This is a genomic window from Arthrobacter sp. D3-16 (genome assembly GCF_054408515.1).
In genome coordinates this window covers 57672-283845 of the sequence record NZ_CP096437.1, presented here as the reverse complement: position 1 = coordinate 283845, position 226174 = coordinate 57672, and the positions used below count along the sequence as shown (strand labels likewise).

General features: G+C 63.5%; 214 protein-coding genes and 1 pseudogene (2 of these 215 only partly in view). 113 read left to right on the top strand and 102 right to left on the bottom strand.

What is annotated here, in order from left to right; all coding sequences use genetic code 11:
- Both M1D32_RS01390 and M1D32_RS01385 read left to right on the top strand, forming a co-directional pair.
- Nucleotides 1–153, top strand: partial view of a dihydrofolate reductase family protein gene (locus M1D32_RS01390; protein ID WP_458780594.1) — the 3' end only. 429 nt of this gene lie to the left of the window's left edge; 153 of the gene's 582 nt are visible here — the last part of the coding sequence; its start codon lies off the left edge, out of view; it ends in the stop codon at nucleotides 151–153.
- A gap of 134 nt (nucleotides 154–287) precedes the next feature.
- Nucleotides 288–953, top strand: coding sequence for a maleylpyruvate isomerase family mycothiol-dependent enzyme (locus M1D32_RS01385; RefSeq protein ID WP_458780593.1), 666 nt, complete (start codon nucleotides 288–290; stop codon nucleotides 951–953).
- Nucleotides 954–1239: 286 nt separating this feature from the next.
- Here the strand turns inward: M1D32_RS01385 and M1D32_RS01380 are convergent, their stop codons facing one another.
- On the bottom strand, nucleotides 1240–1719 hold the full coding sequence (locus tag M1D32_RS01380) for a HEAT repeat domain-containing protein (RefSeq protein ID WP_458780592.1): 480 nt from the start codon (nucleotides 1717–1719) through the stop codon (nucleotides 1240–1242).
- 1025 nt (nucleotides 1720–2744) lie between these two features.
- On the opposite strand from M1D32_RS01380, the gene M1D32_RS01375 reads away from it, so the two are divergent.
- Nucleotides 2745–3485: a GAF domain-containing protein gene (locus M1D32_RS01375; protein ID WP_458780591.1), complete on the top strand. Its 741-nt coding sequence runs from the start codon at nucleotides 2745–2747 to the stop codon at nucleotides 3483–3485.
- A gap of 134 nt (nucleotides 3486–3619) precedes the next feature.
- Here the strand turns inward: M1D32_RS01375 and M1D32_RS01370 are convergent.
- A pseudogene (locus tag M1D32_RS01370) lies at nucleotides 3620–3823 on the bottom strand (hypothetical protein); the annotation flags it as partial.
- 15 nt (nucleotides 3824–3838) lie between these two features.
- Nucleotides 3839–4519, bottom strand: coding sequence for a TetR/AcrR family transcriptional regulator (locus M1D32_RS01365; protein ID WP_458780590.1), 681 nt, complete (start codon nucleotides 4517–4519; stop codon nucleotides 3839–3841).
- 91 nt (nucleotides 4520–4610) lie between these two features.
- On the opposite strand from M1D32_RS01365, the gene M1D32_RS01360 reads away from it, so the two are divergent.
- Genes M1D32_RS01360 through M1D32_RS01345 form a run of 4 tightly spaced genes read left to right on the top strand, consistent with a single transcriptional unit; the run spans nucleotide 4611 to nucleotide 7134 of the window.
- Nucleotides 4611–5378: a DUF4386 domain-containing protein gene (locus M1D32_RS01360; protein WP_458780589.1), complete on the top strand. Its 768-nt coding sequence runs from the start codon at nucleotides 4611–4613 to the stop codon at nucleotides 5376–5378.
- A gap of 12 nt (nucleotides 5379–5390) precedes the next feature.
- The gene (locus M1D32_RS01355; protein ID WP_458780588.1) at nucleotides 5391–5990 is read left to right on the top strand and encodes a hypothetical protein; all 600 of its coding nucleotides are present in this window, start codon (nucleotides 5391–5393) and stop codon (nucleotides 5988–5990) included.
- Entirely contained in the window at nucleotides 5987–6958 is a 972-nt protein-coding gene (locus M1D32_RS01350; RefSeq protein WP_458780587.1) for an NAD-dependent epimerase/dehydratase family protein, read from the top strand. Before M1D32_RS01355 ends, M1D32_RS01350 begins: the two co-directional genes overlap by 4 nt.
- On the top strand, nucleotides 6955–7134 hold the full coding sequence (locus tag M1D32_RS01345) for an SDR family NAD(P)-dependent oxidoreductase (protein ID WP_458780586.1): 180 nt from the start codon (nucleotides 6955–6957) through the stop codon (nucleotides 7132–7134). Before M1D32_RS01350 ends, M1D32_RS01345 begins: the two co-directional genes overlap by 4 nt.
- 128 nt (nucleotides 7135–7262) lie before the next feature.
- Here M1D32_RS01345 and M1D32_RS01340 read toward each other — a convergent pair whose 3' ends face one another.
- Nucleotides 7263–7751 carry a DUF6326 family protein gene (locus M1D32_RS01340; RefSeq protein WP_458780585.1) on the bottom strand — a complete coding sequence of 163 codons (489 nt, stop codon included), beginning with the start codon at nucleotides 7749–7751 and terminating at the stop codon, nucleotides 7263–7265.
- A 159-nt stretch (nucleotides 7752–7910) separates the two neighbouring features.
- Between M1D32_RS01340 and M1D32_RS01335 the strand changes: the two genes are divergently transcribed.
- The 5 genes from M1D32_RS01335 (at nucleotide 7911) to M1D32_RS01315 (ending at nucleotide 13888) form a co-directional block, all read left to right on the top strand.
- Nucleotides 7911–9059 (top strand): sensor histidine kinase, encoded by a 1149-nt coding sequence (locus M1D32_RS01335; protein WP_458780584.1) that lies wholly within the window; start codon nucleotides 7911–7913, stop codon nucleotides 9057–9059.
- A complete protein-coding gene (locus M1D32_RS01330) occupies nucleotides 9056–9703 on the top strand; it encodes a response regulator (protein ID WP_458780583.1) in 648 nt (215 codons plus the stop codon). The genes M1D32_RS01335 and M1D32_RS01330 overlap by 4 nt, the downstream gene beginning before the upstream one ends.
- A gap of 757 nt (nucleotides 9704–10460) precedes the next feature.
- The gene (locus M1D32_RS01325; RefSeq protein WP_458780582.1) at nucleotides 10461–12116 is read left to right on the top strand and encodes an FAD-dependent oxidoreductase; all 1656 of its coding nucleotides are present in this window, start codon (nucleotides 10461–10463) and stop codon (nucleotides 12114–12116) included.
- Entirely contained in the window at nucleotides 12116–13501 is a 1386-nt protein-coding gene (locus M1D32_RS01320; protein WP_458780581.1) for a sensor histidine kinase, read from the top strand. The genes M1D32_RS01325 and M1D32_RS01320 overlap by 1 nt, the downstream gene beginning before the upstream one ends.
- Nucleotides 13502–13507: 6 nt before the next feature.
- Nucleotides 13508–13888: a response regulator transcription factor gene (locus tag M1D32_RS01315; RefSeq protein ID WP_458780580.1), complete on the top strand. Its 381-nt coding sequence runs from the start codon at nucleotides 13508–13510 to the stop codon at nucleotides 13886–13888.
- A 566-nt stretch (nucleotides 13889–14454) separates the two neighbouring features.
- Here M1D32_RS01315 and M1D32_RS01310 read toward each other — a convergent pair.
- Both M1D32_RS01310 and M1D32_RS01305 read right to left on the bottom strand, forming a co-directional pair.
- Nucleotides 14455–15117 (bottom strand): TetR/AcrR family transcriptional regulator, encoded by a 663-nt coding sequence (locus M1D32_RS01310; RefSeq protein ID WP_458780579.1) that lies wholly within the window; start codon nucleotides 15115–15117, stop codon nucleotides 14455–14457.
- A gap of 144 nt (nucleotides 15118–15261) precedes the next feature.
- Complete coding sequence (locus tag M1D32_RS01305) at nucleotides 15262–15615, bottom strand: hypothetical protein (protein ID WP_458780578.1); 354 nt, start codon at nucleotides 15613–15615, stop codon at nucleotides 15262–15264.
- 187 nt (nucleotides 15616–15802) lie between these two features.
- Between M1D32_RS01305 and M1D32_RS01300 the strand changes: the two genes are divergently transcribed.
- Nucleotides 15803–16285, top strand: a complete 483-nt coding sequence (locus tag M1D32_RS01300) for a DUF7793 family protein (protein ID WP_458780577.1) — start codon at nucleotides 15803–15805, stop codon at nucleotides 16283–16285.
- A 198-nt stretch (nucleotides 16286–16483) separates the two neighbouring features.
- On the opposite strand, the gene M1D32_RS01295 is transcribed toward M1D32_RS01300, so the two are convergent.
- On the bottom strand, nucleotides 16484–16852 hold the full coding sequence (locus M1D32_RS01295) for an ANTAR domain-containing protein (protein ID WP_458780576.1): 369 nt from the start codon (nucleotides 16850–16852) through the stop codon (nucleotides 16484–16486).
- 94 nt (nucleotides 16853–16946) lie between these two features.
- On the opposite strand from M1D32_RS01295, the gene M1D32_RS01290 reads away from it, so the two are divergent.
- The 3 genes from M1D32_RS01290 (at nucleotide 16947) to M1D32_RS01280 (ending at nucleotide 17981) form a co-directional block, all read left to right on the top strand.
- Nucleotides 16947–17168, top strand: a complete 222-nt coding sequence (locus M1D32_RS01290; protein WP_458780575.1) for a hypothetical protein — start codon at nucleotides 16947–16949, stop codon at nucleotides 17166–17168.
- Between the two features lie 257 nt (nucleotides 17169–17425).
- The gene (locus tag M1D32_RS01285; protein ID WP_458780574.1) at nucleotides 17426–17635 is read left to right on the top strand and encodes a hypothetical protein; all 210 of its coding nucleotides are present in this window, start codon (nucleotides 17426–17428) and stop codon (nucleotides 17633–17635) included.
- 130 nt (nucleotides 17636–17765) lie between these two features.
- Nucleotides 17766–17981 carry a helix-turn-helix domain-containing protein gene (locus M1D32_RS01280; protein ID WP_458780573.1) on the top strand — a complete coding sequence of 72 codons (216 nt, stop codon included), beginning with the start codon at nucleotides 17766–17768 and terminating at the stop codon, nucleotides 17979–17981.
- Nucleotides 17982–18123: 142 nt separating this feature from the next.
- Here M1D32_RS01280 and M1D32_RS01275 read toward each other — a convergent pair whose 3' ends face one another.
- The gene (locus tag M1D32_RS01275; RefSeq protein ID WP_458780572.1) at nucleotides 18124–19560 is read right to left on the bottom strand and encodes an MFS transporter; all 1437 of its coding nucleotides are present in this window, start codon (nucleotides 19558–19560) and stop codon (nucleotides 18124–18126) included.
- A 612-nt stretch (nucleotides 19561–20172) separates the two neighbouring features.
- Between M1D32_RS01275 and M1D32_RS01270 the strand changes: the two genes are divergently transcribed.
- The 7 genes from M1D32_RS01270 (at nucleotide 20173) to M1D32_RS01240 (ending at nucleotide 27563) form a co-directional block, all read left to right on the top strand.
- Complete coding sequence (locus M1D32_RS01270; protein WP_458780571.1) at nucleotides 20173–21195, top strand: LacI family DNA-binding transcriptional regulator; 1023 nt, start codon at nucleotides 20173–20175, stop codon at nucleotides 21193–21195.
- 579 nt (nucleotides 21196–21774) lie between these two features.
- Nucleotides 21775–22728 (top strand): ABC transporter substrate-binding protein, encoded by a 954-nt coding sequence (locus M1D32_RS01265; RefSeq protein WP_458780570.1) that lies wholly within the window; start codon nucleotides 21775–21777, stop codon nucleotides 22726–22728.
- On the top strand, nucleotides 22725–23588 hold the full coding sequence (locus M1D32_RS01260) for an ABC transporter permease (protein ID WP_458780569.1): 864 nt from the start codon (nucleotides 22725–22727) through the stop codon (nucleotides 23586–23588). The genes M1D32_RS01265 and M1D32_RS01260 overlap by 4 nt, the downstream gene beginning before the upstream one ends.
- On the top strand, nucleotides 23585–24397 hold the full coding sequence (locus tag M1D32_RS01255; RefSeq protein WP_458780568.1) for an ABC transporter ATP-binding protein: 813 nt from the start codon (nucleotides 23585–23587) through the stop codon (nucleotides 24395–24397). Before M1D32_RS01260 ends, M1D32_RS01255 begins: the two co-directional genes overlap by 4 nt.
- The gene (locus M1D32_RS01250; RefSeq protein WP_458780567.1) at nucleotides 24394–25206 is read left to right on the top strand and encodes an ABC transporter permease; all 813 of its coding nucleotides are present in this window, start codon (nucleotides 24394–24396) and stop codon (nucleotides 25204–25206) included. Before M1D32_RS01255 ends, M1D32_RS01250 begins: the two co-directional genes overlap by 4 nt.
- Nucleotides 25206–26261, top strand: a complete 1056-nt coding sequence (locus tag M1D32_RS01245; protein ID WP_458780566.1) for an amidohydrolase family protein — start codon at nucleotides 25206–25208, stop codon at nucleotides 26259–26261. The genes M1D32_RS01250 and M1D32_RS01245 overlap by 1 nt, the downstream gene beginning before the upstream one ends.
- 282 nt (nucleotides 26262–26543) lie before the next feature.
- Nucleotides 26544–27563, top strand: a complete 1020-nt coding sequence (locus M1D32_RS01240; protein WP_458780565.1) for a VOC family protein — start codon at nucleotides 26544–26546, stop codon at nucleotides 27561–27563.
- A 66-nt stretch (nucleotides 27564–27629) separates the two neighbouring features.
- On the opposite strand, the gene M1D32_RS01235 is transcribed toward M1D32_RS01240, so the two are convergent.
- The 12 genes from M1D32_RS01235 to M1D32_RS01180 all read right to left on the bottom strand — a co-directional run bounded on the left by M1D32_RS01235 (nucleotide 27630) and on the right by M1D32_RS01180 (nucleotide 42836).
- Nucleotides 27630–28586 (bottom strand): LysR family transcriptional regulator, encoded by a 957-nt coding sequence (locus tag M1D32_RS01235; protein ID WP_458780564.1) that lies wholly within the window; start codon nucleotides 28584–28586, stop codon nucleotides 27630–27632.
- A 282-nt stretch (nucleotides 28587–28868) separates the two neighbouring features.
- Nucleotides 28869–30653, bottom strand: coding sequence for a glycoside hydrolase family 3 protein (locus M1D32_RS01230; protein WP_458780563.1), 1785 nt, complete (start codon nucleotides 30651–30653; stop codon nucleotides 28869–28871).
- A gap of 37 nt (nucleotides 30654–30690) precedes the next feature.
- On the bottom strand, nucleotides 30691–32505 hold the full coding sequence (gene uidA / locus M1D32_RS01225; protein ID WP_458780562.1) for a beta-glucuronidase: 1815 nt from the start codon (nucleotides 32503–32505) through the stop codon (nucleotides 30691–30693).
- A gap of 59 nt (nucleotides 32506–32564) precedes the next feature.
- Complete coding sequence (locus M1D32_RS01220; RefSeq protein WP_458780561.1) at nucleotides 32565–33623, bottom strand: LacI family DNA-binding transcriptional regulator; 1059 nt, start codon at nucleotides 33621–33623, stop codon at nucleotides 32565–32567.
- Nucleotides 33620–34522, bottom strand: a complete 903-nt coding sequence (locus tag M1D32_RS01215) for an ATP-binding cassette domain-containing protein (RefSeq protein WP_458780560.1) — start codon at nucleotides 34520–34522, stop codon at nucleotides 33620–33622. The genes M1D32_RS01220 and M1D32_RS01215 overlap by 4 nt, the downstream gene beginning before the upstream one ends.
- A complete protein-coding gene (locus tag M1D32_RS01210) occupies nucleotides 34519–36378 on the bottom strand; it encodes a dipeptide/oligopeptide/nickel ABC transporter permease/ATP-binding protein (protein ID WP_458780559.1) in 1860 nt (619 codons plus the stop codon). Before M1D32_RS01210 ends, M1D32_RS01215 begins: the two co-directional genes overlap by 4 nt.
- Nucleotides 36375–37316, bottom strand: coding sequence for an ABC transporter permease (locus M1D32_RS01205; protein ID WP_458780558.1), 942 nt, complete (start codon nucleotides 37314–37316; stop codon nucleotides 36375–36377). The genes M1D32_RS01210 and M1D32_RS01205 overlap by 4 nt, the downstream gene beginning before the upstream one ends.
- Nucleotides 37317–37405: 89 nt before the next feature.
- A complete protein-coding gene (locus M1D32_RS01200) occupies nucleotides 37406–38890 on the bottom strand; it encodes an ABC transporter substrate-binding protein (RefSeq protein ID WP_458780557.1) in 1485 nt (494 codons plus the stop codon).
- Between the two features lie 1171 nt (nucleotides 38891–40061).
- Nucleotides 40062–40217 carry a hypothetical protein gene (locus M1D32_RS01195; RefSeq protein WP_458780556.1) on the bottom strand — a complete coding sequence of 52 codons (156 nt, stop codon included), beginning with the start codon at nucleotides 40215–40217 and terminating at the stop codon, nucleotides 40062–40064.
- A gap of 147 nt (nucleotides 40218–40364) precedes the next feature.
- Entirely contained in the window at nucleotides 40365–41126 is a 762-nt protein-coding gene (locus M1D32_RS01190) for a hypothetical protein (RefSeq protein WP_458780555.1), read from the bottom strand.
- On the bottom strand, nucleotides 41123–41797 hold the full coding sequence (locus tag M1D32_RS01185) for a DUF4386 domain-containing protein (protein ID WP_458780554.1): 675 nt from the start codon (nucleotides 41795–41797) through the stop codon (nucleotides 41123–41125). Before M1D32_RS01185 ends, M1D32_RS01190 begins: the two co-directional genes overlap by 4 nt.
- 358 nt (nucleotides 41798–42155) lie before the next feature.
- On the bottom strand, nucleotides 42156–42836 hold the full coding sequence (locus tag M1D32_RS01180; protein WP_458780553.1) for a TetR/AcrR family transcriptional regulator: 681 nt from the start codon (nucleotides 42834–42836) through the stop codon (nucleotides 42156–42158).
- An 88-nt stretch (nucleotides 42837–42924) separates the two neighbouring features.
- Here M1D32_RS01180 and M1D32_RS01175 point away from each other — a divergent pair, with 88 nt between their 5' ends.
- The 4 genes from M1D32_RS01175 to M1D32_RS01160 all read left to right on the top strand — a co-directional run bounded on the left by M1D32_RS01175 (nucleotide 42925) and on the right by M1D32_RS01160 (nucleotide 45272).
- Nucleotides 42925–43185 (top strand): hypothetical protein, encoded by a 261-nt coding sequence (locus M1D32_RS01175; RefSeq protein ID WP_458780552.1) that lies wholly within the window; start codon nucleotides 42925–42927, stop codon nucleotides 43183–43185.
- A gap of 78 nt (nucleotides 43186–43263) precedes the next feature.
- Complete coding sequence (locus M1D32_RS01170) at nucleotides 43264–43692, top strand: DUF4386 family protein (RefSeq protein ID WP_458780551.1); 429 nt, start codon at nucleotides 43264–43266, stop codon at nucleotides 43690–43692.
- A 12-nt stretch (nucleotides 43693–43704) separates the two neighbouring features.
- Nucleotides 43705–44304 (top strand): hypothetical protein, encoded by a 600-nt coding sequence (locus M1D32_RS01165; RefSeq protein ID WP_458780550.1) that lies wholly within the window; start codon nucleotides 43705–43707, stop codon nucleotides 44302–44304.
- A complete protein-coding gene (locus M1D32_RS01160) occupies nucleotides 44301–45272 on the top strand; it encodes an NAD-dependent epimerase/dehydratase family protein (protein WP_458780549.1) in 972 nt (323 codons plus the stop codon). Before M1D32_RS01165 ends, M1D32_RS01160 begins: the two co-directional genes overlap by 4 nt.
- A 237-nt stretch (nucleotides 45273–45509) precedes the next feature.
- On the opposite strand, the gene M1D32_RS01155 is transcribed toward M1D32_RS01160, so the two are convergent.
- Complete coding sequence (locus M1D32_RS01155) at nucleotides 45510–46193, bottom strand: TetR/AcrR family transcriptional regulator (protein WP_458780548.1); 684 nt, start codon at nucleotides 46191–46193, stop codon at nucleotides 45510–45512.
- Between the two features lie 85 nt (nucleotides 46194–46278).
- Here M1D32_RS01155 and M1D32_RS01150 point away from each other — a divergent pair, with 85 nt between their 5' ends.
- Nucleotides 46279–46989 carry a DUF4386 domain-containing protein gene (locus M1D32_RS01150; protein ID WP_458780547.1) on the top strand — a complete coding sequence of 237 codons (711 nt, stop codon included), beginning with the start codon at nucleotides 46279–46281 and terminating at the stop codon, nucleotides 46987–46989.
- Nucleotides 46990–47040: 51 nt separating this feature from the next.
- Here the strand turns inward: M1D32_RS01150 and M1D32_RS01145 are convergent, their stop codons facing one another.
- Nucleotides 47041–47655, bottom strand: a complete 615-nt coding sequence (locus tag M1D32_RS01145; RefSeq protein WP_458780546.1) for a helix-turn-helix domain-containing protein — start codon at nucleotides 47653–47655, stop codon at nucleotides 47041–47043.
- A 76-nt stretch (nucleotides 47656–47731) separates the two neighbouring features.
- Here M1D32_RS01145 and M1D32_RS01140 point away from each other — a divergent pair, with 76 nt between their 5' ends.
- Nucleotides 47732–48658 (top strand): NAD(P)/FAD-dependent oxidoreductase, encoded by a 927-nt coding sequence (locus tag M1D32_RS01140; RefSeq protein WP_458780545.1) that lies wholly within the window; start codon nucleotides 47732–47734, stop codon nucleotides 48656–48658.
- Nucleotides 48659–48722: 64 nt separating this feature from the next.
- On the top strand, nucleotides 48723–48971 hold the full coding sequence (locus M1D32_RS01135) for a hypothetical protein (protein ID WP_458780544.1): 249 nt from the start codon (nucleotides 48723–48725) through the stop codon (nucleotides 48969–48971).
- Between the two features lie 108 nt (nucleotides 48972–49079).
- On the opposite strand, the gene M1D32_RS01130 is transcribed toward M1D32_RS01135, so the two are convergent.
- The 10 genes from M1D32_RS01130 to M1D32_RS01085 form a co-directional block, all read right to left on the bottom strand.
- Entirely contained in the window at nucleotides 49080–49559 is a 480-nt protein-coding gene (locus tag M1D32_RS01130) for a TetR/AcrR family transcriptional regulator (RefSeq protein ID WP_458780543.1), read from the bottom strand.
- A 304-nt stretch (nucleotides 49560–49863) separates the two neighbouring features.
- Nucleotides 49864–50364 (bottom strand): hypothetical protein, encoded by a 501-nt coding sequence (locus M1D32_RS01125; protein ID WP_458780542.1) that lies wholly within the window; start codon nucleotides 50362–50364, stop codon nucleotides 49864–49866.
- A 272-nt stretch (nucleotides 50365–50636) separates the two neighbouring features.
- Complete coding sequence (locus M1D32_RS01120) at nucleotides 50637–51884, bottom strand: amidohydrolase (RefSeq protein WP_458780541.1); 1248 nt, start codon at nucleotides 51882–51884, stop codon at nucleotides 50637–50639.
- A 172-nt stretch (nucleotides 51885–52056) separates the two neighbouring features.
- Nucleotides 52057–52911 (bottom strand): carbohydrate kinase family protein, encoded by an 855-nt coding sequence (locus M1D32_RS01115; RefSeq protein WP_458780540.1) that lies wholly within the window; start codon nucleotides 52909–52911, stop codon nucleotides 52057–52059.
- Nucleotides 52912–52915: 4 nt separating this feature from the next.
- A complete protein-coding gene (locus tag M1D32_RS01110) occupies nucleotides 52916–54031 on the bottom strand; it encodes an SDR family oxidoreductase (protein ID WP_458780539.1) in 1116 nt (371 codons plus the stop codon).
- Between the two features lie 102 nt (nucleotides 54032–54133).
- Nucleotides 54134–54889, bottom strand: a complete 756-nt coding sequence (locus M1D32_RS01105) for an alpha/beta fold hydrolase (RefSeq protein ID WP_458780538.1) — start codon at nucleotides 54887–54889, stop codon at nucleotides 54134–54136.
- A gap of 398 nt (nucleotides 54890–55287) precedes the next feature.
- The gene (locus M1D32_RS01100; protein WP_458780537.1) at nucleotides 55288–55689 is read right to left on the bottom strand and encodes a DUF805 domain-containing protein; all 402 of its coding nucleotides are present in this window, start codon (nucleotides 55687–55689) and stop codon (nucleotides 55288–55290) included.
- A gap of 11 nt (nucleotides 55690–55700) precedes the next feature.
- Nucleotides 55701–56780 carry an NAD(P)-dependent alcohol dehydrogenase gene (locus M1D32_RS01095; RefSeq protein WP_458780536.1) on the bottom strand — a complete coding sequence of 360 codons (1080 nt, stop codon included), beginning with the start codon at nucleotides 56778–56780 and terminating at the stop codon, nucleotides 55701–55703.
- Nucleotides 56777–57523, bottom strand: coding sequence for a DUF4386 domain-containing protein (locus tag M1D32_RS01090; RefSeq protein WP_458780535.1), 747 nt, complete (start codon nucleotides 57521–57523; stop codon nucleotides 56777–56779). Before M1D32_RS01090 ends, M1D32_RS01095 begins: the two co-directional genes overlap by 4 nt.
- A gap of 36 nt (nucleotides 57524–57559) precedes the next feature.
- Entirely contained in the window at nucleotides 57560–58030 is a 471-nt protein-coding gene (locus M1D32_RS01085; RefSeq protein ID WP_458780534.1) for a hypothetical protein, read from the bottom strand.
- Between the two features lie 220 nt (nucleotides 58031–58250).
- Here M1D32_RS01085 and M1D32_RS01080 point away from each other — a divergent pair, with 220 nt between their 5' ends.
- Nucleotides 58251–58982, top strand: a complete 732-nt coding sequence (locus M1D32_RS01080) for a TetR/AcrR family transcriptional regulator C-terminal domain-containing protein (protein WP_458780533.1) — start codon at nucleotides 58251–58253, stop codon at nucleotides 58980–58982.
- Between the two features lie 353 nt (nucleotides 58983–59335).
- Here the strand turns inward: M1D32_RS01080 and M1D32_RS01075 are convergent, their stop codons facing one another.
- Together M1D32_RS01075 and M1D32_RS01070 are read right to left on the bottom strand one after the other, a co-directional pair.
- On the bottom strand, nucleotides 59336–59773 hold the full coding sequence (locus tag M1D32_RS01075) for a hypothetical protein (RefSeq protein WP_458780532.1): 438 nt from the start codon (nucleotides 59771–59773) through the stop codon (nucleotides 59336–59338).
- Nucleotides 59774–59829: 56 nt separating this feature from the next.
- The gene (locus tag M1D32_RS01070; protein ID WP_458780531.1) at nucleotides 59830–62013 is read right to left on the bottom strand and encodes a LuxR C-terminal-related transcriptional regulator; all 2184 of its coding nucleotides are present in this window, start codon (nucleotides 62011–62013) and stop codon (nucleotides 59830–59832) included.
- Nucleotides 62014–62094: 81 nt separating this feature from the next.
- Here M1D32_RS01070 and M1D32_RS01065 point away from each other — a divergent pair, with 81 nt between their 5' ends.
- Nucleotides 62095–62400, top strand: a complete 306-nt coding sequence (locus tag M1D32_RS01065; RefSeq protein WP_458780530.1) for a hypothetical protein — start codon at nucleotides 62095–62097, stop codon at nucleotides 62398–62400.
- Nucleotides 62401–62771: 371 nt separating this feature from the next.
- Here the strand turns inward: M1D32_RS01065 and M1D32_RS01060 are convergent, their stop codons facing one another.
- The 7 genes from M1D32_RS01060 to M1D32_RS01030 all read right to left on the bottom strand — a co-directional run bounded on the left by M1D32_RS01060 (nucleotide 62772) and on the right by M1D32_RS01030 (nucleotide 70095).
- The gene (locus tag M1D32_RS01060; RefSeq protein ID WP_458780529.1) at nucleotides 62772–63197 is read right to left on the bottom strand and encodes a DUF7793 family protein; all 426 of its coding nucleotides are present in this window, start codon (nucleotides 63195–63197) and stop codon (nucleotides 62772–62774) included.
- Nucleotides 63198–63384: 187 nt separating this feature from the next.
- Nucleotides 63385–64089 (bottom strand): MgtC/SapB family protein, encoded by a 705-nt coding sequence (locus M1D32_RS01055; protein WP_458780528.1) that lies wholly within the window; start codon nucleotides 64087–64089, stop codon nucleotides 63385–63387.
- A gap of 40 nt (nucleotides 64090–64129) precedes the next feature.
- Nucleotides 64130–65443 carry an ADP-ribosylglycohydrolase family protein gene (locus M1D32_RS01050; protein ID WP_458780527.1) on the bottom strand — a complete coding sequence of 438 codons (1314 nt, stop codon included), beginning with the start codon at nucleotides 65441–65443 and terminating at the stop codon, nucleotides 64130–64132.
- A gap of 39 nt (nucleotides 65444–65482) precedes the next feature.
- Nucleotides 65483–66337, bottom strand: a complete 855-nt coding sequence (locus M1D32_RS01045) for a carbohydrate ABC transporter permease (protein WP_458780526.1) — start codon at nucleotides 66335–66337, stop codon at nucleotides 65483–65485.
- On the bottom strand, nucleotides 66334–67224 hold the full coding sequence (locus M1D32_RS01040) for a carbohydrate ABC transporter permease (protein ID WP_458780525.1): 891 nt from the start codon (nucleotides 67222–67224) through the stop codon (nucleotides 66334–66336). Before M1D32_RS01040 ends, M1D32_RS01045 begins: the two co-directional genes overlap by 4 nt.
- Nucleotides 67225–67375: 151 nt before the next feature.
- Nucleotides 67376–68650, bottom strand: a complete 1275-nt coding sequence (locus tag M1D32_RS01035; protein WP_458780524.1) for an ABC transporter substrate-binding protein — start codon at nucleotides 68648–68650, stop codon at nucleotides 67376–67378.
- Nucleotides 68651–68871: 221 nt separating this feature from the next.
- On the bottom strand, nucleotides 68872–70095 hold the full coding sequence (locus M1D32_RS01030) for an ROK family protein (protein WP_458780523.1): 1224 nt from the start codon (nucleotides 70093–70095) through the stop codon (nucleotides 68872–68874).
- 146 nt (nucleotides 70096–70241) lie between these two features.
- Between M1D32_RS01030 and M1D32_RS01025 the strand changes: the two genes are divergently transcribed.
- The 9 genes from M1D32_RS01025 to M1D32_RS00985 all read left to right on the top strand — a co-directional run bounded on the left by M1D32_RS01025 (nucleotide 70242) and on the right by M1D32_RS00985 (nucleotide 80401).
- Complete coding sequence (locus M1D32_RS01025) at nucleotides 70242–72404, top strand: alpha-galactosidase (protein WP_458782252.1); 2163 nt, start codon at nucleotides 70242–70244, stop codon at nucleotides 72402–72404.
- 392 nt (nucleotides 72405–72796) lie between these two features.
- Nucleotides 72797–73450, top strand: coding sequence for a zinc-dependent alcohol dehydrogenase (locus tag M1D32_RS01020; protein ID WP_458780522.1), 654 nt, complete (start codon nucleotides 72797–72799; stop codon nucleotides 73448–73450).
- A complete protein-coding gene (locus M1D32_RS01015) occupies nucleotides 73447–74463 on the top strand; it encodes a Gfo/Idh/MocA family protein (RefSeq protein WP_458780521.1) in 1017 nt (338 codons plus the stop codon). The genes M1D32_RS01020 and M1D32_RS01015 overlap by 4 nt, the downstream gene beginning before the upstream one ends.
- A complete protein-coding gene (locus M1D32_RS01010; protein ID WP_458780520.1) occupies nucleotides 74456–75469 on the top strand; it encodes a ribokinase in 1014 nt (337 codons plus the stop codon). Before M1D32_RS01015 ends, M1D32_RS01010 begins: the two co-directional genes overlap by 8 nt.
- Nucleotides 75466–76518: a glycerophosphodiester phosphodiesterase family protein gene (locus M1D32_RS01005; protein WP_458780519.1), complete on the top strand. Its 1053-nt coding sequence runs from the start codon at nucleotides 75466–75468 to the stop codon at nucleotides 76516–76518. The genes M1D32_RS01010 and M1D32_RS01005 overlap by 4 nt, the downstream gene beginning before the upstream one ends.
- Nucleotides 76519–77216: 698 nt before the next feature.
- Nucleotides 77217–77570, top strand: coding sequence for a hypothetical protein (locus tag M1D32_RS01000; protein WP_458780518.1), 354 nt, complete (start codon nucleotides 77217–77219; stop codon nucleotides 77568–77570).
- Nucleotides 77567–78289, top strand: a complete 723-nt coding sequence (locus M1D32_RS00995; RefSeq protein WP_458780517.1) for a DUF2306 domain-containing protein — start codon at nucleotides 77567–77569, stop codon at nucleotides 78287–78289. The genes M1D32_RS01000 and M1D32_RS00995 overlap by 4 nt, the downstream gene beginning before the upstream one ends.
- Nucleotides 78290–78356: 67 nt before the next feature.
- A complete protein-coding gene (locus M1D32_RS00990) occupies nucleotides 78357–79124 on the top strand; it encodes an ABC transporter ATP-binding protein (protein WP_458780516.1) in 768 nt (255 codons plus the stop codon).
- Nucleotides 79121–80401, top strand: a complete 1281-nt coding sequence (locus M1D32_RS00985; RefSeq protein ID WP_458780515.1) for an ABC transporter permease — start codon at nucleotides 79121–79123, stop codon at nucleotides 80399–80401. Before M1D32_RS00990 ends, M1D32_RS00985 begins: the two co-directional genes overlap by 4 nt.
- Before the next feature lie 201 nt (nucleotides 80402–80602).
- Here the strand turns inward: M1D32_RS00985 and M1D32_RS00980 are convergent, their stop codons facing one another.
- Nucleotides 80603–80827, bottom strand: a complete 225-nt coding sequence (locus tag M1D32_RS00980; RefSeq protein WP_458780514.1) for a hypothetical protein — start codon at nucleotides 80825–80827, stop codon at nucleotides 80603–80605.
- A 14-nt stretch (nucleotides 80828–80841) separates the two neighbouring features.
- Between M1D32_RS00980 and M1D32_RS00975 the strand changes: the two genes are divergently transcribed.
- Together M1D32_RS00975 and M1D32_RS00970 are read left to right on the top strand one after the other, a co-directional pair.
- The gene (locus tag M1D32_RS00975) at nucleotides 80842–81090 is read left to right on the top strand and encodes a hypothetical protein (RefSeq protein WP_458780513.1); all 249 of its coding nucleotides are present in this window, start codon (nucleotides 80842–80844) and stop codon (nucleotides 81088–81090) included.
- A 105-nt stretch (nucleotides 81091–81195) separates the two neighbouring features.
- Nucleotides 81196–81813, top strand: coding sequence for a class I SAM-dependent methyltransferase (locus M1D32_RS00970; RefSeq protein WP_458780512.1), 618 nt, complete (start codon nucleotides 81196–81198; stop codon nucleotides 81811–81813).
- Between the two features lie 832 nt (nucleotides 81814–82645).
- Here M1D32_RS00970 and M1D32_RS00965 read toward each other — a convergent pair.
- Nucleotides 82646–82903 (bottom strand): hypothetical protein, encoded by a 258-nt coding sequence (locus tag M1D32_RS00965; protein WP_458780511.1) that lies wholly within the window; start codon nucleotides 82901–82903, stop codon nucleotides 82646–82648.
- A 68-nt stretch (nucleotides 82904–82971) separates the two neighbouring features.
- Here M1D32_RS00965 and M1D32_RS00960 point away from each other — a divergent pair, with 68 nt between their 5' ends.
- The 9 genes from M1D32_RS00960 (at nucleotide 82972) to M1D32_RS00920 (ending at nucleotide 93055) form a co-directional block, all read left to right on the top strand.
- On the top strand, nucleotides 82972–83769 hold the full coding sequence (locus M1D32_RS00960) for an IclR family transcriptional regulator (protein ID WP_458780510.1): 798 nt from the start codon (nucleotides 82972–82974) through the stop codon (nucleotides 83767–83769).
- On the top strand, nucleotides 83766–84419 hold the full coding sequence (locus tag M1D32_RS00955) for an ABC transporter permease (protein WP_458780509.1): 654 nt from the start codon (nucleotides 83766–83768) through the stop codon (nucleotides 84417–84419). The genes M1D32_RS00960 and M1D32_RS00955 overlap by 4 nt, the downstream gene beginning before the upstream one ends.
- Nucleotides 84412–85410 (top strand): ABC transporter ATP-binding protein, encoded by a 999-nt coding sequence (locus M1D32_RS00950; RefSeq protein ID WP_458780508.1) that lies wholly within the window; start codon nucleotides 84412–84414, stop codon nucleotides 85408–85410. Before M1D32_RS00955 ends, M1D32_RS00950 begins: the two co-directional genes overlap by 8 nt.
- A 68-nt stretch (nucleotides 85411–85478) precedes the next feature.
- On the top strand, nucleotides 85479–86174 hold the full coding sequence (locus tag M1D32_RS00945) for an ABC transporter permease (RefSeq protein ID WP_458780507.1): 696 nt from the start codon (nucleotides 85479–85481) through the stop codon (nucleotides 86172–86174).
- A 28-nt stretch (nucleotides 86175–86202) separates the two neighbouring features.
- Nucleotides 86203–87168: a glycine betaine ABC transporter substrate-binding protein gene (locus tag M1D32_RS00940; protein WP_458780506.1), complete on the top strand. Its 966-nt coding sequence runs from the start codon at nucleotides 86203–86205 to the stop codon at nucleotides 87166–87168.
- A complete protein-coding gene (locus M1D32_RS00935) occupies nucleotides 87161–88006 on the top strand; it encodes a nitrilase-related carbon-nitrogen hydrolase (protein WP_458780505.1) in 846 nt (281 codons plus the stop codon). Before M1D32_RS00940 ends, M1D32_RS00935 begins: the two co-directional genes overlap by 8 nt.
- Nucleotides 88006–88833 carry a DUF6282 family protein gene (locus tag M1D32_RS00930; RefSeq protein ID WP_458780504.1) on the top strand — a complete coding sequence of 276 codons (828 nt, stop codon included), beginning with the start codon at nucleotides 88006–88008 and terminating at the stop codon, nucleotides 88831–88833. Before M1D32_RS00935 ends, M1D32_RS00930 begins: the two co-directional genes overlap by 1 nt.
- A 255-nt stretch (nucleotides 88834–89088) precedes the next feature.
- On the top strand, nucleotides 89089–90009 hold the full coding sequence (locus M1D32_RS00925; RefSeq protein WP_458780503.1) for an alpha/beta hydrolase: 921 nt from the start codon (nucleotides 89089–89091) through the stop codon (nucleotides 90007–90009).
- 193 nt (nucleotides 90010–90202) lie between these two features.
- Nucleotides 90203–93055, top strand: coding sequence for an FAD-binding and (Fe-S)-binding domain-containing protein (locus M1D32_RS00920; protein WP_458780502.1), 2853 nt, complete (start codon nucleotides 90203–90205; stop codon nucleotides 93053–93055).
- Nucleotides 93056–93658: 603 nt separating this feature from the next.
- On the opposite strand, the gene M1D32_RS00915 is transcribed toward M1D32_RS00920, so the two are convergent.
- Nucleotides 93659–94864 carry an MFS transporter gene (locus M1D32_RS00915; RefSeq protein ID WP_458780501.1) on the bottom strand — a complete coding sequence of 402 codons (1206 nt, stop codon included), beginning with the start codon at nucleotides 94862–94864 and terminating at the stop codon, nucleotides 93659–93661.
- Nucleotides 94865–94868: 4 nt separating this feature from the next.
- Entirely contained in the window at nucleotides 94869–95540 is a 672-nt protein-coding gene (locus tag M1D32_RS00910; RefSeq protein ID WP_458780500.1) for a GntR family transcriptional regulator, read from the bottom strand.
- A 157-nt stretch (nucleotides 95541–95697) separates the two neighbouring features.
- Between M1D32_RS00910 and glyA the strand changes: the two genes are divergently transcribed.
- From glyA to purU, 7 genes are read left to right on the top strand one after another with little or no spacing between them, the layout of a single operon-like run.
- Nucleotides 95698–97062 (top strand): serine hydroxymethyltransferase, encoded by a 1365-nt coding sequence (gene glyA, locus M1D32_RS00905; protein WP_458780499.1) that lies wholly within the window; start codon nucleotides 95698–95700, stop codon nucleotides 97060–97062.
- Nucleotides 97059–98279, top strand: coding sequence for a sarcosine oxidase subunit beta family protein (locus M1D32_RS00900; RefSeq protein ID WP_163167983.1), 1221 nt, complete (start codon nucleotides 97059–97061; stop codon nucleotides 98277–98279). Before glyA ends, M1D32_RS00900 begins: the two co-directional genes overlap by 4 nt.
- A 36-nt stretch (nucleotides 98280–98315) precedes the next feature.
- A complete protein-coding gene (locus M1D32_RS00895; protein WP_458780498.1) occupies nucleotides 98316–98738 on the top strand; it encodes a sarcosine oxidase subunit delta in 423 nt (140 codons plus the stop codon).
- Nucleotides 98735–101677 (top strand): sarcosine oxidase subunit alpha family protein, encoded by a 2943-nt coding sequence (locus M1D32_RS00890; protein ID WP_458780497.1) that lies wholly within the window; start codon nucleotides 98735–98737, stop codon nucleotides 101675–101677. Before M1D32_RS00895 ends, M1D32_RS00890 begins: the two co-directional genes overlap by 4 nt.
- Nucleotides 101670–102308 carry a sarcosine oxidase subunit gamma gene (locus tag M1D32_RS00885; RefSeq protein ID WP_458780496.1) on the top strand — a complete coding sequence of 213 codons (639 nt, stop codon included), beginning with the start codon at nucleotides 101670–101672 and terminating at the stop codon, nucleotides 102306–102308. Before M1D32_RS00890 ends, M1D32_RS00885 begins: the two co-directional genes overlap by 8 nt.
- Nucleotides 102309–103682, top strand: coding sequence for an L-serine ammonia-lyase (locus M1D32_RS00880; RefSeq protein WP_458780495.1), 1374 nt, complete (start codon nucleotides 102309–102311; stop codon nucleotides 103680–103682).
- A 3-nt stretch (nucleotides 103683–103685) separates the two neighbouring features.
- Complete coding sequence (purU, locus tag M1D32_RS00875; RefSeq protein WP_458780494.1) at nucleotides 103686–104582, top strand: formyltetrahydrofolate deformylase; 897 nt, start codon at nucleotides 103686–103688, stop codon at nucleotides 104580–104582.
- A gap of 180 nt (nucleotides 104583–104762) precedes the next feature.
- Here purU and M1D32_RS00870 read toward each other — a convergent pair whose 3' ends face one another.
- Nucleotides 104763–105722 (bottom strand): endonuclease domain-containing protein, encoded by a 960-nt coding sequence (locus tag M1D32_RS00870; protein WP_458780493.1) that lies wholly within the window; start codon nucleotides 105720–105722, stop codon nucleotides 104763–104765.
- A gap of 187 nt (nucleotides 105723–105909) precedes the next feature.
- Nucleotides 105910–107469 carry a PucR family transcriptional regulator gene (locus M1D32_RS00865; protein ID WP_458780492.1) on the bottom strand — a complete coding sequence of 520 codons (1560 nt, stop codon included), beginning with the start codon at nucleotides 107467–107469 and terminating at the stop codon, nucleotides 105910–105912.
- Nucleotides 107470–107578: 109 nt separating this feature from the next.
- Between M1D32_RS00865 and M1D32_RS00860 the strand changes: the two genes are divergently transcribed.
- A complete protein-coding gene (locus M1D32_RS00860) occupies nucleotides 107579–109111 on the top strand; it encodes a purine-cytosine permease family protein (protein WP_458780491.1) in 1533 nt (510 codons plus the stop codon).
- 57 nt (nucleotides 109112–109168) lie between these two features.
- On the top strand, nucleotides 109169–110128 hold the full coding sequence (locus M1D32_RS00855; protein WP_458780490.1) for a polysaccharide deacetylase family protein: 960 nt from the start codon (nucleotides 109169–109171) through the stop codon (nucleotides 110126–110128).
- Between the two features lie 79 nt (nucleotides 110129–110207).
- Here the strand turns inward: M1D32_RS00855 and M1D32_RS00850 are convergent, their stop codons facing one another.
- Nucleotides 110208–110921 (bottom strand): TetR/AcrR family transcriptional regulator, encoded by a 714-nt coding sequence (locus M1D32_RS00850; RefSeq protein WP_458780489.1) that lies wholly within the window; start codon nucleotides 110919–110921, stop codon nucleotides 110208–110210.
- A gap of 156 nt (nucleotides 110922–111077) precedes the next feature.
- Here M1D32_RS00850 and M1D32_RS00845 point away from each other — a divergent pair, with 156 nt between their 5' ends.
- The 8 genes from M1D32_RS00845 to M1D32_RS00810 all read left to right on the top strand — a co-directional run bounded on the left by M1D32_RS00845 (nucleotide 111078) and on the right by M1D32_RS00810 (nucleotide 119695).
- A complete protein-coding gene (locus M1D32_RS00845; RefSeq protein ID WP_458780488.1) occupies nucleotides 111078–111767 on the top strand; it encodes a DUF2306 domain-containing protein in 690 nt (229 codons plus the stop codon).
- Between the two features lie 177 nt (nucleotides 111768–111944).
- Nucleotides 111945–113123 (top strand): ABC transporter substrate-binding protein, encoded by a 1179-nt coding sequence (locus tag M1D32_RS00840; protein ID WP_458780487.1) that lies wholly within the window; start codon nucleotides 111945–111947, stop codon nucleotides 113121–113123.
- A 287-nt stretch (nucleotides 113124–113410) separates the two neighbouring features.
- Nucleotides 113411–114430 (top strand): VOC family protein, encoded by a 1020-nt coding sequence (locus M1D32_RS00835; protein ID WP_458780486.1) that lies wholly within the window; start codon nucleotides 113411–113413, stop codon nucleotides 114428–114430.
- 6 nt (nucleotides 114431–114436) lie between these two features.
- A complete protein-coding gene (locus tag M1D32_RS00830) occupies nucleotides 114437–115381 on the top strand; it encodes a fumarylacetoacetate hydrolase family protein (RefSeq protein ID WP_458780485.1) in 945 nt (314 codons plus the stop codon).
- Nucleotides 115378–116415: a cyclase family protein gene (locus M1D32_RS00825; RefSeq protein WP_458780484.1), complete on the top strand. Its 1038-nt coding sequence runs from the start codon at nucleotides 115378–115380 to the stop codon at nucleotides 116413–116415. Before M1D32_RS00830 ends, M1D32_RS00825 begins: the two co-directional genes overlap by 4 nt.
- A 75-nt stretch (nucleotides 116416–116490) precedes the next feature.
- Entirely contained in the window at nucleotides 116491–117615 is a 1125-nt protein-coding gene (locus tag M1D32_RS00820; protein ID WP_458780483.1) for an FAD-dependent oxidoreductase, read from the top strand.
- Complete coding sequence (locus tag M1D32_RS00815; RefSeq protein ID WP_458780482.1) at nucleotides 117612–118685, top strand: amidohydrolase family protein; 1074 nt, start codon at nucleotides 117612–117614, stop codon at nucleotides 118683–118685. The genes M1D32_RS00820 and M1D32_RS00815 overlap by 4 nt, the downstream gene beginning before the upstream one ends.
- A gap of 11 nt (nucleotides 118686–118696) precedes the next feature.
- The gene (locus M1D32_RS00810; RefSeq protein WP_458780481.1) at nucleotides 118697–119695 is read left to right on the top strand and encodes a fumarylacetoacetate hydrolase family protein; all 999 of its coding nucleotides are present in this window, start codon (nucleotides 118697–118699) and stop codon (nucleotides 119693–119695) included.
- A gap of 7 nt (nucleotides 119696–119702) precedes the next feature.
- Here M1D32_RS00810 and M1D32_RS00805 read toward each other — a convergent pair whose 3' ends face one another.
- The 7 genes from M1D32_RS00805 to M1D32_RS00775 form a co-directional block, all read right to left on the bottom strand.
- Nucleotides 119703–120266, bottom strand: a complete 564-nt coding sequence (locus M1D32_RS00805) for a DoxX family protein (protein WP_458780480.1) — start codon at nucleotides 120264–120266, stop codon at nucleotides 119703–119705.
- A 134-nt stretch (nucleotides 120267–120400) separates the two neighbouring features.
- Complete coding sequence (locus M1D32_RS00800; RefSeq protein ID WP_458780479.1) at nucleotides 120401–121363, bottom strand: LysR family transcriptional regulator; 963 nt, start codon at nucleotides 121361–121363, stop codon at nucleotides 120401–120403.
- 49 nt (nucleotides 121364–121412) lie between these two features.
- On the bottom strand, nucleotides 121413–122633 hold the full coding sequence (locus M1D32_RS00795) for an MFS transporter (protein WP_458780478.1): 1221 nt from the start codon (nucleotides 122631–122633) through the stop codon (nucleotides 121413–121415).
- Between the two features lie 195 nt (nucleotides 122634–122828).
- Entirely contained in the window at nucleotides 122829–124397 is a 1569-nt protein-coding gene (locus M1D32_RS00790; RefSeq protein ID WP_458780477.1) for a GMC oxidoreductase, read from the bottom strand.
- Nucleotides 124398–124413: 16 nt separating this feature from the next.
- On the bottom strand, nucleotides 124414–125895 hold the full coding sequence (locus M1D32_RS00785) for an MFS transporter (RefSeq protein ID WP_458780476.1): 1482 nt from the start codon (nucleotides 125893–125895) through the stop codon (nucleotides 124414–124416).
- A 187-nt stretch (nucleotides 125896–126082) separates the two neighbouring features.
- Entirely contained in the window at nucleotides 126083–126871 is a 789-nt protein-coding gene (locus M1D32_RS00780; RefSeq protein ID WP_458780475.1) for a hypothetical protein, read from the bottom strand.
- A complete protein-coding gene (locus M1D32_RS00775) occupies nucleotides 126868–127908 on the bottom strand; it encodes a Gfo/Idh/MocA family protein (RefSeq protein WP_458780474.1) in 1041 nt (346 codons plus the stop codon). Before M1D32_RS00775 ends, M1D32_RS00780 begins: the two co-directional genes overlap by 4 nt.
- 106 nt (nucleotides 127909–128014) lie before the next feature.
- On the opposite strand from M1D32_RS00775, the gene M1D32_RS00770 reads away from it, so the two are divergent.
- Entirely contained in the window at nucleotides 128015–129277 is a 1263-nt protein-coding gene (locus M1D32_RS00770; RefSeq protein ID WP_458780473.1) for an ROK family protein, read from the top strand.
- A gap of 29 nt (nucleotides 129278–129306) precedes the next feature.
- Here the strand turns inward: M1D32_RS00770 and M1D32_RS00765 are convergent, their stop codons facing one another.
- A complete protein-coding gene (locus tag M1D32_RS00765) occupies nucleotides 129307–129723 on the bottom strand; it encodes a C-glycoside deglycosidase beta subunit domain-containing protein (protein ID WP_458780472.1) in 417 nt (138 codons plus the stop codon).
- Nucleotides 129724–129791: 68 nt separating this feature from the next.
- Between M1D32_RS00765 and M1D32_RS00760 the strand changes: the two genes are divergently transcribed.
- The gene (locus M1D32_RS00760) at nucleotides 129792–130808 is read left to right on the top strand and encodes an apurinic/apyrimidinic endonuclease family protein (protein ID WP_458780471.1); all 1017 of its coding nucleotides are present in this window, start codon (nucleotides 129792–129794) and stop codon (nucleotides 130806–130808) included.
- A 53-nt stretch (nucleotides 130809–130861) separates the two neighbouring features.
- On the opposite strand, the gene M1D32_RS00755 is transcribed toward M1D32_RS00760, so the two are convergent.
- The 11 genes from M1D32_RS00755 to M1D32_RS00705 form a co-directional block, all read right to left on the bottom strand.
- On the bottom strand, nucleotides 130862–131866 hold the full coding sequence (locus tag M1D32_RS00755; protein WP_458780470.1) for a sugar phosphate isomerase/epimerase family protein: 1005 nt from the start codon (nucleotides 131864–131866) through the stop codon (nucleotides 130862–130864).
- Between the two features lie 12 nt (nucleotides 131867–131878).
- Nucleotides 131879–133066 carry a Gfo/Idh/MocA family protein gene (locus M1D32_RS00750; RefSeq protein WP_458780469.1) on the bottom strand — a complete coding sequence of 396 codons (1188 nt, stop codon included), beginning with the start codon at nucleotides 133064–133066 and terminating at the stop codon, nucleotides 131879–131881.
- Nucleotides 133063–133461: a C-glycoside deglycosidase beta subunit domain-containing protein gene (locus M1D32_RS00745; protein ID WP_458780468.1), complete on the bottom strand. Its 399-nt coding sequence runs from the start codon at nucleotides 133459–133461 to the stop codon at nucleotides 133063–133065. The genes M1D32_RS00750 and M1D32_RS00745 overlap by 4 nt, the downstream gene beginning before the upstream one ends.
- An 8-nt stretch (nucleotides 133462–133469) precedes the next feature.
- A complete protein-coding gene (locus M1D32_RS00740) occupies nucleotides 133470–134528 on the bottom strand; it encodes a sugar phosphate isomerase/epimerase family protein (protein ID WP_458780467.1) in 1059 nt (352 codons plus the stop codon).
- 17 nt (nucleotides 134529–134545) lie between these two features.
- Nucleotides 134546–135649 carry a sugar phosphate isomerase/epimerase family protein gene (locus tag M1D32_RS00735; RefSeq protein ID WP_458780466.1) on the bottom strand — a complete coding sequence of 368 codons (1104 nt, stop codon included), beginning with the start codon at nucleotides 135647–135649 and terminating at the stop codon, nucleotides 134546–134548.
- Nucleotides 135646–136041 carry a C-glycoside deglycosidase beta subunit domain-containing protein gene (locus M1D32_RS00730; protein ID WP_458780465.1) on the bottom strand — a complete coding sequence of 132 codons (396 nt, stop codon included), beginning with the start codon at nucleotides 136039–136041 and terminating at the stop codon, nucleotides 135646–135648. Before M1D32_RS00730 ends, M1D32_RS00735 begins: the two co-directional genes overlap by 4 nt.
- Before the next feature lie 85 nt (nucleotides 136042–136126).
- Nucleotides 136127–137686 carry a GMC oxidoreductase gene (locus tag M1D32_RS00725; RefSeq protein ID WP_458780464.1) on the bottom strand — a complete coding sequence of 520 codons (1560 nt, stop codon included), beginning with the start codon at nucleotides 137684–137686 and terminating at the stop codon, nucleotides 136127–136129.
- On the bottom strand, nucleotides 137676–138458 hold the full coding sequence (locus M1D32_RS00720) for a TIM barrel protein (protein ID WP_458780463.1): 783 nt from the start codon (nucleotides 138456–138458) through the stop codon (nucleotides 137676–137678). The genes M1D32_RS00725 and M1D32_RS00720 overlap by 11 nt, the downstream gene beginning before the upstream one ends.
- 129 nt (nucleotides 138459–138587) lie before the next feature.
- The gene (locus M1D32_RS00715; protein WP_458780462.1) at nucleotides 138588–139424 is read right to left on the bottom strand and encodes a carbohydrate ABC transporter permease; all 837 of its coding nucleotides are present in this window, start codon (nucleotides 139422–139424) and stop codon (nucleotides 138588–138590) included.
- Nucleotides 139425–139427: 3 nt separating this feature from the next.
- Nucleotides 139428–140387: a carbohydrate ABC transporter permease gene (locus M1D32_RS00710; RefSeq protein WP_458780461.1), complete on the bottom strand. Its 960-nt coding sequence runs from the start codon at nucleotides 140385–140387 to the stop codon at nucleotides 139428–139430.
- A 50-nt stretch (nucleotides 140388–140437) separates the two neighbouring features.
- The gene (locus M1D32_RS00705; protein ID WP_458780460.1) at nucleotides 140438–141724 is read right to left on the bottom strand and encodes an ABC transporter substrate-binding protein; all 1287 of its coding nucleotides are present in this window, start codon (nucleotides 141722–141724) and stop codon (nucleotides 140438–140440) included.
- Between the two features lie 240 nt (nucleotides 141725–141964).
- Here M1D32_RS00705 and M1D32_RS00700 point away from each other — a divergent pair, with 240 nt between their 5' ends.
- Nucleotides 141965–142909, top strand: coding sequence for a LysR family transcriptional regulator (locus M1D32_RS00700; RefSeq protein WP_458780459.1), 945 nt, complete (start codon nucleotides 141965–141967; stop codon nucleotides 142907–142909).
- A gap of 70 nt (nucleotides 142910–142979) precedes the next feature.
- Here the strand turns inward: M1D32_RS00700 and M1D32_RS00695 are convergent, their stop codons facing one another.
- The 4 genes from M1D32_RS00695 to M1D32_RS00680 all read right to left on the bottom strand — a co-directional run bounded on the left by M1D32_RS00695 (nucleotide 142980) and on the right by M1D32_RS00680 (nucleotide 147648).
- Complete coding sequence (locus M1D32_RS00695; RefSeq protein WP_458780458.1) at nucleotides 142980–144458, bottom strand: C-glycoside deglycosidase beta subunit domain-containing protein; 1479 nt, start codon at nucleotides 144456–144458, stop codon at nucleotides 142980–142982.
- A gap of 33 nt (nucleotides 144459–144491) precedes the next feature.
- Nucleotides 144492–145784 (bottom strand): C-glycoside deglycosidase beta subunit domain-containing protein, encoded by a 1293-nt coding sequence (locus M1D32_RS00690; protein WP_458782251.1) that lies wholly within the window; start codon nucleotides 145782–145784, stop codon nucleotides 144492–144494.
- Between the two features lie 79 nt (nucleotides 145785–145863).
- Nucleotides 145864–146805, bottom strand: a complete 942-nt coding sequence (locus M1D32_RS00685) for a carbohydrate kinase family protein (protein WP_458780457.1) — start codon at nucleotides 146803–146805, stop codon at nucleotides 145864–145866.
- A gap of 42 nt (nucleotides 146806–146847) precedes the next feature.
- Nucleotides 146848–147648, bottom strand: coding sequence for an alpha/beta hydrolase family protein (locus M1D32_RS00680; protein WP_458780456.1), 801 nt, complete (start codon nucleotides 147646–147648; stop codon nucleotides 146848–146850).
- A 272-nt stretch (nucleotides 147649–147920) separates the two neighbouring features.
- Here M1D32_RS00680 and M1D32_RS00675 point away from each other — a divergent pair, with 272 nt between their 5' ends.
- Together M1D32_RS00675 and M1D32_RS00670 are read left to right on the top strand one after the other, a co-directional pair.
- A complete protein-coding gene (locus M1D32_RS00675) occupies nucleotides 147921–149453 on the top strand; it encodes a succinic semialdehyde dehydrogenase (protein ID WP_458780455.1) in 1533 nt (510 codons plus the stop codon).
- Entirely contained in the window at nucleotides 149453–150304 is an 852-nt protein-coding gene (locus tag M1D32_RS00670) for an SDR family oxidoreductase (protein ID WP_458780454.1), read from the top strand. Before M1D32_RS00675 ends, M1D32_RS00670 begins: the two co-directional genes overlap by 1 nt.
- 8 nt (nucleotides 150305–150312) lie before the next feature.
- On the opposite strand, the gene M1D32_RS00665 is transcribed toward M1D32_RS00670, so the two are convergent.
- The 4 genes from M1D32_RS00665 to M1D32_RS00650 all read right to left on the bottom strand — a co-directional run bounded on the left by M1D32_RS00665 (nucleotide 150313) and on the right by M1D32_RS00650 (nucleotide 154166).
- The gene (locus M1D32_RS00665; protein ID WP_458780453.1) at nucleotides 150313–151272 is read right to left on the bottom strand and encodes a ribokinase; all 960 of its coding nucleotides are present in this window, start codon (nucleotides 151270–151272) and stop codon (nucleotides 150313–150315) included.
- The gene (gene uriT / locus M1D32_RS00660) at nucleotides 151269–152693 is read right to left on the bottom strand and encodes a uridine transporter UriT (protein ID WP_458780452.1); all 1425 of its coding nucleotides are present in this window, start codon (nucleotides 152691–152693) and stop codon (nucleotides 151269–151271) included. The genes M1D32_RS00665 and uriT overlap by 4 nt, the downstream gene beginning before the upstream one ends.
- The gene (uriH, locus tag M1D32_RS00655) at nucleotides 152694–153758 is read right to left on the bottom strand and encodes a uridine-preferring nucleoside hydrolase UriH (protein WP_458780451.1); all 1065 of its coding nucleotides are present in this window, start codon (nucleotides 153756–153758) and stop codon (nucleotides 152694–152696) included.
- A 192-nt stretch (nucleotides 153759–153950) separates the two neighbouring features.
- Nucleotides 153951–154166 carry a hypothetical protein gene (locus tag M1D32_RS00650; RefSeq protein ID WP_458780450.1) on the bottom strand — a complete coding sequence of 72 codons (216 nt, stop codon included), beginning with the start codon at nucleotides 154164–154166 and terminating at the stop codon, nucleotides 153951–153953.
- 111 nt (nucleotides 154167–154277) lie between these two features.
- Here M1D32_RS00650 and M1D32_RS00645 point away from each other — a divergent pair, with 111 nt between their 5' ends.
- The 3 genes from M1D32_RS00645 (at nucleotide 154278) to M1D32_RS00635 (ending at nucleotide 157011) form a co-directional block, all read left to right on the top strand.
- The gene (locus M1D32_RS00645) at nucleotides 154278–154907 is read left to right on the top strand and encodes a helix-turn-helix domain-containing protein (RefSeq protein WP_458780449.1); all 630 of its coding nucleotides are present in this window, start codon (nucleotides 154278–154280) and stop codon (nucleotides 154905–154907) included.
- Nucleotide 154908: 1 nt separating this feature from the next.
- Entirely contained in the window at nucleotides 154909–155802 is an 894-nt protein-coding gene (locus M1D32_RS00640; RefSeq protein ID WP_458780448.1) for an EamA family transporter, read from the top strand.
- A gap of 219 nt (nucleotides 155803–156021) precedes the next feature.
- Complete coding sequence (locus M1D32_RS00635) at nucleotides 156022–157011, top strand: LacI family DNA-binding transcriptional regulator (protein WP_458782250.1); 990 nt, start codon at nucleotides 156022–156024, stop codon at nucleotides 157009–157011.
- 21 nt (nucleotides 157012–157032) lie between these two features.
- On the opposite strand, the gene M1D32_RS00630 is transcribed toward M1D32_RS00635, so the two are convergent.
- Complete coding sequence (locus tag M1D32_RS00630) at nucleotides 157033–158526, bottom strand: M1 family metallopeptidase (protein ID WP_458780447.1); 1494 nt, start codon at nucleotides 158524–158526, stop codon at nucleotides 157033–157035.
- Between the two features lie 240 nt (nucleotides 158527–158766).
- On the opposite strand from M1D32_RS00630, the gene M1D32_RS00625 reads away from it, so the two are divergent.
- Nucleotides 158767–159873 (top strand): GTP pyrophosphokinase, encoded by a 1107-nt coding sequence (locus M1D32_RS00625; RefSeq protein WP_458780446.1) that lies wholly within the window; start codon nucleotides 158767–158769, stop codon nucleotides 159871–159873.
- A gap of 51 nt (nucleotides 159874–159924) precedes the next feature.
- Here M1D32_RS00625 and M1D32_RS00620 read toward each other — a convergent pair whose 3' ends face one another.
- From M1D32_RS00620 to M1D32_RS00610, 3 genes are all read right to left on the bottom strand, one after another.
- Nucleotides 159925–160128 (bottom strand): hypothetical protein, encoded by a 204-nt coding sequence (locus tag M1D32_RS00620; RefSeq protein ID WP_458780445.1) that lies wholly within the window; start codon nucleotides 160126–160128, stop codon nucleotides 159925–159927.
- 115 nt (nucleotides 160129–160243) lie between these two features.
- Nucleotides 160244–161260: an SIS domain-containing protein gene (locus tag M1D32_RS00615; RefSeq protein WP_458780444.1), complete on the bottom strand. Its 1017-nt coding sequence runs from the start codon at nucleotides 161258–161260 to the stop codon at nucleotides 160244–160246.
- Between the two features lie 31 nt (nucleotides 161261–161291).
- Nucleotides 161292–162164 (bottom strand): ABC transporter substrate-binding protein, encoded by an 873-nt coding sequence (locus tag M1D32_RS00610; RefSeq protein WP_458780443.1) that lies wholly within the window; start codon nucleotides 162162–162164, stop codon nucleotides 161292–161294.
- 279 nt (nucleotides 162165–162443) lie between these two features.
- Between M1D32_RS00610 and M1D32_RS00605 the strand changes: the two genes are divergently transcribed.
- Nucleotides 162444–163277: a PfkB family carbohydrate kinase gene (locus M1D32_RS00605; protein ID WP_458780442.1), complete on the top strand. Its 834-nt coding sequence runs from the start codon at nucleotides 162444–162446 to the stop codon at nucleotides 163275–163277.
- Nucleotides 163278–163345: 68 nt separating this feature from the next.
- Nucleotides 163346–164458, top strand: coding sequence for a LacI family DNA-binding transcriptional regulator (locus M1D32_RS00600; protein ID WP_458780441.1), 1113 nt, complete (start codon nucleotides 163346–163348; stop codon nucleotides 164456–164458).
- A gap of 45 nt (nucleotides 164459–164503) precedes the next feature.
- Here M1D32_RS00600 and M1D32_RS00595 read toward each other — a convergent pair whose 3' ends face one another.
- The 5 genes from M1D32_RS00595 to M1D32_RS00575 form a co-directional block, all read right to left on the bottom strand.
- Nucleotides 164504–165688: an NAD(P)/FAD-dependent oxidoreductase gene (locus M1D32_RS00595; protein WP_458780440.1), complete on the bottom strand. Its 1185-nt coding sequence runs from the start codon at nucleotides 165686–165688 to the stop codon at nucleotides 164504–164506.
- 84 nt (nucleotides 165689–165772) lie between these two features.
- Complete coding sequence (locus M1D32_RS00590; protein WP_458780439.1) at nucleotides 165773–166813, bottom strand: Gfo/Idh/MocA family protein; 1041 nt, start codon at nucleotides 166811–166813, stop codon at nucleotides 165773–165775.
- Entirely contained in the window at nucleotides 166813–167580 is a 768-nt protein-coding gene (locus M1D32_RS00585; protein ID WP_458782230.1) for an amino acid ABC transporter ATP-binding protein, read from the bottom strand. Before M1D32_RS00585 ends, M1D32_RS00590 begins: the two co-directional genes overlap by 1 nt.
- A 50-nt stretch (nucleotides 167581–167630) precedes the next feature.
- A complete protein-coding gene (locus M1D32_RS00580; RefSeq protein WP_458780048.1) occupies nucleotides 167631–168419 on the bottom strand; it encodes an amino acid ABC transporter permease in 789 nt (262 codons plus the stop codon).
- 39 nt (nucleotides 168420–168458) lie between these two features.
- Complete coding sequence (locus M1D32_RS00575) at nucleotides 168459–169325, bottom strand: ABC transporter substrate-binding protein (protein ID WP_458780438.1); 867 nt, start codon at nucleotides 169323–169325, stop codon at nucleotides 168459–168461.
- Between the two features lie 165 nt (nucleotides 169326–169490).
- Here M1D32_RS00575 and M1D32_RS00570 point away from each other — a divergent pair, with 165 nt between their 5' ends.
- Entirely contained in the window at nucleotides 169491–170576 is a 1086-nt protein-coding gene (locus M1D32_RS00570) for a LacI family DNA-binding transcriptional regulator (RefSeq protein ID WP_458780437.1), read from the top strand.
- Here M1D32_RS00570 and M1D32_RS00565 read toward each other — a convergent pair.
- The 6 genes from M1D32_RS00565 to M1D32_RS00540 form a co-directional block, all read right to left on the bottom strand.
- Nucleotides 170573–171913: an alpha-amylase family glycosyl hydrolase gene (locus M1D32_RS00565; protein WP_458780436.1), complete on the bottom strand. Its 1341-nt coding sequence runs from the start codon at nucleotides 171911–171913 to the stop codon at nucleotides 170573–170575. The two genes, M1D32_RS00570 and M1D32_RS00565, sit on opposite strands and share 4 nt — an antisense overlap.
- A gap of 134 nt (nucleotides 171914–172047) precedes the next feature.
- Complete coding sequence (locus M1D32_RS00560) at nucleotides 172048–173406, bottom strand: Nramp family divalent metal transporter (RefSeq protein WP_458780435.1); 1359 nt, start codon at nucleotides 173404–173406, stop codon at nucleotides 172048–172050.
- A 103-nt stretch (nucleotides 173407–173509) separates the two neighbouring features.
- Entirely contained in the window at nucleotides 173510–174097 is a 588-nt protein-coding gene (locus M1D32_RS00555; protein ID WP_458780434.1) for a hemerythrin domain-containing protein, read from the bottom strand.
- A 271-nt stretch (nucleotides 174098–174368) separates the two neighbouring features.
- The gene (gene xylA / locus M1D32_RS00550) at nucleotides 174369–175556 is read right to left on the bottom strand and encodes a xylose isomerase (RefSeq protein WP_458780433.1); all 1188 of its coding nucleotides are present in this window, start codon (nucleotides 175554–175556) and stop codon (nucleotides 174369–174371) included.
- Nucleotides 175557–175676: 120 nt separating this feature from the next.
- The gene (locus tag M1D32_RS00545) at nucleotides 175677–176408 is read right to left on the bottom strand and encodes a polysaccharide deacetylase family protein (RefSeq protein WP_458780432.1); all 732 of its coding nucleotides are present in this window, start codon (nucleotides 176406–176408) and stop codon (nucleotides 175677–175679) included.
- A gap of 114 nt (nucleotides 176409–176522) precedes the next feature.
- Entirely contained in the window at nucleotides 176523–177551 is a 1029-nt protein-coding gene (locus tag M1D32_RS00540) for a LacI family DNA-binding transcriptional regulator (protein ID WP_458780431.1), read from the bottom strand.
- Between the two features lie 186 nt (nucleotides 177552–177737).
- Between M1D32_RS00540 and M1D32_RS00535 the strand changes: the two genes are divergently transcribed.
- Nucleotides 177738–178904 (top strand): endo-1,4-beta-xylanase, encoded by a 1167-nt coding sequence (locus M1D32_RS00535; protein WP_458780430.1) that lies wholly within the window; start codon nucleotides 177738–177740, stop codon nucleotides 178902–178904.
- Nucleotides 178905–178977: 73 nt separating this feature from the next.
- On the opposite strand, the gene M1D32_RS00530 is transcribed toward M1D32_RS00535, so the two are convergent.
- Nucleotides 178978–179889, bottom strand: coding sequence for an aldose-1-epimerase (locus tag M1D32_RS00530; RefSeq protein WP_458780429.1), 912 nt, complete (start codon nucleotides 179887–179889; stop codon nucleotides 178978–178980).
- A 32-nt stretch (nucleotides 179890–179921) separates the two neighbouring features.
- Nucleotides 179922–180944, bottom strand: coding sequence for a LacI family DNA-binding transcriptional regulator (locus tag M1D32_RS00525; protein WP_458780428.1), 1023 nt, complete (start codon nucleotides 180942–180944; stop codon nucleotides 179922–179924).
- 139 nt (nucleotides 180945–181083) lie between these two features.
- Here M1D32_RS00525 and M1D32_RS00520 point away from each other — a divergent pair, with 139 nt between their 5' ends.
- From M1D32_RS00520 to M1D32_RS00505, 4 genes are read left to right on the top strand one after another with little or no spacing between them, the layout of a single operon-like run.
- Nucleotides 181084–182382, top strand: a complete 1299-nt coding sequence (locus tag M1D32_RS00520; RefSeq protein ID WP_458780427.1) for an extracellular solute-binding protein — start codon at nucleotides 181084–181086, stop codon at nucleotides 182380–182382.
- A gap of 8 nt (nucleotides 182383–182390) precedes the next feature.
- Nucleotides 182391–183344, top strand: a complete 954-nt coding sequence (locus M1D32_RS00515; RefSeq protein ID WP_458780426.1) for a carbohydrate ABC transporter permease — start codon at nucleotides 182391–182393, stop codon at nucleotides 183342–183344.
- Nucleotides 183345–184163: a carbohydrate ABC transporter permease gene (locus M1D32_RS00510; protein ID WP_458780425.1), complete on the top strand. Its 819-nt coding sequence runs from the start codon at nucleotides 183345–183347 to the stop codon at nucleotides 184161–184163.
- A gap of 2 nt (nucleotides 184164–184165) precedes the next feature.
- Nucleotides 184166–186529 (top strand): beta-xylosidase/alpha-l-arabinosidase, encoded by a 2364-nt coding sequence (locus M1D32_RS00505; RefSeq protein WP_458780424.1) that lies wholly within the window; start codon nucleotides 184166–184168, stop codon nucleotides 186527–186529.
- 238 nt (nucleotides 186530–186767) lie between these two features.
- On the opposite strand, the gene M1D32_RS00500 is transcribed toward M1D32_RS00505, so the two are convergent.
- The 3 genes from M1D32_RS00500 to M1D32_RS00490 are packed head-to-tail and all read right to left on the bottom strand — an operon-like array spanning nucleotide 186768 to nucleotide 190245.
- Nucleotides 186768–187982, bottom strand: a complete 1215-nt coding sequence (locus M1D32_RS00500) for a fumarylacetoacetate hydrolase family protein (protein WP_458780423.1) — start codon at nucleotides 187980–187982, stop codon at nucleotides 186768–186770.
- Nucleotides 187979–189178 carry a mandelate racemase/muconate lactonizing enzyme family protein gene (locus M1D32_RS00495; protein ID WP_458780422.1) on the bottom strand — a complete coding sequence of 400 codons (1200 nt, stop codon included), beginning with the start codon at nucleotides 189176–189178 and terminating at the stop codon, nucleotides 187979–187981. The genes M1D32_RS00500 and M1D32_RS00495 overlap by 4 nt, the downstream gene beginning before the upstream one ends.
- Nucleotides 189179–189189: 11 nt before the next feature.
- The gene (locus M1D32_RS00490) at nucleotides 189190–190245 is read right to left on the bottom strand and encodes a LacI family DNA-binding transcriptional regulator (RefSeq protein WP_458780421.1); all 1056 of its coding nucleotides are present in this window, start codon (nucleotides 190243–190245) and stop codon (nucleotides 189190–189192) included.
- 233 nt (nucleotides 190246–190478) lie between these two features.
- On the opposite strand from M1D32_RS00490, the gene M1D32_RS00485 reads away from it, so the two are divergent.
- From M1D32_RS00485 to M1D32_RS00435, 11 genes are all read left to right on the top strand, one after another.
- Entirely contained in the window at nucleotides 190479–191807 is a 1329-nt protein-coding gene (locus M1D32_RS00485) for an extracellular solute-binding protein (protein ID WP_458780420.1), read from the top strand.
- A complete protein-coding gene (locus M1D32_RS00480) occupies nucleotides 191804–192742 on the top strand; it encodes a carbohydrate ABC transporter permease (protein WP_458780419.1) in 939 nt (312 codons plus the stop codon). Before M1D32_RS00485 ends, M1D32_RS00480 begins: the two co-directional genes overlap by 4 nt.
- A 1-nt stretch (nucleotide 192743) precedes the next feature.
- Nucleotides 192744–193649 carry a carbohydrate ABC transporter permease gene (locus M1D32_RS00475; protein ID WP_458780418.1) on the top strand — a complete coding sequence of 302 codons (906 nt, stop codon included), beginning with the start codon at nucleotides 192744–192746 and terminating at the stop codon, nucleotides 193647–193649.
- 29 nt (nucleotides 193650–193678) lie between these two features.
- Nucleotides 193679–194872: a Gfo/Idh/MocA family protein gene (locus tag M1D32_RS00470; protein WP_458780417.1), complete on the top strand. Its 1194-nt coding sequence runs from the start codon at nucleotides 193679–193681 to the stop codon at nucleotides 194870–194872.
- A gap of 28 nt (nucleotides 194873–194900) precedes the next feature.
- Entirely contained in the window at nucleotides 194901–195905 is a 1005-nt protein-coding gene (locus M1D32_RS00465) for a sugar phosphate isomerase/epimerase family protein (protein WP_458780416.1), read from the top strand.
- A 52-nt stretch (nucleotides 195906–195957) separates the two neighbouring features.
- Nucleotides 195958–196656: a ThuA domain-containing protein gene (locus M1D32_RS00460; protein ID WP_458780415.1), complete on the top strand. Its 699-nt coding sequence runs from the start codon at nucleotides 195958–195960 to the stop codon at nucleotides 196654–196656.
- Nucleotides 196641–197765 carry a Gfo/Idh/MocA family protein gene (locus M1D32_RS00455; RefSeq protein WP_458780414.1) on the top strand — a complete coding sequence of 375 codons (1125 nt, stop codon included), beginning with the start codon at nucleotides 196641–196643 and terminating at the stop codon, nucleotides 197763–197765. Before M1D32_RS00460 ends, M1D32_RS00455 begins: the two co-directional genes overlap by 16 nt.
- A 2-nt stretch (nucleotides 197766–197767) precedes the next feature.
- Complete coding sequence (locus M1D32_RS00450; RefSeq protein WP_458780413.1) at nucleotides 197768–198769, top strand: sugar phosphate isomerase/epimerase family protein; 1002 nt, start codon at nucleotides 197768–197770, stop codon at nucleotides 198767–198769.
- Between the two features lie 67 nt (nucleotides 198770–198836).
- The gene (locus M1D32_RS00445; protein ID WP_458780412.1) at nucleotides 198837–200618 is read left to right on the top strand and encodes a dihydroxyacetone kinase family protein; all 1782 of its coding nucleotides are present in this window, start codon (nucleotides 198837–198839) and stop codon (nucleotides 200616–200618) included.
- On the top strand, nucleotides 200615–201109 hold the full coding sequence (locus M1D32_RS00440) for a ribose-5-phosphate isomerase (RefSeq protein WP_458780411.1): 495 nt from the start codon (nucleotides 200615–200617) through the stop codon (nucleotides 201107–201109). Before M1D32_RS00445 ends, M1D32_RS00440 begins: the two co-directional genes overlap by 4 nt.
- A gap of 2 nt (nucleotides 201110–201111) precedes the next feature.
- Entirely contained in the window at nucleotides 201112–202098 is a 987-nt protein-coding gene (locus tag M1D32_RS00435; protein WP_458780410.1) for a 3-hydroxyacyl-CoA dehydrogenase family protein, read from the top strand.
- A gap of 35 nt (nucleotides 202099–202133) precedes the next feature.
- Here the strand turns inward: M1D32_RS00435 and M1D32_RS00430 are convergent, their stop codons facing one another.
- The gene (locus M1D32_RS00430; RefSeq protein ID WP_458780409.1) at nucleotides 202134–202577 is read right to left on the bottom strand and encodes a CBU_0592 family membrane protein; all 444 of its coding nucleotides are present in this window, start codon (nucleotides 202575–202577) and stop codon (nucleotides 202134–202136) included.
- A gap of 258 nt (nucleotides 202578–202835) precedes the next feature.
- Between M1D32_RS00430 and M1D32_RS00425 the strand changes: the two genes are divergently transcribed.
- The 8 genes from M1D32_RS00425 (at nucleotide 202836) to M1D32_RS00390 (ending at nucleotide 209013) form a co-directional block, all read left to right on the top strand.
- A complete protein-coding gene (locus tag M1D32_RS00425; RefSeq protein WP_458780408.1) occupies nucleotides 202836–203285 on the top strand; it encodes a helix-turn-helix transcriptional regulator in 450 nt (149 codons plus the stop codon).
- Nucleotides 203282–203701 (top strand): VOC family protein, encoded by a 420-nt coding sequence (locus M1D32_RS00420; protein ID WP_458780407.1) that lies wholly within the window; start codon nucleotides 203282–203284, stop codon nucleotides 203699–203701. Before M1D32_RS00425 ends, M1D32_RS00420 begins: the two co-directional genes overlap by 4 nt.
- A gap of 91 nt (nucleotides 203702–203792) precedes the next feature.
- On the top strand, nucleotides 203793–206195 hold the full coding sequence (locus tag M1D32_RS00415) for an ATP-binding cassette domain-containing protein (RefSeq protein WP_458780406.1): 2403 nt from the start codon (nucleotides 203793–203795) through the stop codon (nucleotides 206193–206195).
- Between the two features lie 5 nt (nucleotides 206196–206200).
- Nucleotides 206201–206773, top strand: coding sequence for an MOSC domain-containing protein (locus tag M1D32_RS00410; RefSeq protein WP_458780405.1), 573 nt, complete (start codon nucleotides 206201–206203; stop codon nucleotides 206771–206773).
- A gap of 64 nt (nucleotides 206774–206837) precedes the next feature.
- Nucleotides 206838–207242 (top strand): VOC family protein, encoded by a 405-nt coding sequence (locus M1D32_RS00405; RefSeq protein ID WP_458780404.1) that lies wholly within the window; start codon nucleotides 206838–206840, stop codon nucleotides 207240–207242.
- Between the two features lie 14 nt (nucleotides 207243–207256).
- Entirely contained in the window at nucleotides 207257–207982 is a 726-nt protein-coding gene (locus M1D32_RS00400; protein ID WP_458780403.1) for an SDR family NAD(P)-dependent oxidoreductase, read from the top strand.
- A 191-nt stretch (nucleotides 207983–208173) separates the two neighbouring features.
- Nucleotides 208174–208653: a hypothetical protein gene (locus tag M1D32_RS00395; protein WP_458780402.1), complete on the top strand. Its 480-nt coding sequence runs from the start codon at nucleotides 208174–208176 to the stop codon at nucleotides 208651–208653.
- Nucleotides 208654–208761: 108 nt separating this feature from the next.
- Nucleotides 208762–209013 carry a DUF3072 domain-containing protein gene (locus M1D32_RS00390; protein WP_458780401.1) on the top strand — a complete coding sequence of 84 codons (252 nt, stop codon included), beginning with the start codon at nucleotides 208762–208764 and terminating at the stop codon, nucleotides 209011–209013.
- A 36-nt stretch (nucleotides 209014–209049) separates the two neighbouring features.
- On the opposite strand, the gene M1D32_RS00385 is transcribed toward M1D32_RS00390, so the two are convergent.
- Complete coding sequence (locus tag M1D32_RS00385) at nucleotides 209050–209262, bottom strand: hypothetical protein (protein WP_458780400.1); 213 nt, start codon at nucleotides 209260–209262, stop codon at nucleotides 209050–209052.
- A gap of 332 nt (nucleotides 209263–209594) precedes the next feature.
- On the opposite strand from M1D32_RS00385, the gene M1D32_RS00380 reads away from it, so the two are divergent.
- Nucleotides 209595–210902 carry a glycosyltransferase family 87 protein gene (locus M1D32_RS00380; protein ID WP_458782249.1) on the top strand — a complete coding sequence of 436 codons (1308 nt, stop codon included), beginning with the start codon at nucleotides 209595–209597 and terminating at the stop codon, nucleotides 210900–210902.
- A gap of 64 nt (nucleotides 210903–210966) precedes the next feature.
- Nucleotides 210967–212187 carry a glycosyltransferase 87 family protein gene (locus M1D32_RS00375; protein ID WP_458780399.1) on the top strand — a complete coding sequence of 407 codons (1221 nt, stop codon included), beginning with the start codon at nucleotides 210967–210969 and terminating at the stop codon, nucleotides 212185–212187.
- Between the two features lies 1 nt (nucleotide 212188).
- Here M1D32_RS00375 and mptB read toward each other — a convergent pair whose 3' ends face one another.
- Nucleotides 212189–213811: a polyprenol phosphomannose-dependent alpha 1,6 mannosyltransferase MptB gene (gene mptB, locus M1D32_RS00370; RefSeq protein ID WP_458780398.1), complete on the bottom strand. Its 1623-nt coding sequence runs from the start codon at nucleotides 213809–213811 to the stop codon at nucleotides 212189–212191.
- A 321-nt stretch (nucleotides 213812–214132) separates the two neighbouring features.
- Between mptB and M1D32_RS00365 the strand changes: the two genes are divergently transcribed.
- Nucleotides 214133–215665, top strand: a complete 1533-nt coding sequence (locus M1D32_RS00365; RefSeq protein WP_458780397.1) for a SulP family inorganic anion transporter — start codon at nucleotides 214133–214135, stop codon at nucleotides 215663–215665.
- Nucleotides 215666–215685: 20 nt separating this feature from the next.
- Here M1D32_RS00365 and M1D32_RS00360 read toward each other — a convergent pair whose 3' ends face one another.
- A complete protein-coding gene (locus M1D32_RS00360; protein ID WP_458780396.1) occupies nucleotides 215686–216837 on the bottom strand; it encodes a GGDEF domain-containing protein in 1152 nt (383 codons plus the stop codon).
- A gap of 145 nt (nucleotides 216838–216982) precedes the next feature.
- Between M1D32_RS00360 and M1D32_RS00355 the strand changes: the two genes are divergently transcribed.
- The gene (locus M1D32_RS00355) at nucleotides 216983–217219 is read left to right on the top strand and encodes a zinc-ribbon domain-containing protein (protein ID WP_458780395.1); all 237 of its coding nucleotides are present in this window, start codon (nucleotides 216983–216985) and stop codon (nucleotides 217217–217219) included.
- A 907-nt stretch (nucleotides 217220–218126) separates the two neighbouring features.
- Nucleotides 218127–219296: a ribosome small subunit-dependent GTPase A gene (rsgA, locus tag M1D32_RS00350; RefSeq protein WP_458780394.1), complete on the top strand. Its 1170-nt coding sequence runs from the start codon at nucleotides 218127–218129 to the stop codon at nucleotides 219294–219296.
- A gap of 76 nt (nucleotides 219297–219372) precedes the next feature.
- Here rsgA and M1D32_RS00345 read toward each other — a convergent pair whose 3' ends face one another.
- Together M1D32_RS00345 and M1D32_RS00340 are read right to left on the bottom strand one after the other, a co-directional pair.
- Nucleotides 219373–219510 carry a methionine/alanine import family NSS transporter small subunit gene (locus M1D32_RS00345; RefSeq protein ID WP_458780393.1) on the bottom strand — a complete coding sequence of 46 codons (138 nt, stop codon included), beginning with the start codon at nucleotides 219508–219510 and terminating at the stop codon, nucleotides 219373–219375.
- Complete coding sequence (locus M1D32_RS00340; protein ID WP_458780392.1) at nucleotides 219507–221096, bottom strand: sodium-dependent transporter; 1590 nt, start codon at nucleotides 221094–221096, stop codon at nucleotides 219507–219509. The genes M1D32_RS00345 and M1D32_RS00340 overlap by 4 nt, the downstream gene beginning before the upstream one ends.
- Nucleotides 221097–221326: 230 nt before the next feature.
- Between M1D32_RS00340 and M1D32_RS00335 the strand changes: the two genes are divergently transcribed.
- The 3 genes from M1D32_RS00335 (at nucleotide 221327) to M1D32_RS00325 (ending at nucleotide 223843) form a co-directional block, all read left to right on the top strand.
- A complete protein-coding gene (locus M1D32_RS00335) occupies nucleotides 221327–222031 on the top strand; it encodes an alpha/beta fold hydrolase (protein WP_458780391.1) in 705 nt (234 codons plus the stop codon).
- 72 nt (nucleotides 222032–222103) lie between these two features.
- The gene (locus M1D32_RS00330; protein ID WP_458780390.1) at nucleotides 222104–222535 is read left to right on the top strand and encodes a LexA family protein; all 432 of its coding nucleotides are present in this window, start codon (nucleotides 222104–222106) and stop codon (nucleotides 222533–222535) included.
- Between the two features lie 27 nt (nucleotides 222536–222562).
- Entirely contained in the window at nucleotides 222563–223843 is a 1281-nt protein-coding gene (locus tag M1D32_RS00325) for a Y-family DNA polymerase (protein WP_458782248.1), read from the top strand.
- Between the two features lie 48 nt (nucleotides 223844–223891).
- Here the strand turns inward: M1D32_RS00325 and treS are convergent, their stop codons facing one another.
- Nucleotides 223892–226174 carry the 3' portion of a maltose alpha-D-glucosyltransferase gene (gene treS, locus M1D32_RS00320; RefSeq protein WP_458780389.1) on the bottom strand. It continues 27 nt past the right edge of the window, so only the last 2283 of its 2310 coding nucleotides appear in the window; the start codon falls outside the window, past its right edge; it ends in the stop codon at nucleotides 223892–223894.

Sequence of the window (226174 nt, the reverse complement as noted above, 5' to 3'; positions counted from 1 at the left end):
GTCGACGAGGTACGCATGGACCTCGCACCCGTCGCGCTCGGGTCCGGCAAGCGCTACTTCGGCTCCATCGACTCGCAGCACCTGTTGGAAGACCCAGACGTAGTTGTTCAGGGCAACCGAGTGCTTCACCTGCGCTATCAGGTGCGCCGTTAACCGTACCTGAATTTTGCGCTGCGATAGAGGCCGCAAAAGAACAGCTTCAGACACGACTCCGCTCTCGGGCCAAGCCTCCCTCGCGGGACATTCGTAGTTGAATGACACAAAGACTCCACCGGGAAAGGAACCGCATGCGCAAGGCAGCAGCAGCGGTCTGGCAGACCGTCCACTCGGAGAGGCGACGGCTCGCCGCGGATCTCTCCGAACTGTGCGATGAACAATGGCGCGTCCCGTCCCTCTGCCCAGGTTGGGATGTCCACGATGTCTTGGCGCATCTGGTGGACACGGCGCGAACCGGCCGGCTCTCCTTCGTCCGTGACCTGTTGACGGCACGCATGGACTTCGATCGCGCGAACGCGAACGGCATCGCCCGTGAGAAGCGGCAGGACCCGCAGGACACGATCATTGCGTTCAGGGAAACTGCGGGCCTCACGCGGACGCCGCCTGCGAACCTTACGACGCGTCTGGTGGAGGCCATCGTGCATGGCGAGGACATCCGTCGACCCGTGGGCATCGCCGGAAGTTGTCCGGAACCTGCGGTCGTTCAGGCCCTCATCTACCAGTTGCATACCCCCGTCTCCTTCGGCGGAGGACGTGAGCGTGCCGCAGGACTCCGGCTGATCGACCAGAAGACCGGGGCGGCCTGGGGCCAGGGAGACGACGTCCAGGCAGATCCTCTTGATCTGCTGCTCGCGGTGTCCGGGTGTCGCGTGGGCTTGGAGAGCCTCACAGGCAGCGGAGCATCCCGCCTCGCAGCCGTAGCCACGTCGGTTACACATGAATCGCGTGAACGATGAGAAGGGTCCGGAGCGATATGACGAGGTGGCAGGACGAGGACCTATGGGCGTTGGCACACGGGCCATCGCCGCCCGTAAGCCGGACTCCTCAAGCGCACCGGTTTTCCACGCGAAGGTCGACCTCTGTCGCTCCAAAAACCCCAGCAGCCTGGCGGTCTCATTACCAGCCGCAGGCGGCATATGGAGTGAGTGTACAGTAGCCGAAAGGTCAGCTAGTCGAAAGCAAAGATGACAGTGCTGCCCGCAAGCAGCCAAGAGCAGTCTTGCACGCTCGCCGAGGGCAGAGTCAATGCAGCCGCCGATCCAGCCTTTGCTCCATGCGGCGCAGTGCAGCTTCCGCAACAGCCGCTTCGCGGTGATTCGCAAATTGCTTGACTAGCAGGGGGCCTGCCGAATCCGCCTCACAGATGTCGCCGATAGCCCGCAGCGCTGACAATCGCACGCGCTCATTCTCATCTGCGGCCAGTTCGACAAGTGCGGCCGATCCCTGTGTCAGCTCCCGGTGGCGGCAAACTTTGGCGCACATCTCCCGGACTCGCCAATGCTCATCACTGAGACCACCAATGACAGGTGGGGCTGCTGGCTCGCTCCACACATAAAGGAAGGCTCTCGCACCCCAAACCCTGCTCCAGTACGGCGCCCAACCCGCCGAACCGCCAAGCAGACCGACATCAAGATGCTCCTGAACGACCTGTCCGGAAAGCAGCGACACCGCCCAGCCAATGACTTCGGCCTCCCCGTACTCCTGCACCGCGCTCTCAATCAAATACCTGCGGATGAGGCCTCATTCCTTAATTCTAGGAATGAGGCGGAGCTTAGCTGCACGGGCGCCACTTGGGTCAGCCGGAGAAACACCACGTAGGGACCAAGCCGAAATTAGGACTGGTTCCGTGATTTTTTCTGGCGCCATCAGCACCCCCGACAGCGGCTCCGAACACGTCCTGGCCGAGGAGAAGTTGCCAAAGCTGAGGGCATTGTCTGCGGTTATCACGACAGGGGAAGTCGACCCCGACAACCCCTATGCCTGTCTCCATGAATCAGCGATGGCACCGCTTCGCATGGGCGAGGCACCGCTGGCTGAGGTCAGCGGGGCGGGCTGGACCCGGGAGAACTGCTCAAACTGTTGGGCCGTTACAGGCCGCCAAACAGCGAACCCGGCAAGACCAGCCCCGTGGACGCCGGCTGAAATACGGGCCCTGAGGTGGAGGGCTGTCGAAGGCAGCCCAGTGCTTGTTTTTCACCCGCGCGGCTGGACAGGAGGCATGGGATTGCGTACATTCGAAGTGGCAAGCGTCACACAGCGTGTGACGCTCCCCCTTTTGGGCCGAGTGCAGGGCCCTGAGGAGTACCGCTGGAGCCTGCTGGCGGACAGATGCACACCGGGGAAAGAGAGCCGACATGGCCCCCTCGCATTTCACTACATTCCTGGCACAAGCCACCGTCCCTGTATTCGACACGGACTGCCCCTGACCGCCGACTGCCTTTACGGCCTGTACGTCAGCTGGTGTTCCTGCAGGGGATGGACGCAAAACCCGACATCACTTTCCGTGCAGCAATGCACTGCCGCGACGTCGACGTTCACGACAGCCGGCTGCGGAGGGTGGGCCCGGCGGCCGCGTACTATATCCATCCGGCGGATCAGAACGCTGAAACAGCGGGACACCAATAAAACGCAACATCCGGGGCTGAAGCACCCGCGTCGCCCCTGCACCCTGATCCAGCAACGGTGCATTGCTCCATAATTCAGCCAGTCGGCAACCTGCGGTTGCCGCGCACGAAACGGTGACAACCATGAGAATTTCCCTTCCCCAAGCCTATGAACTCACCGCAGTAACCGGGAAAATGATTACCCGCCTCCTCACCGAGGAGGATGCTTCCAAAGCAGTGCAGTCCCTGGCCTACGTCCTGAAGGACTCGATCCCGAACTCGGCAGGAGCCGGGGCGTCAATCATCGACCCCCGCGGCCGCAGCGAAAGCACCGGCGCCACCGATACTGTCGTGCTCCGGGCGGACAAACTGCAGTACGAGCTCGGCGAGGGACCGTGCCTCAGCGCCTGGGCCGAACAGCGCCCCATCATCATCCAGGACACCCAAGAAGACGTTAGGTGGCCGAGATGGACTGCGGCGGTGGCGGATCTTCCCCTCCGTTCCGTTCTCAGCGCACCGCTGACCGCTGGGGGAAGAGAAATTGGTGCGCTGAAGGTCTACTCCCCCCTCCCGCTGGCCTTTGATGACAACTCGGTCTTCCAGATTGAGCGGCTCGCCAGCCCGGCCGCGGTCCTGCTCGGCCACGCCCGGGACCGGGAAGCTGCACAACGGATGAGCGAAGAAATGGCAGAGGCCCTGACCCGCAGAGACCTGGTTTCAAAAGCGCAGGGGATCCTGATCGAGCGCATGAATATGAACTCACAAGAAGCTTTAGCCGTGCTGTTGGCCCGCTCACGTGGAGAGGGCACACCACTGCATGACGTAGCACGGGATATCCTCCAAAAGGCCAGCCGCGAGCAGGAGGCAGGAGCGGGGCCCCGCTGACCTCATTGTGCCCACAAACGTGGTCCGGAAACTCGTCTAGGAGGGAACACCTGTGCTGACATGCGGCGGCGAAACGCGTGCCTGAGTACACAATGCGTGAATACATCAATACATCCTGCGCTGTACTTTGTGGGTTATGGAAACGCTGATGCAGGCGCCCGTGCTGGCCAGGTTCGGGTACGCGGTGTCAGACCCGCGACCCGTCCGGGGCAATCCACGGCGAGGACGACACCAATCAGGTCTTTAATAGCGCGGCCCAGCCGGGCATCTGCCAGCTCATATCGGCTCCGCCGCCCGTCAGGAAGGGCAACAAGCAAGCCGCAACCGCGCAAGCACGTCTGCAGCCCTGGCGTTTATGTTTTGGTGATCCCGTCGAGCACTTTGTGCAGTCCCCACGCGTATTGCTCGGTGGAAACGTACCCGGCCATGATCCTTGCCGCTCCGGCGGACAGCGGGAAAGTGCCGGCTGGTATCGCCGAAAAACCCTCCAGCCGGGAGGCAATCCTTTCGTCTTCCGAACTCCCCCCGGGCCTACCACCAAGTTCTGCCGCCTCCAGGGCTATCGAGCCGAAGACGTAGACGATCAGCAGGTACGAGGCTTTCGCGGCCTCCTCAGCCTCCAGCCCGGAATCCCGAAGCGTTTCCATCAGGTGCTCATTCAGCGCAAGGGCCCGTGGACCGTCCATGGGGCCGCCGATCATCAGGTTCACCGCTCCGGGGTGGGCGGTGAGCCGTTCCCTGAGTTCCAACGCCAGGGATTCAATCCGCTGGCGCCACGGAACGTTGCGGTCCGAAAATATTGCCAGGTCCACCTGGCCCAGCAGGTGCTCAACAATGGCTTTGACCACGGCCGCCTTATCGGGGAAGTACGTATAGACGGCGTTCGGCGCGACCCCGACCCGGGCCGCGATCCCCCGCACGGATGCCGCGCTTACACCCCCTTCATCCAGGAGCTCGAGAGCGGCGCCCATGATCTCGTCCTCCGTCAGGGTGCGGCGGGGACCGGGCCGGGAACTGCGTGCCTGCGTGGTCATGAATTCCTCTCTTGACTTTCTTCTGTACAGCGTACACTATTTGTACAGCGTCCAATTTGTACGCCGTACAGGACTAGGCAGGAAGACGGCCATGAACACTACCCCAGCTCCAAAGATCCGGATCGCCACAGGCGGGCTCTTTGCCCTCAGCGCCCTCGCGTTCGCGGCAGCGGCCACGGCCCTGTCGGTGATGTTCGACTGGCCGGACGTGCTTCGCGAGCCGGCCGAGGTGGTGCTGCCTGCCTTTACCGCCGGTGGACCCGCCCTCATCTGGGCTTGGTTCGCCGCGGCTTGGGCCTACGGGCTCCTCGCCATCCCGGTCCTGCTCCTGCCGGCGGCACTGGGCCTGCAGGGGAACCAGGCATTGAAGGTGGCCACCTATGCCGGAGCTGCCTCCGTTCTCCTGTCCCTCATCGGGTTCCTGCGCTGGGTGTTCGTGGTCCCGGCACTGGCCAGCAGCTACGCGACAGGTGACGGGCAGACCAAAGCAGCGGTAGCCGCTGCATGGACGGCACAGCACCAGTTCGGCGGCGCGCTGCTGGGCGAGCACCTGGGCCAACTGCTGGTGATCGCCTGGTCCGTCGCTGTCAGCATCGTGATCCTGCGCAGCGCAATTCTTCCCCGATGGGTCGGCGCCGCCGGCCTCATCACCAGCAGCATCTACCTGCTCAACCAGGGCGACATCCTTGCCACCGCTGTGCCCGGATTCCCCGTCTGGGACCTCGCCGGCCTGATCGGCAGCACCGGTTGGGGCCTCTGGATCGCCGTGCTCGGCATCGGCATCCTGCTCAAGCGATCAGAGGCTGCGAGTCCCGCTCCTACCCCGCACATCCACACTGCCCTGCACGGCATTGCCTAAGGAACTGACATCATGCGCCACACGAAGACTCCGCGGGCAATCACTATCCGGGCCTGGCTGTTATGGACGACGAGTTCCCTGGCCCTGCCGGTGGGAGGCTACGCCGGCACCATCATCACCGGCCGCATCGATGACCTGCTTTCAGCGGCCATTGGCGGGGCCATCGCCGGACTCGTCATCGGAACCGGGCAGGCACTGGCCAGCAGCCACAGGGTCAGGGCAGCCTCCTGGATCCTGGCGACCATCCTGGGCATGAGCGCCGGACTGGCCCTGGGCGGCGCCGCTGTAGGCTACCGCACCGCCCTTGTTGACCTTGTCCTGATGGGAGCGCTTAACGGGCTGGTCCTGGGCGTCGTTCAGGCGCTTGCCCTGCCCCGGCGATTGGGCCGGCGCCGGTGGGTCTGGGCAGCTGCCATGCCTGCCCTGTGGAGCCTCGGCTGGACAGTCACCACCCTGGCCGGAATCGCCGTTGATCAGCAGTTCATCGTGTTCGGCGCCAGCGGAGCCGTCCTCGTCACCGCCCTCACCGGCCTCCTCCTGAACCGGCTGCTGCCGGTCGCAGCGTCCAAGCAGCCCACTATTACCCCGAGCACGGCCAAAGTTCACTCATGACTACCGGCCTGCACGTCATTTTCGGCTCCGGCGCCATCGGACTGGCCACCTTGGACGGCCTGCGCCGCCGGGGCCGCACCGTCCGCATGGTCAACCGCTCCGGCAAAGTGCAGGTACCCACCGACGTCGAAGTTGTGGCCGGTGACGCCGCCGACCCGGTCTTCGCTGCCCGCGCAGCCCGGGATGCTGCAGTCGTCTATCAGACGATGAACCCGCCCTACCACCAGTGGAACGCGCATTTCCCCGCTCTGCAGGCCGGGGTGCTGGCGGCCGCTGAAGCCACAGGCGCCCGGCTGGTCAGTATGGAAAACGTCTACATGTACGGGCGCCCGGCAGGACGCCCACTGACCGAAGACCGAACCAACAACGCCCACACGGCCAAGGGACGGCTCCGCGCCGCCATGGCAGCCGAACTCCTTAATGCCCACCAGGCAGGCCGCGTTGAAGTTGCCATCGGACACGCTTCGGATTACTTCGGCCCCCGCGGCGGAGCACAATCAAACCTCGGCGACCGCGTCTTCCCTGCAGCTCTGGCCGGGAGAACCAGCACGGTACTGGGCGACCGGCACCAACCGCACACCTACACCTACATCCCTGACATCGGTGAAGGCCTCGCCGTCCTGGGTGAACACCCGGACGCGCCCGGCGAAATCTGGCACCTGCCCAACGACCCCCACACGCGCACCACCCAGGAACTCGTCGACACCCTCTACCGTCAGGCCGGCCAACAGCGCACCAGGATCCGGACGGTCCCGCCAGTGCTCCTGCGCGCCCTGGCCCTCACCAGCCCCGTTGTGCGGGAACTCCTCGAAATGCAGTACCAGTTCGAAGAACCTTTCATCGTTGACAGCAGCAAAATCACCACAAGGCTCGACGTCACAGCCACTCCCCTGGACCAGGCCGTCGCTGAAACACTCCTTAGTTACGCCAATCTCAGTCAGCCCTACGCGGAACGAGCACGATCATGAAACGCAAAAACATGATGCCAATGGCGGGCAGGACAGTAGTCGTCACCGGTGCCACCGGAGGGATCGGTAAGGCCACCGCGCATGGACTGGCTCTGATGGGGGTCCACGTCGCCATCATCGGGCGCGACCCTCAACGCACCGAAGAAGCGCGCCTGTGTGCGCATCCGGTGACCTGACCAGCCGGTAGGGGCCTTGGAAGGCACCTACCGGACGTCCCAGTGGTAGTTGGTGTCCCACTGCCAGGAGGCCCATACCGCGGCACCGGGGCAGATGGCTCTGAACAGGACGGGGACTGCCCTTGGGTTCACGCTTTTTGCTGTGCGCGATCAGCCTCACGGCTGTTAGGCATGGTCACCGACGGTGCGGTGCGGGGCCAGGTCCAGGAGGAGCGCAGGATGAAGGCCAGGAGCAGCACCTCGAGTCCGATGGAGAGTCCGTAAAAGGAGGCCCATTCCCAGTTCGTCGAGGCCGCGTTGAACACCGTGACGGGGATGTAGAGCGTTGCCACGACGAGATTCGTGGCGCGGTTCACACGGGCTGGCAGCGTCGTGGAGAGCATCACCATCAGGGCTGGGATCCCTGTGACCACGACGAAAATGGTCAACAATGGCCCGCTGATGTCGAATACAAAGATTTCGCCACTCCGGATTTGGTCGATGCTGCCGGGCTTGTAGAGGTGGAAGTAGTCGATGTAGATGTAGAAGAACATCAAGCTGGTCCAGGCTGCAGCGAGCTTGGCCTGCACCGGGATCCGCTGGTCTTCCAGTGTGGTGGGTTGACGTGTTCTCATCATGGGCTCCGTTGTTGTGGTGAAGATCGGTACTTCCACGATCGCTGAGCCCGGCGGCGGGCACATCGGCCCGGAGGCTGGAGTTCGCCTGGCCGATAGCATGGTCTCTCCCTCGTGCTTTCGGCTGATCCGCCGCTGCCGCGCTGACCCTATGCTGGACAGATGGTGACGAAGGCGCTGCGCTCTTTGTGGGCTGAGCCTCGACCGGCGAACCCCCCGCGGAGGGTATGGCGGGACTGGGCGCTCGTCGCGGTACTCGCGACGTGGTCGTTGGTGGAGGCGGTGCTCCGCGAGGACATAATGTGGCGCCCGCTGGTGCTCGCCGCCGTGTTTGTGGTCCTTGCTCCCCTGTGGTGGCGCCGCACCCACCCCTTGGCGGCGGTCGCGGTCTCCTTCGGCACGCTGACGGCTGTCGACGTCGCGAGGATCCTCGCGGGCGAGGATGCTGGTCTGCTGACGAGCATCGGGGGCGTGCTCGTCTTGACCTACGCGCTGTTCCGGTGGGGAGCTGGCCGCGAGGCCGCGACCGGTCTGGGGGTCATCCTGGTTTGGCTGGTCATCACGCACATCGCCGACCCGACCAGCCAGGCAGATGTGGTGGGTGCATTCGCCTTCTTCCTGCTCGCCGCAGCCCTGGGCGCTGCAATCCGGTACCACGCGTACGCGCGTACCCGTGACATTGACGAGGCCAAAGCCCGGGAGCGCGAGCAGCTGGCGCGTGACCTTCATGACACGGTCGCCCACCACGTCTCCGGCATCGTTATTCAGGCCCAGGCCGGACGTGCCGTCGCAACGTTGCACCCCGAGCGTGCCGCTGAGGTTCTTGCTGTCATCGAGGACGCGGCCTCGCGAACGCTGACCGAGTTGCGCACCATGGTCGGTGTCCTGCGCGCTTCCGAGGGGGCGGACTTCGCGCCAGGCCCGGGGGTGGCTGACCTCGGGCGGCTTGCCGGTCAGGCCGGGGGAGGGCCACGGGTCGATGTGGAGCTATCCGGTGAGCTTGCCGATCTCAGCCCTGTGGTCGGGGCTGCGCTTTACCGCCTGGCCCAGGAGTCGGTCACGAACGCGCGGCGTCACGCCCGCTACGCGACGCGGGTAGCGGTGCGTGTTGTGGGTGACGCTGAGCGGGTGCAGTTGACGGTCGATGACGATGGTGCCGTTAGCACGGCCGGCGGCAGCCCGTCGGGCTATGGCCTGGTCGGTATGCGGGAACGCGCCAAGCTGCTGGGCGGCACGTTCCACGCTGGCCCGAGCGCGGGTGGTGGCTGGCGGGTCGAGGCGATGCTGCCCCGAGCGGGTGCTCCCCGATGACCATCCGGGTGCTTATCGCCGACGATCAGGACATCGTGCGCACCGGTCTGACGATGCTGCTGAACGCCCAGCCCGACATCGAGGTCGTGGGTGCCGCCACCGATGGGCGACAGGCGGTGGGCCTGGCGCGTCAGCTGCACCCGGACGTGTGCCTGTTCGACGTCCGTATGCCGCTGATGGACGGTATCGAAGCCACCCGCCAGCTCGCCGGACCCGAGGTCACCGACCCCTTGCCGATCGTCGTGATCACCACTTTTGACCTCGACGAGTACGTCTATGGGGCGTTGAAGGCCGGCGCCCGGGGCTTCCTGCTCAAGGACGCCGGACCGGCGCTGCTGACCCAGGCGATCCACGCTGCAGCCGATGGTGATGCTCTGATCGCTCCTAGCGTCACCGTCCGCCTACTTGCGGCGTTTGCCAGATCGCAGAAGGGACCATCGGCGCAGCCGATAGAACCGCTCACCTCCCGTGAGGAGCAAGTGCTCCTCACCGTGGCGCAGGGCCGAACCAACAGTGAGATCGCCGCCGATTTCCACATCAGTCCCAGCACCGTCAAGAGCCATCTGGCCAGCCTGATGCGCAAGCTCGGCGCGCGTAATCGGGTCGAGCTCGCCATGTGGGCTCATGAGACCGGCCGCACCTGAGGTTGGAGCGGGGTGCCGTAGATGCCAGCGTCTCCGGGATCATGTTCACCGGCACCACCAGTGTGATTGAAGCCTCATGGGGCGTCGGAGAACGGATCGTCGCGGGGCAAAGCAGAACATCCACAGATCACCGCCATTTGCGGGCAAAAGTCACACGTGCCCTGGGTGAATTCGGGGACCCTTCGATTCTTGCAACTATGTATCGCACTCGCTCGGCCTCGGCAGTCATCATTAGTTGCGAGATGACGAGCACTATGTGCCACATTCCATGACCGTGTCCTGTTGCAGCACACCAAAGCTGACACGCGGCTCCGGGCTGTTCCTGAGGGCAACCGGAATTCATCTACGTCTAAACGAGAAGCCCGGCCCGCCCGCCCACAGCCGGGGACAATTCTCATAGGTTATCCACCGCTACTGCTGCCAGGGAGCTACCCGGACGGCTCCCTATTCCAGCCGTGGATAACCTGAATTGACCCCAGCCGACGGATCAGAGTCGCTACCAGTTCCGGCCGCGTGATCAGCATGTACGGGTTGCCCTGCGGAGGCAATTGACTGTCCATGTACTCCAGGACGACGTCGCCAAACGGAGCAGATCCTCAGGCGGCACAGGAAGACGGACCTTGGTTTCACCAACTTGAAGGCAGCTTCCGAATAGCATGCGAAGCCATGGACTCGCGACACCGCTCTGGATAGGCTTCACGCTAGGTCTCCTGAGCAGATGGGTCGTCCACGTGGCAGCAATTAGGAACCTCCGGTCATGACAAAACCGAACATCCTGACGGTCGACGACGACCCCCAGGTTTCTGCGGCGGTTGCCCGCGATCTTCGCAGCAGGTACGGGCCGGAGTTCAGGATTCTCAGGGCAACGTCCGGCGCTGAAGCCATGGAAATACTGGCCAAACTGGCGCTTCGGGACCAGGCGGTGGCGCTGATCGCGGCGGACCAGAGGATGCCCCAGATGACGGGGATCGAACTCATGGAGCGCGCACGACCACACGCTCCAGGTGCGAAGCTACTTCTTCTCACTGCCTACGCAGACACCGATGTGGCCATCAAGGCGATCAACGATATCGGGCTCGACCATTACCTGCTCAAGCCATGGGACCCGCCCACGGAGCGGTTGTATCCGGTGGTGGATGACCTGCTCGATGACTGGCGGCGAGCTAATCCCGACCACACTTCCGACGTGCGGGTGGTCGGTGCCCGGTGGTCAGACCGTAGCCATGACATCAAAACCTTCCTGGCCCGTAACTACGTGCCCTACCGCTGGCACGACATCGAAAGGGACGCAGAGGCCATGCGCCTGCTGGAACTTGCTGGCGCGGATCCGGCCGATGTGCCCCTGGTGATCCTGCCGGATGGATCAGTGCTCTCATCGCCGTCGATGCTTGATCTGGCCGCTGCCCTAGGGTTGCGCACCGTTGCTCAGCGTCCGCTCTACGACGTCTGCATTGTGGGAGGTGGTCCCGCCGGTATGGCCGCAGCAGTCTACGCAGCGTCTGAGGGGCTCAGTACCGTAATCGTCGAGCGCGAAGCGCCGGGCGGTCAGGCCAGCCAGAGCGCAGCCATCGAGAACTACCTTGGATTCCCGAAGGGTTTGAGCGGCTCAGACCTCACTCAGCGTGCCATGGCGCAGGTTTCCCGATTCGGCGCGGAAGTGGTTCTCGCGAATGATGTTGTGGGCTTCGAGTCCCGAGGCCCGGTGCGGGCCGTGCTGTTCGGTTCAACGGACATAGAGGCACGAGCCCTCATCATCGCTACCGGAGTGTCCTACCGACGGCTTGAAGCTGAAGGGATCGAACCGCTCACCGGTCGGGGTGTCTACTACGGTGCGAACGCAAGCGAAGCCAGCCAGTGTGAGGGCGACGACGTATATGTTGTCGGTGCCGCGAACTCGGCAGGGCAGGCAGCGCTGAACCTGGCGCAATATGCGAAACGGGTGGTGCTCGTGGTTCGGTCCGGGACACTTGAGGCAACGATGTCCCGTTACCTCATAGAGCGCATCTCTTCCTCTCCTGCCATCGAGGTCCGCTACCGTAGCGAGATCTTGGCGGTTCGCGGAGACGGTCATCTTGAGTCACTTGTGATTGCCGACAGGGATGCCGGACTCACTCAGGAAGTGGCCTCAAGCTGGCTTTTCCTCTTCATCGGGGCCTCTCCGCGTACGAACTGGCTTGGCGACGATATCGTTCGAGACGAGAAAGGATTCGTGGTTACAGGGCACGATCTCCTAAATCCGGCCTACCCTCGGCGCTGGCCCCTCGCGCGCGGGCCATTCGCGCTGGAGACAAGCGTGCCCGGCGTCTTTGCCGCCGGCGATGTCCGGCTGGATTCAATGAAGCGGGTGGCATCAGCCGTAGGAGAAGGTGCAATGGCCGTCTACCTCGTCCACCGCTACCTGGTAACCATCTGATGCACGCACACGAGCTGCGAGGGATCAGTCTCTTCAAGGGTCTCAGCGACCAACAACTTTCCGAACTCGTCGAAGCGGGTACTGAGATCACAATTGAACCCGGCGTCATCCTGTGGAACGAGGGCGAACCTGCAGATTTCTGGTGGGTACTGGTTGACGGCGCCCTTGAGCTGCTTCGTCACCTCGGACGCGAAGACACTGTGGTCGGGAAGATGGATGTGCCAGGACGTTGGGCCGGCGGGTTCCGAGCCTGGGATGAAAGCAGCGTCTACCTTGCCACCGGTCGAGGGAGCGAGGCAGGCCGGGTCCTCCGGGTTCCAGCCACGGCCCTGCGGCGGCTCTTCGGTGAGTGGTTCCCCTTCGGCGTGCACTTCATCGAGGGCCTGTACGGGACGGTACGCCGGGTCGAGTCGACCATCCGGCAGCGGGAAGCGCTGGCGACGCTCGGCACACTTTCGGCCGGACTCGCCCACGAGATCAACAATCCGGCCGCAGCAGCGAGTCGGGCGGCGGAGGCTATGGAGGACGCATCACGCATGATGCTTGCATCGATGGGCAGTCTGACCCGCACGGGCATCACTCCGGCCCAGTTCGCCGGCCTGGAAAGCCTCCACGCGGAAATCACGACGACGGCGCCCGCTCCGGATGCGCTGACACTCGCCGATCAGGAAGACCTCCTGATCGATTGGCTCTCTGAGCGAAGCGTAGAACATGACTGGGTTATCGGTCCCACGCTTGCCGCCGCGGGGGTGGACCTGGAGTGGTGCGAGCGTGCTGAATCTTTGTTCGGTGGGCCTGCCCTGGAACCCGCGCTGGAATGGGTAGCCGCTACTCTGTCCATGGAAAAGCTGCTCTCAGAAGTAAGGGAGTCCACACGCCGGGTCTCGGAGCTCGTCTTGGCGGTCAAGTCCTACTCGCAGATGGACAGGGGCTCCCGCCAGAATATCGACGTGGTCGAAGGTCTCGAAAGTACCCTGGTCATGCTTGGACACAAGCTCCGTGATGGGGTGGAGGTTGTGCGCGAGTACAGCGATAACCTCCCCTCCATCGATGCGTACCCGGGCGAACTGAACCAGGTGTGGACCAACCTCATCGACAACGCAGTGGATGCGATGGAAGGTCGCGGCATCCTGCGCGTAGCCACCCTGTGGAACGGAAGCGGGGTGACGGTCGAAATTGGTGACACTGGTCCCGGCCTTGCTCCGCCAGTAGCTAAGCGTGCTTTCGAGGCGTTCTATACAACCAAGGACGTCGGCAAAGGGACCGGGCTGGGCCTGGACATTGCCCGACGAATTGTCGTCGAACGGCACGGCGGAACAATCGACATCGAATCCGAACCGGGCAGGACGGTGTTCCGTGTGCGGCTGCCGCTCCTCCAGGTTTGATACTTGATGGCAGCCGCGGATACCCGGCTCGGAGGCCGCCTGACAGCACCGGAATCCGAAGTCCTACAGCTCCTAACGGAGGGGCATACCAATAGCCAGATCGCAGCGCGCCTGTTCATCAGCAAACGAACAGTGGAACACCACGTGGGCAGCATTCTGGCAAAACTAGGAAAAATACCCCGTGACCAGGCCATGCCCATGAGACACTCAAAATCAACAGGCCAAACACTCGCTCCTGTTGGCTGTCGTGGCTGCGGGCAATGCTTTCTTTTCGAAAATCAGCTCTGCCCAACAAAAGGTCATCCCTCGGCTTACGAGACCTTCCACACGGAAAACAGGCGTAGTACGGCTGGCCCTAGTATCAAATTGGAGTACAGCCAAAGCTGATACTCGCTCCTTGCCTGGCCCTTGGAACAACTGAAATTGACCTACTTTTGGACGAGAGGTCCGGTCCCCCGCCCACAGCCGGGGACAATTCTCGAAGGTTATCCACCGCTACTGCTGCCAGGGAGCTACCCCGAAGGCTCCCATTCCCAGCCGTGAATAACCTGAATTGACCCCAGCCATGGACGGATCAGAATCGCCACCAGTTCCGGCCGCCTTATCAGCAGGCGCGGGCTTGCCCTAGGAAGGCAGGTTGACGGAATCACGGTTATCGGCGGTTGAAAATGGGTGGGGGAGCGCCTCCAAGAGGGGCTATTTCACGAAGGCATGCCGACGCCGGAGAATGCCGAGAAGTCGGAGCGCATCTCGCGTGAAGTTGCTTCATCGGGAAACCCGTTTACAACAAGTGGTTTAACGGCTTATGGGGAAACGTACGGGATGGGCTGGTGCGACGTCGGGCAAATCTACAGCAACTTAGTCATCGCCGAAAGCACGGTTAGATTCGTTGAGAACGAGCCCTCTACTACAGACCTAATAAACCTTGGCTCCCGGTGACACCTCAGTCATTTCTACTTCTCCTTGGGGAAGCGTGAAATACCCCGCCACGCCAGGCGGTAAACGAGCTCGCTGGCCACGTCCATGCCAAGGGCAGCGCTGCCTTGTTCAGCAGTGTCCTCTACCCAATGACGTGCGCTTGCTTGAGCCAAACCCATCAAAGCCCTACCGAGCAGTTCCGCTTCGACAAGCGGCAAGTGAGCGTCCTCGCTGATGATTCGGGCGATAGCGCCGGCGAATCCCCTTCTGAATGCCTCCCGCCTCGCGCTGACGTCAGGATCATCGCTCAAACCGGATTCGAACGCGAGGCGATATGCACCATCGTCCCGGGCTATGTAGCCAAAATAAGCCCGGATAGCATCATGCACTCGTTCTTTATTGGGCTTCGCGGAATGGACGGACTCCTGCAATACATCGCCGAGTGCCGTGAGGTTAATGTCCAGCAGTTCGAGGTACAGCTCACGCTTGGATGGGAAGTACTGGTACAGAACCGGCTTGCTCACATAGGCCGCTTGGGCGATCTCCTCCATGTTGGCACCCTGGTAACCACTGGCTACAAAAACTGCCTGGGCTGCCTGCAGAAGCTGCCGCCGCCGCTCATCGCGTGCCACCGTATTCGGTGTCCGCTCAGCCGTCTGCGGGACGATCTCACGCTTCACCCGTCTCTGGTCAACCAACAGGTACCCGCCTTCCTCGTGGACGCTCCACTGTACCCGGAGCGACTTAAGGCCCGTCCCGCCTTGCGAGCTTGTCTATCCACTGTCCACGCGCGAGCATCACACAGCCGCCCTTCCGATGCTTCAATGGACGCTCGGCTAGGCTCAACTGCGGCCGGAGACCCTGCCTGGATGCGTGTCCTCCGTGAGCCAGGCGATCGCGTCGGATTCCTTTTCAAAGTACCGGCTGAGTGTGGCGGATCTGTAGTTGAAGGCAGTGATCACCCTGCCAACATCATCAACCCCAACGACGGCGGTGCGAGCGGAGCATGTGTCATTGAGGAGCAACTGCTTGGCTTCCGGGGTAATCCTCTCCAGCGGCCCAATGTGCACCAGTAACGGACGCTTGCCCCGGGGGGATGCAGCAGTGACAGCGGCGATTGTCGAGCGGATGTCCTCGGCTTCTATCGAGACCCCGGGAGTCCATTGCAGGCGCAGGAAGTCTCCGTCATCCTTCAAGGTGTACCGAGGCGAAGAGCCCTGCTTCAAATCCAACACAAATTCCCCCAACTACTTCCAGTACCCGGCTTCAAAGCCGTCCCGCATGTTCAACCAGCCCACGAGGGCCAGGGGTTGCGGCACTGAACTATCAATTCGTTCTTAGATTAGCGTGCAACCCACCGCCCCCAAGGGGTGACATTACAAAATGATGCGTTGCAGTGGTCGTGAAAAGGGGGCCCGGTGGAACGTACGATTAGGCTTTTGGCCCGCTGATTTCACTAATGCGGTTCGCGCACGAGGTGCTGAGGAGATAGGTGTGGAACTGATGGGGCGACAAAGCGAGGTTGTGACTATCGAGCTTTCCAGTCAGGATATTTTGCATGTGCGGTGGAGACCTGGAGCAGTGGTCACTGAAGCCGAAGCGAACGCTCTGAAGAGCCGCGCCGCTGAGCTGAGTTCAGGGCGCACCCTTCCAATGTTGGTCGAAATGGCCAGCATGAAATGGATCGATCGCCTTGCCACGGAGATTTTCTCGGCCCCGTGGCCGCTCGCGCGGATGGCCCTCGTCGGCACCAGCCCCGTGGACGAAGTCATAGCCAGCTTTTACACCTCACGGCACCGCCACGCGTGCCCCACCCGGTTCTTCACCTCAATGGACGAAGCGATGGCCTGGCTAAAAGAGGGCTAGCACTCCAGCGATGTTGCAACTCGCACGACTTTTTTTGGAGGCTGACCGCGCACCGAGCAGAAACGGTCGTTATTGACCTTCTACCGCGGGGGGCTACCCCATCAGGGCGGCGGCTTTTGCCCCGAAAGACGCGCCACTGAGGAGTCGTCCGGGTGGTGGCGCGTCTCCTGATCATCTACAGGGTCCGGCTCAGATGTGTCAGTCCTCGAAACGCAGGGAACCGTCGGGAGTGACGCCCAGCCGGGCGATGATGTCCGCCGCCACATCGTGAAGTTTTTGATTCCGGTGACTGGACGCTTTGGCCAGCAGCTCGAACGCTTGGTCATGGCTGCAATGGTTTTGCGCCATAATCACGCCGCAGGCGGAATCGATCGCAGTCCGGGTGGCCATTGCAGTTTTCAGGTCAGCGTTCAGATGCTCCACGGACTCGATCCGGATTGCAAGACGAAGAGTGCTGCCTGCAACGGGCGCGAACGAGGCTGCTTCGTTGATGACTTCGTCAGTGAATACGCCGGTAGTGGGGGCGAAAAAGTTCAGCACGGCCTGGGAGGTTTCCCCCAGATCCATGGGAACGCCCAGGGCGCTGCGGCACCCCTCGGCAGCCAGAGCCCTGCTGTACTGGGGCCAGTTCGTGTCGGTGGACGTCAGTCAGGAGCACCGGGTGGCCCACGTCCAAAGCTTCAAGGCACGGTCCTTCACCCAGGCTCTGTTCGATGCGGTCAAGCAAAACCGCCTTGTCGCTGCTGCCTGCGACGGTGGCGGTGCGTTTGCGCCGACGCAGGGTCAGCGCACAATCGATCGTTTCACCGGCGGCCTTGCTGATCGCGTCCGCCGCGAAACCGGTCAAGCCGTTCAAAATCGTTTGAATGTCAGCACTGCCTGACACCAGCTCGTGCAGGCTGATGATGTGCTCGGCATGTCCGGTGGAGTCCATGAGCCCAATCGTAGGAACTCCCCCGGCACACGTCACCTCCCAGCAACCCCTAACCGCATCTCGTCGGTAAACCATGGCGCATTTGCTCCCGGACCAAAAATTTTGCAGTCCCTGTTGGCTGGCCCAACACAGTCCGGTACCCTCGAATTAGTAAGTATGCTGACTAACAGGCGGGCGCTGCCCTCCAAGGTGATCAGGTAGCAGTGATGAGTGATCCACGGCAAACCGCCCGAGCTTTAATAGACCGGAACATCATCAGCCTTGAAGGCCTCTGGTTGAGGTACTGGGGCAACGGCGGCAGCGCCGACGAATTCGATTTCGATGCACACCTCTACGGGATCCAAGAGCCTCCCCCGTTTGAACTCAATGTTCTGGCCTGGGCCATGGAAGACCTAGACGCCGATTCCCCACGGTGACGCTCAACCCGGCGCCCGGGACGGCGCTCATGAGGCGGCTGAATTTCGCTGGATTGCCGCAAGCCCTGCATTTTCCCCACAGACCCGCTTCAGTCCCCCATTCAAGCTACAACTCCATCAGGAGGTAGATATGACTCGCCGCTACCACCATTACCTCACCATTGAACAGGCAGCCAAAGCACTGAATATCGACGTCAACCAAATACTGGCGATGATCAACAGCGGTCAGCTGCCGCGCTCCCCGAGCGGACCAGGCAAGGCGGACATGGTGAATTCCACGGATATCGAACTGGCCAAGCAGCGACTTGAAACCCTCCGCCACCTCGACGGCGACGTACAGCAATAGGATCGGCCAGTAGCAGGGAGCAAGGCCCTGTACAGGTTGACGGAATATCCGTTATCGGCTCTTTAAAACAGGCGGGGGAGTGCCTCTAAAAGGGCTGTTTCCTAACAGCCCTTTAGTGAATTTGGTCGGCAGCTGGTGTTGGCTACGGTGAGAGTTCTTCTAGGACGCGGCCTTTGGTTTCGATGGCGAAGAAGACTGTGATGAGTCCTCCGAGGAGGGCGACCGCGGCAAACACTGTGAAGACGTAGCTGATTCCGAAGTTGTCGACGATCCAGCCGACAAGCACGGGGCCGATGGCTGATCCTGCCCGGAGCCAGGCGCTGCCGAACCCTGTGCCGATTGCGCGGAGGCGGGTCGGGTAGAGCTCGGCGGAGTAGAGGTATAAGGAGAACGAGATGGTTTGCAGGATTGCGTAAGCGGCGCTGGCGAAGAGGACGACTTGGGTGGCAGAGACAGCGCCAAGTGCTGTGAGGACAATGAGCGGCACGGTTGAGGCGAGGAATGCCAAGGTGTACCAGCGCTTGCGGCCGACGCGGTCGATGAGCAGGGCGCAGAGGATCGAGGCGATGACGCCTACTGCGGAGGTTACCCAGCCATAGGCGAGGCTGGTTTGTAGGGGCAGGTTGAACGTCTGCTTGTACAGCGTGGGCAGCCACGTGATCAGGCCGTTGTTGACCATGTAGACGCAGATCCACAGCAGCCAGATGGTGAAGGTGCGTTTACGGTAAATGCCCGTGAAGAGTTCGCGCCAGTCGGAGCGGGCGGTGGCCTTGGGGTCTACCGGCCTTGGGACGGGTTTGGCCAGTGTGGCTCCCGCTTTGATGGCTTCCTTTTCGAGCAGGGACACGACGTCGTCTGCCTTTTGGATGTGGCCCTTGGAGGCGAGCCAGCGGGGAGATTCCGGCATGAAGATCCGCATGGGGATGGTGAGGACTGCCGGGATGAGCCCGACGATGAACATGGCTTTCCATCCGAAGGCCGGCACGAGGAAATACGCGGCGATTCCCGCGAACATCAGGCCCACCGGGAAGATGACCTCATAGAGGAGGAAGAAGCGGCCGCGCTTTTTTGCGCCGACAAATTCGTTGATGTAGGCGCTGGCGACCGGCACTTCGCCGCCTGTGCCGATTCCTTGAATGAACCGGAAGATGATCATCGACCAGGCGCCCCAAGCGAAGAGGCAGGCCACGTCCATGGATACAAAGAGAAGGATTGTGATGAGCAGGACGGGCAGCCGTCCTATCCTTTCAGCCAAATTGCCAAAAAACAGTGCCCCGAAAATCTGGCCGACGTAGCCGGCGGAGAGGATCATGCCGATTTCCCCGGCGCTGAGGCTCCATTCGACGGCGAGCTGGGGCATGGCGAACGCGATTGCCAGGACTGTGTAGGCGTCGAAAAAAGTCGCCGAACCGATGACGACACGGATGAGGGTCAGGCGTCTGGTCACCGGCAACCGTTCAAGCCGTGCCACCAGCTCTGCATTCAGCCTGGCGGTACTGGTGCCGGTGGCTGTAGTTGTGATGCTTTTCGGCTCGCGCATATGCGAGTCCTCCTTCTCCAGCACCTGCTGGGTCCTCATTGACCAAGTATGGAATGAAATAATTAGACAGCGGCGCGCTTCAGCAGCCGTGAGGTTCGGCCACTGCATGACCGAGGCATCCGGCAGCGTCTCCGGGGTCGCGTGGGACGGTTGTTGCCGAAGGCCGGGACAGAGCCACCGTCCCAGTCGGCCGGACGGGGGCGTTCCGTCTACCAGTTGTTGCGCTCGAGCGTGGTGCCGAACGGAACCGAACTGTTCACGCTCACCGTGAAATCACCAGGGCCACTCCGCGTGACAAGAATGCCGCACTGCGATGACCTCGCCCTCTGCGACAGGGTTTGGACCGCCTTATCCAAGGCACTCTCCATTGAGATCCGGCTGGCGACCTGCACGGTAAGAGATTCTGGGCTGTGGGCACTCATATCCGATTCCTTCATTCGTGGGAGGGATTTATGTTTGAGCAAGAAACGGTCGACTCATTCCAGCTGGGGGCGGGCAGCCGACGAGGAAATACAACGGTCGGAACGCATTGGAAAGCGCGTTCCAGTCTGAGATTTCCTCAATAATGCACCCCGGGCCGAGGCTTCGCAACTTATGGCGGAATCGATCCCGGTATGCTGGTGGGACAGACATTCACTGCAAGGGAGCGAAATGGCCGTCTCACCCCGTGATGGGCAGCAACTGACGCTGTCCGACATCGCTGCCCTGGCCGGAGTGAGCCGCTCGGCGGCCTCACGGGCACTGGACCGGCAGTCGCCCTCAGGCGGCCCGGGAGCCGAACGGGTTCGGGAGGTAGCTCAGCGCATGGGATACGTTCCCAATAGCTGGGCGGCCAACCTGCGGCGGCAGCGAAGCGGGATCATCGGCGTGGTGGTCCCGCGACTGACTGACACGGTCATGGCGATGCTCTATGAGGCCATTGTCGAGGAGTGCAACTCCCGCTCCTTGCATGCTGAAGTCATCACCACCGGCGACGATCCCCGGGTAGCGCTGGAGCGGGGGCGATCACTGCTGGCCCAGAGGATCGACGGCATGATTCTGACGACTGCGCGCACAGACGGGGCAGATCCCCTTCTGACAGAGCTTCAGGACCTCGGCATGGCCTACTCCCTGGCACTGCGCACCGACGGAAGGTCCTCGGCTGCAGTGATCGATGACCGTGCCGGCGGCCACGCTGCCACAGCACACCTGCTCGAACGCGGCCATACCAGGATTGCCTTCGTCGGTGGCCCCTCCTATGCTTCCAGTTCACAGCAAAGAGAGCTCGGATTCCGGGATGCCATGGCTGAGTTCGGCGTTGAGGTCGCACCCGAGCTGATCTTCGAATCGAATTTCAGCATGGAAGCCGGCGGACACGTGGCCCAGCGGCTCCTGTCCCTGGCCACGCCCCCTACTGCAGTCTTCACAGCCAATGACAGCCTGGCCGTCGGGCTTATTGCAGTCGCACAGCGAACTGGAATCAGAGTCCCCGCCGACCTGTCCGTGGTCGGCTACAACGACACACCTATTGCGGCGCACATGGCCGTCCCGCTGACCAGCGTGAAGGTCTCCTTTTCCGACATGGCCAAAAATGCCCTGGACCTACTCTTGTCACCTCCCCAGAAATCCGAACTCCGAATGACGACCCCTACCCTGGTGGCAAGGGAATCAGTGGCTACAATCGCCGCGTCATAGCTGATCATTGGGATCGATCCCGACTTCCTAGCGACGCGGGGAATTTCCCGCGCAACTTCCTCCAGCACCCGGCGGTAACAGGTCGCATGTGAGAACCCTTTTTTGGGTCCTTTCAAACTGCCAGCCGGCAGTACGTCACACCCTCCGCCATCCGGGACAAATTGCCGGAAGTTCCTCTGCGCCCCGGCTTTCTGCAGGCCTAAATCCTTGGCGATAACCCCGTGAATTCAAGGGAAACAGGGGCCTGCTTTATCCCTACCAGCCCTCCAGTCGACGATCAACGCATGGACATCCGTGGTCCCTCGGGCGGCTCCTTCGAGGGTCTGCGATGTCCCGATATGGGTGCCGGTTGTGAACCCCGCTCGGACGTCGATTAGCGCCGCCAGGAAAAAGTGATTGACCAAGCGGGATCGATCCCGCTACAGTGACGGGAGCCACTTCCGAACAAGGAGAATGACGATGAAGTCACAAACAGCAGGGAAATCAGTGGAATCCCAGGCAAGGCGAGGACCAGCAAAAGCCGCTACATTTCCGCTCGTAGGGAATCGATCCCGCACCCCACGCACAAAAGTACTGGCCTTGGCGGCGGTCCTGGGCCTCGCGACGACTATCGGGGCATGCTCGGCGCCGGGGAATTCGGCGGCGGGAAATGCTTCCAGCAAGGCCTTCACCGTGGCCCTGGTTGAACCGGACCTGACAACAGTGCCGATTATTGCCGCGCTGGATACCGTCAGGGCTGCCGGCTACGACGTCAAGGTCGATGAGCTGGCAGAACCCGAGCTCGCTATCGAGGGTCTGGCCAAGGGTGACTACGCCATCTCGGCCGAGGCCACCAGCCCGGCACTGATCGCCATCCAACAGGGAGCCCCGATCAAAATCATCGCCGATGTCATCGGTAACCAGTGGGCGCTCTACGGCAAGCCCGGTATCAGCACATGCGACAACCTCAGCGGCAAGCCGGTCGGAATCTTCAGTGAGGGCGCCGTCGCGACGGCCATGGTCCGGTCATGGGTGGAAAAAGAGTGCAAGTCCGGTGAACCGGACTACCTCGTCATTGGCAGCTCCGACGTACGCGCACAGGCGCTGCTGAACGGCCAGATCGACGCCACGGCCCTTGAGATCTCCGATGCCGTCACATTGGAGAAGACAGCCGGAGCCGACTTCTCCCCCGTGGTGAACTTCGGTGAAAAGCTCCCCGCAATTCACCCGCAAACGGTCTACGCAAACTCCGATTTCCTCAGCAACAACAAGGAAGCTGCACAAGCTTTCGTGACCGCGCTTATCGACGAGCACAAGAAGATCAACGCTGATCCCGAGTACCTGGTAGGCCTTGCCGAAAAGCACCTGGGCGAAGAAGCCAGCCCCACGCTCTCGGCAATCGCCGCCCGCTACGTCGAAGCCGGTCTTTTCGATGCCGGCGCCCTCACCCAGGAGAACGTGCAGGGTACGATCGACTTCTTCGTCGATGCCGGAGTGATCAAAGGCCTCGACGCTTCCAAAGCCGCCGACCTGAGCTTCCTGGGGTCGCGATGACCCAGCGGACCGCCGTGCTTCCCGCGCAGTCGCAAACGACTCCGCCTCCGATGCGGCAGCAGAAAGCCCAGCGGCCAGCCTGGATCCGGGCACTGGACTCGAACCTCACCTACCAGATCGGAACGTTTGCCCTCTTCGCCCTCGCCTGGCAGCTCTACGGCACCTACTGGGGCGGACTCCTGGTCCCCACGTTCACCGAAACCGTCGTTGCCTTCGTGGAACTGCTGGGATCCGGCGAATTCTGGGAAGCCATGTTCATCAGCAACCAGGCCCTGTTCATCGGCTTCGCGCTCTCGGTCATCATCGGCGTACCTGTCGGCGTGCTGCTGGGACGGTTCCGCACCATGGAACGGTACTCGGACGTTTACCTGAACATCCTGCTGGTGACCCCCATGGCAGCGATCATCCCACTGCTGATCATGTCCGTTGGTTTCGGCCTGCTGTCCCGCGTCATCCTCGTGACAATCTTCGCGATCGTCATGGTGATCGTGAACGTCCGCGCCGGAGTCAGACAAGTGGACCCCACCCTCATTCAAATGGCCCGTTCCTTCGGTGCCAGCGAACGGGAAATCTGGTTCCGCGTGCTGATTCCCGGGGCACTGCCGTCCATCATGACGGGCCTGCGGCTCGGCCTCGGCCGCGCCGTGACCGGCATGGTCATCGTCGAACTGCTGATGGTGTCCCTGGCCCTCGGAGGACTCATCCTCGAGTTCCGCGGCATGTTCAACGGTCCCGGCCTCTACGCCACCATCGTCGCCATCCTCATCGAAGCCCTACTGCTCATCTCCCTCGCTCACTGGCTTGAGCGCAAGGCCGCCCCCTGGGCGCCGAACAACCAGAAAGGAAGGGGATCACGATGATTGAGATCACCGGACTCGGAAAAACCTTCACCGGACAGGACGGCTCCGCCGTCCGCGCCCTGGACAACGTCAACCTCTCGGTACGGGACAACGAATTCCTCACCGTTCTCGGGCCCAGCGGCTGCGGCAAGACCACCATGCTGAAAATGATCGCCGGCCTCATGCCCTGGGACGAAGGCGAAATCTCCATCGCAGGCAACCCCGTCCGCGGCCCCGGCCCTGACCGCAGCATGGTCTTCCAGAACTTCGCGCTCCTCCCCTGGTCCACAGTGCTCGAAAACGTCGCCTTCGGCCTTCGCCTGCGCGGCGTATCCAAAAGCGAACGAGAAGACCGGGCCCGCGAGCTGATCACCATGGTCGGCCTCGCCGGCTTCGAAACCAAACGCCCCGGCGAACTCTCCGGCGGCATGCAGCAACGCGTCGGACTGGCCAGGGCCCTGGCTGTCGAACCCAAGGTCCTCCTCATGGACGAACCCTTCGGCGCAGTGGACGAACAAACCCGGCGGCTGCTCCAGGAAGAACTCCTCAGCATCTGGGAACGCACCAAACTCACCGTCGTATTCATCACCCACTCCATGGAAGAAGCAGTACTCCTCGGTGACCGGGTAGTCCTGATGAGCGCACGACCGGGCCAGATCTCCGAAATCGTCCCCGTACCGCTGGAACGCCCCCGCTCCAGCGACGTCGGCGGACTGGAACGCTCCAAGGAATACGTCGAAATCACCGCCTACCTCTGGGACAGGCTCCGGGAGATGCACGACGAGCACCGCGCCAAAAACCCTGCATCACTCACCGGGGCAGGGCGATGACAGCCATTACCACCGGCGCCCGCCCCCGGGGCGGGCTCTCCAGGCGCATGCTGAACGGCAGGGCCTCCGCGTCCCTGATCTCCCTGGCCGTTGCAGCTGTGCTGTGGGAACTTGTTGGCCAAGCGGCCAAGGTCCCGTTCTTCCCCCCGCTTACCGTTGTCCTGACAGAACTGTGGTCGATGGTCACAAGGGGCGAGATCTTCGGCAACCTCGCCACGAGCCTCGCTAACCTCGTCCTCGGGTTCGGGCTCTCCCTCCTCGTTGGCATTGTGGTCGGAACCGCCATGGGCCGCTACCGTCGCGTGAACGCCGCGCTGGGCATCTACGTCTACGCACTCCTGACCGCACCGTCCCTCGTGTTCGCGCCCATTTTCTTCTCGATCCTGGGGGCAGGGCAGGGATCAATTGTTGCCGTGATCTTCATGTACTCGGCATTCATCATGATCATCAACACCGCCTCCGCCGTCGAGAACGTCAACCAGTCCCTGGTTGAGATGGGCCGATCCTACGGTGCCAGCGAATGGCAGATCGTCACCCGGATCATCCTTCCCGCCGCAGCCCCCATGATCTTCGCCGGCATCCGCCTCGGCATGGGACGAGCTGTCACGGGCATGATCAACGGCGAAATGTTCATCGCCGTCGTCGGGCTCGGCCGCATGGTCACCGTCGCCGGCAAGAGCTTCGACGGCGCAGCAGTCCTGGCAATCCTGATCGTCATCATCACCGTCGCCCTTGCCGCCATCGCTCTCGTCCAGTTCGTCGACCGGCGCATCACCAGCTGGGTCCCCAACACCACAAAGGAATCCTGATGAAAATCGACGCCTTCAGCCACATCCTCCCCCGGCGCTACTTCGACGAAATGTGCCGGCACGTCACCGACCCCGGCGCCCTCAAACGCTGGCTGGACCTCCCGGCACTTCACGACCTCGATGCACGCCTGAAAATGATGGAGGAATTCGGCGGGGACTATCAACAGATCCTCACCCTCTCCTCCCCTCCCATCGAACTCCTCCTCGGCCCCGACGAGTCCTGGCGGCTCGCCCGCCTGGCCAACGAGACCATGAAGGACATCGTGGATGACCACCCCGACAGGTTCCCGGCCTTCGTCGCTTCCCTGCCCATGAACTCAACGGAAGCATCACTCCAGGAAATCGATTACGCCGTCGACCACCTGGGAGCCAAAGGCATCCAGGTCTTCACCAACGTCAACGGCAAACCCCTCGACCACCCGGACTTCGAACCGATCTTCGCGGAGATGGCCCGGAGGGACCTGCCGATCTGGATGCACCCCACCCGGAACGCCAAGAGCACCGACTATCGAACCGAGGACTCCTCGAAGTTTGAAATCTGGTGGGCGCTCGGGTGGCCCTACGAAACCAGCGCTGCCATGGCCAGGATGGTGTTTTCAGGCTTGTTCGACCGCCACCCCGGGCTGAACATCATCACCCACCACATGGGCGCCATGATCCCCTACATGGAAGGACGCATCCGGCTTGGCTGGGCCGACCAATTCGGAAGCCGCACCGACGACCCCGAATACACGCGGCTAGTTCACAGACTCAAACGCGAACCGATCGAATACTTCAGGGACTTCTATGCCGACACAGCACTCTCCGGGTCCGCCATCGGAACCCGCTGCGGACTGGAATTCTTCGGTGCCGAACGCGTGGTCTTCGCCAGCGACTGCCCATTCGACCCTGAAGGCGGGCCTCTATACATCCGCGAAATGATCCGGGTCATCCAGGAACTCGACATCACCACCGAGGACCGGCAAAAGATCTTCGCCAGCAACATTGCACGGCTCATCGGGCTGGAATCGGGGGAAGATCTCGTACTTACCGACCACAGACACGCCCACAGCTGACCCAGGCCTTTGAAGTCGTAGCAACAAATACGGGAGTGCCGGAGACATCCGGCACTCCCGTATTTGTCCGCAAGCTTCGCGGCATCGAGCAGTCGGCGGTGCAGTGCCTATGAAGATAGATTCCGGGTGGAACCTAGATCCCTTGGCGGCAGCTTCAAGTATCCGTAGGCCCGATACTTTCTATCCCGAAGTGTCCCTTCTCCAAATACATGAAGTCCCTGACAGTAGTTACAGGACCTGCAACAACCAGTACCGCAGCCAGTAACCCAGAAGGACTTCAACGTGGAAACTCCGCTCTCCCATCTTGCCCACCTCGAGATCACCACCCCGGACGTCGAAGCCTCGGCACGGTTCTACGAGGAAAAGTTCGGCATGCGCATCATCGACCGCGTGGACGGCAACGTCTACCTGCGCTGCTGGGGCGACTACTACCGCTACAGCCTCGTCATCACCGAAGGACCGGAAGCGTCCCTGGGCCGGATGGCCTGGCGCACCAACTCCCAGGCAGCCCTTGAGGCAGCAGCCCAGCGCATCGAAGCGACCGGTGTCCAGGGCACCTGGACCCCTGGTGGCCACGGCTTCGGCAAGGCCTACGAATTCACCGGCCCTTACGGCCACCACATGCGCCTCTTCTATGAGGTGGAAAAGTTCGTCGCCGAACCGGGTTTCGAATCCACCTACCCGGACCGGCCGGAGCGCCGCAGCAGCCACGCCGCCGCACCGCGTTTCCTTGACCACGTCACCGTGGCGGCTTCCGATGTCCGCGGCTTCGCCAAGTGGTACAACGAGGCTCTCGGTTTCCGCGTCATGGCCTTCGTGGACCTGGACGAAGCACCCATCACGGTCTTCTCCGTCCTGACCACCAACGAAAAGTCTCACGACCTCGGCGTCGTCCTGGACACCTCCAGCCGCGCCGGCCGCGTCAACCACATCGCCTTCTGGGTGGACGCCACCGAAGACCTGCTCCGCACCGCCGACGTCATGATGGAAAACGGCACCCCGATGGAATACGGCCCCTCCATCCACGGCGTGGGCGAACAGAACTTCCTCTACTTCCGTGACCCCTCCGGCCTGCGCGTCGAGCTCAACTCCGGCGGCTACCGCAACTACGTCCCGGACTGGGACGCCAACACCTGGAAGCCCTCGCTCGGTTCGAACAACTTCTACAAGAACGGCGCCATGCCGCACTCCATGACCGAATCCTTCCCGCCGGCCGAGGGCTTCACCGCCACCGAAGAAGGTGCCTCCCCCGAGATGAAGGAAGCCCTCCTGAACCCCTACGCCAAGCAGGGCCGGGGCTAAAGGCGCCATGGCCGAAGCAACCCATGCGCTGATCCGGTTCCGGGAAGCCGGGGACAGCAAGCCAGACTAGATGGCAGGCGGAGCTGTGATGGTGATGGGGTGTGTGGTGACGGGGATGAGTTCGTGCAGCCGCGAACAGGAACGCTGGACCACGGATCGCAGCCACACGCTGGCTGGATCCTCGGTCTGGGACGGGTGCCAATACATGGCCTCCACCAAGGACGCTTCGGTTCCGCCGGAGAACTGCAACACGACGATGTCCGCGCCCCGCTGTGCCCGTGCGGCCAGCATCCGCGGGACCAGGGCAACAAGGTCGGTCCCTTCTACCAGGAGCGGCAGGGACAGGAACCCGGCAACCACGGCGGCAACTCGCCGCCGCACGCCCCACGACTCGAACAGCTTGTCCGCCGGGGTGCTGATCCCTTCACCGAAATAGCCGACGGCGTGGGGCACCGTGCTCAGGTCCTCGACGGTGAGTCGGGGCTGCTGGAGCAGCGGATTTCCGGCGTCGGCTACAGCGACGAAGCTGTCGCGGAAAATCTGTTTGCTGGCACCCTGCATGTTGTATCCAGTGGGCCCGACGAGCAGGTCAACCTTCGAATAGTCGGCCATCTGGCCTTGGAAACCGGTAGTGGGGACGAAATCGACTGAGACGCCCGGGGCCGCCCGGCGCAGGATTCCCCGCAGCGGGCCCACAATCAGCGCCGCAGCGTAGTCCGAGGCGGCGATGATGAACTCCCGTTCGCTCATCAAGGGGTCAAAACCGGACCGCACCCGCGTCGCCCGCTGGATGTGAAGCATGGCCTCATCAACCAGCGGGACCAGGGACTGTGCAAAGGGTGTGAGGTCATAGGTGCGGCCGTTCCGCACCAGGAGTTCGTCGTCGAAATGCCGCCGGAGCCTGGCCATTGCCGCGCTCGTGGCCGGCTGGCTGAGCTGGAGCCGCTCAGCCGCCCGGGAGATGTTCCGCAGCTCCAGCAGGACCTGAAGTTGGGGCAGAAGGTTCAAGTCCAGGTTTTTCACGCCCATAGCGTCTCCGTGATCAGGTTCCGGCAGGGTCGAAGTTCTCCTGAGGCGGCAGCTGCGGACCCAGGCGCACGTCCGGGACGAAAGTCAGCCGCTGCTGGTTCACGAGCGGTCATTCCTAGGATTCCTTCACGCAAGGGTCGAGCTGGCCGGCTAAACCGCAATGAATGAAACGATTATCGTTGCATTCCGATCAATCACCGGATTCTAGGACTCCCGCTCAGAAGTTGAGCGAGACAAGGCTTGGCGTGTGCCGAGCTGCCGGTTTTGATCCTCCAACTATGGTTTGGACGGTTCAGCGGTCCCTGCTTGTCCGAGTTCTCCTAAGCCGAAGTTGTATGGATACAGAGGGTTTTCAGTGCCGCCTGGCACGTCGCTGTCACCCTGCTGTACTGCCGCCATCGATCGCGGCAGTTCGAAGGGGAGACGTCCTTCCGGTGCCGTTGCTCCGGTAATGACCCTGACCAGGGCTTCATCTGATACTCCGAAAGTGGCGAGGATTGTCGAGCAGTGGGGTTCCAGGGGCGACAGAATTGCTGGGCGATCGAGGTTGACTATCAGGACTACGGGTACGAGTGCTGCGAGCTCTTCGATATGGGAAATCACGGCCGTGTCGTATTCGAGGCTGCCTGCGTGGAACCCGGCTTCCAGGAACAGTTCATTCCGTGGTTCGTGCGGGGCGTTCAGGCGGATAATCGCGACATCTGCCTCCTCTGGTGCATCTGCCACAGAGGCAGCGCCCTGTAATGCGTTGGGTGACATGCCCTCGAGATAAAGGCGGGTCGTCGACCTTAACGGGAGGAGCCCTTTAGTGGTTTTGAGGACAACAACTGACCTGCCTTGGGCCTTGAGGCCTTCCTCCCGGAATCGCGCGTTCCCGACAATCTCGGCTGCTGCGTCTTCATCTACGTACCTGTTGTCGAAAAGCCCCAGCTCGAACTTCACGCGAAGCAAACGGCGGACGGATTGATCGATGCGCTGTTCTGTTACCCGTCCGGTCTTGACGAGTTCGACCAGGATTTCCGGGCAGGCTTCACCGCCGAATTGGTCGCAGCCGGCGTCGATAACCTTGATCATGCGATCTTTGACGGAGAGGTGCTCCGCTCCCCAGGCTCTGGCTGGAAGTGTCATGCCGAAGATATTGGTGTCGTGCAAAAGGCCCCAGTCGGTGCACACCACACCTTCGTATCCCAGCTCTTGGCGCAGCAGTCCTGTAATGATCTGGTGATTGAATCCGAAACCCACCTCCTCGATTGCCTGCCCGTTGCGGTGGAGCCCAACAGGCATGCCGTAATAGGGCATGATTGCGCTGGTCCCGGCCTTAATGGCGTTGCGGAAGGGCAAGAGGTGGTCCTCGAATTTGCCGCCGGGGTAAATCTGCTCCCGCCCGTAGGGGAAGTGGGGGTCTTCCCCGTCTCTTTGGGGCCCGCCGCCGGGGAAGTGCTTGGTCATGCACGCCACACTCTGCGTGCTGACCGTTTGGCCCTGAAAACCCTCCAGATATGCGACAGCGAGCTTGCTTGTCAGTTCCGGGTCCTGTCCGAAACCGCTGTACTGCCGGGCCCAGCGAGGCTCCGTTGCCAGGTCCACGGTGGGGTGAAGTGCGGCACGGATGCCGACGGCAAGGTATTCCTGGCGTGCGGTGTCAGCGAACCGACGGACGGCGTCCGGGTCCCGGAGCGCGGCCATACCGATGGGCTCTGGCCAGGCAGCGAAGAAACTGGCCGCGAATGATGCGCCCTGGTTTTCTGTGAACGCGTGTCGTGGGTCAGTGGAGACTGTGATGGGTATGCCGAGCCGGGTTTGGGCTGCCAGTTCCTGCATCCGGTTGTGCCAGCGGACGGCTGTCCTGGTGTCGGGCAGGTGGAGGACGTTGAAGTGGGTCATGAAGCCGCCGGTAATGAGCTGCTGTGTGGCGGCGTTTACGTCCTGGCCGCCGAAGGAGATGTCGTGGAACATCTGTCCGGCCTTCTCCTCCAGCGTCATGCGCCGGAGCAGGTCTTCGACGCGTTCGGAAACGGTGCGTGTGGCGTCCTGATATATGGGATTGGTGACGGTTTTCATTGTTTGGATCCTCCAGCCAGAGTTATCGACTTAGTGCTTACCTTGGGGGGAGGATGTTGTCCTTGTTTCCGGCCAGCGCCGTCCAGCGTTGGCGGAGGGCGTAGGCAGCCGGTTTGGGTCGGCGGTCGCGGGTGAAGACTCCCTTTTTGTTGCCATCCACTCGTGTGACGCCGCTGGAGGTTTGGAAGTCGGCGAAGTTCCAGACATGTTCGCCGACCATGGCATCGATGCGGTCGAAGACGCGCTGGTACATTGCCAGGAAAGATGCCTGGTATTCCTCGCTCCACGGGTGTTCATAGATGGAGTGCAGGCCGGTCATGGTGTCGGCGCCGTACTCGGTCATGATCATGGGTTTTCCGTAGGCAGCTTCCCAGGTCCGAAGTTCGGCTTCGAGGGCGGCTTCGGCGCTCTCCAGGTCGCCGGTGTTGATGTACCAGCCTTGGTAGCGGTTGAGCATGATGACGTCGAAGAGGTCGCCGAGCTTTTCCTTGCCGATGGGGTCGAGGAACAGGTTGACGTAGCCAACGGGGCGGCTCGGATCCAGTTGGCGCGTGAGCTGGGCCAGCGGTTTGTAGTACTCGCAGGCGCCCTCTTCTGAGGCATTGGGTTCGTTGGCGATGGACCACAGGACCACCGAGGGGTGGTTTTTGTCCCGGTTTATCAGCTCGGTGATGGCCTGGCGGTGGTTCGCTGCCGTCTTGGCGTCTACTGCGCCTTCTTCATAGGTCTTCCGTGATGTACCGCCGTGAGCAGCGGCGAAGCCGTAGTTAAGGCCAACGGCTGCTGTTTCGTCGATGACGACGATGCCGTGGCGGTCGGCGTATTCCAGGAACTCTTCGGCGTAGGGGTAGTGGGATGTCCGGAAGGAGTTTGCACCGGTCCATTTGAGGAGTTCGAGGTCATTGACCATCTGGGCGTTGCTGTGGCCCTTGCCGATGGTGACGTGGTCCTCGTGCATCCCAAAGCCGGTGAAGTAGAACGGCTTTCCATTGATCAGGAATTCGGCACCGCTGACCTCCACCGTTCGGACGCCTACCGGCAGCGTGTAGGTATCCAGCAGCAGGTCTCCGTCGTGTACTTCCGCCGTGAGGCTGTAAAGGTAGCCCGCCCCGGGCTGCCAGAGTACGACGTCGTTGAAAGTCAGCGTGCCAGAGGTTCCGTTCCTCCGGGCTACTTCGGCGCCCGTCGCGTCCCTGAGAATAACGCTGACATTTTCCCTTCCGGTGGCCCCATCTACGGCGACCCTGAAATGGACTCTGCCGGTGCTGCCTTCGAATCCGGTAACGACGGTGATGTCCTCGACTGTCACGGCTGGGGTGCTGTAGAGCCAGAGGCTGCGGTGCAGGCCGGCGTAGTTGTAGAAGTCGTGGAAGTAGGTCTGCTTCCTGCGGCCGTCCTCCCCCACTGTAACTTTGCCGGGTGGAATGGTCGCCTGGGTCAGTTCGTTGTTGACGGCGATGGTGAGGCGGAAAGCCTGGCCTGCGGTGACGTGGTCGGTGATGTCTGCGCTGAAGGGCGTATAGCCGCCGACGTGCTCGGCGACGAGGGCATCATCTACCCACACCATGCCCTCATGAGTTGCGGAGTCCAGGCGCAGGTGGATCCTCTCCCCCGCCCAGCCGCGGGGCACCCGGACTTCGCGCTGATACCAGACGTACCCCACGTGGTCGCGGATTATCCTGTCGGGGAAGACGTCGTTGTAGCTGCCCGGGACTCCCATCTCCAAGTCCGATTCCAGTGGTGCTTTGAACCATTCGTCGCTGTGCCCTGACCGCTCGGTGTCCACCTTGAAGCGGTACAGGCCGTCCAGGTTGACCAGCTCGCGGGTTTCATTGGCTTGGGGTTTCAGCAACTTCTTGTCCTTTTCATAGTGTGCAGCGTCCAGAGCGCTCGTGCCCGTCAGCGCGGAAATCAGTGGGCAGCTTGTGCCGCAGCAGCCAGCAGGCGTCCGCTGGAGCCCCGGAGGATGAGTTCGGTATCAACGTGCACCACGGACGGTTGGTCCTCGGATGTCTGGTCGAGTTTGTCCAGCAGGAGCGTTGCAGCGGTGGCGCCGCACGTCCCCAGGGGTGAGCGGACAGTGGTCAGCGGCGGAGTCGTGAAGTCGGCTCCGAAAATGTCGTCGAAGCCGACAATGCTGATGTGGTCAGGTACCACCACTCCCGCTGCCTGGAGTTCCTGCATCAGTCCGATGGCGAGAAGGTCGTTGTACGCCATGACGGCAGTCGCTCCGCTGGACAGGACTTCACGGGCAGCCCTGCGACCGCCGTCCACGGTTGGCTTGCCCGTTTCAAGTCTTACGGCCTCAAGCCGGGACCAGTCACAGGCCGCCTGGACACCTTCCCAGCGGCGGGCCGACATCCATGACTGGGGCGGGCCTGCCAGATAGGCAACCTTGCGGTGCCCCTGCTCGGCCAGTGCCCGGACGGCGGCACTTATCCCGCGGGTGACGTCCGGAACTACACAGGACACACCCTCGACGTCACGGTTAATGACAACGAGAGGCTTGGTGGCAGCGAGCATCCGGATGTTGTCATCGTCCATGCGGGGACTTGCCAGTATCAGCCCGTCCACGGTGGGCTGCATTCTCAGGGCGGCCTTGAGCTCCGTGCCGGGAGACTCGGCCGATTCGGCGAGCATCATGGTGTAGTTGCGCTCAATTGCCGTGGCTTGCGCGGCGCGAATTGTGTCGAAGAACGTGGGGTTCGTGATGTCCGTGAGAATCAGTCCGAGAGTTTCGGTCCTGCCCGTGCCCAATGCACGGGCGTACGGGTTCATTCTGAATTGAAGTTCCTGCGCCGCTTCCTCAATGGCTTGTTTCGTCTTGGTGCTGACCCGTCCCGGCTTGTTATTAAGGGCACGGGAAACGGTGGAAGGATTCACGCCGGCCGCTTTAGCGATGTCGTAGATCGTAGGGCGCGACTTCACATTGCTGTGCTCCGCCGACAAGTGCGGTGGTGTAGGTGTCATGTCAGGACAACTTGTTCGTGCTGTTGGCGCTGGATCTCAAGGAGCCGGTGGCGGTCGGCGCGGCGTTTTTCCTGCCGGTCCGGGTCCGGCACGGGGGAGGCGAGCAGCAGCCGCTGGGTGTAAGGGTGCTCGGGGTCGGTGGTGACGACGCCGGCAGGGCCTTGTTCAACGATCTCACCTCTGTACATCACGGCCACGCGGTGGCTGATGTGCCGGACCACGTCCAGGTCGTGCGAGACGAAGAGGTAGGAGACTCCGGTGTCGCGCTGGATCTGCAGGAACAGGTCCAGGACGCGGGCCTGGGTGGAGAGGTCCAGGGCGCTGACGGGTTCGTCGCAGACGATCAGTTTGGGTGACAGGGCGAGGGCGCGGGCGATGGCGACGCGTTGGCGCTGGCCGCCGCTGAATTCCCGGGGCAGCCGGTGGATTGCGTCCGAGGGCAGTCCCACCTGGTCGAGCAGTTCCTTCACGCGCTTCTTCGCGGCGGCTGGTGCCATGCCCTGCACCCCAAGGGGCTCGGCAAGGATGTCACCGATTTCCAGGGCCGGGTTCAGGGAGGTGTAGGGGTCCTGGAAGACCACCTGCAGGTCCCGGCTGAGGATACGGCGCTCCTTGCGGGTGGCGTGACTGATGTCCTTGCCCTCGAAAGTGATTTTTCCGCCGGTGACCGGGGCCAGGCCGAGCACGGCCCGGCCCAGGGTGGTCTTGCCGGAGCCGGACTCACCCACCAGGCCCAGGGTCTCGCCCTGGCCGATGCTGATGTTGATATCCGTCAGGGCGCGGAACGGCTTGGAGTGCCAGCCCTTGCCCTGGTACTCCACCACCAAGTCTTCCACGCGGAGGATTTCGTCGCGTGCCGCTGACTCCGGCAGGCTTGCATTAGCCGTGGATCCGTTCATGATGCCGCTCCTTTCGGGCTGGTGGATGCGAGCATTGTCATCGGTTCCTTGCCTTCGAGCATTGAATTCAGCAGGGTCTGGGTGTACTGCTCTTTCGGGTTGCGCAGGATCTCCCGGACAGGGCCTTCTTCGACGAGCCGGCCGTTCTGCATCACCGCAACGCGGTCGCAGAGGTCGGCCACCACGCCGAAGTTGTGGGTCACCAGGATGACGCCGACGCCGAGGCGGCGCTGCAGGTCGCGGATGAGGTCCAGGACATCTGCCTGGACGGTCACGTCCAGGGCGGTAGTGGGTTCATCGGCGATGATTAGGTCCGGTTCACAACTGATGGCGCCGGCAATGAGCACGCGCTGGGCCATGCCGCCGGAGACTTCATGCGGGTAGGCCTTGAACGTCCGGTCCGGGTTGACGATTCCGACGTCGGACAGCAGCTTCAGGGCGCGTTGGGTGGCCTCTTGCTTGGAGATGCCCAGGACCCGGACCATCGGGGTGACCAGCTGGTAGCCGATGGTGAACGCCGGATCCAGGTTGCTCATGGGCTCCTGCGGGATGTAGGAGATCCTCCTGCCACGCAGCTTGGACAGCCGGTCCTGGCTCACCCGGTCCTCCCCCGGCGCAACGGTGTAGTTGCCGTCGAACTGGATGGAACCGGACACGATGCGTGCGTTGTCGGGCAGCAGGCCCAGGATCGAGAACGCGGTCTGGGACTTGCCGGAACCGGACTCGCCCACGATGCCCAGGATCTCACCACGGTCCACGTGGAAGGAGACGTCGTCGACCACCTTCTTGATGGAACCGTCCGCCTGCGGGTATCCGACCCCGAGGTTGGTCACCTTCACCAGGTGGTGCTCCGTCCCGGTTTCGACGGCGGCCGCGGGCTGACGGGACGGACGCACCCTGGCGGGTGCCGCCGTCGTACCTTCCGCCTGTGCCGCTTTTTTCTTGCGGTGCGTGATCTTTTCACCGTCTTCGAGCGCGTCACGGATGGCGTTGCCGAGCAGGACCAGCGCCCCGATCGTGAGCGCCATTGCCAGCGCCGGCCAAAGGAGCAGGGTGGGTGTGAGGTAGACGTTCTTGAAGCCTTCGCTGAGCATGACGCCCCAAGTGGCTTTGGTGGGGTCGCCGAGGCCCAGGAATTCCAGGCCGGACTGGATGGCGATCGCGACGCCGGCGATCGCCGCGGTCTGGATGATGATGGGTGCCCGGACTACCGAGAAGATGTGACGGGCGATGATGCTCCAGTCCGAGAGCCCGGAGACACGGGCCGCATCGACGTAGAGCTCATTCCGGACTGACTGGACGGCGGTGCGGGTCAACCGGAAATAGGACGGGCTGATCAGGACGCCGAAGGCGATCATCGAGATCCAGACGGAAGGCCCAAAGGCCGCGCGGATGGTCAGCAGTACGATGAGCCCCGGAAGGCTCATCAGGATGCTGACCACCCAGTTGGACACGGCTTCGAACTTGCCTGCGTAGTATCCGGCGATGAGTCCTGCGGGCAGGCCGATCGCGATGGCAACGCTGGCGCAAAGTAAGGCAGACAGGAGTGTCAGTTGGGCGCCGAAGAGCAGGCGGCTCCAGACGTCACGGCCGGCACTGTCTGTGCCGAGGATGTTCACGTCGTCCGGCTCAGCCAAAGTTTTGGTAATGTCCGAAAAATTCTCGTCGAAGGGTGCCAGGACCGGGGCGAGGAGAGCCAGTACGACAATAGCCGCCAGGATCACCAGGGCTGCGATGCCGAGTGGGTTCTTGAGGAGGCGGCGCATGACTGTGGACCGGATCACGGTTCCGGTCTGGCCGGTGGCGGCCTGGCCGGGAGCCGGCGCCAGGGTTGAGGTTTCCACGGATTCGGTCATGCGGCACGCACCTTGGGATTGAGCCAGCCGTTGAGCAGGTCCACCAGCAGGTTGACCACAATCACAACGGCGACGGTGTACATAACGACGCCCATAACTACCGGCAGGTCGCCTTGGCCCGTGGCAGTGACGGCCAGCGGTCCCATGCCGGGCAGCGCGAAGATGGACTCGATGATCACCACACCACCTAACATGCTGATGAGCTGAAGGCTGAGGACGGTTAGCCCGGCCGGTGCTGCGCTGCGCAGCACGTGCTTGAAGAGAATCTCGTTTTCGCCGATCCCGCGGCTGCGCAGGGTCCGGACGTAATCGCGTTCCAGCTGCTTGATGACCGCGCTGCGGATCTGCTGGGCGCCGCCGGTGACACCGTTTATTAGCAGTGCAATGACGGGCAGGGTCATGGACAGGATCCACGCCTGCGCCGGCGCACCGGGTGAAATGGTGCTCGTGGCCGGGAACAGGCCCAGCTGGATGGCCAGGATCGTCACCAGGATGATGCCGATGACGAAGCTGGGGATGGAATCACCGATGATGGCTCCCATCTGGACCACTCGATCCACCCAGCCGCGGCGGACCGCAGCGGCGACGCCGATCAGGGTGGCGATCAGGGCGATCAGCACCATAGCGGCGAGGACCATGGTCATGGTGACGGGGATACGGGTAGCCAGCGAGTTGGCCACCGGCTCAGACGTGAACCAGGAGGAGCCGAAATTCCCGCTGAGCGCCTGAATGAGCCAGCTGCCGTAGCGGACCAGAATCGGCTGGTCCAGGCCGAGTTCTGCTTCCTTCAGCGCCACCTGCTCAGGAGTGGCCTGATCCCCCAGGATGTTGCGTGCGATGCTTCCGCCTGATGTGTAGAGCAGGAAGAACGTGAGGAGGGAGACGGCGAAGAGGACGACGAGTCCGCTGCCGAGCCTCTTGAGGATGAATCTGATCATTGCTGGCTCCGATGGACTGGCATGGTCTGGCTGCCAGGTCCGGCAGTCGCGGGTAACGGCTGCCGGACCGGTGGGCTACTTACGCCTGCTTACTTGGCCGGTGAGTAGTTGTAGATGGACGGGACGATCTGCTGAAGCTGCGGCGCCACGTTCACCTTGTTGTTGTGGTAGTACACCGCGTCGACCCGGTACAGCGGGGCAAACCAGGCCTGCTCCACCACGTACCTGTTCACTTCCTGCGCCAGCTTGCCCGCGTCCGCGCCGCCGTTCTGCACGGCATCGATCTTGGCCTGCAGTTCCGGCGTAGTGTTCTTGAACGGGTTGTAAAGGGCTTTGGTGGAAATGAGCTGGTTGATGGAGACCCAGGGGCTGGTCTGGCCGATTGCAAAATACATGCTCGGGAACTTCCGTGAGGCAACATCAGCAGGCAACGTAGTAGGCACCACGGCGCCGGTGAGGTTCAAAGTAATGCCGACGTCTGCAAGCTGCTGCTTAACCACTGCAATCTGTGTTTCAAAGACAGCGTTCCCTGGAATGTCCAGGGTGACGCCAGATTCATAGCCTGCTTCCTTAAGGAGGGCCTTAGCCTTGGCGGGGTCGTAAGGGTAGCGGTCCTCAAGCTCTTGGACCCAAGCGCCGCTCTCTTTCCCGAAAGGCTGCGAGGTGGGTGTGCCCTTACCCAGCAAGACCTGGTCGAGGATGGTTTTGCGGTCGAACGCATAATTAATGGCTTGGCGCACGCGGACGTCCTGCAGTGCCGGGTTCTTGGTACCGTCACGGTCGAACAGCAACAGTCCCTCAAAGTTGACCTCATGTGCTTCCGTGATCATCCCGGACGCCTCAGCCTGCTTAGCTGTCTTGGGTGTCAAAAGGGTCGCGTCAACTTGGCCGGAAACCAGGGCGTTGGTGCGTGCTGTGACGTCCGGCAGGATTTTGATCGTTATCTTGGTGTACTTCTGCAGGTCCTTGTTCCAATAGCCGTCACGGGCCGTAAACACGATCTGCGAGTCTTTCACGGTGGCGGCTTTGTCCATCACGTAGGGTCCCGAACCCACAGGCTCGGTCTTGATCCCCTCGGAACCCAGCGCCTTGGGGCTGCCCATCAGGCCTGCAGCCTGGCTGAGGTAGATTTCGAGGGCGGGGTCCGGGGCGGAAAGATCAATTTCTACGGTGTCCGCGTCGACAACCTTCACCTCTGAGACGGCTGCAAGCTGCTGCATCTGGGGCCCGTTGGCCTTCTTGAAATGGTCCAGATTGGCCTTTGCTGCTGCCGCGTCGAACTTCTCGCCGTCGCTAAAGGTGACGTCCGTGCGAAGGTCCACCGTGAGGACGGTGTTATTCGCGTTGTACTTCCACTCCGTGGCCAGCATGGGGCTGAGCTTGCCGTCCGGTTCCCGGAGGATCAATGAATCGTACGCCGCCTGATAAGGCTGAAGCCCGTGACCCTGATTGGCTTGACCTGGATCCCAGGAGGCCATGTCGACCAGAGCCCCGATGGTCAGAGAAGTGGCGGCGGGCGCACCAGCAGCGGGACTGCTGCCTGCTCCACTGCCGCCACAGGCTGACAGTGCCATAGCAGCACTCGCAAAAAGGGCCGGCACAGCCGCCCGGGGACCTAACTTCATTGTTGGCTCCTACTAGAAATATGGGAAAGCAGACTCTTGGGAAAACTAGGCCTACGGAGACTTAGACTTCTGAACTGCCCAAAATCTGGCAATCGGTTGCTGGAGTTTGCTCCATCGAGAATGCCTCAAATGGAGTCCCTTAGGAACCCCGCAGCCCATATAGGAAGTATTCGCCCCGCAAATACCCCAAGCGGTATATAGGCCGAGAAGCGGAGACACCGTCTGCCAGATGTCTAGTATTTCAGATGGTGTCTCGCGGGCCGCAGATAGTTGCACGGATTCTTGTGGGCCCGCCGCCAACAAACCCACAGCCGGTTGCTTGAGTCTCACCTAATCACTATCACTGGCCGCTTTCAGCCCCTCGTCTTCGAGCGGTGTCAACTACATTCACAGGCTTCCTTCAAAAAGTGCCGGATGAAGTCGCACAGGTTGGAAAGCCCCACATTGGAACGAAGGTTTGAGGTCCCAGGACAAATCCAAGGCCACACCTCTTGGCGTGCGCTGCGGAGGCAAGCGGCTGAAGGCCGTCTTCTAACTGTCCTGTTCAGGTGCCACTCAGATGCTCCGGGAATGCAAGCGGCCCGCAGAAAATCAGTCCTCGTCATCGGAGCGCAAAAACTGTCGGCGGCGGGAGGTCACCGACTCCAGATAGGGGCCTCACAAAGTCTGAAGATGACCAGCAACACCGGCGGTGTCTTCCAGCACCTGGTCCGGTTTATGTACACCCCAACCTGACAAATGTCGCTTGTCTGGATTGCAAAAAGCAGTGGGAATTGATTCCCCGCTCCCCCGTGAGGAAGTATGCTGCCGCCGCCCACAGCCGGGGACAGTTCTCGTCGGTTATCCACCGCTACTGCTACCAGGGAGCTACCTCAGCGGCTCCTACTTCCAGCCGTGGATAACCTGAATTGACCCCAGCCGTGGACGGATGAAAGTCACCACCAGTTCCGGCCGCGTGATCATCAGGCACGAGTTTGCCCGAGCGAGGCAGGTTGACGGAATATCCGTTATCGGCTCTTTAAAACAGGCGGGGAGTGCCTGGAAAGGGGCTGTCTCCCGCGTCATTTCGTGGCGTTTTCTCCCCGGACTCCTTGAGCCAGAATTGTTCAGCCAGCACGGTTTACGCCGGGGAGGTCCATAAGGCAGGGTCAAAAGGCGCATCGGAGCCCTGGCGTTGCCGGGCGCGGAGGATGTGCCGCAGCTGCGGGCGGTCCTCCGCGATGCGCTGACGTCGCTCTCGGTCTGTGCGCAGGCCCTCGTTGATGGCCTCGCTCACGAGCGCTTTTAGTGCACTGGCGCCGCCGAGGTCCTCGGCGAGGGTTGCCCTACGAAATTTTTCCTGTCGTGGAGGAGCACGTTGTGCAGAACGGCTTCTCCGACGCCGGCACTGACATGACGCGCGCTCTTTCGTCTCGGGGGCGGTCTACCCCTCGGCTTCTCGTGGGGCGGGCCCGGCTGTGGAGGTCGGCACTGCACGGTATTGAGCAATACTCGTGGCCATCGACCAAACCACCAGTGCCAGGATGCCAGGAAGAAAGCCGTACCCGAACACGCTGTCTTCACCGAGGCCTACGACGGCCGTCAAGAACGTGATGAGGAAAGCAACCGCCCCGACTAGTGCCACGACTCCGGTCCAACGGGGGAAGGAACCGCTTCGCAGTGTCGACAGTCCGACGGCGCCTAGGAAGGCGGCAAACCCCATCGCGGCAACCAGGTACGCGCCGGCGGACGCGGTTGCCACCGCTCTAATCGCGACCGGATCCGCGTCGGCACCCGCACTGGTCGCGGATGCGACGTTAACAAGGGCCATCCCGATGCCCGCGATGCCAACGAGAGCCCCCCCGAACGCCGCGGAACCTAACGTCCCGGACCCGCGAACCGCCGGCTCCGCGCTCCCCAGTGTGCGTCGAATAGTCGCCACGAAGAGCAAGAACGCGACGCCTCCAAAAAGCATGAGGGACGCACCAATGCCGCTCCTCGGCCCAACCTCGCCCGCCCAGGTCCTCCAGTCCTCGTCGGTGGCCGTGTAGTCCGGCGTGTTGCCACCGCTCAGGAACCAACCGAGGAGGAGGAGTACTGCGAACGCGAAGCCGGACAGAGCGAGCAGCTGTCGCCACCGCCTGGGGAGGGCATCGGTCGACCGGGCCTTCGGGTTGCGTGAACCCGGTGCGGGCTCGAGAGTCATGGCTCGCGGGAAAGGATCGGACTATCCCGCCTGAACCCCCGGAGAGCGCAGTAGAAGCCGACGAAGAGCTCCCAGATGGCCTCCGGCACGACAAGGACGAGCACCGCGCTTCCTGCATCCCACAAGTCGAAGAGCACGCCAAGCTGCCCAATCAGGAGGAGCGGCCCTCCGATGAGACCGAACCAGGCCATGCGACGCGGGACGAGGCCAGAGCGGTACATCAGATAGCCGAGTATCAGGCCGTTCCCGATGGGGACGACAAGTCCTGGGCCGAATAAGAAGGACAAGTCCTTCAGCGCTGCTAATGAGACAGCGACGTCAGCTGCCCCGGGAGCCTCGTGGCGCAGGGCGACGATCGCAAGCACGAACATGATCCCAGATGCAATGAAAACACTCTCCATGATTCGAGCGGCGACGAAGGATATCGCGAGCGTCTGGTAGCGGCGCCTCGCGATCGGGTAGAGAACGACGGCTGTTCCGACGTTCGAGATGATCAGCAGAAACTCCAGGAATGCGGCCAGATAGATCTGCGTGTCGTTTCCGCCACCCGCGAGGTAGCCGGCAGGGTCTTGGAGAACCGGCGCAAACAGAAGTGCCGCAGGAATCGAGGTGAGGAACGTGATGATGAACAGCACTCCGAAGATCCGCGCGGTCCTCTGGTCCTCGGTCATTCTGCCCTCCGCTGCCATCCCTGTCAGTGGAGTTTAGGGAAACATTCGCCCACACGCAACGGACAGGAGCCTTCTCTGATCGGGCCCCGGTGCCTGCTTGCGTCTCCTCCCTTCGATGCATCCGACCTGGTCGCGGAGACGTCCACCATCGAAAGTGCCCAGCGGCGAGGCCCATCGCGGTCATCCGCGAAGTTCCTCAGTGGCAGTGATCCTCTGGGACTACGTATGGAAGCGCTACGTAAAGACTCCCGGAGAGAGCTGGGGACGAACCGCCGAAGTAAGCTCCTTTGTATCCGGTGGTGGCGTCGCTGCCGGCGAACTGCACAGTCAGCCCTCCCTCTGTACGCAGCCCTGGCGCTTATGTTCTGGTGATCCCGTCGAGCACTTTGTGTAGTCCCCACGCGTATTGCTCGGTGGAGACGTACCCGGCCATGGTCTTTGCTGCTCCGGCGGACATCGGGAAAGTGCCGGCCGGTATCGCCGAAAACCCCTCCAGCCGGGAGGCAATCCTTTCGCCTTCCGAGCTTCCCCCGGGCCTACCACCAAGCTCTGCCGTCTCCAGTGCTATCGAGCCGAAGACGTAGACGATCAGCAGGTACGAGGCTTTCGCGGCCTCCTCAGCGTCCAGCCCGGAGTCCCGGAGCGTTTCCATCAGATGCTCGTTCAGGGCAAGGGCCCGTGGACCGTCCATGGGTCCGCCGATCATCAGATTCACTGCTCCGGGATGTGCGGTGAGCCGTTCCCTGAGTTCCAACGCCAGGGATTCAATCCGCTGGCGCCACGGAACCTTACGGTCCGAAAATACCGCCAGGTCCACCTGTCCCAGCAGGTGCTCAACAATGGCTTTGACCACGGCAGCCTTGTCGGGGAAGTACGTATAGACGGCGTTCGGCGCGACCCCGACCCGGGCCGCGATCCCCCGCACGGATGCCGCGCTTACACCCCCTTCATCCAAGAGCTCGAGAGCGGCTCCCATGATCTCGTCCTCCGTCAGGGTGCGCCGGGGACCGGGCCGGGAAGTGCGTGCCTGCGTTGTCATTGGTTCCTTCCTTGACTTTCTTCTGTACAGAGTACACTATTTGTACAGCGTACAGTTTGTACGCCGTACAAAGATAAGGCAGGAAGCTATGAGCACCACATCAGCCCCCAATGTCCGCATGGTCACAGGCGGCCTTTTTGCCCTCAGTGCCTTGGCTTTCGCGGCAGCAGCCACTGCCCTATCTGTGATGTTCGACTGGCCGGACGTGCTGCGTGAACCGGCCGATGTCGTGCTGCCTGCCTTTACCGCCGGCGGCGCCGCTCTTATCTGGGCCTGGTTCGCCGCGGCCTGGACCTATGGGCTTCTGGCCATCCCGGTCCTGCTCCTACCAGCAGCACTGGGTCTTTAAGGGAACCCGGCATTAAAGGTTGCCACCTACGCCGGAGCTGCCTCTGTTGTCCTGTCCCTCATCGGCTTCCTGCGCTGGGTGTTCGTCGTCCCGGCACTGGCCAGCAGCTACGCGACGGGTGACGGGCAGACCCAAGCAGCGGTAGCCGCTGCCTGGACAGCACAGCACCAGTTCGGGGGCGCACTGCTGGGCGAGCACCTGGGCCAGCTGCTGGTAATTGCCTGGTCCGCCGCTGTCAGCATCATGATCCTGCGCAGCGGCATTCTTCCCCGATGGATCGGTGCCCTCGGGCTCATCACCAGCAGCATCTATCTGCTCAACCAGGGAGACATCCTTGCCACCGCTGTCCCCGGATTCCCCGTCTGGGACCTCGCTGGCCTGATCGGCAGCACCGGCTGGGGCTTCTGGATCGCCGTGCTCGGCATCAGCATCCTGATCAAACGATCAGGGGCTGCTAGTCCCGCTTCCACCACGCACGTCCACTCTGCCCATTACGGCATTGTCTAAGGAACAGACACCATGACCAACCCCAAAACTTCGCGGGCAATCACTCTCCGGGCCTGGCTGCTGTGGAGCTCCGGCTTCCTGGCACTGCCAGTGGGAGGCTACGCCGGCACCATCATCACCGGCCGCATCGACGACCCGTTCTCAGCGGCCATCGGCGGGGCCACCGCCGGCCTCATCATTGGCACCGGGCAGGCACTGACCAGCAGCCACAGGGTCCGGCCAGCCATCTGGATCCCGGCAACTGCCCTGGGCATGAGCGTCGGGCTGGCCCTGGGCGCCACCGCCGCAGGCTACCGCACCGCCCTTCCCGACCTTGCCCTGATGGGAGCACTGAATGGGCTTGTCCTGGGTTTCACCCAAGCACTTGCCCTGCCCCGGCAACTGGGTCAGCGCCGCTGGGTCTGGGCAGCGGCCATGCCTGCCCTGTGGAGCCTCGGCTGGACAGTAACGACCCTGGCCAAAATCGCAGTCGATCAGCAGTTCATCGTGTTCGGTGCCAGCGGGGCCGTCCTCGTCACCGCCATCACGGGCGTCATCCTCCACCGGCTACTACCCGTGTCGCCGTCCAACAAACCCACCATCGCCCCTAGCACCGCAAAGGTTCACTCATGAATACCGGCCTCCACGTCATCTTCGGCACCGGCGCCATCGGGCTGGCCACCTTGGACGCCCTCCGCCGCCGCGGCCGCACCGTCCGCATGGTCAACCGTTCAGGCAAAGCGTCAGTGCCTGAGGATGTCGAAGTCGTCGCCGGTGACGCCGCCGACCCGGTCTTCGCCGCCCGCGCAGCCCAGGGGGCCGCCGTCGTCTATCAGACGATGAACCCGCCCTACCACCAGTGGACCGCCCGGTTCCCTGCACTGCAGGCCGGGGTGCTGGCGGCTGCTGAAGCCACAAGCGCCCGGCTGGTCAGCATGGAAAACGTCTACATGTACGGGCGCCCGGCAGGACGCCCACTGACCGAAGACCGAACCAGCAACGCCCACACAACGAAGGGCCGCCTCCGCGCCGACATGGCTGACCAACTCCTGGACGCCCACCATGCAGGGCGGGTAGAAGTTGCAATCGGCCGCGCCTCGGATTACTTCGGACCCCGCGGCGGGGCACAATCAAACCTCGGCGACCGCGTCTTCCCCGCAGCCCTGGCCGGGAAAACCAGCACCGTCCTGGGCGACCGGCACCAACCCCACACCTACACCTACATCCCAGACATCGGTGAAGGCCTCGCCGTCCTGGGCGAACACCCGGACGCACCCGGCGAAATCTGGCACCTGCCCAACGACCCCCACACGCGCACCACCCAGGAACTCGTCGACACCATCTACCGCCACGCCGGACAGCCCCGCACCAGGATCCGCGCCGTCCCCCCACTGCTCCTGCACGCCCTGGCCCTCACCAGCCCAGTTGTGCGGGAACTACTCGAAATGCAGTACCAATTCGAAGAACCCTTCATCGTTGACAGCAGCAAAATCGCCACGAGGCTCGGCGTCACAGCCACTGCCCTGGAGCACGCCGTCGCTGAGACACTCCTCAGCTACACCAACCCCAGACAGCCCCGTCCGGAAAGAGCACGATCATGAAACGCAACAGCATCAGGTCAATGGAGGGCAAAACCGTGGTCATCACCGGCGGTCCCGAACAGTGTGAGGTCCGCCTGTTGCTATGTTCTCTGCCTTGATTAGCTCCTGGTCGTGAGAGCTAAGTATAGGTTCACGGCACTTTGAGGACTGCCAGGATGGAAAGGCGCCACCTGGTTTCGCCCGACGGCCGACGCGTGGATGGAACAGCGATGTAGGGCCAACTCCCCCTGTCCTTGCTTAGACTGCGCGCTCCAGGTCGCGTGCCCGTTCCAGGGCGTCCAGCACCAGGTCAAGACCGAAGCTGAATTCGTCGGCGTAGTTGTACCCGGGCCGCAGTACATGTTTGGCCATCAGCTCATAAAGGTAGGGGTATTCGCTGGCGGGCAGTTGCGCGAGCATGACGTTGGCCATGGCGGCCGCCTGTTCCTCAGTGTCAAAGGGCAAGGCCTTTTCCTGCTTGGCGTAGCCGTAAACGTAGCTGTCCAGCGCCGAGAAGGCGTGCGCCGTCATCGCCAGGGAGAAGCCCCCGTTCCTAAACGTGCCGAGCACCCTGTCGTGATGCCTCAGTGTCCCGGGACCGGGGCTGGTTGCTGAGTCCATCAGACCGTTGGCCCACGGATGGCGCAGGAGGACTTCGCGGACCGAAACGGACCTTTTGCGCAGCGCCGTCTTCCAGTCATCGTCATGGGACGGCAGCTCGATCTCGCCATACAGCGTATCGATCATCCCGTTGAGCAGGTCCTCCTTGTTGGAGACATGGTTGTAAAGCGACATCGCTTCCACCCCAAGCCCCTCCCCCAGCCGCCGCATGGAGAGCTTCTCCAGGCCGTCCTTATCAGCGAGTCTGATCGCTGTCTGCAGGACACGTTCCCGGTTCAGCCGGGTTCGGCCTTCAGTTCGCTGGACACTCTTTGCCGGCATCTTCACCCTTTCACGTTGACTCCATTGACAAGCTTACACCGTAGGCGTAGGTTGCTTACATCATAAGCTTACGCCGTAAGGAAGAATGATGAGCAACCTGGCCACCACCCCCACCGCTACACCCGCTTCACACCACCGGTCCCGCCTGGACTTCCGCGCCTGGTCCCCCGCGACCGCCAGCCTCGTCTCCGGCCTCGGCCTGCTGGCCATGGTGGTCCTGATGACGGCCGGCTACTTCGGCGCCGTCGTACCCCTCATCACCCCAGGTGACGCCGCCAAGACGGCCGCGGACGTCTCACAGTCCGGGACGGTGTATCTTGCCGGCGTTCTCGCCATTTTCCTGGTCACGCTCATCGACGTGCTGGTTGCAGTCGCCTGGTTCGCACTCTTCAGGAAAGTGAACCGGAAATTGTCAGCCGTTGCCGCGTGGATGCGTGTGACCTTCGCAGGCTTGTTTGCAGTGGCAGCCAGCCAATTGGCCTACGCCTACACCGTTCTCGATCGACCCGAACTGGCTCTGCACGCCATCGAATCATTCCGGACAATCTGGCTCATCAGCCTCGGCCTTTTCGGCCTGTACCTCATCCTGATCGGCTACCTGGAATTCCGCTCGACCTTCGTACCTAAAGTCTTCGGTGTGCTCCTTGTCATCTCCGGGACCGGATACATCATCGACGCCATCGGCGTCGCGTTCGCCGACGGATTCACCCCGATGTACGGGCTGTTCGCCATCATCGGCGAAACGGCCGCGATCTTCTGGCTCCTAATCAAAGGCCGCAAGCTCACCAGCCGCTAAACCCACAACGCCCGATAAACAACCCCCGATAAGCCTCACGGCCGGCCCGTCTCAGACGGGGCGGCCGTGCTGGTCGTTGCGTTGCTTGTTGGCTTTTGCGCGGACGTGCATCCTCTCACCCTGGCCGCCAAAGACACTGAGTACTTCTGCCTGCTGATCCCCCGTGCTGCCGAACCAATGGGGCACATGGGTATCAAACTCGGCCACCTCCCCAGGCCCGAGAATCAGGTCATGTTCTCCGAGAACAAGACGCATACGGCCCGATAGGACATAGAGCCATTCGTAGCCTTCATGGGTCTTGAGGGAGGGCTCGGTCTTAGAGGTAGGGATAACGATCTTCCACGCCTGCATGCCTCCTGGCTGTCGGGTCAACGGAATGACGGTACGCCCGTTCGCGCTTCTGGGCTTCAGGCGGATACGGGGATCACCGACTTCTGGTGCGCCAACCAACTCATCCAAAGGTACGTGGTACGCCTGGGCCAGAGGCAGGAGCAGCTCCAAGCTTGGACGGCGCTGCCCAGTCTCCAGGCGGGACAAAGTGCTTTTTGAGATACCCGTGGCCGCCGCGAGGCTGGTCAAAGTAACGTTGCGTCGTATCCGGAGCTGCTTAAGACGTACTCCTACTCCATCGAGAGCCGTTGCTATCACAGTGTTCTGGTCATTCACAGGCTTATCAAACTCCTGTTTCCCAGAAACGGCAACGTTAGTTGTCGTCCGGGAGGCATCGGATAACCATTAAGCCATGGATTATGACGTACTGATAGTAGGCGGCGGCGCCGCAGGATTGTCTGCGGCTTTGGTACTATCCAGGGCACGCCGCAAAGTTTTAGTCGTGGATTCCGGAGCGCCCCGAAACGCGCCGGCTTCACACATGCATGGTTTCCTGTCGCGTGACGGTATGCCCCCTGCAGAGCTCCTGTCCTCCGGACGGAACGAGGTTCAGGGTTACGGGGGCGAAATTGTGGACGGTACCGTTACCGAGCTGGTTCCGGCTGGCAGCTCGGGGTTCTGGGTGCTGTTATCAGACGGTAAGCGCGTTTCCACCCGGCGTCTTCTCGTAGCAACAGGGCTGCGTGATGAGCTGCCAACCATCCCAGGTGTCGCTGACCGGTGGGGCCGCGACGTTCTGCACTGCCCTTACTGTCACGGCTACGAAGTCCGGGACCAGCAATTGGGCGTATTGGGTGGTGCACCAGACACTATCCGCTACACGCAGATCGTCCGGCAGTGGGCGAAGGACGTGGTGTTGTTCGTACCGGAGGGGTTCCTGACGAATCTTCAGCGCTCAGAGCTGGTCGCCCGGTCAATCGGACTCGTAGAAGGTGGCGTGAGTCGGATTCTGGCTGAGGATGAGCGCCTCCGCGGCGTCGAAATGGACGACGGCCGCGTGGTCCTACGCGACGCCGTGTTCGTGCCGCCGCGCTTCGTTCCGAACAACGATCTCCTGGTCGGCCTCGGCTGCGAGATAGACGACACCGGATGGGCTGTCAAAGACAGCACTGGCCAGACCACCGTGCCGGGGGTGTGGATAGCGGGAAACGTAGCGAACCCACGCGCCCAAGTTATCACCGCAGCAGGCGAAGGCTCCGCTGCCGCCATGGCCATCAACGCCGACCTCGTCGAGCAGGATGTCCGGGACGCCGTCACGGCCTTCCATATGGGCTTCTAGCCCAACTGCCCTCCAGCATCAACAGCACTTTCCCACCACCAACCTGAAAATTCCGAGGAGTCCCATGTCCAACCCGCAAACAACTGCCCGCCCTGCACCTCCCACAAAGCACCAACTGGCGCTGATGATCTGGATCGCCGTATTTCCCACCCTGACGGCCATCAATCTCGTATTCGGAGACCTACTGGCCACCCTCCATCCAGTACTGCGTACCTTCGTGCTCGCCACAGTAGCCGTCCCGATCGTCATCTACGGGATCATGCCCCATCTTCACCGGCTCCGTGCTCGACTGCTTGCGAACACCACAAGCTAGCTCTCTCCCCGAGGTTGCCTGCTCCATGACGCTGATCATGTAAGCAGGCCCCTCGCGTGGAGTTCCATGCCAATGCGCATGGCGCTTCCGGTTGTGGCGAGGGAGCAGCTACGTGCGGGAACCCGCGACCAGCGCGATGACAGTGGAAGTAAGGACTGGCCCAGCTTCAGCTTCAGTGAGGCGGCCGGCGCGGATTTCTGGGGGCGCTGCATGCAGGACAGCGAAGAAGCACGAGGCAAGCCACTGCGGCGATAGGTCTGCCCGGAAGCTCCCTTCCGCCTGGCCCCGCTCGATGAGCTGTTGCACTTGAGCTAGCGCATCGCGGTGGTGTTCGCGAAGCCGATCCACGCCGAGCTCGCTTTCCGCTGCCGCGGCAAGGCCGGAAAGTTTGGCTAGGAGCCGCCATGACGTGGATGTAAGAAGCTCCAGGGCGGTTTGCGGATCCTCGGTAAGGCTTATCGGGTGAAGCTGAGATTGCACTTCAAGCATGATCTCTTCTGTCATCGCTTCTATCAGGTCCTTGCGGGACGAGAAGTGGCCGTACAGTGTCACGCGGCCTACGCCTGCTGCCTCGGCAATCTCGGACATGCTTGCCCGCGGATCTTTTAGAAAGCAGGACAAGGCGGCATCGACAATTGCCGATCGATTCCGTTGTGCGTCTGCTCGGCGGTTCCGCCCAGCTGCCCCATTTGCCATAAGCCCACCCTACATAAACATCACTGTTTGAGTTAGCGGTGGCGCCGATCGGCGCCGTCAACGCGATCCTTCCTTTTGCTGTCTGGGCCACGTGGTCATCCAGCTGGTTGCGCTGGCTTGAATGGTGCCCACCGAAGGACCAGGGAGTAGGGGTTGCCGCAGCCGCTCCCGGGGACTCCAGTATCGCTCGTTGCGTCTAACGCTTGTGAGGAGTGGGTGGGTCGACAGGAGCTGTAATCTGCCTGGAAGTCAACGCCTTCCCCATCATTTTGGAGGTGAAGTAGACGGCGGCCACGCCCGCCGCGAAAGTCAGTATTCCGGTCCACTCATAGAAGGCGTGCCCCGCTGCCGGCGACCAAAGGTGATACACGGTTTCGACGACCTCTTGGTCGCTGCCGGGAAGGAAGGTCAGGTTTGGAAGACCCAGCTCCTTCAGTACATGATCAGCGAACCCGTCAACCACTCCGAAGTAAAAAAAGACCAGCGCGACTTGCAGAGAATAGATCCATAGGGGCCATCGGCTACCAGATCGTCGATACCACAGGGCGAGCAGCAGCGGGGCAATCAGTAACCCAAGCGCTGGAACAAGCTGCCCAAGACCAAGCCGATACACATGGTGTACTCCGGTCAATAAGATCATTGCCTCCATCGCGAGGAATGACTGCACGCCATACCGAATGCCAAGCAATCTTTTCACTTCAAACTCTCCTTTACTAACAACGAATCCAGTTTACTCAAACATGCTTGTACAGTTTAAAGCTTAAGTCAAACACTCACGTAGGACTTAAGTGGTACTTCCGATGGCAACCAGGCCCGCTAAACGTAGGGAGGCCTTTGGCCCAGTTAATAAGGAGCCATTGTGCGGAGATTGGGACTGGTGGTAGCTGGAGCACCACAACTCCAAAGCGTGTTCCGCCTATGTCCATGTGCGGCGGGACCCGCACCTGGCGAGCTCACTGGGACCTTGCTTCAGTCCCTGCCCAAATAGGCTAATACCGCCGAGAGAGCGGCCTGCGTTCCGGCGATGACTGCTGACTCTGCGTCTGGGGCGAAGAGCGGAGAGTGATTTCCTACGGGAGTCACCCCATCGTGGAAGCTTTCAGCTTTTAGTCCACCAAATGCCCAAAACACCCCGGGAACGCCGATCGCATCGCTCAACCAGCCGACGTCTTCTGACCCCGACCCCAGTTGTTCCTCATCGATCATGTCGGCTCCAAAATCCTTTGCGAATGCTGACATGACGCGTTGAGTTTCCTCCGGATCGTTGTAACAGCGCGGAAAGCTGTTGAGCTCCTCGACGCTCGGTTCAGAGGCTCGCGAAGCGGCAGCTTCGGCCGAAATGATCCTGCGGACGGCTGCGAGGACGGTGGCTCGCGTTTCTTCGTCTGGCGTACGCACATTGACGGAAAACTCCGCTGATGCAGGGATGATGTTTTCTTTCAGTCCTGCGTGGAAAGTTCCCACTGTGATGACCGCAGGGGTGCCGGGCGGCAGTTCCCGGGAAACGATTGTCTGTAAGCGCAGGACCATTGAGGACGCAGCAACGATGGGGTCGATTGATAAATCGGGCTGTGAACCGTGGGCCTGCCGGCCCTGGACCGTAATTTTCCAGGAATCTGCAAGGTTCAACATGTGGCCATGCCGGATAAGTAGAGTTCCCGCGGGCTTGGGGAAGACATGTTGGGCAAGAACAACTTCTGGCCGGGGCGCGCGGTCCCATAGACCGTCCTTGATCATGGCCCGGGCGCCGTAAGCTGTCTCCTCTCCGGGCTGGAAGATGAGGACCAGGGTGCCGGCCCACAAGTCGCTCCGCGTAACCAAAAGCCCTGCCAAGGCTAAAGCTGCAGCTATATGCGTGTCGTGTCCACAGCCGTGCATTACAGGGACAACGATACCGTCCGTCAGGGTGCCGCTAACCTGGCTTGCATAACCCAAACCCGTTTGTTCAAGTATCGGCAGCCCGTCAGTGTCCGCGCGGAAAGCGATCACAGGCCCTTCCCCATTCCGTAAAATCGCAACCACGCCGGTTCCGCCGCAGCGGAAGTTTTCAATGCCGAGATCGGCAAGGGCACCCTCTATGTAGAGCGCAGTCTTGCTTTCTTGGGCGGACAATTCCGGGTTCGCATGGAGGTGCTTGTAAATGCCCACATATTCATCAACAAACGAGGACTGGACCTCGACAGCGGGCGTTAACCAAACAGTGGTGGAATTGGTCATTCTGTATGTTCCTTAGTGAGAATTAGCAAGCAACAGGAGCGCCAGCCACATTGGGATTGTGGCGGTTGCAGCACTAGTGTGTTGTTCCTGTGGATGACCCGGTGGCGGTGAACTGCACCGCCCTGAACGGCCTCCGGGATACGGAGAACTGCCCTCCAACGCGCAGATGGAATCAAACTCCAAGCACCGGGTGCAGATGCGCACTCTCAACTGCGATGCGCGCCTGCGCCGCCGCTGCTTCAAGGGCATCAGTAATTGGTGCACCATGCAGGGTCGCAAACAGGAAGCCAGCCATAAACGCGTCGCCAGCCCCGTTCGAGTCCACAACGTCAGCGGGACATGCGGCAACCTCGTACTTCGTCCCGTCCGCTTCCAGCGCGATGGCCCCTTTTGCCCCTCGTGTGCAGACAGCCAGGCCTGGACCCTGCGCAAGGCAGGAACGCATAAGCTCCCAAGGATCGTCTGTCCGGTCGTCATTCATGAATACGGCGTCGGCTGCACGCAAAAATGGCTCATGGAACGCCGACGTTCCGTCGTAGTCATGAAGGTCCACCCATAGTGGTGCCTGTCGAACATCTTCCCGTTGCAACAGGAGCGCGCCGAGTTCGCTCAGGTCGATCACGGCGAGATCGGCCGCAGCTACCACTGCAGCGGCTACGTCAAGCTCATCCTCTGTCGGCGTGGAAGGCGCCGAAACGTAAAGGGATACCCGGCTGCCGCCCTCGGTCATAAGGTTGACATGGCGCTCGGTGCGGTCAGACACAATAGCTTCGGTAGAGATGCCAGCCGTGGCGAGAGCCCGGCGGACCCGCCCCCCGTCCTCGTCCGCCCCGAGAGGCGAGCACAAGCGCACTGCCATGCCGAGTTCTGTAAGGTGTAGCGCCTTGCCCGCCGAGGTGCCCCCAAGCGTCTGCCAGGAGCGGCGCGCGAACTGCATGTGCGGGACAGGCTCCGGGAGGTGGTCCAGGAGGATGATGTGGTTCCATGAGGCGGGGCCGCAGACGGCAACCGTCGGCGAAACGGACATGCCCTTATCCGGCCCGGCTACTTGTTGGGACGGCGGAACCCTCACCGAATTTGCTGGCGACAAGGTAGTCGCTCCACCGTGTCAACGCCGCTGTAACGTTGGGCTGGACGAGCCCATGCTGCTCCGCCAACCGGTTTGCGGAGCTTGTGGGGTACCTGTCCGGGGAGAGGAAGCTTAGGGTCTCAGGGTCTGCCCCGGTAATGGTTTGCGGCAGCCGTTTCACGAGCCCCACGGGAATGCGGAGGCGCGGCACGCGCACGTTCTGGTGCTCGCCTATCACTTGCAGCAGTTCCGGGAGCGCCGGTGTGTTGTCGTCTAGAATCCAGTAGGACTTGCCCCGGGTTTCGTCCTGGGTGGGCAGCAGCGCCATGAACTTGGCAAGATAGTCCACGGCGACGACGGGAACAAACGTTCGTGAATTGCCGGGGACAGCGGGCAGTTTGCCGGTAACCAGGTCACGGACAGTGGTCGCCAGGCCGATGATTTGGTCTGATTCGCCTGTGATGGAGTGCCCGATGACAGTAGCTGGGTTGGCGACGGTCAGTGCCACTCCAAGGCTTTGTGCCCTGGCCTGTACGACTGCGTCACTTTCAACCTTGGACGCTTCATATGCGCCGAGGCGCTTATATTCGTACCTGCGCTTTTGGTCCGACCAAGGGACGGATGCGGGTTCCTGTCCACCCACCCGGTAGCCGGACAGGTGGATGAGGCGTGCGCCGGGGATGGTCGCGGCAAATTCAACGACACGCCTTGATGTGTCGACGTTTGCGGCGCGGGCGGCGTCCGGGGTCATGCCGAAAGCATAGGCACCCGCGACGTTGTAGATTTCCCCGATGTGTTTGAAGTCCCTGCCCGTCAGTCCGATTCCGTCCGATGCCAGGTCAGCTTGCACTGCGTTCAGGAACTTGACGTTGGTGCTGTGGTCGGTCAGCCAGCTGCGCAAGGTTTCGTATCGGCCCATATCTCTGATGGCGGCTGTGGCATAGATCCCTTGGTCGAGTAACTCCTTGACGAGCCATTTCCCAATGAACCCGGTAGCACCGAAGACGAGTGCGTGCCGGTTGGTTTTCATGGAGCGCTCCCCGTAATGGTTTTTATCGTTTTTAGCGGTTGCGGACATTATGTTTTCCTTCTTAGTTGTCCGGACTCGCGGTTGCGTCCCGGGATTTGAAATCGGTGCTGGCGGGCGCCCTTGTATGACGCCCGGGGCCCCGGTCAGTAGTTACTGTGCCGTATGAATGTTGGCCGACGGTTCGTCTTCGCAAGCCGGCTTTAACGTGTGCCGTGATCGCGCGTCAACGTCCGCGGCGAAGCCATGCAGGTGTTTAAGAACATCCCCGTCGGCGAGTATCGAGTAGTGGCCGAGACCTTTGGTCATGACGGACCGGCTTGCAGCGTTATGGGCCCCTGCTATGAGGTCAGCTTGGCCTGGCTCAATGTCGTTGTCATCCTGGTCGTGAATAATCAGCAACGGCATATCGCCGGTGGCAGAAGTCGCGGAGCTCTTCCACTGCCCTATGTCGGCTTGAAGGAACCTGTGTGCAATCTTCTCCCGAAGCCTGTGGGCCGCAGGGTCAGTTAGATGGAGGACCCGGACGGCAACGGAAAGGATGTATTCCATGCTGAAGGGGCCTGCTATCGCGGCTATCGCCCGTGCTCGCGCGCCCTCGCGAAGGGCCGCGAATGTGGCAAGCACTCCCATCGAGTGGGCGATGATCAACTCGAAGCCGCCTTCCACATGGTCCAGGGCGCGGATGGTTTTTGCGAACTTATCGATCGACGCGCGAGGGCCTGGGGACGCGCCGTGCCCTGGCGCATCAAAGGCGATCACGGTTCGTTCGGTAGATTGGAGCGTTCTGATAATGGCACTGAGCTCGGAAGCTCGTCGCCCCCATCCGTGCACGAGCAACACCTTTCGGGCACCGGTCCCCCACCGGTAGACGGCGACTCGCTGCCCGTCGACGACGAGGTGCTCCATGCGTGCTGCTGTGTGCGTGGCACGGTCTGAGAAAAGCACTGGTGCGGGGCGCCCAGGGAGCGCGAATAGGCGGTAGGCAAGTTCCGCAGCGACGGCTGGAGCTGCGCTGCTCAGTCCGCGCATGAACGAGGTGAATAAGACGGGCAGGGCTTTCATGATGTTCTTTCGGGTTGGTAGATGAACGAGGAAGTACCGGTGAAGGCGACAAGCCGAAAACTTTGCCTTTTGTTTTGGTCACTCGTACCGGAGTGCGTCGATTGGATTCTGCCGCGCGGCCGCGTCCGGCGGGCAGGGTGCCGGACGGAGACATCCTTCAGGGCGTCGAAGCGCCCAGTCCCGTTACCGTAGGAGCGGTGGAGATCAGTTGCCCTAAGCAGGGCAACTGCCCGTTCCGTCGTTCATGATGGCAGGCCCCCCACCGGTGTCGCCGGAGTATGCGGAGGCCGGGCAAGAACTTGTTTATCGGTGGGCCTTGAGCAGAGCACCGCGAGGATGATCGCGCCCGCGACGGGGAGCAGCACCCAGAAGACGTGTCCCCAGCCATAGCCGGCGTGACGGAGGCGACGGACCACCACGGCCAGGGTCGGCAGCAGCACAGCGAGGTGCCATGCCGGACTAAGAGTGGGGGCGAACAGCATCGTCCCGTCCGGGTATTGGAAGGTCGGTATCGGAATGGCGCCGAGGACGGAGCTGACGATGACGGTGAACAGAATCCACCACCAGAGCTCTGATCGGGTTGCCCGGCCGGAGAATTCCGCGTAGTTGCGGAAGCCAGCCTTGATTGCTTCGGGGAACGTCATGAGGGTGCCTTTCAAGAGAAGGACTCATCGAGTCCGGACGGATGCTCGGATCCTTGTGTACTGCTGTCGCAGTTCGGCTGGTGCGAGCTGCTTTCGGTGCGCAGCTCGGCTTTGGTCGAAGGTGCCACTCGGACAATGACGTTGCCCTTTTTTCGGCCTGTGTCGACGTACCGGTGTGCGTCGGCGATGTTGGAGAGGTCGAAGGTCCGGTCGATGACCGGGTGGAAGAGGCCAGCCCCTGCGAGGTGTGCGATGTGGGTGAGATCAGCGGCGGTGAATGGAACATTCCCTGCCGTGATGTGTCTGCCGGTCCTGCGGGAGCGGCTGCGAGCGGCGAGAATGCCGACGAGATCGGCAATGACCGATAGCAGCGCCCCTTCGGGCTTAATCAGTGGTTGCAGTCGGCTGAATGGGACATTCCCTACGCAATCGACGATAATGTCGTAGGTCTCCGCCAGCTGAGTGAAGTCTTCCTTCGTGTAGTCGATCACTCGCCGGGCACCGAGTGATTGAACCAGATTGGCGTTTCCGCCGCTGCATACCGCCGTGACTTGTGCGCCGGCCAGGTTGGCCAATTGGACAGCAGCGGTTCCGACGGCGCCGGACGCTCCGATGACCAGCACCTCTGCTCCCAACGTCAGGTTGGCCCGGCCGAGGAACGCCTGAGCTGTGATCCCACCAAACACAAGGGCTGCGGCTTCCTCGAACCCCAGGTTCCGGGGCTTGTGTGTGACGGCGCCATTCTGAGGTACGGTGACGTACTCAGCGTGGCCCCCGAACCTTGCGCCCAGCATCGCGATAACCTCGTCACCGGGTGCGAACCCTGTGACATCGGGGCTAACTGATTCGACGACACCGGCGACGTCCATGCCGAGTACGGGGATGCGTGGGGTGATAAATCCGAGGGTGAGCGAGCTGAGCAGCTTCACTCCTTTGGGGACATTTTTGGTCCGGGCCCGGTGGTCAGCGGCGCTGACAGTGCTCGCTTGGACTCTGACTAACAGTTCGCCGTGGCGCGGGGTTGGCTTGGGCCGTTCCTCAAGCTGGACCATGTCTGGGCCGCCGAATTGGCGGTATACGGCAGCCTTCATCGCGCTGTCCCGATCTTCGAGTAGGAGGTGTTTGCTGCAGTTAGCGTGGCTACCGCGGCGGGGTTGAAGCCCTTGATAACCAGCCAGATGCCCATCCCGAATTCCCAGATGGCCAGGAACAGGGCACCGAGTCCGGTCAGCGGCGACACGGGGCCCCACAGGCCGAACAGCACGCCGACAGCGCCGGCGATGAGCAGCGGCGCGCCGATGAACCCGAACACTGGCAATACCCGGGGCAGCAGCCGGGACTTGTAGATAAGTGAGCCGAGCAGCAGTGCGTTGAACGCGGGGATCAGGCCCTGGCCGAGAAGCGTGGTCCATGCATTCTGTGCCAGCAGCGCTTGCCCGATGACCAAGGCATCATCTCCAGCGCCGGCCTGCCGGAGGCTGACAATTGACATGAGCGCCACTACGCCGGCGAAGATGGCGCCTGCCTCCAGAATCCGTGCGCCGACGAAGCCGAGCGCGAGCCCCTCGTTCTGCCGTTTAACCATTGGATACAGCGCGACGCCCGTACCGATGCAGGCGAGGGCCACAATGACCTCCAACATCCCACCGACGACGACAATCGTGTCCGGGCCGGGACCTGCGATGTAGCCAGGGTCGGTCTTCACACCGTCGTAGAGGAAGAGGGTCGGGATGGACACGAACGTGAGGAGGTAGAGCACGCCGGCAGCTAGTGAAGTCTTGCGATGGGTATCCACTCGACGGAGCTTGGTGGTTCTCGGGTCAGCGGTGTTCATGGTCTGTCTCCTGGTAAGGGGGTCCGGATGTGGGTTTCAACGGGCTGCGCGTAGCCAGCGGTCTCCGCGCTTGGTGACGTACTCCCTGACCAGGTAGGGCCAGGGGAGGATGATAAGGACGATCACGACGAGGGAGCTGTTCATCGCCACGCTGGCGGCGCGGTCGTTGAGCTCACCGGAGAGCCAAAGTGGCAGTGCCACAGTGCTGAGCCAGATCAACTTCCATGTCATTTCGAACAGCAGGATCGGAATCATCTTCACCGGGTAGCGGACGCCTAGGAAGAACAGCAGGGACTGCGCAAAGAGCATGTACAGCACCACACCTTCCATCAGCGCCAAGGTGGAGTCATGACCGATGAGGAGTGGCCACCGGGTGAGCGCCAGACCGACGGCCATGAACAGGTAACCCCCACGCAACAGGTAGAGGCGTAACAGGGAAAGGGCCGGGTCCGCCGGAGCTGTCGAGGCCGCCTTCGGGTGGGGCTTAGGCATTGCAGGTGATGTCATCGCGAGCTCCTTGTTGTTATTTGCCGACTCGGAAGCAACTTCATTCACTGAGAGTGCGCTGGCCGGTAAAGGCGTCAAAGCTTTGTTGCTGAAACTGAAACGAGAGCGCCACTAAGACGCAGAAGCCAAGGTGTACGGCGTACACCCTTGCTACGAAACCATAGGGTGTACCGCGTACACTTGTCAAAGGGCAAAAAATTCCGTCACCGTAAGGAGCTTCATGACTCCGCAAGTAGAAACCGCTCGCCGCGTGCGATTGAACCGGGACCGTGTTCTAATCGCCGCCGTGGCACTCGCCGACAGCATTGGCATCGACGCGCTCAGTATGCGGCGGCTTGCTCAGGAGCTACATGTCGTCCCGATGGCCCTGTACAAGCATGTGTCCGATAAGGAAGACCTTTTGGATGGGATGGTCGAGGTAATAATTCGTGAGATTGACCCGCCCCTAACCGACGCCGAGTGGAAGACCGCAATCCGAACTCGGGTCCTGGCCACTCGCCGTGCACTTCAGCGACACGTCTGGGCGAGGCCGGCACTCGAATCCCGTGCTAAGCCCACCGCTGCCGTCCTTGACTACCAGGAGTCCCTTGCTGGGCTGTTTCTTGCGGGCGGGTTCAGCCCGGACCTTGCGCACCACGCCATGCATGCCCTTGGCGGGCGCATGTGGGGGTTCACCCAAGAGCTATTTGATGGATCAGCCGGCCGGGTGGCCGAAGAGCCGTCAGAGCCTGACCCTGAAGTTGAGGCTGAAATGTTTGCGCAGATGGCCGAGCGGTACCCGAACATTGTCACTGTTGCCACCGCTACGCGGCACGACGCAGACTCGGTAGTCGGATATGGATGCGATGACCAGTTCGAATTCGAGTTCGCACTGGATCTTCTTCTCGACGGATTTGAGAAGCTCCACCGGGAGGGCTGGACTTCGTCGGGAATTGGATCGCGTGGTAGATAGGCGGGCTTGAGGGCTTTGAGCAGTATTAGGTGCGACCCTACGACCGCAGGGCGATGCATCGGTAGTGTCAGGACCCGACCGCAATTAATCCTGTTGTCGTTCCAGCTTTGAAGCCATTCAGCTCTCCAGCGGGAACGGCAAGCGGTCCAAACCTTCGTGTCTGCTGCAGGCAAGGTTGGAAAACGAAAACGAGATGTTTCCACGTGCGCAAAAAGAAATTTGGACTGGAAACTGTCCATAGTTGCCATGGTGGTTCTTCTCTTTTGTTCGCCTGCATCACCTTTATGGTGTACAGGATGCGAAAGCGATTGCCGGTTCCAAGGTAAAAAACCTAGGTGATGTGAGCCCGTTATTCAGTCATCGCTGGCAGGTTGTATGTGCGTGGGGCCGAGCACTTTCACTGAAATAAGGACCATCCCTAAATCACGAATTTTATTGAGAAGGCTGTGCAATGCGGCCTGGTCGGCAATCGGCCCAGCGAGGGCAGTCGTGCCATCGCCTGCACGTGTAAGTTTGAGGTTCTCGAACCATTCCGCCCAGTGATCATCGAGGTGCCCTTTGATTCGTAGCTCATAGTGCTCAGCTTCTTGCTGGTTGGGCATCGGAGTCTTCACAGTATGGAAGTGGAGGGTGACCGCTTGCAGCGCAGGACGCGGGACCAGGATGCCGAGATCCGAGCACGATAATCGGTAATGCCAGATGTTGGCTCCTCCGCTAAGTGTGAGGGGATGACTTTCATTTCCGCACTCCTTCATCGAGCTGTCCTGGGCAGGCGCCGGGGACAAGTCCAAAGCTAGGCATTCCTGTGGTGACCGGGCATCACCACGCGTGGTGATTGACGTGGTGATCAGAGGAAACCGTGCTCGCGGGCGCGGTGAACTGCCTCCGCCCGGCTGTTCACCTGGAGCTTTTCGAAAATATGGCGGGTGTGCGTCCTGAGTGTGTTCAATGACACAAACAACTGCCGGGCGACCTCCGGGCCGCTCAGGGAGGAATCGAACAGCCGAAGCACCTGGAGTTCCCGCTCGCTCAGCGGGACGGGCAAGGCCTCCGTGCCAGGAGAAGTGTCAAGCGCCTTTCCCGTGGTGTCGGATGCGCGAAGCAATTTACTTATGTAGCTGGGAGCGACTTGTTCGATTGCGGCCTTGTGAAGCAAGGCGGTCATGGGTGCGCCTTCGTCGAGGAACAACCGCACGTGACCTTGGGATTCGGTGCGTGTCAGTGCCTGTTCCAAAGTTTCGAGCGCCAAACCCACACGGCCCTGTACCTGGTATGCCCTTGCCTTTAGTACGAGGATCTCGTTGACGCTGCCACCGCGCCCGAAGGTTTGGGCGGCGTGGAGCAACCGCTCGAGCAAATAGCTGGCGTCGTCGGAGGAGCCGTTGGGCGGGTCTGCTTCGTGCCGAGCAATGAGCAGGCGGGCGAGTGTGAGGTGTTCGAATTCCCGCAGGTAGGTCAGCTCATCACCGGCAGTGAGATTACTGGCTAGTGCCCAGTCCGAGGCTTCCCGCAGCGCCCCTTGCCCAATCCAGATCCGGGCCTTTATCGCCGCGATCGGCCGGACATCGGGTAAGAACCCCCGCAGGTAGCGCCGCTCTGCCTCCTCCAGCAGCGCAATGGCGCCTTCCGGGTCTCCGGTCAGGTACTGGAGCCGTTCCATCACCACAAATCGGCGGTACCGGTTCTCCGGTAGAGACGCTGCATCCCCAAGTCTGATGCAGGATTCCAAGTGGTGCCTCGCAGCATCCAGCACGCCCGACTCGCAGTGCAGGGCGCTGATTCCCGCGTGGAGGTCGGCAGTTGGGGGACCAGTCGCTATGCCTGCAGAATTGGCGGAGGTGAGGGCTTGTTCCAGAAGACGGCGGGCCTCGGTCAGGCTGCCTCTGGCCATCCACATATCCGCCAGCACCATGGCGCTGGCGAGTTCGTCAGCGATATTTCCTGCAGCGCGCAGGTTCGGTGCCACTTCGGCAAAGGTGGGAACTGCCGTGTTGAGATCACCGCTGGCCCAGGCGGCCAGCCCGAGGAATCCTGTTGCCGCAGCCCGCGACAAGTAATCCCCCGGCCCGCATAACTCCAACGCCCGCCGGGCGTGGGCTGCGGTACCTGCCACATCCCCCGCTGCCTGCGCTAAGACAGCCCGGTACACGGCGACGGTCACCGGCAGGGCGCGGAACTCTTTGCTGTTGGCGTACACCGCTGCGGGAATATCATTATTCCTTTCCCCATCGCGGAAGGAGTCTGCAAGTCCCCGTTCGGCATCCTGGAGACGTTGTTCGGCTGCGTCCAGGTCACCGTAGGTGAGCATCATCCAGGCGTAAAACACGCTTAGTACGGGGTTCGCGCGAACGACGTGGTCGGGAAGGGCCCCTAACCAGCCGCGCAGGGTTGCATCATGCCGACTTCGTCGGATGGCCGGCAGCGCCATCTCCAGCAGCGCTCCCGCCCGTTCGGAGTCCCCGGCTGCCAGCGCATGCTTCAGTGCGTGCTCCAGCAGATCATGATGCTGGTACCACTCACTGGCGCGTCGGTGCAGCGACTGTTGGAGCTCAGGTTCCTCCTGCGAAACACGGGCCTGGAGTACTTCGGCAAAGAGTTGGTGGTACCGGTACCACTGTCTCCGGTCGTCCAAGGGGACAACAAACAAATTCGCCCTCTCCAAGTGATCAAGCGCAGCACCGCTGCCTTCCTGGCCCGTCACCGCGTCGCACAGCGGACCTGAGAGGCGGTCGAGAATTGCGGTGCGCATCAGGAAGCTCCGCACGTGGTCGGGTTGGCGCTGCAGTACCTCCTCCACCAGGTAGTCCAGGACAAAACGGTTACTGCCTGCGAAGGCCTCGATGAAACCATTTACGTCCGCGTGCCCGCGAAGTGATAGCGCCGCGAGCTGCAGACCGGCCGCCCACCCTTCCGTCCGGGCTTCAAGGGCTGAAATGTGCTCGTTCGAAAGGCTCAGCCCCATGCACTCATTCAGAAAATCCCCGGCCTCCTCGGCCGAAAAGCGAAGGTCAACAGCCCGGAGTTCAGACATTTGACCCCGCCCTCTCAATCGCGACAAAGGAAGCGGCGGATCGGAGCGACTTGCAATGGCCAAATGCAGTTCGGACGGGGAATGGTCGAGCAGGAAAGCCACCGCGTCATGAACAGGGCTCGCCTCGATCGTATGGTAGTCATCGAGTACGACGACGAACTGAATGCCAAGCTCAGCGACGTCGTTGATGAGCGCAACCAAAACCGGGTCTGCAGCAGCGGCATGGGAGCCCTCGATCAGTGCTTTGGCACCAGCGCCGATGTCGCTATCTACGTCACTTATCGCGGCCACAAGATGGGACAAGAAGCGAGTAGGGTCGTTGTCGCCCTCGTCCAGAGACAACCAAATCACCCGCAAATCGTGGTCCGCCATTTGGATGCGGCTTAGCCACTGGCTCAATAACGTGGTCTTGCCAAAGCCGGCGGGGGCGCAGACCAAGGTGAGCTTCCGATCTGCAAGTGACTCGGAGGTCAAGGAATCGACGAGCCTTGGGCGGGCAACGGCATTCCGACGCGGCGCAGGAACATGAAACTTCGTGGCAAGCATACTCATCGCCATTGAGTGAACTATACGGCGGCGGATTGTTGCTGTGAAGGTTGGCTGTTGACTTATAAAACCTCGGTACGGCCCCCTCTTAGCCTTACCGGGTACACGGGTAGTGATGTGTTCTCTTTAGCTTCAGGCGATGGGGCTGTATCCGACGTGATGGAGCTTACGGTGGTCCATCGGCGAGCTATAGCGATGACGAAGGGCCTCAATTACAGGAGCGTGTTATCCGGCGTGGTCCGAAGTGACCCAGGATTGCCACGAACCCAAGCCATTGCTTCGGGAAGGGATACAAACAACGCCGTCTCGCAGACGGTAGGGTGCCGGCTGAGAAAAAAGTAGGCTGCGGTCCGGTCGACGGTCGAAGTAGCGACTAGGGCTGCACGAGTCACCGGCCAGGGCCCTGCCGCGAAGGCCTTTCGAGCGCGGTACTCAACTGATCGTATTCCCTGTAACTCGAAGATCAGGGGAAAAACGCTTCCTTTGCTCAGTTCACCAAGTCCCGCCAGCACTGCCCTGGCCTTTTCTTCCGTGACTATTTCGGCACCCCATTTCACCCACAAAATACCTTTGAATAGCCCAAAGCGAATTTTGTTGTCGACGGCGGGTTTACCGGCTTTTGCATCGTCAAAAAACAATTGCTCTCTACTTAATCGAAATGCGAAGGTGCTGGGAACCCCTCGGAGCTGAGGACTCCCAGCAGTCATATACGGAGGCAATTTATGCCACCGTGAACCACGAGCGAGCGTTACCACGGCACCGTCACCCGACATTCGTGGGGTCCGCTCTGTGCCTGGTCTGCCGAAAACGATTACATGAGCTCAGTTACTCGTCGGGGTCATTGTCGAGAACGCCAATGCGGACGGCTTCCACCCCTGGCAAATCTGAAAATTCCGCCATGAGACCCTGCAACGGAGGTCGTCCGTGGAACTGCATCACCGCGAGGACGACTGAATGCGGCCCTTCAAGGCTGAGCTTTTTGGTCGACCTAATCACGGTTCTGAAGCCCATTTCACTAGCGACCCCGAGGATGGAACGAAGAACCCCACGGCCGTCCTCATAGCGGATGCTCACGGTTCGCCGACCATCGCGCGAAGGCAAATGCTTCACAATAGGTCCCAGGACAACCATTGCAACGATGTGAAGCACAGTCATTGCAGCTGCCAGTGATACCAGGCCTGCACCACACGCCATGCCTACTGCAGCGGTGAGCCAGATGCTCGCTGCCGTGGTGAGCCCCCGGACGACGTCACGGCGCAAAAAGATCACTCCGGCGCCTAAAAAACCTACGCCCGACACTATTTGTGCGGCAATGCGTGAAGGATCGAGGTAAATTTCTGACTTTACATGCGCGAACCCGTAGGCAGAGATGAGTGTAAAACCCGCCGAACCAAGTCCCACGAGCATGTGGGTTCGCATCCCCGCACTTTTTTGCGAGACTTGGCGTTCGACCCCGATGATGCCACAGAGGATGAAGGCCACTCCCAGGAGAAAGAACTCAGTGCTGGCCGTTGATGAGAGGATCGTCATGACTCCCCTGAGGGGCTACGCAATGGAGTAACGGCCACGCCTATAATTGGTCAGCCTTCGTCAATTGCGAAATTACCTTCAGCGTTCGGTGTACCAGTTCGTCGATCGTGATCCGGTCGAAGTCGCGGACAGCGCTGCGGACTCGGTGGTGTGTTGTCCCGATCAACTCGGCTGGAATGGAAGCGCTTCCGTGTAATGCCCCATATGCGCTGCCGACCGTTGCTGCGGTTGAATCGGTATCGCGTCCGCCCGAGATTGCGATCCCGACGGCACTCATGAAGGTCTCACCCCATAACAGGCCGATCGAGATGAGAGCTGCGTTGTTGATGGTATGGACCCAGGGGTAGTGGCCAAGGGTGGAGTCTACCCAGTCCAGGGCTGCAGTGTGCGTTTCGCCGCTGTTGTAAAGATCGATCACGCTTCGCAGGGCTTCTGCGAGCCGGGAACGTTCAGGCACGACGTCGAGAGCAGTCTGGAGGGCTATTTCCGCTTTGTCTGTGGCGAATGATGCGGACACGAGCGCAGCTGCCCACATCTCGCCGTAAATTCCGTTTGCGGTGTGACTGAGCCGGGCATCCATCAAAGCCAGTCGGGCGGCTTCTCCTGGGTTGCCGGGGTTTGCGTAGCCGAAGGCGTCGCCGCGGATTAGAGCCCCGATCCACTCCCGGTAGGGGTTGTCCTCGGTGGCCGTTTCGGGGGCCGTTAACCCATGGATGAGGTTACGGTAGGCGGCGCGCTCGGCGGTGTAGGTCTGGGTGAAGGGAACGCGGTCGAGCCATGCTGCGGCGATCTGGTCGGTGGTGAGGTCACGTCCATGCTTTTCAAGGAGGAAAAGGCCGAGGATTGTCCAGTCGATGTCATCGTCGCGTGGGACGTCTTCAAACCGTCCGGCAGTGGCAACCGGGGCGGACGGGTGAAGCTCGGATACGCCCGAAGGCAACGGGGAGAGCAGGGGCAGGTATCCGGTTTGGGGCCACTGGTTGGAAGCCCGAAGGTAGATTTCAAGCTGAGATCGGCTCAGGCCTTCGACAGGCTTCCCCAAGGTGTTTCCAACAGTGCGTCCCAGCCAGGCCCCGCGGAGGCGGTCGGGCAACTGTGCCGCATCAAACTTGATGACTGGAAGCCCTGTGATGAGCGCGATTAGGTGCTCGTCGTCGTCAGGCTCGTCGTATCCCCAGTCAGAGGCACGCGTCAACTTGTCCAGCTGGGCCGCAGCGGCCATCAACCTCGGCAGGTCACCAATACTGGCGGCAACACGCGCCTCCGTTTCAATTGTTTTTGCAGGGTAGCCGCTGATGGCAAGCTGCTCCGCCTCATCGGGGATGAGATCACGTGGATCAAGTACGTCGTGCACAACATTCTCCTGGTGGTGAGGTAGGGCGGCGGTCGACTATTAGCCCTTGACCGCGCCTGAAAGGAATCCTTGGGTGACTTGCTTCTGCATTACGAGGAAGAGCACGATGACGGGCAGAATCGTGATCAGGGTGCCGGCGGCTAGGGGCCCGATGTCGATGGAGCGGCCGCCAAGGAACAGATAGAGTCCAGTCGTGAGCGGCCGGTATTCTCCCCCGGGCAGGTACAACAACGGGACGAGGAAGTTGTTCCAGTTCTGCAGGAAGGTGAAGACGGCGAGTGCGCCGGCACCGGAGGTCACAAGCGGGACCATGATCTTGCTGAAGATCTGCCACTCCGAGGCCCCGTCAATGCGTGCGGCCTGCTCGAGTTCTGTGGGCAGATCGGAGAAAAATGCCCGCATGAAGAAGGTACCGAACGACAGGCCGGTGGTCGTGAGGACCAGCACGGTTCCAAAGAGCGTATCGAGTATCCCCATGCTGCGGAGCTGGAAGTACAGGGGAATCATGTACGTGAAGAACGGCACAAGCAGTCCCAGGACCACAAGGTAAAAGGCGACTGAACGTCCGGGGAAGGGCAGCCGGGCAAAGGTGTATCCGCCCATGGTCGACAGTACGACCACGAGGATGGTGCTCGGTACGGAGAGCAGGAAACTGTTGAGTGCGTAGTCGTCAAAGTTCCCGACGGTCCATGCCGACACGATGTTCTCAAAGGACATCGAGGAAAACAGACCGAACGGATTCACGCGTACGTCCTCATCCGTTTTCAGCGCTGTCGAGATCGTGAGGAGCACCGGGAATAGCGACAGCAGCGATAGGACGATGAGTAAAAGGTGTTTTCCGGAAAGGAATGCCCGGCGTCGGGGGGCCATCGTGTTTTTGCGAATGGTGGTCATGCACCCGTTCCTTGCTGTGAAAGACGCCGTTGGATCCGGTTGAGCCATACCGCGAAGGGAATCGACAGGACGGTGATTGCCAGGGCAAGGGTCGTCCCGTAACTGATCCGGTTGAGCTGGAAGGCACTGCTGTAGGCGTAAGTTCCCAGCACCTCCGTAGCTCCTCCCGGTCCGCCGCCGGTCATGACGAAAATGATGTCGAAGACGGCGAAACCTCCGACGAGGGTGATCGTGGTGACCATGAGAAAGACGGGCATTATCTGCGGAAGGATGATGTGCCACAGCCGTTGCACAGTGTTGGCTCCATCGAGTTTGGATGCCTCAACCAACTCCGTGTCGACGTTGCGGAGCGCGGAGAGAAGGATCACGAAGACGAAGCCCGAAGTTGCCCATACAGCTGTTGCAAGTACGGCGTAGAGGGCTGTGTCCGGGTTGCCCAGCCAGCCGGTCCTTAGCCCGCCCAATCCGATGAGTTCAAGGCCCTGGTTCAGCCAGCCCCGGACAGGATCATAGATCCATCCCCAGACAACGCCGACAGCGACCTGCGGGAGAATGTAAGGGAAGAAGAAGGCCAGCCTGTACAGGAGGCTTCCGCGTTGGACGGACCACATCAGCAGGGCGAGCGTTAGACCGATGACAAGGGGCCCCAAGGTGCCCAGGACAATCCAGATGGCGTTATTGAGAAGGGCCGGCGGAACATTGGGATCACTGAATAGTTCTGCGAAGTTCTCCAGCCCAATGAATGGAGGGTTCGGGTTGACGCCCTTGAAGTCCACAAAAGCGTAGTAGAGCGCGTTTGCCAAGGGAAAGAGGAAGAACACAACGGTCATCAGCATCAGTGGAGCGATGAGGAGAATGCCCAGGCGGGTCTGCGCTTGCCTAGTCACCCGAGGGGTGTCCAATCTCATCTGCCGCTTTCGCCCCTGGATCTTAGGGGCGGAAGCGAGGGCCAGCGAGCCCGCTGGCCTCCCACCATCCGGTGTGAACGGATGAGCTTCCGTGGCGCTACTCATGCGACTGACTCCAGAAAGAAGGTTGTCATTTCCGGAATGCCGCTTCCAAGTCTTGAGCGACTTCTTCTGCTGTCTTCTGTCCGGAGAGAATGCCCTGGATACCGCTCCACATGGCTTCATTGAATACGTCGCTGGCCAGGACGTCGATGCTCTGCCCAATGTCACTTTCTCCGCTTGAGAACTTCGACGTGTCTTCCAGCACTTGAGCGAAGAGAGGCGAGACGTTCAGGCCGTTGGTCTCGACCGGGTATGAGGGAATGGTCCCAAGGTTTTCAACAGTCCAGCGCCCGTGTTCCGGTGAGACAAGGAAGTCGACGAATTTTATCGCCGCTTCCGGATTTTTGCTGGTGGCGGAGATATATGGGCCTGAGCCCAACCCGCCTGCAAAGGATCCTGAACCGCCCTCGGCAGGGAATGGGATGTATCCAACCTCGAAGTCAGTGTTTTCCTCGATGCCACTCACCAGCCAGCTGCCGGTCGGAAGCATCGCTGCCTTGCCCGAGTAGAAAAGTGCATTGACGCTGTCGTAGCTGAGCGAAGTGGGGAACTCCGGGATGAAGCCCGATGCATGGAAGTCCTCCCACACACTGAGTGCCGCGACAACATCGGGCGAGGCCCAGGACTGATCGCCTTTGAGGAGCGCATTCATGCCATCGGAACCGACCCGGCTGGACAGTGCCATGCTCAGCAGGTGACCGCCCTGCCAACCTTCCTGGTCACTGACCCCGATCGGCAGCACGCCGGACCCGGAATCGTTAATTTTTTTAGCCGCTGCCTCGACGTCGGCCAGGTTTTTCGGCTCGGGGATTCCCAAGTCGGCGAAGATGTCCTTGTTGTAAAAGAGCCCAAGCGTTTCCATGTCGCCGGGCACGCCCACAATTTTGCCGTCGAAAGTGACGCGTTCTTTCGCGAAGTCGTAAACCGGCCATTCGTTCTGCTTGTAGGCATCCGTCAGATCGTACAGAAGTCCAGCCTCTGCGAGGGCCCCGGCGTAACCCGGCCCTGAGCCCCAGCTGAAGACATCTGGCCCCTCACCCGACTGAAGCTGAGTCTGCAGAACTGTCCGCATATTCTCCTGCGGCATGGCCTCAAGCTCTACGGTGATACCGCTGTCCGCTTCGAATTTGGCTATCTGCCCCTTGAGAAGCTCTAAAGTGGCAGCCTCTTCCGGCTGCTCAACGAGGTACCGGACGGTATTCGTATCTTGGGTGGATTCGGCAGTTGACCCCGTGCAGGCGGTCAGGCTGAGCAAAAGAGTTGCTGCCGCGGCTGTCGCGGCGAACTTGGAAAATTGCGTCATTGCGTCCCTCGTCTTTGGATGCCTGTTATTTCTTGGGTTTGCTACTGTGCTGGCAACCGCCAGATGGAGCGTTTTGGATGGCGCTCATGTGAGTAGAAAACTGCAGCCTGATCGGCGCTCACGACTAGTTTTCACCGTGAAAGTAATAAAGTCAAGAGGTTGTCGGAGAACTAACGCCAAGAGACGCCGTACTGGGCGCTCCCCCGCAGAAGCTCCGCTAGTCAGTTGGAGGGAATGTCCTGCATCTGGCTGGCTTGCGGGAACTCACTTTGGATTGCAAGAACCGCTGCTCCTCTTGCCCATTCCAAGAAGTCCATTGAGCGCGTGACAACCCGACAGCCAGGTACCCGGCCGACTGCGTAATCACAGCGGCCCTCCGCAATTGCGGCTTCAGCCACCTCTGTGATGTGCACTCCCTCGCCAGACAGGATGATGAGTTCCACTCCCGTCAATGTAGCTATAGCTGTAATTGTCCTGCCCAGAGCGCGACCCGCATCCTGAACGACGCGACCTGCAATAGGGTCCTGCTGCTTCACCAGGGCCAGCACCTCGTCGAACTCAATTTTTCGGTTGTGCCCGATAGAAACCGCCGATGTGATGGCATCGGAGGTGAGGTAGGCGGTTGTGCATCCCCTGTGGCCGAGGGGACATAGGGGGCCCGAAGGGTCTACAGGGAAGTGGCTGACTGGGCTTATTTCTGTTGGAATCATCGTGCCGTTGATGACCAGGCCATAGCCAATGCCAGCCCCCATAGTAAGGAGGGCGAAGTTTGTGTGACCCCTGCCGTGCCCGAACCATTGTTGGGCTTTCGTTAACCCGACAACATCGTTGTCCAAGTGAACAGGGATATCGAGGTTCTCGGCCAAGAGCGACCGGAACGGTACGTCACGCCAGTGCAGGAACGGAGAGTCGGCGACGACCTCCCCTGCGTGGACCTTTCCGCCAACTGTTACGCCTAATCCATTGACGGGACGGCCCGCCCGGGCACTGAGCCGATTAACTACATCAGTCACCCGAGCGACCGCATCCGGAACCTGGAGCGAGGGCAGAGCTGCCACTTCCTCGGCAAAAATGTGTGCGCGGAGGTCTGTGACAACGGCGTAGATTGACTCCGTTGTCAGCTTGACGCCGATGAATCGGTAGTCCTCGGGCACAACATCGAGGAGCCAGGACGAGCGGCCGCGCCCCGGTGTTCGAACGGAAGTGGACTCGACGAGGACGCCGGACTCCACGAGGGGTCTCACCAGCCGGGTGAGTGTGGCCGGAGAAAGGCCCATCTTGCTGGCGAGGTGAGTCCTGGACCGGGCGCCATTGACCAGAATATCGATCGCTACAGCCTTCGAGGATACGGAAAGCTCTTCCGGATCAAGTCCTTGCACCTTGTTCACATCGGCATCCACAAGCTCTCCTCTTCCCTGGGCAAGGACCTCCCGGTTTGCGAGCACTTCTGCCGCAACCGTGAACTGCCACCCCTTGACTTAATTGCTTTCACGTTGAAATTATATACCTCTCAAGGAGGTATACATTGCTAAATACACTGATTAAGGCTGACGTTGCGTCGCCGGTTGTTCTGACTTCCGCCGGAGTTTCGGTGGTTATAGACGTCTCAAGCGGGATCCCGCGTGTTTTACATTGGGGACGATCAGTGCCTGGAGGATCCGCCGACAGGACGTACTTTCAATCACTGGCCGTTTCGCAGTGGGGCGCAGATGGGCCGCAGGACAGCACGCCGCCCTCACTTCTTCCTGAGCAGTCAGCAGGGTGGGTGGGGAGCCCGGGCCTGGAGGGCCACCGCAGTGGACATGTCTTTTCGAGCCGGTTCACTGCAGTGGCCTGCGATGTGACCGGCGAGACAAACGCTGAACAGACCCTGGTTGCTACCGCAGAGGACAAAGAGGCAGAACTTCGGCTGACCACGACGCTTCAGCTCTTGTCAACGGGAGTGCTGCGCATATCTGCAAGCCTAACCAATACGGCAGAGGACACTGCGTACACAGTGGACGGGATGCGCCTTTCTCTGCCAGTGCCGGCAGAAGCGCAGGAGCTGCTGGACTTCGCCGGGCGCCACCTCCGGGAGAGGACTCCGCAACGGCATCCCTTCGTGGTTGGCACCCACCTTCGGGAGGGTCGCCGCGGGCGGACGGGTTCGGATGCGTCAATATTGTTGATTGCCGGCACGCCGGGCTTCACGTTCCAGACCGGAGAGGTGTGGGCAGTTCACACTGCTTGGAGCGGAAACCATGCGACTTTCGCCGAACTGGGTCTCAGGGGCAACCGCATTTTGGGCGGCGGAGAGCTTTTGCTCCCCGGTGAGGTCGTCTTGGCGCCCCAAGAGACCTACACGACGCCGTGGATTTATGGCGCCTATGGCGAAGGGCTGGACGCCATCTCGTCTTCGTTCCACCGCCATCTTCGTGACAGACCGTCCCATCCCTCTTCGCCGCGCCCCGTCGTTCTCAATACTTGGGAGGCTGTCTACTTTGACCAGAATCTCCATGAGCTCACCGAGCTGGCCGAAACCGCCGCAGCGGTTGGCGTCGAGAGGTTCGTGCTGGACGACGGCTGGTTCCTTCACCGTCGCAACGATCGGGCCGGCCTCGGCGATTGGCGGGTAGACCCGGACATCTGGCCTCAGGGTCTAACACCGCTCGTGAGTGTTGTTCGAGGCTTGGGCATGGAGTTTGGACTGTGGTTTGAACCGGAGATGGTCAATGAGGACTCCGACCTTGCTCGCACCCATCCCGATTGGCTCCTAGGCCCAGGCCATCGACTGCCGATTCGCGGCCGGCACCAACAGGTTCTTAATCTGGCGATACCGGAAGCCTTCAACTATGTCCTGGAGTCGATGAGCTCCCTCATCTCGGAGCATCACATTGAGTACATTAAATGGGACCACAACAGGGACTTGGTCGAAGCTGGGGACGCCATCACAGGTGCCGCCCGTGTCCGTGCTCAAACACAGGCGGCCTACGCACTCATGGACGCGTTGCGCCAACGGCACCCTGGGTTGGAAATCGAGTCTTGCGCCTCGGGTGGAGGCCGCGTTGACCTTGAGGTTCTCGAACGCACTGACCGTGTCTGGGCAAGTGACTGCATTGATGCCTTGGAGCGGCAGCAAATCCAGCGGTGGACAGGGCTCCTCCTGCCGCCCGAACTCGTCGGATCACATGTTGGGTCACCCACATCCCACACCACTCACCGCACACACTCGCTCGCCTTCCGCGCCGCAACTTCACTGTTTGGCCACTTCGGCATCGAGTGGGATCTGCGGTCTGCATCAACCGCCGAGCTGGCGGAACTTGCTGCATGGGTGCAGTTGTACAAGGACGAGCGCTCCCTTATTCACAACGGGACGGCAGTGCACGGGGATTATCCTGACCCGGCCTATTGGGCCCATGGGTATGTGAACACTGAACAGAACCGGGCCCTGTTCGCCTTCGTCGCGCTTCACACGAGTCTCGCGGCCCAGCCAGGCAGGTTGCGCATTCCCGGTCTCAACCCTGACTTGAGCTATCGGATTGAACCAATCCAGTTGTCCGCTGATGCGCTGGTTAAAACGGCCGGCGGACCGCCACGCTGGTGGACAGAGCCAACGACCGTGACAGGACGGACGCTCGCTACAGCTGGCCTCCAAGGCCCGATGTTGTACCCGGAACAAGCTCTGCTCTTCCGCCTGGTAGCTGAACCTCGTGAAACGGATGAAGCCTCAAGCATGCCGGCGAATCGAGCCGGGATAACCAAGGAAAGGAACTGATCGTGGGACGTCTCGTTCGCTTCACATCCCCCTGCAAGGCCGAAGTCATTGACTTCGACGAACAACCGCTTGGGCCAGGAGAGGTACGCCTTGAGACCCTATACTCGGGAATTTCCGCAGGCACCGAACTGACGGCATATCGCGGGAGTAACCCATACCTGAACAAAGAGTGGGACCCGGCTCAACGGCTATTTGTCCCCGGTGATTCAACCCATGCCTACCCATTGGACGCATGGGGCTACGAAGAAGTAGGACGAGTCTCGGAAATCGGAGAAGGAGTCGAGCCCTCTTTGCTCGGACAAACAGTCTGGGGGACCTGGGGCCACCGCTCGTCAGTTGTGCGGAAGCAAGAGTGGGTCCAACAGCGTATCCTGCCAGAGGGTTCCGCTCCCATGGCCGGAATTTTCGCCAAGATAGGCGCCATCGCACTTAACGCCATCCTCGACGCGGACATTCACGTCGGTGAAACGGTCGTCGTCTTCGGCGCTGGCGTCCCGGGACAAATCGTGGCCCAGCTCGCGCGACTGAACGGCGGACGGGTAATCTCTGTTGACCTCATTCCGGCCCGCCGCGAGCTTGCACAGCGTCTCGGAGCCACAAGCGTACTCGACCCCGCAGCTGACAACGTTGCTGAACAGGTCCGCGCCGCAACAAACAACCGCGGCGCCGACGTGGTCATCGAAATGAGTGGAAGCTACCACGCCCTGCAAGAAGCCGTTCGGACAGCCGCCTACAGCTCGCGGGTGGTCGCGGGAGGGTTCTTCCAGGGAGGAGCCACGCCGTTGCTCCTTGGTGAGGAATTCCATCACAACCGCATCTCCATCATCGGGTCTCAAATTTCCGGCGTAGCCCCGGCGCTCCAGCACCGATGGAATGAGCTCAGAATGTCCACCACTGCTCTGGAGCTTGAACGTGACGGGCAGCTCCACCTCACGGAGCTCATCACACACACAGTCCCGGCGGAGGAAGCAGCGGCTGCTTTTGAGATGCTCGACGCGTCACCGGCGGATGCGCTTCAGGTCGTACTCGACTACGGAGTCAAATGATGGCCACGACGCCAACGCCTTCCCCAAAATCGGAAGGGCAGTTCAAGTGGGGGATCCTTGCAACAGGAGGCGTTGCGCGGCTCTTCACGAAGGATCTGCTCGCTCATGGCCATCATGTGCACGCGGTAGGCTCCCGGTCTTTGGCTTCCGCGGAGGCATTCGCTGCAGCCTACGGCATCGCTAATGCCTACGGATCCTATGAAGAGCTGACAGCTGACCCTGACATCGACATCATTTACATCGCCACTCCGCACAATTTCCACGCGGCTAATGCAACCCTCGCGCTAGAGAATGGCAAACACATTCTGGTTGAAAAGACCTTTGCTATGACCGAGTCGCAGGCCGAAGAGATTACCGACCTCGCGCGCCGCAAGGAGCTCCTTGTGATGGAGGCGATGTGGACACGGTTTCTTCCGCATATGCGGCACGTTCGGACTTTGATCGAGTCCGGCCGACTAGGCCAGGTGAGGTCAGTACATGCTGAGCATGCCCAACGCCTGCCAACTGCACCAACTCATCGAATCAACAACCCACATCTGGCGGGCGGCGCCCTTTTGGACCTAGGCATTTACCCCATCTCGTTCGCCAGTGACATACTCGGCCCGGCCGAGAATATCCAAGCCCGCGCGACGTTCAAGGCTTCGGGTGTTGACGGCTCCGTAGCGACAATAATTCATCACGTCAGCGGTGGAATCTCCACCAGCTACTCCTCAAGCGAGACGCCAGGCTCCAACACAGCAGCCATTTTGGGGACTCAGGGTCGCATTGAGATTGCATCCACTTGGTATGCGCCGTCCAGAGTAGCGCTATACGACAATGAAAATACCCTCATCGAAGTCTTCGATCAGCCGGTGAGCGGCCGCGGAATGCAGTATCAGGCGGCGGAGGTTGAAGAGCTCATCGGCGTCGGCGCAACTTCAAGTGATCTAATGTCGCCGGCCGAGTCCGTCAACATCATGGCAACGATGGACACAATCCGTCACACCATCGGGCTGCGGTATCCCCATGAATGATTATTCCGCAGTTGCCCGCACCGCAGGTCCAGAAACGCCCCGACCGACCAACACGGGCCGCGTGGCGGTGGTTGGCTCCGGCAATCTCGACATCGTAGTAACGCTGCAGCGCATACCCATGCCCGGCGAGACCGTCATGGGCGAGCGGGTGGAGGAAGTGCCAGGAGGTAAGGGCACAAACCAGGCCATCGCGGCTGCCCGACGTTCAATAAGCGCCTTCGTGGGATGCGTGGGTGAAGATGAAGCTGGGGGGTACATCCTGCGGTCACTCGAGCTGGCAGGTGTGGAAACTCAGCATGTGGAGCGCAGCGTTGAGCCCACGGGACGCGCCTTCATTGAGGTGACGCCCGACGGCGAAAACAGCATCGTCGTCGTGCCTCTTGCGAATCAACAAATAAATGCAGCCCGCGTACTTCACGCCCTGGAGACGCTGCAACCGGACGTTGTCCTAACGCAGCTGGAGATCCCCCACCACGTGGTCGTCGCGGTATCGGAGTGGGCTGAGCGCAACAATGCGACCTTCGTGCTGAACCCCAGCCCAGTGACGGCCCTGCCATTGTCGGTGCTTAGTCGCTGCGACCCGATCATTCTTAATGCAGAAGAAGCACGGGAAATCCTGAGAATGACGGACGGCCAGGACCCTTACGAAGCAGCCACTGCTTCCGTAGAGGCGCTAACAGCTCTTATCGCGCGTATGACTCGCTCCGTCGTCGTGACGGACGGGAGCCGCGGCGCATATGTAGCGACCGCATCGACGGGCGTTACGAAGATCACGGCTGACAAGGTAGATGCCGTCGACACCACCGGCGCGGGCGATGAGTTTGCAGGTGCGTTGGCAGCTGGACTCGCACTGGGCAAGGACCTCACCCAAGCGGCAGAACTGGCCGGCGCCGCTGCCGGGCTATTGGTGCAGATTCCGCGACGCCAACGAACCATGGGTTTGCCAGTCGCCGCCGGGAACGTCGACGGAAGGTTTTGCGATCACCCCGCGGTGATTGCGGAATGAGCCCGCCTACAGCAATTCGTCCGTTCCCGCTGGTGATAGCTCACCGGGGAGCGTCGGGCTACCGGCCCGAGCATACCCTGGCCGGGTACGAACTGGCTCTCAAGCTCGGGGCAGACGCCATAGAACCCGACGTGGTCGCCACCCGTGACGGTGTGCTGGTAGTACGACACGAAAACGAAATTTCAGGCACGACCAACATCTCAGACTGTCCCGAGTTCCGCGACCGACGAACAACCAAACTCATCGATGGGGAGGAGGTGACCGGCTGGTTTACCGAAGACTTCACATGGAAAGAGCTCTCGACTCTCCGGTCCAGAGAGCGTCTTCCCGTGCTGCGGCCCGGTAGCGCTCTTTTCAACGACAGATACCCAATAATGCGACTCGCGGACGCAATTGCCTTCATCAGCCATGCAATATCTGCGTCCGGCAAGCCGCTGAGACTAATCGTTGAGTTTAAGCATCCAACGTACTTCTCCAGCATTGGACTTCCGCTACACGAACTCTTCCTCAACGAACTTGATATTGCAGGCTTTCCTGCTTCCGCTGACTGGCTTACAGTCGAATCCTTTGAGAAGACTTGTCTTCATAACTTGCAAAATCTAGGGGTTCTCGCGCGCCGGGTATATCTTGCACGTCGGAAGGGCGCGGCCTTTGACCTCGTGTCTACAAATGGCAGTAGCGCCAAACCCTACGTCGAAGAGCTAACACCGAAAGGGCTGTCAATTCTCGTTCGCCGACAAACCGACATCGGCGGCCCGACGGAACCAACCCCATGGCTGCATGGAATCAGCGTTGAAAAATGCCTCATCGTCGATGAGCCTAGGGAAGGCAAGATGCTGGTCGAGACAAGCCATGCGGCCGGGCTTAGCGTCTTTTGCTGGACCCTCCGCCCCGAGAACGCCTTCCTGTCCCCTAGACACCGCGCCGCGCAGCAAGGCATTTTCGGCAACTGGAGGAGTGAACTTGCCTGCACATTAGAATCCGGCGTGGACGGTATTTTCACCGACTACCCCGACCTCGTGCTTAGCCTGCGGGACACCTGGGTATAGAGCCTCCACTCGCTTTTACAGGGATTCCACTGATCGTTCCTGTTTTAGCAACATAGCTTGTCCGCTGCCGCCGGCCCTGGGAATCTATGGACGGAAGCGGGTTGGAACAACTTTCCAGCGGCTGACCTCGCAAGGCTCCGCTCTCGGTCCGCGGAAACCACCAGCTGAAGCAAGGGCTGAAGATGCTGGGTGGAGCCCCGCCGCTTTGCCCCAGCACGAGCCTTAACAAAGGAAGCTACGGGGGCGCGAAGACTTTTCACTTCGGCTGCGCCGTCGAAATTTCAAGTTCAAGAAATAGGACAGAAAGATCCACAACAAAGGGAAGAACCAAATGAGTGATACGTGGTTCACCGTCGAGGACAACAACGGCAAGATATTTTCGGGGGACGAGGTAACGATCTCCTTCAAGAAGGATCCGCAAGTCGGAAGAGTGTGGACTATGTCGCATGCCCAGTTGGCCGATCTTCAAAGCGCCATCGAAGCGTACAGGCGATGAACTAAGCAGGCTACCCTCGACAGGTTTGGAACATCGATATCTGACGGGCTCGTAACTCTTCGACCAAATGATTCATCACGTCAGTCACCAGATCTGATGACGCCCAGTAGTTAGTTTCCCTCGTACTGTTCCCTCAGAACGTTAGAAAACCGTACTCGCTGACAGAAGCCCATGGAGTACAGGCGATGAGAGGAAAATTGCCATGAGTGAGCCAACACTGGGCAAACCCGGTTACGGGTGGTTCGAAATCCGGATCGAGGGGCATCTGGAGCCCCGGTGGGTTGCCTGGTGCGGCGCCGACCAGCTTGAAAAGGCCGACGACGGCACGACGATACTCCGCGGGCAGATGACCGACCAGACGCAGCTCCACGGCCTGCTTCAAAAATCCTGGACATGGGCCTGCCGCTGGTTTCTCTCATCCACCTCGATCACCAACCCGCACCGCTCAAGAACCCTTGAAGGGCTCCGGTCCCTTCGTGGCCACCAAAAGCGGCTAGCACCCGTGCGAAAACACCCCAACGGCGGCACAAGTATCAATGTGAGGACCACCCTGTGAATGTCATCAAAACCCCGGACCCGGTCAGCCAAGGCTTCGCCGGCAGTTACGCCCGTGGCCCCCGGGAGGTACCTAACCGGTGGTGGGTACCGGCCGGCTTGGTGGTCCTGAACCTCATCCCGGTCATCGGGGGAGCTTTCCGCCTCACTGAGCTGACCGGCGGCGCTGACATCACCCCTAGGAATGAACGGTTCTTCGGCTCTCCGGCGCCAGTTCTGATCCATATCGTCAGCGCGACCGTCTATGCCTTCCTCGGAGCCTTCCAGTTCGTCCCATCACTTCGGCGGCCGAAAAAGGGCAAGAAGGGCTGGCACCGGCTTATGGGCCGCATCCTGATTCCGGCCGGGGTCCTCGTCGCCCTCTCCGGGCTGTGGATGACCCTCTTCTACGCACTGCCACCCAGCGACGGTGTCATTCTTTACATCCTGCGGCTCGTTTTCGGCACCGCAATGCTGGCCTTCCTCGTCCTCGGGGTCTTGGACATCAAGCGCCGGAACTTCACCGGCCACGGCGCGTGGATGACCCGTGCTTACGCCATCGCAGTAGGAGCCGGAACCCAGCCGCTCCTGCTCATGATCCCTGAACTTTCCTCCGGACCACCGGACGTAACCACCCGGGCAGTACTGATGGGCACTGCCTGGATCATCAACCTCGCCGTCGCCGAACTCGCCATCCGCCGCCGCCACACGAACGAGGCCCGGCACCAGGCACACCTGTGACCAAATCGCCCCAACCATGCACCGGACCCTCTCCCCTACCCGGAATCGAATACCCAGGACTGTCACCATGCCAACAACCACGACCCCTGTCCCCGGACACCCCAACTCCCAGCCTCGCGAAATTTTGGACAACGACACAGCCATCCTCGCCGCCCAAGACCTCCACAAGTCCTACGGACGCGGCAGCACCCGCTTCGACGCCCTCGCGGGCGTCAGCATGGACATTCATGCAGGGGAATCGATAGCCATCGTCGGGAAAAGCGGGTCAGGCAAGTCGACCCTGATGCACCTGCTCGCCCTGCTCGATCAACCCGACAGTGGAACACTGAAAGTTGGTGGAGCCGATGCCACACAACTCAACACCCCCGAACTGAACAAGCTTCGTAACGCCGACTTCGGGTTCGTATTCCAGCAGTTCTTCCTCACCCCCAACGCTACGGTCCTTGAAAACGTCGTGCTCCCCCTGAAAATTGCCGGCATGGGCGCCCGGGAGCGGAAGGCCCGGGGACTTGAGGTGCTCCGGCAACTCGAGATGGAAGACAAAGCCGGAAACAAGGCAGTCAACCTTTCCGGAGGCCAAAAGCAACGAGTGGTCATCGCCCGTGCACTCGTAAACCGGCCCAAAGTGATTTTCGCCGACGAACCCACCGGCAACCTCGACACAGCAACCGGACAACTCGTTGAAGACATCCTCTTCTCACTCAACCAGGAGCACGGCATCACTCTGGTCATCGTGACCCACGATCCCGACCTCGCCGCCAGGTGCGACCGCCAATTATTCATCCGGGACGGCCGCGAAGTCCGCCCCTTGGACAACCCAGGAACCCCAGCATGAAAACCATCGACATCATCACCTCCGCGGCCGGCAACAGCTTTCGCAGCAAGACCAGGACCATCCTGACAGTAACCGCCGTCTTCATCGGTGCGTTCACCCTGACCATCACCAGCGCCATCGGCACCGGCGTCTCCAGCTACATCGACACACAAATCGGAGCGTTCGGTGCCCCGGACGTGCTGTCCGTCATGAAAGCCACCCAGACCCCCACCGAAAACACTGGACCTGCCCCCTACGACCCCGAACGGGCCGCAGGTGCCTCCATGCAGGCCGACACGGCCCCCCTGACCGGCGAGGACCTGGAAACCATCGCAGCCATACCCGGGATTCTCGAGGTCAGTGCGGCACGAAACCTCACCCCCCGCTACATCCAGTACGAGGACCACGGAAAATTTGAACTGGGTGTAAACGCTAACGCCTCGCTGACGACCCCGCAGCTCGCGGCCGGAGAGCAGCTACAAACCGACGGCAGCGAACGCCAGATCCTCCTGGTCACCAACTACGTCGAGAGCATGGGGTTCACCGGAGCCGACGATGCCGTAGGAAAAACCGTCATCATCGGTGTCGCTGACTACTCAGGCGTGATTCATGAGGTGTCCGCGACCGTGGCAGGTATCCAAAACGAAACCATCCTCGCCTCGGGCGCAGCACTGAACCCTGCTCTTGCAGATGCCATCGACGCTATCCAGAACACCGGCAAACCAGCCGAAATGGCAAACCTCTCCGCCCTTGCCACCGCACATTTTGATCAGAACCTCGACACAAACCAAGTCAATGCCCTCAAGACCGAGCTCGCCACCAAAGGCTTCGTAGCGCTCACAGTGGCCGACCAGATCGGCGTCATCCAATCAGTTATCAGCGGCATCACCGGAATCCTCAACGCCTTCGCCGTCATCGCCCTCATCGCTGCCGGCTTCGGGATCATCAACACCCTGTTCATGAGCGTCCAAGAGCGCACCCGGGAAATTGGCCTCATGAAGGCAATGGGCATGGGCGGAGGCCGCATCTATGCACTATTCAGCCTCGAAGCAGTCTTCATAGGACTCCTCGGAAGCCTCATCGGCGCACTGGCCGCAGTCGGAACAGGCTCCATTGCCAATACCTACCTCACAGGTACTGTCGTCGCGGACCTGGAAGGCCTCCAAGTCCTCAGGTTCGCGCCCGTACCTATGGCCCTGATCATCCTCCTGGTCATGCTCATAGCGTTCCTCGCCGGCACTCTCCCCGCACGGCGGGCCGCCCGGCAAAACCCCATCGACGCCCTGCGGTACGAATAACAGCACCAATAGCCTGGACTTCGGGTCAAGCTACGAGAGTAGGTGGGTTCAGGGACCCCCAAGGCCTCAAGAATTGTTTGAATTCTTTGCTCCACTTTCCCGAAAACAGCAACGATTGTTGTCAGGTTCAAAGTGCACGGTGAACCTTGAGGTATGAACACATATGACGTCGTTATCGTCAGCCGGCTGGCCGATCAAGAACTAACGGGTTAGAAAATCGGCTAAACGTTTGGGCCGCCGGGACCAGTCAAACACCTTCGCCCAAATGGACTGCCCGCCGGTGAAGGATCCTCCGCTGCCGTCAACATCAACATCAACATCAACGCAGGCGGGGTCGAGGAAGACATCCAGCACGCCATCTGGGTCAAAACCGAAGCTTCTGCGGCTTTCTGAGTCCGCCAACCATTTCACCACCATCCACAGCAAACAAAGGAAGCATTGTGAGCACTCACACAAACGAACGGCAACCCGTCAAAGTAGGCCCCCCTACCAAGCATCAGCTAGCGCTGATGATCTGGCTCGCCGTCTTCCCGACCCTGACCGTTATCAACCTCGCCCTGGGCGAATGGCTCGTAACGCTCAACCCCGTCGTTCGTACCCTGGTACTGGCCACCATCGCAGTCCCCATCGTGATTTATGGGATCATGCCCCACCTCCACAATGCCCGCAGACGCATCCTCTCCCGCTAAATAGCCTACTGAGGTCCAAGGCGACACTCTGGAAGCAGTTCGGGTTCGCGTTGGTTACCAAGATTTTTCAAACGTCATAGCCGCAAACAGAAAGGCAGCCAAAGGGTGAATACAGTGGACTCCGCGGGTTGGGACCGCCGCTACAGCGACTCTGCCCGGGTGTGGGGTGCCAATCCGAATACATGGATTGCCGCCGAACTCGACGGACTAGCACCGGGCCGTGCCCTCGACCTCGGTGCCGGAGAAGGACGCCATGCCATCTGGTTGGCTGGGCGCGGATGGCAGGTCCGGGCAGTGGACTTCTCGGCAAAGGGGCTGGAGACGGGGCAACGGCATGCCGAGGCTGAAGGAGTTGCCGGCCGAATCGAGTGGCTAGTGGCGGACGCATCTAAACTCGAACCCGATGCCCGGAGTTTTGATCTTGTTTTGATCGCTTATCTACAGCTGCAGGAAGCCCAGATGCGGTCTGTAGTAACAGCCGCCGCACGTTCAGTCGCACGAAGCGGGACCTTCCTGCTCGTGAATCATGATGCCGCCAATCCCGAGAACGGATCCGGTGGCCCGCAGGATCCTCAAGTTCTACAGACGCCGTATCAAGTAGCCAGATGGCTACGTGCTGCTGGCATGGACGTCTTGACGGCAGAAACACGGTCCCGCCCGGTGCGCGAGGGGCTTCGCCCGGCACTGGACTGCGTCGTGCTGGCTCGACTTCCAGGCGCTTGATCAAGGCAAATTTTGGGTGATGCCGCGTATACATGGGCATGGCGATGTCTGCATACAACGCCATGCGATGAACTCCAAAAAGGCGGAGTCGCTGCTGACCGCTCTGCTAACTGCCGAGAGCCGGCTCGAACCCATGTGCGGGGATCGATTGCTTGCGAGACAGCCAGGCAGCTTGCTTAGGTACAGGCCGTGACACCGCCCCACTATTACTCGCGGCACGCTTCTTCCCAGCCACCGAATTATCCGGAGTCCTCATGGCAGATCAAATAAGCAGAAAATGTGACTGAAAAGAACGCTGGACGTTGCACGGATGCAGATCGCAGGATTCAACGAGCTGACTGTGTTCCCGTCCTGCTAGAGCTTGCGGCACCGAGGGCGCATCTTCGAATTAGAAAGCTCCTTGCCACAACTCTCTTTTCGGTCACTGTCCTGGCGCTAGTGGCGTCCACCTCCGGAAAACGGCCACCCAAATTTCAACGTCAGTAAGATCACGGCGACGTCCATTACTAGGCTCTTCGCCTCGACGAGGCATGAGCTTCAGATTGAACCACACGCCTATCTGACGGCCCGCGGCCAGATCTTGAATTCCTTGTTGGACAAGCCCCACGGCTAATCCTCACATGCAGGGGTTGGAGCCTACCGCTCTGTCTGCCCGAGCTGACTGCATGCAGGTCGTGCAGTCCGGCAGGAAACCACATCAACGTCAATTGCGACCGTACATGTCGGTCGACCTAGTAAAGGAGGACTTGTGTCCCACAATCAGCATCTACCGGTAAGCAGCGCTGCCTCCGAGGTGATGGGCGGCGACATATTCGCGAGCCCGGCGTTCCCTCTATCCATTGACGTCACTGTGGAGGAGCCCCAGAACAGGGACGAAAAGCTTAACCGTGCCGTCAACAGACTCATACCCGTCGCTTTGGAACGCCAGCAGGGAATCCTCGTCATACAACGCGATTACGGCAAGTACAGCGTTCGCGTTGACCACGACGTTCCATGCGGCACCACTCAGGAGTCCCGCTGCTAAATCAGGGCCGGCGTTGATCTTCACGAGCGTGATCGAAGGGGCGTTGTCAAAATTGCAACGGTTCATTGCGATTTTTGCACCATTCGCCCACAGTTGTTTTTGTGAATGAGAGCCAAGACACAGGACCCGCGAAGATGCTGGCAATCTTTGAGGCCTTATCCCGCAGCAGCCAAGATGGAGACCTCGGGCTGACGGTTTCGGGTCTTGCCCGAGCGCTGGGGCGTGACAAGTCGAGTGTCTCCAGGCAGTTGAAGCCGCTGGTGGACTTGGGCTTGGTGGAGCGCGACACGACGGGGCTGCACCGTCTCGGGTGGAAGCTTTTCGCTGTTGCTGCCCAGGCCGGGGATCAGCGCTTGCTTTTGCTGGCTCCGCCCGTGATGCGACAACTTGCGACCGTGCTCGGCGAGAGGGTCCACCTGAGCATTCGGCGAAACGAGGACGTTTTTACCATTGTTTCTGAGGGACCCCAGCAGGTCATCGAGGCAAACGTATGGGTGGGCCGGGCCGTGCCTATCTGGTGCACTTCATCGGGACGGGCGCTGTTGTTTGATCACACTTCCGACGAGATCCACGCCCTGATTGAGAAGACCTTCAGCAAGGGGCCGGGGTCACAGGCACCCACAAGCGTCGACGAAGTCGTGGCACGGGTGGAGAAGGCCCGCCTGCAGGGCTACGCCGTGGTTGTTGACGAGTTCGAAGATGGCCTTTCCGGGGCTGCGGCGCCTGTCCGCGATGTTCACGGCCGAATCGTCGCGGCTATCAATGTTTCCGCTCCCTCATTCCGTATCGCTGACAACCTGACCCACGTGGGCCGCCAGGTTGCCCAGGCGGCGACGTATCTCAGTCGCTCCCTGTCTTCTCCTCCCGCTCGATCCAAGGACAATCACAATGCCCAGAACGGACCCAACACCGAACTTAGAAGGATTTTATGAACTTCTTTGACTACGTCGGCGAAAACCAGGCGCGAATCACTTTCCTGCTCATACAACACATTGAAGTGGTCATGATTTCAGTGGTGCTCGCGACGGTGCTCAGCCTCATCATCGCCGTCGCCACGGAGACTCTGCCTCAGGTGCGCAAGGTCGCGCTTTCTGTGGCTGGAACAATCTTGACCATTCCTTCCTTTGCCCTTTTCGGTCTCATGATTCCGTTGTTCGGGCTCGGTGTCGTGCCCACAGTGCTGGCGCTGACCGTCTACGCGGTGTTCCCGATTCTTCGCAACGCAGTAACGGGTTTCGAAACCGTAGACGAGGGAGTCATTGACGCGGCCCGCGGCATGGGGATGGGCTCCTGGCAGCGCCTCTGGCGCATTCGCGTCCCGCTGGCCTGGCCTGTCATTTTGAACGGCATCCGGGTAGCGACGATCATGGTCGTCGCCATCGCAGCCATCGGCGCGGCCGTACGCGGCCCTGGTCTTGGCGAACTCATTTTTAGGGGCTTGTCGCGCATCGGCGGAGCCAACGCCCTGAATGAAGCCCTCGCGGGTGTCGTAGCGATCGTGGCCGTCGCAGCGATCCTTGACCTTCTCTTCATCGTTCTTGGCCGCATCTCAACACCGAGAGGTCTAAAACTACATGTCTAACGCCCAGCTCTCCGCCACCGGCTCTATGGATGCCATGATCCGGCTGATCGATGTCTCCAAGCACTACGAAGGTGCCCCCGCCCCGTCGGTTGCACCACTCTCCATGGAAATCAAGCGCGGCGAGTTCATCTGCCTGGTCGGACCCTCCGGCTGTGGAAAGACGACCACACTGCGAATGATCAATCGGCTTGTTGAGCCATCGGGGGGAGAAATCTGGATCGATGGCCAGAACGTCACACACGCCAACCCTGACGAGTTGCGCCGCCACATCGGCTACGTAATCCAGCAGGTTGGGCTCCTGCCCCACATGACTATCGAACAGAACATCGGGCTGGTTCCATCCATGCTCGGCTGGGACAAAAAGAAGATTACTGCCCGTGTGGAAGAACTGCTGGAGCTGGTGGGGCTGGACCCCCACAGCTACCGGTCCCGCTACCCGAAGCAACTCTCGGGAGGCCAGCAGCAACGCGTCGGTGTGGCACGCGCCCTGGCTGCCGACCCGCCGGTCATGCTTATGGATGAACCCTTCGGCGCTATCGACCCAATTACACGCGACCGCCTTCAGGGGGAATTCCTGCAACTGCAGCAGCGCATCCGCAAAACTATCGTCTTCGTCACGCACGACATCGACGAAGCACTGCGGCTCGGGGACCGCATCGCCATTTTCGCCGAAGGCTCCCGGCTGGCGCAGTTCGCGACTCCCCTGGAAATCCTTACCAACCCGGCTGATGACTTCGTCCGCTCCTTCATCGGTGAAGGAGCTGCGCTGCGCCGGCTGTCGCTGCTCCGCATCGGTGACCTGCAGGTCCCGCCAAGCTCGGACCTGCACCCGGCCGAACTGACGGTGCAACCCACTGATACGGTCGCCGCTGTGCTGGAGAAGATGCTTGAGCATGGGGCAGAGCGGGTGCAGGTGAACGGAGGAGAGACTCTGACGGTGCAGGACATGCTCCTGGCAACGGCGCAGGTGAAGCAAGGGGCAGTCCAGTGACAGCCTCGGCGACCCGGCTAAGGGCAACAGTACGACCCCCCAGAAGAAGGAGCTATTCCGGATGGATCATGCCGGCAATTGCGGTGCTCCTCGTAGTGGGGACACTGGTTTACATAACCACCGCTGATCTCGACACCATTGAAGCCCGGGCACTGGCCCCCGACGTCATCTTGGAGAAGGCGTACCAGCATGTCCTGTTGGTCGTCATATCCACGGTCACGGTTGTTGCAATAGGCGTTCCTGTCGGTATCCTGCTGAGCCGGCCGTGGGCCAAGTACTTCCGGGCCCCCGTGCTTGCCATCGCCAATGCAGGGCAGGCCATCCCATCCATCGGAATCCTGGTTCTCCTGGCCCTGCTCTTCGGCGTCGGTTTCAACATGGCCGTCATAGCGCTCGTGATTTACGCCCTGCTGCCCATCCTGCGGAACACGATCATAGGGCTGCAACAGGTCTCACCCTTCGTCATCGATGCGGCCAAAGGCATGGGCATGAACGCGCGGAGGATTCTCTTCACCGTCGAGGTGCCGCTCGCTGTTCCGGTGATGCTGGCCGGTATCCGGGTGTCGTTGATCCTGAACGTGGGTGTAGCAACTCTCGCCACATACACCAACGCGGGAGGTCTGGGGGACCTGATTGAGCGCGGGATTGTGTTCTACCGCATGCCCATCCTGCTCACGGGCTGCCTTCTCACTATCGCACTGGCTCTGCTGGTCGACTCACTAGCTGGATTTATTGAAAACCGCCTTCGCCCCAAGGGCGTCTGAGCTCTCCCCTCTAGATAAGGACTCCTCAATGCGCAACAAGACTATCTTCGCCGTCGCCATCGCTGCCGGCACATTGCTCTCCGGCTGCAGCCTCGGAGAAGCTCCGCCAAGCGGAGTCACCGGCGGCTCCCTCGCGAAGGACAGCAACCTGGAGGGCGTTAAGCTCGCTGTCGGCGGCAAGGAATTCACTGAGCAGCTCGTGCTTTGTGAGGTCGCCGCCCAGGCACTGGAATCGACAGGTGCAGAAGTCCGCCGCAGCTGCGGGCTCACCGGTACCAGCAGTGTCCGTTCCGCTCTTACCAGCGGTGACATCGACCTTTACTGGGAGTACACCGGAACCGGCTGGATCACCCACCTGGGGCAAACCGAGCCCATGGCAGACCCGCACAAGCTCTACGAGGCCGTGGCCAAACAGGATGAAGAGAAAAACGCGGTCACCTGGTTGAAGCCGTCGCAGGCCAATAACACCTACGCCGTTGCAGTCAGCAGCGAAAAAGCCGAAGAGCTCGGCGTGAAAACGATGTCCGACTACGCTGCCCTCGCCACCAAAGATCCCGCGGCAGCAGGCTTCTGCGGTGCAGCCGAATTCTTCGGCCGCAACGATGGGTGGCCAGGTGTCGAGAACGCTTACGGATTCAAGCTGCCCCGCACCAACGTTTCCGAACTCGCCGCCGGCGCCGTCTACAACTCCATAGACAAGGCAGCCCCGTGCAATTTCGGTGAGGTGTTCGCCACCGATGGGCGCATCGAAGCGCTCGGCCTCACCGTCCTTGAGGACGACAAGAACTACTTCACCCCGTACAACCCCGCAGCGACCGTCCGCACCGAGGTTATTCAGGCAAATCCGGCTGTAGGCGACGTCCTGGCCAAAGTAGCCGAGGCCCTTACTGATGAAACACTGCGCCAGCTCAACGCCAAGGTCGACGTGGACGGAAAGACCCCGGAGGAAACTGCGAAGACCTGGCTCACCGAGAAAGGCTTCATCGGTGCCTGACACCCCAACGCCGGACGCCGCACGCCTGAGGGTGCGGTTGCTGCAAACCGACCCAACACTGGGTGACGTTTCCGGCAACCTGGAACACCTGAACGACCTGGTGCGGGCCGCTTCGGACTTTGACTTGGTAACCACTGCAGAGCTGGCCACCCACGGGTATCACCTGGGACAAGTCCCAGAGGCCCAGCCCATCAATGCCGACGATGAACGCCTGCTCCGGCTCGGAAGCTACGGCCCGGCAGCCCTGGTTGGATTTGCCGAAGCGGACCGCCACCACACCTTCAACAGCGCGGCCCTGATCACCAACAATGAAACCCGGGTGCAACGCAAAATGTACCTGCCGACCTACCGGGCCTGGGAGGAACGCAAACACTTCCGCCCCGGCGGCAGACTGCACTGCTACGACCTGCCCAAGGCGCGGATGTCAACACTGATCTGCAACGACGCATGGCAGCCTGCCATGCCGTGGCTGGCCGGCCATGCCGGGGCCGAAGTGTTGGTCATCCCGGTCAACAGCGTCACCAGCAACGTGGGGCTGCCGACCGACCAGGCGTGGGACCTCATCCTCCGCCACGCTGCCGTCACCACACAGGCCTTTGTCCTCTTCATCAACCGGGTTGGGCGGGAAAACGGTAACGATTTCTGGGGCGGCTCCCGTGTCATCCACCCCTCCGGCGAGGTCATGGCACAGCTGGGCCAGGAACCCGGCGGACTGGACTGCGAGCTGGACCTGGGCGAACTTCGGTCTCTGCGCAGACAGTGGCCACTGCTGCAGGAAAGCAGGGCGGACCTTATCGCCCGTGAAGCAGCACGACTGGCTCAGGAGGAGGAACTCTAGTGTTCGACAGCCATGTACACGCCGGACCCGACGTCCTGGACCGTATCGGCGATGACCACGACATCAGCAACATGTACGCTGCCGCAGACTTCTCCGGTTTCGTGCTGAAGGCCCACTACGAATCGACAGTGGGGCGCGCCCACGCAGCAGCCCGCGCCACGGGCAAAGCTGTCTACGGCGGGTTGGCCCTGAACCAGCACTGCGAGGGCGTCAACCCATCGGCAGTTGCAGCGGCGCTAGGCGCCGGAGGCCGTGTCATCTGGATGCCGACAGCCGACGCCCACACCCAGCACACCGCCGACCTTCCCCGGCTCTGCCAACACGAACCCCGAATAGGGAACCGGACCTATGCGATTCCCCCCGTCAACACCAAAGCCACCGAGGCCACCGAAACCGTGCTGGCACTCATCGCAGACCACGACGCAGTGCTCGCTACCGGGCACCTCAGCGGAGACGAATGCCGATGGCTCAGCGAAAGAGCCCGCCATTACGGGATCAACCGGCTGATGTTCACCCACCCTTCCTACACCGTCCCGGGCCTGCAACCGGATGCCATCCGCATACTCGTGGAGGGCGAAGGCTACGCAGAAATCACCACCTACCAACTGCTCCACCAGCCAGGCTGCACCCCAACCATGCTGGCCCGAGCAGCCGAAGCCGCCGGGGACCGACTGATCCTTTCCTCCGATGCCGGCCAACCCACTTCCCCTCCCCCGCCCGAGGCACTCATGCTCCTCATCGACACACTCGCCGCTGAAGGACTTGACCGCGGATGGCTGGAAACCGCAGCCTCCATAACGCCCCAATCGCTTTTCTCGCCCAACTAGCGGCTTCTGGAAGGAGACCTGGCCATCCTGTGAAGGTCTCCTTACGGCTGGACTTCCCCGGCAACCCGCCACCATCTCACAGCTGAACCAGCCCGGCCCCTGCCGGAGCTTGGCAAGCCTGTGTACCTAATCAAAAGTCGAAAGGCCCTGCGCCCATAAGAGCTAGCTAAAAACACTTAGTCAGTAAAAAGTACCGAGACAACAGCGCATGCAGGCCATAACTCCGAACCACAACACTTAGAACCGAGGAAAACCATGATTGAGAAAAAGACAACATTCTTCAGCGAAGGCAGCCGTCTTCAGGCCACCATCTACTACCCGGACGACCTCTCCCAGGCCGGTCCCCACCCGGCGCTCATCGTGAACTCCGGATACCAGGGCTTCAACAACTTCTACCCCAAGATGTTCGCCGAGAACCTGACCCAGCGCGGATACATCTGCCTTGGCTTTGACTACCGCGGCATGGCCGACAGCGAGGGCCCCAAAGGCACGGTGCTGATCGAACAGCAGGTCGAAGACGTCAGGAACGCCATCACGTTCATACAGGCCCAGGACGAGGTCGACAATTCCCGAATCGGGCTCATCGGCTGGGGTATGGGTGCGGCGAACGTCGTACTGGCCGGGGAAAAGGCAAAGAACGTTGCCGGAGTCGCAGCGCTCAACGGCTTCTACGACGGGGAGCGTTGGCTGAAGTCCATCCACACCTACGATGAATGGACCAAGATCCTCGACGAGGTCCGGGAAGACCGCACCCACCGGGTCCTCGAAGGCGAATCAAAGCTCGCCGACACCTTTCATCACTACCCGCTGGACCCGGCGACCAAGGATTACGTCGGCAAGGAACTTGAACAGGTGTACGGTTTCGGGCACCCCACCCGCCTGCAGTTCACCGAATCGATCATCCACACCAAGGTGGAGCGGGCGGTCAAGTACCTGTCCCCGACACCGCTGTTCATCGCGCACGGCGAAAACAACACCCTGCACCCATTCGAGGAAGCAGCCTCGCTGTATAAAGCGGCAGAATCCCCGAAGACGCTCTACACCGTCAACGGCCGCCACAACGACTTCATGTACGGCGACCACCCCGAATTCATCGACATGTGCGACCGGCTCCAGGAATTCTTCGACCAGGCCTTCGCAACCAGCGCGGCACCTGCACGGATCACTTCCTCCTGACATGACATGGTTCCTGCCGGCCCTGTAGGGCCGGCAGGAACCATCACCCGCCCCTATTCACCTCAGCAGCCCTTAAGTCAGCCGCCAGCCAGCCCTAGAACACACTGCCTGGCGCACGAAGGCCACCTGCCTGCCCCTGCAGCCGGGCCAACCGGCTTCGAAGCCGGAACAGAAGCACACTAAGACGGGAACCATGATTGACATCCGAGACGACCTCACCACTCGCGCCGCCTACGTCTCCGACGCGTCCATCTACCGCAGGCTCCCAGCAGCAGTCGTCGAACCACGCAACGTTGAGGAAGTCCGGGAAGCGCTGGCCTTAGCACAAACCCGTGGCTGGTCAGTCGTCACCCGTGGCGGAGGAACATCCGTCGCCGGAAACGCCATCGGCGAGGGCCTCATCATCGACACCTCCAGGCACTTCAACCGGATCAAATCCATTGACCCGGAAACCATGACCGCCGTCATCGAACCCGGGGTAGTATGCGACCAACTGCGGGACGCTGCCTCCGAATTCGGCCTCACCTACGGGCCAGACCCGTCCACGCACGCGCGCTGCACAATCGGAGGAATGGTCGCCAACAACGCCTGCGGATCCCACTCCGTGGCTTGGGGTACCAGCGCTGACAACCTCCTGGCCGTCAAGGTCATGCTGGGCGACGGAAGCGAAATCGAACTCGGCCAGGGCTTCACCTCCGAACCGAAAATCACTAATGCACTCACCGCGCTGCGTGACCGATACCTTGCAATGCTTCGCACTGAACTTGGCCAGTTCCCCCGGCAAGTCTCCGGTTACGGTCTGCACTATCTGCTCAGCGAGAACGGCTTCGACACCGCCAAAGCCTTCGCCGGAACAGAGGGCACCTGCGGGGTCATCACAGAGCTCACCGTAAAACTTGTCCGCAAGCCCGCACACACCGCCTTGGCAGTCCTCGGGTTCGAAGACGTCTTCGCCGCCGCGGCCGCGGCCCCCAAGCTTCGCATCCCGCACGTGTACACCATTGAAGGCATGGGAGCAGACCTCATTCAGGCCCTCCAAACCAGGCCAGGCAGGGAAACAGCCGGATCAGAACTGCCCGCAGGCGGAGGCTGGCTCTACTGCGAAGTCGGAGCCGACACCCTCCAGGAGGCCGAAACACGTGCCCTTGAACTGCCGGGCCTGATATCCGAGAAGGTCGTCGACTCCATCGTCGTGCCTGAAGGTCCCCTCGCAAAAGCCCTCTGGAACATCCGCGAAGCAGGCGCCGGCATCGTCACCCGCCTGCCAGAAGGCGGAGAAGCCTGGCCCGGCTGGGAAGACTCGGCCGTCCCTCCCCACCGTTTTGGCGAGTACCTGCGTGACCTCTACGACCTGCTGGACGAAAGCGACCTGTCCGGCATCCCCTTCGGCCACTTCGGCGAAGGATGCGTCCACATCCGTATCTCCTTCGACTTCACCAGCGACGCCGGCGTCGCCGCCTACCGGGAATTCGTCGAAAAAGCCGCAGAACTCGTCCGCCGCTACGGAGGCTCCGTTTCCGGCGAACACGGTGACGGCCGGGCCCGCTCCGAACTACTGGCAACCATCTACACACCCGAAGCCCTGACATCCTTCAACGAGTTCAAGAACATCTTCGACCCGAAGGGCTTCTTCAACCCTGGTGTCCTGGTAAACCCGGAACCTGTTGACCAAGGGATCCGCCCCGGTCCCGGAGCCCGTACCTTCGAACTGACACCCGTCCACGCCTTCACCCATGACGAAGGTTCTTTCGCCAACGCCGTGAACCGCTGCGTCGGCGTGGGAGCGTGCCGTTCGGATGCCGGTGCAATGTGCCCGTCCTTCCAGGCAACCAAAGACGAAATCCACTCAACCCGGGGCCGCGCCCGGTCACTGGCAGAAATGCTCAGGGGCGAAAGCATCACCGACGGATGGAAATCGAAGGAAACCCTCGAAGCCCTCGACTTATGCCTGTCCTGCAAGGCTTGCGCCACGGAATGCCCCGTGAACGTCGACATGGCCACCTACAAAGCCGAATTCCTCCACCATCACTACCGCCACGGACTGCTTTCTTTCATCGGAAAAAACCGGCGACCCATGGCCCATTTCACCATGGGATGGATGCCCTACCTCATGCGTATCACCCAACGCATCCCGTTCGCCTTCCGCCTCATCAACCTCCTCGAGTCGTTCCGCCCCATCGAAGAATTGACCAAACGCTTGGGCGGCATCGAGACAAAGCGGCGAATGATTACGTTCGCGCCTCAGCCATTGACGGCATGGTTCCACCGCAGGCGTACATCGTCAGCGGAAGTCGAAGACATCCGAGAGTCGGTGGTCATTTGGCCGGACACCTTCACCAACTTCTCAGCCGACGCGCCAGGAAAGGCAGCAGTCGACGTCCTGATGGCAATGGGATACCGCGTCCTCATGCCCATGGGCAATGTCTGCTGCGGCCTCACCTGGCACTCCACCGGGCAGCTTGACATGACCAAAAAGGTCCTGCGAGACACCCTCGATGTCATGGAACCCCTGTTGCGGGCCGGGTACCCCGTAATCGGCCTGGAACCATCCTGCACCGTCATGCTGCAGGATGAAATCACTGAACTACTGCCCGACGATGACCGCGCTGCTCTGGTATCCAAACTCACCCAGACCCTCGGTTCGTTCGCCGCCCAGCACCTCAAAGACGGCAAACCCTGGCCATTCGGAGAGCTGTCCAGTGATTCAGGGCCTGCCGAAGCGCTGTGCCAAGTGCACTGCCACCAAAAGTCAGCACTCGGATACGAACCGGAACTCACCGTCCTTGACAGGCTTGGCGTCAACACAACCGTCATCGGGGGAGGATGCTGCGGGTTGGCAGGCAACTGGGGCTTCGAACCAGGCCACTACGACATCTCCCAGACACTTGGGGAGCGGGAACTGTTCCCGGCCATCCGAAACGCTGCGGACGACACCATCGTTCTCGCAGACGGATTCTCTTGCCGGACCCAAATCGCGCAAGGAACCTCCGCCGATGGAGTGCACCTCGCCCAGATCATGCTCCAAGCCTTGGACAGCGCAAAATAACGCTTACAAGGGCAAGCCTTGGCCTCATAATCCCTGCAACGGGTCCTTCTCCTCGCAACGTGGGGGACCCGTTGCAGTACACACATGACCGATACGACTCCGACGCCACTACCGCACCGGGCCTTCACGCAGGCATATCCCGAAAGACATTCCCATGACGAGAGATGCCGCAGTAGCGGTGACAAACGAACCCGAAGCAGGCCGCGAGGAAAAAACTCCGGATCTGTGCGATAACGATTGCTTCTTCTGCACAGCGCCTGAGACCGATTGACCTCAGCTAACCACCCTTTAACTAATGCTTACTCTTAGTACGCCACTGGGCGAGTTCCTTCCGATAGAACCCTTCCGTGCAGAACTGGCGCTCATCGGCCCGCTGACCCGCCTACTACAGAGCCGGCATCATCGGGATGGATATCAAGTTGAGATACACCCCAGCCTGACGTCAGGCACCCACTCAACCAGCGTCAGAATAGGGTCCATAGGGCAGTTCCTGCACACCCCTAGGGAACACTCTAAGACGCCAACCTGACAAAAAGCGATGGAATCCAAAGCCTGAAAGGCACCCGCGCGACGGACCACCAGCCTCAACAAACCAACCAGACCTCAAACTGAACCGCTGATCACCCGGTCACGCCCAGCAAGCACCCCCATGAAAGCGAGAACCACCATGATGCCCGCAGTGACGAGCAGCGGAAGGGTCCAGCCTCCGCTCACGTCACGAAGACCACCGAACATCACCGGCCCCACAGCGGCCAGACCGTAGCCGACGGACTGCGCCATGCCGGAGAGTGACGCCGCCTGCGGGTAGTTCACCGTCCGGAGGCTGAACAGCGACAGGGCGATCACAATGAGGCTCCCGCACCCGATGGCCCCCAGGACGACCCACAGCAATGTAAGGTCCGGCGCAAGCGCCAGCCCGAGAAACGTCACGAACATTGCCGCTCCGCTCGCGAAGGATACGAGCCGTTGGTCCGAACCCCGGTGAAGGATTCCCCCGGCCACAAGGCTGGCGAACACGCTGATGAGCAGGAAAACGGACAGATGGATGCCCGCAGTTGTGGCTGAAACTCCGCGGCTTTGTTCGATGGTGGGCAGCCATGCCATCAGGACGTAGAAAGCGATGGACTGCAGCCCCATAAAAACCGTCACCTGCCAGCCCAGGGCCGAGGCCCAAGGCGACCGGTAGGAACCCTCCAGCTTGGTGATGGTCACCATACCTGACCCGTGCCGCCGCAGCCACGGCAGGAGCACCGCCATGGCAATGATGGCCAGTCCCACCCAGATACCCAGGGCAAGCCGCCATCCCGCTGGCGACGTCTGCGCCACGGGCACGACGACGGCGGCCCCCATCGCGGCGAAGGCGGCTTGGGTTGCGGTGTAGCTTCCGGTAACCTGGCTGACCTTTGCCGGAAAGTCCCGCTTGACCAGGGAGGGAACCAGGACATTCAAAAACGCTATCGCCAGGCCAATCAACGCCGTGCCGGCCCAGATCAAGCCGGGCACAGGCAAGGAGCGAAACACGATGCCCGAGGCCAGGATCAGCAGGGACATCCACAGCGCACGGTCAAGCCCCAGGCGGGAAGCGAATCCGGGCGCCACCGGTGAGAAGACCGCGAAGGCAATGAGCGGAAGACCAGTCAGGAACCCCGCCGCGGCACTGGACAGGCCGAGGTCGCCGCTGATGTTCGCGAGTACAGGTCCCACGCTGACAAAGGACACCCGCAGGTTAACCGCAATGAGCAGAACGCCGATCAAGGCGAAGCCAATCCTGGCGGTGTGGCCTTGCGCGTTCCGGGTGGCAATAGGCATGGGACTACAGCACCTTACGGATGGTTTCCTCGAAGCTCGTGACGTGATGCAGGGCCAATTCCCCAGCCTTGTCGGCGTCACCGGCCGCTACCGCCTTGAGCAAATCGACGTGCTCGGTGATGTGGCCGGTCACCGAGGGAACCTTGTCCAGCACCACGCACCAGATGCGGGTCGCTAGGTTGTCGTAGCGGATCAGCGTGCTTTCCAGGTGCGGGTTCGCGGCCGCCTTATAGATCAGGCGGTGCACCATCAGGTCATAGCGCATGAGGTCACGCGACTCCCCGGACGTTGGGTCAATTCCCGCAATGGCATCGGCCACCCGCAGCAGTTCGCGGCGCATGCCCTCGCTGGCCCGGGCGGCCGCACGGCGGGCGGCGAGGGGCTCCAGCAGCTCCCGAATCTCGGATACATCCGCCAGCTCCGTGAAGTCAACGTTCGTGGCGAACGTTCCGCGGCGAGGATAGGAAACCACCAGGTGATCCACCTCAAGCCGCTTAATCGCCTCGCGCACGGGAGTCCGCCCGAAGCCAAGCTCAACCGCCAGCTGCCCGTCATTGATCGGCTCCCCCGGCCGGATCTCCAGCATGATCAGCCTGTCCCGCAGCTGCCGGTACGCGGCCTCCGCCTGGGACGGAGCTTCCTCCTCCACAGGGGTCAGAGCAAGAAGTGCATTCAACGCGCCGCTCCGTTCTTCGATGACGTGCCGGACCGGACACGGTAGCTTCCTGCCGCTTTGGGTCCAGCTATTGACTCTGCTGTGATGCTGATCATACCATTGACCTCACACTGATATATCAGTTACCGAGCAAATGGTATTTCAAAAAGGAGCATCCGTGGTTGAGCAGTTGAACGAGCGACTTTCCGTCGTCGATCCCGAGGTCCAGCAGGCCATCACCCATGAGCTGGGCCGCCAGCAGTCCACGCTGGAAATGATCGCTTCGGAGAACTTCGCCCCGTCCGCAGTCATGGAGGCACAGGGCTCGGTCCTCACGAACAAGTACGCCGAGGGCTACCCCGGCAAGCGCTACTACGGCGGCTGCGAGCACGTGGATGTTGTGGAGCAGCTCGCCATCGACAGGGTCAAGGCCCTGTTCGGCGCAGAATTCGCCAACGTCCAGCCGCACTCCGGCGCACAGGCCAACGCCGCCGCCATGTTCGCCCTGCTGAACCCGGGCGACACCATCATGGGCCTCAGCCTGGCCCACGGCGGCCACCTGACGCACGGCATGAAGATCAACTTCTCCGGCAAGCTCTACAACGTGGTCCCCTACCACGTGAGCGAATCAGACCTCCGCATCGATATGGCCGAGGTGGAGGCACTGGCCCTCGAACACAAGCCCAAACTGATCGTTGCCGGCTGGTCCGCCTACTCCCGCCAGCTGGACTTCGCGGAGTTCCGCCGCATCGCCGACCTCGTGGGCGCCTACCTCATGGTGGACATGGCCCACTTCGCCGGCCTGGTGGCCGCCGGCCTGCACCCGAACCCGGTGCCGTACGCCGACGTCGTCACCACCACCACGCACAAGACCCTCGGCGGCCCGCGCGGCGGCGTCATCCTCGCCAAGGAGCAGTACGGCAAAAAGATCAACAGCGCCGTGTTCCCCGGCCAGCAGGGCGGCCCGCTGGAGCACGTGATCGCCGCCAAGGCCGTAGCCTTCAAGCTCGCCGCCAGCCCCGAATTCAAAGAACGCCAGGAACGCGTCCTGCAGGGATCCAAGCTTCTCGCCGAACGGCTCCTCCGCGACGACGTTGCCGCAGCAGGAATTTCCGTGGTCAACGGCGGCACCGACGTCCACCTGGTCCTCGTGGACCTCCGCAACTCTGAGCTGGACGGACAGCAGGCCGAAGACGCCCTGCACCGCATCGGCATCACCGTCAACCGCAACGCCGTCCCCTTCGACCCCCGCCCCCCGATGGTCTCCTCCGGACTCCGGATCGGCACCCCGGCCCTCGCCACCCGCGGCTTCGGCGCCGAGGAGTTCGCAGAAGTTGCGGACATCATCGCGACGGCGCTGATCGCCTCGGCGGGCAACGGCACCTCCGGGGCCACGTCCCTGAGCGACAGCGCCGTTGTCGAACTCCGCGCCCGCGTGACCGCCCTTGCCGACCGGTTCCCCCTCTACCCCCACCTTTCCCAGGCTGACAGCGGCGCCGAGATCGCCGCCTTTGAAACAGACATGATTGGAGCAGCCCAGTGAGCACCCAACAGCTCCCCGAGCACCCGGATTTCCTCTGGCGCAACCCGGAGCCCAAGTCCTCCTACGACGCCGTGATTGTCGGCGGCGGCGGGCACGGGCTGGCCACTGCCTACTTCCTGGCGAAGAACCACGGGATGACCAACATCGCTGTCCTGGAAAAGGGCTGGCTGGCCGGCGGCAACATGGCCCGCAACACCACCATCATCCGCTCCAACTACCTTTGGGACGAGAGCGCCGCCATCTACGAGCACGCCCTGAAGCTCTGGGAAATCCTGCCGGAGGAACTCGAATACGACTTCCTCTTCAGCCAGCGCGGCGTCATGAACCTCGCCCACACCCTGGGTGACGTCCGCGAAAGCATGCGGCGCGTGGGAGCGAACAAGCTCAACGGCGTGGACGCGGAATGGCTTGACCCCCAGCAGGTCAAGGAACTCTGCCCCATCCTGAACATCAACGACAACATCCGCTACCCCGTGATGGGCGCCACGTACCAGCCCCGTGCCGGCATCGCCAAGCACGACCACGTGGCCTGGGCCTTCGCCCGCAAGTGCGACGAGCTGGGCGTGGACATCATCCAGAACTGCGAAGTCACCGGCTTCGTCAAGGACGGCGAGCGCGTGGTGGGCGTCAAGACCAACCGCGGCACCATCAACACCGAAAAGGTGGGCCTTTGCGCCGCCGGCCACAGCTCGGTCCTGGCCGAAATGGCCGGCTTCCGCCTCCCCATCCAGTCCCACCCGCTCCAGGCACTGGTTTCCGAACTGCACGAACCCGTCCACCCCACGGTGGTCATGTCCAACCACGTGCACGTCTACGTTTCCCAGGCCCACAAGGGCGAACTGGTGATGGGCGCCGGCGTTGACTCCTACAACGGCTACGGCCAGCGCGGCTCCTTCCACGTGATCGAGCACCAGATGGCGGCCGCCGTGGAACTCTTCCCCATCTTTGCCCGGGCCCACGTGCTCCGCACCTGGGGCGGCATTGTGGACACCACCCTGGATGCCTCCCCCATCGTGGGCAACACTCCGGTGGAAAACATGTTCGTGAACTGCGGTTGGGGCACCGGCGGCTTCAAAGCCACCCCCGCAGCCGGCATGACCTTCGCGCACAACATCGCCACGGGCGCCCCGCACAGGCTGAACAAGCCGTTCGCGCTGGAACGCTTCGAAACCGGCGCGCTGATAGACGAACACGGCGCCGCCGCCGTCGCCCACTAGCCGCCAGCGAACCTGCACTTTAGAAAGAAGACGCACATGCTGCTCATCTCCTGCCCCAACTGCGGCTCCCGCGACGAGACCGAGTTCCACTACGGCGGCCAGGCCCACGTGGCCTACCCGGAAAACCCGAACGAACTGACCGACCGCCAATGGGCTGAGTTCCTGTTCTACCGGGACAACACCAAGGGCGCCTTCGCCGAGCGCTGGCTCCACAGCACCGGCTGCCGCCAGTGGTTCAACATGCTCCGCGACACCGTCACCTACGAGATTCAGGCCGTCTACCCCATGGGCGCGCCCCGCCCTGACGCCGCGGGCAACACAACCGCCCGGACAACCCCGGACACGGGCACTGCCAGCACCGCCGCTGACAGCACCACCACGGGGACTGCCGTGCCGGACATTTCCGGAACCAGTACTTTTGAAACCAGCACCACCGCCCCGGAAGGAGCAACCAAGTGACTTCCCGCAACGCCCGCCTAGCCGCCGGCGGCCGCATCGACCGCACCATCTCCTGGCGTTTCACTGTGGACGGTGAGGAATTCACGGGCCACCCGGGCGATACCCTCGCCTCGGCCCTGCTCGCCAACGGTCGCGTCGCCGCCGGCAACTCGCTCTACGAGGACCGCCCCCGCGGCATCATGTCCGCCGGGGTGGAGGAGTCCAACGCCCTGGTCAAGGTGCAGCCGCGCTTCCCCGGCCACGTGGCCGAGTCCATGCTCCCCGCCACCACCGTCACCTTGGTGGACGGCCTGCAGGCTGAACTGCTGAGCGGCCTGGGCAAGCTGGACCCCGAGGAAGACCGCGCCGAGTACGACAAGAAGTACGTCCACACCGACGTCCTGGTGATCGGCGGCGGCCCTGCCGGCCTGGCCGCTGCCCGTGAAGCCGTCCGCACCGGCGCCCGTGTGATGCTCCTGGACGACCAGCCGGAACTGGGCGGATCGCTCCTGTCCGGGTCCACGGCACCGGACCTGGCTGAGACCATCGAAGGAAAGCCGGCCCTTGAATGGGTGGCCGACGTCGAAGCCGAACTGGTCTCCGGCGCCGAATCCACCGTCCTGAACCGCACCACCGCCTTCGGCGCCTACGACGCCAACTACGTGATCGCCGTTCAGAACCGCACCGACCACCTGTCCTCCCCCGCCGCGTCCGGCGTATCCCGGCAGCGTATTTGGCACATCCGTGCTAACCAGGTGGTGCTGGCCCCCGGCGCCCACGAACGCCCGCTGGTGTTCGAGAACAACGACCGGCCGGGCATCATGCTCGCCTCGGCCGTCCGCAGCTACCTCAACCGCTACGCAGTCGCCGCCGGCCAGCGCGTGGTCATCAGCACCACCAACGACAGCGCCTACGCCCTGGCCGCGGACCTGCGCGCCGCCGGCGTCAAGGTTGCCGCCGTGGTGGACGCCCGTCCGCAGCTCACCTCGGTGGCCGCCGCCGCCGTCGAAGCCGGCACCCGGGTGCTGATCGGCAGTGCGGTGGCCAACACCGCCGCCGGCAACGACGGCCGCCTGAGCGGCGTCACCGTCCGCAGCATTAACGACGACGGTGAGCTCACCTCGGGCATTGAACAGATCGCCTGCGATTTGTTGGCAGTCTCCGGCGGCTGGAGCCCGCTGGTCCACCTGCATTCCCAGCGGCAGGGCAAGCTGCGCTGGGACGACGAACTGGCCGCCTTTGTGCCCAGCACCGTGGTCCCCAACCAGCAGATTGTCGGCTCCGGCCGTGGCTCCTTCGACACCGCAGACTGCCTGGCCGAGGCAATCTCCGCCGGCGTGAAGGCGGCCATCGCTGCCGGGTTCACGTCCGCCGTCGAACCCGCACCGCTCAGCGAGCCAAAGGCCTCAGCCCCCACCCGCCAGCTGTGGCTGGTCCCCGGCGAGCAGGGCACCCCGGACGACTGGCACCACCACTTCGTGGACTTCCAGCGCGACCAGTCCGTGGCTGACGTGCTGCGCTCCACCGGAGCCGGCATGCGGTCCGTGGAGCACATCAAGCGCTACACCTCCATCAGCACCGCCAACGACCAGGGCAAGACCTCCGGCGTCAACGCAATCGGCGTCATCGCCGCCGCGCTGCGCACCGCAGGCGAAGCGTCCCGCGGCATCGGCGACATCGGCACCACCACCTACCGGGCACCCTTCACCCCCGTGGCGTTCGCGGCACTTGCCGGCCGCCAGCGCGGCGAGCTGTTCGACCCCGCCCGCGTCACCTCGATCCACCCGTGGCACGTCGCCAAGGGCGCCCTCTTCGAGGACGTCGGCCAGTGGAAGCGGCCCTGGTACTACCCGCAGGACGGGGAGGACATGGACGCGGCCGTACTGCGGGAATGCGCCGCCGTCCGCGACTCCGTGGGCTTTATGGACGCCACCACCCTGGGCAAGATCGAGATCCGCGGCAAGGACGCGGGCGAGTTCCTCAACCGGATCTACACCAACGCCTTCAAGAAGCTCGCTCCGGGCTCCGCTCGTTACGGCGTGATGTGCACGGCTGACGGCATGATCTTCGACGACGGCGTGACCCTGCGCCTCGACGAGGACCGCTACTTCATGACCACCACCACCGGCGGCGCCGCCAAGGTGCTGGACTGGCTGGAGGAATGGCTGCAGACCGAGTGGCCGGACCTGGACGTGCACTGCACCTCGGTGACCGAACAGTGGAGCACCATCGCCGTCGTCGGGCCCAAATCCCGCGAGGTCCTGGCCAAGGTGGCACCGGAACTGGCCGCCAACGGCGGGCTGGAAGCTGAAGCCTTCCCGTTCATGACCTTCCGCGAAACCACCCTCGCCTCCGGCGTCCGCGCCCGGGTCTGCCGGATCTCCTTCTCCGGCGAACTGGCCTACGAAATCAACGTGCCGTCCTGGTACGGCCTGAACACGTGGGAAGCCGTGGCAGCCGCCGGGGCCGAGTTCAACATCACCCCCTACGGCACGGAAACCATGCACGTGCTCCGCGCCGAAAAGGGCTACCCGATTGTCGGACAGGACACGGACGGCACCGTCACCCCGCAGGACGCGGGCATGGAATGGATCGTCTCCAAGGCCAAGGAATTCATCGGCAAGCGCTCCTACGCACGGGCCGACGCCCAGCGCGAGGACCGCAAGCACCTGGTCAGCGTGCTCCCTGTGGACGGGACGCTGCGCCTGCCGGAAGGCACCCAGCTGGTGGAAAAGGGCCGCTCCACCAACCCTGCTTACGGGCCGGTGCCGATGGAAGGCTTCGTCACCTCCAGCTACCACAGCGCCGCCCTGGGCCGGTCGTTCGGTTTGGCACTGATCAAGAACGGCCGCAACCGCATCGGCGAAACCCTGGTGGCTGCCGCCGGCGACCAGCTCGTGGACGTCGTCGTCGCCGAAACCGTACTTTTTGACCCCGAAGGGACCCGCAAAGATGGCTGAAACAGCAGCACCCGCAACCTCCTACGAGAAGAACCTCTCCCTCCGCGTCAGTCCAGCCGCCCAGCTCCGGGCAGCGTTTGAAACCGGCTCCGTCCGGGGCGTGGTGGAACTGTCCGAAGTGGCCTTCCTGACCATGGTGGGCCTTCGGGTCAACCGGAACAGCGACGCCGGACAGCGCGTAGCCACCGTCACCGGCGGCCTGCCCGCATCATGCGGCGCCGTCAGCGGCACCAGGGACACGTCGGTGCTGTGGCTCGGCCCCGAAGAGTTCCTGGTAGTGGCCCCCACCGAAGCCCACGAGTCCCTCGGCGGCGACCTGATCCAGGCACTGCGCGAAGCACTCGGCGGCGGCGAAGGCCAGGTGGTGGACCTCTCCGCCAACCGCACCACCTTCGAACTCACCGGACCCCGCTCCCGCGCCGTCCTGGAAAAGGGCTGCTCCCTGGACCTGCACCCCCGCGTGCTGAAGGCCGGCACAGCACTGTCCACGGAGATCGGCAACATCCCCGTGGTGCTGTGGAAAACCGGTGAGGAGACCTTCCGGATCTTCCCCCGCGCGTCGTTCGCCGATTTCCTGGGCCGCTGGCTCCTCGACGCCATGCGGGAGTACGCCTCCCCCGAGGTCCCCTAAATGGCCCTCAGCGTCCTGGACCTGTTCTCCGTTGGCATCGGGCCGTCGTCGTCACACACGGTCGGCCCGATGCGGGCAGCGAAGCTGTTCGCCGACGGACTCAAAGGCGACGGACACCTCAGCTCCACCATGCGTGTGCAGGCCGAACTGTTCGGCTCGCTGGGCGCCACCGGGCGGGGCCATGGCTCGGACAAGGCGGTGGTCTTGGGCTTCAAGGGGCTGGACCCGGAAACCGTGGACACCTTCACCGCCGATGACCAGGTGGCAGCCGCCGCCCTCGACGCCGAGCTGTGGGTGGGCGGCGACCACCGGGTGGACTTCAACTGGGACGAGGACGTGGTGCTGCACCGGCGCAAGTCCCTCCCGGCCCACCCCAACGGCATGACCTTCCGCGCGCTCGATCACACCGGGGCTGTCCTCAGCGAACGGAGCTTCTATTCGATTGGGGGCGGCTTCGTTGTTGATGGGGACGCCGACGCCGGCGACAGGGTGGTTGCCGACTCCACCGTTCTCCCCTACCCGTTCGCCAGCGCGGACGAGCTCCTGGAGATCTGCGCACGCGAAGGCATGTCCATCTCCGACGTGATGCTCGCCAACGAGCTGGTGTGGCGGACCGAAGCGGAACTCCGCGAAAAGCTGCTGGGTCTGTGGGCGGTCATGCGTGAATGCGTGGACAACGGCTGCGCCGCGGAAGGGATCCTTCCGGGCGGGCTCAACGTCCGCCGCCGCGCGCCGTCGTTATTCCAGACCCTGACGGCGGACACCGGGGTGACCGACCCGCTCCGGGCCATGGAATGGGTGAACCTGTTCGCGCTGGCCGTGAACGAGGAAAACGCCGCCGGCGGGCGCATCGTCACGGCACCCACCAACGGCGCGGCCGGAATCGTCCCGGCGGTGCTGCACTACTACGTGAAGTTCGTCCCCGGCGCCAACGACGACGGCGTGGTCCGCTTCCTGCTGGCCGCGGCCGCCGTCGGAATCCTGTTCAAGATGAACGCCTCCATTTCCGGGGCCGAGGTGGGCTGCCAGGGCGAAGTGGGCTCGGCCTGCTCCATGGCCGCCGCCGGGCTCTGCGAAGTGCTGGGCGGCACGCCTTCCCAGGTGGAAAACGCGGCCGAAGTGGGCATTGAACACAACCTGGGCCTGACCTGCGACCCGGTGGGCGGGCTGGTGCAGATCCCCTGCATCGAGCGCAACGCCATCGCCAGCGTGAAAGCCATCAACGCCGCCCGCCTTGCCCTGCACGGCGACGGCAGCCACAAGGTATCCCTCGACAAAGCCATCAAAACGATGCGCGAAACAGGAGCCGACATGAAAACCAAGTACAAGGAAACCTCCCGCGGAGGCCTTGCCGTCAACGTAATCGAGTGCTGAGCCATGACTGCCATCCAGACTGAAACCTCCCTGCCGCAGCCGGCCACCACGGTGGAGCACGTCCTCACGCTGGACTGCTCGGAATCCCCCGGCATTGTCCACGCCGTCTCCGGATTCCTGCTGGAGCACGGCTGCGACATCATCGACAACCAGCAGTTCGGCGAGCGTTCCGAAGGGCACTTCTTTATGCGGGTGCATTTTGCGTCCGACGGCGATGCCTCCACCACTGACACGCTACGGGCCGATTTTGGCCCTGTTGCGGACCGCTTCGGGATGCGCTGGCGGCTGGAGCCGCACGGTTCCAAGCGGCGGGTGCTGATCATGGTGTCCAAGTTCGGGCATTGCCTCAATGACCTGCTGTTCCGGGCGCGCATTGGCGAACTGCCGGTGGACGTGGTGGCGGTGGTCTCCAACCATACCGACCACCAGGCGCTGGTGGAGTGGCACGGGATCCCGTTTTTCCATGTGCCCGTCACGGCCGCAACCAAGCCCGCTGCCGAGGCCCGGCTGTTGGAGCTGGTGGACGAGTTCGATGTGGAACTCGTGGTCCTGGCCCGGTACATGCAGGTGCTCAGCGACGACCTGACCCGCAAGCTGGACGGGAAAGCGATCAACATCCACCACTCGTTCCTGCCCAGTTTCAAGGGCGCCAAGCCGTACCACCAGGCGTACGCCCGCGGCGTGAAGACCGTGGGCGCCACCGCACACTACGTCAACGCGGAACTGGACGAGGGGCCAATCATCGCCCAGCAGGTGGTGGAAGTGGACCACACGTACGGACCCGAAGAGCTGGTGGCTGCCGGCCGCGACACCGAGTGCAAGGCCCTGTCCAACGCGGTGCGCTGGCACTGCGAGGGCCGGGTGATCCTGCAGGGGAACCGGACGGTGGTACTCCGCTAGCCTGCGACGCTCTCTCACTTAACGCGGCTTTTCCAGTGACGCTCTCTCACTTAACGCGGCTTTTCCAGTGACGCTCTCTCACTTGACGTGTCCTTTCCCGTGACGCTCTCTCACCTTTTGGTGAGGGAGCGTCACGGCGTTAAGGGCCATCTTCGTCATAAGGCATATTGCCGCCAAAGCTCAGTCACCGCTGGCAAATCCCGACGCCTGCGGGTGGTCAAGCCAGCCCCTCCGAAGAGCGCGTTTGATGCGTTGCACTGCACCTTCGAAACCGTCAGCAAAGTCATCCCTATCAAGAACGAGAACCGTCCAGCCCGCTGATTCGAAGGCCTTGTCCCGTCTCCTGTCGCTGAGGATCTGCGCGTCGCCAAGGTGATGCCCGCCGTCGTACTGGATGGCAAGGCGCCAATGCCGGTAGCCCAGATCGGCCGACGGCGACCTCGCGTCTCCCGCGCGCAATGGCACCTGAAGTTCAGGCTCGGGGAGGCCCGCGCTGACGATAGCCAGGCGGAGCAGCGATTCGGGCGCGGAGTCCGCACCCACCCGCATGAGATCCAGCGCTTCGCGCGCCCTGACGATGCCTTGGAGATTCGGGTGGCGGCCCAGCAGGACGCGAAGCCCCGCCAAAGTGTCGTACGGCTCCGTCCTTCCCTCAAAATTCACCCTTGGGATGCGGATCAGTTCGTCGCCCATGCTCACCAGATCATTGAGCGGCAGGGCCCGTGCCAGGTCGAGCCAAGTGCGGGACCTGGTGCTCAGGCTGATGCCGTCAACCACTTCAACCTCATCTTCAAGGGCCAGCACGGTGTGCCCGAATATGCCCTTCCGGCGAACCGACGGCAGCGCACGCGGCTTGCTGAGATGCAGTTCCGTGGAATCGGCCAGCCACGGCGGCAGCAGTAGGCACCGGAGCCGGGCCGCGGTCACATGCGAAATCCAGGCGCCGGGCGCCGCAGCGGACAATGCCCTGGCGGCACCTTCCAGATCGAAGTCCCAATCCGCCGGGCGGTAAAGACCGCGGCCCACGTTTACTACATCCTTGCGCCGAAGCCTGTCCAGAGTGACTCCCGCAGCCCTGGCCGAACCGAAGGTGAAAGGAGCCTCTGCCAGCGGCCGGGGCAGGAAATCTTGCTTTCGCATGCTGGCATTGTGCCTCCACATGGCAGGACGACGCAGAAGTTATCCACAGGTCCGCCGTTGGGCGTCGGTGGGTGAGAGAGGGACGCGGGAAAAGCCGCGTTAACTGAGAGAGCGTCGCCGGAAAGCCGACGTTAAGTGAGAGAGGGACGCCGGGGAAACCACGTTAAGTGAGAGAGCGTCGCCGGGGTTATTTGGGTTGGAGGGCGGCGAGGCGGGTGGCCAGGTGCAGGGCAGGCAGGCGGCCGGTTCCGCGGGGGTCGCCGCCGCAGAGGGAGAAGATCCGCTGGAGCCGCTGGTGCATGGACTGCCGCTCCACATGAAGCTCCCGCGCAGCCTGGGCGGTGTTGCACCCGGAGTCGAGCCAGACCCGCAGCGTCTCCACCAGCTTGGACTGGCGCTGGGCGTCGTGTTCAAGGACGGCGGCGAGTTGCTGGCTCACGAAGTCGCGACGCAGGGCCTCGTCCATGGAGTGGACTGCGAGCCGTTCCACAGCGAATGCCTGGGCATCAAGGACCGTCCCATACCCGCTTACCCCAGGTGCGGTTCCCCTTAAACTGGCGCGTCCGACGTCGGGCGCCAGTTCCAGCGTGAGCCTCGCCTCGGCGAGCGACCAGGGAGCGGCGGAGATACCCGAGGCAATGGGCCCGACGGCGCTCACCGTTCCCTCCGGCATCTCCAACGACTGCAGGCCATCCACAATCTTTTGCCGCTCATCCTGGGCATTCCCGGAACGGAGGACCCCCAGGGCCAGCAGCTCCGCGTTGTCCGCATAGCTGGCGCCGTGCTGGCCACCCGGGTCCAGGAGGTGCTCCACATTCCTGCGGAGCTGCTTCGAGGCGGAGGACCGGACAACAACGGCCACCACTTGGGCAGAGACAGGAATGCCTGCGGCGGGAGCCAACTCCTGCAGCCGCCAATTCTGCTTCCCGGAATCAATGGCCCGGATCAGGGCAGCGCCGGCCATCTCCTTCAAACCCGGAGGCATCCGCTGCAACAAGGCAAGGGCCAGGATGTCAACGGACCGGTTGCCGGCGATCCTCGCGAGGTTCACATCGGCTTCGCCGCGCACCTGCAGTGTCAGGCGGGCGGAGGGAATCCCCCGCACGGGCACTTCGATATGGACCGTCCGCTGATGGTCCCCGGAGATATCGTCCAAGGAGCTGGATGCATGACTTTCCTCCGCGGGTTCAGCACTCGCCAGGGTAATCCCGGCAGTAGACGTGAGCACCACCTCCGCGCCGGTAGCCGCAGCAAGGACAGCCAGAATCCGGTCCAGGCTGCCTCCATGGGCGAGCTCCACCGCCATGGCATGGCTGGCCTGGTCGGCCTCCTGCAGCTGGGCGGCGGACTGGCTGACAAGCTGTGAATTGATCGCCTCCATGACCGCCACAAAAGGCACAACCCTGCGAAGCTCGATCAGGGGAAGCCCGGCTTCCTCGGCAGCCGAAATCATCGAGGAAGGAATGGACGGCAACACGCTGCCGGTCTCGATGGCGAGCGCCGCCACCCCACGCTCAGCCAGATCATGGATGTAGCCCGTGCGGCGCTCATCGGAAGCCAGCGCCAGGGCCTGCCCGCCGGTCAGCAGCAGCTCCCCGCCACCGAGCAGCGAGGCAATGTCCAGGACCTCGCTGGAGTGGATCCACCGGAGCTGGGTCTGGGGAACCACTGCCCCCGCCGCCCGGACAACGGGATCGGCCGCAGTGAAGGTGGAATGCCGCAGGACATCTTCCAAGCGAACAGGCATGACACTCCGTCATGTAGAAGGGGAAAGCTCAAGACACATTGTAGATGGTGGATGTGGTCCCCGACACATAATCTTGAAGAACCCCCATCCCCTCAACGAAGAGGCCCCGATGCAACAACAAAAACCGACAGCCCCAGGAGCCGAACAATCCGTTCACACGGAAGACGTCGAAGCGTGGCTCCAGCCAATTCCCGAATCCCAGCGCACGCACAAGGTCTCCGGCCAGTTTTGGATCTGGGCGGGCGCCAATCTGGCCCCGATTAACTGGGTACTGGGCGCCCTCGGAATCCACCTGGGGCTGGGTTTCGCGGACACCGTGACAGTCCTGGTGCTGGGCAACCTGATCGGCATGCTGCTCTTCGGCTGTTTCGTCCTCCTCGGGCAGAAGACCGGCGCCACCGGTATGGTGCTCGCCCGGGCCGCATTCGGCAGGCGGGGGAACTACCTCCCGGCAGCCATCCAGGCGCTCCTGGTGATCGGCTGGTGCGCCGTCAACACCTGGATCATCCTGGACCTGGTCATGGCGCTCTTCGGGACACTCGGCTGGGTGGACCCCACAGCTGCCAACTACGGCTGGAAGATCGCCGTCGCCACCGGGATCATGGCCGCCCAGGTAGCCATCGCCTGGTTTGGCTACAAGGCAATTGCGGCTTTCGAAAAATGGACCGTCCCGCCAACCATCGTCATCCTGGCCGTGATGTCCGCCGTGGCGTGGTTCGGCATGGACATCAACTGGGCCTACGCAGGCCCCGCCGGCAACATCCTGGAAGGCTCGGAGCGGATCGCCGCCATGAGTGCCGTGATGACCGCCATCGGCATCGGCTGGGGCATCACCTGGTTCACCTACGCCGCAGACTACTCCCGCTTCGTCAGCACCGAAGTGCCCAAGAAAAAGGTCTACCTGGCGTCAGTCCTCGGCCAGTTCATCCCCGTCGTCTGGCTCGGCGTCCTGGGCGCAAGCCTGGCCACCAACAGCGGCGAAATCGACCCCGGCAAGCTCATCGTGCAGAACTTCGGCGTCCTCGCGCTGCCTGTACTGCTGATGGTGCTCCATGGCCCCATCGCCACGAACATCCTCAACATCTACACCTTCTCGGTGGCCACCCAGGCCCTCGACATCACCATCAGCCGCCGCAAACTCAACCTGTTCGTCGGCGTCTTCTCGCTGGCCGCCGTCGTCTTCTTCATCTTCCAGGAGGACTTCGCCGCAGTCCTCGACGCCTGGCTCATCGGGCTCGTCGCATGGGTCGCCGCCTGGGGCGGCGTCATGCTGGTCCATTACTTCTGGATCGACAAGCGCTGGCCCGGCAACCCCGAAAGGCTGTTCGACGCCGTCGGCACCCGGCGGCTCCCTGGCGTCAACTGGGCAGGCATCACCTCCCTCCTGGTGGGCATCTTCGCCACGTGGCTGTTTATGTACGGCCTCGTCCCTGCCATGCAGGGCCCCATCGCAGTGGCCCTGGGCGGCTGGGACTTGTCCTGGCTCGCCGGCGGCCTTGCCAGCGCCACCAGCTACGCCATCCTGGGACCGAGGATGCACCGCAAATTCATCGAATCCGCCCCGGCATCTGCCTCCCACCGCCAGCTGCCCAACGAGCTGACAGGTGCCGCTGCCCAGCCCGGCACGCCCGCTGCACTCTGAGCTGCACCTTCTGAACTGCCGCACCTGGACCGACCCGTTACGACAGGACATCCCACCATGACTTTTGATGCATTCCCCGACGCCGCCCACCCCATCACCTGGCCGGAAGGCAAGCGCGCAGCAGCGTCCTTCACGTTCGACGTCGACGCCGAATCCTGCACCATCGCCCACGACCCCAAGAGCACCAGCCGGATGTCCCTGATGACCCACCAGTCCTACGGGCCCAGGGTGGCAGTCCCCCGCTTGCTGCAGATCCTCCAGCGGCAGGACATCCGCGCCACGTTCTTCGTCCCCGGCTTCACGGCCGAGTGCTACCCGGACACCGTCCGCCGCATCGTGGACGCCGGGCATGAGGTGGCCCACCACGGCTACCTGCACGAGCCAATGCAGGGCATCAACGCCGAAACGGAAGCCCGCTACATCGACCGCGGACTGGAGGCCCTGGCGAAGGCCGCCGGAGTGGAGCCAGTGGGCTACCGGGCACCGTGGTGGGAGCTCAACTGGCACTCACCGGCGCTGCTGGCGGACCGCGGCTTCCTCTACGATTCAAGCCTGCTCGACGGCGACGCCCCCTACCGCTTCAGCGTCGCCCCGGGCGACGCCCGGGACATTGTGGAAATCCCTGTCGACTGGGCCCTGGACGACTGGGAGCAGTACGCCTTCTACCCTGGCGTCACGGGCAGCGGCGTCATCGAAAGCCCGGCCAAGGTCCTCGAGATGTGGACGCTCGAGGCAGAGGCACACCATGCCCAGGGCAGCTGCTTTGTCCTCACCAACCACCCCTTCATCTCCGGCCGGCCCTCAAAAGCAGTGGCCCTGGAAAGGCTGATGGAACGCGTCAAGGCTATGGACGGCATGTGGGTCACCACTATGGAAGCCATCGCGGAACACACCCGCCGGACGGTCCAGGAAGTCCACACCCACGCCCGCATCGAGGTGCCCGCGTTCCCGGACACCGGGGCGAGGTTCACCCCACCGGCGGTGCGGGAGTCCAGGCCGGCAGCCGCCGGCAGCTAAACCCGACACAACAAACAGCGGAGTGGTGCTGTGCCTTAGCGAGGGCGCAGTACCACTCCCGTGTGTTCAAGCAGTGCCTTTACGTCCGCACCGACGTCCAACCCTGGGCGTGCAGTTTCTCGATGCCGTCCAGCAGCAGGTCGAGCGCGAACTCGAATTCAAACCGGTCATCGCAGCCCTGCCCAACCACGGCGTCCGGATCGTGGGCGGAAGCCATGGCGATCGTCAGGACGTTCGGGTAGCGCCTGGCCATCTCCTGGAGCATTGCCTGCTGGGCCGCCTCGTCCGGCTCTGCCGCCGTCCCGTCTGTTGGCCCGGCCGGTTCCTGGAACAGCTCCTGAGTGAAGCCCCACATGCGGCTGCCGATTGCGTGCATGACGTGGTGGGTCAGGTCCACCGAAAGGCCGCCGTCGAGGAACATCCCGATAAAGGAATCCATGTAGGCGAGGACGCCAGGCGTTTTGTTGGTGCGCGTTTCGAGGACCTGCCGGGCCCACTGATGCCGCTGCAGGACGCTCCTGGCTGAAAGGATCCTGCGCCGGACTACGTCCTTCCAGCCCAGGCCGGTAGCGGGCGGATCGATCTCGGTGATGATGACGTCGATCATGCCGTCGAGAAGCTCATCCTTGTGGGCTACATGTTTGTACAGCGCCATGGGCACCACGTCGAGCTCCTGGGCAAGCCTGCGCATACTCAGCGGCCCGATCCCTATCTCGTCAGCGAGCGCGACGGCGGCCTGCAGCACGCGGTCGCGGTTGAGGCGCACGCGCTGCGCCGCGCCCTGCCTGCTCATGCCAATGGTCCTTCCGTTTGCTTTGCACCCCTTGACCAGTGTACGGCGTACACCTACATTTGGTCCTAGAGGTGTACGCCGTACACCCAACCCGAAGGGCGACCTGCCGGTCCGCTTCGGGAAGACAGGCAGGCCGGCACCAAGAGGAGCAGGACAATGCAAACCACAAGGCAAAGTGCACCGGCGAAGGCAACCGCGGCTGCACGCCGACGGCGGCCGGAGTGGTTTGTTCCCGCCGGCCTGATCTTCCTCAGCCTCATTCCGGTGATCGCCGGGGCCGCCCGGCTGACCGAACTGACCGGTGGAGCGGCAGTGACGGAGCGCAACGCCAGGTTCTTTGACTCCCCCGCGCCGGTGCTAATCCATATCGTCAGTGTCACCGTGTACTCCCTGCTCGGAGCATTCCAGTTCGTTCCGTCGCTTCGCCGGCGGCGCTGGCACAGCATCGCCGGGCGGATCCTCCTGCCGGCAGGCCTGCTCGCAGCGCTGTCCGGACTCTATATGGCGGTCTTCTACACCCTGCCACCGAGCGACGGGCAGCTGCTGCTTGTCCTTCGGCTCATTTTCGGTTCCGCCATGGTGGTGAGCCTCGTCCTGGGACTTCGCGCCGTGCTGCGCCGCGACTTCACGCGGCACGGTGCGTGGATGACCAGGGCGTATGCCATTGGCGTCGGCGCCGGAACGCAAGCCCTGATCCTCATCGTGCCCGAACTCCTCGCCAGCCCGCCGGATGTCACAACGAGGGCCGTTCTAATGGGCGCCGCCTGGGTGCTCAACCTCGCTGTGGCGGAATACTGCATCCGCAGGCGCTCCCTTCCCACGCGCCAAACGTCCCGCGCCCGCTGAGCCGGGCGACGCCGTCGTAAGCCCTGCTTTATGTCGCTCAGAGACGTTCCTTGACGCTGCGCTACGCCGTGTTGAGCCTTCGCGACGTCCCGTGAACGCCCGCTACGGGAATGATTGTGGCGCTGCCGGGTGCTCCGTACTCTCAACTCAGCACCCGCCCCAGCAAAGGAACGTCCAATGTCAGACCCCTCAAGCAAGAGTCCGGAACAGCCAAGCTCCACCCGCATCGTCGCCGGCCAGTCCGCCACCCCCAAGCGCCCGCTGGGCCTGAAGATCGGCATCGCCGCAGGCATCCTGGCCCTGGTGGGCGGCGGCGCCGCCGTCGCCTCCGCCGTCAACAACAACAGCGCCCCGGCGGCGGTCCCGCAGACCGCACCTGCCGGCAACCCCGCCGCAGAACTGAAGCTCGGCTACTTCGGCAACGTGACGCACGCCCCCGCCCTCGTCGGCGTCAGCCAGGGCCACATTGCCGATGAACTCGGGGACACCAAGCTGACCACCCAGGTGTTCAACGCCGGCCCCGCCGCCATCGAGGCCCTGAACGCCGGGGCCATCGACGCCACCTACATCGGCCCGAACCCGGCCATCAATTCGTTCGTCAAGAGCGGCGGCGAGTCCGTGAACATCATTGCCGGCGCGGCCGCCGGCGGCGCCCAGCTGGTGGTCAAGCCCGAAATCAACACTGCGGCGGACCTTAAGGGCAAGACGCTGGCATCCCCGCAGCTCGGCGGCACGCAGGATGTCGCCCTCCGGGCCTGGCTCGCCTCGCAGGGCTACAAGACCAACGTGGACGGCAGCGGCGACGTCGCCATCAACCCCACTGAAAATGCCCAGACCCTGAAACTGTTCCAGGACGGAAAGCTCGACGGCGCGTGGCTGCCCGAGCCGTGGGCCTCACGTTTGGTACTGACCGCCGGAGCCAAGGTGCTGGTGGATGAGAAGGACCTGTGGGACGGCTCGCTGTCCGGCAAGCCGGGCGAATTCCCCACCACCATCCTGATCGTGAGCCAGAAGTTCGCCACTGACCACCCGGACACCGTGAAGGCGCTCCTCAAGGGCCACGTGAAGTCGGTTGCGTGGCTGAACGGAGCCGCCGACGGCGAGAAGGCTTCTGTCATCAACGCGGCTTTGAAGGAGGCCGCCGGCGCCGAGCTGAAGGCGGACGTGATCGACAGGTCGTTGAAGAACATCGTGTTCACCGTGGACCCGCTCGCCGGAACCTACCAGAAGCTCCTGGCCGACGGCGTCGCTGCCGGCACCACCAAGCAGGCCGACATCAAGGGCATCTTCGACCTGTCCGCGCTCAACAGCGTGGCAGGCGACAAGACCTCGGCAGCGGGCCTCGGCAAGGAGTAAACGCAGAAGCCCAGCCAGCACGCTCTCTCACTTAATGCGCCATCCCGGCCAACGCTCTCTCACTTAACGCGCCATCCCGGCCGTCGCTCTCTCACTTTTCTGGGAAAGGTGAGAGAGCGTCGGCGATTTAAGCCCATCAAGTGAGAGAGCGTCGCATTCGGGAGTATCAGCTAGACAGATACTTCATATCAAAAAGCTCGTCTTCCCCGGATATATGAAGTGCCTCACAGTAGTTACAGGACCTGCAACAACCAGTACCCGCAGCCAGTAACCAGAAGGACTTCAACGTGGAAACTCCGCTCTCCCATCTTGCCCACCTCGAGATCACCACCCCGGACGTCGAAGCTTCGGCGCGGTTCTACCAGGAAAAGTTCGGCATGCGCATTATTGACCGCGTGGACGGCAACGTCTACCTTCGCTGCTGGGGCGACTACTACCGCTACAGCCTGGTCATCACCGAAGGGCCGGAAGCGTCCCTGGGCCGGATGGCCTGGCGCACCAACTCCCAGGCAGCCCTTGAGGCCGCCGCCCAGCGGATCGAAGCAACCGGCGTGCAGGGAACCTGGACGCCGGGCGGCCACGGCTACGGCAAGGCCTACGAATTCACCGGCCCCTACGGCCACCACATGCGCCTCTTCTATGAAGTGGAGAAGTTCGTTGCCGAACCCGGTTTCGAATCCACCTACCCGGACCGGCCGGAACGCCGCAGCAGCCACGCCGCCGCACCCCGCTTCCTGGACCACGTCACCGTGGCATCCTCCGATGTCCGCGGTTTCGCCAAGTGGTACAACGAGGCCCTCGGCTTCCGCGTCATGGCCTTCGTTGACCTGGACGAAGCACCCATCACCGTCTTCTCAGTCCTCACCACCAACGAAAAGTCCCACGACCTGGGCGTCGTCCTGGACACCTCCAGCCGCGCCGGCCGCGTCAACCACATCGCCTTCTGGGTGGACGCCACGGAGGACCTGCTCCGCACCTCGGACGTCATGATGGAAAACGGCACCCCGATGGAATACGGCCCCTCCATCCACGGCGTGGGTGAGCAGAACTTCCTCTACTTCCGCGACCCCTCCGGCCTGCGCGTCGAACTGAACTCCGGCGGCTACCGCAACTACGTCCCGGACTGGGATGCCAACACCTGGAAGCCGTCCCTGGGCTCCAACAACTTCTACAAGAACGGCGCCATGCCGCACTCCATGACCGAATCCTTCCCGCCGGCCGAGGGTTTCACCGCCACCGAAGAAGGTGCCTCCCCCGAGATGAAGGAAGCCCTGCTCAACCCCTACGCCAAGCAGGGACGGGGCTAGAAAGATATGCCTGAAGCAACATATGCCCTCATCCGCTTCCAGGAAACCGGCGACAGCAAGGCCCGCGCCGGCCTTCTGATGGGTAACCGCGTCCTGCCGCTGGACGGGGACATCAACTCCCTGATCGAGCACTGGGACACCACCGAAGCCCAGCTGGACAGCCTCGCCGCCTCGGCCGGCGAGGACACCGGCCTGGCACTCGCCGACGTCGAGGTCCTCGCCCCGGTGGAACCGGCCCAGGTCCTGCAGACAGGCGCGAACTACCGCAAGCACGTCATCGACCTCGCCGCGGCCCACCGCGAACCGGGCGAGGACGAAGAGGAAGTGCGCGCCAAGACGGCGGCCATGATGGACAAGCGGGCGGGCCAGGGCACGCCATACTTCTTCATCGGGCTCCCGACGGCGATCGCGTCCGCCACGGACGACCTCACCCTTCCGTCCTACAGCAAGTCCCACGACTGGGAGCTGGAGCTGGCCGCAGTCATCGGCCGGACCGCATTCCGGGTCACCCCCGAGGAAGCCCTGGACTACGTCTTCGGCTACACCATGGTCAACGACATCACCACCCGTGAATACGTCTTCCGCAAGGACATGCCGGCCATCGGCTCGGACTGGTACCGCGCCAAGAACGCCCCCGGCTTCCTGCCCACCGGGCCGCTGCTGGTACCGGCGAAGTTCTTCGGTGACCCCCAGGACGTCCAGGTGACACTCAAGCTCAACGGCAAGGCCATGCAGGACGAGTCCACGCAGGACATGATCTTCGGCGTGGCCAAGCTCGTCAGTGAAGCCTCCCAGATCATGCCGCTGCGCCCCGGCGACCTGGTGCTCACCGGCAGTCCGGCAGGCAACGGCCAGCACTGGGGCCGGCTGCTGCAGGACGGCGACGTGATGGAAGGCACCATCACCGGGCTGGGCACCCAGCTCATCCACTGCAAGGACGAAGTCCAGTGACCACCCAGGACACAGCACCAACCACCGCCACCGGGGAATCAACCGATTCCCCGGTGATCCGGCGTGAAGACCCGCTCGGCAGCATCCGCGCCATGGCCGCGGCCCACAACAACTGGGGCCGCTGGGGCGACGACGACGTCCTGGGCACGCTGAACTTCATCGACGCCGGCAAGCGTGTCGAAGCCGCGGCCCTGGTGAAGACCGGCGAGGCGTTCTCGCTCTCCCAGCCGTTCGACACCAACGGCCCCCAAAAGGGCTGGCGGCGCCGCACCAACCCCGTCCACACCATGACGGACACCGGGGTGGACGCCGAACGCGGCAACCAAGGCTTCCCGCACGGCTTTGGAGGGGCGGACGACGTGATCGCCATGCCGCTGCAGTGCTCCACGCAGTGGGACGGCCTGGGCCACATCTTCGATCAGGGCAAGGCCTGGAACGGCAGGGCCGCCGGTGACGTTGTCACCTCCGAGGGTGACCTGGTGACCGGGATCGAAACCGCAGCGGCAAAGATCGTCACCCGCGGCGTCCTGCTGGACGTCGGGCGTGCGCTCGGGCCGGAACTGGGGAGGAACGACGGCGAACTGCCGGACGGTTTCGCGATCACCCCTGAGCACCTGGAGCGGACCATCGAACTGCAGGGCCCAAGCTCGAAGGTGGGCCGGGGCGACATCGTCATCATCCGCACCGGGCAGTACACCAGGGTCCGCCGTGACGGCTGGGGCGACTACGCCGGCGGCTCTGCCCCCGGCTTGTCCTTCAGCACGGCGCCCTGGCTGCACCGCTCGGAAATCGCCGGGATCGCCACCGACACCTGGGGCTTCGAAGTCCGTCCCAACGAGTTCGACGCCGCCTTCCAGCCCCTGCACCAAATCGCCATCCCCAACCTCGGACTGTTCTTGGGCGAGATGTGGGACCCGGACGGCCTGGCGGAAGCGTGCGCAGCGGACGGCAGGTACGACTTCCTGCTGACCGCCGCCCCGCTGCCCATCACCGGCGCTGTGGGATCGCCCGTCAACCCGATCGCCGTCCGGTAGCTGCCGTCCGGTAGCTTCAGTTAAAACAGCAACAAAACCACGAGCAGTAACGCCGTCAATACAAAGGAGTCAGCGATGGCAGCAGTACAGAACGTCGGAATCGTCGGGGCCGGAGCCGCGGGACTGACCGCAGCCATCCTCCTGGCCGACGCCGGAATCCGGGTGGAAATCCTGGAGAAGGCGGAAGCACCGCAGACCCTGGGATCCGGCATCACCCTGCAGGGCAACGCCCTGCGGATTCTCCGCCAGCTCGGCGTCTGGGACCAGGTCGAGGCGAAGGGCTACGGGTTCAGCACCCTGGGCCTGCGCGCCCCGGACCCCGCCGGCACCGTCATCGCCGTCCTGGAGGACATCCGGACCGGCGGCGATGACCTCCCCGCCACGATGGGCATGTACCGCCCCGACCTCACCGCCATCCTCCGCGAACGGGCCGAGCAGGCAGGCGCCCGCATCAGCTACGGCAAGACGGTCACCGGCATAACGGACGACGGCGGGTCCGTCACCGTGAACACCGCCGACGGCGGCAGCGCCACCTATGACCTCCTCATCGGCGCCGATGGACTGCACTCTGCCGTCCGCAAGGCCATCGGCATCGAGGCTGAACCCCAGTCCACGGGCATGGGCATCTGGCGCGCCTTCGTGGAGCGCCCCGAAGAGGTGGTCCGGACGGACCTGACCTATGGCGGCCCCTGCTTCATCGCCGGCTACTGCCCCACCGGCCCGGACACCATCTACGCCTACCTGGTGGAGAAGGCACAGGAGCGCAAGCACGAGGACGGCCCCCGTGTTATGGCTGAACTCGCCGCGGCCTACGGCGGCCCCTGGAACGAGATCCGCGCGAACCTGGACCACAGTGCCCGCATCAACTACACCTGGTTCACCACCCACCTGGTGGACGGGCCCTGGAACCGCGGCCGCAGCGTCATCATCGGCGACGCCGCGCACAGCTGCCCGCCCACGATTGCGCAGGGTGCTGCCATGGCGATGGAGGATGCGGCTGTGCTGGCCGAGCTGCTCATCAGTGCCGACGACGTTACCGAGACCCTGTGGAAAGAGTTCACCGACCGCCGGCTGGACAGGGCAAAGGCAGTTGTCGACGCGTCCGTCCAGTTGGGCCAGTGGATGCTCGACGGCGTCCGGGATGCCAACGTGCCCGGCCTCATGCATTCAATCTCCAGCCTCGTTAAGGAACCGGCATGAGCACCCCCACCACCGAATCCCCCACCGTTGACGTCCACGCCCACGTCCTGCTTCCGGCCCTGCAGCAGCTCGTGGCCGAGGCGGACCCCGAGGGCTTCGGCGCCCAGCAGGCCCTGGAGGTGCGGCGCAACGGGCCCGAATCGATGGCCGCTTCGGGCCGGATGATCAAGGAGCGGTGGCCGCAGCTGACGGACCTGGACCGCCGACTCGCGGACATGGATGCCCAGGGTGTGGACGTGCAGCTGGTCTCGCCGTCGCCGTCGCACTTCTACTACTTCGCGGGTGAGGAGCTGTCCCTGAAGGTCGCGAAGCAGGCTAACCAGGCCGTGCGGGAGTTCGTGGACCGTGCCCCTGAGCGGCTCAACGGCCTGGGCCTGGTCCCGCTCCAGCACCCCGCCCTGATGGTGGAAGCCCTGGAACACGCTGTGCTGGAGTGCGGGCTGCTCGGCGTCGAAATCGGATCGTTCGCGGCCACCCCGAACGATCCGGAGCGCAGCTCCGTGGAACTCTCCGACCCCCGGCTGGAGCCGTTCTGGAGCCGCGCCGAAGAGCTGGGCGCCCTGGTGTTCCTGCACCCGTTCGGCTGCTCGCTGGATGAACGGCTGGACCGCTTCTACCTCGCCAACACGGTGTCCCAACCCGCGGAAAATGCCGTGGCGCTGTCCCACCTGATCTTCAGCGGGGTCCTGGACCGGCACCCTGAGTTGAAAGTGCTGGCGGCGCACGGCGGCGGCTACCTGCCCACGAAACTTGGCCGCTCCGACCACGCGTGGAAGGTCCGGCCTGAGGCACACGGCTGCGCCCAGCCGCCGTCGTCCTACCTGAAAAAGCTGTACTTCGATTCGCTGGTCCACAGTGCTGCCGAACTCCGGGCGCTCGTCGCAGCTGCGGGTCCGGAGCAGGTGCTGCTCGGCTCGGACTACCCGTTCGACATGGGCTCCGACCTCCCGGTGGACGAGGTCGAGGCTGCCGGCCTGCCGTCCGACGGCGAGGCCCGGGTTTTGCGCGACAACGCACGCACCCTGGGCATCACGGCAGCGGCCGCCCTGACCTCCCGACCCACGGCTTAAGGAACATTCACATGGTCAAGATCGCACGCTGGAACCACGACGGCGGGACGCAATCCGGCTTCGTGGAGGGCGGAAACTGCTACGCGCTGACCGCCGGCGAGGGCGTCCAAACGCTGCTGGACGCCGGACTCGACGAAACCCTGGGCGTTGCCCGGGAAACCATAGCTTCCGCCCCTGCGGTTCCGCTGGCGGAGGTGCAACTGCTGGCCCCGCTGGTGCCCGCTACCATGCGGGACTTCGTGGCGTTCGAGGAACACGTTGAAGGCGTGCGGAAGAGCATCGATGGTGTGGCCGGCGTGGTGCCCGAGTGGTACGAGGCGCCCACCTTCTACTTCACCAACCCGCACACCGTGACCGGCACCGGCGAGGTGATCGGGATCCCCGCGGGCTGCGAGGACCTGGACTTCGAGACGGAAGTGGCCGCCGTCGTCGGGCGTGTTCCCGGCAGCGACGGCAGGAACCTGACCGCGGAGGAGGCTCACCGCCACATCTTCGGGTACACCATCCTCAACGATTGGTCCGCGCGCGACCTGCAGCGGCGGGAGATGAAGGTCAGTCTTGGGCCCTGCAAGGGCAAGGATTTCGCCAACACGCTGGGGCCTTGGATCGTGACGGCGGACGAGTTTGAGGACCGGCACGACGCCGAGGGGTTCCTGCCCATCTCCATGGCCGTTGAGGTTAATGGGCAGCCCATCGGGCAGGACCTGCTGTCCAACATGGGCTGGCCGTTCGCCGAGCTGGTGGCCTACGCCTCGCAGGACTCGGTGGTGCGGCCCGGGGACGTCCTGGGCTCCGGCACTTGCGGCAGCGGCTGCCTCGCCGAACTGTGGGGACGCAACGGCTCCAAGACTCCCCCGCCCCTCGCAACCGGCGACGTGGTGAGGATGACGGTGGAAGGAATCGGCACGATCGAGAACACGGTGGGCGCCCGGCGCGAGGCCGTAACCCGTGTGGCCGCCCGGCCGAGGCCCCGTAACCGGGTTGCCGCTGCGGCTCCTTCGGGCGTCTAGGACAGGTTCAGCCCTCTTCCGGGGCAACGGCTGCGGCAGGGGCCGCGGCGTCGGCGGCCAGGGCTTGGCGCCGGCGGTAAATCTGGACGGCGATGGCGGTGGGGATCACGGCCAAAGCGGTGACCCGCATCCAGGGCCGGTCCAGGGCATGGCCGGTGAGTGCATCCAGGGAGAAGGGACCTGAGCCGCCAATAGTGAACGCCGCTGCGGCTAAGCCCAGCACAGCCGGGTATTCCAGGCCTCCCTCAGTGGCGAAGAAGCCGTTCGGGGCGTGGACGCTGGCTGCGACGCCCATCGTGGTGGCAGCAGCGGCGCCGGCGGCCGGGGTGGCGAGCCCCAGGGCCAAGGCAAGCCCAGCTCCTGCTTCACCGACACCCGCGAGGACGGCACTGGGTTTTGCGGGGCGGAACCCCATGGCGTGCATGCCCTTGCTGGTGCCTTCAACGCCTCCCCCGCCGAACCAGCCGAAAAGTTTTTGGGATCCGTGTGCGATGAGTACCCCTCCGAGACCAACCCGGAACAGGGTCTGTGCGGCGGCGGCCGCCTCAGGGCTGGTGGTTACATTGCGCATAACAGTCCTCCTTGGGGTTCGCTGGGTCACTGCCCGGCTCGCTGTGGGCACGAGTCTACGGCTGCGGACCGTCCTGGTCACGGGGGAAATATCACCGGGGCACCGCCTCCGGCGGCTGGCACACGAGGCGTGATCTAGGTGGCACTTCCCGCGTTGATAGGCACCGGATGCGCAGTGACGGGAAAGAGTTCGTGGAGCCGGGCGCAGGAGCGCTGGACCACGGACCGCAGCCACACGCTGGCCGGGTCCTCCGCCTGGGACGGGTGCCAGTACATGGCCTCCACCAGGGAAGCTTCGGTTCCTTCCGAGAACTCCAGCACCACGATGTCCGCGCCCCGTTGGGCCCGGGCTGCCAGCATCCGCGGGACCATCGCCACCAGGTCCGTCCCTTCGACCAGGAGCGGCAGGGACAGGAATCCTGCCACCACGGCAGCTACGCGCCGCTGGATTCCCTGCGACTCGAACAGCTTGTCCGCCGGAGTGCTGATTCCTTCACCGAAATAGCCGACGGCGTGGGGAACCGCGGCCAGGTCCTCCAACGTCAGCCGGGGCTGCTGGAGCAGGGGGTTGCCGGCGTCGGCAATCCCCACGAAGCTGTCACGGAACACTTGCTTGCTGGCACCCTGCATCTGGTATCCGGTGGGCCCCACCAGCAGGTCGATCTTCGAGTAGTCGGCCATCTGGCCCTGGATTCCGGAACCGGCGGTGGGCACGAAGTCCACTGATACGCCCGGGGCCTCCTGCCCCAGAATGCCGCGCAGCGGACCCACGATCAGCGCCGCCGCATAATCCGAAGCGGCGATGACAAATTCCCGCTCGCTGGTAGCGGGGTCAAAACCGGACCGCACGCGTGTGGCCCGCTGGATGTGAAGCATGGCTTCATCAACCAGCGGGACCAGGGACTGCGCGAAGGGCGTGAGGTCATAGGTGCGGCCGTTCCGCACCAGGAGTTCGTCGTCGAAATGCCGCCGGAGCCGGGCCATGGCCGCACTGGTGGCCGGCTGGCTGAGCTGGAGCCGCTCGGCAGCCCGGGAGATGTTCCGCAGTTCCAGCAGGACCTGCAGGTGGGGCAGCAGGTTCAGGTCCAGGTTCTTCATACCCACAGGTTATCTATGCCCGCAGTGCGGCCTTTCCGTTGCCGGGCTTCTAGTGGCTGACGGGCACCATCCGGGGCCCCCGGACCAGGACAGCCAGCAGGGCCACCGCGCACGCGATTCCCAGTCCGCCCAGAGCCATGCCGAGGCTGCCGGTTGCCGCCGCGGCCGCGCCCAGGACGATGGGGGTCAGGAATTGGCCGATGAACAGTGTTCCGGTCCAGATGCCGGTGCCACGGCCGCGCTGCTGGAATTCGAGGCCGTTCACGGCCCAGGTCAGCAGGGTAGGCAGGAGCACACCGGTTCCCGCGCTGGCAACCACGGCCCCGGCGATGGCCAGCGGCACGCTCCCCGCGACGGAGACCAGGGAAAGTCCGACGGCGGCCAGCCCGAAGGCGAGCGCCAGCAGGTTCCGCGTGCCCAGCTTTGCCAGGAAGCGGAAGGAGATGGCCCCTGCCGCGGTGGCCAGGGACGCGATGGCCGCAGCGAGTCCAATGAGGGCGGCATCGCCCACGCCCAGTCCCGTGATGACGTAGGGCAGGTGGACGATGAGTGCATAAAAAACGATCCCGCCGAACAGCGTCACTGCGGCCGGGGCACCGATCTGCCGCCATGGCACCGGCGTCCTTTCCGCCGTCGTGCGCGGGCTCTTTGCCGGCTCCCACAGCTTGAAAACCATGGGGATGACGATCACCGCGCTGACCGCGTAGAGCCAGAAGGGCGTCCGCCAACTGATGCTGCCCAAGGCGCCGCCGAGGGCGAAGAACGCCGTGGCGGCGAGCGCGCTGATCATGGTCTGCAGGCCCAGGTACTTGTTCCGCTGTTCACCCGCGTAGTAGTCCGTGATGAGCGTGGTGCAGCAGGTCATGATGGCGGCTTCCGCAATTCCCACACCCACCCGGGACAACGCGATGGATTCGAGGGTAGTCAGCCACAGCGGCGCCGTCCCGAACGCAGCGTAGGCCAGCATGGCGAAGACCAGCAGCTGCTTGCGGCCCACCCGGTCCGCAACGTAGCCGGCGAGCGGCGAGAAAAGCGCCACGAACAGCGCGGGCAGCGTGAGGGTGAGCGGCACCAGGATGGCAACGCCGGGCGTGTCCGCGAATGCCTGGTTCAGGGTGGGCAGGATGGGCGCCAAAAGGACGGCGCCCAGCACGGGCATGCAGCTGCCGGCAACCAGGAGGGTGGCCTGCAGCCGTCCGGCCTTACGAATGCCCGAAGGGCCCGGCGCCTCAATCCTGGTCCCGGTACCCGTGAGCTGAGTATTCTCCATTGAATCTTCCTTAGCCTCTGATGGTCACGGAGGGTTTCGGCGCGGTTCTGGCGCCGAAAAGTGACTTCCCTCACTGTGACAACCGTTCGACTATCGGGGAATCATGGATTTGGGATAGCTGGTATCCACGGAACGGATGGCAGGACGAAGCTGCGCCCGTGCCGCATGCCTGCGGGGCCCGAATCTCCCAGCAGATCAGGCGCCCAGTTCTTCTGCCACCTTCCGGGCGCCGCGGACCGCAATCGCAACGCTCATCAGGGTGGGGTTCATCGCCGTCGCCGTGGGAATGAGCGCATTGCCGCCCACCACCAGGTTCTTGTAGCCCCACACCCGCGACCACGGATCCGCCACGGACGTGCCGTCGTCGATGGCGCCCATCCGCATGGTGCCCTGGTAGTGGAGGCTGGAACCGTTGGGCATGAGCCGCGGCTCGGCAACGAAGACGCCAAGGGCCTTCCCGGCACGGCGCAGCCGCTCCGTGGCCTGGGCGATCTCCACGTTTTCCCGCTCGGTGAGCTCGTACTGGATGGTCATGTTGGGGAATCCGCGGTAGTCCGGCTCGTTGTCGTCAAAGGTGACCGCGTCCTCGTAGCGGGGATGTTTGCGCATGCCGTAGCCCATGTTGACGTAACCCCACGGGTTCTGTGAGTAAGGGGTTCCGGGCTCCATCGGGAAGGGCGTGGTCTCGGAGTACATCACCTGGACGGAGAAAGGGTGCTCCGGCTCGGAGAAGGGGATGCGGTTGACCGCGGCGACGGGATCTGCCGGGTTCAGTGCGCGCCGGGAGAGTTCGGCGTCGAGGTCCTCCTCGGTGGCGAACCGGCCCATCTTGTCGGCATCCAGGGCCACCGTGGAGATGACCACCGGATGTTCGGTGAGGAAGTGGCCCAGGGCCTTCGGCCGGATCCCGGAGGCCCACAGGAGCTGCGGGGACCGGAAAGCATCGGCGGCAACCACAACCATGTCCGCTGCCACAAATGACGTTTCCCCCGTCCGGAGATCCTGGACGGTGACCCCGGTGACCCGGTGCCGGTCCAGTTCCACCCGGCGGACCAGGGTGAGGTCACGGAGTTCGAACTGCTTCGAGAGCGGATTGTCCTCGTCTACGAGCGGGCCAAGGACGACGTCGGCACCCGCCCAGCGCACGGACCCGTCAGGCTGCGGATCTCCCGCCACCGGAAGGGTGCCTACCCCGTAGCCTTCCGGCAGTTCCGCACCGAACTCTTCATCAAGGAGGGACCGGATGGCCTCGCCGACTTTGGAATCGGCGAACGCGGCGCTGTGGATGTGCAGCAGCTGCTTGGCGTCCTCAATCAGCCCGTCCCATTCGTCGTCCCCGATGAAGGGGATCTTTTCGCTGAAGGCGGGCGACGGCGTCGCGCAGGTCCAGTGCGCACCCTGGCCGCCGACGTTGGTAGCCGCAGCCGCTGCCGGGAAGGATGCGGCGTGCGCAGAGCCGGCGCCCCCGAAGTCCAGCAGGTGGGTGCCCTGGCGTGCTGTGAACATGCCCTCGGTGACGGTTCCGGCCGGAATGCCGAGCGATTCCCGGTACGCGCCGGCCTGCGGTCCCTGGGACATTTCGCGGGCACGCGCCTTTTCGGCCGCATCCGGGATGTTGCGGACGCTCTCGCCCGGGACTTTGGTGAGCTGCGGCCCGGCTTCGAACATCACCACCCGGGCGTTCGGGACCTGCTCCACGAGCAGCCGGGCGTAGGTGGAGCCGATGGGCCCGCTGCCGACGATGGCAATGGTGGGGTTGGACATGATGTCTCCTTTGAAATCAGGCCGAAAGGGATTCGGAAGTTGAGGGGGCAGCGGGAACGGGTTCGTCGGAGAGGCGGCCTTGGGGAAGCAGGACAGCCGCGGCGATTCCCACCACATAGGCGGCCGCCAGTGCGATAAAGACCGGGGTGAAGACCGTGCTGTAGATCTGCGCCACACTGGCCTGGACGTCCGGCGCGGCCCCATGGACCAGCTGCGGAGTCAGGGTCGAAGCGTCGAGGCCTGCCGGCAGGAGGGACGCCACGCCGAAGCCGATGACTCCGCCGATGATCGCCGTCGCCACTGTTGATCCGACCTGGCGCACCAGATTGACGGTTGCGGTGATGGTGCCGGTCTGGCTTGCCGGGACGGCCCCCTGGACCACTGCGACGATCAGGCTCATGAATGCACCGGTGCCAATGCCCACCACACCCATCACCACCATGGGTACCCACAGCGGAAGCCCGGCAGGCAGCAGGGCCATCGCGAACAGCCCGGCGGCTCCCAGTGTGGTCCCCAGGATCGGGAAGATCCGGTACCGGCCGGTCCGGCTGGCCAGCCATCCGGTGAGCAGGTTGCTGATCAGCATGCCGAACACGGTGGCGATGGGAACGAGGCCGGACACGGTGGCCGTGGTCTGGTAGGCCATCTGGACGTACGTGGGGAGGTAGGCAGTGATGGAGAAGAGTCCGACGCCGATAATCGCCGAGAGCGCCGTGCCCGCCGCAATGGTCCGGTTGGCAAAGAAGTGAAGCGGCACGATGGGCTCGGGAGCGCGGCGCTCGATGAAGAAGAACGCCACGAAGCCCAGGATGCTGACCGCGAGCGCAACTGGCGTGGCAGGGCCTGCGCTGCGCTCTGCTGCCCAGGTGGCTGCGAGTACGAGGGCCACCAGCGAGGTAGTGAAAACTGCCGCCCCGGCAACGTCAAAGTGGCGGGGCGCCGGCCCCGGCTCCAGGTGCGGCACGGCAATCAGCGCAAGGGCCAGGGCCGCCACACCAACAGGGATGTTGATCCAGAAAACCCACTGCCAGCCCCAGTAGTCAGTGATGGCGCCGCCAAGCACCGGCCCCACCAGGATGGCGATGGGGAAGGCCGCGCCGATGATGGCCATGTAGTGGGGGCGTTCACGCTGGGTGGTGACGCGGGCAATGATGGTCTGGGACATCAGCTGCAGGCCGGCGGAGCTCATTCCCTGCAGGACGCGTGCGGCGATGAGCCATGCCATGTCCGTCGCAAAACCGCAGGCCAGGGAGGCGGCCAGGAACATCACCAGCGAACCGATGAAGATCCGGCGGGCGCCCAGGACATCACCGAGCTTGCCGAGTACCGGCAGCAGCACGGTGCTGGCGAGGGTGTATCCCACCACAACCCAGCTCATCAGCTTCAGCGCGCCGAGCTCACCGGCGATGGTGGCCAGCGAGGTGGATACCACTGTGTGGTCCAGGGCCCCGAGGAAGGAGACCGTGAGCAGGGAGATAACAAGGAGACGGAGTCTCAAAGGCGAAAGTGGCATAGTGATCTACCCGAACGATCGGGCCGTCGACGCGACGTGGTGTGCCTCCGGCGCACCATCACGCCGGAGAACGGGTCCGGCAGGAACCCCGGCGCCGTTTTCATGATACCCGACTTTAGTCATAAAACAACATAAGAATGTACGAATCAAACCTGGAAGAAAGGTGAAACTCTTAAGCATCGCGCAGCGCCCAGGCCAGGGCCATGTCCTGGAGCAGCCCGTCCAGGTCACCTTCCTGCTTGCCGGACAAGCAGGCGTCGAGAGCCCGGCGGAGCGCCAGGCGTGCTGACGATTCGTAACGCTCAGGTGCCCGCAACGCCCCGTCCTCCGTAAAGGTCTCCACCCGGGTCAGCCCGGCAGGCTGGTCCACGGTGACTTCAGTCCGCACCTCACCAAGGGCCAGCACGTGGAGCAGGCCTCCTCCATGAAGTCCGCCGAGGGGAATCCCCAAAACGGTGGCAGGGGCAGAACCGGCACCCTCCGGACCCAGCAATGCCATCCTGCCCTGCGGCGTGGAAATTCCCGCGCTCAGCGTCAGGGGCGCCCCGGCGAGGGACCGTGCCCAGCCGAAACCATCGAGAATGACGCCGTCAAGGCCGGCAACCGGACCGGCACATTCAACGGTGACCAGGCGGGCCGAGCTGCCTCCCCTTGCGCGCACCGCATCAGCCGCAACATCGGGACGCAGGCTGGGCCGCTCAACGACCACCGGAATGCCACCCGGCCACGGGTGGGAGGCAAAAGCATTCTGCTGGAGCATAGCCGGATCTGCAAGCACCACGGCCGAAGCTCCCCCGGCCCGGGCGGCCAGCATGCCCTGCCACCAATCCCCGCTTCCAGGCACCACCACCACAGCACCCCGCATATCCTCCGTGAGTGCAGCACTGCAGGGAAGCTCGGCAACAGCGGCCGTGTAGGCCGCCAACGCCGTGCAGACGCCCAATGCGCCATCCCGGCTCACTGCGGCACCCCTTCAAGGGCTTTGGCTGCCGCAGCATCGGCCAGCCCGATGGCAAAATGCGAGTCGGCCAGCAATTCGTCGTACTCCACGGGCGCATCACCTTTTAGGAGCGAGGCCAGCAGGCGCCACTCGGCCACATAGCCGTCTTCCTCATCGCGCGGGTACTCCGTCCACTGCCCGTCCGCACGGCGCACCCGGGTTGCAGCACTTCCGGCATGGACGAAGGCGGGCGGAAAGTCCACCTCGATGCGGTCATGGGTGGTAGTAATATTCATCCGCCAGAGGGCATCCGGCCCTTCAGGCAGCATAGTCAGTGCCAGCTGGACCAGGACTCCGCCGGCCCGGTAGCCCACGAGGTAACCGATGGGCGCAACGATCCTTGCGTAGGCAATCTCATCGATGCCGGGCGCGATGTCCCGCACGGCAGGAAGATCATGGACCGCGAGCCCGGTCAGCAGCTGCCGCAGGACATCTGCCGCCACCGCCGGGTTGCCAAGGTCGGGGCGCCCCCGGCGGGCAGCCTGCAGGGAACCACCCTCGGCCACGAGCCGGTGGTACCTGTCGTTGGGCGGGAGCGCCAGCGTCACGGAGATGGCCTGCACCCGGCCCTCCAAGGCGACAAGATGGTGCTTGGCGCGTCCCCACGCAGCATCGAACAAGTGGTTCGTTCCCACCAGCAGGAGGGTGCCCGGGGCCCGGCATGCAGAAATGACGTCATCGGCTTCCTGCCTGCTGGTGGCCAGCGGTTTCTCGCAGAAGACTGCTCGCTTGCCCGCCGCCACCGCGCCGAGGATCTGGCGGGCGTGTTCACCGGGCGGGCTGCAGACGGCCACCACATCCACCGCCGCATCAGCGAGGAGGTCCGCCTCCCCCTGCGACCAGCGTGCGCCAAGCCTTTCCGCCAGCACCCGGGCACGGCCGCTTCCGGCGTCGGCAACATGGACCACCTTGTACAGGTCCCCCAGGCGTCCAAGAACCGGCAGATGCAGGGCGGCAACGCCCGGCCCCGCTCCTAGTATCCCCACATTCCAAGGCATCGTTGCCTCCTCACTTTTGTCTCTATTATTCATAAGTAAGGACGGTTCTGGCTATAGTCGCGCTTAACCGCACCTTAGTCGGCCCATCTGTGTGAGAATTGTTGCCATGACCACAGACTCCACCCTCCGCTTTGGAGCACAGACGGATGAAGTGACGAGCCTGCTGCGGATCGTCAACCTGGTGCGAACGGGTGAGGCCACCACGCGGCCCGAAATCGGCAAGGTGACCGGGCTCGGCAGGGGCGTTGTCAGCCAACGCGTGGATCAGGCCATCTCCATGGGGTTCCTCGGCGAGGGCGATTACGGAGCCTCGTCCGGCGGCCGCGCACCCCGGACCCTCCGCTTTCGCGCCGAGCAGGGACACATCGTGATCTGCGCCCTTGGTGCGGCCCATATCAGGGTTGGCGTAGCGGCGCTCGACGGCGACATCCTGGAACACACGCACCGCACCTGGGACATCGCGCAGGGTCCGGAGAAAACCATCAATGCGGTCATGGCCCTCGTGGAGAAAGTGCTCGGGCAGCACCCCGACGTGCCGGTCTGGGGTGTTGTGGTGGGCCTTCCCGGACCAGTGGACTTCGCCTCGGGACAGCCCGTGGCACCGCCGATCATGCCCGGCTGGAACGGCTTCGACGTCCGCACCCCCTTTGAGGAACGGTTCAAGGCGCCCGTGTGGGTGGATAACGACTCCAACCTGCTTGCCCTTGGCGAACGTGCCCGTCGGCGCGACTCGTTCGCAGACCTCATCTACTGCAAGATCGGCTCGGGCATCGGAGCCGGCCTGCTGTCCAAAGGCAGGATCCACCGCGGCGCCAACGGCGCGGCAGGGGACATCGGCCATGTCCGGGTTTCCGACTCCGATGCCCAATGCCGCTGCGGCAAGACCGGATGCCTGGAAGCCGTTGCCGGCGGCTGGGCGCTGATCCGGGACGCGGAAGAGGCCATCAAGGAAGGCGTCAGCACATCCCTGGCCGCTCTGGCGAAGAAGGGAGGGCTTTCCCTCGAGGAGATCACCCTTGCAGCCCAGGCCGGGGATTCCCTGGCCATCACCCTCGTCCAAAAGTCGGCGCGCGTGGCGGGCGAGACCATTTCCGCCTTGGTGAATATGTTCAACCCCGGGGTCATTGTCATCGGCGGCGCCATGGGTTCGGCCGGCGAGGTATTCCTTGCCGAAGTGCGCCAACGCGTCTATGAACTGTCCCTGCCGCTGGCCACCCGCGACCTCACCATCACCCTCTCCGTTAACGATGAGCGCGAGCCGCTGCGCGGCGGAGCCGAGCTCGCCCGTGAGCAACTGTTCGACATCACCTTCCCGCGCTGGTTCGCGGACGGACGGCCGTCGCCGGAACGGGTTGCCCTTTCCGCCTAAGGTTCCACCGCGGCGGGACCCGGACCTCCTCAGGCCACGTCTCGGGACACGGTGGGGACCGGTACCCGGTCAAGCTCCAGACGGGCCTCCAGGTGAAATGGCAGGACCAGCGGAGAGCCGGGACGCGCCTGCAGGTAGGGCACCATCAGCCGGAAGTCGACGGTAACGGCATGTGGCCCGCGCGGGAGTTCGCGCAGGCCCGCCAGGACGAGCCTGTCCTGCACAAACCACCAGCCAGGCTCTGCCTCCAACGCATCGGGGCGCACGGCGCGGGACCCGAGCATCACTGCCAACTCCCTTGGCGCCAGCGGAACGCCGTCGACGTCAACGGACAGGCCGGCAACGCTGGACAGTGGCATCGAACGGATCCACGGCAGGCCAATACGGAGCTCAAAGCCCTCCTGAGCGGTGGTCAGCGCATCTTCGCGCAAAGCGGTTTCCAACATGACTTCCATCCTTTATCCTGAATCTGACATAAGTTCGTCACTAACAAGCATAAAGGGGAAGGCGCCCTATGGCTCCCGAAATTCCAAGCGGCTGGACGCTTTGCGCCAGCTCCTTCAACTGGACCCCGGACATCATCGCCGCCCGCCGGTCTGCCCAGGACATCGTCACCGGCATCGCTGACTCGGTGGTGAAGACAGTAGAGCTCGAACCCGGGCTGGTGTGGCGTTCCTTCCCCGCTCCGCAGAATTATGAGGTGGACGGACTGCGGGATGCCCTGGCGGCAAAGGGCGCATCTGTCAGCATCGTTGGGGCCAGCCTGGACGACTTCACGTCACCCACAGACCGCCGCTCGCTTCAGGAACGCCTGGATTTCCTGGTCCCCCAGATCCATGCCGCGCACCGGGTCGGAGCCCGCGGAGTCCGGCTCCCCATCGGGCAGGCCGGGGCGGAACTGCTTACGCGGCTCCAGCCTCTCCTGCACCAGCTCGACCTGGTGCTGTACGAGGAAATACAGGGGCAACAGGCCCCCGGAAGCCCCGCCGTCCAACCTGCACTGGAGGCGATCGCCGCGCTCGGTGATGACCACGTACGGGTGCTCGTGGACATCAGCATGCTGATGCCGGCCCTTCCGGTCACCTACCTCGAGGAGCTGCGGCAGGGCGGTGTTTCCCCGGACCTGCTGTCACGCCTGCAGAATGACTGGCGCGATCCCGCCACCCTCGACGCCGTCACCGCCCTGCTCCGTTCAGGGAACGTGCCTCCGAGGATCCACACCCTCTTTATGAACTTGCTGATCCGCTTTGGCCGCAGTGACGCCGCCGACCTGCAGGGCATCCTGCACCTGGTGGGCGCCTTCCACCTGAAGTTCTGGGACCTGGACGACGACGGCGGGCGGGTTTCGCAGCCGCTGCGGGACCTGGGCGGCCTCCTCCGCCGTAACGGCTTCAGCGGCACGCTCACCAGCGAGTGGGGCGGCCACGAGTGGCTGCAGGACGACCCCGCCGAAATGACGCGGCGGCATCTGGCGCTGGCGGAAGCAGCACTTACAGCGGGAGTGCCGGTGGCTGAGGGCGTCGGCGGCTGACACACAGAAAGGACCGGTCCTGGACTTCCAGGACCGGTCCTATTGCTTTGTACTTATTTGGTGCTGAAGGCGGCGTCGAAAGCTGCCGCGGAGGGCTCGTAGCCGGAGAGCCGGCGTACGAATGCGAGCGCTTCGGGGGCGCCGTCCAGGCGGTCCATGCCGGCGTCCTCCCACTCCACGGACAACGGGCCGCGGTAGCCGATGGAGTGCAGCATCCGGAACGCGTCTTCCCAGGGAACGTCACCGTGGCCGGTGGAGATGAAGTCCCAGCCGCGGCGCGGATCAGCCCATGCCAGGTGGGATGACAACCGCCCGTTGCGCCCATTGCTGAGCCGCTTCTTCGTGTCCTTGCAGTGCACGTGGTAAATCCGGTCCTTGAAATCCCAGAGGAACGCCACGGGGTCGATGTCCTGCCACACCATGTGGCTCGGGTCCCAGTTCAGCCCGAAGGCCTCGCGGTGCCCGATCGCCTCCAGCGCCCGCTGCGTGGTCCAGTAGTCGTACGCGATCTCGGACGGGTGCACCTCGTGGGCAAAGCGGACACCGACTTCGTCGAAGACATCGAGGATGGGGTTCCACCGGTCCGCGAAGTCCTGGTAGCCGGCGTCGACCATCTTCTCGGAGGCGGGCGGGAACATCGCCACGTACTTCCAGATGGACGAGCCCGTAAACCCTGTCACTGTCTTCACGCCGAGCTTGGCGGCGAGCCGCGCGGTGTTCTGCAGTTCCTCGGCGGCGCGGCGGCGCACTCCTTCAGGATCGCCGTCGCCCCACACAACGTCCGGGAGGATGCCGCGGTGCCGTTCGTCGATGGGGTCATCGCAGACGGCCTGGCCCTTGAGGTGGTTGGCGATGGTCCACACCTTGAGGCCGTGGCGTTCCAGGATGTCCAGCTTGCCCTGCACGTAGGCGTCGTCGTCCCAGCGCCAGGGATCCAGATGGTCACCCCAACACGCGATCTCCAACCCGTCGTAGCCCCACTCGCCGGCGAGCCGCGCCACCTCCTCGAACGGCAGGTCGGCCCACTGGCCGGTGAACAGAGTGATAGGTCGTGCCATGTATTTCCCCTCCTACGGGACCTGCGCCGGGACGTCAGCGGCAACGCGGGTCCAGGCTGAATCATTGTCGGAACTGCGTTCGACGGCGTCGAGCACCCGCTGCACCCTCAGCCCGTCAGCGAAGGTGGGCTCCGGGTCCGTGCCGGTCACAATGCCCTCCACGAGGTCCTTGACCTGGTGCGAGAAGCCGTGCTCGTAGCCAAGCAGGTGGCCGGCGGGCCACCACCCGGAAACGTAGGGGTGCTCCGCTTCGGTAACCAGGATCTTTCGGAAGCCCTGGCGGTCGCTGGGCACCGTGCGGTCGTAGAACTGGACAGTGTTGAGGTCCTCAAGGTCGAAGGCAAGGGCGCCCTTGTCGCCCGAGACCTCGATCTCCAGCGCATTCTTCCGTCCGGTGGCGAAGCGCGAAGCTTCAAACGACGCCAGCGCTCCCGATTCGAAGCGGCCGGTGAAGATGGCGATGTCGTCCACGGTCACCTGGCCCTTGCCCACGCCGGCAGTGCCGGAAAGCCCACTGCCGGAATCAAGCAGGGGGCGCTCCTTGACGATGGTGTCGATGGTGCCGGACACCTTCTCCAGGTTCAGCCCGGTGACGAACTGGGCCAGATCGATGGCATGGGCCCCGATGTCCCCCAGCGCGCCGGAGCCGGCGTGTTCCTTCTGCAGGCGCCAGGCCAGCGGCATGTCAGGATCAACGAGCCAGTCCTGCCGGTAGGAGGCACGCACCTGGTTGACCGTCCCCACAGCACCTTCAGCAATCAGGTTGCGCAGGAAAGTGACAGCCGGGACGCGGCGGTAGGTAAACCCCACCATTGCCCGGATGCCCTTTGCGGCCGCCCGCTCCGCCGCTTCGGCCATCGCCTCGGCTTCGGCCACCGTGTTGGCCAGCGGCTTCTCGCAGAGCACGTGCTTCCCGGCTTCCAGCGCCGCGAGCGCAATCTCCGCGTGGGAGTCGCCGGGGGTGACTATGTCGACGACGTCGATATCGTCCCGGGCGATCACCTCGCGCCAGTCCGTGGCTGACTCAGCCCAGCCCCACTTGTGCGCGGCCGCGGCCACCGCTTCAGCGTTCCGGCCTACAACAACCGCCATTTCCGGCTCCGCCGGCAGGTCGAACACCCGCGGGGCCGTGCGCCAGCCCTGGGAGTGGGCGGCACCCATAAAGCCGTAACCGATCATGGCCACGCGCAGGGTGTTCATGCCAGGACTACCTTGCGCTCAACCGCCACCCGGTTTCCCACGTAGCGCATGGGCGCGATCTGCATGTAGAGCAGGCGGAGGGTAAGGATGACTTCGACATCGATCTCCTCGCCGGCGTCGGGGATGCGGTTCAGCGGAATGATCACCTCGGGCTTGTCAGCGACGAACCACAGGGTTTCCCACTGCTCGGGCAGCTCCGCGATGGAGTAGGACCTCCCCTGCAGTTCGAAGCGGAGGGATTCCTTGGGGATCTCCACGCCGTTGACGGTGGCGGCGACGTCGTCCACGGCCGAGAGCCAGAGGCTGCGGTACCAGGGCAGTTGCACGGACACCGAAATGCCTTCGGGGTGCCTGCGGACATCGGCGTCCTGGAACAGGGAGTTGTGGGTTGCCATGGCTTTCCTTACTTCGCAGTCTCGACGAGGGTCGGGTTGGAAACAGTTGCATCAACGGATGCTTCGATGGCGCGGCGCATCAGCGTGTGCTGCTTCTTCACCAGGTCGATGGGGTCCGATTCGCCCAGGTCGGCGAAGGCGTGGCCTTCCCATTCGCTGGAGAGGAATCCTTTGTAGCCGCCCTTGACGAACTGGCGCACGATACGCGGGATGTCCATGGCGGGCTCGTTGCCGTTCTCGTCGATGTCGTAGAACTTTGCGTGCACGTGGAACATCTGCGGCATGATGTCCAGCCATTCCTCCGGCGGCACCAGCCCGTGCATGTTGAACGCCAGCCGGGTGAAGGGCCCCAACCGGGCGGGATCGAAGTTGTTTTCGCGCAGGTAGTCCTCGAACTCCTGGTTCCGCTCCTGCATGGGCAGGGGCTTGCGCCAGATGTCCTGCATGACCGCAAAGTGCTCCTCGGGCAGGCCCATCTGGGTCAGGGTACGGAACAGCGTGGGCGACAGGCTGTGCATGGTGGAACTGAAGTCTGCCGTGAAGCCCAGCCGGTCGCTGCCGAGCTCCTCATACATCTCGCGGATCTGCAGGATTTTGGGATCGTTCGGGCCCTGGGGCGCGTGGATCTCGTAGCCGAGCTTCTGGTCGTACTTCTCGGCCAGCGGAAGCAGCCGGCGGAGCAGTTCCTTGCCGGCGGATCGGATGACGATCTTGTTGAAGCCCAGCGTGTTGGCGGTCTTGAGCTGCCTGGCGAAGAAGTCGTACTCCTCGTCTGGCGTCATGTCCCGGTCCTTGCGGCGGCCCATGTCCAGGTTGGTCCCCACGGCGCTGGGGGTCAGGCCGTAGCGGTCCATGCTGTCCCGCCACAAGCGGACAAAGTCCTCGTCCACATCGGGGTAGGTGCGCAGCATCTGGGCGATGTTGAACTCGACGCCGGGGCCCAGGCCTTCATCGGCGACGGCCTTGATGAGCGTCTCCGGCGTGTAGAGCCCGGCGGCGAACTCGGAGGTGAGTGAATAGAGGGTGATGCCAAGCTCGATGCCCGAGCCTGCGATGCCTTCTGACATGTTGTGTTCCTTCTGTTTCAGCCGCGGACGGGCTGGGCGAGGTGGCTGCTGAGGATGCGGCGCGCTTCTGAGGCGTCGGTGATCATGGCCGAGCCGGCGTCAGCCGCGGCAGAGCGCTGGACGGCCTGCTCGCCGCGGATGATGTCGAACGGGTCCTGCCAGTTGTTCCAGTGCCAGCCTTCGTATTCGCTGGAGATGGCGCCCGTGTAGCCGTTTTCCACGAGCTGGCGGACCAGGCCACGCACCGGAACCGAGGGCTCTTCACCGTTTTCGTCGATGCCGAAGAACTTGCCGTGCACGTGGCGGACCCACGGCATGATTTCCAGCCAGGTGTCCAGCGGTGCGGGACCGAACAGTCCCGTTCCGTTGATTCCGAAGTCGATGCCGAGGTCCGGCCGGCCGTTGCGGGCCGCCAGGCCAATGAAGGCACCGAAGCGCTCACCGTGGACCTTCTGCGTGTTGGGCGGACCTTCCGCGTAGAAGCCATTCCACAGCTCAACCACCTGCCGGAGCAGGTCCTCGGATGCACCACGGCGGCGGTAGGCCTCCAGGAGGGAGGGGGCAAAGCCGGTGACGGTGGCGCCCCAGTCGGCGGTGAACCCCAGCAGTGGGGAATCAAGCTTTTCGTAACGGTCACGGAGGGCAAGGACGCGCTCGTGCGCGCCGTGCTGGTCAGCATGGACTTCGAGGGCCAGGGTGACGCCGTACTTCTCGGCTACCGGCAGCAGGCTTTCCATGGCGTCGGGTGTCAGCGAGATCTGTACCCGGGCGATTGGGAAGCCGAGCCGGGCAGCCACCTCGATCTGCGTACGCATGTATTCGACCAGCTCGTCGTGGTTCATGAGCCGGTCCCGGCGGATCCCGGTGTCAACGTTGACCGCGAGGGACGTGGGGACCAGGTCCACCTCAGCAACCAGGTCGCGGAACTGGCCCACGAAAGCGTCGTCAATGCGGTCCGGGAAGCCCCGGAGGCTGGAGAATCCAATGAGCTCAAGCCCCGGACCAAAACCCTCGGCCGCTACCTTGCGGATCAGGCCATCGAGGTCGTACTGCCGGGCGTGGAAGGCGCGGGTGAAGCTGTAAAGGGTGACGCCCTGGATCGGCGTGCCGAGGCTGGTCATCGCTGTGCCACCTTCATGGTCTTGGTGTCGTGCTCTTCGATATGCAGCACGCCGTGGTCGGTGATGATGTACGGGATGTAGAGCTTCAGGTCCACGCGGACCTCGTGTTCTGCATCGGCATCCCGGACGGGAAGGTCGCCGGAGAGGATGGCCGAATCCAGCGGATACCACCACTCGCCGGTCTCGTCCACGAGTTCTTCAAAGCTGAACGTCCGGTTGTTCATGGTCCAGCGCAGGCTGTCCTCGGGGGCGGCAACGCCGTCAACCGTCAGTGCTGCACCTGCGATGCACGAGCCCGGAAGGGCGCGGTACCAGGGGATTCGGACTTCGACGGCGGTGCGGCCGTCCTGGGTACTGAGTGTTCCCTGCTCGATTATGCGGTCGGCGATCATCGAGACCTCCTTGTCTGTGGCATGCCTTGCCGGTGAATGAAATGCCTGTGTTTGAACGTAAGTGCGGCATCACACCACTTTTTCATTATTTCATCATTCTATTGTTTGATTCAGACATAAGTAAAGCGGTTCCCAGTTCTTCCGCTATTTTCCGCGCCCCTCGTACTGCGAGCGCCACCGCTGTCAGCGTCGGATTGCACGCGGTAGCGGTGGGGATGACGCCGTTGCCGGCGACGAAGAGGCCGGGGACCTGCCAGACCTGGCTGTCGGGAGAACAAACACTTTCGCCGTCATCCGTTTCGCCCATCCGCGTAGTGCCCTGGTAATGCAGGGACGCTCCGGGGGGCATCACGAACGGACGCTCGTCGAGCGGTTCGCCCACCGCCTTGCCCAGGCGGACGATTTCCTGCTTCGCACGCTCCACCACCTCGTGGTCCCGCTCGGTAAGGCGGTAGTGGATGCGCATGGCGGGCATTCCGTAGGCGTCGCGCGCGTCGTCGTCGAACGCCACCCGGTCCTCCCGTTGCAGGTCCTTCGCGCAGAACAGGCCCAGCCCCACAATCGATCCAGGAACAATGGGATCATCATCGGCCAGCGGGACCGGGGACGCATCCAGCTGCATGATCTGCCCGTGGAACGGTGCCTCGTTCGTGTAGGGAACCCATGCCACGCCGCTCTGCTCGCTCAGGGCACCGTCAGCGGCCCGCGTCACGTGTTCGGCGGAGACGCCGCGCAGCCTGCTTGCGAACACCACCTGCGCCTGGTCGTTGAGGTAACGGCCCAAAGCTTCTGGCCTGATGCCGGAAGCCCACAGCAGCTGCGGCGTGCGGAGCGCGTCACCTCCCACCACGACATAGCGGGCGGCCACATGATGGGTTACACCGCTGCGGCGGTCCTGGACTTCGATGCCGGAGGCAATGCCGTCCTCCACCAGCACACGGGTCACCAGTGACTCGTCAAAGAGGTCAAACTGTGGGTTTTCCCGGGTCACGTCCCCCATCACGACGTCGGAGCCTGACCAGACGAGGCCGCCGTCCTCCCGCCGGTGGACAGCAAGGGGCATGGGCTGGACGCGGAATGCAGGGTCGCGGTCCTCGTCCAGGACGGCCGACAGGCGGTTGATGACGAGGTCCGAGAACGGTGCGTCGTCGAAGGCGTGGGTGGTGACGCCCAACAGGCGGTCGGCGTCGTCAAGAAGCTGTTCCAGGTCCGGCAGGAACGGAATGCGCTCCTTGCCTCCGGGACGAGGACAGGCGGCGGTCCAATGCGCTGCCATGCCTCCCACGTTGCTGGACATGGCCGCGACGGGCATGCCGTCCTCCCCGGGGAAGGCGTAACCATCCGGCAGGAGGTACGTGCCTGCCCTGGCCCGGCGCTCCCCGCTCTTGGCTGCGCCGGGGGAGGTGATCGTTTCGGCTCCTGCTCCCGGCCCCTCGGAAGCGCGCTGGGCTATGCTGCGGCGGTCAGGATCCGCGATGTTTTTGACGTGCGCCCCGGGGGGACTGCTGACGGTGGGGCCCACTTCGAACATGGCGATGGTGGTGCCGGGGGCTTCCTCGCTGAGGATCCGCGCATACGCCGATGCTGTAGGCCCGCTGCCGACGATGGCGACGTCGACGCGTGCGGGGTAGCGGTTATCGCCCATGGCCCGCCACCAGTTCCTGGATGCGCCGGACGGACTTTGCCGAGTCAATGGTCGGGTAGTACTCCAGCCCGATCGGGCCTGTGTAGCCGCTGTTCTGGAGGTCCGCGATCCGGGCAGGCCAGTCGATGGAACCCGACCCGGGCTCCCCCCGCCCCGGAGCATCGGCGATCTGCACGTACTTGATGAGGTTCCCGGCGTTGGCCAGTTCGGCAACCACGTCCTCGCCCTCGACGGTGGAGTGGTAGAGGTCGTAGAGGACACCGAAGTTTGGCGAGTTGACCCCCTTGGCGACGTAGACAGCTTCCGAGGTCCGGTCCAGGAGGGCTCCGGGGTGGTCAACACGGATGTTCACCGGCTCGAGGACCAGGGTGATGCCCGAACCCTCGATGTGCGCAACGCCCCGGGTGAAGATTTCGATCAGTTCGTCCAGCTGGTCCTGCCGCTTGCGGCCGCCAAAGCCGGTGCCGCTGCCCACCACGATCCGTGGGCAGCCGAGCTGCTGTGCCACCTCAACGCCGGCTTCGAGGCCGGTGTAGAAGGGTGCGTGGTCCTTGGGCGGGATCATGAACTGCATGCGGGGTTCGGCCAGTTGGGCGGTGAGCTGGACTCCGGTTTCCTCAAGGGCTTCCTTGAGGGCGGGAATGTCCTTGCCGGTGGGGCCCCACATTTCCACGGCATCGAACCCGGCGGCGGCTGCTGCGCGGACCCGGTCTGCGGCACTGTCGCCTGCTTCTGAGAACAGGAGGTCGATATTGGGCGCAAGTTGGTACATGGATTTCTCCTGGAAAGTTGGATGGTTGAGCTGGATTCTGGGGCGTCAGGGCCCGGATTCACCGGTTTTTGGGTGGGAAAGGCCGCCGCGAAGCATTCGAAACGCTCCGCGGTGGTCAACGGTTGCAGGTCAGCCCTTCAGGCCGCCGGAGAATCCCTGGATGAAGCGCTTCTGCGCGAACAGGAACAGGGCAAGGATGGGGATCATGGACACGATGACAATGGCGAAGATCGAGTTCCACTGGGAGACCAGGGAGCCGATGTAGTAGTACATGGCCACCGGCAGCGTCTGGTTGGCGGAGCCGCCCAGGAAGATCAGTGACGTGAAGAAGTCGTTCCACACGATGAGCCCCGCGAAAATGGTGACCGTTCCTGTGGCGGGAGCCATCATGGGGAACACCACCTTGGAAAATATCTGGGATTTGCTGGCGCCATCGATGGTGGCCGCTTCTTCGTAGTCGGTGCCGAGGCCGCGGAAGAAGTTTGCGTAGAGGAAGATCGACAGGGGCAGGAGCATGCCGGTGTAGAGAACGATCAGGCCCCATGCGGATCCGGTCAGGCCCATGGCGCGGGCACCCATGTAGAGAGGCACGGCGCCTAGCTGGCCCGGAAGGATGATGGCTACCAGGAAGAGGTAATACGCGCCCTTGCTCCAGCGACGCGTGCTCCGTGAAATGACATAGCCGGTGATGGAGCCGAGTGCGATGAGTCCCACAATGCTGCCGGCGGTGATGATGAGGCTGTTGACCAGGCCCATCACCACGTTGGAGTTGCCCGTGGCGGTCAGGACGTCCACAAAGTTGCTGAAGTCAGGGCTTGTTGGCGGAGCCAGGGCCGAGGTAGTGAACAACTCCGTGTCCGGCTTCAGGGCAGTCGTCACCAGGAAGTAGAACGGTGTGAGGAACAGCAGGGCGAGGGCCCACAGGCCGACTTCGCGGAGAACGGTGAGTTTGGTGTAGCGGAACATGGCTTAGTCCTCAGGGTTCGAACGTGTCAGCCGCTGCTGGATTACGGCGAAGATCAGGATGATGGCGGCGAGCACCAGGGCCAGGGCGGCACCGCCCCCGAAATTCCCGAGCGCAAAGGCCTGCTTATAGACCTGGGTGGCCAGCGTTTCGGTTGCCCCGGCGGGGCCGCCGCCGGTGAGCGCCATGATGGGATCAAAGACGCGCAGTCCCTGGACGATTCCCAGCGTGGTGGCGATGGCGACGGCGGGGCGGATGGCGGGCAGGGTCACGTTGCGGAACCGCTGCCACAGGTTGGCGCCGTCAATGGCCGCTGCCTCCTCCACTTCCGCGGGGACGCCGGCCAGACCGGCCATAAAAATCACCATGGCAAAACCGGTGGAAGACCATACCAGCACCACCAGGACGGTCCAGACGGCCCACTGGGGGTCGGCCAGCCACGGCTTGGCCTGGTCCCCGGCGCCTATTGCCGTAAGGAAGGCATTGAGCGGACCGTCGAAGTCGAAGATGTATTTCCAGATGTAGGCCGTGGCCAGCGGGCTGAGCACCACGGGCATAAAGAAGAGGGTCCGTAGGATGTAGCGGGTCTTAAGGATGCGGTTCAGGCCCAGCGCAATGACCAAGCCGGCGATGTTGCCCAGGAGAACCGAGCCAAAGGCCAGGAAGAGGGTGTTGGAGAGGGCTCCGACTTTCGTGGGGTCCTTGAAGATGGCCTCAAAGTTTGCCCAGCCCGTGATTTCGAACGAGCCGATGCCCGTCCAGTTGGTGAAGGCGAAGAACCCGCCAATACCGGTTGCCACATAGTGAATGGCAAACACCAGGGCGATCCCGGGCAGGGCCCACCACCAGTGTCCAAACTCCAGGCCCTGGCCCCGGGGGCGGACGTTCTGCCCCGCCCCCGGGGTGCGCCTGCCTCGCCGGGGTGCTTCAGCTGCTTCGCTTTTCGGTTGCATCGTCGCAGTCATGGTATTCCTTGCTTGTCCCTTTGAGTGGTCGGAACGTTGATGGGAACGGCTTACTGGCCCCAGGCGGCATCCATGGCCTGCAGGACCTGGTCAGGGCTCTTCTGGCCGGTGATGATGCCCTGGACCCCTGTCGCCAGCGCGTCGTAAACGGCGGAATTAGGCCACTGGCTGTTGGGCAGGGGGCCGTACTTGCCGTCCTTGATCAGGTCGCCGATGTTCTTGTAGGCGCCGCCTTCGAAGTCGTAGGTGTCCAGGCCGGTGACCGGAAGGGCGCCGTCGATTTCTGCGAAAGCCTTGGTCTGCTCAGGTTCAGCCGCCCAAGCAAGGAAGGCTTTGGCCGCCTCCTTGTTTTTGGCGGCCGCATTGATGGAGAAGGCGTAGTTGGCGCTGGCGTAGACGAAGCCCTTGTCCGAGCTCTCGGCCGGGAGGGCGCGCACGCCGAATTCGGAGCCGGCAGCAGCGGACTGCAGCTGCTTCCAGCTCGTGGCCGGGATGAATCCTGCCAGAGACGTACCGCTGGCAAGGCCCTTGGTGATGGCGTCAAAACCGGCACCTGCGGCGCCCTTCTGGAAGCAGCCCGCGTCCTTCAGGGTGTTGACTGCTTCGAGAGCCGATTTCCAGCCCTCCGAGCCTGCGAACGTGACTTCATTGGCCGCGCGCTTTTCGTTCCACTGGGGGTCCTCCCCGTAAACTCGGGAGGCTGCCAGCGACATCGCCGTAAGGCCCGTGTTGGGAGGCGCTGCACCGGCAAGGGCGAAGAGGGATTTCCCGGACGATTCAAGGGTTTTGCACTGCTCTTCGAGAGCCGCAAAGTCCGCGGGGAACTCGCCGGCAGCCTTGGCCGCAGTCTCATTCGTGACCAGGGCAGACACGGTGATGGCCGTAGCCTGGCCGAAAACCTTGCCTTCCGGGCCGAAGGTGCTGGCGCTCCCTTCAGGCAGGAGCTCCTTGGCGGAATCGTCCAGCGGCTCAAGGAACCCGGCCTCCGCCAGCGGAAGAATACTGCGTCCCTGGCCGCTGCCGGGCGAAGTCACTACGACGTCCGAGGCATTTCCGGCCTGGAGCTGCGTGCGCAGGGTCTGGTCATAGGAGTCGTTGGGCTGCGGGTTGAACGTGATCTTTACGTCCGGGTTTGCCTCCATGTACTTCTCGCCCAGGACTTGGAAAGGGCTTTCGATGGTGTTGGAGGTGGCGAAGGAGAGGGAAAATTCCTGCGACCCTCCGGACGGGGAGCTGCTGCCGGTGGAGGCCGAGCAGCCCGTAAGGACGAGGGCTGCGATGGTGGGGACGGCGAGGGCGCCGACCTTGAGGCCCGAATAGCGACGGTGCTGTGTCATGTCCAGCCTTTCTGACTTCGTTGTCGAAAATATCCGGGAGCCGTGACCCCGGTCACTCATCAGTATGAAGGAGATTCGCAGAAAAAGCACATAAGTATTGACGATAAGAGACATAAGTTTGACGGGGGTGCCGTGCCCCCACGGCCGCTGCATCGGGAAGTGTGATGAGGACCACCAAATGTATTGATGCCGCTGATACACTGACCTGACGAACATTCATCGTTGAAAGATCGCCGTGCCGTGACGAATAATGTGCTGCTTTCCCGGCTCGACCTCAACCTGCTGATCTCGCTGGACGCCCTGATCACTGAGCGGAGCGTAACGAGGGCCGCCGAGCGTCTCCACCTGAGCCAGCCTGCGCTGAGCGCTTCGCTGGCGAGGCTCCGGTCCCACTTCGGAGATCCACTCCTTGCCCGGCGCGGTAACGCCTATGAGCTCACTCCCTTCGCGCTGCGCCTCGCGGAACACACCACCACAGCACTGGAAGCCGCTCGCCGTGTTTTCGAGAGCCAGGCCACCTGGGAGCCAAGCGAATCAGAGCGCGAGTTCTCCATCTACGGCTCGGATTACGGCTTTACCACCATCGGACGGGTGGTTTCGGAGCTTGCGGCCGAGCGCGCCCCCGGGGTCCGGTTCCGGTTCATGCTGCACAACCCGATGGTGGTGGAGGACGCCGCAAACCGCCTGCGTTCGGTGGACGGCATGGTGATCCCGCACGGCTTCCTGACCGGTCTCCCCTACCTGGACCTGTGGCGGGACGGCTGGGTCGCTGTCGTCTCCTCCTCCAATGACGCCGTCGGCGAGAACATCACCATGGAGAACATTGCCGAACTCCCCTGGGTGATGACCTACCAGACCCGCTCGGCGTCAACCTCGGCAGAACGCCAGATCATGCAGCTGGGCATTGAGCCCCGCGTTGACGTAGTGGTGGAGAGCTTCCAGTCCTTGCCGCACTTCGTGGTGGGCACCAACCGCATCGCGCTCATCCAGGCTGCACTGGTGCCGTTCGCACTCCGGGTGGGCGGGGTGCGGATCCTGCCGCTGCCTTTCGATGCTACGCCGCTGGTCAACGCCCTGTGGTGGCATCCCGTTCACAACCGCGATTCTGAGCATGAGTGGATGCGGGAGCTGTTCAAGGAGGCTGGCGACATCGTCGCAGCGGCCGCCGGGAGGGAAGCCCCGTAAAGGCCTGTGTGCCCTTAACGCCTCAGTGCCCGCCGGCTGTACGGACGGGCACTGCGGGTTCCGGGCAGGGTCAGGCGGATGCCAGGGCAGAACGCATGCTCTTGCGGATGAGGTCGTGCTGCTTGCGGACGAGCAGCAGCGGATCCACCTCGCCGAGCTCGGCGAAGGCATGGCCTTCCCACTCGCTGGACCAGTAGCCGCGGTACCCGCCCTCGACGAATACCCGGACGAGTTCCGGATAGTCGATGGCGGGCTCGTTGCCCCCCTCGTCGATGTCGTAGAACTTGGCGTGGACGTGCATGATCTGCGGCATGAGGTCCGCCCATTCCTTCGGGCTGACATGGCCGTGCATGTTGAAGGCCAGGTGAGCGAAGGAACCAAGGCGGGCGGGATCGAAGTCCCGTCCCCGGAGGTAGCCCATGAACTCCTCCTGCCGGGCCCGCATCGGGGCGTCGGTAGCCCAGATTGCCTGCAGCTTTTGAATGGCTTCGTCGTCGAGCCCGGCGCGGCGGACGGCCCGCAGGAGCGTCGGGGACATGCTGTGCATGGTGGAGGAGAAGTCTGCCACGAAGCCCAGCAACGGTGAATCGAGTTCCGCGTAGACGTCGCGGACCTTCATGATTTCCGGCGAGTTGGGACCCAGCGGTGCATGGATCTCGTAGGCCAGCTTGAGTTCGAGGTCCTCGGCGAGCGGCAGGAGCCGGCGCAGCAGTTCCGGCTTGGCGCTCTGGATGCGGACCAGCGGGAAGCCGAGTTTCTTGGCGCCGTGGAAGAGAGTCTTAGTGAACTCATACTCCTCGTCCGCAGTCATGTCCCGGTCGCGGCGCCGGCCCATGTCCAGGTTGGCGCCGAAGGAGCTGGCGGTGAAACCGTGTTTGTCGAAGGCCTCCTGCCAGGAACGGGTGAAGTCATCGGTCACGTGCGGATAACCGGGCAGGACCTGGGACGCCACGATTTCGATGCCGGGGCCTATGCCCAGCTCGGCCACGCGGCGCAGCAGGCCGTCGAAGTCGTACCAGCCGGCCCGGAACTCGGCGCTGGCAGAGTACAGGGTGAGCCCGAGCGAGAAGGGATCGTCCCCTGCCTTCGGCGGAGGCGGGGCGACCGCCGACGTCAAGGCAGGAGCCGTAGCGGCCCTGTCCGTAACGGTCAGCTCGAGTGTCTGGTTCACGAAGTTGGGGACATACATGCCGGGGCCGCCGTCCTGGCCCGGCGCGATCTGCATATACGGCAGGCGCAGCTCCCCGATGAGTTGAACCGTATGCCCCTCGCCCAGGGCCACAGGTGTTGTCCGCTTGGCGATCAGCAGGGGGTGCTCCTGCAGGTACCAGAGGGTTTCGCTCTGGGTTGGAAGGTCGGCGAGTGCGTAGCGGACGCCGCCGAGTTCCAGGGCCAGGTCATCGGCAGGAACGTCCTGCCCGTCAATGGTGAGCCGCAGGCTGGAGACCGAGGAGAGCCACAGGCTCCGGTACCACGGCAGCACCAAGGCCAGGGCCAGGCCCTCGGGATGGGTGCGGAGGCTTGAATCGTCAAGAAGTCCGTTTGGCATGGCTGTTCTCTTTGCTGGGAGGAGGATTGGGTTTTATTGAAGTTCGGCGGTGATGCGGCGGATCAGTGCGTGCTGGCGCCGTACCTGTTCGATGGCCCGCCAGGGCGTGCGTTCGCCTTCGTATTCGCTGGAGAGGTAGCCGGTGTAGCCGGCGTCCTTGAGCGCCTTGAGCACCGGGAGCCAGGGAATCTGCTGGTCCTCGAGTTGCTCGTTGATGTCGTGGAACTTCGCCTGGATGAACACCACGTACTGGGCGATTGCTGCGAAGTCGGCAGGATCGACGCCGATGCCGTCCAGGAAGGCGGGCCGGGTCTCGCGGCTCTCGCCTTCGCGTAGCGGGATGGGCCGGTCCTGGAAAATTCCAGTGTCGATGAGCAGGCCGAAGTTCTTGGTTCCGGTCCGTTCGATGAGGCCAATGTAGTCGTCCACGACGGGGTGCTTGATGGGTGTGGGCGAGTGGATCTCGGGGCAGATGATGATCCCCAGCTCGTGCGCCAGGTCAAGCGACCGTTCCACGGACTCGGTCCAGATCGGGTCCGGAACCAGGTCGCTGGATACAACGCCGATCTTGGGCCGCACGAAGCCGAATCCCAGCCGGTGGGCCAGCCGCAGGTCGCGCTGCAGCGCCTCTGCGCCCTCGGCAGCCGTCATGCTCCGGCCCGGGTGCAGCCGGGTATCGATCCAGGATCCGTAGTTCGTGGGCTCCAGGGAGTACTTCTCGAGCAGGCTGAACCAGTTGTCGATCCACGCCGGGGTAGGTGCGGGGTAGCCGGGGACGTGGCCTTCGCCGAGGATCTCGACGCCGGTGGCGCCCGCATCCGCCACGGACGCCAGGGCGGTTTCCAGGTCCATCACGGTGCCGTAGTCGCCCATGAAGCTGTAGAGGGAAACGCCGTAGCGGAAGGTACCGTCGCCCCCTTCCGGTGCCAGCGTTACTTTCCGGCTGACCCGGTGGGTGGTGGGCTGGTGCTCAACCGGGATGTAGGACATCCGCAGCCGCAACTCGATGCTGATGTCGTGGACGCCCTGCGGCAGGCCGCCGTTGAAGGGAACGGTGACCACTGCCGCCTCCTCAAGGGGCCAGCGGACGCCGTCGCTCTCCCAGAGCTGCGGCAGGGTGTAGGTCCGCCCGCCGAAAGTCCAGAGCGGAACGTCAGGGCCGACGTCGACGATGTTGCCAACGCGGACGGCGATTCCGTCGATGAGGGAAGCGGCCATGCCGCGGTACGAAGGCATCCGGACCCGGAACTGGAAGCCGGTTACACGCCCGCCCTCGCTAACGTTGCGGAAGCCGACGGACTGGATGAGGTCTCTTTCGAGAAGCATCATTGCTCACTCTCTCTAGGTGCAAAACCAGCGTAACAGCATTATGTCGGTTTCACACCTAAGTTAGTGATTATTCTGCCTAACCCTCGCCGGAGGCCCCGTTCAGCTCGGCCCGGGTGGGCGGGTTGGCGCCGGGCCGTGACACTGTGACTGCTGCAGCCTTTGCCGCGTGCGCCAGGAGTTCGGCCAAGCCTTCAGCGGGAAGTTCCCGCAGGTCCTTGCGGTTCTGGGCGCCGTCCAGGCCGCGGTCCACCAGGCCGGAGAGCAGCGCCGCCATAAAGGAATCGCCGGCGCCCACGGTGTCTGCCACGTCCACGCGCGGCGCCTCCACCTGTGCCTCGCCCGCCCTGGTCACTCCCCATGGTCCGTCGGCACCGCGGGTCACCACCACCATCGCCGGCCCCTCGGATCCGCCCAGGTCCAGCCAGCGGCGTGCCGCGTCCAGCACGTCCAGGTCCGGGTAGAGCCAGGCCAGGTCCTCATCGGATGCCTTTACCACGTCCGCCAGGGATACGAACTTCTCCGCATGGCGCCGGGCGTAAGCGACGTCCGTGATGATGCTGGGCCGGCAGTTGGGGTCGAAGCTGATCGTGGCGCGCGGATGGGCATATTCGACGGCGGCAAGGACATCCGTGGCGCCGGGCGCCAGCATGGTCGCGATCGATCCGGTATGCAGCAGGGTGGTGCCCTGCAGCATAAAGGCGAGCCGGTCGGCGATGCCGGGAAGCTCCCAGGTGAGGTCGAACGTGTAGGTGGCGGCGCCGTCGTCGTCGATCAGGGCGGTGGCCACGCTGGTGGGCAGCTCATCCGGACCCATTGGAAGCATCACCGAACTGGCGCGCAGGTGGGCCGCCACCGAATCACCGTAGGCGTCCCGGCCATACCGGCCGATGAACTGCACGGGGTGGTCCAGGCGGGCCAGGCCCACCGCCACGTTCAGCGGGCTGCCGCCCACGTGCGCTTCAATTCCTGAAGCGCGCTGGACAACATCAACAAGGCCTTCGCCAATAACAGTGAGCATGGTCATACTTTGCCAGAGAAGAGGCGCCGGCAGCAGGTCGTGTCAGCCCAGCAGCTCCTGGACCAGCTCCCGGCATTTCAGATAAGCGAGAGCACCGGGATCAATCAGGGCGAAGTGGTCCCCCGGCACCGTGACCAGGTGCGCGGGCATGGGCGTTGACGCACTCGCCTCGACGTACGCCTCCGACATGGCCGGCGGCACGTCTTCATCCCCGCTCGCGTGGACGGCGTAGACGGGAACGTCCAGGGGCAGCGCTGCCATTGGATCCGCGCACCGGTGACGGCCAGGGAAGTCCGACGACGGCCCGCCCAGCAGGTTTGCCACGGCACCGTTGCTGAGGTTCAGTTTCTCCGCTTCCGCCAGATTGAGCACGCCCGACTGGCTCACCACCCCGGTGAGGCGGACCCCGTCCGTACCCGCGCCGGCCTCGACGTACTCACGCTCGAGCCCCAACTGGCCCAGCCGCTCCCGGCCTGCCGCCCACACCGCGAGGTGTCCACCGGCGGAGTGGCCCAGCGCCACCACCCTGGACAGGTCAAGGGCATGGGACGAGGCGAGATCCTGCAGCTTGTCGATGCCTGCCAAAACATCCTGGAAGGTGTGGGGCCAGCCGCCGCCGTTCCCCGCCCGGCGGTACTCCAGGTTCCATGCTGCCAGCCCGTTCGCTGCAAGGTCCCCGGCCAGCGGTTCCCCCAGCTCTGCCCCGTATTTGGAACGCCAGTAGCCCCCGTGGATCACCACCGCCACCCCGCGGTGCAGGCCGCCGTCCGGCAGCTCCGGAAGGAAGAGCTCGCCCCACTGGCTGGGGTCATCACCGTACGAATACCTCTGCCGCTGCACCATGTGCCGAGCGTACCGCCGAAGCCCGGACAAGACCGTTGCCGCTTGGTGGACCCACTGGCATTCTGGCTGGATCCGCACCTCGAGGAAGCAATGGAGGCCCTGCAGAAAGCCAGGGAGATCAAGTACCGCCCGCCGGGCGGCTGAGGTTTGGGTTCCCAAAGTCCTCGATGGCCGGGCCTCTCCGGGCTAGGCTCAGGAGTTATATTGCCGCCAGAGGGGATCACATGACAAGCACGATGGAGCCGGGGCCGGTAGATGAAACAACGGGCCCGATGCCAAAAACACCACTGGCGCCTTCACGGCTTTCGGGCCTTGTGGCCAGCGCCCCCGGACGGCCGGCGCAGGCATCCTTTTCTCCGTTCGACGGCGAAGTGGTGGGGGAAGTGCCTGTCTGCACCCCCAGCGACGTCGAAGCGGCCGTTGCCGGCGCCCGCGTGGCACAGCGGGACTGGGCCGCGGCGCCCCTCAGCGAGCGCCGTGCCGTCGTCGGGCGGTTCCAAAAGCTGCTCCTCGAACGGGAGGCGGAAATCCTTGACCTCGTCCAGGCCGAGAGCGGAAAGTCCCGGCTCAATGCCTTCGAGGAACTGGCGGATGCAGCCCTCACCGTCGGTTATTACCGGCGCACAGCCGAAAGGTATCTGCGCCGGAAACGCCGGACCGGTGCCGTTCCGGGCGTGACGAAGACGATCGAATACCGGCTCCCCAAAGGCGTAGTGGGCATTATCAGCCCCTGGAACTATCCCTTCACCCTCGCCGTTTCGGACGCGATCCCTGCCCTGCTGGCGGGCAACGCGGTTGTCCTCAAACCTGATTCGCAGACGCCGTTCACAGCGCTGCTGGCCCTGGAGCTGCTGCGGGAGGCCGGGCTTCCGAAGGACCTGTTCCAGGTTGTCACCGGGCCGGGACCGTTGCTGGGCTCGGCGATGATCAGCGCCGTCGACTTCCTGATGTTCACCGGTTCCTCTGAAACGGGAAAGCTCGTGGCGAAGCAATGCGCCGGGCGGCTGATCGGTTTTTCCGCTGAGCTGGGCGGAAAGAATGCCATGCTGGTCCTCGCCGACGCGGACCTGGAAAAGACAGCCCGGGGCGCCGCCCAGGGCTGCTTCTCAAATTCCGGCCAGCTGTGCATCAGCATGGAGCGGATCTACGTGCACCAGGGCGTCTTCGAGGAATTCCTGGCCGCCTTCACCCAGCAGGTGGAGGAGATCCGCCTGGGCCCGGGTCATGGCTGGGACATCGATATGGGTTCCCTCACCGGCCAAAGACAGCTGGACCGGGTTTCCGCACATGTCCAGGACGCCGTCGCCAAGGGCGCGCGGCTTGTCACGGGTGGCCGCAGCAGGCCGGACCTTGGCCCGTTCTTCTATGAACCCACCATCCTTACCGGTGTGACGGAGGAAATGACCGTGGCGCGGGAAGAGACGTTTGGGCCCGTGGTCAGCATCTACCAGGTGAAGGATGACGACGAAGCCGTCACCTTGGCCAATGACTCCCGCTACGGGCTCAACGCCAGCGTCTGGTCCGCCCGGCACGGCGAAGCAGTGGGCCGGCGCCTCCTGGCCGGGACAGTCAACGTCAATGACGGATACTCGGCGGCGTGGGCCTCCCACGATGCTCCGATGGGCGGTATGAAGGACTCCGGTGCCGGGCGGCGACACGGTGCGGAAGGCATCCTCAAGTACACCGAGGCCCAAACAGTCGCCGTGCAGGGGCTGTTCCCGATCGGCCCTCCACCGGGAGTGTCCAACCGGAAGTACACCCGGCTGGTCAAAGGCGCACTCAACCTGATGAACCGGTTCCGGTAATGGCTGCCGGAACCAAACTGGCAGGCAGCACCGTGCTCATCACCGGCGGCGGCAGGGGGCTGGGACGCCGCATGGCGCTCAAGGCCGCGCAGCGGGGCGCCCGCGTGCTCATCTGGGACCTTTCGGCGGAGGGCGGCAAAGGCGTCCGCGAGGAAATCCGGGCAGCAGGCGGATCTGCAGACGCACACACCGTCAATGTGGCCGACAAGGACGCCGTGCAAGCCGCCGCCGCTGCGGCCGGCCCGGTTGATGTCCTGATCAACAACGCAGGTGTGGTCAGCGGCCATCGGCTCCTTGATGCTGCCGACGAGGACATCGAGCGGACCTTCGACGTCAACGTCCTGGCCCTTTACTGGGTGACGCGTGCGTTCCTGCCCGGCATGGTGGACCGGGGCCGCGGCACGGTGGTGACCATTGCCAGCGCGGCGGGACTGGTGGGGGTTGCCAGGCAGACCGACTACTCCGCCAGCAAGTTCGCTGCCTTCGGCTTCAACGAGTCATTGCGGAGCGAGCTGCGGGCGGGCAGGACCGGAGTCCACACGCTCGTGGTCTGCCCCTACTACATCGATACCGGCATGTTCGACGGCGTCAGGACCCGTTTCCCGCGGCTGCTCCCCATCCTGAAGGAGGGCGCTGTGGCAGCCAAGGTTTTGGACGGCATCGAGAGCGGGCGCCGGAAACTGGTTCTCCCGCCACTGGTGAACCTGGTTCCGGCAGCCAGGCTTCTCCCGGTCGGCGCGTTCGACCGCCTGATGGACGTCCTGGGCATCAACCGGACCATGGACCACTTCACCGGGCGCCCCGCCGGAGTTTCGGGGGCACCCGGCGTACAGCACGACGACGGCGTTTGAGCCTTCGGTCAGGCGCGGCGCAGGCGCGCCACGTCAGCCGCCTCCGGGTACGCGGCCTGCGTTCCCTTCCGGGTGGTGGCCACGGCAGCGGCTACCGACGCAAAGGCAGCAGCGTCGGCGAGCGCATCGCCGGCGGCGAGGCGGACGGCAACGGCACCGGTGAAGGCATCGCCTGCCCCGGTGGTATCCACGGCTTTCACCTTCGTGGGCGCGATCCGGACCACCTGCCGCGCCCCGGAGGCCAGTGAATCCAGCACCACCGAACCCTGCGAGCCGAGCGTCACCAGGACCTGCCGGATACCCCGCTCCGCAAACCGCACCCTGACCTTGTCCCATTCGGCAGCGGCCGCCTCCGGGCCGGGAACGGCGGCACCTTCACCCAGGAACAGGGCGGCCTCGTGCGCATTGACCAGCAGGACATCGGCGAGGGCAGTCAGCGGCTCCGGCACCTCGCCGTACGGCGAGAGGTTCAGCAGGACCGTGGCGCCGGCGTCGTGCCCTGCCCGTGCCGCTGCCAGCACCGTCTCCATGCTGACCTCCAGGCAGAGGCAGACGACGGCGGCGTCGTCCAGAACGTCCGAGGCCTCCGCCACGTCCGCCGGCGAAAGCGTGCCGTTGGCACCGGCGGAGATGATGATGTTGTTCTCGCCCCTGGCATCCACGGCGATAACCGCGACGCCCGTGGGCTCATACGCGGTCCTGACATGCCCGACGTCGACCCCCGCGCCGGCGGCGGAGGAGAGCAGCATGTCGCCATTGGGGTCCTCCCCCACCGCGCCGACAAGGCTGACGTTCCCGCCCAGCCGGCTTGCGGCGACCGCCTGGTTGGCGCTCTTGCCGCCCGGGTTCACGGCGAACCCGTTGCCATGCACGGTCTCACCGGGAAGCGGGAGGCGTTCGCAATAGATGGTCAGGTCGGCGTTCAGGGAACCGACGACGACGATCCGGCCGGCCTTTTCGTTGTTCATTCGGCCACCTCCGCCTCAACGGGCTTGGGGATCAGCAGCGAGGCAGCGAAGGCTGCCACAGTGAGGGCCAGGCCCACAACGATCACCGTGAGGTAGGAGGTCCTGGCGTCACCCAGCGCGGAAGTGGCCACCAGGACTGCGGGGAGCACCAGGAAGCTGAGGCCGGCACCGAGGTTGAAGGCGCCGGCGTTCATGCCGGGCAGGAAGCCGGGGTTCCCCGCAGGCGAGAGGACAACGCCGAGTCCGTTGAGCATGATGTTGACCGTACCGGCGTACATGATGCCCAGCAAGACCGTACCGGCGATCATCAGGGGCAGGCTGCCCAGACCAAAGAACGCCATGATGGCCAGCGCCGCGATGCTGCCGAGGAGGCCGATGCGCAGCACCTTGGTGTAGCCCAGCACCGGGGCGAGCTTGCCGCTGAGCGGCCCCACAATCCACCCCAGCAGGGCGTACGGCGTGAGGATGATCAGCGACATTTCGGTGGGCCCGACGCCGAAGCCGTCGGCCGCCTGGACGTAGGCGGGGACGATTCCGTTGATGACGGCGAAGATGCCGGTCATGGTCAGGGTGGTGGTCAGCAGCGGCGCCCAGGTGGAGCGCTGGCGCAGGTGCACGGTTTCCACCATCGGCTGCTTGGCCCGCTTCTCCACGGTCCAGAAGACATAGAAGGCGACGGCGGACACCAGTACCAGCGCCAGGCTCAGCATCAGGGTGCCGGACGAGAAGGCGCCCACCAATTTGGCCCCTTCGTTCAGGGCAGTCAGCAGCGCACCCACGGCAACGACGATGAAGAACACGCCCAGCCAGTCCATCCGGGTACCGGCGGCCGGCTTGCTTTCCCCGGCCAGGAAGGCGATCAGTGCGGTGGCCACGAGTGCCAGCACCACCATGAGCCAGAAGATGCTGCGGAACCCAAAGTGCTCGGCGAAGTAGCCGCCCACGAAGGAGTCCACGCCGGCCACGCCGCCGTTGACGGCCGTAATAAGGCCCATCAGCGTCCCGTACTTTCGGGGATTGCTGACGGCGGAGCGCAGCATGATCAGGCAGAGCGGAACCGTGGGCCCGCTGACACCCTGGATGATGCGGCCCACGAAGAGCCAGGTGACGTCCGGGGCGAGGGCTGCAATGACCGAGCCGACGGCCATGAGCAACATCATGCCCACCAGGATCTTCTTGCGTCCCACAATGTCGCTCAGGCGGGGCAGGAACAGGGAGAACAGGGCGGCAGCAGTAAAGAACCATGTCTGGGACAGGCCGATAACTGCCTGGTCCGTGTTGAGCTCCTCGCCCATGGTCACCAAGGCAGGGCTGAGCATGGAAGCGTTGAGCTGGAAGGCCACGCAGGCCGCCAGCAGGGCGACCATCAGGGCGGTGACGTTGCCGCGGTTGGCTTTGGTTTCGCTGAGGGTGGCAGTCATTTACTTGACGCCTCCCGCGGTGAGGCGGGCGCGTTCCTGGCGTTCGGCGCCGACCGCGCGGGCAGGAGTACTGCTCTCACCGGTGAGCGGCTCGCCGATGGCGACCAGCGCGTCGGTGACAAGGCTCCAGAACCTTTCGTGGTCGAGGTCCACGGCGACGCTGGTGTGGCAGTCCGCCGGTGCGGGGGCCCGGAAGTCGGCCACTGTCATGCCGAGCGTCAGCGTGCCCTGCAGTTCGATGTTCACCGGTGCCTTGCGCGTGCTGACGATGGTGGGGTCGATGACATAGGCAACGGCGCAGGGATCGTGGACGGGCGGAGCGTCGAAGCCCTGGGCGTCCTTGTAGGTATGGGCGAAGAAGTCCATCAATTCCGTGACGAACTTCGCCGGCCTGGTGCCGATCGCCGCGATCTTGTCCACCACGTCCGGGGTGGCGAGCGCCTGGTGCGTCAGGTCCAGGCCCACCATGACCACGGGCCACTTTTCGTTGAAAACGATGTGGGCGGCTTCGGGGTCGATGATGATGTTGAATTCGGCCACGGCGCTCCAGTTGCCTACGTGGTAGCCGCCGCCCATCAGGACGACTTCCTTCACGCGTTCCACGATGCGCGGTTCCTTGCGGGCGGCCATGGCGATGTTGGTCAGGCCGGCGGTAGGCACCAGGGTGACGGTGCCCGGTTCGTGGGCCATCACGGTGTCGATGATGAGGTCCACCGCGTGCCGCGGGTCCAGCTCAATGGCCGACGCCGGCAGTTCGGGGCCGTCCATGCCGCTGTCGCCGTGGATGTCCGGGGCGGTTTCGATGCTGCGGACGAGGGGGCGGCCGCAGCCGGCGGCGAAGGGTACGCCGGTGATGCCTGCGATGGTGCCGACGGCCAGTGCGTTGCGGGTGACCTTCTCGAGGGTCTGGTTTCCCACCACCGTGGTGACGGCCAGCAGTTCGATGTCCGGGTTGCCGTGCGCGAGCAGCAACGCCACAGCGTCGTCGTGCCCGGGGTCGCAGTCGAGAATGATCTTCTTGCGGTCGGGGGATTGCCCTTTAAGGGACTGGGCGGTGGGTTCCACGATGATCTCCACGTCATTGGGGCCCGCGTCAGGTGTTTGAAAGCTGGCGCGGGGAGCGAAAGCGTTCAGGAGAGATCATGGCACCGTTAGCAGCATCACGTCAAACGCTTGACGTAACCGCAGGTCAAGCGTTTGACGCCAGTAGCCCTAGGGCTGCCGGTTCTCCTTTCGGGCCGTTTCCCGGAAGGCGCTCTAAGGCTGCGCGGCCCCGGCCAGCCCTACCTCCGGGTCGCCCTCAACGTCGTGGAGCTCGCGCTTGTGGCGCGCTTCCTGAAGATGGTGCTCCAACTTCTCCTCGGCGTCCCGCCGGCGCTGCCCGACGGTCCTCATCTGCTGAGTGCTGGGTGCCGCGTGCGCGTGCTGGTGGGGACCAAGATCGCGCGCGCCCTCTCCGCTTGTTTCGCTCATAAGGGCATCGTCCCACCTGGCGTTCCCGCAAGGAAGGGTTATGCCCGCGAGCATTGAGCCTTCACCCGGCGCATTTCTTCAAGTGCACTAAAGGTGCAGTATGATGCACTAATGGATAAGAGCACATCAGCCCTGGCGACAGCGATCGGCAGCAGGGTCCGGCAGGAACGCCAGTCGCGGGGCTGGACCCTGGACCAGCTGGCAGAAGCCACGGGAGTGAGCCGCCGCATGGTGGTCAACGTCGAACAGGGTGCTGCGAATCCCAGCGTGGGGACCCTGCTTCGGATCAGCGACGCGCTGGGCATCGGACTGCCGGCCCTGGTGGACTCGCCGCAGCCCAAGCCCGTGACGGTTACCCGGAGCGGTGCCGGCGCAGCCCTCTGGAGTTCTGCCTCCGGTGGGCGCGGCGTGCTGGTAGCGGGGACCGAGTCCCCGGATGTGGTTGAGCTGTGGGACTGGACCCTGGCTCCCGGCGACCGGCACGAGAGCGAAGCCCACGCAACCGGCACCAAGGAACTACTCCAGGTCCGCGAGGGATCCATCGATGTTGTGGTTGCCGGCGAAACCTTCGTCCTCGAGGCCGGTGATGCGGTCTCCTTCCCTGGCGACGTTGAGCACTCATACGCCAACGCGGGCAAAGAACCGGCCACCTTCTCGCTGGCGGTCTTCGAGCCGGGCGTTGGCTCGGGGCACCGCCCGGAGGCTAACGCCGCGGACCCAACAACCACCGAAGGAAACTAAGATGCCCAAGCGAAATCTTCCAGTACCGCCGTGGGGGCTTGCCGTCACCGCGATCCTCTCGGTCCAGCTGGGCTCCGCCCTCTCCGTGGGCCTGATCGAGGACGTGGGCCCGGCCGGTACCGCCTGGCTTCGCCTGAGCATGGGAGCCATCATCCTGCTGGTGATCGGCCGCCCGCCGCTGCGCGCCATCCGGCGCCCGGACGTGCTGCCGTTGCTCGGCCTCGGGGTCACCACTGGCGTGATGACCATCGGGTTCCTCGCCGCGGTGGAGCACATACCGCTCGGAACCGCCGTCGCCATTGAGTTTCTGGGTCCGCTGACAGTGGCTGCCATCCGCAGCCACAACCGGAAGGCCCTCGCCTGGCCTGCCCTGGCGCTGGTGGGCGTGGTCCTGCTGACCCAGCCCTGGCAGGGCGACTTCAACCCGACCGGCGTGGCGTTCGCCGCGCTGGCAGCCGTCGCGTGGGGCTTCTACATCCTCCTCACCCAGCGGATCGGCGACCGCTTCACCGGCATCGGCGCGCTCACGCTCACTGTGCCCATCGCGGCGGTGACGGCCGCCGTCGTCGGAATCCCGCAGGCCGCAGGCCACCTCAGCCTTGACATCCTGGCTGCTGCCGCCGGGCTTGCCCTTCTGTTGCCCGTGCTGCCGTTCGCGCTGGAAATGCTGGCCCTGCGAAGGATGACACCCACCGCGTTTGGAACGCTGATGGCCCTCGAACCTGCCGTCGGTGTCCTCCTCGGACTGCTCATCCTCCACCAGCAGCCCTCTGCCGTCCAGGTGGTGGGGATCCTGCTGGTGGTCCTGGCCGGTGCGGCGGCGCAGCGTGGTGGCAGCCGCCGTTCCTCCAGGAAGCAGCCAGCCAGCCCCGCCGATCTCGACTTTGTAGGATAAAACGTCGGGCTGGCGCCGACGGCCTGCCTGCCCTTGCCCCTTCAGGGGCTGAATGGGGAACAACGCCGCCGGCTGGCTGGGGTCACCGAGGAACTCGGCCTCGACGGGTAACGCGTCCGGCGGCTGACCTGAAGCTGGCCCATCGCCTACTACGATCAAAGTATGGAATTCGCGGAACAGTCGCACCAGCCCGCGCGTTCGCGGCGGATCACGGCAGCGATGGTCGCTGCCCGTGCCGGAGTCTCCACGGCCACGGTCTCGCTGGTGGCCAACGGCAAAACTGCGGGCCGCGTTTCCGAAGACAACGTTTCCAAGGTCCGGGAGGCCATCGCCGAACTCGGCTACGTGGTGGACGGCATCGGCAGTTCGCTCGCCAAGGGCGTGAGCTCCATCGTGATCCTGGTGGCTCCGGATATCTCCAACCCGTTCTTCGCCAAGGTGATTGCCGGCGTACGGGAGTCCCTGGGTTCGCAGTACCAGCTGCTGTTGTCGGTCACCGAGGCGGGCGAGTTCCCCCAGGCCGACGACGTCCGGCGACTGATGTCCCTGCGTCCGGCCGGGCTCCTGGTGGACGCGCCCAACGCCGGCTTCCTCGAAGACCTCGCGTCGCCGTCGCCGCTTGTCCTGCTGGACGCTCCCGGGCTGGAGGCGTACGCGCCGTCAGTGAACCTGGACGTGGCCAGCGGAGCGCGGGAACTCGCGGCGCACCTCGCGGACGCCGGGCACCGGGAGGCGGCGTACGTGGACAGCGTTACCGGCACGGAAACCTTCGCGCTGCGGCGGAAAGCCTTCCTGGAGGAGGCGGCCGCCCGCGGCATCACCGTAGGGACGGACCGCATTATCAGCACCACCATCGACGTCGGCACGGCGGCTGCCGCGTTCGCCTCCGCCTGGCCGAAGTGGCAGCGCCAGGGGGTGACCGCCGTCGTCTGCGGTACCGATACCCACGCCTATGGCGTGCTGCAGGAGGCACGGGTGGCCGGGGTGCGGATACCCGAAGAGCTCGCGGTGGCCGGCTTTGATGACCTCCCCTATTCGGCCACGAGCAATCCCGGGCTCACCAGCGTCCATCTGCCCGCCACTCCCCTGGGCCTGAAGGCCGGGGAGCAGCTGCGCCGCCTGATGGAGGGGAAGGCGCTGGAGCAGACCGGGGTCACGCTGGAGAGTTCGCTCGTGGTGCGTGGATCCACTGTCGCAGCGGAAGGCTGAGGGTTCCAGCCGTCGTCGTCGTTAAGGCATGGCCGGCCGGTCGCCCTCCCGCAGCCAGTCACTGAAGAACGCGTCGAGCTGCTGTCCCGAGGCTTCCTCCATGACCTCTTCGAAGTCTTGGCTGGTGGCCGATGAACCGCTGTAGCGGTCCAGCCATACCCTTGCGCCGGCAAAAAACGCCGTGTCTCCCACCTTGGCCCGCAACGCATGGAGGGCAGCCGCGCCGCGCCGGTACACCTGCTCCGCGAACAGGTTGTCCCGCCCCGGGTCGGCGATGTTCAGCGCCCAGCGGTTGTTGGCGTCCAGCTGGGCCACGGCGTCCGTGAATTGCTGTGCCACCGTGGTTTTTGCCTGGTGCTCGGCCCACAGCCACTCGATGTAGGTTGCCCAGCCCTCGTTGAGCCAGATGTCCTGCCAGTCCGCCGGGCTGACGGAATTTCCGAACCATTGGTGCCCCAGTTCGTGCGCCACGGTGTTTTCCTTTGCGACCTTCGAGTAGACGGGCCGCGTCTGCGTCTCCAGGGCGTAGTCAACGCTGTCGTCATCGACGATCGCGCCGAACGCCTCGAAAGGGTACCGCCCAAACAGGTTCTCCAGGAACAGGATCATCCGGGGCTGCAGGGCGAGGGAGGCTTTCGTCTCCGCCAGCTCCTGGCCAGCCACGTCTGCGTCGATGGCGTTGATGATCGGCAGCCGCCCTGGCCCCTCGTCATAGGACAGGACGAAGTTGCCCACGCTTGCTGTGGACAGGTAGCTGGCCATCGGATCTGATGCCTCCCAGGCCCACGTTGTCCACCCTGCCTCCGTCACGGGCCGGCCATCCGGCAGGCCGTTGGCGACAGCAGTCTTGCCCTCCGGCACCGTAATGCGGAACGTGTAGGTCGCCTTGTCCTCGGGATCGTCATTGACGGGATACCAGGTGGCAGCGCCTTCAGGCTCGTTGGCCACGAACGCGCCGTCGGCCATGGTGACCCACCCGTAAAGCGCTCCCGTGGTGTCCACGGGCCGCCCGGTGGGCCCGCCGTACTCGACGGCGATGGTTGCCTCCTGGCCCGCCTTCAGCTTCTGCTCCGGAGTGATGGTCAGTTCCCACACCCGGTTGCCGTTATCCTGCACTTGGGACCAGGTGGCGGCGCCGGCGTCGTGGGATTTCCCGTGCTTGGCGCCGTTGACCTGGACGGCCGTCACGGCGAGCCCGCGCAGGTCGAAGTTGAGCGACTCGAGGTTCTGGGTGGCACGCAGGGTGATGGTTGCCACGGCGCTGAGGTTCCCCACGAGCACGGTGGGATTCGACGGCGGCGTGTAGCGGAGGTCGAGGTCGTAGTGCAGGACGTCGTACCCGCCGTTGCCGGCGTTGGGGAAGTACGGGTCCCCGCTTCCTGGTGCGCCCGGTGCGGGACGTTCCGCCTGGTTCCGGGGCGCAGCCTGCACCGTTGTGCTGATCCCGGCCGCGCTGGCTGCCACCAGCACCACGGCAAGCGCAACGCGGCGGTAATTCCTCATCAATGTGGTCATGGTGGTGGTCCTGGACGGGCAGAAGCCGGGCACTGCCCTGCTGGCATCTGCCATGGACAAGAAGATGGGTGCCTTCGCGGCGACCAGACCAGTACCGGCGGCAATATAGGTGCCGCTCCCCCGCAGTTGGAAAGAAACTTAGGCCCCGTGTGGATCAAAGTCAACGGTTCGCGGCGAATCGCCTGGCGCCCTCGACGCAGCACGGCCATTTCAGTCATGCCCCGGCCGTAAGCTGGGATTATGCCGAGTAACTGGGACAGCCTGGACCCTAGCCTGCGCGAATCTGTTCAACAGAACGTGGAGATCTATGAGCGCGTCCGGCCTGCCCTGAAGCTGGTGACGCGCGATGTCCTGTTGCTGATGCGGGACATGCTCAAGGACAGCGAGGTCACCCCGCTGTTTGTCACCGGACGCACCAAAACGGTGGAATCGTTCAAGGAAAAGATTTCGCGGATCGAGGAGCCGCTGGAGCCCGGGGGCCCTCCGGTGCTGAAGTTCCCGGACCCGTTCCGGACGCTGAATGACATGGTGGGCATCCGGGTGATCACCAAGCTGCCGGCCGAGAATGCCGCGGTGGCCAACATCATCAAGCGGCAGCGGCAACTGTTCGACTGCCGCGGGGACCGGGAGAAGGACATCGGCTCCATCGAGTCCGGCACCTACGGCTATTCCAGCCGGCACCTGATCCTGCGCAGCATCCAGAACGAGGCCGTCAAGGAGTACCAGCAGGTCTTCAACCCGGACGCTCAGCCGAACGGCAGTTATTTCTTTGAGTGCCAGATCCGTACGATTTTTGCCCATGCATGGAGCGAGATCGAGCACGATATCCGATTCAAGGCCGAGGACCCGCGCGCCTGGACCCCGCACTTCGACCGGCAGTTCACCGCCACTGCCGCGATGCTGGAAACCGTGGAGACGGCCTTCGCCGACCTGCACGAACGCTACGAGGAGGTCCGCAGTTTCTGGGACATGGACGGCGAAGGCGCCGCGCCGCTGACACCCAACAGGGTGCGCGACGTGTGGCGCACCCTGCTCCCGCACGTCGACCGCAAGGTGGACGACGACTGGGGCTGGGCCGCCGAGCTCCTTGCCGCGCACGGACTCAACCAGACCATGCAGCTCGCCGGGCTGCTGAGCGCCAACCGCATCACCGAAGTCCGCAAGGCCCTGGACCACCGCTACTCGCCCGGTCCGGACCGGCTGCTGGATGACCTGCTGCTGTGGCAGTACGGCACAAAACACATCGACCTCACCGCCGAAGCAGCCGACGCCGTCCCGCACCCGCGGCGCGACAGCCTCCTGCGGCGGCTCAAACAGATCGAGCGGTACCGGCTGACGAAGGCGTAGGGCTTCGGCGCTGGAAGATCACTCCAGAGGTGCCTTGAAGCGCCGGTGCGGTCAGCGCTTGTCGCGGTCGCTGAATTCCTCGTCCAGCTCGTAGTGGCGGAATTCGGTTTCAGGGTTCGGCTCGCCGTCGACCACCACTTCGTGGTCGAGCTGGCGTTGGACCTGACTGTCCAGTACCTGCAGTTCCTGGTCCGGGACCTTCGCCAGGTCCTCGGGGAATGCGTCTGCCGGAGTGAGATGCAGCTTTTCGTTCATGGGCCCGCCGCTTTCATGCTGAGTGTGGTCGGTTCAGTGTAGCGGTGCAGGCGCGAAGCACTGTCCCCCTTTCCGGGAGGGTTTTCCAACCCCTCCCAGCCTCACTCCTCGCCCGCTAGTACGCGAACTGCCACATGTAGCGGCGTCCTTCCAGTGAGAATCCCCGCACCGCCGCATAGTGCGCTGCAAGCCGGAATGCAATGGTGTAGAAGACCAGCGGGGCAACGAACGCCCGCAGGTCCTGGGGGATGCCGGGAAGCTCAAGTTCACGGCTGTCCACCCTGAACGTCTCGCCGCCGTACTCCGCCAGGAACCGGTCGGCGCGTTCCGCCATGGGACGGGTCTCGTCTTCGCCCAGGTAGAGGATGCTTTTGGTGTTCTTGTCGAAGACCTCGAACGGGCCCTGGAAGAACTCGTTGGCGTTGAGGGTTGCCGCGTGCATCCACTGCATCTCCTGCAGGAAGCAGCTCGTGAAGGTAGTGCCCATGCCCTGCAGTGATCCCGACGCGATCAGGTACGTTACGGGAACGTCCTTCATGTTCTCCGCGATTTTGGCCGCATAGGGCTCGAACGCGCTAACTGCGGTTCCAGTAGCGGCTGGCAGTGCAGCCAGGGCCGAGAGCTCCGCAGACACGCTCCGGCCTTCGCGTTCCAGGACGGCGAGGGCGAGCAGCTGCAGGAGGATCTGGTTGCCGTCTCCGTTGTTGCCAACAAAGGCCGTGGTGATGGCTTGCGCCAAGGCGCCTTCCGCATTCAGGGTCACTGCCACCACAGCGGCTCCGCGCTCCTGTGCCCAGGACGCTGCCTTTACGGTCTCGGGCGTCATGCCGGCAGCAGAGAAGGAGATAACCAGAGCGCCCGGCCCCACTCCGGGTGATGCACGGTAGTAGAACTCGTCGGAATTCACGGACGTCACCGGTGTTGTGGCCCGCCGGTCCAGGAAGTACTGCGCAGCGTGCAGGCCGGATAGGGAGCCTCCGGCCCCGACAAGGTAGACCCTGTTGAGCTCCGGGAGGCCCGCGACGTAGGACCTGATGTCCGGCCAGAGCGTAAGGGCGTGCTCCTGCGATTCGCGGATATTGCCAGGAATTTCTTTGACAGGCTGTATTCCAAGGAAAGTGCCGTCGGTCATGGGTGCTCCTCTAATTTCTGTTACGGGGGGCTTATTTACTGGCGGATGGTTGCGGCGTTGCTGCCTGTTCGGCTTTGGGCAGGTACTGCTCGGGCATCGGGGAGCCGGGGAACCACTTCTGGTACAGCGTCTTCCAGGTCCCGTCTTCCATGGCGTCGGCCAGGGCCTTGTTCAGGGCTTCCTTCAACGCGGTCTTGTCCTTGGCGATGGCGAAGCCGGCCGGGGCGTCGAAGGACGGGATGTCCGCGACACTGAGCAGGCCGTGCTGTTCGGTGTAGTCCTGGGCAGTTTCGTAATCCAGGAAGTGCGCGTCCGCCGAGCCGCTGTTCACGGCCGCGATCGCGGAGTTGTTATCCGGGAACCGGACCAGGTTCGCGGTGGTGAAGTTCTTCACGGCGTAGGCTTCCTGCAGGGTTCCCTGCACCACACCCAGGCGCTTGCCGGACAGCCCGTCAGCGTCCTGGATGCCGGAATCCTTCGTGGTCAGCACCGTCAAATACCCGGCGAGGTAGCCGTTGGAGAAATCGACCGTTTCTTTGCGCTTTTCGGTGATCCCGATGGCAGCAGCCCCCACGTCGAACTGGCCGTTCGCCACAGCGGGAAGGATCGCGGAGAAATCCTGGCCGGTGAAGACGACATTGTCCATTCCGGCCCGTTTCGCTACATCCTTGAAAAGCTCCACATCAAAACCGGTGAAGTTGCCCTGCGCATCGGCAAAGGCATAGGGCTTCAGATCACCGACGCTGGCAACCCGGACAGTGCCGGACTGGATCAACCCGTACGAGTTTTCCTCTGCAGGGGATGAGGAGGGACTGCCGCCGCATGCAGTGGCAAGGGTGGCGAGCAAAGCAGCTGAGGCCATGGCTACGCCGAGGCGGAGCCTTTTTGAACGATACGTGGACATTGCTTTCCGATCTGTGGAAGAGACAGCGATCCCGACGGCGCAGAGTGGCCGGGGCTTGTTCTCACCATGTGTGAGAGCGTTATCAGGTACTGCAAAGCTACAACGCACACTTCTGCGCGTCAAGAGTTGGTGGAGCGTAGTGCTCGAACACGAGGAAAGCCGGGTGTTGCCGCGCTTTCCCGCAGTTGGCCCGCTCGGGCAATTACCTGGGCGCAAGAAATACGGGTCGACATTCTGCGAACGTTCTCTTACGCTCGAATATGTATCTACTTGGGAGGCATGATGGTTTCGATCCTGACAGCGAGGGACAACGTTGTTGATTGCTACGTTGAGGAGGGGCAGATTTTTGCGGGCGGCAACGCCGTGAACGTGGCGGTCTTCGCGCAGCGCGCGGGAGCAAGAGCGGCCTACGCAGGCACTGTTGGAACAGATGCTGCCGGAACTCTCATCCGAAGCGCCCTGAACCGTGAAGGCGTGTCCACCGACTTCCTCCAGGTCCGGCCCGGGAGTACGGCTTACTGCGTGATTGGCCGGAACCAGGGGGACAGGGTGTTCCGGGAAACCGGGCTCGGGGTCTCCCAAGCGGAATTCAATGGCGGATTTGTTTCACCGGCGTCCCGTTTTGATGCTGTCCATCTCAGCGTCTCCAGCGCGCTCGAGGATTTGGCGCCCAACCTGGCCTCAGTCTCACGCCTGTCCTTCGACTTTTCGACCAACCGGGATACCACCTTACTTAAGGCGGTAGCGCCGCACTGTTATCTGGCATCGTTCTCGGGAGGCGATCTTCCCAAGAACGAGGGACTCGATCTGGCGCGGGACGCCGTCGCGCTTGGTGCGGCGTGGGCGCTGGTAACGCGTGGAGCACACGGTGCTGTCCTGGTGGGCCGGGAACACACCTATGAAGCTCCAGCGGCAAGCACCACTGTGTTCGACACCCTGGGGGCCGGGGACACCTGCATCGCCAACGTTTTGACGGCGCTCCTGCAAGCCAAAAGCCCGGATGAAGCTTTGGCCCAGGCATCGGAAGCGTCCGCCCGCACCTGCAGCAGGCTCGGAGCCTTCGGACAAGGAGAACTCCTGACCGCCATGCCGCTGCCGGCGCATGGAAGGTAAGCTACTGACGCCCGGCTCCGGGTTGCGCCCAGGCGCCCCGGAACCTTCCCGATCACGGAAAGACTCCCATGCCGCCACCGCCCAGGATCACCATTACCCAGGTCGCAGCTGAGGCCGGCGTCAGCACGGCTACAGCCGGGCGGGCCCTCGGCGGTTACGGCTATGCCAGCGATGATGTCGCGGCCAGGGTTCACGCAGCGGCCCGGAAACTGGGCTACAAGCCGAACATGCTCGCCCGAAGCCTTGTCACGGGCCGGAGTCAAACCATTGGCGTAGTCGCCGCTGATATCGACAACGCGTTTTACGCCCGGGTTCTGCGAGGGATAGGCGACGTAGCAAGGTCACGCGGCTTCGGCGTGATCCTCACGAACAGTGATGAAAACCTTGAACGTGAAAAGGAAGCCGTTCAGCTTCTCCTCGAAAAACGCGTCGACGGGCTCATCATCACCCCCTGCGACGTCCAAGGATCCGAACATCTCCGCAGCCTCATCGCCGGAGGCTGTCCCATAGTCCAAATAGACCGGGCAGCCTACGACCTGGCGGCAGACTCAGTGACAGTGGACAATCGGGGTTCCGCCCGTGACGCAGTAGCCCACCTGCTGAAAGCAGGTCACCGGCACATAGGAATCATCGCTGAACTCGAGCAAACCCAAAATGGCAGCCTGGAGGACTTTGTCACCCAGACAGCCATTTCCCCCGTGACCGCGCAAACGCTCTATCCAAGCTGGCAGCGGCTGCTCGGATACCTCGACGCCCACCGGGACGCCGGCATCCCCGTGCAGCCCCAACTGATCCGCCGCGCTGGAGCCTACTCCTCAGATGCCGCACGTCACGAGGCCATCGGATTGCTTGAGTCCAGCCAACGGCCAACCGCAGTCTTCACGGCCGACGGAACCATGTCCCAGGGACTCATGCAGGCCATCGCCGACCTCAAAATCAAGGTTCCCGACCAACTTTCCGTCGTCTGCTTCGATGACCTCGACTGGATGACGTTTATGCAACCGGCCATAACATCAGTGCACCAGCCAGTGCACCGCATCGGCTCAATGGCAGCGGAGCTTCTCCTTGCCAGGATCGCCGGCGAGACATCAGTCGCGAAGCATAACGTCCTGGAAGCCCGGCTCAATATCCGGGACTCGGTGGGCCCTCCCCTGGACCAGGCAGGCAATCACCGTAACTAAGGCGGGAAAGTGGTGAGCCGGCAGGTCCACCACTTTCCCGCTGTGCTAGTTCTGCTGGTGCACGGGTGCCCAGGCGCCCGTGCTCACAGTTTCCGGCGCGGCCACCCCGGTATCGAAGCGGTCGAGGCGGAAGGACTTCAGCACCGGAGACGGGGTTCCGGTGAGGACCTCCTCGGCGAGGAGTTCGCCCAGGATGAGCCCGAGCGTTGCGCCCGAGTGGGTAAACACCGTGTACAGTCCCGGGATTGAAGGCACCGGGCCCACCACAGGTTCGCCGTCACCCGGAATGGGTTTCAGTCCTGCCCCCACACGCTGCGCGGTCAGCCGGGGGTTCCCGGCGAGCACTCTCGATGCCTCGTCGAGCAGACCCTGCACCGACGCATCGGGTACCGTGAACGAACCGTCGTCCTCGACAATCACTGACTGCTCTGCCCAATCGGCATCAAGTACGAGCCGGCCGTCGGGTGTGGGCCGCACCGCGACGCGCGGGGTGTTCAGCACCGTTGTGACCTTGATGTCGATCGGATCGGTGAACAGCACGAAGGCTGCAGGCGTGGCATCCGGGACCGTTACGCCCAGAGCCGCAAGCTGGGCCGGAACATCACCGCCGGTGGCGAGCACTACGTGATCGGCGGCCACCCGGGTCCCGTCTCCCAGGATCACGCCCGCCGCGGCCCCGTCCTGCACGTCAACGCGCACGTCGCCCGCGTGCTCGATGATGCGCGCGCCGCCCGCCGCCGCTTCAGCCGCCAGGGCAGGGATGAAGTCCGGCATGTTCACCCAGCCTTCACCCGGGTTGTAAATGGCCCCTTCTTCGGCCACCGCATCCGCGTTCACGTCCGGTGCCATCCGGGGCACGTCCTCACGGTCGATCCAGACGGAGTCGTACCCGGTTGAACGCTCGAAAGCGAAGGTGTCACTGAAGGTTTCACCGGGGCCTGCCCATTTCATGGCGCCGTCGAACCGGATGTAGCCGCGGCTCTCGGGGTGGTGCGCGGTCCACGTGCGGTATCGGTCGATCGCAAGCATCCGCAGGTAGTGGTATTCGGCGGAACGGGCACCCGAGGAGTTCAGCCATGCGATCGAGCGGCTCGACGCCCCGCTCGCCAGCGGCCCGGCTGTCACAAGTGTTACCTGCGCGCCGCCCCGTGCGAGGTGCATTGACGTCGCTGCGCCGAGGATGCCGCCGCCGATGACGATGACGTGTTTGGCTGGAGTTGTGGAGGACATGGTTCTCCCTTTCTGGGTGTGTTTGAGACGCTGATGGGTGCAGGGTTGCCATGGCATGCCCCTGGCCGCTCGGTTCGCCTTCAACTAGGCGAAGGCGTGAATTTTTTCGATGATCCGGAGGACTTCAAGGGACTGGGCAGGGTTGACCGGCAGGGTGCCCTCGCCGCGAAGGGCTGCGGCCAGTTCTGAGTAGAACTGCGGGTAGGCGCCGGTTTCGGCGGGAACGCTCGTGGTGGAACCGTCGATGCCCAGGACCCCCCAAGCGTCCTGGCGCTCCACGCCATACGAGGGGTCGAGCGGGGACATGCCCGCTGCAAGGGCAGGTTCCTGGCCGTCCAAGCCCCATTTGGTGTAGCCCGCCTTGGAACCCAGCACGTGGAAACGCGGGCCCACCTGCGCTGCCATGCCGTTCATCCAGAGCCTGGAACGGACACCGGATTCATGGAGCAGTGACACAAAGGCCTCCGTGTCAGCTCCGTCCGGATGGCCGTTCTTTGCCGTTTCGCCGTAGCTTTGTTCGACCGCACCGAACAGTTGGACGGCCTGGTCGATCAGGTGGGCGCCGAGGTCGTGGAGGATTCCACCGCCTTCGGCCAGGGGAGCGGTGTCGCGCCAGTTACCGAAGCCCTCGGGCCGCCACCATTCGAAGCGGGACTCGAAGCTGCGGACCTCGCCCAGCGCGCCTTCCCGCAACAGCTTCTTGAGCGTCAGGAAATCCGCATCCCATCGGCGGTTTTGGAAGACTGTGAGCTGGACACCGGCTTCAGCCGCCCGTGAAATGAGGCCTTCGCCTTGAGCCGATGTGGTGACGAACGGCTTGTCCACGACCACATGGAGACCTTGGGCCATCGCTGTCGAGGCAAGGTCGAAGTGGGTGAGCGGCGGGGTTCCGAGGATTACCAGGTCAAGATCGCCGGAGAGGGCGAACAGGTCCTCCGGAGTCGGAACCACCCGGGCTTGGGGGTAAAGCCTGCCCGCCTCCGCAGCGCGGGCTGGATCCGCTGTAACGATGACGTCCAGTGAGTAGCCGGGGTCCGCTGCGATGAGGGGCGCGTGGAAGACTTTGCCGGAGATTCCGAATCCGACGACGGCGGTACGGATGGGCGCGCTCCTTGCTGTCCCCATCACAGGACCTCTGAGAGGAAGCGTTGGAGGCGTTCGCTTTTGGGGTTGTCGAAGAGGTCGGCGGGGGTGCCGGCTTCGACGACTTCGCCTTCGTCCATGAAGACGACCTGGTCGGCGACTTTGCGGGCGAAGCCCATTTCGTGGGTGACGACGAGCATGGTCATGCCGCGGCGGCCCAGTCCTGCCATGAGGTTCAGGACGCCTTTGACGAGTTCGGGGTCCAGGGCGCTGGTGGCTTCGTCGAAGAGCATGACTTCCGGTTCCATGGCCAGGGCCCGGGCGATCGCGACGCGTTGTTGTTGTCCGCCGGAGAGGTCCCGGGGGCGGTGGTCGGCGCGTTCGGCCAGGCCTACTTCTGCCAGGCGGCGGCGGGCGTGTTCGCGTGCTTCGGCTTTGGGCATTTTCTTCACGCTCCACAGGGCCAGGGCCACGTTTTCCAGGGCGGTGTGGTCCGGGAAGAGGTTGAAGTGCTGGAAGACCATGCCGATCCGGGCGCGCAGGATGTCGGGGTTGACTTTAAGGGCGCTTTCGCCGGCGAGGAGCACGTCCCCGCTTTTGGGTTCGTGCAGGCGGTTGACGCCGCGCAGGAGGGTGGACTTGCCCGAGCCGGAGGGCCCGATGATGCAGGTGGTGGTGCCGGGTTTGACGGTGAGGTTCACGTTGCGCAGGACCTCGATGTCGCCGTAGGCCATGGTGAGGTTCTGCAGTTCCAGGCTGGAGCCGTGGAACGTCTCGATGTCCGGGGCGGTGGTCTTACGTGCGGTCATGGCTGGGGTCGTGTTGTGTGAGGTGTTGGGTGTGGTGTTGCTGGTGAGGTTCATGTGTTGCTCCCGGTGATCAGAGGCGAGGATGCGTCGAGTTCTTTGACTTCCTTCAGGCCGCTGGTGGGGGCGGCGGGGCGGCGCCGGCCGGTGCGGAACCTGTTGTCGAAGTAGTTGACCAGGTGGGTCAGGGGCACGGTGATGACGAGGTAGAAGAGCCCGGCCATGACCAGCGGGGAGAGGTTGCCTGAGAGGACTGCGGCGTCCTGGCCGACGCGGAAGAGTTCGCGTTCGGTGACCAGCAGGCCCAGGAAGTACACGAGCGAGGAGTCCTTGACGATGGCGATGAACTGGTTCACCAGGGCCGGCAGGACGCGGCGGATGCCTTGGGGGATGACGACCAGGGCCATGGATTTGCTGTAGCTCATGCCCAGGGCGCGGCAGGCCTCGCCCTGGCCTTTGTCCACGCTTTGGATGCCGGCGCGGAAGATCTCGCCGATGTAGGCGCTGGCGATCAGGCTCAGCGCGATGATCCCCAGCGGGTAGGGGGAGGGCCCGAAGATGGACTGGCTGAGCCGGGCGAAGCCCTGGCCGATCAGCAGGATGGTCAGGATCGCGGGCAGGCCGCGGAACAGGTCGGTGTAGATCCGGGCCGGGACGCGCAGCCATTTGGACGGGGAGATGCCCATCACGGCGATCACCATGCCCATGAACACGCCCAGGATGGTGGCCGCGACAGAGATGATCAGGGTGTTCAGGAGCCCGACTCCGAGGAGTTGCGGGAAGACTTCGGCCATGGCCTTGAAGTCAAAGAAAGTGCGGATGATGGTGTTGAACCAGTCCATGGTTGCTCTCAGACGTAGTTGGCTAAAAAATCCGGGCGTTTACTTGCTGGCCGTTGCTGCCGGGGTGGAGGTCTGCTCGGCCTTGGGCAGGTACTGCTCGGGCATCGGCGAGCCCGGGAACCACTTCTGGTACAGCGTCTTCCAGGTCCCGTCTTCCATGGCCTCGGCCAGGGCCTTGTTCAGGGCCTCCTTCAACGCGGTCTTGTCCTTGGCCAGGGCGAAACCGGCCGGGGCATCAAACGAGGGGATGTCCGCGACACTGACCAGGCCGTGCTGTTCGGTGTAGTCCTTCGCTGCTTCGTAATCCAGGAAGTGCGCGTCCGCCGAGCCGCTGTTCACGGCCGCGATCGCGGAGTTGTTATCCGGGAACCGGACCAGGTTCGCGGTGGTGAAGTTCTTCACCGCGTAGGCTTCCTGCAGCGTTCCCTGCACCACGCCCAACCGCTTGCCGGAGAGGCCATCGGCGTCCTGGATGCCGGAATCCTTCGTGGTCAGCACCGTCAGGTAACCGGCCAGGTAGCCGTTGGAGAAATCAACGGTTTCCTTGCGCTTTTCGGTGATCCCGATCGCCGCCACACCCACATCGAACTGGCCGTTCGCCACCGCCGGCAGGATCGCGGAGAAATCCTGGCCCGTGAAGACGACATTGTCCACCCCGGCCCGCTTCGCTACGTCCTTGAACAGCTCAACATCAAAACCGGTGAAATTACCCTGCGCATCAGTGAACGTATAAGGCTTCGAATCGCCCAGGCTCGCAACCCGGACAGTACCGGCCTCAATCAACCCATACGGATTATCAGCGGACGACTGGGCGGGAGTTGACCCCCCGCAGCCGGACAGTGCCAGGAGAGCCGCGACGGCGGCAGCGACTATGGCCGCCGGACGGAAGTTGAATCGTGTGCTCAATGTATTTCCTATCGTGGGAAGCACGGGTGGCCCTGCGGGCCTTCGGTTGGTATTGCTTGCTGAGTCCGGTCTCAAGAGCTAGGGTTGAGACCGGACTCACATTGGGGTTGGTAAAAATGTAACTCAAGCCACATCGGCCGTCAAGGCCCCTTTGGAAAGGCAGTAATGAGCAGCAACAGTTCCAGGCGGCGCGACGTCACAGTCGCCGACGTCGCCAAGGCCGCGCAGGTATCCAAGGCCCAGGCAGCACGTGCCCTGGGAAACTACGGGGCCGTCAGCGACGATGTCCGGGAGCGTGTTTTGGCTGCTGCCGAGGAGCTCTCCTACCGCCCAAATGAGCTTGCCCGGAGCATGAACACGGGGAAGTCGAACACCATCGGCGTGGTGGTGGGCGACATCGAAAACCCCCACTTTGGCCTGGCCACCAGGGGCATCACCGACACCGCCAAGAAGAGCGGCTTCAACGTCATCCTGGTCAACACCGACGAGGAACAAGCCGCGGAAGTCGACGCCGTCCAGGTACTGCTGGACAAGCGGGTGGACGGCCTCATAGTGGCTCCTGCCTCCTCAACCGAAACGGAACATTTACAGCGCGTTTACGAGTCGGGACGGCCTCTGGTCCTGCTTGACCGGGCGGCCAACGGACTCGCGGTAGAAACCGTGGCCGTTAATATGGCCGGTATCTCCTACGAGGCCACGAAGTACCTGCTGGACGCCGGGCACCGCAGGATTGCCTTCATCACCACGTTGAAGTCTGACTCGCCGTTCAGCGCGGCGACGCAGGTGGATTCCTCACAGATTTCCGAGCGCCTGGACGGGATGGGGCGGGCGTTTTCAGAAAAAGGAGTGGTTTTTCCCCACGACCTGGTGCGCCTCAATGCCGGCGATGCCGACTCCATTCGAAACATCACGCGTGAACTCCTCTTCCTGCCCGACCCGGCGACGGTGGTGGTGGCTTCAGATGGACTCATCGCCCTCAGCGTCCTGGCGGCCATCCACGAACTTGAACTCGCGATCCCCGGGGACGTCTCATTCCTGATGTATGACGATTTCGCATGGACACGCCTCACTACGCCGCCCCTGACAGTGATTGCCCAACCGGTTTATGACATGGGCGTCGCCGCCGCCACCGCGTTGATACGGCAGATTGAAGGACGGAAAGCATCCGGCACCGCGCCCGCCCTTGAAGCGCGCCTGATACGACGACGTTCAGTGGGGCCGGCCAAGGTGCCGTCCGCAACGGGTTCTTAATCAGCGCGCCCCAGAACGGCCCAGCCGCTGGCGGGCAGCCTCACAGCGGGCCCTTCGGGGAGAAGTTCCCCGTTGCCCGCCAGAACGGCGCCGGCAGGCGAAGGAAGGGGCAGTGCCGCCGTTTGGGCGGACATATTCAGCGCGACGGTGATTGCAGAACCGCCGGCGCCTGCCCGGTACACGAGATGTTCATTGCTGAGCGTGAGCACTTCGGTACGGGCCCTGTGCAGCCACGGGTGCCGGCGGCGCAGTCCGATCAGTTCCCTGTGAAGGTGGTAGACCGGCCAGCCGGCCTTGGCAAGGTCTGACGGCGTGGCAGGAAAGGAAGGCCGGACGGCGTCGTCACCCCCGGCCCGGTCCTCCTTGATGCCGCGGAAGGCCTGCTCGTCGCCATAGTAGATGGACGGCGTTCCGCCAAGGGTCAGGAGGACCACAAGGGCCAAGGGCAGTTGATCGGGGTTTTTCAGCTTGCTCGCCAGGCGGGTCACGTCATGGTTTCCTGCAAACGTCAGCGGCGCGAAGGCCTCAAGAAATCCGTTGTGGCGGTCCAGGGCGGCGGCAAGTTCATAGAAGTTTGCGTCGTTGAATGAGCTCCAGATGGCCTTCCACAGCTCATATTGCGTCACCGAATCCAAGGAACCAGCGTTGACCGCGCGCGCATAATCGCCGTGAATGTACTCGCCCACGAAATACGCCTGCGGATATTCGGCGCGCACATCGCCCAGCACCCGCTGCCAAAATGTTGACGGCACGGCGTAAGCGGCGTCCAACCGCCATCCGTCTGCCCCGCGTGCAAGCCAATGCTTCATGACACGGGCGACGAAGGAGGCAACTTCGGGCTCGCCATGATTAAGGGCAACCAGGTGGTGGTGGCCTTCAAAGTCCTCGTACCCGGGCTCGGAACCGGGCGGCCATGCACCTTCCGGCCAGGTCAAGCGGAACCAGCCTTCGGTTGGGGTGCCCGGTCCGTCCTGCAGGACCTGCTGGAACGGACCAAAGCTGCGCCCCGTGTGGTTGAAAACCCCGTCAAGCAGAACCCTGAGGCCACGGGCATGGGCCTGCACGATCAGCTCATCGAAGTCAGCCTCATCACCAAGCCGGGGATCAATCCGGTAGTAGTCGGTGGTGTCATACCCATGCGTCTCCGAGGCGAAAACGGGACCAAGGGCGAGGCCGGAAACGCCGAGGTCCACAACGTAGTCAAGCCAGCCCTTCAGGTCGGACAACCTGTGTGAGACCGGCAGATCGGGCGCCGGCGCTGCAGTCTCCGCCCCCACGAAGCCAAGGGGATAGACATGCCACCAGATAGCGTGCTCCACCCAATATGGCTCGGTCATAAGTCATCCACCCTTCGTCCAGGCACCCCAACATACCCTTGCCAGCCACCGGGACGGGGAACACACTCCGAAAGGCAACCCTCTCTCACTCGATGCGGCTTTTCGGGCAACCCTCTCTCACTGCCCGGCCTCCCCTACCCGCCGAAAAGGGGCGAAAGGGAAGTCCAGAACTGGCGGATGCCCAGGACGACAAACAGCAGGGCGCAAACTCCCAGCGCGATGTTGGAGTGCAGCTTGTTGGCCCAGGCCTTGGGAATCCGCCTGCCGTTGAGCAGCCCGAGCAGGGTCAGCGCCAGGAACGGCATAAACAGCGAACCCAAGGCACCGTAGAGCAGGATCAGGCCGATGGGCTGGCCCAGGGCGAAGAGGATCATGGGCGGGAAAGTAAGCCACAGGATGTAGAACTTGAAGTATTTACCGCCCACCCGCGTATCGGGGTGTCCGGATTCCTTGCCCCGCATGTTGCCCCAGAAGTCGGCGAACATCAGGGATACGCCATTCCAGACGCCGATAATGGAGGAGAAGGAAGCGGCCCAGAAACCGACGAGGAAGCCGGTTCCCACGACGTCGCCGTACTCCGCTTTCAGGACGTCGTAGAGATCCAGCAGCCCTTCATCGCTGGCACTGAGGGAAACACCGGCAGAGCGTACGACTTCGGCACCCACGATGAGCATGGCGATCACAAAGATCCCGGTCATCACGTAGGCCATGGAGTTGTCGATCCGCATGACCTTCATCCACTTGGGGGTGTACCAGCCCTTTTCGCGGAGCCAGTATCCATAGGCAGCGAGCGTGATGGTTCCGCCCACGCCGCCCGCCAGCGCGAGCGTATAGAAGATGCCGCCGTCGGTTGAGGGGATCATCGGGATCAGGCCGGTGAGCATTTCCGGGATGTTTGGGGCGGCAATGACGGCCAGCCCCACCACGGTCACGAACATCATGCCCACCAGCACGGCAGTGATCTTCTCGAAGGTGGCGTACTTGCCCCACCACACCATTGCGAAACCGGCCAGGCCCATCAGGATGGCCCACGCCCACAGCGGCAGGATCGGGAACACGGCCGCGAGCGGCAGGGCCGCCGACGACATGGCAGTGGCTCCGTAGACGAAGCCCCAGATCATGATGTAGGGCCCGAAGTACCACGTGGTCCACTTGCCGAGGGAACGCCATCCCTCGAAGATCGTCTTTCCGGTTGCCAGCGTGTAGCGCCCGGCCCCTTCAACGAGGATGATCTTCAGGACCACGCCAACGATGACAGCCCAGAACAGGCCATAACCGTACCGGGAGCCCGCCACCAATGTGGCCACCATGTCAGCAGCGCCCACGCCGGTGGCTGCCACCACCAGGCCGGGCCCGATAATGCGCCATTTGGCGGGACGGCCGCCGTCGTCATCAATCCGGTCGGCATGGCCGGCCTTTGATGCATCCTGCTGCTGTGCGGCCGTTGCCGGCCGGTTCGTTGGGCCGGTGCTGTCCATGGCGCCGTCGCTCATGACTCCTCCTCGGTGTCGGCTGGTAGACAAAGAACTCCTGCCAACCTACGCGCGAGTAGCGTCACCACCAAGGCAACCCGCCCCGAAAGCCATAAGCAGCCTGTCAGTCGTCCTTCGAGCCAGTCTGCCGATGAGTGAGCTTGTCCAGGAGCCGGTCCACCATGCCGACACCCGGTCCCACCGTTTTGTGGAACAGCTCCGAATGCGGTGCGCTCGGGTGTGGCCGGGTGGGTGCCAGCTTTTTCGCTTTCTCTACTTTTTGTCCCAGTTCCACGAGTTTTTCAGCCGGGATGTGAAGGCGGAGCTTGGGAAACTGTTCGGTCTCCTCGTCGCCGGCGTGATGGGTCAGTTGCGCCTCGAGCTCCTGGACCAGTTCCATGAACCCCGGGCCTGAAGGCTCCTCTTTTTCCAGCCGCTTCATGAGCTTGACGATGTCGTCGTGCTCCTTTTTGTCGTGTTCGACTTCCTCTTTACCGTTGGGCACGTGGTCTTCAATGGCTGGGTAGACGTACATTTCCTCGGCAACAGCATGACGCATTATTTCCGCGATCAGGGTGTCCGCGAGATCCCTGCGCTGGGTTCCATCGGCCGTGCCGTGGATCTGCCCGATCAGTGCAATCATCTCCTGGTGATCGCTGGTCAGGATGTCCACGACGTCCACGTTCGTTCCGGCGGAATTGGTATCACTCATGAGCTGGCCTCCTCCTGGATCGCTTCCGGTAAGCGACGTAAGAGGGTCAAAATACCACGCTGCAACAACACGATCCATAGGTGAAAATTCACTGTGCCTCCGGCAGGAAAGGGCTCACCCGCCCGCGCCGCCAACCCCTGGATAAGGCGGTCCCATAACCGGGCGTATCAGGCGCGGGCTCAGATACAGGTCAAACAGCGCCGGCCCCTTCAGCGCCCGCCCGGTGGAGCGGCTGCTGAAGGGGCCGGCCGGCAGTGACCGAAGGACCTGCCTAGCGTGCGTTGAGGAGGTGTTCGATGGCGAGCTGGTTGAGGCGGACGAAGGCGAAGGAGCGTTCGGCTGCTTTGTCGGCGTCGAAGTCCTCGAACGCGGTGGTGTCGTTGAGCAGGTCGGTGGCGGTTTCGCCGGCGGCGAGGGTGGTTTCGCCGAGTTCGAAGACGCCGGAGGCGGCGAGGGCTTCCTGGACCTGGGGGTCGGCGCGGAAGGCCAGTGCGCGTTCTTTCAGGAGCAGGTACATGGCCATGTTGGCTTTGGCCGATTCCCAGACGCCGTCGTAGCCCTCGGTGCGGGAGGGCTTGTAGTCGAAGTGCCGCGGGCCTTCGTAGCGGGGGCCGCCGTTGGGGAAGCCGTTTTCGAGCAGGTCAACGGTGAAGAACGCGCTGGTGAGGTCGCCGTGGCCGAAGACGAGGTCCTGGTCGTACTTGATCCCGCGCTGGCCGTTGAGGTCGATGTGGAACAGCTTGCCGGCCCACAGGGCCTGGGCGATGCCGTGGGTGAAGTTCAGCCCGGCCATCTGCTCGTGCCCGGTTTCGGGGTTCAAGCCCACGATGTCGCCGTGTTCGAGCTGGGCGATGAACGCCAGGCCGTGCCCGACGGTGGGCAGGAAGATATCGCCGCGGGGTTCGTTGGGCTTGGGCTCCAGCGCGATCCGCAGGTTGTAGCCCTTGTCCTTGATGTATGCCGCGGCGGTGTCCACGCCCTCGCGCATCCGGTCCAGGGCCGCGGACAGGTCCTTGGACCCGTCGTATTCGCTGCCCTCACGCCCGCCCCACATCACAAAGGTTTCGGCGCCGAACTCGGCAGCGGAATCAATGTTCCGCAGGACCTTGGACAGGGCAAAACGGCGGATCGAACGGTCATTGGAGGTGAACCCGCCGTCCTTGAACACCGGGTGGCTGAACAGGTTGGTGGTCACCATCGGGACCTTCAACCCGGTCTCGGCCAGGGCCGCCTTGAAGTTCTTCAGGATCAGCTCCCGCTCCGAGGCCGTGGCCTCAAACGGAACCAGGTCATTGTCATGGAAGGTGATGCCGTACGCGCCCAGCTCCGCGAGCCGGTGCACCGCCTCCACCAGATCCAGCGCAGCACGGGTAGCAACACCAAACGGGTCAGCACCGGTCCAGCCAACAGTCCAAAGACCAAAAGTGAACTTATCAGCGGGCGTCGGGGAAAGAGTCATGATGCGTCCTTGCAGTCAAAGAGTATGGCCCGAACAGCCAATTAGTTTATGAATTGAACTATATTATTGCGGCGCCGCCCCGTCAAGGGAGCCGGTGACAGATTGCGCCCGATGAGGAGTTCAGCCGCGACGGGCAGGCCTGTCGAAGCGCCAGCCCTCGGACCGCAGTTCCGGAATGATCTGGTCCACCGCTTCCACCGTCTGGCTCCTGTCCCCGCCACCGTCATGCAGGAGCACCACCCCTCCGGGCGTGATGCCCTCCCTGATGCGGCGAACGAGTTCCTCAGTTCCCGGCGGATCCCAGTCACCCACCACCGTGGCCCAGCCAAGGGGCTGCATGCCCATGCTTGCGGCCACCTCCGGAGTTTGTCCCCAGCTCCCATAGGGAGCGCGGAAGTAACTGATCTTTGCTTCAGGAACGGCCTCGCGGATAACGGCACTCGTCTCTTCAAGATCGGCCCTGATGGCCTCGGGGCTCCAGCCGCCCATGTTGTCGTGATGCATTGTGTGGTTGCAGAGCAGGTGGCCGGCGTCCGCGATCTGCCGGACGATCTCGGGGTGTTGCTTCACGTGGTCTCCCCACAGGCAAAAGGTGGCCTTGACGTGGTGTTTCTCCAGCACGGCCAGCAGCTTTGGGGTGGTGACAGGATCGGGACCGTCGTCGAACGTCAGGCTTAGGTACTTGCCCTCATGCCTGGTTGAATCGACGATTGCCGGGGTCGCCTGGTCCGCTTGGGCGGGAGCCGCACCGGCGAGGCCTGCCGGGACGGCAGCACCGAGTGCCAGAACAGTGGCAGCGAAAGGCAGCACCGCCTGACGCAGAAATGACGGGCGGTTAACTGGGAGATTCATGTCTACCTCGTTGGAGTCACGGAGTCTTTCCGGTAATTTCCGGAACGCGCCCAGCGTAGGTCTGCGCTCTGTGCCACGTCAAGGGTGCGCAACGGAGGAATTGGAGCGCAGGAATCAGCCGCTGCGGGGCGCAGCGGTACTCTCCCTGGCAACAAGCCTGGTGGAGAGCTCAACACGGGGGCTGGCAACGCCTTCACCCTGCAGCATCCGAAGCACGGTACGCGCGGCGAGTTTGCCCATCTCCGCCAGCGGTTGCCGGACGGTGGTCAGGGGAGGAGACGCCCAGCGGGCTTCCGGAAGGTCATCAAAGCCAACGACGCTGATATCCTCGGGCACCCGCAGCCCCTTCTTTCGCACTGCCTCATACACTCCGAGGGCCATCTGGTCACTCGCGGCGAAAACGGCAGACGGCGGGTGGTCCAGCTCGAGCAACCTGCACCCCGCGCGGAAACCGGACTGGTAATCGAAGTCCCCCTCCACCACCAGGTTCGGATCAAAGGGGATGCCGGCCGCGTCAAGGCCCGCGCGGTAACCGTCCAGGCGGGCCCGGCTGCACCACAGGCCCGGTGTGCCGGCAACGAATCCGACCCGCCGGTGACCAAGTCCAGTGAGGTGCTCGGTGGCGCCGACCGCTCCAGTCCAGTTGGTGGCACCTATCGTCGGCACGTCCAAGTCCGGCACGCCGGCGGGGTCGACCACAACTGCGGGGACATGCAGGCGCTGCAGTTCGGCCCGCAGGAAGGAATCGAGGTCCGTGGTGACAAGGATGGCTCCGTCACTAGCCCTGGCACTGACGTTATCCAGCCACTGCCGGGTGGGGGTGGAACTTGTTTTGCGGTGGATCGCCGACACTACGGTCGATGCCCCCGCCTCGTTGGCGGCTTCCTCCACGCCACGGATGATTTCCACCGCCCAGGGGCTGTCCAAGTCGTTGAAAACGAGGTCGATAAGGCCTGAGCGGACATCCGGACGGGCTCCCCGCCGCTGGTAGCCGTGGTCCCGCAGCAGGGCTTCCACCCGCTCGCGGGTCCGCGCGGAAACATCGCCCCTGCCGTTGAGCACGCGGGAAACGGTTGGCACTGACACCCCCGCTTCGGCAGCAATGGCCGAAATCGTGACTGCCGGGCGCTGGCTCTCGGGCACGCATTCCTCCTGGGTCGCTGCCAGTATAGGCCTTCCTGCCAAGCCGCCGGCCACGGCATTTTCGGCAAAACCCTTGACGCACTCTCCGAAAGGCTCCTAATCTACAACGACCAAGTTCCGGAAGTTTCCGGAAAGGTTCGATCGGAATCCTGTCCCGATCGGCTCGTACTCAAAGGAGAGCTTTTAATGAAGGTTGCAAAAATGGTTGCTGCCGCTGTGATGGCGTCAGCGTTTGTCCTCCCCACGGCACTGCCTGCAGTTGCCGCCGGGAATGACCAGCCGCAGCCCCCGGGCCTTGACAAGCAGGACACCCTGCGCTGGGCCGCACCGAAGGACGTCAGGATCGGCACGGCAGTAGCCGGCGGAGGCCACCACGAGACGATGCCCTATGCCAACCCTTTCACTTCGGACCAGCAGTACCGTGACATCCTGGCTTCGGAGTTCAGCTCCGTCTCGCCGGAGAACCAGGCGAAGTGGGAATTCATCCACCCCCAGCGGGATCAGTACCGTTTCGCGGAAATGGACGCGATCGTCGAGTTCGCCCAGCAGAACGGCCAGGTGGTCCGCGGCCACACGCTGTTCTGGCACAGCCAGAACCCGGCCTGGCTGGAGCAGGGTAACTTCAGCAAGGACGAACTCCGTTCCATCCTGAAGGACCACATCACCACTGTTGTTGGCCGGTATGCCGGGAAAATCCAGCAGTGGGATGTCGCCAACGAGATCTTTAACGACAACGGCACGCTCCGGACCACTGACAACATCTGGATCCGGGAACTTGGCCCGGAGATCATTGCTGACGCCTTCCGGTGGGCCCACGAGGCCGATCCGAAGGCCAAGCTCTTCTTCAACGATTACAGCGTGGAAAGCATCAACCCCAAGAGCACGGCCTACGTCGGACTCATCTCGAAGCTTCTGGCCGAGGGCGTCAAGGTGGACGGCTTCGCCGTGCAGGGCCACCTCAGCACGCAGTACGGTTTCCCCGGCGACCTGCAGGCGAACCTTCAGCGCTTCGATGACCTCGGACTGGAAACCGCCGTCACGGAGATCGATGTCCGCATGAACATCGCGGCAGGGACCAAGCCGACCGAAGAGCAGCTGGCCAAGCAGGCGGACTACTACCAGCGCGCACTGGAGGCCTGCCTGAACGTTGAGGACTGCAAGTCCTTCACCATCTGGGGCTTCAATGACAAGTACTCATGGGTGCCCGTCTTCTTCAGCGGCCAGGGCGAGGCAACGGTGATGTGGGAGGACTACACGCGCAAGCCTTCGTACTTCGCACTGCAGTCCACGCTCCTCAAGGCCAACCCGGGCGGAGAGCAGCGCGCCGGCCACCACCCCGCCTACCAGCAGTAACACCATCGGCAGTTACTCATAAAGGGGCGGCCCGGAACCACATGGTTCCGGGCCGCATTGCCGTTTCCTGCTGCTAGCCCTTCACAGCATGGATCCGGTAGGCGAGGGAATGTGACCCACCTGGTTCAAGGACAGCGAGATCCTGGCCGGAATTGAAGGCATCGGGCGGGCAGGTCATGGGCTCAACAGCCAGGCCCTTCCGGCCGCGCAGCTCTCCCGAGTAGAGCTGCAGCCACGGGGCGTCGGCTCCGCTGGCTTCCACCACTGCCGAAAGCTCCAGGGCAGGGTTGCGCAGCGTAACGTTCCAGTCCCCTCGGGGAAGGTCGGTAAAGGCGTGATCGAGCGACTGCGATCCCAGCGTGCGGGCCTCGGCGAATTCGAAGTCGGTACCCGCCGTATCCAGGAGCTCGGTGGGCCGGAGCTTGTGGTCAGTCAGCAGAACCTTGCCGGCCCGGAAGCTCAATTCACAGTTGTCCACGTCCTCGCCGCCCACGGTGATGTAAGGGTGGAAGCCGCAGCCGTAAGGGGCCGCCGCCGTCCCGCAGTTGACGGCCTGAAGCTCGACCCGAAGTCCGGTGCCGGCGTCCAGCGCGTAGCGCACCGAGAGCGCGAGCTGGAACGGGTAACCAGGTTCTCCGTGCAGCAGATGGGTGAGTACCACTTCATCGTTGGAGTGTTGCTCCACCTGCCAGGCATTCCACAGCGCAAGCCCATGCAGTGAGCTGCCGGTCGAGGCCTCGTTTACCGGCAGCTCATAGCGCTGGCCGGCGAAGGTGTAGGCACCGCCGGCCACCCGGTTGGGCCAAGGCATCAGCACCTTCCCCGCGTAGGCTGGCGGCAGTTCGTGCCCGGGAAAAGGCAGCACAATGTCCTGGCCCTGGAATGACAGGCTACCGAGTCCGGCCCCCACGCTGGCGACAGTAGCTTTGTAGTCCCCCGCCTCGAGGATGATCAGCTCTCCGTTGGGCCCCGCAATGGACGACATGGTGTTCCTTTCAGGAAGATGCTGCCCGCGAATCAGTCGGGGCAGACTGCAGTACTTTGGCGGACAACAAGGGATGTTGCCAGATCAAGGCGAAGGTTGTTGGGCCGTTCACCTTCCCGGAGCCGCAGGACCATGCGCGCCGCCTCTTCAGCCATTTCTATCAGGGGCTGGTGCACGGTGGTCAGCGCGGGGCTGGACCACCGTGCCACCTGGAGGTCGTCATACCCCACGATGGACAGCTGGGCCGGGACTGAAATTCCCAGCTGTCGGGCTGCATCCAGCACGCCGAGGGCCTGTAGATCACTCCCGGCGAAGATCGCGGTTGGCCGCTGCTCCATCTGCAGCAGCTCAAGGGCGTGTTTCCGGCCGCCGTCCACGTGGAAGTCGCCGTATCTGATGAGGGTCCGGTCGATGGGGATGCCCGCGGTGTTCAACGCGGAGCTGTAGCCGTCGATCCGCGCGAGGGAGCACATCATGTCCTCAGGCCCGGAAATGGCGGCAATACGGGTGTGGCCGAGTTCGATGAGGTGGCGGGTGGCCATCATGCCCCCGGCCCAGTTGGCGGAACCAACCGAAGGCACGTCGGGGGCAGGGTCACCTGCCGGGTCGATGATCACGAACGGGATGGAGCGGGCATCCAGTTGCTGCCGGTACTCCTGAGGGAGATCGGAAAAGACAAGTACCACCCCGGCGGGCCGGCGGGCCAGCACCCCTTCAATCCAATCCGTTCCGGGAGCATGCCTGGTGCCGCTCTCCGTCAGGATAACGCTCATGTTGTTCGCCTTTGCGACGTTCTCCACGCCCCGGATTATTTCGAGCGCCCACGCACTTTCAAGCTCATGGAACACAAGCTCCAGCAGGGCGGATTTGGCCGCCGTCGTTTTCCGCCGCTTATAGCCATGCTCCTCGAGGAGCTCCTCAACTTTCGATCGCGTTTTACGAGAAACGTCCGATCGGCCATTAAGAACCTTCGAAATCGTGGACAGCGAAACGCCCGCTTCCTCTGCCAGTTGGGCCAAGGTGACGCGCGCGTCGGACGATGCAGGGCTGGACATGAGGACCAGCATAGCCGGAGTTTCTTTCGCTGGTGCCAAAAATACTCACACCTTGCGCCCTCGATGTAACGCAACTTACACTGGCAAACGTCAAATAACTTTCGATCAAAGTATCGAAACTTTCGAGAGGCGTTCGAAGATGAACAACCATGGATGGGTCGCCCGCACTATTGCAGGCGGTGCGGCACTTGCCCTTGGCCTGACAATGGCAGGCTGCTCGGGCGAGTCCGGCGCGTCAAGCCGGCCCGAGAATGAACTCCACGTCGCAATGTACGGCGACGCAGGCAACGTAGTTGAACAAAAGATGATCGACGCCTACAACGCTACTTCCGAGGTAAAGATCGTCCTCGACAAGATTCCGGGTGCCGAATACCAGTCCAAGCTGCAGACGATCATGGACACCCCCACCGCACCGGATATCTTCTTCAACTGGGGCGGCGGCAGCATCAAGAGCTTTGTGGACGCCGACCTTGTGCTTCCACTGGACGACTTCATCAAGGAAGACCCGCAGCTTAAGGACGCTTTCCTGCCGTCTGTGTTTGAAACTGCGGTTATCGACGGCAAGTCCTACGGGGTTCCCATGCGGGGAACCCAGCCGGTCATGCTTTTCAACAACTCCAAGGTCCTGGCCGACGCGGGCATCAGCAAGCCGCCGGCCACCTGGGATGAACTGCTGGAAGACGTAAAGATCCTCAAGGACAAGGGCATCACGCCCATCGCTTTGGGTGCCGGCGACCGGTGGCCGACGCTGATGTGGTTTGAGTACCTTTACGACCGCGTCGCAGGCGAGGGCCTGTTCCAGAAGGCGCTGGAAGGCGACAGCAGCGTCTGGGAATCCGAAGAAAGCCGCAAGGCGCTTGGCATGCTCCGCGAGCTGGTGGATGCAGGGGCCTTCGGCACCAACTTCGACTCCGTGAAGTTCACCGACGGCGGTTCGCCTGCCCTTCTTGCCAGCGGCAAGGCCGGTTTCGAGCTTATGGGCTCGTGGGAGTACTCCACGCAGCAGAGCAATGATGCTGCCTTCGCCGCTGACGTCCTCGGCTACAGCGAATTCCCGAAGATCGAGGGTGGAAAAGGCGACGAGGACAACCTCGTGGGCAACACGAACAACTTCTACTCGATCCACAAGAACACGCGGTATCCGGAAGCCGCCCGCGACTTCCTGAAGCTCATGTACTCGGACCAGTTCGTGCAGGAACAGGTGGCCATCGGCAACCTCCCCACCACCACGAACACGGAAAAGTTCCTCGACAAGGCTGCAGACCCCGAGTACGCCAAGTACCAGTTCAGCCTGGTGAAGGAAGCGCCCTCGTTCCAGCTTTCCTGGGACCAGGCGTACCCGCCGGAAGCAACTGTCACCATCCTCACCGCCGTCTCCCAGTTCTTCAGCGGACAGATTGATGAAGACGGCTTCATCAAGGCCATGCAGAGCCTTTAGGAAAAATCATGACGACGACGCTTGCCAACCGCAGGCGCCCGGAACGTGCGGGCGGCCCTGAAAAGGGCCGTCCCACACGTCGGGGCGGCTCCACCTCGAGCCGCCCCGGCTTTGTCTGGGCCCTTCCTGCCACCATCTTCTTTGGGCTTTTCGCGCTCGTGCCGCTTGTTGCGGTGGCGGTGCTGTCCTTCACTACGTGGAGCGGTCTCGGCGATCCCAAATTCGTCGGGCTCAAGAACTGGGAGGCTCTTTTTGAGGACCCGGTGATGCTCCAGAGCCTCTGGCTGAGCCTGCTGTTTATTGCGCTCGGCATCATCACCCAGACACCGCTGAGCATCCTGCTGGGCGTCTGGGCGGCGGGAAACCAGAAAAACCGCGCCATCCTGAGCGCCATCTACTTCGTTCCGCTGCTGTTGTCCTCGGCGGCGATTTCCGTCCTGTGGCGCGCACTCCTTGACCCCAACTTCGGCCTTCCCGGTCAGTTGTCCTGGCTGTTTGGGGACGGCAACGTCCTCGGCACCCAGACCGGCGCCATAGCCGTGCTCATCTTCGTGGGCATGTGGCAGTTCACGCCGTTCCACACCCTGATCTACCAGGGTGCCGCCCGCCAGATCCCGCCGGTCCTGTACCAAGCTGCATCGATCGACGGCGCCGGCACTGTCAGGCAGTTCTTCAGCATCACGCTGCCGCAGCTGAAGAACAGCATCATCACGTCGGTGATCCTTATGGTGGTCGGCGGCCTGACGACTTTTGAAACAGTCCTCATCCTGACCAACGGCGGACCGGGAACCGGCACCACCATCACCGCTTTCCACATGTACCAGGAAGCCTTCCGCAGGTTCGATTTCGGCACCGGCAGCGCGATTGCGCTGGTCCTCGTCGTCATCTCCACGGCGATCTCCTTCGCTGTGGTCCGCGTTTCCGGGTACGACAAGATGCGCAGTTCCATGGAGGGGCTCTAAATGAAAACGCGTCCGAATTACCTCGCCGGCGTCGGAGCCTTCATCTGGCTGGCCATCGTTGCTGTTCCGCTGTACGTCATGCTGTCCGCGACGTTCCAGACGCGTGCCGAGTTCGGCGACAACGGGCCGCTGTCCTTCCCCACCAGCTTCACCCTGCAGAACTACGTGGATGCCATCAGCAGCGGGTTCGGCAGGTACTTCCTCAACACCGTTATCGTCACCCTTGGCGTGGTTGGCCTCGTCCTGCTGCTGGTACCCCCGCTGAGCTACGCCATTGTGCGCAGCCAAAGCCGTGCCGCAACGGCCATCTTCCGCCTGTTCCTGCTGGGCCTGGCGATTCCCGCCCAAGCCGTCATCGTTCCGGTGTTCTACCTGATCAACACTGTGGGCCTCTATGACAACCTGCTCGGCGTCATTCTTCCGACGGCGGCCTTCGCACTTCCGATCTGCACGATCATCCTCAGCGGCACCATGCGCGACATCACGCCGGAGCTTTACGAGGCCATGGCCATGGACGGCGCCTCCCCCGCCCGGGCCTTCCTGCGCCTGGTGCTGCCGCTGTCCAAAGGCGGCCTGTCCACCATCGCAGTGTTCTCGGCGCTCCAGGCCTGGAACGGCTTCCTCTTCCCGCTGATCCTGACGCAGTCTGAATCCACCCGTGTGGTCACCCTCGGCCTGTTCAACTTCCAGACGCAGTTCGGCATCAACATCCCCGGACTCCTGGCAGCCGTGACCCTGTCCATGGTGCCGGTACTGCTCGCCTACCTCTTCGCGCGCCGCGCGCTTGTCCAGGGCCTCATGGGCGCTGGCGGAAAGTAATCATGACAGAAACCAAAACACACAGCGCGCCGTGGCGCGACACCGCGTCCAACCCCCGGGAGCGCGCCGACAGCCTGATTGCCGCCATGACGCTTCGGGAGAAAACCGCGCAGCTCTTCGGCGTCTGGGTAGGTGCTTCCACGGAGGGCGGCGAAGTAGCCCCCCACCAGAATGAGATGAACCCGGCGGTGGATCTCGATGAGATCCTGCCGAACGGACTGGGACAGCTCACCAGGCCGTTTGGCACGGCCCCCGTCGACCCGGCGCTGGGCGCCTTGTCGCTTCAGCGCACCCAGCAGCGCATTGCCGCCGCCAACCGCTTCGGCATCCCGGCTTTGGTCCATGAGGAATGCCTGGCGGGCTTTGCCACCTGGCAGGCCACCGCCTACCCCGTGCCGCTCGCGTGGGGCGCCACCTTCAACGCCGAACTCATCCGTACGATGGGTGCATCGATTGGAGCCGACATGCGCTCGGTCGGCGTGCACCAGGGCCTTGCCCCCGTCCTCGACGTGGTCCGCGATGCCCGCTGGGGCCGCGTGGAGGAAACGATCGGCGAGGACCCCTACCTGATCGGAACCCTCGCCACCGCCTATATCCAGGGCCTGGAAAGCAGCGGCATCGTCGCCACGCTTAAGCACTTTGTGGGCTACTCGGCCTCAAAAGCAGGCCGCAACCTGGCCCCCGTCTCCGTTGGCTCCCGCGAACTGGCGGACGTCCTGCTTCCGCCCTTCGAGATGGCCATCCGGGAGTCAGGCGTCCGCTCCGTTATGCACGCGTACACGGACCTGGACGGAGTCCCCTCCGCCGCCGACGCTTCCCTGCTCACGGACCTTCTGCGCAACACGTGGGGCTTCGACGGCACTGTGGTCGCTGACTACTTCGGCATCGCCTTCCTGAAAAACCTGCACGGCGTCGCCGGGTCCCTGGGCGAAGCTGCAGCAGCCGCCCTGGCCGCCGGGGTCGACGTCGAACTTCCCACCGTGCACGCCTTCGGTGAGCACCTTCTGGCCGAAGTCGAAGCCGGCCGCGTTCCCGTCAGCCTCATCGACCGTGCCCTGCGCCGGGTGCTCGTGCAGAAAATCGAGCTGGGCCTGCTGGATGAGGAATGGTCCGCCGTTCCCCCTGCCCTGCAGGACACCGATCTGCAGAACAATGCCGGACTGGAGGGCAGCATCACCCTTGACACCACGGCCAACCGGAAGCTCGCCGCCCAAATTGCCGAAGAGTCGATCATCCTGGCCAGCAACAACGGCATCCTGCCGCTGCGCAACCCCGGCCGCATCGCCGTCGTCGGGCCCAACGCCGACAACACCGCGGCTTTCCTCGGCTGCTACTCCTTCCCGGCACACGTCGGCGGGCAGCACCCGGACATTCCGGTTGGCATCGAACTGCCTACCGTGGCGCAGGCCCTGCGGGCTGAATTCCCCGACAGCCCCATCACGGTAGCGGCAGGCTGCTCCATCGACGGCCCGTCCACTGAGGGATTTGACGACGCCGTTGCTGCCGCCAGCGAGGCCGACGTCGTTATCGCTGTGATGGGTGACCGCGCCGGCCTGTTCGGCCGGGGAACAAGCGGTGAAGGCTGCGACGTGGAATCCCTGGTGCTCCCGGGCGTCCAGCAGCAACTGCTGGACCGGCTGATTGAAACCGGCGTCCCCGTGGTGCTGGTGCTCCTCACGGGCCGCCCCTACGCCGTGGGATCCGCCGTCGAAGAGGCCGCCGCAATCGTGCAGGCATTCTTCCCCGGCGAGGAAGGCGGGCCGGCTGTGGCGAGAATCCTCAGCGGCACCGTCAACCCCAGCGGCCGTCTGCCGGTAAGCATTCCCGCCCGGCCGGGCGCCCAGCCTTCGTCATACCTGGCCTCTCCGCTGGCCCAGGCCAGCAGCGTTTCCAACATCGATCCCGCGGCCGCCTACCCCTTCGGCCACGGCCTCAGCTACACCACGTTCGAATGGAGCGGCCTGGAACTGGACGGGCCATCCACCGTCGCGGTGGATGGTGCGGCGAACGCCAGCATCACCGTCACGAACACCGGTGACCGGGCCGGCGTCGAACTCGTCCAGCTGTACCTCCACGATCCGGTGGCCTCAGTGGTCCGCCCCGTGCAGAAGCTGGTGGGGTATGCCCGCGTGCCGCTGGAGGCGAAAGCGTCGGCGAGGGTTTCCTTCACGGTGCCCGCCGATGTCGCATCGTTTACGGGCCGGGATGGCAAGCGGATCGTCGAGGCTGGCGATGTGGAACTCCGCTTCGGGGCTTCCAGCGGGGATATCCGCCTGCGGGCCGGGATCCAGTTGACGGGTGAAACACGCGTCGTTGACCACACCCGCCGCCTGCACTGCGATGTCACGGTGACACCAGGCAACTGAAACAAGAGGCAGGCGGCCGTGCCTTTTGTACGGCCGCCTGCCATTCGAAAGGAATTCCGTCCATGGGAACGCCGCACTGCCTGACCGTCCTCGCCACGACCAGATCCGAGGCTGATGACAAGCTGAACGTCTCCATCCGACAACTCCGGGCGTTGGCCCAGGAAAACCCCGTACGGGGCATCCTCGTGACCAGGCGCGGCCCGGGCCGCTTCACCGTCGAACTTAGCGATCAGGTGCCCTATGGGGAGACGTGGGAATCTGTGCAGTTCACAGCGGTTGACGGCGAAGGCCCGGTCTCAAGCCGGGAAAGGTAGCTGAATAAGGCACTGATGCCGAAGGTCCAGGGCTCCATGTCCTCGGTCCTCTGCGTCCGGTTGATCAGCTTCCCGAGCTGCGGGCTGCTGATGGTGACCACGTCGCCGTGCTTGTGGGTGAAGCCCAGCCCTTCGGCATCGCGGTCCTGCGTTGGAGCGAACAGTGTTCCGGTGAAGAGGGCGAAACCGTCGGGGTACTGGTGGTGCCGGCCGTGCGCTGCTGCCATGAGTCCCTCGAAGGGGCGGCTGATGCGGGCCAGGCTGTTGCGGCCCTCCAGGCGGTAGCCGTCCATGCCTTCCACGGTGAGGGTGATGTCCTCGCTCCGCAGCGAGTCCAGCGTGAAGTCCTGGTGGAAGAGCCGGATCAGCGGACCGATGGCACACGAAGCGTTATTGTCCTTGGCCATTCCGAGGAGGAGTGCACTGCGGCCCTCCACGTCCCGCAGGTTCACGTCGTTCCCCAAGGCAGCGCCCCGGACCGTCCCGGCTGAGTCGGCAATGAGCACAAGTTCCGGCTCCGGGTTGTTCCACGAGGAGAAGCCGGGGATGCCGACGCCGGAACCGAACCCAACGGACGACAGGACCGGGGCTTTGGTGAAGACCTCCGGGTCGGCGCCCAGTCCCACCTCCAGGTACTGCGACCACATCCCCCGGCTGGACAATACCTTCTTGGCCTCCCGCGCCTCTTCAGACCCGGGGCGCAGGGAATCCAGGCTGCCGCCCAGGGCCTCAGCAACGGCTTTGCGGACTTCCGCCGCCCGGTTGGAATCACCGCCGCACCGTTCCTCGATGACCCGCTCGAGCATGCTTTCCACAAAGGTGACCCCGCAGGCCTTAATGACCTGGAGGTCGATCGGGGAGAGCAAGTGGGGCCGGCTCCGGTCCGCGTCCAGCGAGGCCTCCACCAATTCCGCCAGGTTCCAGCGCGGAGCCCCGGCTGCCTGCAGAACGAGGTCCGCCGGGTTCCCGCGATCCATAAGCCCGGCGACAGTGCTGACCCCGGCGGTGAGATCAAAGACCTCATCTCCCCGGACGCACACTACCCTCGGGCCACCGGAGGCGGGGTCCCACACCCGGCCAACGAGGACCGCATCTGCCGCGTCGGCAGGGAGGATGGGCAGCGATGCCGTGAGGGTCATGGGCTGTCCCTGCTCACCGCGGTGTGCTCGAGGTTGAAGTAGGAGCGGGCGTCCGGCGGCCTGATGTCGGCCACCGCGTCGTTGAAGATCCTCATCGGATGCGGTGTGTAGGGGTGCTCGGCGATGGCATCGAAGTCCAGTTCGATGCCCAGGCCCACACCGTCCGGGATGAGGATGTCGCCTTCCTCGGTCAGCTGGAGGCGCTCGTTGGAGATCTCGCTCCGCCACGGAACGTCCGAGGCCATGATTTCCAGGTACCGGAAGTTCGGGAGCATGGCGCCCAGCTGCAGGGTGGCCGCGGTGCTTAAGGGCCCGCTCGGGTTGTGCGGGGCGAAGGGAATGTAGTGGGCTGCCGCGAGCGTGGAGATGAATGACAGTTCCAGCAGGCCGCCGGCGTGTGTGACGTCCGGCTGGATGTAGTCGACGGCGTTCCGTGCCAGGACGGGGACAAAGGTGTTCCGTCCGAACCAGCGCTCCCCGGCCGCGATCGCCACAGGTGATTTGGACCGGATCTCGATGAGCGAATCGATGCCGTCCGGCGGGCATGGTTCCTCGAAAAACACCGGCTGGAACTGCTCGATTTCGCGCGCTACCCGGATGGCTGTGGGTACGTCGAAACGCCCGTGTCCTTCAATAAAGATCTCGACATCATCGCCCACGGCCTCCCGGACAGCGGCGACGGGCTCGAGCATGCGCCGCAGATCCCGCGGTTCGAGTGTCAGGTCCGCTGCCTCGAACGGATCCCACTTGAGTCCTCGGAAGCCTTGGGCCACTGTCTGGACAGCGGCGTCGGCGAAGTCCTCAGGGGTTTTGGCTCCGGAAAACCATCCGTTGGCGTAGGCGCGGACCCGGTCGCGGACCTGGCCGCCGAGCATGCGGTGTACAGGCACGCCCAGGGCGCGTGCCGAGACATCCCACATCGCCATTTCCAGGGCGCTGAGAGCAGTCATGGACACAGGTCCACCGCGCCAGTACGCGTCGCGGTTAAGTTCGTAGATGGTCTGGGCGATCCGGGTGGGGTCCTTGCCCCGGACCGCGTCCGCGAGGACAGCGACGGCGCCGCGGACAGCGTGCTCCTGCCCCTCAAGGGTCGCCTCCGCGACGCCGGTGAGGCCGGCGTCCGTGTGCAGGCGGACAAAGATCAGGTTGGTCCGGTAAAAATCGACGACAACAGTGTCGAGGCCCGTGATGATCATCCTCGTCGATCTCACCCCTTTGCCGTGCCGGCGGGAGGGGCCGTGGAGTCGCGGACAATCAGCTGGGTGGCGAGTTCCACCCGGTGGGAATCGAGGACTTCTCCCCGCGCCTGGCGCAGGAGCGACCGCAACGCTGCGCGCCCCATTTCCTCCAGCGGCTGGGCTACTGAGCTGAGCGCCGGAATGGATTCCTCGCCCTGCTTTGTTCCGTCGAAGCCGATAAGGCTGATGTCTTCCGGAACCCGGATACCGTGGCGGCCTGCTTCGCCGAGAACACCCAAGGCGATGCTGTCACTTCCGGCAAAAATGGCTGTAGGCCGCTGGTCCAGCTGGAGCAGCGCCTTGAGCCCGGTGATCCCGCTTTCGCGGCGGAATTTGCCGCCGGAAATAATGTACTGGGGCTCCACGGGAACGCCTTGGGCCATCAAAGCCGCCATGTACCCGTGCAGCCGCGCCTGGTTGCATTCAGCCCCCGGTATACCGCCAATGTAGGCGATACGCCGGTGCCCCAACTCAAGCAGGTGCTCTGTCGCGGCCTTGCCGCCGGCCCAGTTGGTCGCTCCTACGCTCACCACATCGGCTGAGGGCGGATTGAGCGGATCGATGACGACGACGGGTATGTGGCGGCGGCGGAATGCATGCAGCTGAGCCTCGCTGAAAGCGGACGTCACCACAATCATGCCCGCCCTGCCTTCGTCCATCATGCGCTGGGCGCGGCGCTCGGGGCCGCGGGGGCTCGAAGGCGCCGGTCCTGTGACGCTCAACAGAATTTCAACATCGGCAGCCGCCGCGGACTGCAATACCCCGTTGAGAACCTCAATCATGTAGGCGGAGTCAAGCACGTCAATGACCACCTCCACGACGTTTCCTGCCTCAGCAGTGGAACGGCGCTGCAGGGGAGACTGGTACCCCGCCTGCTCAAGCGCAGCGAGTATTCGAGCCCTGGTTTCGGGTGCTACATCTTCACGGCCGTTGACCACCTTCGAAACAGTAGGCGCCGAGACACCGGCCTGCCGCGCCACGGACGCGAGCGTCGGTTTGGCCCGCTCCGGCATCTTCAGTGCCATAAGTTCGCAACCTTTCGAAAAGTTTCGGTAGTTTCATTCTTCCCCCGCCGCGAGTCGCTGGTCAAGGGTGGGAAATCGGGTTGCCGGAGAAAGTGCCAGACGGCTATTGACCTCTGCCACTCCGCCCCTTTAGTTTAGATCGTGACCTAAATCACGCGTTCGAAATGTTTCGAAACGCGACGCTGAGTTCACACCCCAACCTTTGCAAAGAAGCAATTTCAGATGGAGAAGCAATGAAGCAACCCCAGACCTCCCGCCGCTCTTTCCTCGCCCTTGCTGCCCTGACTCCCTTCGCCGCCATGACGGCCACTGCCTGTGGGACGTCGGGACCGGGCACCTCCAGTGCCGGTGGGGGTGCCAGCATGTGGTACCTGTCCGGGGAGCCGAACCAGACCACCATGCAAAAGGCGGTGGACGCCTTCACTTCGGCGAACCCGGACAACAAGATCGAAGTGACGTACTTCCAGAACGATGCGTACAAAACCAAGATCAAAACCGCGATTGGTGCCGGCCAGGCCCCCACCATCATCTATGGCTGGGGCGGCGGCACGCTGAAGACCTACGCCGAGGCCGGCCAGGTGGACGATCTGACCGGCTGGTTCGATGAAAACCCGGACCTGAAGGAAAAGTTCTTCCCGGCCTCCTTCGGTGCTGCCACGGTGAACGGGAAAATCTACGCGGTGCCCAACCAGTACGTGGCCCCGATCGTCCTGTTCTACAACAAGGAACTGTTCGACAAGGCGGGCGTCCAGCCGCCAAAGACCTGGGACGACGTCATGTCCCTGGTGAAGACCTTCAACGACATGGGAGTGGCGCCTTTCTCGCTCGGTGGACAGTCACGCTGGACGTCCATGATGTGGCTGGAATACCTGCTGGACCGCATCGGCGGCCCTGACGTGTTCAATGCCATCTTCGAAGGAAAGCCCAATTCCTGGCTCGATCCCGCCGTCATCGAGACCGGCACCAAAATCCAGGAGCTCGTCTCGGCGGAGGGTTTCATCAAGGGTTTCTCCTCCATCGCGGCGGATTCCAACGCAGACCAGGCGCTTCTGTTCACCGGCAAGGCAGCCATGATGCTGCACGGTTCATGGACCTACGGTGCCATGAAGAAGGGCGGCCAGAACTTCGTCCAGGACGGCAAGCTGGGCTTCGTCCAGTTCCCCACCGTTGCCGGCGGCAAGGGCGACCCCAAGAACGGCGTGGGCAACCCTGCCCAGTACATGTCGATCTCCTCAAAGGCCACCGACGCGGAGAAGGAGACGGCAAAGAAATTCTTCAAAGATGGCATCCTGACCGAAACGGTCATTGATACCTACATCAATTCCGGATCCGTTCCCATTGTCAACGGCATCGAAGACAAGCTCAACACCTCTCCGGACAAGGACTTCCTGAACTTCGTCTACGACCTGGCCAAGAACGCCCCGAGCTTCCAGCAGTCGTGGGACCAGGCGCTGAGCCCCACTGCCGCCGAAGCGCTGCTCAACAACATCGACCAGCTGTTCCTGAAGTCCATCACGCCGCAGCAGTTCGCCGAGAACATGAACGGCACCCTCGGAAAATGAGTAACGCCGTCTCAACCGCCCGCACGGCTGCCGCCGCCGCCGCAACCGGCGGCGGGCACAGCGGGAAGCGAAATAGTGCCCTGGCCTGGCTGACACTGCCGGCGTTGTTCTTCTTCCTGGTTTTCGCCGTCGTACCGCTGGCCGGTGTCCTCATCCTCAGCTTCACCAGCTGGGATGGCATCGGTGCCATCGGGGCGGCGGGCATGAGCAACTGGTTCTCCGTGCTGGCGGACCCGGGACTGTACAACGCCTTGGGACTGACCTTCCTGATCATGATCGCCTCCTGGCTGGTCCAGACTCCGATCAGCCTCCTCCTGGGCGTCTTCACGGCAGGAAGCCAGCGTTACCGGGCAGCCCTTGCGGTATTGTACTTCCTGCCTTTGCTGCTCTCCTCGGCAGCAGTGGCCATCGCCTTCAAGGCCCTGCTGGACCCCAACTTCGGTTTGGCAACCGGCCTGGGCCTGCCCTTCCTGGCCCAGGACTGGCTGGGCGTGCCGCATCTTGCCCTGGGTTTGGTCATCTTCGTCATCGCCTGGCAGTTCGTGCCGTTCCATACCCTCATCTACCAGGGCGGTGTGCGGCAGATCCCCAAGTCGCTCTACGAAGCGGCGGAGATCGATGGCGCGGGAACGATCAAGCAGTTCTTCCACATCACGCTCCCCCAGCTGAAGTACACCATCATCACCTCGTCCACCCTGATGGTGGTCGGATCGCTGACCTACTTCGACCTGATCTTCGTGCTCACGGGCGGCGGTCCGGGAAATTCCACGCGGATCCTGGCCCTGGACATGTACCTGCGGGGCTTCCGGGCCAACCTCATGGGCCCGGCGAGCGTCATCGCCGTCATTCTCGTACTCATCGGCCTTGCTCTTGCCTTGTTCCTCCAGCGCCTTGGAGGCAAGGACAAGCAGGGCAGCCAATTGGAAGGTATGTAGGGTGAGCACCGTCCTGAAAAGCAGCACGGAGGAAACTCCCACCGGTTCCCTGGCCAACTCCACCGCCGCCCAGCGGGGGCTCGGTTTCCGGATGAGGCGGCTGAACATCCCGGCAGGCCTTGGCGGCTGGATCTGGCTCGCCATCATCATCATCCCGGTCTACTACGTGGTCATCACCAGCCTGAAGACGCAGGAAGGCTACTTCGGCCAGAATCCGCTGGCTCTTCCCACGTCACCCACGCTGGAAAATTACCAGCTGGTTCTTGAGGCCGACTTCGCGAAGTACTTCATGAACAGCACCATCGTTACGCTCGGGGCCGTCATCCCGACGGTACTGATTTCCTTCATGGCCGCGTTTGCCATCGTTCGCGGCAAGGGCAGGTTCCTCAAGCTCGTCAATGGGATGTTCCTGATGGGACTGGCGATCCCGCTTCAGGCAACGATCATCCCCATCTACCTGATGATCATCCGGCTCAACCTGTACGACAGCCTGCTGGCACTGATGCTTCCCTCGATTGCCTTCGCCATTCCGCTGACGGTCCTGATCCTGTCCAATTTCATCCGGGACGTGCCGAACGAACTGTTCGAGTCGATGCGGCTGGACGGCTGCAGTGAATGGCAGACCATGTGGCGGCTTGCCCTGCCGCTGACCCGCCCTGCGATCGTGACCGTCGCCATCTATAACGGCCTGCACGTCTGGAACGGATTCCTCCTGCCGCTGGTCCTCACCCAGAGCCCTGGCCTGCGCGTCCTTCCCTTGGCTTTGTGGACATTCCAGGGCGAGTACAGCGTCAACATCCCGGCCGTGCTCGCCTCGGTAGTGCTCAGCACGCTCCCAATCCTGGTGCTCTACGTGGTTGGCCGCCGGCAGCTGCTCAGCGGCCTCACCGCCGGCTTCAGCAAGTAACACCGGGATCTTTAGAAAGGACGATTAACATGACCACCGCAAAACCCCTGCGGGTCGGCATGGTCGGCTACGCCTTTATGGGTGCCGCCCACTCCCACGCCTGGCGCACGGCCCCACGGTTCTTTGACCTGCCGCTGCAGCCAACCCTCACCGCTGTCGCCGGCAGGAATGCCGACGGCGTGCGGGCCGCAGCCGAGAAGCTTGGCTGGGAATCGGTCGAGACGGACTGGCGCCGCCTGATCGAGCGCGACGATATCGACCTGATCGATATCTGCACCCCCGGGGACACCCACGCCGACATCGCGATCGCCGCCCTGGAAGCCGGCAAGCATGTGCTCTGCGAGAAGCCGCTGGCGAACTCCGTGGAGGAAGCGGAAAGGATGACCCTGGCAGCAGAGACTGCGGCCAAGCAGGGCGTCTTCTCCATGTGCGGCTTCAGTTACCGCCGGACGCCAGCCCTGGCACTGGCCAAACGGTTCGTGGACGAGGGCAGGCTCGGCGACATCCGGCACGTCCGGGCGCAGTACCTGCAGGACTGGCTTTCCGACGCCAATGCCCCCATGACCTGGCGGCTGGACAAGAGCAAGTCGGGGTCCGGGTCCTTGGGCGACATCGGCGCGCACAGCATTGACGCGGCCCAATGGGTCACCGGCCAGAACATCACCGGCGTTTCGGCGCTGCTGGAAACGTTTGTCCCGGAACGTCCGCTTGCCGGCGACCTGGTGGGGCTGGGCGGCCATGGCGACCTCAGCAGCGACGCGCCCCGTGGAACGGTCACCGTGGATGACGCCGCCGTCTTCAGCGCAAAGTTCGACGGCGGCACTGCCTCCACAGGCGCCGTCGGCGTCTTCGAAGCTACGCGTTACGCGCTCGGCAGGAAGAACGCGATGCGCCTGGAGTTGAACGGCACCAAGGGCTCCCTTGCCTTTGATTTCGAGGAAATGAACGTCCTGTCCTTCTATGATGCGGCCGGGTCCCCGGACGCCGGCTTCCGACGGATCTTCGTCACCGAACCCGAGCACCCGTACGTGGGCAACTGGTGGCCCACCGGCCACGGCCTGGGCTACGAGCACGGCTTCACCCACCAGGTAGTGGACCTTGTCACTGCGATCGGCGAGGGCCGCCAGCCGGAACCGTCCTTCGCGGACGCGCTGCAGGTCCAGCGGGTATTGGCTGCCGTGGAGGCCAGCGCCGCCAACTCCAGCCAGTGGCAAAAGGTTTAGCAACGTGACTACAGGAGAAGGAACCCCCATGACACGACCAATTACGCTGTTTACCGGCCAGTGGGCCGACCTGCCGTTCGAAGAGGTGGCCCGGCTCGCCGGTGAGTGGGGCTTCGACGGGCTGGAGATCGCCTGTTGGGGCGACCACCTGGACCCCCGCCGCGCCGCGGAGGACGACGGCTACCTCCAGGGCCGGCTGGACATCCTGGAAAAGAACCACCTTCAAGTCTTCGCCATTGCCAACCACCTCACCGGCCAGGCAGTCTGTGACGACCCCATCGATGAACGCCACCAGGGCATCCTGTCCCCGGAAATCTGGGGCGACGCCGATCCGGAAGGGGTGCGCCAGCGGGCCGCCGAATCCATGAAGGACACCGCGCGGGCAGCTGCCCGCCTCGGCGTCAAAACCGTCACAGGTTTCACCGGGTCCTCCATCTGGAAGGCCGTGGCCATGTTCCCGCCCGCCTCCGAATCGATGATCGACGCCGGCTACCAGGACTTTGCAAACCGTTGGAACCCCATCCTGGACATCTTTGACGAGGTGGGTGTCCGCTTCGCCCTGGAAGTCCACCCGTCCGAAATCGCGTATGACTACTGGACCGCAAAGCGCACGCTCGAGGCCATCGGGCACCGCAAGAGCTTCGGACTGAACTTCGACCCGTCCCACTTCATCTGGCAGGACCTGGACCCGGTGATGTTCCTGCAGGACTTCGCCGAACACATCCTCCACGTCCATGTGAAGGAGTCGGTCCGCCAGCTTGACGGCCGCAACGGCCGCCTCGGTTCCCACCTGGCCTGGGCTGATCCCCGGCGCGGCTGGGACTTCGTCACCGCGGGGCACGGCGACGTCCAGTGGAACCGCATCTTCCGGACCTTGAACGCCATCGGCTACAGCGGGCCTACCAGCATCGAATGGGAGGACGCAGGCATGGACCGGCTCATCGGCGCGCCGCAGGCACTCGCCATGGTCCAGGAACTCGCCCGGATCGCCCCGCCGGCTGCCGCCTTCGACGCAGCCTTCGCCAGCCGCTGACCCGACTCCTACCGGCCCTGACCCGCCGGTAAACAAACCAAAGGAACCCACAATGACAGAACGCAAGAACGCCCTGGTGGTCCGCGGCGGCTGGGACGGCCACCAGCCCTACGAGGCAACCGAGCTCTTCATCCCCTACCTCCAGGAGAACGGCTACGACGTCCGCATCGAGGAATCCCCCAAGGTGTACGCCGACGCCGACTACATGGCCGGGGTGGACCTGATCATGCAGTGCGTAACCATGAGCACCATCGAGAAGGAGGAGTTCGCGGGGCTGCGCACGGCCGTGGAAAACGGTACGGGCCTGGCGGGCTGGCACGGCGGGATCGCCGATTCGTACCGGAACAACTCCGACTACATGCACCTGATCGGCGGCCAGTTCGCCTGCCATCCGGGCAAGCACCCGGACGAATGCGTCGGCGAACAGTCCGACAACTACGTGCCCTACACCCTGAACATGCTCCCCGCAGCCGCCGAGCACCCCGTCACCAAGGGCCTCAAGGACTTTGACCTCGTCACCGAGCAGTACTGGGTGCTCTCGGACGACTACATCGACGTCCTGGCAACCACCACCCAGAAGGTCCGGGAGTGGGATCCCTGGAACCGGGAAGTCACCTCACCCGCCATCTGGACACGCCAGTGGGGCAAAGGCCGGATCTTCGTCGCCACCCCCGGCCACCGTGTCGAAATCCTCCAGGACCAGAACGTCCGCACCATCATCGAAAGGGGCCTGCTGTGGGCAAGCCGTTGAACGTAGGAATCATTGGCTGCGGAGCCATCATCGCGCAGTACCTGGCCAGCTTCCGGAAACTCGAGGACATCAAGCTGGTGGCGGTGGCGGACCTGGACCCCGCACGCGCCCAGAACGTGGCGGAGCAGTACGAAGGCGTCCGGGCCGTGTCCGTTGAGTCGCTCCTCGCGGCGGACGATGTCGAACTGGTCCTGAACCTGACCATCCCGGCGGCACACGCCGAAGTGGCGCTGAAGGCCATCGCCGCAGGCAAAAGCGTGTACGGCGAGAAACCCCTCGCCGCCACAACTGCCCAGGCACGCAAGGTGCTGGAGGCAGCGCGCGGGGCAGGCGTCGTCGTCGGCTGCGCTCCTGACACGGTGCTTGGCACCGGCATCCAGACCGCCCGCAAAGCAATCGATGACGGGCTGATCGGGGCACCCATCTCTGCCTCCGCCACCATGGTGACACCAGGGCACGAGCGCTGGCACCCCAACCCGGACTTCTACTACCAGCCCGGCGGCGGCCCCCTCCTGGACATGGGCCCCTACTACGTGACCGCCCTGGTAACCCTGCTCGGCCCCGTCGTCTCGGTGGTGGGCGCCGCAAGCCATACCCGGAACGAGCGCACCATCGGCTCCGGACCCCGCCAGGGCGAGAAGGTCCCCGTCAACATCGATTCCCACGTCACCGGCGTCCTGGTCCACGCCTCCGGCGCGCTCTCCACCCTTTTGATGAGCTTCGACGCCGTGAAGTCGAAGTCGCCGAACATCGAGATCCACGGCGAACGCGGATCGCTGGTGGTGCCGGACCCGAACCACTTTGACGGTGACGTCCAGCTGTTCGCCCTCGGTGCGGAGGCCTGGGAAACCCTTCCGGTATCCGCAGGATACGTCGACGCCGGTCGCGGCTTCGGCATCGCCGACCTCGCTTCCACGGCTCCGGGCGCCGAGCCCCGCGCAGGCGGAGCGATGGCCTTCCACGTCCTGGAGGTGATGGAGTCGGTCCTCGAATCAGCCCGCAGCGGTTCAACGGTGCGTATCAACAGCACCGTTGAGCGGCCGGCGAGCGTCGGACTGACCGTACTGACCGAGCGTGTGGAGGCGCTCCAGGCCCAGGAAGTCTCCTAGCCATGGCCTACACAGCCGAGACCTGGCCCATCGCCGCGGCCATGCTGCCGTTCCCGGGCACCAACACCCAGGGAGCGCATGTCAACGACGCCGATTCTTCCGTCTGGGCGGTGGCGCTGGCTGAGGTGAAGGACGCCGGGTTCGCGAACGCGGACCTGACGGACAGCTGGCTTCGTCCCGGTGATCTCAGCCGGGACCGCCTCGCCGAGTTCAAGCAGGCCGCGGAGGACGTCGGCATTGGGGTCCCGGCCATTTCCGCCATCCGCCGCAGCGTGATCGAGGAAGCCAACTGGGAAGCCAACCTCGCGTACAGCCACCGCACCATTGACGCGGCAGCGGAGCTGGGTTGCGAGGTGGTGTCCGTTGGCCTCCACCAGGCCATCACCCCGGAGCAGCAAAGACAGCTGTGGTTCTGGACGGTCGAAGGCCACAAGGACCCGGTGGATGACAAGGAAACCTGGGGCAAGGCCGTAAGCCGGCTCCGTGAACTCGGCCGGCATGCCGCCGAGGTGGGAGTCCTGCTCTCGCTCGAGGTGTATGAGGACACGTACTTGGGCAGCGCGGACTCATCCGTACGCCTTGTCCAGGACATTGGCCTCCCGAACGTGGGGCTTAACCCGGACCTCGGCAACCTGATCCGGCTCCACCGGCCGGTCGGGGACTGGCGGGAGCTGGTGGCCAAGACCCTGCCGTTCTCCAACTACTGGCATGTGAAGAACTACTTCCGGGACGAGGACGTGGCCCGCGATACGTACGTCACCATGCCGGCGCCGATGGAAAGCGGCCTCATCAATTACCGCGAAGCCTTCAAACTGGCCCTGTCCGTCGGTTTCCAGGGCATCCTCTGCACCGAGCACTATGGCGGTGATGGCCTGAGCGTGGCGGCCAGCAACCAGGACTACCTCCGCCGGCATGTGCTCCCCAAGGCAGGGGGTTACGCGCTGGGCACAAGCCGGGTAGCCCAGGGCCGGCAACAGCCCGCGGTGAAACTCGCCTCCGTGTAACTCATCCATATAACTGCTCAAAGGCCGCAAGCACGGCCTTCCCTACCAAGGATTCAATGAGGAAACCATGACCCAGATCTTCGACGACCCCGCAGACTTTGCGGAGGAGGCACTGGACGGCCTGGTGGCGGCCAACCGAGGCTATGTTGCCCGGGTGGACGGCGGTGTGGTCCGCTCCACTGAAGTGCCTGCCGGCCAGGTGGCCGTGGTGGTGGGCGGCGGCTCCGGGCACTACCCTGCCTTCGCCGGCCTGGTGGGGCCCGGCCTGGCAACAGGTGCGGTGTGCGGCAACATCTTTACCTCGCCGTCTGCGGGGCAGGCCTACCGGGTGGCGAAGGCGGCCAACGCCGGCGGAGGAGTGCTGTTCAGCTACGGCAACTACGCCGGTGACGTGATCCACTTCAGCGAAGCGCAGCAGAGGCTGAACGCGGAAGGCATCGAAACCCGCACCGTCCTTGTCGCCGATGACATCGCCAGTGCCCCGCTGGACCAGATCGACAAACGCCGCGGTATTGCCGGGGACCTCACGGTCTTCAAAATCGCCGGCGCGGCGGCCGAAGCGGGGCTGGACCTGAATGCCGTGGAACGGCTCGCAGTCCGCGCCAACTACCGCACGCGTTCCTTGGGCGTGGCCTTCGACGGTTGCACACTGCCGGGCGCTTCGGAGCCTCTGTTCCACGTTCCGGCCGGCCAGATGTCGCTGGGCCTGGGAATCCATGGGGAACCCGGGATCTCCGAACACCCCCTGCCCACGGCTTCCGAGCTTGCGGAACTGCTCGTCTCCCGGCTGCTCCAGGACAAGCCCGATGACGCCGGAAACCGTGCGGTGGCCCTCCTCAACGGACTGGGCAGGGTCAAGTATGAGGAACTGTTCCTGCTGTTCGGCAAGGTGGAAAAGCTCCTCACCGCTGCAGGCCTGACCATCGTGGAGCCGGAGTGCGGCGAACTGGTCACCAGCCTGGACATGTCCGGCCTGTCCCTGACGCTGCTGTGGCTGGACGAGGAACTGGAGCGCTTCTGGTCTGCCCCCGCCGATACCCCCGGATTCCGGAAGGGCAACATGGCCGGGCGGGAACGCCGGGCACCGCGCGGGCTGGCTGTTCCGGAGGACGTTGCTGCTGCTGAAGTGGAAGACACGACGGCGGCAGCGGCTGACCTGGGCCGGCTGGCAGCCGCGGTGCTCGCCCAGGTGCAGGACGCCGTCGTCGAGCATGTTGCGGAACTGGGCAGGCTGGACGCCATAGCCGGCGACGGCGACCACGGCATCGGAATGCGCCGGGGAGTGGAGGCCGCAGCGGCAGCAGCCCTGGACGCCGCGGCTGACGGGGCATCCGTGCAGCGGGTGCTCGCTGCAGCCGGGGAAGCCTGGAGCGAACGCGCCGGCGGGACTTCCGGGGCGCTGTGGGGATCCGCGGTGCGGGCCACCGGAAGGAATCTCGGCAATAAAATCTCCTATCAACGATCTGACGCACCTGCCGCCGTGACTGCCTTCACCGACGCCATCACTGCCTTGGGCAAGGCCGTCCCCGGGGACAAGACCATGGTGGATGCGTTGCTTCCCTTCCGCGGAGCCTTCCAGTCGGCGTTCAACGGCGGCGCTCCTGTTGCGGAGGCTTTGGCCGCCGGGGCGGTGGCCGCGCAGAAAGCAGCTGACGCCACCGCTTCACTCCGGCCGCGGAAGGGGAGGGCGCGTCCGCTGGCCGAAAAGAGCCTGGGCCATCCGGATCCCGGCGCGGTTTCCTTTGCCCTGATTGCCGGCCGGGTGGCCGCTTACCTGGGGTCATCGGATGCTTCCCTGACTGATTCCCGGCTGGCCGCATCCGTGCCCGGAAATGGAGGGCAGGCATGAGCGCGGACCACGGCGCGGCAGCCGGATGGCGCATCGTCATTGGAAACGACGAGGCGGGCGTCGAATATAAGGAGTCGCTGAAGGCCCTGCTCGAAGCGGACAGCCGCGTCGCATCCGTGCTGGATGTCGGTGTCGGTGCCGGCGACTCCACCGCCTATCCGCACGTCGCCGTCGACGCCGCACGCAAAGTGGCCGACGGCGGGGCTGACCGTGCCCTGCTGATTTGCGGCACCGGACTGGGCGTGGCCATAGCGGCCAACAAGGTCCCGGGGATCCGCGCCGTCACCGCCCATGACGGCTACTCCGTTGAACGGTCCGTGCTGAGCAACAACGCGCAGGTACTCACCATGGGCCAGCGCGTGATCGGCCTGGAACTGGCGAAGAAGCTGGTCAGCGAATGGCTCGATTACCGCTTCGACGAAAACTCAGCCTCCGCCGCCAAGGTGGACGCCATCTGCTCCTACGAGCCCGAATCAACGAAGGCAGTCTGACCATGACCGAAACAGCATCCAACCCGGCCTCCCCGGGCAGCGGCCGAAAAATCGCCATCATCGGCTCCGGCTACATGGGCGGCGGGATCGCCCAGGTCCTGGCGCTGGGCGGAGCCAACGTGGCCCTCTCCGACGTCTCCGCAGAGGTGGCCCGGAGCAATTACGACCGCCTGCTGGTGGAGTCTGACCAGTTCGTGGCCGACGGGCTTTTTCCCGCGGGAGCCACCGAAATCCTGAAACAGAACCTCTGGGCCGCCAAGGACATCGAGGAAGCCGTCGCGGACGCGGACTTCATAGAGGAAGCGGTCCCGGAAGTAATCGACATCAAGCACCAGACACTTGCCCGCATCAGTGCCGCCGCCCGGGCCGACGCCATCATCGGCTCCAACACCTCCACCATCTCCATTGCCGAACTGTCCGGGCCAGTCGCCAACCCGGAACGGTTCCTCGGTGTTCACTTCTCCAACCCATCGCCGTTTATCCCGGGCGTCGAGATCATTCCGCACGCCGGCACGTCGGCCTCCACGATCGGCGCCGTCCGCGGGCTGGTCCACGCGGCCGGCAAACAGACGGCCGTGGTCAAGGACGCCACCGGTTTTGTCCTCAACCGCCTGCAGTACGCGCTCTTCCACGAGGCAGCGCAGTTGGTGGAGCAGGGCATCGCGACGGCGGACGACGTGGACACCCTGGTCCGCACCACCTTCGGGTTCCGGCTGCCGTTCTTCGGCCCGTTCGCCATCGCTGACATGGCCGGGCTGGATGTGTACAACTTTTGCTACAAGTCCCTGCAGAAGGATTTCCCGGAGCGCTTTGCCACCCCGAAGATCCTCAGCGACCTGGTGGACGCGGGCAAGCTCGGCACCAAGACCGGCGCGGGCTTCCTTAACGTCCCGGCCGAGCGGACTCCCGAGCTGATCGCCTACCGGAACAAGGCGTACGTGGCCATGCAGAAACTGCTGGACGACCTGGGCCCGGCACCCATCAGTTAGTAAAGTTTCGCAGCCGTGCCGGTTGCAGAAGCGGGTTACCGCCCTTCGTGCACCCCGGTTGCCTTTGGCACGGCATGCAGGGAGCCTTCATGGCCCAGGCTGGCGTGGCAGGCAGCCGCGCGTGCCGGAACGTCGCCGTGGACGGCAGCAGTAACGGCCTCAACAACCGCGATCTGGCCCGTTGTGTCCGGGACGCCCGGGAACTGAACCGGCGGCGGCTCAACAGGCGCCGCCGTCGGCTCATCGGTCGAACGCATCCGGATCAGCGCGATGGCGGAAATAAGGAACCAGGCGACGTTCGTCACCACGGAAGGCCACGCTCCGTGGAAAGTGCCGTTGATGATGAAGGCAATGGCGCCGAGCAGGTTTGCCGTCTGGAAGCCCCGGCCGGCCTTCAACCAGCCCATGGACACGGCCAGGTACGCGCTGAGGATCGCCGCCGCACCGGCCCAGCCGGCGATTTCCCACAGCAGTTCCATGGTGTCCTTTCAAGGTGGTGCCCGGCGCCCAGAGGCTGGGCAGCGGCGTTCATTGCGGGTTGGAGATGTCTTTTTGCCGGACGCCGTTGCTGGATAATCAGGCATAGCCGGACAAAGCGTTTACTCAAGCCCGTGCGGGGCGAGGACCTTATTTGTTGGTCGGCGGGATAATCATACTCCGCCCAGGAGCCACTCCAACCCGGGCGCCCAGGATGCCGCCTATGGACAACTCCCCCGCCAGGTAGCACCATCTGAAAGGTGACCACCAGCCCCCTCCCGGATGCACGCCTGCGTGAGCTCCGGGACCTGCGCCGCGTTAAGGACCGCATCGACCGGGAGTATGCACAGCCGCTGGACGTCGAATCCCTCGCCCGCGGAGTCCATATGTCGGCCGGGCACCTCAGCCGCAGGTTCAAGCTCGCCTACCAGGAATCGCCCTACAGCTACCTCATGACCCGACGCATAGAACGGGCCATGGCGCTCCTGCGCCGCGGTGACCTTTCCGTCACCGAGGTATGCTTCGCCGTCGGCTGTTCCTCCTTGGGCACCTTCAGCACGCGCTTTACCGAGCTGGTAGGGATGCCCCCAAGCGCTTATAAACAGGAAGCCGCCGTATCGACCGCGGGCATTCCGGCGTGCGTGGCAAAACAGGTCACCAGACCGGTCAGGAATCGAGAAGCGCCCGCGCCGGAGCCGCAACTAGCATGACTGCCATGGACATCACCATCAGCTCAAGTTTCCTTCCGCACACCGATCCCGACGCCTCTTTGGCGTTCTACCGCGACGCCCTGGGCTTCGAGGTCCGCAATGACGTAGGCCGCGGCACCATGCGCTGGATTACCGTGGGCCCGGCGGGCCAGCCCGACGTTTCCATCGTCCTGCACCCGCCGGCGGTGGACCCGGGAATTACCGACGACGAACGCCGCACCATCGCTGAAATGATGGCCAAGGGCACCTATGCCACCGTCATCCTGTCCGCCCCGGACGTGGACGCCGCGTTCGCCAGAGTGGAGGCCACCGGGGCCGACGTCGTCCAGGAACCTGTCGACCAGCCCTACGGAATCCGCGACTGCGCCTTCCGCGATCCTGCAGGCAACACCGTCCGAATCAACCAACAGCCCTGAACTGGGACGATTGGAACCAGCGGCGCGGGGGGAGGCTGCAGTCGCAGGCTCCCCTGAAACGAACAATCGCAGCCCAATAGATGGAGACCCGATGAGCACGGACACCAGTACCGACACGAACACCGATCCCCGGGCGAACGGGCTGCACGTTGCCGACACCCACGGCCTGATCCGCGTCCAGGGCGCGCGGGAGAACAACCTCAAGGACATCAGCGTCGAGCTGCCCAAGCGCCGGCTGACGGTGTTCACCGGTGTGTCCGGCTCGGGCAAGAGCTCCCTGGTGTTCGCTACCATCGCTGCAGAGTCGCAGCGGATGATCAACGAGACCTACAGTGCGTTCGTCCAGGGCTTCATGCCCTCACTGGCCCGTCCCGAGGTGGACTTCCTGGAGGGGCTGACGACGGCGATCATCGTTGACCAGGAGCGGATGGGCGCCAACCCGCGCTCCACCGTGGGCACGGCCACCGACGCGAACGCCATGCTGCGGATCCTCTTCAGCCGGCTCGGCACTCCGTATGTTGGCCCGCCCACGGCGTACTCCTTCAACGTGCCCACCCGCAAGGCCAGCGGCGTGATGTCCACCGACAAGGGCGGACGGGTGGAAAAGACAGTGGTCCAGCAGGCCGTCTACCTGGGCGGCATGTGCCCGCGGTGCGAGGGGATGGGTGCAGTCAGCGACATTGACCTGACAGCGCTGTACGACGACGATAAGTCCCTTAATGACGGCGCGCTGATCGTCCCGGGCTACTCCATGGACGGCTGGTACGGGCGGCTTTTCGAAGGCATGGGCCTGCCGATGGACAAGCCGATCTCCAAATTCACCAAGAAGCAGCTGGACACGATGCTGTACGCGGAGCCCACCAAAATCAAGGTGGAGGGCGTCAACCTGACCTTCGAGGGCATCATCCCCAAAATCCAGAAGTCGATGCTGGCCAAGGACCCCGAGGCGATGCAGCCGCACGTGCGCCGGTTCGTGGAGCGTGCCGTCACGTTCCAGACCTGCCCGGACTGCGAAGGGACCCGGCTGACCCGGCAGGCGCTGTCCTCGAAGATCAACGGCAAAAACATCGCCGAGCTGTGCCAGATGCAGATCAGCGACCTCGCCGGGTGGGTGCGCGACCTGAAGGACCCCTCGGTGGCGCCCCTGCTCAAGGGCCTCCAGCACCTGCTCGACTCGTTCTCCGACATCGGGCTGGGCTACCTCAGCCTCGACCGGCCGGCCGGCACCCTGTCCGGCGGCGAGGCCCAGCGCACCAAGATGATCCGGCACCTCGGGTCCTCACTCACCGACGTCACGTACGTCTTTGATGAACCCACCATCGGGCTCCACCCGCACGATATCGAGCGGATGAACCAGCTGCTGCTCCAGCTGCGGGACAAGGGCAACACCGTGCTCGTCGTGGAGCACAAGCCTGAGGCGATTGCCATCGCCGACCATGTGGTCGATCTTGGTCCCGGGGCCGGGACCAAAGGCGGAACGGTCTGTTTCGAGGGTTCCGTTGAGGGCCTGCGGAGCAGCGACACCATCACCGGTCGCCACCTCGGCGACCGTGCGGCCCTGAAGGATGCAGTCCGGAAGGCCTCAGGGGCGATGGAAGTTCGCGGCGCGTCGACGCACAACCTCCAGGGTGTCGACGTCGACATCCCCCTGGGTGTCCTCACGGTGGTCACCGGGGTAGCCGGCTCGGGCAAGAGCTCCCTCATCCATGGTTCCGTTGCGAAGCGTGAGGGTGTGGTGGTGATCGACCAAGGTGCCATCCGCGGGTCCCGCCGCAGCAACCCGGCCACCTACACCGGCCTGCTGGAGCCGATCCGCAAGGCGTTCGCGAAGGCCAATGGGGTTAAGCCGGCGCTGTTCAGTTCAAATTCTGAGGGTGCCTGCCCCACGTGCAACGGTGCCGGTGTCATCTTCACCGAGCTGGGCGTGATGGCAACGGTGGAGTCCCCGTGCGAGGACTGCGAGGGCCGGCGGTTCCAGGCTTCGGTGCTGGAGTACACGCTGGGAGGCCGGAACATCGCGGACGTGCTGGCCATGTCCGTGACGGAGGCGGCCGCCTTCTTCGCCGAGGGCGAGGCCAGGACCCCAGCGGCGCGGACCATCCTTGCGCGGCTCGAAGACGTGGGCCTGGGCTACCTCAGCCTCGGCCAGCCGCTCACCACGCTCTCCGGCGGCGAGCGCCAGCGCCTTAAGCTCGCCACCCAGATGGCCGAAAAGGGCGACGTTTACGTCCTCGATGAACCCACCACCGGCCTGCACCTGGCGGACGTGGAGAACCTGCTGGGCCTGCTGGACCGGCTGGTTGCATCAGGCAAGTCCGTGATCGTCATCGAGCATCACCAGGCCGTGATGGCGCACGCCGACTGGATCATCGACCTCGGGCCGGGAGCAGGGCACGACGGCGGCCGGATCGTTTTCGAGGGCACGCCCGCTGATCTTGTGGCTGGAGCCGCTACCCTCACCGGCAAACACCTCGCGGCCTACGTCTGTGGATAGGCGGCATGACGGAGACCTATAGGTACGGCGTCGAGATCCTGCACCTGCTGATCTCGCCGGCGCATGCGTACTTCGGCCGTGCGAAGGACGGCGCGGCGGACGTGCCAACGTTCGACGCCGTGTCCGCGGAGGTGGTGGCCGGCAAGGGCATTGTGGGCGACCGCTTTTTCGGCAAGGCCGCACACATGGACGCTGCGGTGACGCTGTTCGCCGTCGAGGCCCTTGAAGCCATGGCCGCGGAGCTTGGTGCCGGGCCGTTTAATCCCCTGGCCACGCGCCGGAACGTCATCCTCAGGGGAGCGCACCTGGCTCCCCTGCTGGGTCAGGACTTCGCACTCGAATCCGGCGGTTCCAGGGTCGAGTTCCACGGCGGGCGCCCGGCCCACCCCTGTGCCTGGATGAACGAGGTGCTCGCGCCGGGCGGGCATGCGGCCATGCGGGGCCGGGGCGGTATCCGCTGCCGGGCACTTTCCAGCGGCTTCCTGCATCGTGGACCGGCAGTACTGGTAAGCCCCGTGCCGTTGGATCCTGCGCAGGCGGGTGTACCGACTCTGTTGCGGCCAAGCCGCCTGCCGTAGGACTTTACCCGCAGCAGCCCCCATTTAGGCTGCCCGGTGGCGGTGCTGGGGGTACTGTGGGCGGATGGAGATGCGCCTTGAAGTTGTGCAGGTACCTGTCGCGGATGTGGACAGGTCCAAAACCTTTTACACGGAGAAGCTGGGCTTCGTCCTCGATCACGATGTGGAGCACATTCCCGGCATGCGGGTGGTCCAGCTGACGCCGCCTGGTTCGGCTGCTTCCATCGTCATAGGCACGGGCATGACCAGCATGGCGCCAGGGAGCCTTGAGGGGCTGCAGCTTGTAGTACCGGACATGGATGCCACGCGCGCCGAACTCGTCCGCCGGGGCGCGGACATCAGTGACGTCCAGGACCTGGGCGGTGTGCAGTTTGCCTACTTTGCCGACCCGGACGGCAACCGTTGGGTTCTCCAGGGCGCTATTCCCGCCGCCGCCAGGGAAACGCATCTTGACGGGCAGCCCGCGTAGCACCGGAAAGAGTAATGGCGCGCATCTTTATCTCGGGCTCAGCCGACGGCCTGGGACGGGCCACAGCGCAGTCCCTTATGAATGACGGCCGCCAGGTCATCGTGCATGTCCGCAACTCGGGCCGCCTGAACGCCGTGCAGGACCTGCTTGACCGCGGCGCGGCGTGCGTGGTGGGCGACCTGTCCGACGTCGAGCAGATCCGCAACGTTGCCGACCAAGTGAACCAGATTGGTCCGGTCGACGCTGTGGTCCACAACGCCGGAGTGCTTCACGGCCCGCATATCTTCCAGGTGAACGTTGTGGCACCCTACCTTCTCACCGTGTTGATCCCCCGCCCATGGCGGCTGGTCTACCTCAGCAGCGGCATGCACCGCGGCGGCCGGGCAAACCTTGACAGCATCGACGCGGGCGCTCACAAGGTGACCTACTCGGACAGCAAGCTCTACGTCACCGCCCTGGCCGCCACCGTCGCCCGTTTGTGGCCCGACGTCCTCAGCAACGCCGTCGACCCCGGTTGGGTGCCCACCAGGATGGGCGGGCGTGGCGCTCCGGACGATCTCCGTCTCGGCCACCGCACGCAGGAGTGGCTTGCCACAAGCGACGACCCGGAGGCACTTGCCAGCGGCGGCTACTGGTATCACCAGCACCGGCAGAAAGCACACCCGGCCGTCCACGACGAGCGGTTCCAGAACGGGCTGCTAAACCACCTCGCGCAGGTCACCGGCGAGCTCCTGACCTAGCGTCCTTCCCGCGCCCGAGGCAGGCCGCCGCACGGGGAACACATAGGACATGGAAGGCGTGATTCAACCTCTTTCCCGCCTCCCGTTGTGTCGGCCCAAATCATCCTTGGGAAGCACCGGTTTGAGGCACCCATATAGGTCTAGTGTGGGTGGGGTCGGCACTCGCCGCGAATAGCCCTCAAGGAGGGTGCATGAACTCCACACAGTCCAGCTCCGAGCAATTTATGCAGAACCTGAAAAGCGTCGGGGGGTCAGAATCCGACGTCAGCGACGCTGCCTATGAAGTCAGGGACGGGGACACGGTGGAGAACGTCGTTTCAGGGCTCCGCATTGAACAGCAGCAGCGGGGCAGCGCCGCCAGCGAGCCGTCGATCCTCCATGCCGCAGCCGAAGTGCTGGTCAGCAGGCGCGATGAACAAGACCGCGCCCATCACGCCGGTGCTTCGCAGGAGGGGGAGTATCAACTGGACATCCATCTCGGCGCAGGTCACAGGACACGGGAAAGCATTCCCCACAAGGACATCGAGGAGGCCAAAATCTGGGCGCGGGAACGCATCGACGCCCAGGGCGCCGAGTTCGGAGCCATCTATTTCCCGGCCGGCGGGGGCGGCGTACCCGGCACAGGAGCCCTCGTATCCAGCTACGACCGTTCCGTGGGGTGGTACAGGTAGCCGGACCACCCGCTGATATCCGCGCCACTGTTTGGCAGTTCGGCACGTGCGGGCGGAACTGCAGGGAATCTCCGGGCCTGAGGGTACGGGGCGCCTAGAATTTCAGGCATGAGTGAAAATAACGAAACCATCGGCAGCCCGACCCCTGAACCGGATGCAGGCCTGAACCGGGACCCGGAAGACTGGGTAACCGGCGACGAACCCATGACCGCAGCGCAGCGAAGCTACTTGGATACGCTGGCCCGTGAAGCAGGCGAAGAACTCCCTGCGGACCTCAGCAAGGCCGAGGCGTCAAAGCACATCGACCGGCTCCAGGGGCGCAGCGGACGGCTCTCCGGGGACGAATCCGGCAACGCCTGAGGATAGGGCGCCGTCAGGGAAACAGGCGCGCCGGGGCTACCAGGCCTGGTGCTCGCGGGTAAGACCGAAGGGGACGGTCTCGCTGAGGGCGACCGTGAACTTGTCCACGCCGTGCCGCGTCACCAGGATGCCGTGGCGCTTCTCGGCGAGCGCGTGGGCCTTGGCGGCCGTGACGGCGGCGTCGAGCTGGCTATCCATGCTCTCGCGGTCGGCGACGGTCAGGGTCAGTGGGAAGTTGTCAGCGGTCATGGGTCTAGCCTTAGTGTTTTAGGGGTGGGACAAACGCCGTTCCGCTCCCCCAAGCTACCGACGTGGCAGGGCATGTTACTGCCCAGTTCATGATGCCCTAGCAGACCACCACCAGCAACTTGAAAAATCAACTAATCTAGAACCGCAGGTCAGCGGCACGTACTCCATCAGGCAAGCGCAGCAATTACGGGCCCGAGGCATGGTCAATTAGAGTTAATGGGGAGTGGAAGCTGCTTTTGAACGCCTCCAATGCCCCGGAGAAGCCTCCCGGCAAGACCCGTGCACCATTGCGCAACGACCTTGATGTGCAACGACCTGACAAGGATTCCGCCATTTCCACCGACGCTTTCTTCGGCAATCTCACCCGGATCCGCAAGGTCATCATCCCGGCGTCCTTCCAGTCGCAGCTGAATACCGGGCGCGGACTGCTGGGCGGATTCATTGTGGTGCACCTGGTCTTCCTTGTCTTCGCCGCTTCCCTGTCACTGCGCGGCGAGGCCTTCAGTGACACGTTCATCTACCGTGACTGGGCCATGGCAGGGTTCGACGACGCCAACCTCACCGGCGGCCCCAGCCCTTGGGTCTACCCGATCCTCGCGCTGATCCCCATGGCCATCGCAGGCGTTGCCGGTCCCGGGCCGTTCTTTTTCCTGTGGGTCCTGATGACCACAGTGCTCAACGGCTGGGCCCTGCTGAAACTCACCAACCGGGGGCGGGACCGCCAGGCCATCCCCGCCGGCTGGTGGTGGCTGGTCTTCACCTTCCTCATGGGCTGGCTCGGCTTCGCCCGCGTGGACGGCCTCACTGCGCCGCTTGTCCTCGTGGCCCTCGCCTACGGCGTGGGCCGGCCATTCATCGCTTCCGTCCTGCTGGCCATCGGAACCTGGGTGAAGGTCTGGCCGGCCGCCGTCATGCTGGCCCTGTTCGCCGTCGTTAAGAACCGGATCCTGGTGGTGCTTGCCGGAATTGCGACGTCGGCGGTTGTGGTTGCGCTGGCCGCTGCGGCAGGCAGCCTTCCGAAGCTCCTGAACTTCCTCACCCAGCAGGGCGACCGCGGCATGCAGCTCGAAGCCACCTTCACCACCCCCTGGCTCTGGCTGTCCGTCCTGAACATCGGTGATTCCCGCATGTACATGAACACGGACATCAACTCGATGCAGGTGGACGGCCCCGGCACCGCCCTGATGTCCGTGCTGATGCAGCCCCTCCTGATCCTCGCCGCCCTGCTGGTGGCCGGCCTGACGTTCTGGGCGCTGCACAACGGCAAACTCAGCGGCGGCGTGGACCGCAGCGAACTGCTCCTGGCCGGCGCCCTGACCCTGGCCACCGCGTTCGTGGTCTTCAACAAAGTGGGCTCCCCGCAGTTCATGGTGTGGCTCGCCCCGGCTGTCGCCGTCGGGCTGGCCCACAGCTGGCGGGAATGGCGGATCCCCGCGACCATGCTGATCGTCATCGCCGTGGCCACCTACTTCATCTATCCCCTGTTCTACGACGCCCTCAGCCACAACAACCCGTGGATGGCCCTGGTGCTGACCATCCGAAACGTCCTCCTCGTGGTCCTGTTCCTCTGGAGCGTCCGGCGCCTGTACTCGCTGGGCAAAAAGGCCCCTGCAGCCGCTCCCGCGCTGAAGGAGTCCTAAGATTTCCACGAAGTTCTTCGACCGGCTGGTCAGCGTCCGCACCAAAGTCCTTCCCGCAAAGGCAGTGGGCTGGTTCGCACGCCCGTCCAGCGTGTGGTGGGGCTTCGCCGTCGTCCACCTTTACTTCCTGGGCTGGATGGCGTCCTTCTTCCTGCACGGCGATACCTTCAGCGACACCGAGCAGTACCGCCAGTGGGCCACGGCCGGCTACAACCCGGAAAACCTCGACGGGAAGATCAGTCCGTGGGTGTACCCCGTGCTGGCGCAGATCCCCATCTTCCTCGCCAACATCGCCGGGCCGGCACTGTACCTCCTGGTGTGGTTCCTGATCATCACGGCCCTCAACGCCGTCGGGCTGGCCTTCCTCACCCGCGGCCCGCGGAAAAGGAGCGGCGTTGCCCCGGCCTGGTGGTGGCTGTTTTTCACCGTCTTTATGGGCTACCTCAGCTTTGCGAGGGTGGAAGGCATTACCGCCCCCATCGTGCTGATCGCGCTGCTGTACGCGGCGCAGCGGCCGGTAGTGGCGGGCATCCTGCTGAGCATTGCCACCTGGATCAAGGTGTGGCCGGCGGCCGTGCTGGCGCCCATCGTTATTGCCAGCCAGAAACGGATCCAGGTGGTCCTCTCCGGCGTGGTGGTGACGGCGGTTGTCGCGCTGGGAACATGGCTGTCCGGCGGGCTGCCGCACATCATGGACTTCCTGACCAACCAGGGCGAGCGCGGCATGCAGCTCGAAGCCACCTTCTCCACGCCGTGGGTCTGGCTGAGCGTCTTCAACATCGCCGGTTCTAAAATGGCGGACAACACTGCCATCAACTCCACCGAGGTTTACGGCCCGGGCGCCGGCACTGCGGCGTTCCTGATGCAGCCGCTCCTCATCCTCGCGGCGGTGGGCGCCGCGATCCTGCTGGTCCGCGCCATGAACCGCGGCGCCGAACGCGAGGAACTGTTCCTCGAAGGTTCCCTCATGATGGTCACCGCGTTCATCGTGTTCAACAAGGTGGGTTCGCCGCAGTTCATCATCTGGCTGGCGCCGGTGATCATTGCGGGCCTCACCCACGACTGGAACAGGTGGAAGGTCCCGGCGGCCCTGCTGATGGGGATCGCCATGACCACGTTCGTGATCTATCCGCTGTTCTACACGCCGCTGATTCATGCCCATCCGGTGATGGCGGCCATCCTGACCACCCGCAATGTGCTCCTTGTGGTGCTGCTCTGGTGGTCCGTGAAGCGGACGGCCGAACTGGGCAGGAAGTCCCCTGCCGCCGTGTCTGCCGAAGCCTAATTCAGCGGCTTCCCAGCTGCTGCCGATCGGGCTGCTCGGCCCGGAGGCGCCGCGCCTCACGCCTGGCGATAATCCAGGTCCAGCCCCGCCTTGCGAGGTCCAGAGGTTTTCCGTCGATGAGCAGTTTCCGTGTATGCACGTCGAGGAATAAAAGATAGAACGTGAAGGCCAGGGCCGTCACGAAGGCCAGCGACGACGCGTCGATGGGCAGCTCGACGAAGGACCACACGGAGAGCTGGTCCTGCGCACCGAACACCACAAAGAAGGTCACGCCAACGTACAACGACCGGATCTGCCAGTCGTCCCGGATGCCGGTGACAGCCAGGAACGGCAGGAACCAGAGGATGTACCAGGGCTGGATGATGGGCGACAACATCACGACGGCGGTGAACGCCAGGGCCATCCTGCGCACCGCCCGCGAGTAGTCCCCGCGGAACATCAGCAGCAGGACCAGTGCGATGGCGGCGTACTTCATGCCCGTCCGCAGCAGCGTGGCCAACGTCCCCCCTGGCAGCCCCAGCACGTTGGCGAGGAACTCCACCTGCTGGCCCAGGAAACCTGACGGCGAGTAACCGGTGTAGCCGGGAGTGGGGTCCATGATGGCCCAGGTCCAGCCCAATCCCAGGTTGTACGGGATGCCGCTGACGGCCAGGACGCCGAAGCTGATGCCCGCCGTCGCGCCCCAGATCAGGAACTTGCGCAGCCAGGAGGCAGAGGGGCCCGCCCACATGACGCCAATGAACGGCAGCAGGAGCACAGTAATCGGCTTGATGCCGATGGAGGCGGTGACCAGGAGGATGCCCAGCAGGTAGCGGCGCGTCGCTGCGAAGTAGACGCCGGCGACGGCGAGGCCCACCATGAGTGCGTCATTATGGGCGCTGGCGATGAAGCTGATCAGGAACAGGGGGTTGGCCACGGAGATCCACAGTGCCCGCGCACCGTTAATTCCGTGCAGCTCCGCCAGCTTGGGCACGTAGATGACGCAGAGCAGGACGCCGGCGCCGGCGAGGAGGCGGAAGAGCAGCACGGAAACATCGGGCTGGGCTCCGGTCAGCCCGACGACGGCGCGCGCCAGCCACAGAAAGTAAGGGCCGTACGGGGTCCTGTTCTCCGCCCAGGCAGGGTCTGCGCCGAGCGAGAACCAGTTGCTGAGGGTGGAGATACCCACCTCATACGGGTTTTGGCCCTCCATCACCAGCCGGCCCTGGCCCGTGTAGGCGTAGACGTCACGGGAGAAGACCGGCACGCAGAAAAGCAGCGGAAGGGACCAGGCGGAGATGGCGATAACAACGGACCGGAGGGACGAGATGCCCCAATCAGCCAGCCGTTGCCCCAGCCGAAGCCACGAACGCATCAGCACCATGGCGCCCACCGTCAGCAGGATGGTGGAAACCGTTACTCCCCACCCTTCCGTGCGGAGCGCGATGACCACGGGCTGGCGGATCATGGGCGAGCCGTTGGCGATCCAGCCGGTGCCGATGGAACCGACGAACATCATGAGGGCGCCGAGGAACCCCTCAATGGTTGCCACGTAAGCGCGGCGCTTGGCGGGCTCGGCGACGGAGGTTGCCGGTGAGCCTGGCTGGCCTTCCGACGTCCCGAGGTGTGCACCGCCTGCCGTCATGATTGTTGGTCCCCTACTTCGTTACGGCGCTGGTTGCACCAGCGAAAAGGCCGCCCTGCAACCCGGCTATTTTACCAGCCGGGCTTCTCCGTGCTTCCGGATGACGGCGGGCCGGAAGCCACAGTTTGACAACGTGCGCCCGTGCAGGCTCCCCCGCGGCCCCGCGTAAAGTTGGAGAGTCCGGGCTGCGCACGCCGCCTGTGCCCGGCCGACTCTTTCATCCCGGCGCAAGGAAGCGCCTTCCTTCCTGACCACCCACCCCTGTGAAGGCGCGCTCTTCCCCTGCTGCCGCGCTTCCGATGCCCGATTGGAGCCCGGACCATGGCTGTTTCCACTGCCGAGAACAAGGCGCCCTCGCCCCAGCAACTGCAGTCCGTGCGTGCCACGCTGCGCTCCCCCCGGCGGCTGAAGACGGAAGCCCTCGCCGGGTTGGTGGTGGCGCTGGCGCTCATTCCCGAAGCTATCGCCTTCTCGGTGATTGCGGGCGTGGACCCGCGGATCGGCCTGTTCGCCTCCTTCACCATGGCGGTCACCATCTCCTTCGTGGGCGGCCGGCCCGCGATGATCTCGGCTGCAACCGGTGCCGTGGCGCTGGTGATCGCTCCGCTGATGCGCAGCCATGGGCTCGACTACCTGATTGCGGCCGTCATCCTGGCAGGCCTATTCCAGATCCTCCTCGCGGTGGCCGGCGTCACCCGGCTGATGCGTTTTATCCCGCGTTCGGTCATGGTGGGCTTCGTCAACGCGCTGGCCATCCTGGTCTTTATGGCCCAGCTGCCGGAGCTGATCGGCGTCCCTTGGCTGGTCTACCCCCTCGTCGCCGCAGGCCTGGTCATCGTGGTGGGGCTGCCAAGGATGACGACGGCGGTGCCCTCGCCGCTGGTTGCCATCGTGGTGCTCACCGTGGTTGCCGTAGTTGCAGGCATGGAGGTCCCCACCGTCAATGACAAGGGCCAACTGCCGGAAAGCCTGCCCGGCTTCTTCCTTCCGAACGTCCCGCTGACGTGGGAGGCCTTCCAGGTCCTGGCGCCGTTTTCGCTGTCCATGGCGCTGGTGGGCCTGCTCGAATCCCTGATGACCGCCAAGCTGGTGGACGACATCACGGACACCCGCTCCAACAAGACACGGGAATCGTGGGGGCAGGGTGTTGCCAATATCGTCACCGGGTTCCTCGGCGGCATGGGCGGCTGCGCGGTGATCGGCCAGACGATGATCAACGTCAAGGGCTCCGGGGCGCGCAGCCGCGTGTCCACCTTCCTGGCCGGCGTCTTCCTGCTGGTCCTCGTGGTGGTGCTGGGTGACGTGGTGGGCCTCATCCCCATGGCAGCCCTGGTGGCGGTGATGATCTTCGTCTCCGCCATCACCTTCGAATGGCACTCGATAGCCCCGCGGACCCTGCGGCGGATGCCCAAGTCGGAAACCGCCGTCATGCTGATCACGGTGGGTGCGGTGGTGGCCACGCACAACCTGGCCATCGGCGTCGGGGTCGGCGTGCTGGCAGCCATGGCCATGTTCGCCCGGCGGGTCGCCCACTTCGTCACCGTTGAGCGGACGGTGCTGGAGATCAACGGCGAAAATGTTGCCACCTATACGGTGGACGGCGAGCTGTTCTTTGCCTCGTCCAACGATCTTTACATGCAGTTCCAGTACGCGCTGGACGCCGAGCCGGAGATCAGCCGGGTGGTGGTGGACCTGCACGCCTCACACTTGTGGGACGCCTCGACCATCGCCGTACTGGACGCCGTGACCGAGAAGTACCGGCGCCACGGCAGGGAGGTTGAACTGCTCGGCCTGAACTCCGCCAGCATCCAAATGCGCGAGCGGCTGGCCGGAAAGCTTAACGCCGGCAGCTGATGCCTGCACTCCCCTGGCCGCTAGTTCATCCGGTCGCTGCGGGTAACGCGGTTCCTGCCCAGCGACTTGGCCATGTACAAGGCGCCGTCCGCGGTAGCGATGAGGTCATCCAGCTTCCTGGTGTCGGCGTCATACGTGGAAATCCCGTAACTGACGGTGGGCATCTCCATCCCTTCCACTGACGGTGCCGATGCCAGGCGCCGGCTGATCTCCTCGGCGATCATCTCGGCGCGCTCCGCACTGGTCCCGGGCAAAAGAAGGACAAACTCCTCACCGCCGTACCGCCCCACCAGGTCGGTGGAGCGGACCGTCGCTGTGCAGGCATCCGCGAAGGCTTGCAGGGCGAGATCTCCGGCGGCGTGCCCATAGGTATCGTTGACGGATTTGAAGTGATCCAGGTCGGCGAGGATGAGGGTCCCGGAACCCCTGGTGATGGTCCGGTCCGCCAACTGCTCGGCAGCCAGATCCAGGAAGGCCTTGCGGTTGAGGAGCCCCGTGAGGTCGTCGCGGGAAGCCACCACGCGCAGGGCCCTTGTCTGCTGTTCGCTGCTGAGCGCAGCCATGCTGAACGAGACCACCACCAGCAGCACCATGGTGATCAGGGTGGTGACGCCCGAGCCGAAGACCGTGACGAACGTGGGCCCGTCCTGGCCCTCCACCAGAAACGCCAGCCAGCGGAAGAAGTAGAAGACGGCGAGTCCTCCAGCGGCCACGGCCATCGGAATCCGGACGCGCGAATAACCCGGTTCCAGGCTCCAGAGCTCGCGGGATGCCAGGCCGATGGTCAGGCTCATGGCCGCCAGGAACACTGGGCCCCCAGACCACGTGTTGGTGGCCGGGTTGTCCAGGACGGAGGCTATCAGGGTCACCAACGGAATGCCGGTGAAGGCCCACTTCGGCGGCGGCACCGTCCGCAGCGAACGGGCGCCGGCCCACACTGCAACCCCGCCGTGCACCAACAGCACGTTGCCTGCCGGATTCGCCCAGACCTGGTGGGCTGTCCCGTCCAGCAGGAAACAAGCAGCTCCCATGAGGAAGAAGATAAGGGCCAGGCACCACCAGCCGCTGTACGGCGAACGTGTGATCCGGTAGGCGGAGAAGTAGAAGAGGAAGACCAGCACCAATGCCATCAGGCCAAAGGCGATTCTCAATGTGGCGGTATCAAGAAGCATTTAGCCGAAGTCCCCCCGATGCCGAAAAGCGTGCCGACCCCAAGTATTACACCGGTCCGCGAGCCTGTCAGGCGAACCGCGCGGCCTTTCGCAGGGCTTAGGGTTGTCAGATAGCCCGCAGGACAACCCCCGAAAGGCAAAACCCATGCTTCTTCTTTTCGGTTTCAAGACGGTACTTAAGGCACTTCCCGGCAAGGCGGCAACCTGCCAGTACTGCCGCTCCTTCGTGCACCACCACCTCGAGGAGAAGGCGACGAAGTTCACCCTGTTCTTCATCCCGGTGTTCACTACGTCGCGGTCCTACCAGATCACCTGCACGAACTGCGGCTACGTCTCGAGGATCTCCGCACGGGAAAAGCGGGCGCTGGAACTCCAGCGCTAGAAGGCTGTTTGTTCCAGGCGGTGGTTCCTGCCGGACGCTTATCGTTCCCTTTTACAGGTCCGGCACCGATCTCCGCCGTCTCCACAGGTAGAACACCACGAGCAGAATGCCCAAGATGAGCGCAACAGCAATCACGAGGGCTGTACTGTCGTTCGCCTGGGCCGCTCCGGTGTTGCTCGGACCTCCTGGAGGAGGCGGTGACGATTCGGCCGGAGTTGCCGTTCCGGTTGGCGCGGGGGTTGGTCCGGTCGGGGCATCCGTAGGTGAGGGCTGCTGTCCCGGGGCAACTCCCGGTGAGGCAGCCAGGACCTGAACCACCGCGGTTCCGAAGCCTTCGGAGGCAATGGCCGCAGCAGGAATACAAAACATGCTTCCAACAAGGGCAGCAAATACGGCCGCCCTTATCAACGTCATCCGCATTATTCCTCCTCCGTGACCAACTGACGCTCTGGGCCGCCGGCACTCGGAGCATCAGGGGCAGACCACCACACCCCTCATTGTGAACCGGGCCCTGAGCGGTGTCCATGATTAGCGGAAACCCAACCAGAACCGGACCAGCGGCCCTGGCAGTTGCACCACATTGTCGTTCAGCGGCCGACGCGGGGATCTTCAACTACACTCTGGTGGATCCCGCCGCCCGCAGCTACAGTAGGACCGGATCGGCACCTCCTCGGAGGTGCTCGCATGCCGGCGCCGTTCGGCTCCGGCATGAGGGACTTGATACCAGTCCCCCTTGGGAAAGGGAGGTGTTTCGATGACTGTCACAGCCGCGCGCCCAATGCGCTCCGCACCCATCATCCACACCCTTCCCCTGCATCGTACCGGCCCCGCCTGACCTCGTCGCGGAGCGCCTGACACCAAAGCCCAAAGCGGCCGGTGTGCAGGGGGCATTCCCCGAGGTATCACTGTGAAAACATCTTCAGGCACCGCCCTGGACAGCATCAGCACATCAAGCACGAACACATCGAGCACGTCCACTTCCACCAGCAGCGGCCCGTTCCTTTACGGCTACACCAACGCCGTTGCCCAGCACTTCCAATACCATTCCCTCCCGGACGCGACTGAGCCGGGACGGGTGGTTCGCGTGGACCGCAACCTGTTGCTGGTGGCAGCGGGCGCGGACCTCCTGCACCTGCCCTATCCGCTGACCGGCGAAGCAGCAGTAACCGGAGACTGGGTCTGGATAGGACCCAACCGGGCCGGCGAGCGCCAGATCCTGGGCGTCCTTCCCCGCCGCTCCGAACTCAGCCGTAAGCGTGCGTTCGAGGACTCCTCTGCGGCGCAGGTCCTGGCGGCGAACATGGACATGGTGGGCGTGGTGGTGCCAGTGGACCGGCCGCTGACGCACAACCGACTGGAGCGCACCCTCGTGGCGGCGTGGGACTCCGGCGCCACTCCCCTGGTGATCATCACCAAGGCGGACCTTGCCGAGGTGGCATACGACGTCGTCGGGAAAGTCATGCTGCAGGCCGCAGGCGTGGACGTGGTGATCACGTCCGCGGAAAGCGGGGACGGCATCGGCGAACTGCTGGCGCACATTCCGGCAGGCGGCACCATCGTCCTCCTGGGCCCATCGGGGTCCGGAAAGTCCACGCTCATCAATGCGATGGTGGGCCGCGACGTCCAGGACACCGGTGAGGTGCGGTCCGGCGACTTCAAGGGCAAGCACACCACCACATCGCGGGAACTGGTGCCGCTTCCGAATGGGACCGTCCTGATGGACACGCCCGGCGTGCGGGGCTTCGGATTGTTCGACGCCGAGGACGGCATCGGCGAGATGTTCGGCGATGTTGAGGACTTGGCAGCCCTTTGCAGGTTTTCGGACTGCGCCCACCAGGGTGAGCCTGGCTGCGCCGTCCAGGAAGCGATTGCCGCCGGCGTGCTGGAGGAACGCCGCTGGCAGAACTACCTGAAGCTGCAGCGTGAGCTGGCCGCCCTTGCCCGCCGGAGCGACGCCGCGGCGCAGCGCGCCTACCAGCGGGAATGGCACCAGAAGGTGGTGTCGGCCGGCAAATCCCAGCGGTGGGCTGAGCGCGGGACAGCCCAGCGGAAAGACCGGTCGGGCCGAAAGCGGTAGTGGGGAGGGCGGGCCACGCTGATCTCCGGCAGCAGTGGCCCGTCCCGTAACTTTCGAACCGGTCATAGGCTGGCAGTCAGAGCTCCGGGGCGTGCTCCTCAGGCAGCGTGCCCTCGTCCTCCGGGTGCCGCTTCAGGTTGAGCAGCGCAAGGGCCAGGCCGCCCCACACCGTGAGGATGGCGATGATCATCATGGTGATTGCAATGGGTGTCACCGTGCCGTCTCCTGTTCTTCCTCGTCCAGCATGGATTGGTACTCCGGGTCATCATGCGCTTTGGAGGTGCGGCTCCAGGGAATGAAGGTAAGGACTAACGCCAGGACCACCAGCGCGCCGGCCATGCCCCAGCCGAACAGGCCCACAAACCACTCGGGATAACCCTCGTAGGTGGTGGAGATCTTGCTGATGAATTCGCTGGACACCATGTAGATCAATGCAAGCGGCACCACACCGGCCACGAGTACCATCCACGTCCGGCGCATCTTGACCGTTGAGATGTGATTAAGGTGCGCTGACAACAGCGGCAGCTTGCGCAGGAACCATGCCAGCACCACCACGGTCACCAGCGCGCCCAGCGTAATGCCAAAGCTGTTGACGAACGCGTCGGAGGTGTCAAGGAGGTACAGGCCCGTCGCCGTGGGGAACAGTGCCAGGGACACTGCCGCGACCAGCACGCTGACCACCAGGGAAGCCTTTATCCGGCCCCAGCCGAGCTTGTCCTGCACGGCCGCAACGATAACCTCCAGCACTGAGATCAGCGAGGTGACTCCCGCGAACACCAGGGATCCGAAGAACAGCACCCCCATGACAGCCCCGAACGGAGCCTGCGAAACAATGGTGGGGAACGCCACGAATGCCAAGCCAATGCCCTGCGTGACCACATCGTTGACGCCGGCCCCCGCGGCCTGGGCCATGAACCCGAGGGCGGCAAAGACGCCGATGCCGGCCAGGATCTCGAAGCCCGAATTCGCGAAGGCAACCACCATGCCGGAACCGGTGAGGTCCGTCCTGCGCTTCAGGTAGGAAGAGTAGGTGACCATGATGCCGTAGCCCACGGAGAGCGAGAAGAAGATGTGGCCGTAGGCCGCGGCCCAGACGGACGGGTCCGCCAGGGCGGACCAATCGGGAGTGAAGAACGCGTTGAGACCCTGGGCGGCACCTGGCAGGAACAACGATTGGACCACCAGCAGCACAAACATCACCACCAGCAGCGGGAGCAGGATGGAGTTTGCGCGGGAGATGCCTTTACGGATCCCGGCCACCATGATGAGGATGACGGCTATCCAGACCAGCAGCAGGGGAAAGAACACAGACGGCACGTAGGTGAAGCCGACTCCCGGCGCCTCGGCTACCCGAAGGAAGCTCCCGAAAAAGTAGCCCTCGGCGTCGTCGCCCCATGCCTCGGTGAAGGAAAAGATGGTGTACATCAGGGACCACGCGATGATCACCGCGTAATAGGCCGCGATAACAAAGCAGACCAGGACCTGCCACCACCCCAGCGGCTCAGCGACCCGGTGGAGCCTGCGGTAGGCCAGCGGAGCGGAGCCCCGGAATTTATGGCCCACGGCGTAGTCGAGGAACAGCAGCGGGATGCCTGCCGTCAGCAAGGCCACAAGGTACGGGATGAGGAAAGCACCGCCGCCATTGTCATAGGCGATGTAGGGGAACCGCCAGATGTTGCCCAGTCCCACGGCTGAGCCGATGGCGGACAGGATAAAGAGCCGGCGCGTGGAAAACGTCTCGCGCTTCGCTGGCGCGGCCGTGCCGGCCCCGCGCCGGCTCTCGGCGGCAGCGCTGCTCATGCCGCCCCGCCCCCGACGCTTGGCCAGACTCTGACAACGCGCGGGCTGCGGCAGTACTCAGTCCGGTTCATGTGAAGCTCTCTCTCGCGTAGAGGTGCGTGTCCGGTGCAGTGGCTATCCGGGGACTTTACTGCGGATGCCACCCCTCCCGGAAGTCCCTGTGCAAGTCCCGCCCCGGAGGGGGCACGGGATTCGGGACTTGTGTCCTGCCCCGGTAGTAGGGTTCCGTCATGGACATCATCCTCGTACCCGGATTCTGGTTGGACGCCTCATCCTGGGAGGAGGTGACGCCCGCTTTGGAGGCCGCCGGCCACCGGACGCATCCGCTCACGCTTCCCGGGCTCGAATCCGTGGACGCGAGCCGTGCCGGGATCGGCCTCCGCGACCATGTCGATGCGGTGGTGGCCCTCCTCGATTCCCTCGAAGGCAAGGTTGTGCTCGTGGGGCATTCCGGCGGGGGTGCCATCATTCACGGCGCCCTGGATGCCCGGCCAAACCGGGTAGAGCGCGCCATCTACGTGGACAGCGGCCCCCTCGGCGAAGGGGGCGTCATCAACGACGAACTGCCGGCCGACGGCGACGACGTTCCACTTCCGCCGTGGGAGGGCTTTGAAGACGCCGACCTGCTGGATCTGGACGAGGGGCTTCGCAAAGCGTTCCGTGCACGGGCCATCCCCCAGCCGAAAGGTGTCGCCTACGACCAGCAGCACCTCAGTGACGAGCGCCGCTACGACGTACCGGGCACCATCATCGCCTGCGAGTTTCCGTCCTCGATGCTGAAGGAATGGATCGACGGCGGCCACCCCTTCGTTGCTGAACTGGCGCGGATGCGCGACGTCGAGTACGTGGACCTTCCCACCGGGCACTGGCCCCAGTTCACCAGGCCTTCGGAGCTCGCCCGCGCAATCCTCGCTGCCGTGGAACGGACGCCCTAGCCCCCGTCGTCATTGTCGCCCTGCCGCTGTACACTCGAATGTATCGAACATATATTCGAATAAGGGTGTGTTGTGGGCGTTATTGTCGGTCCCCGCGTGATAGATGCGGGGCTCTCTTTGCAGCTGGCTTGGGTGTCGCCCGTGCCAGTTGCTGCCGGTTATCCTTCGCCCGCGCAGGACTACTTCGATGGCCGGATAGACCTGAACGAGCACCTGATCAAGGACATCACCAGCACGTTTGTGGTCCGCGTTACCGGCGACTCGATGGAGCGCGCGGGCATCAGCAATGGCGATGAACTTATCGTCAACAGGGCCCTTGAACCCAGGGACGGCTGCGTGGTGATCGCCGTCCTGGACGGGGAGCTGACGGTCAAGCGGCTTCGCATCACCGCTACGGGCGTGGTGCTGCAGGCGGAAAACCCGAAGTACCCGGACATCAAGGTTCCAGCCCTGAGCGAACTGACCATTTGGGGCGTCGCCACCAGGTGCCTGCACCATGTCTAAGGGGTACCTGTGACCCGGCCAGCCCTTATGCGGCAGATGCCCGAGATCGCCCATGTGGACGTCAACTGCTTCTATGCCAGCGCCGAACGCGCTTTTGACCCTTCCCTGGAGGGGAAGCCCCTGATCGTGCTGTCCAACAACGACGGCTGCGCGGTTACGCGATCACCTGAAGCGAAGGCCCTGGGCATCGGAGTCGGGGAGCCCTGGTTCAAGCTTGCACCCCGGGCCAAGGAGTGGGGGCTGATTGCAAAGTCAAGCAACTACGAGCTCTATGGAGACATCAGCGCCCGCGTGATGGAACTGCTGGGCCGCTACTCCGCCTGGCTTGAGGTCTACAGCATCGACGAGGCGTTCCTGGGAGTCAAAGGCACCCCAGAACACCTGCTGGAACTGGGTCGGACCATCAAGGCTGCGGCGGCCCGGAACGTGGGTGTCCCGGTCTGCGTGGGCATCGCCCGCACCAAAACCCTGGCGAAGCTGGCCAATCAGTGGGCCAAGCACAATCCGGCGTTCAACGGCGTCTGCCGCTGGGATTCGGTACCTCCGCAGCAGCAGGAAGCACTGATGGCCAGGCTTTCCGTGATTGAGGTCTGGGGGGTGGCAACCAGAATCACCAGACGCCTCAACGCCATGGGCATCCACTCCATCCTCGACCTCAAGCGAGCAGACCCTGTCCGGATCCGTGAGCGCTTCTCGGTGGTGATGATGCGCACCGTCCTCGAACTGCAGGGGACACCCTGCATCCCCATGGAAGAGGCCAGGGTGGGCCGCGACCAGTTGATCTTTTCCCGCTCGTTTTCCACGCCCATCACCACGGCACACGACGTGCGGCAGGTTCTCAGCCTTTATGCGCAGATGGCCAGCGGCCGGCTGGCCAAGCACAACCTGCAGGCGAAACTCCTCACGGCGTTCGCCGGAACGTCCCACTTCAACGCGCAGGAAACGTCCTTTCCCTCCGTGTGCGTCCCGCTTCCCATGCCGACGGCGGACCCTGTCATCCTTACCAAAGCGGCCCATGCGCTGCTGCCCGCCATCATTGACGGCACCAAGTACGCCCGCGCCGGCATCATGGTCACGGACCTGAGGCCCAGCGGCAACCAAAGACCGCTGGAACCCTTTGAGAACCCGCACGAGGAAAGGCACATCGGCCCGCTGCTGGAGGACATCACCCGCCGCTACGGCCGCGGCTCCATCGGCCTGGGCCACGCCGGGATCCGCGGCGGCCCGGACTGGACCATGAAACGGGACATGCGCTCCCCCAGGTACACCACCCATTGGGACGAGCTCCCGCTCGTCAAGGCAGCCTAGCTGCCCTACGGCAGTGCGACCCGGGGAAGCGCCCCAACACAGGTGTCCTTATGCTTCGTCCTCCACGCTCACCGGCTCCTCGATCAGCAGCGCCGTGCCCTGGTACGGGCCGAGTTCGATGAAGAAGCTGTGCAGGTCGTCCACCTGGCCCACAGCCTTCTCGGTGAAGAGGTCCTGGACCTGCGCCCCGGCCTCGAGATGGGTGGAGTGGACGCTGCCGGTGATGCTTTCACCGGAGAAGTTCAGGACGGTCACCTGGATCTGGCCGGATGCCAAGCGGTGCACCATCACCAGCAGCCCCCGGTGGGAAACGTCCGGAACGTCCAGGAGCAGGCTGGTGGCAATCCCCCACTCCTCACGCACCTTAAGGATTCTCTGGAGCCTCCGGGCGAAGGACTGGTCGTCCTTGAGCTGCTCAGGCAGCGGACCATAAAGGCTTCGTGCCCGGGGCATCCCCGAAGCCGAAACCGTGGCTTCCGCGTTGGTGCCCATCAGGTCGTGGGCACCCCGGTTGATCCACCTGGTATCACCCTGGGCCGTGAGCTCGCTGACCTGGGACCGGTCCAGGGTTGTCATGCCCACCATGTCCCAGCCGGAAAGCGCGAAAACTCCGGGCTGCAGCGCGTTGTACATCGCCAGGAGCAGGTGGGCTTCCCGCACCGTCTCCACCTGCTCCTCCGTCAGGGAGGAAATGTCCTTGATGCCCAGGGCAGCGGTGATCACGCTGACCGTGGTGCAGGCAATGCCGTTGGTGGTGAAGACCGCGTTGTAGGGCCCGTTCTCGCCCGTGAGTTTGTTCCGCAGCGTGTCCTGTACGTGTTCGGTCAGCTCGGCACCGGTCAGTTCGGAACCGGCCAGCTCGAAGACGTCGTCCTTGTGCCGGGTGGCGAAGTGCACCAGCTCGTAGGTCAGCTCATCGTGGTTCTGCATCGCGTGCACCAGTGACGCCTGATCTACGCCGATCTCCATTGCCAGCCGCAGGGTCAGCCGCAGGAATTCAGTGTCCTGGGTGACCAGGGCGTAGTGGTAGCCGGGCCGGGTAATGAAGTCGTAGGACAGGTCCGGCCCGGTTTCGGAGGTGGCCTTGATGTCATCGATGGTGAGGTTCAGTTCCTGGAAGGAGAAGCCTCCCACCTTGCGCACCATGCTGCCGATGAGCTGGTTGGCTGCCTCGGAGAGTGGATGGCCTTCGGACCAGCCGGGCTGTTCCTCTGCGCTCTTTTCCACGCCAAGGAAGCCGTTGGCATCCAAACGCAGCGCGCCGGTACCCAGGTCCAGCAGCGAATGCAGCGCGTCTCCTACCACCAGGCGCATGCCCGAGAAGGTCGGGTCCAGCCAGTTGATGGAGGGCTGCCCGGCCTTGAAGTAGTGCAGGTACACCCAGCGGCGTTTCTGGCCTGTGGTGTCCACAATGGCGCGGGTGGCGCTCCAGTTGGTTTCCTTCACACCGGGTTCGTAGAAGATGACCCGCTGCAGCCGGCCGATGATGTATCCGGCCTTCTGCAGCGCCTGCTCGGCTTCGGGGCTGATGTTCACCGAGTCCTCGCCCGGCGGAACATCCGGCAGCAGGTGCCAGTCGGATTCCGGAATGTCAATCATGTGATAAATGCCGGGATAGTCCCGGTAATTCATTTCGGCCAGGCGGAAGTCCGCACCCTTGCCGGTGTGCCCGGGGACGATATCATCAATGATGGTGCCGTCGTGTTCGCCGGCAACCTCACACATCCGGCGGAACTCGTCTTCGGAGCCAAACAGCGGATCGATGGCCATGCTGATCCGGTCGAAGTGGCCGTCCACGCTGGGCGTTTCTGCCCAACCCTGCAGCCCGCCGGCCTTCTTCACCGGTCCTGTGTGGATGGCCCGGATGCCGATCTCGCGGAACGTCTTCCACAGTTCAGGATCGCCGAGCGCCCCCAGGAAGGATTGTCCGGGCGTCGTCATAAAGGAAAGCGGGTAGGCGGTGAACCACACCGAGGCGCGTTCGACGGCGGCCCGCGGGTTGGGGTGCGCGTAGGAGTGCTGCCACATGCTCGCCTGACCGGACAGCTGCCGCGCGAGGACATTGGCGTCGCCGAGCATCGCCTGGTTCCTCAGCCACTCCACATAGGTTTTGTTGAGGCCGTCGAGCTCCAGTGACGGTGCGTTGGCAAAGTATTGCCGGCGGCGGGCCACAGGCCGCAGCGCCTTGGGCCGTGCAGGATAGAACTTCTCATCGAAGGTAATTTCCGGCGCCTCCGGGGTCTCCAGGAGCTCCAGAGCTTCCGCTGCCTCCTCTTCAGTCACACCACCGGTTTCCCCCGCTAGCTCTGCTGCATCATCCTCAGAGACGCT

What these genes read in the sequence shown, in the direction of transcription:
- M1D32_RS01385 (WP_458780593.1), top strand. Translation starts at nt 288, where the DNA reads ATGCGCAAGGCAGCAGCAGCGGTCTGGCAGACCGTCCACTCGGAGAGG.
- M1D32_RS01375 (WP_458780591.1), top strand. Translation starts at nt 2,745, where the DNA reads ATGAGAATTTCCCTTCCCCAAGCCTATGAACTCACCGCAGTAACCGGG.
- M1D32_RS01365 (WP_458780590.1), bottom strand. Translation starts at nt 4,519, where the DNA reads ATGACCACGCAGGCACGCAGTTCCCGGCCCGGTCCCCGCCGCACCCTG.
- M1D32_RS01360 (WP_458780589.1), top strand. Translation starts at nt 4,611, where the DNA reads ATGAACACTACCCCAGCTCCAAAGATCCGGATCGCCACAGGCGGGCTC.
- M1D32_RS01355 (WP_458780588.1), top strand. Translation starts at nt 5,391, where the DNA reads ATGCGCCACACGAAGACTCCGCGGGCAATCACTATCCGGGCCTGGCTG.
- M1D32_RS01350 (WP_458780587.1), top strand. Translation starts at nt 5,987, where the DNA reads ATGACTACCGGCCTGCACGTCATTTTCGGCTCCGGCGCCATCGGACTG.
- M1D32_RS01345 (WP_458780586.1), top strand. Translation starts at nt 6,955, where the DNA reads ATGAAACGCAAAAACATGATGCCAATGGCGGGCAGGACAGTAGTCGTC.
- M1D32_RS01340 (WP_458780585.1), bottom strand. Translation starts at nt 7,751, where the DNA reads ATGATGAGAACACGTCAACCCACCACACTGGAAGACCAGCGGATCCCG.
- M1D32_RS01335 (WP_458780584.1), top strand. Translation starts at nt 7,911, where the DNA reads ATGGTGACGAAGGCGCTGCGCTCTTTGTGGGCTGAGCCTCGACCGGCG.
- M1D32_RS01330 (WP_458780583.1), top strand. Translation starts at nt 9,056, where the DNA reads ATGACCATCCGGGTGCTTATCGCCGACGATCAGGACATCGTGCGCACC.
- M1D32_RS01325 (WP_458780582.1), top strand. Translation starts at nt 10,461, where the DNA reads ATGACAAAACCGAACATCCTGACGGTCGACGACGACCCCCAGGTTTCT.
- M1D32_RS01320 (WP_458780581.1), top strand. Translation starts at nt 12,116, where the DNA reads ATGCACGCACACGAGCTGCGAGGGATCAGTCTCTTCAAGGGTCTCAGC.
- M1D32_RS01315 (WP_458780580.1), top strand. Translation starts at nt 13,508, where the DNA reads ATGGCAGCCGCGGATACCCGGCTCGGAGGCCGCCTGACAGCACCGGAA.
- M1D32_RS01300 (WP_458780577.1), top strand. Translation starts at nt 15,803, where the DNA reads ATGATGCGTTGCAGTGGTCGTGAAAAGGGGGCCCGGTGGAACGTACGA.
- M1D32_RS01295 (WP_458780576.1), bottom strand. Translation starts at nt 16,852, where the DNA reads ATGGATCTGGGGGAAACCTCCCAGGCCGTGCTGAACTTTTTCGCCCCC.
- M1D32_RS01285 (WP_458780574.1), top strand. Translation starts at nt 17,426, where the DNA reads ATGAGTGATCCACGGCAAACCGCCCGAGCTTTAATAGACCGGAACATC.
- M1D32_RS01280 (WP_458780573.1), top strand. Translation starts at nt 17,766, where the DNA reads ATGACTCGCCGCTACCACCATTACCTCACCATTGAACAGGCAGCCAAA.
- M1D32_RS01275 (WP_458780572.1), bottom strand. Translation starts at nt 19,560, where the DNA reads ATGAGGACCCAGCAGGTGCTGGAGAAGGAGGACTCGCATATGCGCGAG.
- M1D32_RS01270 (WP_458780571.1), top strand. Translation starts at nt 20,173, where the DNA reads ATGGCCGTCTCACCCCGTGATGGGCAGCAACTGACGCTGTCCGACATC.
- M1D32_RS01260 (WP_458780569.1), top strand. Translation starts at nt 22,725, where the DNA reads ATGACCCAGCGGACCGCCGTGCTTCCCGCGCAGTCGCAAACGACTCCG.
- M1D32_RS01255 (WP_458780568.1), top strand. Translation starts at nt 23,585, where the DNA reads ATGATTGAGATCACCGGACTCGGAAAAACCTTCACCGGACAGGACGGC.
- M1D32_RS01250 (WP_458780567.1), top strand. Translation starts at nt 24,394, where the DNA reads ATGACAGCCATTACCACCGGCGCCCGCCCCCGGGGCGGGCTCTCCAGG.
- M1D32_RS01245 (WP_458780566.1), top strand. Translation starts at nt 25,206, where the DNA reads ATGAAAATCGACGCCTTCAGCCACATCCTCCCCCGGCGCTACTTCGAC.
- M1D32_RS01230 (WP_458780563.1), bottom strand. Translation starts at nt 30,653, where the DNA reads ATGAAAACCGTCACCAATCCCATATATCAGGACGCCACACGCACCGTT.
- M1D32_RS01220 (WP_458780561.1), bottom strand. Translation starts at nt 33,623, where the DNA reads ATGACACCTACACCACCGCACTTGTCGGCGGAGCACAGCAATGTGAAG.
- M1D32_RS01215 (WP_458780560.1), bottom strand. Translation starts at nt 34,522, where the DNA reads ATGAACGGATCCACGGCTAATGCAAGCCTGCCGGAGTCAGCGGCACGC.
- M1D32_RS01210 (WP_458780559.1), bottom strand. Translation starts at nt 36,378, where the DNA reads ATGACCGAATCCGTGGAAACCTCAACCCTGGCGCCGGCTCCCGGCCAG.
- M1D32_RS01205 (WP_458780558.1), bottom strand. Translation starts at nt 37,316, where the DNA reads ATGATCAGATTCATCCTCAAGAGGCTCGGCAGCGGACTCGTCGTCCTC.
- M1D32_RS01200 (WP_458780557.1), bottom strand. Translation starts at nt 38,890, where the DNA reads ATGGCACTGTCAGCCTGTGGCGGCAGTGGAGCAGGCAGCAGTCCCGCT.
- M1D32_RS01190 (WP_458780555.1), bottom strand. Translation starts at nt 41,126, where the DNA reads ATGACTCTCGAGCCCGCACCGGGTTCACGCAACCCGAAGGCCCGGTCG.
- M1D32_RS01185 (WP_458780554.1), bottom strand. Translation starts at nt 41,797, where the DNA reads ATGACCGAGGACCAGAGGACCGCGCGGATCTTCGGAGTGCTGTTCATC.
- M1D32_RS01180 (WP_458780553.1), bottom strand. Translation starts at nt 42,836, where the DNA reads ATGACAACGCAGGCACGCACTTCCCGGCCCGGTCCCCGGCGCACCCTG.
- M1D32_RS01175 (WP_458780552.1), top strand. Translation starts at nt 42,925, where the DNA reads ATGAGCACCACATCAGCCCCCAATGTCCGCATGGTCACAGGCGGCCTT.
- M1D32_RS01165 (WP_458780550.1), top strand. Translation starts at nt 43,705, where the DNA reads ATGACCAACCCCAAAACTTCGCGGGCAATCACTCTCCGGGCCTGGCTG.
- M1D32_RS01160 (WP_458780549.1), top strand. Translation starts at nt 44,301, where the DNA reads ATGAATACCGGCCTCCACGTCATCTTCGGCACCGGCGCCATCGGGCTG.
- M1D32_RS01155 (WP_458780548.1), bottom strand. Translation starts at nt 46,193, where the DNA reads ATGCCGGCAAAGAGTGTCCAGCGAACTGAAGGCCGAACCCGGCTGAAC.
- M1D32_RS01150 (WP_458780547.1), top strand. Translation starts at nt 46,279, where the DNA reads ATGATGAGCAACCTGGCCACCACCCCCACCGCTACACCCGCTTCACAC.
- M1D32_RS01140 (WP_458780545.1), top strand. Translation starts at nt 47,732, where the DNA reads ATGGATTATGACGTACTGATAGTAGGCGGCGGCGCCGCAGGATTGTCT.
- M1D32_RS01135 (WP_458780544.1), top strand. Translation starts at nt 48,723, where the DNA reads ATGTCCAACCCGCAAACAACTGCCCGCCCTGCACCTCCCACAAAGCAC.
- M1D32_RS01130 (WP_458780543.1), bottom strand. Translation starts at nt 49,559, where the DNA reads ATGTCCGAGATTGCCGAGGCAGCAGGCGTAGGCCGCGTGACACTGTAC.
- M1D32_RS01120 (WP_458780541.1), bottom strand. Translation starts at nt 51,884, where the DNA reads ATGACCAATTCCACCACTGTTTGGTTAACGCCCGCTGTCGAGGTCCAG.
- M1D32_RS01115 (WP_458780540.1), bottom strand. Translation starts at nt 52,911, where the DNA reads ATGTCCGTTTCGCCGACGGTTGCCGTCTGCGGCCCCGCCTCATGGAAC.
- M1D32_RS01110 (WP_458780539.1), bottom strand. Translation starts at nt 54,031, where the DNA reads ATGTCCGCAACCGCTAAAAACGATAAAAACCATTACGGGGAGCGCTCC.
- M1D32_RS01105 (WP_458780538.1), bottom strand. Translation starts at nt 54,889, where the DNA reads ATGGAGCACCTCGTCGTCGACGGGCAGCGAGTCGCCGTCTACCGGTGG.
- M1D32_RS01100 (WP_458780537.1), bottom strand. Translation starts at nt 55,689, where the DNA reads ATGACGTTCCCCGAAGCAATCAAGGCTGGCTTCCGCAACTACGCGGAA.
- M1D32_RS01095 (WP_458780536.1), bottom strand. Translation starts at nt 56,780, where the DNA reads ATGAAGGCTGCCGTATACCGCCAATTCGGCGGCCCAGACATGGTCCAG.
- M1D32_RS01090 (WP_458780535.1), bottom strand. Translation starts at nt 57,523, where the DNA reads ATGAACACCGCTGACCCGAGAACCACCAAGCTCCGTCGAGTGGATACC.
- M1D32_RS01085 (WP_458780534.1), bottom strand. Translation starts at nt 58,030, where the DNA reads ATGACATCACCTGCAATGCCTAAGCCCCACCCGAAGGCGGCCTCGACA.
- M1D32_RS01080 (WP_458780533.1), top strand. Translation starts at nt 58,251, where the DNA reads ATGACTCCGCAAGTAGAAACCGCTCGCCGCGTGCGATTGAACCGGGAC.
- M1D32_RS01070 (WP_458780531.1), bottom strand. Translation starts at nt 62,013, where the DNA reads ATGTCTGAACTCCGGGCTGTTGACCTTCGCTTTTCGGCCGAGGAGGCC.
- M1D32_RS01065 (WP_458780530.1), top strand. Translation starts at nt 62,095, where the DNA reads ATGGTCGAGCAGGAAAGCCACCGCGTCATGAACAGGGCTCGCCTCGAT.
- M1D32_RS01055 (WP_458780528.1), bottom strand. Translation starts at nt 64,089, where the DNA reads ATGACGATCCTCTCATCAACGGCCAGCACTGAGTTCTTTCTCCTGGGA.
- M1D32_RS01045 (WP_458780526.1), bottom strand. Translation starts at nt 66,337, where the DNA reads ATGACCACCATTCGCAAAAACACGATGGCCCCCCGACGCCGGGCATTC.
- M1D32_RS01035 (WP_458780524.1), bottom strand. Translation starts at nt 68,650, where the DNA reads ATGACGCAATTTTCCAAGTTCGCCGCGACAGCCGCGGCAGCAACTCTT.
- M1D32_RS01020 (WP_458780522.1), top strand. Translation starts at nt 72,797, where the DNA reads ATGGCCGGAATTTTCGCCAAGATAGGCGCCATCGCACTTAACGCCATC.
- M1D32_RS01015 (WP_458780521.1), top strand. Translation starts at nt 73,447, where the DNA reads ATGATGGCCACGACGCCAACGCCTTCCCCAAAATCGGAAGGGCAGTTC.
- M1D32_RS01010 (WP_458780520.1), top strand. Translation starts at nt 74,456, where the DNA reads ATGAATGATTATTCCGCAGTTGCCCGCACCGCAGGTCCAGAAACGCCC.
- M1D32_RS01005 (WP_458780519.1), top strand. Translation starts at nt 75,466, where the DNA reads ATGAGCCCGCCTACAGCAATTCGTCCGTTCCCGCTGGTGATAGCTCAC.
- M1D32_RS01000 (WP_458780518.1), top strand. Translation starts at nt 77,217, where the DNA reads ATGAGTGAGCCAACACTGGGCAAACCCGGTTACGGGTGGTTCGAAATC.
- M1D32_RS00990 (WP_458780516.1), top strand. Translation starts at nt 78,357, where the DNA reads ATGCCAACAACCACGACCCCTGTCCCCGGACACCCCAACTCCCAGCCT.
- M1D32_RS00985 (WP_458780515.1), top strand. Translation starts at nt 79,121, where the DNA reads ATGAAAACCATCGACATCATCACCTCCGCGGCCGGCAACAGCTTTCGC.
- M1D32_RS00965 (WP_458780511.1), bottom strand. Translation starts at nt 82,903, where the DNA reads ATGAACCGTTGCAATTTTGACAACGCCCCTTCGATCACGCTCGTGAAG.
- M1D32_RS00960 (WP_458780510.1), top strand. Translation starts at nt 82,972, where the DNA reads ATGCTGGCAATCTTTGAGGCCTTATCCCGCAGCAGCCAAGATGGAGAC.
- M1D32_RS00955 (WP_458780509.1), top strand. Translation starts at nt 83,766, where the DNA reads ATGAACTTCTTTGACTACGTCGGCGAAAACCAGGCGCGAATCACTTTC.
- M1D32_RS00950 (WP_458780508.1), top strand. Translation starts at nt 84,412, where the DNA reads ATGTCTAACGCCCAGCTCTCCGCCACCGGCTCTATGGATGCCATGATC.
- M1D32_RS00945 (WP_458780507.1), top strand. Translation starts at nt 85,479, where the DNA reads ATGCCGGCAATTGCGGTGCTCCTCGTAGTGGGGACACTGGTTTACATA.
- M1D32_RS00940 (WP_458780506.1), top strand. Translation starts at nt 86,203, where the DNA reads ATGCGCAACAAGACTATCTTCGCCGTCGCCATCGCTGCCGGCACATTG.
- M1D32_RS00925 (WP_458780503.1), top strand. Translation starts at nt 89,089, where the DNA reads ATGATTGAGAAAAAGACAACATTCTTCAGCGAAGGCAGCCGTCTTCAG.
- M1D32_RS00920 (WP_458780502.1), top strand. Translation starts at nt 90,203, where the DNA reads ATGATTGACATCCGAGACGACCTCACCACTCGCGCCGCCTACGTCTCC.
- M1D32_RS00915 (WP_458780501.1), bottom strand. Translation starts at nt 94,864, where the DNA reads ATGCCTATTGCCACCCGGAACGCGCAAGGCCACACCGCCAGGATTGGC.
- M1D32_RS00895 (WP_458780498.1), top strand. Translation starts at nt 98,316, where the DNA reads ATGCTGCTCATCTCCTGCCCCAACTGCGGCTCCCGCGACGAGACCGAG.
- M1D32_RS00885 (WP_458780496.1), top strand. Translation starts at nt 101,670, where the DNA reads ATGGCTGAAACAGCAGCACCCGCAACCTCCTACGAGAAGAACCTCTCC.
- M1D32_RS00880 (WP_458780495.1), top strand. Translation starts at nt 102,309, where the DNA reads ATGGCCCTCAGCGTCCTGGACCTGTTCTCCGTTGGCATCGGGCCGTCG.
- purU (WP_458780494.1), top strand. Translation starts at nt 103,686, where the DNA reads ATGACTGCCATCCAGACTGAAACCTCCCTGCCGCAGCCGGCCACCACG.
- M1D32_RS00870 (WP_458780493.1), bottom strand. Translation starts at nt 105,722, where the DNA reads ATGCGAAAGCAAGATTTCCTGCCCCGGCCGCTGGCAGAGGCTCCTTTC.
- M1D32_RS00865 (WP_458780492.1), bottom strand. Translation starts at nt 107,469, where the DNA reads ATGCCTGTTCGCTTGGAAGATGTCCTGCGGCATTCCACCTTCACTGCG.
- M1D32_RS00860 (WP_458780491.1), top strand. Translation starts at nt 107,579, where the DNA reads ATGCAACAACAAAAACCGACAGCCCCAGGAGCCGAACAATCCGTTCAC.
- M1D32_RS00855 (WP_458780490.1), top strand. Translation starts at nt 109,169, where the DNA reads ATGACTTTTGATGCATTCCCCGACGCCGCCCACCCCATCACCTGGCCG.
- M1D32_RS00850 (WP_458780489.1), bottom strand. Translation starts at nt 110,921, where the DNA reads ATGAGCAGGCAGGGCGCGGCGCAGCGCGTGCGCCTCAACCGCGACCGC.
- M1D32_RS00845 (WP_458780488.1), top strand. Translation starts at nt 111,078, where the DNA reads ATGCAAACCACAAGGCAAAGTGCACCGGCGAAGGCAACCGCGGCTGCA.
- M1D32_RS00840 (WP_458780487.1), top strand. Translation starts at nt 111,945, where the DNA reads ATGTCAGACCCCTCAAGCAAGAGTCCGGAACAGCCAAGCTCCACCCGC.
- M1D32_RS00830 (WP_458780485.1), top strand. Translation starts at nt 114,437, where the DNA reads ATGCCTGAAGCAACATATGCCCTCATCCGCTTCCAGGAAACCGGCGAC.
- M1D32_RS00820 (WP_458780483.1), top strand. Translation starts at nt 116,491, where the DNA reads ATGGCAGCAGTACAGAACGTCGGAATCGTCGGGGCCGGAGCCGCGGGA.
- M1D32_RS00815 (WP_458780482.1), top strand. Translation starts at nt 117,612, where the DNA reads ATGAGCACCCCCACCACCGAATCCCCCACCGTTGACGTCCACGCCCAC.
- M1D32_RS00810 (WP_458780481.1), top strand. Translation starts at nt 118,697, where the DNA reads ATGGTCAAGATCGCACGCTGGAACCACGACGGCGGGACGCAATCCGGC.
- M1D32_RS00805 (WP_458780480.1), bottom strand. Translation starts at nt 120,266, where the DNA reads ATGCGCAATGTAACCACCAGCCCTGAGGCGGCCGCCGCCGCACAGACC.
- M1D32_RS00800 (WP_458780479.1), bottom strand. Translation starts at nt 121,363, where the DNA reads ATGAAGAACCTGGACCTGAACCTGCTGCCCCACCTGCAGGTCCTGCTG.
- M1D32_RS00795 (WP_458780478.1), bottom strand. Translation starts at nt 122,633, where the DNA reads ATGGAGAATACTCAGCTCACGGGTACCGGGACCAGGATTGAGGCGCCG.
- M1D32_RS00790 (WP_458780477.1), bottom strand. Translation starts at nt 124,397, where the DNA reads ATGTCCAACCCCACCATTGCCATCGTCGGCAGCGGGCCCATCGGCTCC.
- M1D32_RS00775 (WP_458780474.1), bottom strand. Translation starts at nt 127,908, where the DNA reads ATGCCTTGGAATGTGGGGATACTAGGAGCGGGGCCGGGCGTTGCCGCC.
- M1D32_RS00770 (WP_458780473.1), top strand. Translation starts at nt 128,015, where the DNA reads ATGACCACAGACTCCACCCTCCGCTTTGGAGCACAGACGGATGAAGTG.
- M1D32_RS00765 (WP_458780472.1), bottom strand. Translation starts at nt 129,723, where the DNA reads ATGTTGGAAACCGCTTTGCGCGAAGATGCGCTGACCACCGCTCAGGAG.
- M1D32_RS00760 (WP_458780471.1), top strand. Translation starts at nt 129,792, where the DNA reads ATGGCTCCCGAAATTCCAAGCGGCTGGACGCTTTGCGCCAGCTCCTTC.
- M1D32_RS00755 (WP_458780470.1), bottom strand. Translation starts at nt 131,866, where the DNA reads ATGGCACGACCTATCACTCTGTTCACCGGCCAGTGGGCCGACCTGCCG.
- M1D32_RS00750 (WP_458780469.1), bottom strand. Translation starts at nt 133,066, where the DNA reads ATGAACACCCTGCGCGTGGCCATGATCGGTTACGGCTTTATGGGTGCC.
- M1D32_RS00745 (WP_458780468.1), bottom strand. Translation starts at nt 133,461, where the DNA reads ATGGCAACCCACAACTCCCTGTTCCAGGACGCCGATGTCCGCAGGCAC.
- M1D32_RS00740 (WP_458780467.1), bottom strand. Translation starts at nt 134,528, where the DNA reads ATGTCAGAAGGCATCGCAGGCTCGGGCATCGAGCTTGGCATCACCCTC.
- M1D32_RS00735 (WP_458780466.1), bottom strand. Translation starts at nt 135,649, where the DNA reads ATGACCAGCCTCGGCACGCCGATCCAGGGCGTCACCCTTTACAGCTTC.
- M1D32_RS00730 (WP_458780465.1), bottom strand. Translation starts at nt 136,041, where the DNA reads ATGATCGCCGACCGCATAATCGAGCAGGGAACACTCAGTACCCAGGAC.
- M1D32_RS00725 (WP_458780464.1), bottom strand. Translation starts at nt 137,686, where the DNA reads ATGGGCGATAACCGCTACCCCGCACGCGTCGACGTCGCCATCGTCGGC.
- M1D32_RS00720 (WP_458780463.1), bottom strand. Translation starts at nt 138,458, where the DNA reads ATGTACCAACTTGCGCCCAATATCGACCTCCTGTTCTCAGAAGCAGGC.
- M1D32_RS00715 (WP_458780462.1), bottom strand. Translation starts at nt 139,424, where the DNA reads ATGTTCCGCTACACCAAACTCACCGTTCTCCGCGAAGTCGGCCTGTGG.
- M1D32_RS00710 (WP_458780461.1), bottom strand. Translation starts at nt 140,387, where the DNA reads ATGACTGCGACGATGCAACCGAAAAGCGAAGCAGCTGAAGCACCCCGG.
- M1D32_RS00705 (WP_458780460.1), bottom strand. Translation starts at nt 141,724, where the DNA reads ATGACACAGCACCGTCGCTATTCGGGCCTCAAGGTCGGCGCCCTCGCC.
- M1D32_RS00695 (WP_458780458.1), bottom strand. Translation starts at nt 144,458, where the DNA reads ATGCCAAACGGACTTCTTGACGATTCAAGCCTCCGCACCCATCCCGAG.
- M1D32_RS00690 (WP_458782251.1), bottom strand. Translation starts at nt 145,784, where the DNA reads ATGCTTCTCGAAAGAGACCTCATCCAGTCCGTCGGCTTCCGCAACGTT.
- M1D32_RS00685 (WP_458780457.1), bottom strand. Translation starts at nt 146,805, where the DNA reads ATGCTCACTGTTATTGGCGAAGGCCTTGTTGATGTTGTCCAGCGCGCT.
- M1D32_RS00680 (WP_458780456.1), bottom strand. Translation starts at nt 147,648, where the DNA reads ATGGTGCAGCGGCAGAGGTATTCGTACGGTGATGACCCCAGCCAGTGG.
- M1D32_RS00675 (WP_458780455.1), top strand. Translation starts at nt 147,921, where the DNA reads ATGCCAAAAACACCACTGGCGCCTTCACGGCTTTCGGGCCTTGTGGCC.
- M1D32_RS00670 (WP_458780454.1), top strand. Translation starts at nt 149,453, where the DNA reads ATGGCTGCCGGAACCAAACTGGCAGGCAGCACCGTGCTCATCACCGGC.
- M1D32_RS00665 (WP_458780453.1), bottom strand. Translation starts at nt 151,272, where the DNA reads ATGAACAACGAAAAGGCCGGCCGGATCGTCGTCGTCGGTTCCCTGAAC.
- uriT (WP_458780452.1), bottom strand. Translation starts at nt 152,693, where the DNA reads ATGACTGCCACCCTCAGCGAAACCAAAGCCAACCGCGGCAACGTCACC.
- M1D32_RS00650 (WP_458780450.1), bottom strand. Translation starts at nt 154,166, where the DNA reads ATGAGCGAAACAAGCGGAGAGGGCGCGCGCGATCTTGGTCCCCACCAG.
- M1D32_RS00645 (WP_458780449.1), top strand. Translation starts at nt 154,278, where the DNA reads ATGGATAAGAGCACATCAGCCCTGGCGACAGCGATCGGCAGCAGGGTC.
- M1D32_RS00640 (WP_458780448.1), top strand. Translation starts at nt 154,909, where the DNA reads ATGCCCAAGCGAAATCTTCCAGTACCGCCGTGGGGGCTTGCCGTCACC.
- M1D32_RS00635 (WP_458782250.1), top strand. Translation starts at nt 156,022, where the DNA reads ATGGTCGCTGCCCGTGCCGGAGTCTCCACGGCCACGGTCTCGCTGGTG.
- M1D32_RS00630 (WP_458780447.1), bottom strand. Translation starts at nt 158,526, where the DNA reads ATGACCACATTGATGAGGAATTACCGCCGCGTTGCGCTTGCCGTGGTG.
- M1D32_RS00625 (WP_458780446.1), top strand. Translation starts at nt 158,767, where the DNA reads ATGCCGAGTAACTGGGACAGCCTGGACCCTAGCCTGCGCGAATCTGTT.
- M1D32_RS00620 (WP_458780445.1), bottom strand. Translation starts at nt 160,128, where the DNA reads ATGAACGAAAAGCTGCATCTCACTCCGGCAGACGCATTCCCCGAGGAC.
- M1D32_RS00615 (WP_458780444.1), bottom strand. Translation starts at nt 161,260, where the DNA reads ATGACCGACGGCACTTTCCTTGGAATACAGCCTGTCAAAGAAATTCCT.
- M1D32_RS00610 (WP_458780443.1), bottom strand. Translation starts at nt 162,164, where the DNA reads ATGTCCACGTATCGTTCAAAAAGGCTCCGCCTCGGCGTAGCCATGGCC.
- M1D32_RS00605 (WP_458780442.1), top strand. Translation starts at nt 162,444, where the DNA reads ATGATGGTTTCGATCCTGACAGCGAGGGACAACGTTGTTGATTGCTAC.
- M1D32_RS00600 (WP_458780441.1), top strand. Translation starts at nt 163,346, where the DNA reads ATGCCGCCACCGCCCAGGATCACCATTACCCAGGTCGCAGCTGAGGCC.
- M1D32_RS00595 (WP_458780440.1), bottom strand. Translation starts at nt 165,688, where the DNA reads ATGTCCTCCACAACTCCAGCCAAACACGTCATCGTCATCGGCGGCGGC.
- M1D32_RS00590 (WP_458780439.1), bottom strand. Translation starts at nt 166,813, where the DNA reads ATGGGGACAGCAAGGAGCGCGCCCATCCGTACCGCCGTCGTCGGATTC.
- M1D32_RS00585 (WP_458782230.1), bottom strand. Translation starts at nt 167,580, where the DNA reads ATGACCGCACGTAAGACCACCGCCCCGGACATCGAGACGTTCCACGGC.
- M1D32_RS00580 (WP_458780048.1), bottom strand. Translation starts at nt 168,419, where the DNA reads ATGGACTGGTTCAACACCATCATCCGCACTTTCTTTGACTTCAAGGCC.
- M1D32_RS00570 (WP_458780437.1), top strand. Translation starts at nt 169,491, where the DNA reads ATGAGCAGCAACAGTTCCAGGCGGCGCGACGTCACAGTCGCCGACGTC.
- M1D32_RS00565 (WP_458780436.1), bottom strand. Translation starts at nt 171,913, where the DNA reads ATGACCGAGCCATATTGGGTGGAGCACGCTATCTGGTGGCATGTCTAT.
- M1D32_RS00560 (WP_458780435.1), bottom strand. Translation starts at nt 173,406, where the DNA reads ATGAGCGACGGCGCCATGGACAGCACCGGCCCAACGAACCGGCCGGCA.
- M1D32_RS00555 (WP_458780434.1), bottom strand. Translation starts at nt 174,097, where the DNA reads ATGAGTGATACCAATTCCGCCGGAACGAACGTGGACGTCGTGGACATC.
- xylA (WP_458780433.1), bottom strand. Translation starts at nt 175,556, where the DNA reads ATGACTCTTTCCCCGACGCCCGCTGATAAGTTCACTTTTGGTCTTTGG.
- M1D32_RS00545 (WP_458780432.1), bottom strand. Translation starts at nt 176,408, where the DNA reads ATGAATCTCCCAGTTAACCGCCCGTCATTTCTGCGTCAGGCGGTGCTG.
- M1D32_RS00535 (WP_458780430.1), top strand. Translation starts at nt 177,738, where the DNA reads ATGAAGGTTGCAAAAATGGTTGCTGCCGCTGTGATGGCGTCAGCGTTT.
- M1D32_RS00530 (WP_458780429.1), bottom strand. Translation starts at nt 179,889, where the DNA reads ATGTCGTCCATTGCGGGGCCCAACGGAGAGCTGATCATCCTCGAGGCG.
- M1D32_RS00525 (WP_458780428.1), bottom strand. Translation starts at nt 180,944, where the DNA reads ATGTCCAGCCCTGCATCGTCCGACGCGCGCGTCACCTTGGCCCAACTG.
- M1D32_RS00520 (WP_458780427.1), top strand. Translation starts at nt 181,084, where the DNA reads ATGAACAACCATGGATGGGTCGCCCGCACTATTGCAGGCGGTGCGGCA.
- M1D32_RS00515 (WP_458780426.1), top strand. Translation starts at nt 182,391, where the DNA reads ATGACGACGACGCTTGCCAACCGCAGGCGCCCGGAACGTGCGGGCGGC.
- M1D32_RS00510 (WP_458780425.1), top strand. Translation starts at nt 183,345, where the DNA reads ATGAAAACGCGTCCGAATTACCTCGCCGGCGTCGGAGCCTTCATCTGG.
- M1D32_RS00505 (WP_458780424.1), top strand. Translation starts at nt 184,166, where the DNA reads ATGACAGAAACCAAAACACACAGCGCGCCGTGGCGCGACACCGCGTCC.
- M1D32_RS00500 (WP_458780423.1), bottom strand. Translation starts at nt 187,982, where the DNA reads ATGACCCTCACGGCATCGCTGCCCATCCTCCCTGCCGACGCGGCAGAT.
- M1D32_RS00495 (WP_458780422.1), bottom strand. Translation starts at nt 189,178, where the DNA reads ATGATCATCACGGGCCTCGACACTGTTGTCGTCGATTTTTACCGGACC.
- M1D32_RS00490 (WP_458780421.1), bottom strand. Translation starts at nt 190,245, where the DNA reads ATGGCACTGAAGATGCCGGAGCGGGCCAAACCGACGCTCGCGTCCGTG.
- M1D32_RS00485 (WP_458780420.1), top strand. Translation starts at nt 190,479, where the DNA reads ATGAAGCAACCCCAGACCTCCCGCCGCTCTTTCCTCGCCCTTGCTGCC.
- M1D32_RS00480 (WP_458780419.1), top strand. Translation starts at nt 191,804, where the DNA reads ATGAGTAACGCCGTCTCAACCGCCCGCACGGCTGCCGCCGCCGCCGCA.
- M1D32_RS00470 (WP_458780417.1), top strand. Translation starts at nt 193,679, where the DNA reads ATGACCACCGCAAAACCCCTGCGGGTCGGCATGGTCGGCTACGCCTTT.
- M1D32_RS00465 (WP_458780416.1), top strand. Translation starts at nt 194,901, where the DNA reads ATGACACGACCAATTACGCTGTTTACCGGCCAGTGGGCCGACCTGCCG.
- M1D32_RS00460 (WP_458780415.1), top strand. Translation starts at nt 195,958, where the DNA reads ATGACAGAACGCAAGAACGCCCTGGTGGTCCGCGGCGGCTGGGACGGC.
- M1D32_RS00450 (WP_458780413.1), top strand. Translation starts at nt 197,768, where the DNA reads ATGGCCTACACAGCCGAGACCTGGCCCATCGCCGCGGCCATGCTGCCG.
- M1D32_RS00445 (WP_458780412.1), top strand. Translation starts at nt 198,837, where the DNA reads ATGACCCAGATCTTCGACGACCCCGCAGACTTTGCGGAGGAGGCACTG.
- M1D32_RS00440 (WP_458780411.1), top strand. Translation starts at nt 200,615, where the DNA reads ATGAGCGCGGACCACGGCGCGGCAGCCGGATGGCGCATCGTCATTGGA.
- M1D32_RS00435 (WP_458780410.1), top strand. Translation starts at nt 201,112, where the DNA reads ATGACCGAAACAGCATCCAACCCGGCCTCCCCGGGCAGCGGCCGAAAA.
- M1D32_RS00430 (WP_458780409.1), bottom strand. Translation starts at nt 202,577, where the DNA reads ATGGAACTGCTGTGGGAAATCGCCGGCTGGGCCGGTGCGGCGGCGATC.
- M1D32_RS00420 (WP_458780407.1), top strand. Translation starts at nt 203,282, where the DNA reads ATGACTGCCATGGACATCACCATCAGCTCAAGTTTCCTTCCGCACACC.
- M1D32_RS00415 (WP_458780406.1), top strand. Translation starts at nt 203,793, where the DNA reads ATGAGCACGGACACCAGTACCGACACGAACACCGATCCCCGGGCGAAC.
- M1D32_RS00410 (WP_458780405.1), top strand. Translation starts at nt 206,201, where the DNA reads ATGACGGAGACCTATAGGTACGGCGTCGAGATCCTGCACCTGCTGATC.
- M1D32_RS00405 (WP_458780404.1), top strand. Translation starts at nt 206,838, where the DNA reads ATGGAGATGCGCCTTGAAGTTGTGCAGGTACCTGTCGCGGATGTGGAC.
- M1D32_RS00400 (WP_458780403.1), top strand. Translation starts at nt 207,257, where the DNA reads ATGGCGCGCATCTTTATCTCGGGCTCAGCCGACGGCCTGGGACGGGCC.
- M1D32_RS00395 (WP_458780402.1), top strand. Translation starts at nt 208,174, where the DNA reads ATGAACTCCACACAGTCCAGCTCCGAGCAATTTATGCAGAACCTGAAA.
- M1D32_RS00390 (WP_458780401.1), top strand. Translation starts at nt 208,762, where the DNA reads ATGAGTGAAAATAACGAAACCATCGGCAGCCCGACCCCTGAACCGGAT.
- M1D32_RS00385 (WP_458780400.1), bottom strand. Translation starts at nt 209,262, where the DNA reads ATGACCGCTGACAACTTCCCACTGACCCTGACCGTCGCCGACCGCGAG.
- mptB (WP_458780398.1), bottom strand. Translation starts at nt 213,811, where the DNA reads ATGACGGCAGGCGGTGCACACCTCGGGACGTCGGAAGGCCAGCCAGGC.
- M1D32_RS00365 (WP_458780397.1), top strand. Translation starts at nt 214,133, where the DNA reads ATGGCTGTTTCCACTGCCGAGAACAAGGCGCCCTCGCCCCAGCAACTG.
- M1D32_RS00360 (WP_458780396.1), bottom strand. Translation starts at nt 216,837, where the DNA reads ATGCTTCTTGATACCGCCACATTGAGAATCGCCTTTGGCCTGATGGCA.
- M1D32_RS00355 (WP_458780395.1), top strand. Translation starts at nt 216,983, where the DNA reads ATGCTTCTTCTTTTCGGTTTCAAGACGGTACTTAAGGCACTTCCCGGC.
- M1D32_RS00340 (WP_458780392.1), bottom strand. Translation starts at nt 221,096, where the DNA reads ATGAGCAGCGCTGCCGCCGAGAGCCGGCGCGGGGCCGGCACGGCCGCG.
- M1D32_RS00335 (WP_458780391.1), top strand. Translation starts at nt 221,327, where the DNA reads ATGGACATCATCCTCGTACCCGGATTCTGGTTGGACGCCTCATCCTGG.
- M1D32_RS00325 (WP_458782248.1), top strand. Translation starts at nt 222,563, where the DNA reads ATGCGGCAGATGCCCGAGATCGCCCATGTGGACGTCAACTGCTTCTAT.